Annotated in this window: 217 protein-coding genes, 11 tRNA genes, 1 pseudogene and 1 CRISPR repeat array (2 of these 230 only partly in view); of the genes and pseudogenes, 133 read left to right on the forward strand and 96 right to left on the reverse strand. The window is 47.0% G+C overall.

All coding sequences use genetic code 11. From position 1 onward, the window contains the following. The 6 genes in view from cas7c to cas2 are tightly spaced (at most 20 nt apart) and all read left to right on the forward strand, a layout consistent with a single transcriptional unit that may run on beyond the window. Positions 1-325, forward strand: partial view of a type I-C CRISPR-associated protein Cas7/Csd2 gene (cas7c, locus tag F5971_RS01580; RefSeq protein WP_193493642.1) — the 3' end only. Its footprint begins 548 nt before the window's first position; only the last 325 of its 873 coding nucleotides appear in the window; its start codon lies off the left edge, out of view; its stop codon occupies positions 323-325. Positions 326-342: 17 nt separating this feature from the next. Continuing rightward, positions 343-633: a DUF4258 domain-containing protein gene (locus tag F5971_RS18755; protein WP_425489316.1), complete on the forward strand. Its 291-nt coding sequence runs from the start codon at positions 343-345 to the stop codon at positions 631-633. Further along, on the forward strand, positions 630-854 hold the full coding sequence (locus F5971_RS01590; protein WP_193493647.1) for a type II toxin-antitoxin system MqsA family antitoxin: 225 nt from the start codon (positions 630-632) through the stop codon (positions 852-854). Before F5971_RS18755 ends, F5971_RS01590 begins: the two co-directional genes overlap by 4 nt. Positions 855-868: 14 nt before the next feature. Further along, complete coding sequence (cas4, locus tag F5971_RS01595; RefSeq protein WP_193493650.1) at positions 869-1,510, forward strand: CRISPR-associated protein Cas4; 642 nt, start codon at positions 869-871, stop codon at positions 1,508-1,510. Beyond that, positions 1,491-2,507 carry a type I-C CRISPR-associated endonuclease Cas1c gene (gene cas1c / locus F5971_RS01600; RefSeq protein WP_112157075.1) on the forward strand — a complete coding sequence of 339 codons (1,017 nt, stop codon included), beginning with the start codon at positions 1,491-1,493 and terminating at the stop codon, positions 2,505-2,507. The genes cas4 and cas1c overlap by 20 nt, the downstream gene beginning before the upstream one ends. 20 nt (positions 2,508-2,527) lie before the next feature. Beyond that, on the forward strand, positions 2,528-2,821 hold the full coding sequence (gene cas2, locus F5971_RS01605) for a CRISPR-associated endonuclease Cas2 (protein WP_193493653.1): 294 nt from the start codon (positions 2,528-2,530) through the stop codon (positions 2,819-2,821). Between the two features lie 175 nt (positions 2,822-2,996). After that, positions 2,997-5,281: direct repeats of the CRISPR family, unit length 32 nt; unit sequence GTCGCGCCTCACGCAGGCGCGTGGATTGAAAC. A 53-nt stretch (positions 5,282-5,334) separates the two neighbouring features. Here the strand turns inward: cas2 and F5971_RS18760 are convergent. Both F5971_RS18760 and tnpA read right to left on the reverse strand, forming a co-directional pair. Continuing rightward, a pseudogene (locus F5971_RS18760) lies at positions 5,335-5,463 on the reverse strand (hypothetical protein); the annotation flags it as partial. Positions 5,464-5,759: 296 nt separating this feature from the next. Beyond that, positions 5,760-6,176: an IS200/IS605 family transposase gene (gene tnpA / locus F5971_RS01615; RefSeq protein ID WP_193493655.1), complete on the reverse strand. Its 417-nt coding sequence runs from the start codon at positions 6,174-6,176 to the stop codon at positions 5,760-5,762. Between tnpA and F5971_RS01620 the strand changes: the two genes are divergently transcribed. Continuing rightward, positions 6,141-6,296, forward strand: coding sequence for a zinc ribbon domain-containing protein (locus tag F5971_RS01620; RefSeq protein ID WP_246187741.1), 156 nt, complete (start codon positions 6,141-6,143; stop codon positions 6,294-6,296). The two genes, tnpA and F5971_RS01620, sit on opposite strands and share 36 nt — an antisense overlap. A gap of 123 nt (positions 6,297-6,419) precedes the next feature. Here F5971_RS01620 and F5971_RS01625 read toward each other — a convergent pair whose 3' ends face one another. The 4 genes from F5971_RS01625 to F5971_RS01640 all read right to left on the reverse strand — a co-directional run bounded on the left by F5971_RS01625 (position 6,420) and on the right by F5971_RS01640 (position 8,966). Then, the gene (locus F5971_RS01625; protein WP_036506761.1) at positions 6,420-6,866 is read right to left on the reverse strand and encodes a helix-turn-helix domain-containing protein; all 447 of its coding nucleotides are present in this window, start codon (positions 6,864-6,866) and stop codon (positions 6,420-6,422) included. Positions 6,867-6,868: 2 nt separating this feature from the next. Then, positions 6,869-7,210 (reverse strand): DUF4258 domain-containing protein, encoded by a 342-nt coding sequence (locus tag F5971_RS01630; protein ID WP_193493657.1) that lies wholly within the window; start codon positions 7,208-7,210, stop codon positions 6,869-6,871. A gap of 369 nt (positions 7,211-7,579) precedes the next feature. Further along, a tRNA-Pro gene (locus F5971_RS01635) sits at positions 7,580-7,656 on the reverse strand. A 128-nt stretch (positions 7,657-7,784) separates the two neighbouring features. Continuing rightward, on the reverse strand, positions 7,785-8,966 hold the full coding sequence (locus F5971_RS01640; RefSeq protein WP_246187742.1) for a benzoate/H(+) symporter BenE family transporter: 1,182 nt from the start codon (positions 8,964-8,966) through the stop codon (positions 7,785-7,787). 130 nt (positions 8,967-9,096) lie between these two features. Between F5971_RS01640 and F5971_RS01645 the strand changes: the two genes are divergently transcribed. From F5971_RS01645 to cobB, 3 genes are read left to right on the forward strand one after another with little or no spacing between them, the layout of a single operon-like run. Continuing rightward, positions 9,097-9,669 (forward strand): helix-turn-helix domain-containing protein, encoded by a 573-nt coding sequence (locus F5971_RS01645; protein ID WP_036506767.1) that lies wholly within the window; start codon positions 9,097-9,099, stop codon positions 9,667-9,669. 10 nt (positions 9,670-9,679) lie between these two features. Next, a complete protein-coding gene (locus F5971_RS01650) occupies positions 9,680-9,955 on the forward strand; it encodes an acylphosphatase (RefSeq protein WP_193493660.1) in 276 nt (91 codons plus the stop codon). Beyond that, positions 9,955-10,662: a Sir2 family NAD+-dependent deacetylase gene (gene cobB / locus F5971_RS01655; protein ID WP_193493662.1), complete on the forward strand. Its 708-nt coding sequence runs from the start codon at positions 9,955-9,957 to the stop codon at positions 10,660-10,662. The genes F5971_RS01650 and cobB overlap by 1 nt, the downstream gene beginning before the upstream one ends. A 56-nt stretch (positions 10,663-10,718) precedes the next feature. Here the strand turns inward: cobB and F5971_RS01660 are convergent, their stop codons facing one another. Beyond that, positions 10,719-11,348 (reverse strand): YbhB/YbcL family Raf kinase inhibitor-like protein, encoded by a 630-nt coding sequence (locus tag F5971_RS01660; protein WP_036506773.1) that lies wholly within the window; start codon positions 11,346-11,348, stop codon positions 10,719-10,721. A gap of 336 nt (positions 11,349-11,684) precedes the next feature. Here F5971_RS01660 and F5971_RS01665 point away from each other — a divergent pair, with 336 nt between their 5' ends. The 5 genes from F5971_RS01665 (at position 11,685) to F5971_RS01685 (ending at position 15,812) form a co-directional block, all read left to right on the forward strand. Continuing rightward, positions 11,685-12,209, forward strand: a complete 525-nt coding sequence (locus F5971_RS01665) for a dimethylamine monooxygenase subunit DmmA family protein (RefSeq protein ID WP_036506775.1) — start codon at positions 11,685-11,687, stop codon at positions 12,207-12,209. Then, positions 12,206-13,153: a PDR/VanB family oxidoreductase gene (locus tag F5971_RS01670; RefSeq protein WP_202806784.1), complete on the forward strand. Its 948-nt coding sequence runs from the start codon at positions 12,206-12,208 to the stop codon at positions 13,151-13,153. The genes F5971_RS01665 and F5971_RS01670 overlap by 4 nt, the downstream gene beginning before the upstream one ends. A gap of 9 nt (positions 13,154-13,162) precedes the next feature. Beyond that, complete coding sequence (locus tag F5971_RS01675; protein WP_193493664.1) at positions 13,163-14,197, forward strand: heme-dependent oxidative N-demethylase family protein; 1,035 nt, start codon at positions 13,163-13,165, stop codon at positions 14,195-14,197. 80 nt (positions 14,198-14,277) lie between these two features. Further along, the gene (locus F5971_RS01680) at positions 14,278-15,408 is read left to right on the forward strand and encodes an aminomethyl transferase family protein (RefSeq protein ID WP_193493667.1); all 1,131 of its coding nucleotides are present in this window, start codon (positions 14,278-14,280) and stop codon (positions 15,406-15,408) included. A gap of 77 nt (positions 15,409-15,485) precedes the next feature. Continuing rightward, on the forward strand, positions 15,486-15,812 hold the full coding sequence (locus F5971_RS01685; protein ID WP_193493669.1) for a DMT family transporter: 327 nt from the start codon (positions 15,486-15,488) through the stop codon (positions 15,810-15,812). 26 nt (positions 15,813-15,838) lie between these two features. Here F5971_RS01685 and F5971_RS01690 read toward each other — a convergent pair whose 3' ends face one another. From F5971_RS01690 to F5971_RS01700, 3 genes are all read right to left on the reverse strand, one after another. Continuing rightward, the gene (locus tag F5971_RS01690; protein ID WP_193493671.1) at positions 15,839-17,656 is read right to left on the reverse strand and encodes a methyl-accepting chemotaxis protein; all 1,818 of its coding nucleotides are present in this window, start codon (positions 17,654-17,656) and stop codon (positions 15,839-15,841) included. Between the two features lie 127 nt (positions 17,657-17,783). Next, positions 17,784-20,108, reverse strand: a complete 2,325-nt coding sequence (locus tag F5971_RS01695; RefSeq protein WP_193493673.1) for a trimethylamine N-oxide demethylase — start codon at positions 20,106-20,108, stop codon at positions 17,784-17,786. Between the two features lie 87 nt (positions 20,109-20,195). Next, on the reverse strand, positions 20,196-21,563 hold the full coding sequence (locus tag F5971_RS01700) for an NAD(P)-binding domain-containing protein (protein ID WP_036506790.1): 1,368 nt from the start codon (positions 21,561-21,563) through the stop codon (positions 20,196-20,198). A 340-nt stretch (positions 21,564-21,903) separates the two neighbouring features. Between F5971_RS01700 and F5971_RS01705 the strand changes: the two genes are divergently transcribed. The 6 genes from F5971_RS01705 (at position 21,904) to F5971_RS01730 (ending at position 27,514) form a co-directional block, all read left to right on the forward strand. Beyond that, positions 21,904-23,031, forward strand: coding sequence for an ATP-binding protein (locus F5971_RS01705; RefSeq protein WP_193493675.1), 1,128 nt, complete (start codon positions 21,904-21,906; stop codon positions 23,029-23,031). Beyond that, on the forward strand, positions 23,028-23,708 hold the full coding sequence (locus F5971_RS01710) for a response regulator (RefSeq protein ID WP_036506794.1): 681 nt from the start codon (positions 23,028-23,030) through the stop codon (positions 23,706-23,708). The genes F5971_RS01705 and F5971_RS01710 overlap by 4 nt, the downstream gene beginning before the upstream one ends. Next, complete coding sequence (locus F5971_RS01715; protein ID WP_051513907.1) at positions 23,705-24,505, forward strand: PAS domain-containing protein; 801 nt, start codon at positions 23,705-23,707, stop codon at positions 24,503-24,505. Before F5971_RS01710 ends, F5971_RS01715 begins: the two co-directional genes overlap by 4 nt. Before the next feature lie 134 nt (positions 24,506-24,639). Beyond that, positions 24,640-25,506 carry a formyltetrahydrofolate deformylase gene (gene purU, locus F5971_RS01720; RefSeq protein ID WP_036506797.1) on the forward strand — a complete coding sequence of 289 codons (867 nt, stop codon included), beginning with the start codon at positions 24,640-24,642 and terminating at the stop codon, positions 25,504-25,506. Beyond that, positions 25,503-26,432, forward strand: a complete 930-nt coding sequence (folD, locus tag F5971_RS01725) for a bifunctional methylenetetrahydrofolate dehydrogenase/methenyltetrahydrofolate cyclohydrolase FolD (RefSeq protein ID WP_051513909.1) — start codon at positions 25,503-25,505, stop codon at positions 26,430-26,432. Before purU ends, folD begins: the two co-directional genes overlap by 4 nt. A 152-nt stretch (positions 26,433-26,584) precedes the next feature. Beyond that, positions 26,585-27,514, forward strand: a complete 930-nt coding sequence (locus tag F5971_RS01730; protein WP_036506799.1) for a DHH family phosphoesterase — start codon at positions 26,585-26,587, stop codon at positions 27,512-27,514. A gap of 116 nt (positions 27,515-27,630) precedes the next feature. Here F5971_RS01730 and F5971_RS01735 read toward each other — a convergent pair whose 3' ends face one another. Continuing rightward, positions 27,631-28,455: an SDR family NAD(P)-dependent oxidoreductase gene (locus tag F5971_RS01735; RefSeq protein WP_051513912.1), complete on the reverse strand. Its 825-nt coding sequence runs from the start codon at positions 28,453-28,455 to the stop codon at positions 27,631-27,633. A 544-nt stretch (positions 28,456-28,999) separates the two neighbouring features. Between F5971_RS01735 and F5971_RS01740 the strand changes: the two genes are divergently transcribed. The 8 genes from F5971_RS01740 (at position 29,000) to F5971_RS01775 (ending at position 38,049) form a co-directional block, all read left to right on the forward strand. Beyond that, a complete protein-coding gene (locus F5971_RS01740; protein ID WP_036506801.1) occupies positions 29,000-30,316 on the forward strand; it encodes an ABC transporter substrate-binding protein in 1,317 nt (438 codons plus the stop codon). Positions 30,317-30,483: 167 nt separating this feature from the next. Continuing rightward, positions 30,484-31,326, forward strand: coding sequence for a carbohydrate ABC transporter permease (locus F5971_RS01745; protein ID WP_237748481.1), 843 nt, complete (start codon positions 30,484-30,486; stop codon positions 31,324-31,326). 16 nt (positions 31,327-31,342) lie between these two features. Continuing rightward, positions 31,343-32,176, forward strand: coding sequence for a carbohydrate ABC transporter permease (locus tag F5971_RS01750; RefSeq protein WP_036506806.1), 834 nt, complete (start codon positions 31,343-31,345; stop codon positions 32,174-32,176). 12 nt (positions 32,177-32,188) lie between these two features. Next, on the forward strand, positions 32,189-33,289 hold the full coding sequence (locus F5971_RS01755; protein ID WP_193493677.1) for an ABC transporter ATP-binding protein: 1,101 nt from the start codon (positions 32,189-32,191) through the stop codon (positions 33,287-33,289). Between the two features lie 25 nt (positions 33,290-33,314). Continuing rightward, entirely contained in the window at positions 33,315-34,787 is a 1,473-nt protein-coding gene (locus F5971_RS01760) for a mannitol dehydrogenase family protein (RefSeq protein ID WP_193493679.1), read from the forward strand. A 6-nt stretch (positions 34,788-34,793) separates the two neighbouring features. After that, positions 34,794-35,495: an HAD family hydrolase gene (locus tag F5971_RS01765; protein ID WP_193493681.1), complete on the forward strand. Its 702-nt coding sequence runs from the start codon at positions 34,794-34,796 to the stop codon at positions 35,493-35,495. Positions 35,496-35,506: 11 nt separating this feature from the next. Beyond that, the gene (gene xylB / locus F5971_RS01770; RefSeq protein ID WP_193493684.1) at positions 35,507-37,006 is read left to right on the forward strand and encodes a xylulokinase; all 1,500 of its coding nucleotides are present in this window, start codon (positions 35,507-35,509) and stop codon (positions 37,004-37,006) included. Positions 37,007-37,116: 110 nt separating this feature from the next. After that, positions 37,117-38,049: an AraC family transcriptional regulator gene (locus F5971_RS01775; RefSeq protein ID WP_193493686.1), complete on the forward strand. Its 933-nt coding sequence runs from the start codon at positions 37,117-37,119 to the stop codon at positions 38,047-38,049. A 68-nt stretch (positions 38,050-38,117) separates the two neighbouring features. Here the strand turns inward: F5971_RS01775 and F5971_RS01780 are convergent, their stop codons facing one another. The 4 genes from F5971_RS01780 to F5971_RS01795 all read right to left on the reverse strand — a co-directional run bounded on the left by F5971_RS01780 (position 38,118) and on the right by F5971_RS01795 (position 42,378). Beyond that, positions 38,118-39,227 carry an ABC transporter ATP-binding protein gene (locus F5971_RS01780; protein WP_036506819.1) on the reverse strand — a complete coding sequence of 370 codons (1,110 nt, stop codon included), beginning with the start codon at positions 39,225-39,227 and terminating at the stop codon, positions 38,118-38,120. Positions 39,228-39,238: 11 nt separating this feature from the next. Further along, positions 39,239-40,117 carry a carbohydrate ABC transporter permease gene (locus tag F5971_RS01785; protein WP_193493688.1) on the reverse strand — a complete coding sequence of 293 codons (879 nt, stop codon included), beginning with the start codon at positions 40,115-40,117 and terminating at the stop codon, positions 39,239-39,241. Further along, the gene (locus tag F5971_RS01790; protein WP_193494044.1) at positions 40,107-41,009 is read right to left on the reverse strand and encodes a carbohydrate ABC transporter permease; all 903 of its coding nucleotides are present in this window, start codon (positions 41,007-41,009) and stop codon (positions 40,107-40,109) included. Before F5971_RS01790 ends, F5971_RS01785 begins: the two co-directional genes overlap by 11 nt. 118 nt (positions 41,010-41,127) lie before the next feature. Continuing rightward, complete coding sequence (locus tag F5971_RS01795) at positions 41,128-42,378, reverse strand: ABC transporter substrate-binding protein (protein ID WP_193493690.1); 1,251 nt, start codon at positions 42,376-42,378, stop codon at positions 41,128-41,130. Between the two features lie 641 nt (positions 42,379-43,019). On the opposite strand from F5971_RS01795, the gene F5971_RS01800 reads away from it, so the two are divergent. Continuing rightward, positions 43,020-45,005 carry a methyl-accepting chemotaxis protein gene (locus F5971_RS01800; protein WP_193493692.1) on the forward strand — a complete coding sequence of 662 codons (1,986 nt, stop codon included), beginning with the start codon at positions 43,020-43,022 and terminating at the stop codon, positions 45,003-45,005. Between the two features lie 3 nt (positions 45,006-45,008). On the opposite strand, the gene F5971_RS01805 is transcribed toward F5971_RS01800, so the two are convergent. The 5 genes from F5971_RS01805 to F5971_RS01825 all read right to left on the reverse strand — a co-directional run bounded on the left by F5971_RS01805 (position 45,009) and on the right by F5971_RS01825 (position 51,065). Beyond that, the gene (locus F5971_RS01805) at positions 45,009-46,508 is read right to left on the reverse strand and encodes an ATP-binding protein (protein WP_193493694.1); all 1,500 of its coding nucleotides are present in this window, start codon (positions 46,506-46,508) and stop codon (positions 45,009-45,011) included. Continuing rightward, complete coding sequence (locus F5971_RS01810) at positions 46,486-47,217, reverse strand: response regulator (protein ID WP_193493696.1); 732 nt, start codon at positions 47,215-47,217, stop codon at positions 46,486-46,488. The genes F5971_RS01805 and F5971_RS01810 overlap by 23 nt, the downstream gene beginning before the upstream one ends. A 145-nt stretch (positions 47,218-47,362) precedes the next feature. Further along, complete coding sequence (locus tag F5971_RS01815; protein WP_193493699.1) at positions 47,363-48,985, reverse strand: GTPase family protein; 1,623 nt, start codon at positions 48,983-48,985, stop codon at positions 47,363-47,365. Beyond that, a complete protein-coding gene (locus tag F5971_RS01820) occupies positions 48,969-50,054 on the reverse strand; it encodes a YcjF family protein (protein ID WP_193493701.1) in 1,086 nt (361 codons plus the stop codon). The genes F5971_RS01815 and F5971_RS01820 overlap by 17 nt, the downstream gene beginning before the upstream one ends. Positions 50,055-50,294: 240 nt before the next feature. Continuing rightward, positions 50,295-51,065 (reverse strand): FadR/GntR family transcriptional regulator, encoded by a 771-nt coding sequence (locus F5971_RS01825; RefSeq protein ID WP_036506832.1) that lies wholly within the window; start codon positions 51,063-51,065, stop codon positions 50,295-50,297. Positions 51,066-51,308: 243 nt separating this feature from the next. Here F5971_RS01825 and F5971_RS01830 point away from each other — a divergent pair, with 243 nt between their 5' ends. Together F5971_RS01830 and F5971_RS01835 are read left to right on the forward strand one after the other, a co-directional pair. Next, complete coding sequence (locus tag F5971_RS01830; RefSeq protein ID WP_193493703.1) at positions 51,309-52,487, forward strand: acyl-CoA dehydrogenase; 1,179 nt, start codon at positions 51,309-51,311, stop codon at positions 52,485-52,487. Between the two features lie 30 nt (positions 52,488-52,517). Next, positions 52,518-53,732, forward strand: coding sequence for a CaiB/BaiF CoA transferase family protein (locus F5971_RS01835; RefSeq protein WP_193493705.1), 1,215 nt, complete (start codon positions 52,518-52,520; stop codon positions 53,730-53,732). 95 nt (positions 53,733-53,827) lie between these two features. On the opposite strand, the gene F5971_RS01840 is transcribed toward F5971_RS01835, so the two are convergent. From F5971_RS01840 to F5971_RS01870, 7 genes are all read right to left on the reverse strand, one after another. Beyond that, positions 53,828-54,217, reverse strand: a complete 390-nt coding sequence (locus F5971_RS01840; RefSeq protein WP_036506837.1) for a DUF3461 family protein — start codon at positions 54,215-54,217, stop codon at positions 53,828-53,830. Positions 54,218-54,391: 174 nt separating this feature from the next. Further along, a complete protein-coding gene (gene gabT, locus F5971_RS01845; RefSeq protein WP_193493707.1) occupies positions 54,392-55,663 on the reverse strand; it encodes a 4-aminobutyrate--2-oxoglutarate transaminase in 1,272 nt (423 codons plus the stop codon). Positions 55,664-55,683: 20 nt separating this feature from the next. Then, positions 55,684-57,141, reverse strand: a complete 1,458-nt coding sequence (gene gabD / locus F5971_RS01850) for an NADP-dependent succinate-semialdehyde dehydrogenase (protein ID WP_193493709.1) — start codon at positions 57,139-57,141, stop codon at positions 55,684-55,686. Positions 57,142-57,181: 40 nt separating this feature from the next. After that, positions 57,182-58,006: an ABC transporter permease gene (locus tag F5971_RS01855; RefSeq protein ID WP_036506843.1), complete on the reverse strand. Its 825-nt coding sequence runs from the start codon at positions 58,004-58,006 to the stop codon at positions 57,182-57,184. 4 nt (positions 58,007-58,010) lie between these two features. Continuing rightward, on the reverse strand, positions 58,011-59,267 hold the full coding sequence (locus F5971_RS01860) for an ABC transporter permease (protein WP_193493711.1): 1,257 nt from the start codon (positions 59,265-59,267) through the stop codon (positions 58,011-58,013). 103 nt (positions 59,268-59,370) lie between these two features. Beyond that, complete coding sequence (locus F5971_RS01865; RefSeq protein ID WP_202806785.1) at positions 59,371-60,429, reverse strand: ABC transporter substrate-binding protein; 1,059 nt, start codon at positions 60,427-60,429, stop codon at positions 59,371-59,373. A gap of 44 nt (positions 60,430-60,473) precedes the next feature. Continuing rightward, the gene (locus tag F5971_RS01870) at positions 60,474-61,574 is read right to left on the reverse strand and encodes an ABC transporter ATP-binding protein (RefSeq protein ID WP_036506849.1); all 1,101 of its coding nucleotides are present in this window, start codon (positions 61,572-61,574) and stop codon (positions 60,474-60,476) included. A gap of 315 nt (positions 61,575-61,889) precedes the next feature. On the opposite strand from F5971_RS01870, the gene F5971_RS01875 reads away from it, so the two are divergent. Further along, positions 61,890-62,456, forward strand: coding sequence for a cupin domain-containing protein (locus F5971_RS01875; RefSeq protein WP_036506852.1), 567 nt, complete (start codon positions 61,890-61,892; stop codon positions 62,454-62,456). 81 nt (positions 62,457-62,537) lie between these two features. Further along, a complete protein-coding gene (locus F5971_RS01880) occupies positions 62,538-62,876 on the forward strand; it encodes a thiol-disulfide oxidoreductase DCC family protein (protein WP_193493713.1) in 339 nt (112 codons plus the stop codon). A 29-nt stretch (positions 62,877-62,905) separates the two neighbouring features. Here F5971_RS01880 and F5971_RS01885 read toward each other — a convergent pair whose 3' ends face one another. From F5971_RS01885 to F5971_RS01895, 3 genes are all read right to left on the reverse strand, one after another. After that, positions 62,906-63,106 carry a (2Fe-2S)-binding protein gene (locus F5971_RS01885; RefSeq protein WP_036506868.1) on the reverse strand — a complete coding sequence of 67 codons (201 nt, stop codon included), beginning with the start codon at positions 63,104-63,106 and terminating at the stop codon, positions 62,906-62,908. 165 nt (positions 63,107-63,271) lie between these two features. After that, complete coding sequence (locus F5971_RS01890) at positions 63,272-64,582, reverse strand: DASH family cryptochrome (RefSeq protein WP_193493715.1); 1,311 nt, start codon at positions 64,580-64,582, stop codon at positions 63,272-63,274. A 102-nt stretch (positions 64,583-64,684) separates the two neighbouring features. Next, complete coding sequence (locus tag F5971_RS01895; RefSeq protein WP_193493718.1) at positions 64,685-65,062, reverse strand: DUF4168 domain-containing protein; 378 nt, start codon at positions 65,060-65,062, stop codon at positions 64,685-64,687. 203 nt (positions 65,063-65,265) lie between these two features. Here F5971_RS01895 and F5971_RS01900 point away from each other — a divergent pair, with 203 nt between their 5' ends. The 4 genes from F5971_RS01900 (at position 65,266) to ppnN (ending at position 70,183) form a co-directional block, all read left to right on the forward strand. Continuing rightward, positions 65,266-66,723, forward strand: coding sequence for a sensor histidine kinase (locus F5971_RS01900; protein ID WP_193493720.1), 1,458 nt, complete (start codon positions 65,266-65,268; stop codon positions 66,721-66,723). Further along, complete coding sequence (locus F5971_RS01905) at positions 66,720-68,120, forward strand: sigma-54-dependent transcriptional regulator (protein ID WP_036506873.1); 1,401 nt, start codon at positions 66,720-66,722, stop codon at positions 68,118-68,120. Before F5971_RS01900 ends, F5971_RS01905 begins: the two co-directional genes overlap by 4 nt. A gap of 136 nt (positions 68,121-68,256) precedes the next feature. Then, complete coding sequence (gene rfaH, locus F5971_RS01910; RefSeq protein ID WP_036506875.1) at positions 68,257-68,748, forward strand: transcription/translation regulatory transformer protein RfaH; 492 nt, start codon at positions 68,257-68,259, stop codon at positions 68,746-68,748. Positions 68,749-68,806: 58 nt separating this feature from the next. Then, on the forward strand, positions 68,807-70,183 hold the full coding sequence (gene ppnN / locus F5971_RS01915; RefSeq protein ID WP_036506877.1) for a nucleotide 5'-monophosphate nucleosidase PpnN: 1,377 nt from the start codon (positions 68,807-68,809) through the stop codon (positions 70,181-70,183). A 10-nt stretch (positions 70,184-70,193) separates the two neighbouring features. On the opposite strand, the gene F5971_RS01920 is transcribed toward ppnN, so the two are convergent. The 6 genes from F5971_RS01920 to F5971_RS01945 all read right to left on the reverse strand — a co-directional run bounded on the left by F5971_RS01920 (position 70,194) and on the right by F5971_RS01945 (position 76,585). Further along, the gene (locus F5971_RS01920; protein WP_193493722.1) at positions 70,194-71,858 is read right to left on the reverse strand and encodes an AMP-binding protein; all 1,665 of its coding nucleotides are present in this window, start codon (positions 71,856-71,858) and stop codon (positions 70,194-70,196) included. A gap of 36 nt (positions 71,859-71,894) precedes the next feature. After that, a complete protein-coding gene (locus F5971_RS01925) occupies positions 71,895-72,683 on the reverse strand; it encodes a class II glutamine amidotransferase (RefSeq protein ID WP_036506879.1) in 789 nt (262 codons plus the stop codon). A 7-nt stretch (positions 72,684-72,690) separates the two neighbouring features. Continuing rightward, on the reverse strand, positions 72,691-73,185 hold the full coding sequence (locus F5971_RS01930; protein ID WP_036506881.1) for a bactofilin family protein: 495 nt from the start codon (positions 73,183-73,185) through the stop codon (positions 72,691-72,693). Beyond that, complete coding sequence (locus tag F5971_RS01935; RefSeq protein ID WP_036506884.1) at positions 73,134-74,090, reverse strand: M23 family metallopeptidase; 957 nt, start codon at positions 74,088-74,090, stop codon at positions 73,134-73,136. The genes F5971_RS01930 and F5971_RS01935 overlap by 52 nt, the downstream gene beginning before the upstream one ends. 91 nt (positions 74,091-74,181) lie before the next feature. Then, complete coding sequence (locus F5971_RS01940; protein WP_193493724.1) at positions 74,182-75,951, reverse strand: DEAD/DEAH box helicase; 1,770 nt, start codon at positions 75,949-75,951, stop codon at positions 74,182-74,184. A gap of 166 nt (positions 75,952-76,117) precedes the next feature. After that, complete coding sequence (locus F5971_RS01945; protein ID WP_051513954.1) at positions 76,118-76,585, reverse strand: 3'-5' exonuclease; 468 nt, start codon at positions 76,583-76,585, stop codon at positions 76,118-76,120. Between the two features lie 159 nt (positions 76,586-76,744). Between F5971_RS01945 and F5971_RS01950 the strand changes: the two genes are divergently transcribed. Beyond that, positions 76,745-77,245: an FKBP-type peptidyl-prolyl cis-trans isomerase gene (locus F5971_RS01950; protein ID WP_036506892.1), complete on the forward strand. Its 501-nt coding sequence runs from the start codon at positions 76,745-76,747 to the stop codon at positions 77,243-77,245. Then, the gene (locus F5971_RS01955) at positions 77,238-77,699 is read left to right on the forward strand and encodes an ATP-dependent zinc protease family protein (protein ID WP_036506894.1); all 462 of its coding nucleotides are present in this window, start codon (positions 77,238-77,240) and stop codon (positions 77,697-77,699) included. The genes F5971_RS01950 and F5971_RS01955 overlap by 8 nt, the downstream gene beginning before the upstream one ends. Before the next feature lie 11 nt (positions 77,700-77,710). Here the strand turns inward: F5971_RS01955 and F5971_RS01960 are convergent, their stop codons facing one another. The 3 genes from F5971_RS01960 to F5971_RS01970 are packed head-to-tail and all read right to left on the reverse strand — an operon-like array spanning position 77,711 to position 80,979. Next, the gene (locus tag F5971_RS01960; RefSeq protein WP_036506896.1) at positions 77,711-78,664 is read right to left on the reverse strand and encodes an alpha-L-glutamate ligase-like protein; all 954 of its coding nucleotides are present in this window, start codon (positions 78,662-78,664) and stop codon (positions 77,711-77,713) included. Continuing rightward, complete coding sequence (locus F5971_RS01965) at positions 78,661-80,178, reverse strand: inactive transglutaminase family protein (protein WP_193493726.1); 1,518 nt, start codon at positions 80,176-80,178, stop codon at positions 78,661-78,663. The genes F5971_RS01960 and F5971_RS01965 overlap by 4 nt, the downstream gene beginning before the upstream one ends. A gap of 36 nt (positions 80,179-80,214) precedes the next feature. Further along, positions 80,215-80,979, reverse strand: a complete 765-nt coding sequence (locus tag F5971_RS01970) for an ATP-dependent zinc protease family protein (protein WP_036506898.1) — start codon at positions 80,977-80,979, stop codon at positions 80,215-80,217. 231 nt (positions 80,980-81,210) lie between these two features. Here F5971_RS01970 and F5971_RS01975 point away from each other — a divergent pair, with 231 nt between their 5' ends. Then, positions 81,211-81,525 (forward strand): HPF/RaiA family ribosome-associated protein, encoded by a 315-nt coding sequence (locus tag F5971_RS01975; protein WP_036506900.1) that lies wholly within the window; start codon positions 81,211-81,213, stop codon positions 81,523-81,525. Positions 81,526-81,586: 61 nt separating this feature from the next. Here F5971_RS01975 and F5971_RS01980 read toward each other — a convergent pair whose 3' ends face one another. Beyond that, a complete protein-coding gene (locus F5971_RS01980) occupies positions 81,587-82,099 on the reverse strand; it encodes a glutathione peroxidase (RefSeq protein ID WP_223116229.1) in 513 nt (170 codons plus the stop codon). Positions 82,100-82,189: 90 nt separating this feature from the next. Then, the gene (locus F5971_RS01985; protein WP_193493730.1) at positions 82,190-83,086 is read right to left on the reverse strand and encodes a LysR family transcriptional regulator; all 897 of its coding nucleotides are present in this window, start codon (positions 83,084-83,086) and stop codon (positions 82,190-82,192) included. Between the two features lie 106 nt (positions 83,087-83,192). On the opposite strand from F5971_RS01985, the gene F5971_RS01990 reads away from it, so the two are divergent. From F5971_RS01990 to F5971_RS02000, 3 genes are all read left to right on the forward strand, one after another. Further along, positions 83,193-83,789, forward strand: a complete 597-nt coding sequence (locus tag F5971_RS01990; protein WP_036506904.1) for an FMN-dependent NADH-azoreductase — start codon at positions 83,193-83,195, stop codon at positions 83,787-83,789. A gap of 22 nt (positions 83,790-83,811) precedes the next feature. Next, positions 83,812-84,657 carry a pirin family protein gene (locus F5971_RS01995; RefSeq protein ID WP_036506906.1) on the forward strand — a complete coding sequence of 282 codons (846 nt, stop codon included), beginning with the start codon at positions 83,812-83,814 and terminating at the stop codon, positions 84,655-84,657. Between the two features lie 281 nt (positions 84,658-84,938). Beyond that, complete coding sequence (locus tag F5971_RS02000; protein ID WP_036506909.1) at positions 84,939-86,009, forward strand: PilT/PilU family type 4a pilus ATPase; 1,071 nt, start codon at positions 84,939-84,941, stop codon at positions 86,007-86,009. 4 nt (positions 86,010-86,013) lie between these two features. Here the strand turns inward: F5971_RS02000 and F5971_RS02005 are convergent, their stop codons facing one another. Beyond that, entirely contained in the window at positions 86,014-86,727 is a 714-nt protein-coding gene (locus F5971_RS02005) for a hypothetical protein (protein ID WP_193493733.1), read from the reverse strand. Between the two features lie 183 nt (positions 86,728-86,910). Between F5971_RS02005 and F5971_RS02010 the strand changes: the two genes are divergently transcribed. From F5971_RS02010 to F5971_RS02030, 5 genes are all read left to right on the forward strand, one after another. Beyond that, positions 86,911-86,986 (forward strand) — tRNA-Glu (locus F5971_RS02010). 16 nt (positions 86,987-87,002) lie between these two features. Next, positions 87,003-87,078, forward strand: a tRNA-Gly gene (locus F5971_RS02015). A 24-nt stretch (positions 87,079-87,102) separates the two neighbouring features. Next, positions 87,103-87,178, forward strand: a tRNA-Glu gene (locus F5971_RS02020). Between the two features lie 16 nt (positions 87,179-87,194). Beyond that, positions 87,195-87,270, forward strand: a tRNA-Gly gene (locus F5971_RS02025). 24 nt (positions 87,271-87,294) lie between these two features. Then, positions 87,295-87,370, forward strand: a tRNA-Glu gene (locus F5971_RS02030). A gap of 254 nt (positions 87,371-87,624) precedes the next feature. Here the strand turns inward: F5971_RS02030 and F5971_RS02035 are convergent. Beyond that, a complete protein-coding gene (locus F5971_RS02035) occupies positions 87,625-89,304 on the reverse strand; it encodes a methyl-accepting chemotaxis protein (protein WP_193493735.1) in 1,680 nt (559 codons plus the stop codon). 151 nt (positions 89,305-89,455) lie between these two features. Beyond that, the gene (locus tag F5971_RS02040; RefSeq protein WP_193493738.1) at positions 89,456-90,154 is read right to left on the reverse strand and encodes a dienelactone hydrolase family protein; all 699 of its coding nucleotides are present in this window, start codon (positions 90,152-90,154) and stop codon (positions 89,456-89,458) included. Between the two features lie 309 nt (positions 90,155-90,463). On the opposite strand from F5971_RS02040, the gene F5971_RS02045 reads away from it, so the two are divergent. The 16 genes from F5971_RS02045 to F5971_RS02120 all read left to right on the forward strand — a co-directional run bounded on the left by F5971_RS02045 (position 90,464) and on the right by F5971_RS02120 (position 105,114). Beyond that, positions 90,464-91,282, forward strand: coding sequence for an alpha/beta fold hydrolase (locus tag F5971_RS02045; protein ID WP_193493740.1), 819 nt, complete (start codon positions 90,464-90,466; stop codon positions 91,280-91,282). A 4-nt stretch (positions 91,283-91,286) separates the two neighbouring features. Next, entirely contained in the window at positions 91,287-91,571 is a 285-nt protein-coding gene (locus F5971_RS02050) for an extradiol ring-cleavage dioxygenase (protein ID WP_193493742.1), read from the forward strand. Positions 91,572-91,575: 4 nt separating this feature from the next. Continuing rightward, positions 91,576-92,418 carry a DODA-type extradiol aromatic ring-opening family dioxygenase gene (locus F5971_RS02055; RefSeq protein ID WP_193493745.1) on the forward strand — a complete coding sequence of 281 codons (843 nt, stop codon included), beginning with the start codon at positions 91,576-91,578 and terminating at the stop codon, positions 92,416-92,418. 8 nt (positions 92,419-92,426) lie between these two features. Next, positions 92,427-92,765: a non-heme iron oxygenase ferredoxin subunit gene (locus tag F5971_RS02060; protein ID WP_193493747.1), complete on the forward strand. Its 339-nt coding sequence runs from the start codon at positions 92,427-92,429 to the stop codon at positions 92,763-92,765. A gap of 11 nt (positions 92,766-92,776) precedes the next feature. Next, positions 92,777-94,123, forward strand: a complete 1,347-nt coding sequence (locus tag F5971_RS02065) for an aromatic ring-hydroxylating oxygenase subunit alpha (protein ID WP_193493749.1) — start codon at positions 92,777-92,779, stop codon at positions 94,121-94,123. Further along, entirely contained in the window at positions 94,123-94,662 is a 540-nt protein-coding gene (locus F5971_RS02070; protein ID WP_036506925.1) for a 3-phenylpropionate/cinnamic acid dioxygenase subunit beta, read from the forward strand. The genes F5971_RS02065 and F5971_RS02070 overlap by 1 nt, the downstream gene beginning before the upstream one ends. A 7-nt stretch (positions 94,663-94,669) precedes the next feature. Continuing rightward, complete coding sequence (gene hcaB, locus F5971_RS02075; protein ID WP_036506928.1) at positions 94,670-95,452, forward strand: 3-(cis-5,6-dihydroxycyclohexa-1,3-dien-1-yl)propanoate dehydrogenase; 783 nt, start codon at positions 94,670-94,672, stop codon at positions 95,450-95,452. A 12-nt stretch (positions 95,453-95,464) separates the two neighbouring features. Further along, positions 95,465-96,409, forward strand: coding sequence for an NAD(P)H-dependent flavin oxidoreductase (locus F5971_RS02080; protein WP_036506930.1), 945 nt, complete (start codon positions 95,465-95,467; stop codon positions 96,407-96,409). Further along, positions 96,402-97,181, forward strand: coding sequence for a 2-keto-4-pentenoate hydratase (locus tag F5971_RS02085; protein ID WP_036506932.1), 780 nt, complete (start codon positions 96,402-96,404; stop codon positions 97,179-97,181). Before F5971_RS02080 ends, F5971_RS02085 begins: the two co-directional genes overlap by 8 nt. 32 nt (positions 97,182-97,213) lie before the next feature. After that, entirely contained in the window at positions 97,214-99,043 is a 1,830-nt protein-coding gene (locus F5971_RS02090; RefSeq protein WP_036506941.1) for a feruloyl-CoA synthase, read from the forward strand. A 15-nt stretch (positions 99,044-99,058) separates the two neighbouring features. Beyond that, positions 99,059-99,970, forward strand: a complete 912-nt coding sequence (locus F5971_RS02095) for an acetaldehyde dehydrogenase (acetylating) (RefSeq protein WP_193493751.1) — start codon at positions 99,059-99,061, stop codon at positions 99,968-99,970. A 13-nt stretch (positions 99,971-99,983) separates the two neighbouring features. Then, complete coding sequence (gene dmpG / locus F5971_RS02100; protein WP_036506945.1) at positions 99,984-101,009, forward strand: 4-hydroxy-2-oxovalerate aldolase; 1,026 nt, start codon at positions 99,984-99,986, stop codon at positions 101,007-101,009. Between the two features lie 2 nt (positions 101,010-101,011). Continuing rightward, complete coding sequence (locus F5971_RS02105; protein WP_193493753.1) at positions 101,012-102,004, forward strand: FAD-binding oxidoreductase; 993 nt, start codon at positions 101,012-101,014, stop codon at positions 102,002-102,004. A 223-nt stretch (positions 102,005-102,227) separates the two neighbouring features. After that, positions 102,228-103,265: a TRAP transporter substrate-binding protein gene (locus tag F5971_RS02110; RefSeq protein ID WP_193493755.1), complete on the forward strand. Its 1,038-nt coding sequence runs from the start codon at positions 102,228-102,230 to the stop codon at positions 103,263-103,265. Between the two features lie 60 nt (positions 103,266-103,325). Beyond that, positions 103,326-103,799 (forward strand): TRAP transporter small permease, encoded by a 474-nt coding sequence (locus F5971_RS02115; RefSeq protein WP_223116230.1) that lies wholly within the window; start codon positions 103,326-103,328, stop codon positions 103,797-103,799. Positions 103,800-103,827: 28 nt separating this feature from the next. Further along, positions 103,828-105,114, forward strand: a complete 1,287-nt coding sequence (locus tag F5971_RS02120) for a TRAP transporter large permease (RefSeq protein WP_036506954.1) — start codon at positions 103,828-103,830, stop codon at positions 105,112-105,114. Between the two features lie 91 nt (positions 105,115-105,205). On the opposite strand, the gene F5971_RS02125 is transcribed toward F5971_RS02120, so the two are convergent. Beyond that, positions 105,206-105,805, reverse strand: coding sequence for a TetR/AcrR family transcriptional regulator (locus F5971_RS02125; RefSeq protein WP_036506957.1), 600 nt, complete (start codon positions 105,803-105,805; stop codon positions 105,206-105,208). 351 nt (positions 105,806-106,156) lie between these two features. On the opposite strand from F5971_RS02125, the gene F5971_RS02130 reads away from it, so the two are divergent. Beyond that, positions 106,157-107,215: a porin gene (locus tag F5971_RS02130; RefSeq protein ID WP_036506958.1), complete on the forward strand. Its 1,059-nt coding sequence runs from the start codon at positions 106,157-106,159 to the stop codon at positions 107,213-107,215. A 202-nt stretch (positions 107,216-107,417) separates the two neighbouring features. Here the strand turns inward: F5971_RS02130 and F5971_RS02135 are convergent, their stop codons facing one another. After that, entirely contained in the window at positions 107,418-108,374 is a 957-nt protein-coding gene (locus tag F5971_RS02135) for a LysR family transcriptional regulator (RefSeq protein ID WP_193493757.1), read from the reverse strand. A 117-nt stretch (positions 108,375-108,491) separates the two neighbouring features. On the opposite strand from F5971_RS02135, the gene F5971_RS02140 reads away from it, so the two are divergent. The 6 genes from F5971_RS02140 to F5971_RS02165 all read left to right on the forward strand — a co-directional run bounded on the left by F5971_RS02140 (position 108,492) and on the right by F5971_RS02165 (position 113,065). After that, complete coding sequence (locus tag F5971_RS02140) at positions 108,492-109,430, forward strand: sodium-dependent bicarbonate transport family permease (RefSeq protein WP_193493759.1); 939 nt, start codon at positions 108,492-108,494, stop codon at positions 109,428-109,430. Between the two features lie 78 nt (positions 109,431-109,508). After that, a complete protein-coding gene (locus F5971_RS02145; protein ID WP_036506965.1) occupies positions 109,509-110,444 on the forward strand; it encodes an ABC transporter ATP-binding protein in 936 nt (311 codons plus the stop codon). Beyond that, a complete protein-coding gene (locus F5971_RS02150; RefSeq protein WP_036506971.1) occupies positions 110,441-111,214 on the forward strand; it encodes an ABC transporter permease in 774 nt (257 codons plus the stop codon). Before F5971_RS02145 ends, F5971_RS02150 begins: the two co-directional genes overlap by 4 nt. Then, complete coding sequence (gene queF / locus F5971_RS02155) at positions 111,214-112,038, forward strand: NADPH-dependent 7-cyano-7-deazaguanine reductase QueF (protein ID WP_036506976.1); 825 nt, start codon at positions 111,214-111,216, stop codon at positions 112,036-112,038. The genes F5971_RS02150 and queF overlap by 1 nt, the downstream gene beginning before the upstream one ends. 14 nt (positions 112,039-112,052) lie before the next feature. After that, a complete protein-coding gene (locus F5971_RS02160) occupies positions 112,053-112,613 on the forward strand; it encodes a nitroreductase family protein (RefSeq protein ID WP_193493761.1) in 561 nt (186 codons plus the stop codon). Next, complete coding sequence (locus tag F5971_RS02165) at positions 112,610-113,065, forward strand: YiiD C-terminal domain-containing protein (RefSeq protein WP_193493763.1); 456 nt, start codon at positions 112,610-112,612, stop codon at positions 113,063-113,065. The genes F5971_RS02160 and F5971_RS02165 overlap by 4 nt, the downstream gene beginning before the upstream one ends. An 11-nt stretch (positions 113,066-113,076) precedes the next feature. Here F5971_RS02165 and F5971_RS02170 read toward each other — a convergent pair whose 3' ends face one another. Both F5971_RS02170 and F5971_RS02175 read right to left on the reverse strand, forming a co-directional pair. After that, positions 113,077-113,637 carry a peptidylprolyl isomerase gene (locus F5971_RS02170; RefSeq protein ID WP_193493765.1) on the reverse strand — a complete coding sequence of 187 codons (561 nt, stop codon included), beginning with the start codon at positions 113,635-113,637 and terminating at the stop codon, positions 113,077-113,079. Between the two features lie 19 nt (positions 113,638-113,656). Then, on the reverse strand, positions 113,657-115,597 hold the full coding sequence (locus tag F5971_RS02175; RefSeq protein ID WP_193493767.1) for a methyl-accepting chemotaxis protein: 1,941 nt from the start codon (positions 115,595-115,597) through the stop codon (positions 113,657-113,659). Positions 115,598-115,754: 157 nt separating this feature from the next. Here F5971_RS02175 and F5971_RS02180 point away from each other — a divergent pair, with 157 nt between their 5' ends. The 3 genes from F5971_RS02180 to F5971_RS02190 are packed head-to-tail and all read left to right on the forward strand — an operon-like array spanning position 115,755 to position 117,684. Next, on the forward strand, positions 115,755-116,465 hold the full coding sequence (locus F5971_RS02180; RefSeq protein ID WP_193493769.1) for a DUF6134 family protein: 711 nt from the start codon (positions 115,755-115,757) through the stop codon (positions 116,463-116,465). Beyond that, a complete protein-coding gene (locus tag F5971_RS02185; RefSeq protein ID WP_036506993.1) occupies positions 116,462-117,250 on the forward strand; it encodes an SDR family NAD(P)-dependent oxidoreductase in 789 nt (262 codons plus the stop codon). Before F5971_RS02180 ends, F5971_RS02185 begins: the two co-directional genes overlap by 4 nt. After that, positions 117,247-117,684, forward strand: coding sequence for a nuclear transport factor 2 family protein (locus F5971_RS02190; RefSeq protein WP_036506996.1), 438 nt, complete (start codon positions 117,247-117,249; stop codon positions 117,682-117,684). The genes F5971_RS02185 and F5971_RS02190 overlap by 4 nt, the downstream gene beginning before the upstream one ends. On the opposite strand, the gene F5971_RS02195 is transcribed toward F5971_RS02190, so the two are convergent. From F5971_RS02195 to F5971_RS02215, 5 genes are read right to left on the reverse strand one after another with little or no spacing between them, the layout of a single operon-like run. Further along, the gene (locus F5971_RS02195) at positions 117,671-118,189 is read right to left on the reverse strand and encodes a DUF3833 domain-containing protein (protein ID WP_246187743.1); all 519 of its coding nucleotides are present in this window, start codon (positions 118,187-118,189) and stop codon (positions 117,671-117,673) included. The two genes, F5971_RS02190 and F5971_RS02195, sit on opposite strands and share 14 nt — an antisense overlap. 1 nt (position 118,190) lies before the next feature. Further along, on the reverse strand, positions 118,191-119,552 hold the full coding sequence (locus F5971_RS02200; RefSeq protein ID WP_193493773.1) for an MFS transporter: 1,362 nt from the start codon (positions 119,550-119,552) through the stop codon (positions 118,191-118,193). Further along, positions 119,549-120,787, reverse strand: a complete 1,239-nt coding sequence (locus tag F5971_RS02205) for an SAM-dependent methyltransferase (RefSeq protein WP_193493775.1) — start codon at positions 120,785-120,787, stop codon at positions 119,549-119,551. Before F5971_RS02205 ends, F5971_RS02200 begins: the two co-directional genes overlap by 4 nt. Then, positions 120,784-121,578, reverse strand: a complete 795-nt coding sequence (locus F5971_RS02210) for a DUF1365 domain-containing protein (protein WP_193493777.1) — start codon at positions 121,576-121,578, stop codon at positions 120,784-120,786. Before F5971_RS02210 ends, F5971_RS02205 begins: the two co-directional genes overlap by 4 nt. Next, positions 121,575-122,945, reverse strand: a complete 1,371-nt coding sequence (locus F5971_RS02215; protein ID WP_193493779.1) for an NAD(P)/FAD-dependent oxidoreductase — start codon at positions 122,943-122,945, stop codon at positions 121,575-121,577. Before F5971_RS02215 ends, F5971_RS02210 begins: the two co-directional genes overlap by 4 nt. Positions 122,946-123,098: 153 nt before the next feature. Here F5971_RS02215 and F5971_RS02220 point away from each other — a divergent pair, with 153 nt between their 5' ends. From F5971_RS02220 to F5971_RS02235, 4 genes are read left to right on the forward strand one after another with little or no spacing between them, the layout of a single operon-like run. Beyond that, positions 123,099-123,704, forward strand: coding sequence for a sigma-70 family RNA polymerase sigma factor (locus tag F5971_RS02220; RefSeq protein WP_036507002.1), 606 nt, complete (start codon positions 123,099-123,101; stop codon positions 123,702-123,704). After that, positions 123,701-124,351 (forward strand): ChrR family anti-sigma-E factor, encoded by a 651-nt coding sequence (locus F5971_RS02225; RefSeq protein ID WP_036507011.1) that lies wholly within the window; start codon positions 123,701-123,703, stop codon positions 124,349-124,351. The genes F5971_RS02220 and F5971_RS02225 overlap by 4 nt, the downstream gene beginning before the upstream one ends. Positions 124,352-124,364: 13 nt before the next feature. Beyond that, entirely contained in the window at positions 124,365-125,774 is a 1,410-nt protein-coding gene (gene phrB, locus F5971_RS02230; RefSeq protein ID WP_193493781.1) for a deoxyribodipyrimidine photo-lyase, read from the forward strand. 7 nt (positions 125,775-125,781) lie between these two features. Continuing rightward, a complete protein-coding gene (locus tag F5971_RS02235) occupies positions 125,782-126,129 on the forward strand; it encodes a HopJ type III effector protein (protein WP_193493783.1) in 348 nt (115 codons plus the stop codon). Positions 126,130-126,138: 9 nt separating this feature from the next. On the opposite strand, the gene tpx is transcribed toward F5971_RS02235, so the two are convergent. Further along, positions 126,139-126,633: a thiol peroxidase gene (gene tpx, locus F5971_RS02240; RefSeq protein WP_193493785.1), complete on the reverse strand. Its 495-nt coding sequence runs from the start codon at positions 126,631-126,633 to the stop codon at positions 126,139-126,141. Positions 126,634-126,797: 164 nt separating this feature from the next. Between tpx and F5971_RS02245 the strand changes: the two genes are divergently transcribed. Further along, on the forward strand, positions 126,798-128,123 hold the full coding sequence (locus F5971_RS02245; RefSeq protein ID WP_193493787.1) for a deoxyguanosinetriphosphate triphosphohydrolase: 1,326 nt from the start codon (positions 126,798-126,800) through the stop codon (positions 128,121-128,123). A gap of 22 nt (positions 128,124-128,145) precedes the next feature. After that, positions 128,146-128,520 (forward strand): translation initiation factor Sui1, encoded by a 375-nt coding sequence (locus tag F5971_RS02250; protein WP_193493789.1) that lies wholly within the window; start codon positions 128,146-128,148, stop codon positions 128,518-128,520. 7 nt (positions 128,521-128,527) lie between these two features. On the opposite strand, the gene F5971_RS02255 is transcribed toward F5971_RS02250, so the two are convergent. Together F5971_RS02255 and F5971_RS02260 are read right to left on the reverse strand one after the other, a co-directional pair. Next, positions 128,528-129,661, reverse strand: coding sequence for a lipid A deacylase LpxR family protein (locus tag F5971_RS02255; RefSeq protein WP_246187744.1), 1,134 nt, complete (start codon positions 129,659-129,661; stop codon positions 128,528-128,530). A 254-nt stretch (positions 129,662-129,915) separates the two neighbouring features. Further along, a complete protein-coding gene (locus F5971_RS02260) occupies positions 129,916-130,878 on the reverse strand; it encodes a hypothetical protein (RefSeq protein ID WP_036507032.1) in 963 nt (320 codons plus the stop codon). A gap of 172 nt (positions 130,879-131,050) precedes the next feature. On the opposite strand from F5971_RS02260, the gene F5971_RS02265 reads away from it, so the two are divergent. Together F5971_RS02265 and F5971_RS02270 are read left to right on the forward strand one after the other, a co-directional pair. Further along, the gene (locus F5971_RS02265; RefSeq protein WP_193493791.1) at positions 131,051-131,590 is read left to right on the forward strand and encodes a DUF1285 domain-containing protein; all 540 of its coding nucleotides are present in this window, start codon (positions 131,051-131,053) and stop codon (positions 131,588-131,590) included. 98 nt (positions 131,591-131,688) lie between these two features. After that, entirely contained in the window at positions 131,689-132,816 is a 1,128-nt protein-coding gene (locus tag F5971_RS02270) for a DUF5610 domain-containing protein (RefSeq protein WP_157682201.1), read from the forward strand. Between the two features lie 51 nt (positions 132,817-132,867). Here F5971_RS02270 and F5971_RS02275 read toward each other — a convergent pair whose 3' ends face one another. Then, positions 132,868-135,111: an arginine/lysine/ornithine decarboxylase gene (locus F5971_RS02275; protein ID WP_036507038.1), complete on the reverse strand. Its 2,244-nt coding sequence runs from the start codon at positions 135,109-135,111 to the stop codon at positions 132,868-132,870. Positions 135,112-135,380: 269 nt separating this feature from the next. On the opposite strand from F5971_RS02275, the gene F5971_RS02280 reads away from it, so the two are divergent. Together F5971_RS02280 and F5971_RS02285 are read left to right on the forward strand one after the other, a co-directional pair. After that, positions 135,381-135,890 carry a putative pterin-binding protein gene (locus F5971_RS02280; RefSeq protein WP_036507041.1) on the forward strand — a complete coding sequence of 170 codons (510 nt, stop codon included), beginning with the start codon at positions 135,381-135,383 and terminating at the stop codon, positions 135,888-135,890. Between the two features lie 28 nt (positions 135,891-135,918). After that, positions 135,919-137,853 carry a response regulator gene (locus tag F5971_RS02285; protein WP_193493793.1) on the forward strand — a complete coding sequence of 645 codons (1,935 nt, stop codon included), beginning with the start codon at positions 135,919-135,921 and terminating at the stop codon, positions 137,851-137,853. 25 nt (positions 137,854-137,878) lie between these two features. Here F5971_RS02285 and htpX read toward each other — a convergent pair whose 3' ends face one another. From htpX to F5971_RS02300, 3 genes are all read right to left on the reverse strand, one after another. Further along, positions 137,879-138,760 (reverse strand): protease HtpX, encoded by an 882-nt coding sequence (gene htpX / locus F5971_RS02290; RefSeq protein ID WP_036507045.1) that lies wholly within the window; start codon positions 138,758-138,760, stop codon positions 137,879-137,881. 120 nt (positions 138,761-138,880) lie between these two features. Continuing rightward, entirely contained in the window at positions 138,881-139,249 is a 369-nt protein-coding gene (locus F5971_RS02295; protein ID WP_036507054.1) for a hypothetical protein, read from the reverse strand. 116 nt (positions 139,250-139,365) lie between these two features. Further along, positions 139,366-140,580 carry a pyridoxal phosphate-dependent aminotransferase gene (locus F5971_RS02300; protein ID WP_036507056.1) on the reverse strand — a complete coding sequence of 405 codons (1,215 nt, stop codon included), beginning with the start codon at positions 140,578-140,580 and terminating at the stop codon, positions 139,366-139,368. Between the two features lie 201 nt (positions 140,581-140,781). Between F5971_RS02300 and msrB the strand changes: the two genes are divergently transcribed. Then, on the forward strand, positions 140,782-141,183 hold the full coding sequence (gene msrB / locus F5971_RS02305) for a peptide-methionine (R)-S-oxide reductase MsrB (RefSeq protein ID WP_193493795.1): 402 nt from the start codon (positions 140,782-140,784) through the stop codon (positions 141,181-141,183). Positions 141,184-141,193: 10 nt separating this feature from the next. Here the strand turns inward: msrB and F5971_RS02310 are convergent, their stop codons facing one another. Both F5971_RS02310 and syd read right to left on the reverse strand, forming a co-directional pair. Next, positions 141,194-141,772, reverse strand: a complete 579-nt coding sequence (locus F5971_RS02310) for a YajG family lipoprotein (protein ID WP_036507058.1) — start codon at positions 141,770-141,772, stop codon at positions 141,194-141,196. Positions 141,773-141,783: 11 nt separating this feature from the next. Further along, the gene (syd, locus tag F5971_RS02315; RefSeq protein ID WP_036507369.1) at positions 141,784-142,353 is read right to left on the reverse strand and encodes a SecY-interacting protein; all 570 of its coding nucleotides are present in this window, start codon (positions 142,351-142,353) and stop codon (positions 141,784-141,786) included. A 400-nt stretch (positions 142,354-142,753) separates the two neighbouring features. Here syd and F5971_RS02320 point away from each other — a divergent pair. The 12 genes from F5971_RS02320 to F5971_RS02375 all read left to right on the forward strand — a co-directional run bounded on the left by F5971_RS02320 (position 142,754) and on the right by F5971_RS02375 (position 150,112). Beyond that, a tRNA-Asp gene (locus tag F5971_RS02320) sits at positions 142,754-142,830 on the forward strand. Between the two features lie 17 nt (positions 142,831-142,847). Continuing rightward, positions 142,848-142,923: transfer RNA gene (locus F5971_RS02325), tRNA-Val, on the forward strand. Positions 142,924-142,927: 4 nt separating this feature from the next. Next, positions 142,928-143,004: transfer RNA gene (locus F5971_RS02330), tRNA-Asp, on the forward strand. Between the two features lie 51 nt (positions 143,005-143,055). After that, positions 143,056-143,131: transfer RNA gene (locus F5971_RS02335), tRNA-Val, on the forward strand. 4 nt (positions 143,132-143,135) lie between these two features. Beyond that, positions 143,136-143,212 (forward strand) — tRNA-Asp (locus F5971_RS02340). Positions 143,213-143,291: 79 nt separating this feature from the next. Continuing rightward, entirely contained in the window at positions 143,292-144,152 is an 861-nt protein-coding gene (locus F5971_RS02345; protein WP_193493798.1) for a 1-aminocyclopropane-1-carboxylate deaminase/D-cysteine desulfhydrase, read from the forward strand. 31 nt (positions 144,153-144,183) lie between these two features. After that, positions 144,184-145,062 (forward strand): NAD(+) kinase, encoded by an 879-nt coding sequence (locus tag F5971_RS02350; RefSeq protein WP_193493800.1) that lies wholly within the window; start codon positions 144,184-144,186, stop codon positions 145,060-145,062. Between the two features lie 12 nt (positions 145,063-145,074). Then, positions 145,075-146,052: a metallophosphoesterase gene (locus F5971_RS02355; RefSeq protein ID WP_036507063.1), complete on the forward strand. Its 978-nt coding sequence runs from the start codon at positions 145,075-145,077 to the stop codon at positions 146,050-146,052. A 9-nt stretch (positions 146,053-146,061) separates the two neighbouring features. After that, positions 146,062-146,682 (forward strand): rhomboid family intramembrane serine protease, encoded by a 621-nt coding sequence (locus F5971_RS02360; RefSeq protein ID WP_193493802.1) that lies wholly within the window; start codon positions 146,062-146,064, stop codon positions 146,680-146,682. Positions 146,683-146,719: 37 nt separating this feature from the next. After that, positions 146,720-146,989 carry a DUF1315 family protein gene (locus F5971_RS02365; protein ID WP_036507065.1) on the forward strand — a complete coding sequence of 90 codons (270 nt, stop codon included), beginning with the start codon at positions 146,720-146,722 and terminating at the stop codon, positions 146,987-146,989. 14 nt (positions 146,990-147,003) lie between these two features. Further along, positions 147,004-149,625, forward strand: coding sequence for an aminopeptidase N (gene pepN / locus F5971_RS02370; RefSeq protein ID WP_193493804.1), 2,622 nt, complete (start codon positions 147,004-147,006; stop codon positions 149,623-149,625). A 100-nt stretch (positions 149,626-149,725) separates the two neighbouring features. After that, complete coding sequence (locus tag F5971_RS02375) at positions 149,726-150,112, forward strand: hypothetical protein (protein ID WP_036507068.1); 387 nt, start codon at positions 149,726-149,728, stop codon at positions 150,110-150,112. 60 nt (positions 150,113-150,172) lie between these two features. Here F5971_RS02375 and F5971_RS02380 read toward each other — a convergent pair whose 3' ends face one another. Then, positions 150,173-151,291 carry a GGDEF domain-containing protein gene (locus F5971_RS02380; RefSeq protein WP_051513977.1) on the reverse strand — a complete coding sequence of 373 codons (1,119 nt, stop codon included), beginning with the start codon at positions 151,289-151,291 and terminating at the stop codon, positions 150,173-150,175. A gap of 133 nt (positions 151,292-151,424) precedes the next feature. On the opposite strand from F5971_RS02380, the gene F5971_RS02385 reads away from it, so the two are divergent. Then, positions 151,425-152,306 (forward strand): TIGR01777 family oxidoreductase, encoded by an 882-nt coding sequence (locus F5971_RS02385; RefSeq protein WP_193493807.1) that lies wholly within the window; start codon positions 151,425-151,427, stop codon positions 152,304-152,306. Here F5971_RS02385 and F5971_RS02390 read toward each other — a convergent pair. Then, the gene (locus tag F5971_RS02390) at positions 152,303-153,634 is read right to left on the reverse strand and encodes a BatD family protein (protein WP_193493810.1); all 1,332 of its coding nucleotides are present in this window, start codon (positions 153,632-153,634) and stop codon (positions 152,303-152,305) included. The two genes, F5971_RS02385 and F5971_RS02390, sit on opposite strands and share 4 nt — an antisense overlap. A 116-nt stretch (positions 153,635-153,750) precedes the next feature. Here F5971_RS02390 and F5971_RS02395 point away from each other — a divergent pair, with 116 nt between their 5' ends. The 3 genes from F5971_RS02395 (at position 153,751) to F5971_RS02405 (ending at position 159,927) form a co-directional block, all read left to right on the forward strand. After that, on the forward strand, positions 153,751-158,565 hold the full coding sequence (locus F5971_RS02395; RefSeq protein WP_193493812.1) for an NAD-glutamate dehydrogenase: 4,815 nt from the start codon (positions 153,751-153,753) through the stop codon (positions 158,563-158,565). Positions 158,566-158,614: 49 nt separating this feature from the next. Further along, positions 158,615-158,842 carry a DUF2835 family protein gene (locus F5971_RS02400; protein WP_036507081.1) on the forward strand — a complete coding sequence of 76 codons (228 nt, stop codon included), beginning with the start codon at positions 158,615-158,617 and terminating at the stop codon, positions 158,840-158,842. A gap of 62 nt (positions 158,843-158,904) precedes the next feature. Further along, positions 158,905-159,927, forward strand: coding sequence for a quinone-dependent dihydroorotate dehydrogenase (locus F5971_RS02405; RefSeq protein WP_193493814.1), 1,023 nt, complete (start codon positions 158,905-158,907; stop codon positions 159,925-159,927). 69 nt (positions 159,928-159,996) lie between these two features. Here F5971_RS02405 and rmf read toward each other — a convergent pair whose 3' ends face one another. After that, the gene (gene rmf / locus F5971_RS02410) at positions 159,997-160,203 is read right to left on the reverse strand and encodes a ribosome modulation factor (protein ID WP_081763680.1); all 207 of its coding nucleotides are present in this window, start codon (positions 160,201-160,203) and stop codon (positions 159,997-159,999) included. A gap of 289 nt (positions 160,204-160,492) precedes the next feature. Between rmf and rlmKL the strand changes: the two genes are divergently transcribed. Continuing rightward, positions 160,493-162,652, forward strand: coding sequence for a bifunctional 23S rRNA (guanine(2069)-N(7))-methyltransferase RlmK/23S rRNA (guanine(2445)-N(2))-methyltransferase RlmL (rlmKL, locus tag F5971_RS02415; protein WP_246187745.1), 2,160 nt, complete (start codon positions 160,493-160,495; stop codon positions 162,650-162,652). 73 nt (positions 162,653-162,725) lie between these two features. Here rlmKL and gltA read toward each other — a convergent pair whose 3' ends face one another. After that, a complete protein-coding gene (gene gltA / locus F5971_RS02420; protein WP_036507085.1) occupies positions 162,726-164,006 on the reverse strand; it encodes a citrate synthase in 1,281 nt (426 codons plus the stop codon). 446 nt (positions 164,007-164,452) lie between these two features. On the opposite strand from gltA, the gene sdhC reads away from it, so the two are divergent. The 10 genes from sdhC to F5971_RS02470 all read left to right on the forward strand — a co-directional run bounded on the left by sdhC (position 164,453) and on the right by F5971_RS02470 (position 176,823). Continuing rightward, positions 164,453-164,830 (forward strand): succinate dehydrogenase, cytochrome b556 subunit, encoded by a 378-nt coding sequence (sdhC, locus tag F5971_RS02425; RefSeq protein ID WP_036507087.1) that lies wholly within the window; start codon positions 164,453-164,455, stop codon positions 164,828-164,830. Further along, complete coding sequence (gene sdhD / locus F5971_RS02430) at positions 164,824-165,171, forward strand: succinate dehydrogenase, hydrophobic membrane anchor protein (protein ID WP_036507089.1); 348 nt, start codon at positions 164,824-164,826, stop codon at positions 165,169-165,171. The genes sdhC and sdhD overlap by 7 nt, the downstream gene beginning before the upstream one ends. Positions 165,172-165,174: 3 nt before the next feature. Continuing rightward, positions 165,175-166,947, forward strand: coding sequence for a succinate dehydrogenase flavoprotein subunit (sdhA, locus tag F5971_RS02435; RefSeq protein ID WP_036507091.1), 1,773 nt, complete (start codon positions 165,175-165,177; stop codon positions 166,945-166,947). A 12-nt stretch (positions 166,948-166,959) separates the two neighbouring features. Beyond that, positions 166,960-167,664 carry a succinate dehydrogenase iron-sulfur subunit gene (locus tag F5971_RS02440; protein WP_036507094.1) on the forward strand — a complete coding sequence of 235 codons (705 nt, stop codon included), beginning with the start codon at positions 166,960-166,962 and terminating at the stop codon, positions 167,662-167,664. Between the two features lie 311 nt (positions 167,665-167,975). Beyond that, positions 167,976-170,807 (forward strand): 2-oxoglutarate dehydrogenase E1 component, encoded by a 2,832-nt coding sequence (locus tag F5971_RS02445; protein ID WP_081763681.1) that lies wholly within the window; start codon positions 167,976-167,978, stop codon positions 170,805-170,807. 48 nt (positions 170,808-170,855) lie between these two features. Beyond that, positions 170,856-172,070 (forward strand): 2-oxoglutarate dehydrogenase complex dihydrolipoyllysine-residue succinyltransferase, encoded by a 1,215-nt coding sequence (odhB, locus tag F5971_RS02450; protein WP_036507096.1) that lies wholly within the window; start codon positions 170,856-170,858, stop codon positions 172,068-172,070. Positions 172,071-172,109: 39 nt separating this feature from the next. Further along, positions 172,110-173,546 (forward strand): dihydrolipoyl dehydrogenase, encoded by a 1,437-nt coding sequence (lpdA, locus tag F5971_RS02455; protein ID WP_036507098.1) that lies wholly within the window; start codon positions 172,110-172,112, stop codon positions 173,544-173,546. A 130-nt stretch (positions 173,547-173,676) separates the two neighbouring features. Then, complete coding sequence (gene sucC, locus F5971_RS02460) at positions 173,677-174,843, forward strand: ADP-forming succinate--CoA ligase subunit beta (RefSeq protein WP_193493817.1); 1,167 nt, start codon at positions 173,677-173,679, stop codon at positions 174,841-174,843. Between the two features lie 2 nt (positions 174,844-174,845). Next, a complete protein-coding gene (sucD, locus tag F5971_RS02465) occupies positions 174,846-175,727 on the forward strand; it encodes a succinate--CoA ligase subunit alpha (RefSeq protein WP_036507100.1) in 882 nt (293 codons plus the stop codon). A 139-nt stretch (positions 175,728-175,866) separates the two neighbouring features. Then, a complete protein-coding gene (locus F5971_RS02470) occupies positions 175,867-176,823 on the forward strand; it encodes a YbgA family protein (RefSeq protein ID WP_193493820.1) in 957 nt (318 codons plus the stop codon). Positions 176,824-176,857: 34 nt separating this feature from the next. On the opposite strand, the gene thiI is transcribed toward F5971_RS02470, so the two are convergent. Further along, positions 176,858-178,336 carry a tRNA uracil 4-sulfurtransferase ThiI gene (thiI, locus tag F5971_RS02475; protein WP_036507102.1) on the reverse strand — a complete coding sequence of 493 codons (1,479 nt, stop codon included), beginning with the start codon at positions 178,334-178,336 and terminating at the stop codon, positions 176,858-176,860. Between the two features lie 91 nt (positions 178,337-178,427). Further along, positions 178,428-179,915: a uracil permease gene (locus F5971_RS02480; protein WP_036507111.1), complete on the reverse strand. Its 1,488-nt coding sequence runs from the start codon at positions 179,913-179,915 to the stop codon at positions 178,428-178,430. 196 nt (positions 179,916-180,111) lie between these two features. Here F5971_RS02480 and F5971_RS02485 point away from each other — a divergent pair, with 196 nt between their 5' ends. The 3 genes from F5971_RS02485 to fdhA all read left to right on the forward strand — a co-directional run bounded on the left by F5971_RS02485 (position 180,112) and on the right by fdhA (position 186,029). After that, positions 180,112-182,316, forward strand: coding sequence for a hypothetical protein (locus tag F5971_RS02485; protein WP_223116231.1), 2,205 nt, complete (start codon positions 180,112-180,114; stop codon positions 182,314-182,316). Between the two features lie 226 nt (positions 182,317-182,542). After that, positions 182,543-184,498: a methyl-accepting chemotaxis protein gene (locus F5971_RS02490; protein ID WP_193493822.1), complete on the forward strand. Its 1,956-nt coding sequence runs from the start codon at positions 182,543-182,545 to the stop codon at positions 184,496-184,498. Positions 184,499-184,829: 331 nt separating this feature from the next. Continuing rightward, positions 184,830-186,029 (forward strand): formaldehyde dehydrogenase, glutathione-independent, encoded by a 1,200-nt coding sequence (gene fdhA / locus F5971_RS02495; protein WP_193493825.1) that lies wholly within the window; start codon positions 184,830-184,832, stop codon positions 186,027-186,029. Positions 186,030-186,104: 75 nt separating this feature from the next. Here the strand turns inward: fdhA and F5971_RS02500 are convergent, their stop codons facing one another. The 3 genes from F5971_RS02500 to F5971_RS02510 form a co-directional block, all read right to left on the reverse strand. After that, entirely contained in the window at positions 186,105-187,277 is a 1,173-nt protein-coding gene (locus F5971_RS02500) for a vWA domain-containing protein (protein ID WP_193493827.1), read from the reverse strand. Between the two features lie 15 nt (positions 187,278-187,292). Then, on the reverse strand, positions 187,293-188,138 hold the full coding sequence (locus F5971_RS02505) for an AAA family ATPase (protein WP_036507115.1): 846 nt from the start codon (positions 188,136-188,138) through the stop codon (positions 187,293-187,295). Positions 188,139-188,229: 91 nt separating this feature from the next. Next, positions 188,230-188,850: a LysE family translocator gene (locus F5971_RS02510; RefSeq protein WP_036507116.1), complete on the reverse strand. Its 621-nt coding sequence runs from the start codon at positions 188,848-188,850 to the stop codon at positions 188,230-188,232. 73 nt (positions 188,851-188,923) lie between these two features. Between F5971_RS02510 and F5971_RS02515 the strand changes: the two genes are divergently transcribed. From F5971_RS02515 to F5971_RS02530, 4 genes are all read left to right on the forward strand, one after another. Beyond that, positions 188,924-190,273, forward strand: a complete 1,350-nt coding sequence (locus tag F5971_RS02515; RefSeq protein ID WP_036507118.1) for an MFS transporter — start codon at positions 188,924-188,926, stop codon at positions 190,271-190,273. Between the two features lie 15 nt (positions 190,274-190,288). Further along, on the forward strand, positions 190,289-190,672 hold the full coding sequence (gloA2, locus tag F5971_RS02520; RefSeq protein WP_193493830.1) for an SMU1112c/YaeR family gloxylase I-like metalloprotein: 384 nt from the start codon (positions 190,289-190,291) through the stop codon (positions 190,670-190,672). A 160-nt stretch (positions 190,673-190,832) separates the two neighbouring features. Then, positions 190,833-192,854 carry a methyl-accepting chemotaxis protein gene (locus F5971_RS18640; protein ID WP_051513981.1) on the forward strand — a complete coding sequence of 674 codons (2,022 nt, stop codon included), beginning with the start codon at positions 190,833-190,835 and terminating at the stop codon, positions 192,852-192,854. Positions 192,855-192,930: 76 nt separating this feature from the next. After that, positions 192,931-193,272 (forward strand): zinc ribbon domain-containing protein YjdM, encoded by a 342-nt coding sequence (locus F5971_RS02530; protein ID WP_036507124.1) that lies wholly within the window; start codon positions 192,931-192,933, stop codon positions 193,270-193,272. A 13-nt stretch (positions 193,273-193,285) separates the two neighbouring features. On the opposite strand, the gene F5971_RS02535 is transcribed toward F5971_RS02530, so the two are convergent. Then, positions 193,286-193,831, reverse strand: coding sequence for a YaeQ family protein (locus F5971_RS02535; RefSeq protein ID WP_036507126.1), 546 nt, complete (start codon positions 193,829-193,831; stop codon positions 193,286-193,288). Between the two features lie 133 nt (positions 193,832-193,964). Between F5971_RS02535 and F5971_RS02540 the strand changes: the two genes are divergently transcribed. Next, a complete protein-coding gene (locus F5971_RS02540) occupies positions 193,965-194,495 on the forward strand; it encodes a GNAT family N-acetyltransferase (protein WP_036507128.1) in 531 nt (176 codons plus the stop codon). Between the two features lie 30 nt (positions 194,496-194,525). Here the strand turns inward: F5971_RS02540 and F5971_RS02545 are convergent, their stop codons facing one another. Next, entirely contained in the window at positions 194,526-195,461 is a 936-nt protein-coding gene (locus F5971_RS02545; RefSeq protein ID WP_193493833.1) for a 2-hydroxyacid dehydrogenase, read from the reverse strand. 170 nt (positions 195,462-195,631) lie between these two features. Between F5971_RS02545 and F5971_RS02550 the strand changes: the two genes are divergently transcribed. The 5 genes from F5971_RS02550 to mqo all read left to right on the forward strand — a co-directional run bounded on the left by F5971_RS02550 (position 195,632) and on the right by mqo (position 201,304). Continuing rightward, positions 195,632-196,900, forward strand: a complete 1,269-nt coding sequence (locus tag F5971_RS02550) for a DEAD/DEAH box helicase (protein WP_193493835.1) — start codon at positions 195,632-195,634, stop codon at positions 196,898-196,900. A 65-nt stretch (positions 196,901-196,965) separates the two neighbouring features. Beyond that, positions 196,966-197,586 (forward strand): LysE family translocator, encoded by a 621-nt coding sequence (locus F5971_RS02555; RefSeq protein ID WP_036507134.1) that lies wholly within the window; start codon positions 196,966-196,968, stop codon positions 197,584-197,586. Positions 197,587-197,595: 9 nt separating this feature from the next. Continuing rightward, entirely contained in the window at positions 197,596-198,117 is a 522-nt protein-coding gene (locus F5971_RS02560; RefSeq protein WP_193493837.1) for a DNA-deoxyinosine glycosylase, read from the forward strand. A 133-nt stretch (positions 198,118-198,250) separates the two neighbouring features. Next, entirely contained in the window at positions 198,251-199,504 is a 1,254-nt protein-coding gene (locus tag F5971_RS02565) for a hypothetical protein (protein WP_193493839.1), read from the forward strand. Positions 199,505-199,813: 309 nt separating this feature from the next. Beyond that, on the forward strand, positions 199,814-201,304 hold the full coding sequence (mqo, locus tag F5971_RS02570; protein WP_193493841.1) for a malate dehydrogenase (quinone): 1,491 nt from the start codon (positions 199,814-199,816) through the stop codon (positions 201,302-201,304). Positions 201,305-201,352: 48 nt separating this feature from the next. Here mqo and F5971_RS02575 read toward each other — a convergent pair whose 3' ends face one another. Further along, on the reverse strand, positions 201,353-201,550 hold the full coding sequence (locus F5971_RS02575; RefSeq protein ID WP_036507139.1) for a cation transporter: 198 nt from the start codon (positions 201,548-201,550) through the stop codon (positions 201,353-201,355). Positions 201,551-201,643: 93 nt separating this feature from the next. On the opposite strand from F5971_RS02575, the gene mtgA reads away from it, so the two are divergent. Then, entirely contained in the window at positions 201,644-202,342 is a 699-nt protein-coding gene (gene mtgA / locus F5971_RS02580) for a monofunctional biosynthetic peptidoglycan transglycosylase (protein ID WP_036507141.1), read from the forward strand. A gap of 6 nt (positions 202,343-202,348) precedes the next feature. Here the strand turns inward: mtgA and F5971_RS02585 are convergent, their stop codons facing one another. From F5971_RS02585 to arsC, 4 genes are read right to left on the reverse strand one after another with little or no spacing between them, the layout of a single operon-like run. Continuing rightward, the gene (locus F5971_RS02585; RefSeq protein ID WP_036507143.1) at positions 202,349-203,329 is read right to left on the reverse strand and encodes a nucleoid-associated protein; all 981 of its coding nucleotides are present in this window, start codon (positions 203,327-203,329) and stop codon (positions 202,349-202,351) included. 41 nt (positions 203,330-203,370) lie between these two features. Then, positions 203,371-203,739 carry a DUF2069 domain-containing protein gene (locus F5971_RS02590; RefSeq protein WP_036507145.1) on the reverse strand — a complete coding sequence of 123 codons (369 nt, stop codon included), beginning with the start codon at positions 203,737-203,739 and terminating at the stop codon, positions 203,371-203,373. Further along, positions 203,736-204,338, reverse strand: coding sequence for an NAD(P)H:quinone oxidoreductase (wrbA, locus tag F5971_RS02595; RefSeq protein WP_036507148.1), 603 nt, complete (start codon positions 204,336-204,338; stop codon positions 203,736-203,738). The genes F5971_RS02590 and wrbA overlap by 4 nt, the downstream gene beginning before the upstream one ends. Beyond that, entirely contained in the window at positions 204,335-204,688 is a 354-nt protein-coding gene (gene arsC / locus F5971_RS02600) for an arsenate reductase (glutaredoxin) (RefSeq protein ID WP_036507150.1), read from the reverse strand. The genes wrbA and arsC overlap by 4 nt, the downstream gene beginning before the upstream one ends. Positions 204,689-204,770: 82 nt before the next feature. On the opposite strand from arsC, the gene F5971_RS02605 reads away from it, so the two are divergent. Then, entirely contained in the window at positions 204,771-205,988 is a 1,218-nt protein-coding gene (locus tag F5971_RS02605) for a YihY family inner membrane protein (protein ID WP_343042535.1), read from the forward strand. Here the strand turns inward: F5971_RS02605 and F5971_RS02610 are convergent. Together F5971_RS02610 and F5971_RS18645 are read right to left on the reverse strand one after the other, a co-directional pair. Further along, on the reverse strand, positions 205,978-208,752 hold the full coding sequence (locus F5971_RS02610; RefSeq protein WP_051513988.1) for an EAL domain-containing protein: 2,775 nt from the start codon (positions 208,750-208,752) through the stop codon (positions 205,978-205,980). The genes F5971_RS02605 and F5971_RS02610 overlap by 11 nt on opposite strands. Before the next feature lie 10 nt (positions 208,753-208,762). Then, on the reverse strand, positions 208,763-209,239 hold the full coding sequence (locus F5971_RS18645) for a prepilin-type N-terminal cleavage/methylation domain-containing protein (protein WP_036507151.1): 477 nt from the start codon (positions 209,237-209,239) through the stop codon (positions 208,763-208,765). 258 nt (positions 209,240-209,497) lie between these two features. On the opposite strand from F5971_RS18645, the gene F5971_RS02620 reads away from it, so the two are divergent. The 3 genes from F5971_RS02620 (at position 209,498) to F5971_RS02630 (ending at position 212,593) form a co-directional block, all read left to right on the forward strand. Next, complete coding sequence (locus F5971_RS02620) at positions 209,498-210,916, forward strand: permease family protein (protein ID WP_193493843.1); 1,419 nt, start codon at positions 209,498-209,500, stop codon at positions 210,914-210,916. A gap of 70 nt (positions 210,917-210,986) precedes the next feature. Next, on the forward strand, positions 210,987-211,610 hold the full coding sequence (locus tag F5971_RS02625; protein WP_036507157.1) for a transglycosylase SLT domain-containing protein: 624 nt from the start codon (positions 210,987-210,989) through the stop codon (positions 211,608-211,610). A gap of 71 nt (positions 211,611-211,681) precedes the next feature. Beyond that, positions 211,682-212,593, forward strand: coding sequence for a universal stress protein (locus F5971_RS02630; protein WP_036507160.1), 912 nt, complete (start codon positions 211,682-211,684; stop codon positions 212,591-212,593). A gap of 53 nt (positions 212,594-212,646) precedes the next feature. Here F5971_RS02630 and xthA read toward each other — a convergent pair whose 3' ends face one another. Then, positions 212,647-213,462, reverse strand: coding sequence for an exodeoxyribonuclease III (xthA, locus tag F5971_RS02635; RefSeq protein ID WP_193493845.1), 816 nt, complete (start codon positions 213,460-213,462; stop codon positions 212,647-212,649). 185 nt (positions 213,463-213,647) lie between these two features. Between xthA and gorA the strand changes: the two genes are divergently transcribed. Continuing rightward, positions 213,648-215,015, forward strand: a complete 1,368-nt coding sequence (gene gorA, locus F5971_RS02640) for a glutathione-disulfide reductase (RefSeq protein WP_193493847.1) — start codon at positions 213,648-213,650, stop codon at positions 215,013-215,015. Positions 215,016-215,076: 61 nt separating this feature from the next. Here the strand turns inward: gorA and F5971_RS02645 are convergent, their stop codons facing one another. After that, positions 215,077-216,243 (reverse strand): cation diffusion facilitator family transporter, encoded by a 1,167-nt coding sequence (locus tag F5971_RS02645; RefSeq protein ID WP_193493849.1) that lies wholly within the window; start codon positions 216,241-216,243, stop codon positions 215,077-215,079. 483 nt (positions 216,244-216,726) lie between these two features. Between F5971_RS02645 and F5971_RS02650 the strand changes: the two genes are divergently transcribed. Continuing rightward, positions 216,727-217,599 (forward strand): bile acid:sodium symporter family protein, encoded by an 873-nt coding sequence (locus F5971_RS02650; protein WP_193493852.1) that lies wholly within the window; start codon positions 216,727-216,729, stop codon positions 217,597-217,599. Here F5971_RS02650 and queE read toward each other — a convergent pair. From queE to ccoN, 14 genes are all read right to left on the reverse strand, one after another. Then, positions 217,596-218,225, reverse strand: a complete 630-nt coding sequence (queE, locus tag F5971_RS02655; RefSeq protein ID WP_036507165.1) for a 7-carboxy-7-deazaguanine synthase — start codon at positions 218,223-218,225, stop codon at positions 217,596-217,598. The two genes, F5971_RS02650 and queE, sit on opposite strands and share 4 nt — an antisense overlap. Before the next feature lie 12 nt (positions 218,226-218,237). Continuing rightward, on the reverse strand, positions 218,238-219,152 hold the full coding sequence (locus F5971_RS02660) for a recombination-associated protein RdgC (protein ID WP_036507167.1): 915 nt from the start codon (positions 219,150-219,152) through the stop codon (positions 218,238-218,240). Between the two features lie 4 nt (positions 219,153-219,156). Continuing rightward, complete coding sequence (locus tag F5971_RS02665; RefSeq protein WP_036507170.1) at positions 219,157-219,699, reverse strand: adenine phosphoribosyltransferase; 543 nt, start codon at positions 219,697-219,699, stop codon at positions 219,157-219,159. A 31-nt stretch (positions 219,700-219,730) separates the two neighbouring features. Then, entirely contained in the window at positions 219,731-220,501 is a 771-nt protein-coding gene (gene fnr, locus F5971_RS02670; protein ID WP_036507173.1) for a fumarate/nitrate reduction transcriptional regulator Fnr, read from the reverse strand. Between the two features lie 128 nt (positions 220,502-220,629). Beyond that, positions 220,630-222,021, reverse strand: coding sequence for an oxygen-independent coproporphyrinogen III oxidase (gene hemN / locus F5971_RS02675; protein WP_193493854.1), 1,392 nt, complete (start codon positions 222,019-222,021; stop codon positions 220,630-220,632). Positions 222,022-222,093: 72 nt separating this feature from the next. Next, positions 222,094-222,768, reverse strand: a complete 675-nt coding sequence (locus tag F5971_RS02680; protein WP_036507175.1) for a sulfite exporter TauE/SafE family protein — start codon at positions 222,766-222,768, stop codon at positions 222,094-222,096. Continuing rightward, complete coding sequence (ccoS, locus tag F5971_RS02685) at positions 222,761-222,982, reverse strand: cbb3-type cytochrome oxidase assembly protein CcoS (protein ID WP_036507177.1); 222 nt, start codon at positions 222,980-222,982, stop codon at positions 222,761-222,763. Before ccoS ends, F5971_RS02680 begins: the two co-directional genes overlap by 8 nt. After that, complete coding sequence (locus F5971_RS02690; RefSeq protein ID WP_051513993.1) at positions 222,982-225,522, reverse strand: heavy metal translocating P-type ATPase; 2,541 nt, start codon at positions 225,520-225,522, stop codon at positions 222,982-222,984. Before F5971_RS02690 ends, ccoS begins: the two co-directional genes overlap by 1 nt. A 13-nt stretch (positions 225,523-225,535) precedes the next feature. Then, on the reverse strand, positions 225,536-226,051 hold the full coding sequence (locus F5971_RS02695; RefSeq protein ID WP_036507180.1) for a FixH family protein: 516 nt from the start codon (positions 226,049-226,051) through the stop codon (positions 225,536-225,538). A 72-nt stretch (positions 226,052-226,123) separates the two neighbouring features. Beyond that, the gene (gene ccoG / locus F5971_RS02700) at positions 226,124-227,545 is read right to left on the reverse strand and encodes a cytochrome c oxidase accessory protein CcoG (RefSeq protein WP_193493856.1); all 1,422 of its coding nucleotides are present in this window, start codon (positions 227,543-227,545) and stop codon (positions 226,124-226,126) included. Between the two features lie 165 nt (positions 227,546-227,710). Next, positions 227,711-228,601: a cytochrome-c oxidase, cbb3-type subunit III gene (gene ccoP / locus F5971_RS02705; protein ID WP_036507183.1), complete on the reverse strand. Its 891-nt coding sequence runs from the start codon at positions 228,599-228,601 to the stop codon at positions 227,711-227,713. Further along, positions 228,598-228,795 (reverse strand): cbb3-type cytochrome oxidase subunit 3, encoded by a 198-nt coding sequence (locus F5971_RS02710; RefSeq protein WP_036507185.1) that lies wholly within the window; start codon positions 228,793-228,795, stop codon positions 228,598-228,600. Before F5971_RS02710 ends, ccoP begins: the two co-directional genes overlap by 4 nt. 6 nt (positions 228,796-228,801) lie before the next feature. Beyond that, entirely contained in the window at positions 228,802-229,419 is a 618-nt protein-coding gene (ccoO, locus tag F5971_RS02715; RefSeq protein WP_425489317.1) for a cytochrome-c oxidase, cbb3-type subunit II, read from the reverse strand. Positions 229,420-229,441: 22 nt separating this feature from the next. Continuing rightward, on the reverse strand, positions 229,442-230,686 hold the 3' portion of the coding sequence (gene ccoN, locus F5971_RS02720) for a cytochrome-c oxidase, cbb3-type subunit I (RefSeq protein ID WP_036507188.1). 192 nt of this gene lie beyond the right edge of the window; only the last 1,245 of its 1,437 coding nucleotides appear in the window; its start codon lies beyond the right edge, outside the window; the stop codon is at positions 229,442-229,444.

The following is a 230,686-nucleotide window of genomic DNA, read 5'->3' on the forward strand; positions in this document are numbered from 1 at the left end:
CCTATACCGTTGCCATGGATATGTATCAGCAAATCTAGCTAAGCAGACGGGATTCAGCGAGGATGATCTTCAGCTATTCTGGGATGCATTGATCAATATGCTGGATCATGACCGTTCCGCCAGTCGAGGTGAAATGTCCCCATGTGCGCTATATGTATTCAAGCATGAATCTCCATTGGGCAACGCACCTGCGCGTAAGCTTTTTGAGTTGGTGGAAGTTAAGAAGATCTCAGAGGGGCCAGCAAGAAGTTTTAAAGATTATCAAGTCATTGTTGATCAGGATAAGCTACCGCAAGGCGTAGAGTTGATTAAACTACTGGACTAATATGAGGTGAAACAGGGATGTTTGCTTGCTCATCTATAATTTACACGGGTCATGCTCTCCGACGAATGTTTGATCGTGGTCTATCAGAACAAGAAGTATCTACGGTGATCCAAACAGGTGAGATCGTCAAGGACTACCCTGATGACAGTCCTTACCCCAGCCAACTTCGTCTTGGTTGGGTTAACAATAAAACCATTCATGTGGTTGTTTCCAAAAATGCGGAAAACAATTCATGTTATGTCATCACTGCCTATTATCCTTCATCGGAAATCTGGCATGAAGATTTCAGAACTAGGAGACAAAAATGAAATGTGTCATTTGCAAACAGGGTGAAACCCAACCAGGAATGACAACCGTTACCCTCACTCGGGGCGAAGTCACTCTGGTGATTAAAAATGTTCCCGCTGACATTTGTGAAAATTGCGGTGAATACTATCTTAGTGATGTCATCTCCAGAAAAGTTATGGCTATGGCTGAAGAAGCACTAAAGCATAATCAGGAAGTTGAAGTGATTCAGTTTGCTGCCTGATGGATGAAAGAATCATGCAGGATACCAAGCTCATACCTCTATCAGCTTTACAGCACTTTGCTTTTTGCCCTCGCCAGTGTGCTTTGATTCATAATGAGCAGGTCTGGGCTGAAAACTTCCTCACAGCTCAGGGACAACAACTCCATAGCCGAGTAGATAGTGGTGAACCTGAAACCCGTAAAGGTGTGAGATTTGAGAGGGGCGTGCAGGTGGCTGCTCACTCTTTGGGTCTGATTGGTAAGATGGATTTGCTAGAAAAAGATACTTCAACTGGGCAGCTCACCCCTGTTGAATATAAACGCGGAAGACCCAAGCCAACTGACTTGGATGAGATTCAACTTTGTGCCCAGGCGCTTTGTTTAGAGGAAATGACAGGGCAAGTTGTTAAGGAAGGAGCTCTTTGGTATCACCAAACTAGGCATCGTCATCCCGTACATATTAGCGATAAGTTGCGGCAGCGAACAATGGAAGTTATTACTGCTGTTGCGCAATTATTTGCTAGTGGTCAAACACCACCAGCAAAGTACGAAAAAAAGTGTGATGCCTGCAGTCTATTTGATTTATGTAATCCTAAAGTCCTGCAAAAAGACTCGAGCAGACGGTATATAGAGCAACTATTCGCAGAGGAGTTACCGGATGAAAAGGCTCCAGAATAGCCTCTATATTAATACACAGGGCGCGTACCTTCATAAAGAGCGAGAAACTCTGGTGGTTGATATTGCTAAAGAGAAGGTACTGCAGCTTCCTATTCATTCTATCAGTGGAATCTTTTGTTTCGGTAATGTGATGGTTTCTCCTCAAGTGATGGGTTTTTGCGGTGAGCGTGGAGTCAATTTAGCTTTTTTCACTGAGTACGGTCGTTTTCTTGCTCGGGTTCAGGGACGGCAAACTGGTAATGTGCTGTTACGTCGTTCACAGTACAAATATGCTGATACGAGAGCTACTGAGATTGCACGGACTTTGGTTGCAGCTAAAATTCAGTCGCAAAGACAAATACTACAACGTCATCAGAGAAATTATGGCAAGCAAGATGATGTTAACCAAACTATTGCCTTGCTCAAAAGTACTGTTGAAAGATTAAAAATTGCAAAGGATTTAGATATTATCCGTGGTTTAGAAGGGGATGCAGCTGCACGTTATTTTTCTGTATTTAACCATCTAATCACTGAAAAATCAGGAGACTTTAACTTTATACAGCGGACAAGAAGGCCGCCAACCGATCCCGTTAATGCATTACTCTCATTTTTCTACGCTATTGTGGGAAATGATATTAGTGCGGCTTTACAAGGGGTAGGGCTTGATCCCCAAGTTGGTTTTCTTCATCGGGATCGACCTGGTAGAGATAGCTTGGCCCAAGATATCTTAGAAGAGTTTCGAGCTTACATTGTTGATCGTTTGGTTTTGACTTTAATCAATCGCCAACAGATCAAAGCTGCCGATTTTATTTATGAGGCCAGCGGTGCTGTCAAGCTTAAGGACACCGCACGAAAAGTAGTCCTTCAGGAGTTCCAAGCAAGAAAGCAGAAAACCATCATACATCCATATCTAAAAGAGGAAATACCCTTGGGCTTGCTGCCACACGCGCAAGCGTTGTTACTTGCGAGACACTTGCGTGGTGACTTAGAGTATTACCCGCCATTTCTGGCTCGATAAAACATTTAAAGGAGTTCAAAATGTTGGTGTTGGTTACGTATGATGTATCCTTTGATGATCCAAATGGACCAGCAAGGCTTAGAAGGATTGCCAAAATATGCGAAGACTTCGGTACGCGAGTCCAATACTCTGTTTTTGAGTGTGATTTAGAGCCTGATCAGTGGGTGAGACTAAAAGCTCGACTACTGGATACTTACGATGAAGCAGTGGATAGTTTGCGTTTTTATATGCTTGGTAAAAACTGGCGTAGAAAAATCGAACATCATGGTGCGAAGGCTGCTCTTGATTTGTTTAAGTCCCCCTTAATTATTTAAGCGCTAACCTCTAGTTCTCATAAATTAGCCGCTAGGTTAGCGTTTAGTTAATTATATGATATTTATGTGTTTTTTAGACCTTCTGTGTTTTGTTAATCAACTTAATTAGAGCTTCACTGGTGTTAGCGTAAATATCCGCTATAGGATATGATTTACGTGTCTTTGAGAGAAGGCAGTCGCGCCTCACGCAGGCGCGTGGATTGAAACTCTTTCATTGCGCGGTGCTTGCCGTGAAACACCGTGTCGCGCCTCACGCAGGCGCGTGGATTGAAACATCAGCTAACAGTACACGGATCGGACGTGATGCAGTCGCGCCTCACGCAGGCGCGTGGATTGAAACAACAAGGCGCGATTGGCTGAGAAAACCTTTCAGGCCGTCGCGCCTCACGCAGGCGCGTGGATTGAAACATCTTGATTTACTGAATTAGAAGTTACTAAATACTCAGTCGCGCCTCACGCAGGCGCGTGGATTGAAACCGTGGTTCTCAGCAAATTTATGATGCTGCCAACGGAGTCGCGCCTCACGCAGGCGCGTGGATTGAAACAAGCCATGACTTGGGCGGTCGATCAGGAGTTGCCCGTCGCGCCTCACGCAGGCGCGTGGATTGAAACGGTACAGCTCCTGTGCATCTAACTAGCGATCCGGTCGCGCCTCACGCAGGCGCGTGGATTGAAACACAGCAGATTTGGGATGACTGGGTAAGGCAGCGCAAGTCGCGCCTCACGCAGGCGCGTGGATTGAAACCTACTGATGAGGTGACAAAGTACAGCGATGCCCCGTCGCGCCTCACGCAGGCGCGTGGATTGAAACAGTTCAACTCGCTTTGCACCTGCCGCAATCATGCGTCGCGCCTCACGCAGGCGCGTGGATTGAAACAATGAGTTTCATCTTTTCGTGCCTTTGATTCTCGTCGCGCCTCACGCAGGCGCGTGGATTGAAACTCGCGCATGATCTTTGTCTGGATTTAACGCCAGTGTCGCGCCTCACGCAGGCGCGTGGATTGAAACTGTGTGGCCTGTTCAGCCCTGTAAACTCAGAGCAGGTCGCGCCTCACGCAGGCGCGTGGATTGAAACGATGTGATTGACAATAGTCACGGGCATCACTTACTGTCGCGCCTCACGCAGGCGCGTGGATTGAAACCAGATCCCGCAAACCCTACCTGACGCACTGCGCCGTCGCGCCTCACGCAGGCGCGTGGATTGAAACATCGGTAGAATCATCTTCAGAAAGATTGCTGTGAGTCGCGCCTCACGCAGGCGCGTGGATTGAAACATTGGATTGTTTGTGATCGCGTCATTTTCTGAAAGTCGCGCCTCACGCAGGCGCGTGGATTGAAACTTGCTTACGTTGCAAGCGTAAGGGTGGCGGCGGGTCGCGCCTCACGCAGGCGCGTGGATTGAAACCGTTAACAGGGTCCGAGAAATAACTTAAATAGCCGTCGCGCCTCACGCAGGCGCGTGGATTGAAACATTTCTAAGCTAAATTTATCAACGGCTAGGTCGTGTCGCGCCTCACGCAGGCGCGTGGATTGAAACATTTCTAAGCTAAATTTATCAACGGCTAGGTCGTGTCGCGCCTCACGCAGGCGCGTGGATTGAAACAATTAATCCTGTATTTTTCACGATCCTGAGCGCGTCGCGCCTCACGCAGGCGCGTGGATTGAAACATACCTCTGGAAGGCTATCACGTAAACACTACCGAGTCGCGCCTCACGCAGGCGCGTGGATTGAAACTGGGCGTCGCCGTTGAATAATCGCTCGGCTGCCCGTCGCGCCTCACGCAGGCGCGTGGATTGAAACATCGGCGGCTGGTGTTTCGGTTGAGCAAACGGCGTCGCGCCTCACGCAGGCGCGTGGATTGAAACCAGACATGCGCAATCTGAGAAACCCTTGGAACGGTCGCGCCTCACGCAGGCGCGTGGATTGAAACTGCCAATGAGTTGCTCAGCCATTGCGCGACTAAGCTCGTCGCGCCTCACGCAGGCGCGTGGATTGAAACAGATGTTGCGTATCCACACGTTACATATTGTGAAGTCGCGCCTCACGCAGGCGCGTGGATTGAAACATAAAAACCTCTTGTTGAATGTAAATTATACAGAGTCGCGCCTCACGCAGGCGCGTGGATTGAAACTGTGCAGATTGAACGAAGGGCAGTGGCTCAACAGTCGCGCCTCACGCAGGCGCGTGGATTGAAACATTTTTGCCTTGCTGCTTATTGCCGTAATAAGCCGGTCGCGCCTCACGCAGGCGCGTGGATTGAAACCAGCCGCCGCTCCCGTGGCGATACCCGCGACCGGTCGCGCCTCACGCAGGCGCGTGGATTGAAACTGTCTCGCGAGGAATCCGAGGGCGTGGTGAACGGGTCGCGCCTCACGCAGGCGCGTGGATTGAAACTCCGGTCGTACGTACGGCGGGGAAGCCTTGGCTGTCGCGCCTCACGCAGGCGCATGGATTGAAACCAGGCATTACCATCAGGATCAGTTTCGTTGTCAAAGTGTTCTCGAGTCCGCTCATGCAAGTACTCGGCAATCTCTGACATCATAGGTCGAGTGTTTTTAACCGCCTTGAAAAGCCTTTCCAATGCCGCTTGAACTTCTATGTCGTCGCAGTCGACGCGGATACTGCTATTTGATCCGGTCATGATTAGCTCCTATACTTCTAATTGCTGCAGGTCTATAGCACTCCGAGGTGCGCCCAAAGAGCCTGCGCGGGGTGGAACGGCGGGGCGATCCACCCTCACTATTCCTCTCGTCTGTATAGCAAAATCCCTTCCCGCTGACTTTCCATGTACGCTTCACGATTAAGCAAAACCTGCCCTTTGTTCACTCGCTTGGGCGTAAAGGCTGTATTACCTGACCACGCGCCCTGACCAAAAAGCACAACAAGCCCCGTACTTTTAGTGTGGGGAAGGATAGCGCTGGGAGGCGGCAGCCTCCCTTAATGTGGTCGGGTTTGCTGCTCAATATATTGTCGAATGACTGAGATGGGCGCACCACCAACGCTACCAGCGTAGTAGCTTGGACTCCAGAGTGCGTTTTTCATATACGCTGGTTTAATTAACTCAGGGTGCAGTTGCTTGAGCCTCCGACTCGACACCCCTTTCAGGCTATTCACCAGTTTTGATATGGATACTTTCGGCGGAAAGTTTACGAGAAGATGAACATGGTCCTTCTCGCCATTAAACTCCACTAACTCTGTTTCAAAGTTCGCACACACACTGCGAAAGATACTTTCCAGCGACCTGAGATGTTCATCAGTGAACACCGCACCACGGTACTTTGTGATAAATACCAAATGTGCATGTAGATCAAAAACGCAGTGCCTGCCTGTTCTGTAAGGGTTGTTTTCTTTCATAGACCAATTATATGGACTTGCACTGAGTGTGGTGTCACTCAAGACCGCGACGTTAACGCGGCCAGGAATATTCTCGCGCTCGGGCATGGGCGCCCTGTAGAGGGAATCCCCGTGCTTTAGCGCGGGAAGGATGTCAATTTGTCAGCACTTAATTTGGTTGAGTGTGTAGCTTGTGCAAATAGAGTGATCTAGCTATTTGGCTATGCCTGATGCAAAAAAGCCCCATAAAGGGGCTTGATTTGATTACGCGCATTTTTGGGTAGGTTGCCATCCTTGATCAGTTTCCTCCAAATCAATTTCCAACTCATGAATTTGTCGATCCAAGTTGGCAAGCTTACTAAGTAAGCCCGCGATAGGCTCTTCGTTAATGGACTCCATATAAAGATCTCGCAAAGCTTTATCTGCAAGAACATGAATCTTCTGTTCACCTTTCTCCCATTTTGCAATGGCTTGGTCAGTTTTGTCCATCAAACCACCAAGAGCTTTCTGAGAAAGATCCAGTTCAACTCTGAGAAATCTAAACTCGCGGCCTGTAAGTAAACCTTCTTTAGAGACTAGGCTTTTTGCAATCACGCGATGCAGCCCATCAATATCATGAATAGCAACACCTGTGCCATGCGCAGTGTCGGTAACTGTGTAGCCATTAGCAAGATGGATATTATTCAGTCCGCACGCTTTATAGTGATACATCACTATTCCTCCTGACCCCATACTGTCACTACAAGGCATGTAGTATTTTCTCGATTTACAAGCTTTGCAACCACTGTTACATTTATTCCAGCGGTCACCCTTTTTAATTTATAACGCCAACCGCGTTCTTTATCCGAGCACCAGCGCATATCGCCAATTTGCTCACCATTCTTCAGCACATTAATAATTTGCCTCATAGAGATATCTCTTTGTATCATTCTTTCTAATGCATGATCCAAAAGGGACAAACTTTCAGTTTCTGATCCGGCAATGCGGCGTATTTCGTCACGCACACTATCCCTACTGATGAACGGGAGTTCTATCAGTTTAGCTGTTTCCTGCATCGCCTTCCTCTTTGGCAGTAATCTATACTTATTATAGGTTAAGTGTGCTTATATGCAATAGGTATTGTTGGTTAGCTGGTTACATCCTGCATAATGTGACTGCTCACAACTCTAACGAGGGTTTACGCTGGATTATACTAAAGGATAGGCGAAAATAGGATGGGGCTTTCAAGGAGAGTTTTAGAGGATTGCCAAGCTTTGTTTAATATGAGTAGGCAAATATTAACCCCGCTTTATTTCACTCATTTTTATCTTTGCGGCCTGTGAATGTTACATGCACTAAAAAGATAAGGCGAAATAAAAAACGTCACGAAATTGTCACTAGATGATTATGAAAAGAATTAACGATTTATTTTTACTGCTTAATATTGGTCGGGACGGCAGGATTTGAACCTGCGACCCCTTGCACCCCATGCAAGTGCGCTACCAGGCTGCGCTACGCCCCGACTCATTTCTCCATCAGGCGTTGCCTTCAAGAGGACGCAAATACTACATGAACCGAATTACAGTGTGAAGCTCTTTTTGGAATTTTTTTGCAACTCTTTGAGTTGCATAGCCAATTAAGCTTATCGTCTTATGCCTTAAACACCCGCCAAGCCACATACCCCGCAATCAGCCCCCAAAACGCACTGCCGACAGAGAAGAGCGTCATACCTGATGCCGTCACTAAAAAAGTGATTAAAGCGGCTTCACGGTGAGATTGCTCCTGCAGAGCCGTCGATAAGCTATTGCCAATAGTTGAAAGCAGAGCCAATCCTGCCAGTGCCAGTACCAACTCTTTAGGGAAGGAAGCCAATAACAGCGCCACCGATCCGGCTAAAAGACCCGTTAGAAGATAAAAGAATCCTGCCGCTACAGCCGCTGTATAGCGTCGTTTTTTATCAGGATGCGCATCTTCACTCATGCAAATCGCGGCGGTGATGGCGGCAAGGTTCAGTGCATAGGCACCAAAAGGGGCGAGGACTAAAGTCGTTAGACCTGTCCAAGTAATCAAGGGCGATATGGGTGGCTCATAGCCCGCCGCTCGGATGGTCGCAATTCCTGGCATGTTTTGCGAGGCCATCGTGACGATAAACAAGGGAATGCCCACGCTGATGAGCGCCGATAGCGAAAAACTGGGCATTGTGAACACAGGTTGTGCGATCTGCCATTCCAGCTGATTGATCGTCATCAGGCCTTGCGCCCAGGCCATGATCACACCGCCTGCCAACACCAACAAAATGGCATAGCGGGGTGCGTAACGCTTACCGACAAGATAGATGGCGAGCATCAACATTACTAGGGCAAGTTCAGATTGTGCAGATTCGAAAATCGATAAACCAAACTGAAACAGAACACCCGCAAGCATCGCATTTGCCAGTGGAATGGGGAGGTACTGCATGATTTTGGCAAACCAACCCGTGATGCCCGCCAGCGTGATTAAAATGGCGCTAAACATAAACGCGGCAATGGCCTCAGGTAGGCTGACACCATTTAAACTCGTCACCAAAAGTGCAGCGCCTGGGGTCGACCAAGCCGTTAAGATTGGTGTTCTGTAATAGAGCGTCAGCCCTAGGGTCGAAATGCCCATGCCGATGCCGAGTGCAAAAAACCATGAGGTCATCTCGGCTGTACTGGCGCCAGCCGAAGAGGCGGCCTGAAAAATGATAACCGCTGAGCTGGTATAGCCCACCAAAATGGCGACAAAACCGGACGTCAGGGTGGATAATGAAAAATCTTTAAACAACTGTGAAGTTAGAAAATAGGGAAGTTTCACGAGGGCACCTGTTTTTTGAAGGGCTGAAGGTCGCTATGCCAAACGAATCTGTTATATTGTGCGCTATAACGCTCATTCGGTGAGCATAACACTGTGCGCTATAGCGCACAATCGGGATGAGGAATTTTTTATGTCAGAGCCTCCAGTATTGCAGTTAGGCCAGCGCTTGCGACAACTGCGCCAAGAACGGCAATGGAGCTTGGATGAGGCCGCTAAACACACTACAGTTAGTAAGGCCATGTTGGGTCAAATAGAACGAGGAGAGTCCAGCCCAACCCTATCGACACTCTGGAAGATCGCAACTGGGTTTCATCTGTCTTTTACAGCCTTGGTAACGGACTTATCAGTTGCCTCTACTGAGCCAAATCCTAAGGCATCAAATCGCGTGATCTCTGACGATAGGGGAATAGACGTCGTCACCTTGTTTCCTTATGATCCATTGGTTGGCTTCGAGGTTATGTATTTACGATTGGAGCCAGGCAGTCAAACCCAATCTGACCCCCATGAAGAGGGTGTTCTAGAACATTTGATGATCTTGGAAGGTGAATTGGAGCTCTTTATCGATGGCGCTTGGATTCGGCTGAAGCAAGGGGATAGAGTGAAGTTTGCAGGCGATCAGTTTCATGTGTATCGCAACTCAGGCGAGACGCCTGTCGTGTTTCATGACATTATTCATTATGCAAAATCAAGTTGTAGGTCTTAGAGGGGCGATTATGAGCAAACTCTGTTTACATCTCATCATCAGTGGCCGAGTGCAAGGTGTCTGGTTTCGGCGTTTCACGCAGGAACACGCCCAGCTTAATAATGTGACGGGCTGGGTAAAAAACTTGCCGGATGGTTCCGTCGAAGCCTTGCTCTGTGGGGATGAGCAAAATGTGCGTCATGTCGAAACCTGGTTGAGTAAAGGTCCAGAGTTGGCAAATGTTGCAGACATTCAAGCACGGCAACAGGCGATGGATGAGTCCTTTACATGCTTCGAGATACGTTAATGCAGTATAGGAATATTGTTGTTTTGACGGGAGCGGGTATTTCCGCAGAGTCTGGCATTAAAACCTTCCGCGATTCGAATGGGCTCTGGGAAGAGCATCGTATTGAAGATGTGGCAACGCCAGAAGGTTTTGCTCGCGATCCTGAGTTGGTGTATCAGTTTTATAACCAGCGTCGGGCCCAATTGAAGCAGGCCGAGATTAAGCCGAATGCAGCACACTTGGCATTGGCGGAGTTTGAGCAACGCCATGTCAGTATGGGAGGACGTTTTACGTTAATTACGCAAAATGTCGATAACCTGCATCAGCGAGCCGGGAGTTTAAATATACTGACGATGCATGGCGAATTGCAAAGTGCGTTGTGTTTAACCTCGGGCAAAGCTCAGGCATGGACTGAGGACTTAACGAGCCAGGATCGCTGCTCATGCTGCCAGCCTCCCAGTGCCATGCGGCCTAATATCGTTTGGTTTGGTGAGGTGCCGTATGGCTTGGACGAGTGCTTTGAATGCGTAAGTGAATCCGATGTATTTATCTCTATTGGCACCTCTGGCAAGGTGTATCCCGCCGCTGGCTTTATGTCGGTAGCGAAGACTGCCGGTGCTCATACGGTTGAGCTAAATATGGAGCAAACAAGCCATACCTTTGATGAGGGAATGTATGGTCCCGCTTCAAAAGTGGTTGTCGAGTATCTTAACTCCATTCGCATATAAAGGAGTCAGCGCAAGATGAGCTGTTGATCATGACAACTCATCCTGCCGCTTGGAAATTATGCTAAAACCGACGGGTTTAAGCTGTATGTGCAGGTGATCGATGCGGAGTCAATGATATGGGGCTGAATCGCGGCTAGGAGATCAGCACCTTTTGCTGCCCCTTTCAGATCAATCGACGCCGTATTCAAGGCATAGACGGTAAACACATAATGATGCAGGCGCTCATCATTCCACGGCGGGCAAGGGCCATCGTACCCAAAATACTGACCTTCCATTTGTTCATCACCTGCAAACCAGGCGGTATAGTCATTCAAACCATGATGCATGCCTTCAAGGGCGTTTGGACCGGGTTTTCCACGAGGCGTAACCCCTTGGCAATGTGTACCTTCCTGTATTTCTGAGGTGGAAGCTGGAATATTCCAAAGTAACCAATGGTAGAAATCGACGCGGGGCAAATCCTTAGGCACTGTTTGACCTTCTTTATTGACCTGATCTCCTTGGCTAGGCACATCAATATCATGACAGATAATCGCAAACGAGAGCGTACCTTCAGGCACATCGCTCCATGCTAAATGTGGATTTTCGTTATCGGATAGGGTGATTGGGCTATCTGATGCAATTTTAGCAAACGCAAATTTCTCGGGAATAGCATGACCTTCTTGAAGGCTTAAACTCGTTAACTTCATGACAAACTCCTGATGTCTTGGTATCGATTAGGATCAATTTTTTCTACGCAGGTTCATTAAATCCAGACTTGAAAGAGGTAAAGCCTACCTCAAATGTGTGGCATTTATGAGCATTTATTACGCTCTATTTTACCTTTTGTGCCCTGCAATTGGGCAAAAAGGGTTAAAATTATTCCTCATAGGAATTTAAGATTACTGTTGTTGATATATAAATCAATGGCCTGCTTAGATTGGCATACTCTGTGCTTTCATTTTAAGAATAAAAAGTTCTTCATGGTAATTTTGCAGAAGTGCTTTTGTTTAACCTTGGTGAAAGCAAGTGGAGGAAGTATACCCATGGAGACAGAGTGTCAGAACCGTCTACCGAGTCAGCCAAGCTATGCGCAAAGCATACCAAAGCTGAGCTCGCGCGTTTTAATTTCGATGATCCAAGATGCAGAGCACCCCAAAGCGATAGAACTCTTATCGATGGTTAACGCCTTACCCGTGTCCAAAGTGTTGACAAACATCCAATGGGAGGCGGGTGTGATAGACCCTGTGGTAAGTGATGCCTTACACAGCACCTCTGTGGGGTCCCACTTAGCCATATGTGGGGATGAGCGTTTTATCTGGGCGTGCTGGTCTGTCGCAAGTCAAGCGGGGTGGTTAAACGATGAGATGACCTTGCTAAAAACCGAGGATGTCCGAAATCTGTACTGTGTGCACTGCGGTCATATTCAAGCAATCAGTACTCAAACCGAGGCGGAGTGTCAGTCCTGTCAGGTACAACTCTTTGTGAGAGATCATTTTTCTCAGCGTCTGGGTGCCTATATGGGGGTGTGTCTCGATGCGAATCAGCCATACGGAGGCGAGGTTAAATGATGCGTTCAATGATTGAAGTCGAAGTCACAAAAGTCAAACAGATCACCGATGTTATCCGTGAATTCACCTTATCGCCGATGACAGGGAGCTTGCCTGGTTTTTCATCAGGAAGTCATATCCAACTTCATCTTCCAACGTCTGTGCGAGTCTTGAAAAAGGCCTACTCACTCTTGAGTGATCCTGCGGATACGTCCAGTTATCGCATTGCCGTTCGTTTGCAAGAGCATTCCAAGGGTGGGTCTCGTTTTATGCATGAAAGGCTCTCGGAAGGGGATCATTTGCACATCACGCCCCCTGCGAATCTGTTTGCACCGAACTCATTTGCTCGGCATCACCTGATGATTGCAGGTGGCATAGGCATCACGCCCTTTCTCTCGTATCTTGCAGAATTTCAACGTCAATCCAAGTCGTATGAGTTGCACTATGCCTATCGCGGTGGTGTAACGGATGCTTATGTCACGGACCTTCGTCAAGCCTTCTCAGCCAAACTACACACCTATGATTCCAATCTTGAGCAACGCCTGGATTTAGATCAACTGTTGTCTAACCAACCCGTTGGGACGCACGTCTACGTTTGTGGGCCTGAGCGTTTACGCCTTGCGGTGCAAGAGGCCGCGACCAAAAACGCTTGGTCACCGTCACGAATTCATTGGGAGGCCTTTGCAGGCGCTGAACCGGGTCAAGCGTTTCAGGTTGAGTTGGCACGCTTGAATAAAACCTTGGAGGTGAGTGCAGACGAAAGTTTGTTAGAGGCATTAGAAGCGTCTGGCGTTGAGATTCCAAATCTATGTCGCGGGGGTGTCTGCGGTCAGTGTGTAACGACCTATCTGGAAGGGGAGGTGGAGCATCGTGATGCGTTTTTATCTCAAGCCGATCAGTCGCAGCAATTGATGCCCTGTGTGTCACGCGGCAGGTGTGGCAGTCGACTTGTGTTAGACCTTTAGGAGAATTTTATGTCTGTCGTTTTTAATCCCATCGAATCCTACCGCGACGATTTCACCTTTCGGAACACATCGAAGGCAATTAAGCGTTTCCCTTTCCCGTTTCCTGAAGATCAGTATATGTATTCAGTCAATATCGAACCGGCCTTAAAAGGGGAGGCTGGAAGTGTCTTTGAACATTGGTTTGATATTGATGAACATTATCTGTCTGAGGTGGCGGAGCGAGCGAAGGTCTTAGAAAAGGATCCTGATCGTTGTCTAGTCATGCCTCATATGGAGTGTGCTGCTTGGGACAGCTTAGCCTTGTTGATGACGCATTTAGCCCGTGATTATCCAGAATGGTTTGAGTTGTATCAATCGGGTGATCAATGGGTTTGGGTGAATCATGCGCTGAATCTGCGGCAGGCATTCACCTATGGTGATTCTGAAACCTTGCCTTGCGAACCCTTGGAGTACATTACGCGTCAGGTGCAAGGTGACTTCGCGATTCTTGACCAGCGCGACAATAACCTATGGATGGATGCAGGCATGGTCACAGGTCCTGCCGATTGGTCGATTAAGTTTGATGCGGGCATGAACTTTACTCAGTGGCATGCCCCTGTCCCCATGGCTCATAAAATGGGCGTGTTTGATCGCGCACTTAAATACCTGATGAATATCCAGGTGGATCGACCTGTTCGCCGCTTGAACTGGACAATGACGGTCAATCCACGCCTTGATACCTCCTCCGAAACCTATCACGAATGGGGGCATGAGCGTAGCTTGGTGACCCCTGACAATGTGGCTCAGATGGTTCACTTACGTGTTGAGTTACAGTTTTTAGCGCGCTTACCACGCAGTCATGCCCTGATGTTCAGTATCCGCACCTATTTAATTCGTTTAGATGAATTGGCAACACAGCCGGAGTGGGCGTGCCGTTTGCATCGCGTGTTAAGAGAGCTTCCTGACGAGTTGGCGGATTACAAGGGACTCAGTCAGTACCGGGCTATGGTGGTTGATTGGCTAAAATCCTACGATCCGGCTGAACGTCCTTGTTGTGCCGAATAAGCCGTATGGCTGAAGTAGGGCATTACGAGTTTTTGAAACAGACGACTTACTTACACATAAACATGACTGAGGTCTAAACAATGGCAAATTCTTGGCGGACGTCGGCATTAGCCGATCGGCATAGAGCACTGGGGTCTAAGTTAGAAGATTGGAATGGCATGGGCACTGCCTGGACCTATGACACGGATCTGGCAGATGCGCATGAAGCGATTCGTACACGTGCCGGATTGATGGATGTATCGGGACTGAAAAAGGTACATTATGTCGGCCCTCACGCAGAATCCCTGTTGGAGTATGCAACGAGCCGCGATATTTCGAAGGTGTACCCAGGAAAGTCGGTCTACGCGACCTTTTTAAACGAAGCGGGTAAGTTTGTTGACGACTGTGTGATCTATAGGACAGGCCCAAATGCGTTTATGGTGGTTCACGGTGCGGGCATCGGCCATGAAATGTTGGTTCGCTCTGCACAAGGACGTCAAGTGGCAGTGTTGTTTGATGATGATCTCCATGATTTATCCTTACAAGGGCCTTTAGCCGTCGAGTTATTGGCCGAGTGTGTTCCAGGAATACGTGACTTGCCTTATTTCCATCATATTCAAACTCGCTTATTTGATTGCCCTGTGATGATTTCACGCACAGGGTACACTGGTGAGCGTGGCTATGAGATTTTTTGCAAAGCAACCGATGCGCCATTGATTTGGGACACTCTGCTTGAGAAAGGCGCGGCCTACGGTGTGGTTCCCTGCGCATTCACCGCACTGGATTGGTTGCGTGTTGAAAGTTATTTATTGTTTTATCCCTACGATAATTCAGAAAAATACCCATTTGTTGATCAGCCTGCCGGTGATACGCTCTGGGAACTGGGTCTTGATTTTACAGTGTCCCCCACCAAGGGTGAGTTCCGGGGAGGCTCAGAGCACAGGCGCTTGCAAGGTAAAGAGCGCTTTAAAATCTTTGGTGTGTTGCTGGATGCCAAGGTTGCAGCGGCTGAAGGTGATGCGCTGTGGGCGGATGGTCGGCAAGTGGGGATTATTACCTGTGCCATGTATTCGCGCTTAACCGATCAGTCGATGGCGATCGCACGTCTACATGTGCCTTATGCTGAGCAGGGTGTTCCCTTGGAAGTTCGCGGGAGCTTGAATGCAAATGCCATCGCACACACCTTACCCTTTGATGATCCAGAAAAGCTGAAGCGAACGGCAAAAGGCTAAGCCGTCGCTGGATCTTTAACCCCTTATCTAAGGGGTTTGTGTGTTTGGAGCGCGCTGGATAATCAATAGGAGGTCAAATGACCGGATGGTGGTTTTTAATATTGGCGGGTATTAGTGAGATTTGCTATGCCGCGGCAATTCCGAAAACCGAAGGGTTTACACGCCTTTGGCCTTCGCTTTATTGCATTTTCTTCATCTGCCTGAGTATGTACTTATTGGCCTTATCGGTTCGGACGGTTCCAATCGGGACGGCCTATGCGGTTTGGGTCGGAATAGGGGCCATTGGCACGGCGATTTACGGTATGACTGTGCTGGGCGAGGCTGCCACTTTTGCCAAGATGTTCTGCTTGCTTATGATTACGATGGGCATTGTTGGACTGAAGTTTTTTTCCCCAGCACATTGATCAACGTTCGTGTCCATTGAAGACCTTCAGCCTGTCGGCTCAAGGTCTTTTAATTGGTTAACGCCTTTGTCGAATGTCCAATTAGGATCGTTAAAGCTTTGTCCCAGCCAAGTGTTGAGTAGCACTTGATAGTCTTTGCTTTGACGGTAATCTCCAATGAAGCGATTAATGCGTTTGAGTAAAGCGTAACTGCTGGGGTGATTGGCAACCGCTGCACAATAAAACCAGAGTCCTGAGCTGATATTGCCCGGGATAACTTCAATTTTTCCACGCCATGGACTGGTTTCCCCTTTGCAGGCCCAGTAGTAGATAGGAAGGTCAACAGCAAAGGCATCGACCACACCTTGGGCCAGGCAGTCATGAATGAGGCTTTGGTCGTTGTAGGCCAGTAGGTTTGAAAGCTCAATACGTCCACCGGGTTTGTTGCGATTGGCTTGCCAGCGCAGGCCTTGCTCTTCCAGAACCGAAATGGCCGCTGGGTCATTAATACAGCCTAAGACTTTTCCCTTTAAGTCTTGTAGAGACTTGATCCGATCATCGCCGGTGCGTTTGGCCAACACATAGGGTAAAAATACATAAGGATCGGAAAAGGCGACACTGTCATAGCCGGGCATTGGTGGTAGTGCGCTCCACACAAGATCCACTTCTGCCTCCCGTCTATTGGGACCGGCTTCCAATAACTCCAAGCAACGATCCCAGGGATACTCCACGAACACACATTTGACCCCCAAGGATTTAGCAAAGGCTTGAGCTAAATCTGCATCCAACCCTTTTAAAGGCTGGCCGGGAGCATCTCTAAACGACACCCCTATAAATTGCGGCTCAATGGCGATGCGTATCTCACGTTTTTTGAGAATGGATTCTAATCGATCAAACTTGGGATCGGCTTGGATTTTCTCTTCATTCAGTAAGCGTTGAAAAAGTGCCTGTTGTTGAGATAATTGCGTTTTTGAATAAACCGATTGCATGTCTTTCAGTAGACCCTGGCTCCATTGAACTCGGTTGCGTAAGTGTTTATCGGCGGCTACTCCGATACTAAGACCGCTGTCGATAATGCGGTTGTTGGCCTCAATTTCACCTATATAGTTGCTCATGGCATCAAACAATTCATGCAGCGTGGTTAAGGATTGTGCCACCCCTTGGCTGAGTTCATTTAGACGAGATTCTGAACTTGTCAGCAGTCGACTCAGTTGATCCCTCAATTGGCTCAAATCCATTTCGGCATAGGCTTGTCGTGCATTTTCTTGCGTGCGCAGCGCAAGGTTTCGGATTTCGTGAGCGACAACGGCAAAGCCTTTGCCCGACTCTCCAGCATGCGCCGCTTCGATAGCCGCATTCAGGGACAGGAGTTGAACCGTTCGACCGATGCTGTCGATGTCATCAATTACTGAGCGCGACGCTTCCGTTCGTTCGTGTATTGTCACCATGAGTTCGGAAAGCTCATTGGTAAAAAAATGGTGGGTCTGATCCAGCTCTTGCTTCATTTCAATGCGGATATTGTCTGCACTTTTGCTGCTATCCAATAAAAAACCGCGTGTATGGGATAAAAAGGTCAGTTGCTCTTGGGTTCTTGATGCAATTTCAGAAAAGGTATTTTCAATTTGAGCAAGGGCCTTTTGTGCATGCGACTGCAAACCTGACAGCCGTTTAAGGAGATCTGGTGCAGGATTTGGGGGCAATGCCGTATTTATGTGCGCTTGAGACTGGGTTAAACGTTCATAAAGAGAGGCTGGCATTTGTCCATTTTCGAGTTGCAGGGCTTTCTCTATATCACCCGTTAATAGGGCTGTTTTCCATGCGTCAGCATCGTTTGAAGGTGATTTCCGAAACGTGAATAAAGGCATGTTGACCCTCCAGCCATCTGAATGCTCAGATTTATGCAGGTTATATGCCATATCACTGAAATACATACAGGAGGCTCAGCAGACGTCCTTGTCTATTGAGTATTCACAGATGAACACGTATTTGTGGCTAGCTGCGAACACGTGTTTTGTCAGGATCGTAAAAAATGGGTGCACAGACCTCGACCTCAAGGCGTTTTTGGTGCCCATCAAGCTTACCTAACTGTAAAGGCGTACCAAGTGTGCAGTATCGAACATCAAGGCGGCAGAGTGCGATATTTTGACCTGTGATTGGGGAGCGGGTGGCACTGGTGACAATACCGACCTGTGCACGCCCTTGATAGACGCGGTCACCATGATGCGCCGTTTCATTGCCCAAAATACGCAAGCCCATCAGTTTGTGCTGAGGGTGAGCTTGGCGCGCCAGTAAGGCTTCTCGGCCAATAAATTCATCTTGCTTTGATTTTAAGGGGACGCAAAAACCTATGCCTGCTGTAAAGGGGTCGGTTTGATCACAAAACTCATAACCTGCGAATACAAGTCCGGCCTCAATGCGCAGCATGTCCAACGCCTCCAAGCCCAACGGCACAAGCCCTAGGTGTTTTCCTTTTTCCCAAAGTTGAGTCCACAGGGCTGTGGCATCATCGGGGTGACACCAGATTTCATACCCCAGCTCTCCCGTATAACCGGTTCGGGTGACCATGAGGGGACAGCCGTTGTAGTCATTTAAACGTCCTATCGTCAGTCTAAACCAGCCCAACTCTGTCACCGACGGTTGTGTCGCAGGGGTCCAAATCAGTTGCGTTAAGAGTTCTCGGCTCAATGGACCCTGTACGGCAAGATTATGAATTTGATCCGTCGCCGATTTAATCCAGACTTTCATGTTGAGTTTAGCCGCTTGTTCCCTTAGCCAGATGCTAGCGTAGTCCTCACCGCAAATCCAACGAAAATTATCAGGGCCCAAACGCAAGAGGGTGCCATCATCCAGCATGCCTCCATGTTCATAGCACATGGCCGAATACACCACCTGACCCACGGCAAGTTTACGAATATCACGGGTTAAGCAGTAGTTGAGCAAGGCTTCTGCATCGGGTCCCAAAATATCAAACTTGCGTAAAGCGGACAGATCCATCACGGCGACTCGCTCTCGGCAGCCGTAGTATTCTTGCAGGCTCCCATAGCCGTTAAAGTGGGTGGGCAGCCACCAGCCCCTGTATTCAGTAAAGTGTTGTGTCAGGGCAGACAAGTGAGGGTAAAAACCACTCTTGCGAGTGAGGACGGGTTCTGAATTGGGTAGCGTGCGAGTGCTCATAGCGGGACTAAAATGCTCCTGTGCTGAGTAAAGACGAATGTGAATGTCCGTCGGCATCCAGCCATTGGCAGGGTCTATGTCATCGGGACAGGAAGTGCTGACACAGAGCAGGTCTTTAAGTGCGCGTAGCAGCACATAATCACCCGGTCTGGACCAGGGTTCATCCAACGTCATTTGTTGATGTTCATTGATCTGGGTGTTGAAGAAAAAGTTAATGGCTGGCCAGCCCGGTTTAGATGGAATGCCAAAGGGCTGAAGGGCATGGTTGATGTTGTCACTGCAATTGTCGTGTCCCATGTAGCCCATACTCTCGTAATAGCGCGCTGTGCAAGCAAGGGCAAAGGAGTCGTGGCGTCCAACGGTGTCTTGAATCACTTCCAGCATGGGTTGCATCTGTTGATCAAAAAATTTACTGAAAAGTCCGGGCCCTGGGTAAGCGTGACCGTTGAGTGTTCGAGTGACAGTAGGGTCTAGCTCAACGCATTGACCTTGATTGAGGGCGGTGAAATCAAAGGCAACGAAGTCCGAGCATTGACGCCCAGCCACATCGATGACTTGTATGTATTCGCCCGCTTTGACTGGGTAGGCCCTTGCCGTTCCGGGGTGCAGCGTAAATTCATTCACCACCTCACCCAGGGGGGAAGGCAATGTCGGCAGCGCCTGTGCGTCCAATCGCGTCAATATGAGTTCCAGTTCGCTGGAACGTGCCTGTGAGTCAACCGGGGTTTTACAGTCAGGGATGCTTAGCACAATCCACATTTTGTCAGAAGCAATTAATGTAAGCCTGTAACCCGCTGGGAGAGCTTCATCCCAAAGATTGACGGAGCAGGGTAGTGGGTTCAATTGCTGGATGAGCGTTTTGAATGCATCTGGACAGTCTGTATGGGTTGAAAGGCTTTGATGTAAGGTGTTGTTTGGAGTGTTGTTTGAAAGCCCTAGACTCTCTAGCGCACAGAGGCCTTGTTCATTCAACGCTAGGATCTCGGCTTGTTGGTTACCTTCAACATTCACAACCGTAAGCTGATCACCGGCCTCCAGTAACAGAATACGCGTTTTGCCCGGAACAAGGCTCTGGGTGTGTACCCGAGTGGATCTTGCGAAAAGCGCGGGCTCATGCAATTGGGTGGCAAGGGGTTTTTTCATATTGAAATCCTGATTTCAATGACGCGGCTTTGTCGGCTGGATCAGCCATCCCACGACAAAGCCAGCGTTGAAGAGCGTTGACGTCGGTTAGCTTGCCGACTTTAAGGGAGCCGCCTCGGTTTTTAGGTAGGCCTCCAGTGAATCATCCAGTGCCTCTAGCCAAGGTGTATGGTGTGGCGTGGCTTGAGTGCCTGTCATGAGTGAGCGATAGGTTTTATTTCTATAGCCCATGATGTCTTCATATTTGTCTTTCTTCCACTGCAGAAAGGTTTTGTTGACAGCTGAGATGTCGAAGCTGGGATAGTCGGTGGCATCAATTAAGGCTTGAATGTAGCTGCCTTGGAACTCAAACATTTCTTGCGCGGTTTCCAAGGTTTCTTCTTTGGCTCGCCAAGCTAAATTATCGGCGATCATTTCCTCTTTGCTGGGGAGTGTAATGCGCCCTAAGATGACATCTCGCGCATACCAGGCTTGCGCGTCAAACATATTGAAGGAGTACCATTGATCCTGCATGCCCAAATAGAGAAACTGCGGGTTGTCTTCCCAAAAAATACCCTTGTAGAGCTTTAACGGCCAGAGACGATTGTTGGTTTTTAAGCTGAGGTCATCCCCTAAAAATGGAAAATGGTGCTTATAGCCCGTGCAGAGAATGATGGCATCAATTGTTTTATGACTGCCATCGCTAAACCAAACCTGGTGACCTTCAACCCGATCAATCAGGGGTTTTTCTTCCCAGTTTTCTGGCCACTTATAACCCATTGGCGCGCTGCGATAGCAACTGGTGATGGAGCGAGCGCCATATTTGTAACATTGAGACCCGATGTCTTCAGCTGAATAGCTGCTGCCAACCACCAAGATATCTTTATCTTTGAACTCAAGCGCATCTCTAAAGTCATGCGCATGCAGGATACGGCCACCAAAGGCTTCAAACCCTTTAAAGTAGGGGACGTTGGGCGTTGAAAAATGGCCACAGGCGTTGACGACATAGTCAAAGGTTTCTGAATACACACGATCCTCAGTATGATCGTGAGCAGTCAGCGTAAAGGTTTTGGATGTGTCATCATAGGTGACCTGTCTGACAACTGTATTGAAACGTATATAGTCTCGGACACCGGCTTTTTCGACGCGGCCTTTGATATAGTCCCACAGGACTTCACGCGGGGGGTAAGAGCCAATGGGTCCGCCAAAATGCTCATCAAAAGTGTAATCGGCAAACTCTAGGCATTCTTTCGGGCCGTTTGACCATAAATAGCGGTACATGCTGCCGTGCACAGGCTCGCCATTCTCATCAACACCTGTTCGCCAGGTGTAGTTCCACATCCCGCCCCAATCCGTCTGCTTTTCAAAACAGACTAGCTCTGGAATGTCTGCGCCCTGACTGGCAGCAGATTGAAAGGCTCGTAGTTGTGCAAGACCGCATGGGCCTGCGCCTATAATCGCGACACGTTTACTCATGTTGCTCTCCAAACTCTAGATGATTTCAAACATAGGCTCGATCCTAACCTCGTCTTTGGCGGCTGAAACTCTCCTCTTGTGGCTATCTCTTTTGAGATATAGCCCTGAAAAATGGCCCTGTGGCACTATCTCAAGGCATCCAAGGCAGGATTGCTCCGTTTAAGTGCGACAGAATTGACCTTTAAAAAGGAGGAATCTGAGAGGATATGTTTTTTACTGTAAAGAAACTAAATTTCTTAATGGTTTAGAGTTGGTCGTTAAAATCTCAGTTAAATCGGCCTGCGTAAGGGCATAAAAATTGCTACCACCTGTGACTGTTTAACCCAGAGTCGAGGTCAGGATGCCATTTGAGATAAGCGCAAAGTGGAACGTCATCAAGTCTGCTTGGGGGCGAAGTCAGAGCGAGGATAAGCCGCAGCATCCTTGGCTGGTTGATTTACCGCTGGGTCTTTTGCGGCATGTGAATTTAGACGAAGCGCTCGCCGTTTGGCTGGAAGGATTGGAGGTGCAGCTGAAATCATCAGGAGCAACCTTGATGTTGCAAACGGAAAAAACGCTAACTAAGGTGGGACGAGAGGGACTTTGTCATCCGCACCTAAACTGTCCTTATCTGTCGCCTCAAGGTGACTGGCCTGATGTCGGTGAGTTGAATACCTGCATTCCCTGCATACGTATGGGCAAGCATCGGTTGGCCTGTGGGGTGCGAGATGGGCACGGTGGGCAGGGGGTGCTGGTGATGGAGTTTTTGCATTCGCCACGAACGGCACAAAAGCGACAATTACGGGAAGTCGGTAAGGTTTTGAGTGAGACGCTCAGTCTAGTGTTGGATGAGCGCCAGCGTCGTGAGGCGGCGTTGATGGAAGAGCGGGCGCTTTTATCGCGAGAGCTGCATGACTCTGTGGCGCAAGAGCTTAGCTATTTGCAAATACGCATGAGTCGCCTGGCGAGCGTGATCGAAAACCCAGAGCAAGCCGCTGAGGCGAGCCATATGCTTAAGGATCTTCGGCACAATGTACAACGAGCACACCGACAGGTACGTGAGCTAATCTCCCTGTCTCGGTTAACCTTAGAAGGTCGAAGTTTGCATATGGCGTTAGAAGCGGCAGTGGATGAATTTTCTCGCCAAAGTCGCTGCGTATTTGAATTGGATAACCGCTTGCCCGTGGGGTGTATGCGGGCCGAAACCGAATTGCAAGTGATGCATATCCTGCGCGAGGCCTTGGTTAATGTCGTCCGTCATTCACATGCCCAGCATGTTTTGATCACGCTCATGATGCTTAAAGATCAGCGTTTTGAGGTGTGTGTTGAAGATGATGGTGTCGGCTTATCTGAAGATGCCGAAAAGCAGGAAGGTCATTTTGGCTTAAAAATGATGAGAGAGCGCGCCAACACAATACCCGCTCAACTCAGTATCGAGTCGAAGGCAACACGCGGTACACGCGTTAAGTTACTCTGGAGAGCGTTATGAGCCGACCCCTGAGCTTATTGTTGATTGATGATCATGCCTTGATGCGCCAAGGGTTGGCCGAATTATTGAATGCCGTCGAAGGTTTTGTTGTTCTGGGGACGGCTGCCTCAGCAGAGGAGGGCTTGACGCTAGCGGAGGCGTTGATACCGGATATTGTGTTACTCGATTTGCATATGCCCGGGATGGGAGGCATGCAGGCACTCAAGCGTTTCAAAGCCTGTTTGCCGGATGCTCTGATCATCGTGTTAACAGCGTCGGATGCACAAGCGGACTTGCTGATGGCGTTAAGCATGGGAGCCGATGGCTACCTATTAAAACACACGGAGCCAGAAGCACTGGTCCAACAATTAATGAGCTGTTCTAAACAGTGCTTACTCTTGGACCCTAAGATGCAACTGCACGATTCGGGGCGTGCATCTTTAAGTCAAGTGGCGGGAAAGTGCGTCGATCAGGTGGAGTTAACCGAGCGCGAGTGTCAAACCCTGAGGTTGATCGCCGAGGGCATGAGCAATAAGTTGATTGCACGTGCCTTAGGAATCAGTGATGGCACGGTCAAAATTCACGTGAAACATTTATTGAGCAAACTGAATCTGCATTCTCGACTGGAGTTAGCGGCTTGGGCGCATCGATGCGGTTTTTTGGAAAGGGGCATTTCGTCAGAGAGGCAAGTGGGATGAAAAAGCTAATGGCGCACTTGGACCAAGGGTACGAGAAAATGGCGAGTTTGTTCGGAAGAGTGAATGCACAGCTGAATCAGGATTTCGAGTATCTGCCCTTGGCCTTAGCCAAGTTGGATGTAGACGGTGCGATACAAGAGCTGAATAAAGGATGGGAGGAGCTCATGGGTTATCCCTATCGCAATGGCATTTATCGCTCGCATGCGGGCTTTTTTCATCCTGAAGATCGCCCTCGTTGGCAGGAAGCCTTGTCGCAATTACGTTCAGAGCCTAAAGGCAGTTGGCGACACCTGCAGCTACGCGGTTTAATGCCATCGGGTGAGCGCAGATGGCTCGAAGTAAAATTGAGACGCAATCCACAGGGTTTTATGGTGTCCCTGGATGATGCAACGCATCAGGTTCATCAACAGCAGCAATTGGCGGCACGTCATCGCAGCTTGCGTAATTTAGTGGATGGCTTGCCCATGATGATTTATCGCTGTCGCAATAATCGGCATTGGACCATGGAGTACGTGAGTGAGGGGGCCGTTCATTTGACCGGCTTTCGGCCAGAGCAGTTGGTCGACAGCCAAGAGGTGACATTTGATTCGCTTATTTTCCCTGATGATCAAGAGGCTGTCTGGTCTGCCGTTCAAATTGGATTGAATCAGCGTCTTCCTTTTCAAGTGAATTATCGCTTGATATGTGCGAATGGGCAGTTAAAAACCGTTCATGAGCGCGGCAGTGGCATTTATGCAAACAACGGAGAAGTGTTAGGGATCGAAGGAATGATTATGGACGTGAAGCAATCTCTATAATATTCCCATAAGGATAATATATTTCCTATCAGTATTGACTGGAGGGTTGCTATCACCTATAAAGTGAATTTAAGAATATTTTATTCCTGTAGATAATTTTATATTTAGCGATGACTTACAATTGAGGGCTCACCATGCAACATGATCAAAATCACTACATTCTTAAGATTAGCTGCCCGGCCACGTCAGGTATTGTTGCAGCTGTTGCCTCTTTTTTATCTGAAAATAATGGCTACATCAGCGAAATGTCACAATTTGACGATGAATTCAGTGGCACCTTTTTTATGCGCGCGGTGTTTCGTTTTAATCAAGGCTTTGAAGGCGATATTGCCGTCATTGAGCAAGGATTTGTCGATGTTGCTAAAAAGTTTAGTATGAGTTGGGAGTTGCACAGCAGCGATCAACCCATGCGTGTGCTGTTAATGGTCAGTAAGTTCGACCACTGTTTGGCTGATTTATTGTATCGATACCATAAGGGTGAAATGGATATGACGATTACGGCCATCGTGTCGAATCATCTGGATTTGCGCCCTATGGCGGAGAGGGAAGGCATTCGTTTTATTTACTTGCCAGTGACGAAAGAAAACAAGCTCCAACAAGAAGAGGAGTTAATGAAAATTATTGAAGAAAGCCGGACAGACTTAGTGGTGCTGGCAAGGTATATGCAAATCTTGTCTGACAATCTGTGTAAAAAACTGTCGGGTCGAGCCATTAATATTCACCATTCATTTTTACCGGGCTTTAAAGGCGCAAAGCCGTATCATCAAGCCTTTGATCGCGGTGTCAAATTGATTGGCGCAACGGCGCACTATGTGACCTCCGATCTAGATGAGGGTCCAATTATTGAACAAGAGGTTCAGCGCGTGGATCATGGCTACAAACCTGAAGATTTAGTTAATATTGGTCGCGATACCGAAACGGTTGCTCTGTCAAAAGCGGTAAAATATCACTTACAGTATCGCGTATTCCTTAATCAAGATAAAACGGTGATTTTCCGGTGAACAGTCAAACACAAGCCATTCTCGCTACTGATAAACGAATTGATGGAAAAGCCATCTCCGCACAAGTATTGTCAGAGGTGGCAGAGCAAGTGAGTCAGCTGCAAGCGCAGGGTGTTCAGCCATGCTTAGCCGTGGTGCTCGTCGGGAAGGATCCCGCGAGCCAAGTCTATGTGAAAAACAAACTTCTGCGTGCTGCCGACGTCGGCATTCTGTCTGTTGAGCATTATCTTCCGGAACACACGTCAGAGGAGACGTTGTTATCCTTGATCGAGTCCCTGAATGAGGACGCAAAGGTGCAGGGGATTCTTGTGCAGTTGCCGCTTCCTAAGGGGATTGATGAAATTAAAGTGCTGGAAGCCATCAAGCCGATTAAAGATGTGGACGGGTTTCACAGCTCCAATGTGGGTGGCTTGAGTCAAGGGCGATCCGTGTTACAACCCTGTACGCCATCCGGTTGTATGCGTTTGTTAAAGCATGTTTGTTCTGATATGTCAGGAATGCATGCGGTCGTCGTTGGGCGCTCCAATATAGTGGGTAAGCCTATGGCCGCTTTGCTTTTGCAAGCCAACTGTACGGTGACGCTGGTTCATTCAAAATCTCGTGATATTCAGTCTTTGTGTCAAATGGCGGATATTCTGGTTGCGGCTGTGGGGCGTCCGGAAATGATCAAACAAGACTGGGTTAAGCCAGGAGCCATTGTTATCGATGTCGGTATTAATCGTGTCGAAAAAGACGGCAGCACACGCTTGGTAGGAGATGTCGACTATGCGGACGTGTGGGATAGCGTCGAAGCGATTACGCCAGTTCCTGGTGGCGTGGGCCCCATGACCATTGCCATGCTTATGTCGAACACGGTGGAGGCAGCACAAAGGCAACACGCGCTCGTATCCATGAATAGGGTGGACGGATCGAGAGAATCTCCTTAAAGAAGCTGCGTTTTAATCGCTTTAAGGAGTTGTTAGTTGACAGCATTTGGCATAAGGTTAATACCCTTCAAGACGGCGTAAACTCGGCAAGCCGTGCTGGGTTTGCGTCTAGTATTTTGACTGAACTCAACCTTGCCTTTAGGACGTTTCCAATGTCAGAAAAATTCCGCCTTGTAACCCGTAGTGATTTCGATGGACTGGTGTGTGCTGCGCTGCTTAAACATCTCGATTTGATTGACGACATTCTTTTTGTCCATCCAAAAGATATGCAGGACGGTAAAATTGATATTACGGGCAAGGACATTACCACCAATTTACCCTATGTCCCTGGCTGTCATTTGGCGTTTGATCACCATTTAAGTGAAACACTGCGCAATAAAGATCGCGCTGAACAACATATTATTGATCCAGATGCTCCATCTGCAGCACGCGTGGTTTGGAAATACTACGGTGGTCATGATGCGTTTCCCGTGCATTGGGATGAAATGATGGAGGCCGTTGACAAAGGCGATGCGGCTCAATTTAGTGAAGACGAAGTGTTGAATCCGCAAGACTGGGTGTTGCTGAACTTTATTATGGATGCCCGCACAGGATTGGGGCGTTTTAGAGAGTTTCGAATTTCAAACTATCAGTTGATGATGCAACTGATCGATTATTGCCGGAACCATACGATCACCGAGATTTTAGCGTTACCGGATGTGAAAGAGCGAACGGATCTTTACTTTGACCATGCTGAAAAAGCCAGAGAGCAGCTGACACGTTGCTGCAGGATTTACCAGAACCTGGTCGTCGTCGATCTGCGTGATGAAGAAACGATTTACGCGACGAATCGCTTTACACTCTACGCCATGTATCCGGATACCAATATTTCAATCCATGTTATGTGGGGATTGAAGCAACAAAATACGGTGTTTGCCGTAGGGAAATCCATTCTAAATCGCAGCTCGAAAACCAATGTGGGCGAACTCTGCCTTGCCTACGGCGGTGGTGGGCACCTCAATGCTGGAACATGCCAAGTGGGCAATGATGAAGCGCAAGCTAAGCTTCAGGAAATGATTGTCAAAATCAATGCGGATGGTTGATGTTTGAGAACCCGCGAACCTGGATATAGAGGTTCGCGGGTGTGTCTTGATCCTTTGTGTTGCGTGTAATGGCTGTTCGCTCTACCAAAGCAGGGTCTATAACCACTCAGGAACCACTAAAGAATACCACCGGAGATAGGCAGATTGACTCCGGTGATATAGCTTGAAGTATCACTCAATAAAAACGCAACCGCCCCCACGATTTCATTAATATGACCGTATCGACGCATGGGAATGGATTGAATCATTTGCTCTGCGACGTTATCAGGGCAAGCATCAAAATATTGACTGCCCGCAGCGGCTTGTAATTCCACTTGACGTGTCCACATAAACCCCGGCCCCATATAAGCAGGTGAGATCGCATTCACGCGTATTTGGTAGGGTGCTAAGTCTTTCGAGGCCGTCTGTGTCATGCCGATTAATGCGGCTTTTGAAGTTGCGTAGGCGATCATATTGGGTGGCCCCCCTACAGCGGCCATGCTCGCTGTATTTACGATTGCGCCACCTCCGTGAGTGATCATATGTCGTGCAATCGCACTCATGACGGTAAATGCCCCCGTTACATTGATATGCATGACTCTATTAAAGTCGTCTAGCGGGTAGGTGTGTGTTGGCGAAAAATGCCCTTGATAACCTGCATTATTAAAAAGTCCATGGATAGGGCCCAGTGTATGGCTCAAGTGATCTATGGCATTTTTGACTTGCTCTGGATTCGTTACATCTGCAATAAAATAAGCGTTTGTGATCCCTTGTTGTGTTAGCGTCTTTGCAGCGGCTTGGGTTTTTTCTGGGTCTAGATCAAGTAAGCCTATACGTGCCCCTAAGTGTCCTAAATACTGCGCGGTGGCAAAACCTATATCTCCCGCAGCTCCGGTAATCACAATTGTTTTTCCATGAAAATCAATGGCCGTTGGGTGAGCATGAGTGGCATTAGCGTCCATAGTATCCTTCGCTGAGTCTGTTTTTATTGTGGTGGGCTTAATTCGCTGTGCGAATTAATGATCGATTTTTCGAATCTCTTTTCAAACCTCTTCACACATCTTGGCTAAAAATAGGTGTTTAAACCACGCGCGAAAGTGAGTGGTTTCGATACTTTTTTGCTTTTCTTAAGAGTGCGACATCTGTCAATGAGGTTTGGGTGGGGTGGGGATTCCTCTTAATAGGCTTAATCTATGTGATAGCTTTTTTCATGAGGTACTAGGGCTTTTTATATTATTTTTTAGGTGGGTTTAATTGGTTTTTAATCATATGTGTTTGATAATTAATTATTTTTTTGGTTGTTTTGAAAAGGGTTTTTCGGGTTGAGTAAAATGAGCTTGTGCAAAAAAGTACATATAATTGGTGAAATAAAGATTTGTTTATCTTTCGAGCAGAGAGTGTAATACCTAAGCTCTCTCTTCGGTGTAGCCAAAGCCATCACAGAAGACACACAAAAAATATAACAAACCCACTGACGACTTGCGTCAGATAATGGAGAGACTTCTCATGAAACGTAGTTTTGTTCCAACATTACTTGCAGCTTCAATTGCCTTCACAACCCTACAAGCACAAGCGATGACGACGGTGACTATTGGTACGGTTAACAATGGCGATATGATCCGTATGCAAGAACTCACGCCTGTTTTCGAAGCAGCGCACCCTGATATTAAATTGCAGTGGGTTGTACTTGAAGAAAACATATTGCGTCAACGGCTTACTACCGATATTGCCACAGGCAGTGGTCAGTTTGATGTGATGACGATTGGCAGTTATGAAGTCCCTATTTGGGGAAAGCAAAACTGGCTGGTTTCGCTTGAAAACCTTCCTGATGATTATGATGTGGATGATTTGTTTCCCTCCGTTAGGGAGGGTTTATCGCATGAGGGCGCTCTTTATGCCTTGCCCTTCTATGCTGAAAGTTCAATGACCTATTACCGTCAAGACCTGTTTGAAGAGGCGGGGCTGAACATGCCAGATCGCCCAACTTGGCATCAAATCCGAGACTACGCTGTTGCGCTGCACAAACCTCAGCAAGAGCAGTATGGTATTTGCCTGCGTGGCAAAGCTGGCTGGGGCGAAAACATGGCTTTAATATCCACAGTTGCAAATGCGTTTGGTGCCCGTTGGTTTGATGAAAAATGGCAGGCTGAATTTGAAGGTGAGGAATGGACAAATGCGTTAAGTTTTTATGTTGATTTACTGGGCAACTATGGCCCGCCAGGTGCATCTTCAAATGGCTTTAATGAAAACCTTGCTCTGTTTAACTCGGGCAAGTGTGCCATGTGGGTCGATGCGACTGTCGCGGGTTCGTTTGTGACCGATCCTTCACAAAGCAGCGTGCATGAGCACATAGGTTTTGCATTAGCGCCAATGCAAGTCACTGAGCAGGGCGCAGGCTGGTTATGGGCCTGGAGTTTAGCGATTCCGGTAAGTTCTAACGTAAAAGAAGCAGCACAAACCTTTATTACTTGGGCAACGTCTAAAGCCTACAGTGATTTGGTGGCCGAGCGCTATGGGATTGCCAATATCCCGCCTGGCACACGTCAATCAACCTATGAAAACCCCGCCTATTTGGAGGCGGCAAGCTTTGCCACAACCACGCTTGAATCTATGAATAAGGCTGACCCTGTAAATTCAACCCTAAAACCGTCGCCTTATACAGGTGTTCAGTTTGTGGCTATTCCTGAGTTTCAGGCGATAGGGACTCAAGTCGGACGCATGTTTGCAGGTGCGTTAGCGGGGCAAAGCAGCGTTGCAGCCGCATTAAGCAGTGCCCAAGCGGCCACACAGCGGTCGATGGCGCGCGCTGGCTATCACAAGTAGTTGTTTAAGTGCCAGAGGGGTCGCCTCTGGCACTTTTATAATAAGAAATCTAAAGAGCACTCCGTATGAATACGTCAAGTTTGCCAGTCGAACATTCGGCCCAGGCTGAAGAGTCTTCGCAGTCAGTCCAAAGTCAACGTCGTCGTAAAAGCAAGATAAGTCTAGCGATGGTGTCACCCTCTGTAGTGGTGTTGCTTGCATGGATGATTATCCCTCTGTCGATGACAATCTATTTTTCATTTATTCGTTATAACCTCCTGTACCCAGGTGATGAAGGGTTTGTTGGCTTAGAAAACTATTATTACTTTATGACGGATGCGGGTTTTACCGCGGGTTTAACCAACACTTTGTGGCTAGTGGGTTCTGTGTTGTTGATCAGTGTGGTGTTGGGCGTGCTCATTGCTATTTTGGTCGATAACATGTTTTGGGGGAGAGGGATTGTTCGAGTTTTATTAATTTCCCCCTTTTTTATTATGCCGACTGTTTCGGCCTTGGTTTGGAAAAATCTTTTATTAAATCCTGTCTCGGGTGTGTTTGCTGCCATTTGGAATTTCTTCGGTGCAACGCCGATTGACTGGTTCACCCATTATCCCTTAGGCGCCATTATTATGATTGTCTCGTGGCAATGGGTTCCATTTGCTGTGCTGATGTTGATGACCGCCATGCAGTCATTGGATCAAGAACAAAAAGATGCCGCACGTTTAGACGGGGCCGGTCCTATCGCGATTTTCTGGCACATTACCTTGCCTCACCTGATGCGCCCGATTGCTGTGGTCGTCATGATTGAGACTATTTTTCTGCTGGCGATCTTTGCCGAAATATTTACCACCACGGGTGGAGGTCCGGGTTACGAAACCACCAATCTGGCGTTTTTGATCTACACCCAAGCCTTACTTGAGTTTGATGTAGGTGTGGCATCCGCAGGTGGACTGATTGCAGTTGTCATTGCCAACATTGCCGCCTTTATGCTGATTCGAATCGTTGGCAAAAGCCTGACTGAAAAACATTAATAGCGGGAAAAAAACAATGCTTACATTAAAACAAACCCGTCAGTTACGCACTTTCTTATTGGGCAGTCTTGCGTGGATTGTCGCGCTCCTTGTCTTCTTTCCAATTTTTTGGATGCTGCTGACCAGTTTTAAAACCGAGTTGGATGCCTTTTCATCGCCGCCACAACTCTTTTTTACACCAACCTTCGAAAACTATATTCAGGTTGATAGTCGCAGTAACTATTTTCACTACGCAATGAACTCGGTAGTGGTGTCCTTTGGGGCGACCTTTTTAGGCATGCTCTTGGCTATTCCTGCCGCGTATTCCATGGCTTTTTTTGAAACCAAGCGTACCAAAGGAACCTTGCTTTGGATGTTGTCGACCAAGATGCTGCCTCCGGTCGGGGTACTGGTTCCAATTTACCTGATCTTTAAGGATGTGGGTCTTTTGGATACACGCACGGGCCTGATTTTGATTTACACCTTGATCAATCTGCCGATCATGGTCTGGATGCTGTACACCTACTTCAAGGAAATACCCAAGGATATTCTAGAGGCTGCCCGTCTTGATGGTGCGACACCCATGCAAGAAATACTGCGGGTGTTATTGCCTATCTCTAAAGGTGGGATTGCTTCAACTTTATTGCTGTCGTTGATTCTGTGTTGGAATGAAGCCTTCTGGTCATTGAATTTAACCGCATCGTCTGCAGCCCCCTTAACCGCATTAGTTGCATCTTACTCCAGTCCAGAAGGTTTGTTCTGGGCGAAACTATCTGCAGTATCGACCTTGGCCTGCGCGCCGATTCTCATTTTTGGCTGGTTTAGTCAAAAGCAACTGGTTCGTGGTTTATCGTTTGGCGCGGTCAAATAATTGAGGTGACGTATGTCTGATCTGACAATAAAAAATCTAAAAAAAGTGTTTGAAGGTCTCGAAATCATTAAAGGGATCGATCTCGACATTCGTGATCACGAGTTTGTCGTATTTGTGGGGCCGTCGGGCTGTGGTAAGTCGACCTTATTGCGTTTAATCGCGGGTCTTGAGGAGGTGACCAGCGGTCACATTTACTTAGACGATAAAGAGATTACTGACATAGCACCCGCTAAGCGTGATTTGGCGATGGTGTTTCAGACCTATGCGTTGTATCCGCATATGACGGTCCGTAAAAATATGTCATTTGCACTGGACTTAGCTGGCATCGATAAAAAAGAGGTGGAGGCTAAGGTCAATGAGGCCGCCAGAATACTGGAGTTAGAGCCCTTGCTTGAACGTAAACCGAAAGCCTTGTCAGGGGGACAGCGTCAACGGGTCGCGATAGGGCGTGCGATTGTTCGCCACCCTAAGATTTTTTTGTTCGATGAACCCTTATCCAATCTTGATGCGGCGCTTAGAGTCCAAATGCGTCTGGAATTGGCACGTCTGCATCAAGAGCTGAATGCGACCATGATTTATGTAACACATGATCAAGTTGAAGCCATGACGCTGGCGGATAAAGTGGTTGTCTTAAATGCAGGGCGAGTGGAGCAGGTGGGCAGTCCGTTAACGCTCTATCATCACCCCGTGAATCGCTTTGTTGCTGGGTTTATTGGCACACCTAAAATGGGATTTTTAAAGGCGAAGGTGGAATCCGTTAATGCAGGTGGTGTTCTAGTTTCATTGTCTTGCGGCCATCAAGTTGAGATTGCGGTAAAGGGGGAGCATTTACAAAGAGGCAGTCGTGTAACGCTGGGTGTTCGACCCGAGCACTTGCGTATCACGGCGGCCAGTGATTCTACTTTTAAAGCGAAGCTGACCGTATCAGAGCATCTCGGTGCCGACACCTTTTGTTACGTCGAGACAGCCGATCAGGAGGTTTTAACAGTCCGAGCTGCGGGCCATTTTCAGATGAAGTTTGGTTCAGACATAGGATTGGAGTTGGATGTTCAGCAATGTCATCTATTCGATGATCAAGATCGCACGCTGGCTCGCATCACAACACCTCTTTAACTCGATGATACATTAGGGATTTAATATGAAGTTATCACAACAACATCTTGCTGATTTACCTGCCAGCATGATCAGTCCTACGTATGACCGTTTGGTTTGTCGCGCGGGTATTTTGCACATCGGAGTCGGTGGTTTTCATCGTGCCCATCAAGCCATTTACACCGAAGCTCTCTTGAATCAAGGGTTGGCCCTGCATTGGGGGATTTGCGGTGCTGGCGTTAGGGAGTCCGACCGCGCAATGAAAGAGGCTCTTGAGTCTCAGGATTACCTGTATACATTAATAGAGCTTGGCGCAACCAATGAGGTTAAGATGCAAGTTGTGGGCGTTATTACAGAATTTATACTCGCGCAAGATTCAGTAGACGCATTTATTCAACGCCTTAGCGATCCTGATATTCGTATTGTGTCGTTGACGGTGACAGAAGGTGGCTATTTTACAGACGACACCACTGGTAAGTTTAAAGATCAGGATCCCGATATTTTGGCAGACTTGGCCCAGCCTGACGCCCCCAAAACCCTAGTGGGTTTACTCTGCCAAGGATTAAAGCGTCGGATGCAAGCAGGTATTCCACCTTTTACGGTGATGTCTTGCGACAATCTGCCTCATAACGGAGATGTGGCTCGAAAGGCTGTTTTAGGCTATGCCTCTTTGCTGGATACCCAGTTAATGAATTGGATTGCAGACAATGTCACCTTCCCCAATGGCATGGTGGATCGCATCACTCCCATGACAAGTCAGGCACATAAACAGCAGTTATTTGACAGCACCGGAGTAGAGGATGTATGGCCAGTTGTCGCCGAGCCTTTTTTACAGTGGGTCGTGGAAGATAAATTTTGCAATGGCCGTCCTGAATGGGAAGTGGTGGGTGTGCAGTTCACACAGGACGTCACCCCGTATGAGACGATGAAAATTGGTTTGCTCAATGGCAGTCATCTCGCCATGACGTTTTTAGGAACTCTATTAGGATACGAGTTTGCGCATCAAACCATGGAGGATGAGGATCTTCGTCGTTTTGTCGAAAATTACATGGATCATGATGTCACCCCTTTATTGGCCGAGGTGCCGGGCATTAATTTAACGGAATACAAGCAGACCTTAATTGAGCGTTTCTCCAACCCTGCAATTTGCGATCAGTTAACACGAATCTGTTCCGATGCCGCCGCGAAGTTCCCTAAGTTTGTGTTTCCGACATTGCGCGGATTGATTGCTGAAAATAAACCTTTGGAGCGCGTAGCTTTGATTGTCGCAGCTTGGACACACTATCTGCATGGAAAAAATGAATTAGGTCAAACCTATCCCATTTTGGACCCGAAATTAGCAATTTTGCAGCGTGCAATTGCTCAGCCAGAGACGTGTGTCACACAAATGCTTGAAATATACGATATATTTGGTGACGATCTGCCCTCATCAAACACGTTTGTTGAGGCCTATCAAACTCAACTGTCACGCTTGCAAACACAAGGCGTGAGAGCAACGCTTAAACAACTGATCGGATAATTACCTATGTCAACGGTTAGATTCTCTCAACCTCAAACCCCCGCCATTATTTTTGATATGGATGGCTTATTAATCGACTCTGAACCCGTGTGGATGAGAACAGAGCGTGAGCTTATTTGGGAGTTGGTCGGGGAGGAGTTATCGAATGAAACCCTTCTGAGTTTTCAAGGACGCAGCAGTCGCGTTTTTTGTGAAGGGATGGTGGCGCGTTTTGCCAACGCCAATCTTAAGGTTGAGTCTCTATTAGAGCAGTTATTGACCCGCATGGAGAGCAATATCCGTTCAGCACCGCTCATGCCCGGTGCGCGTGATTTACTTGAGTATCTAGCAGAGACATCGGTGCCGATGGCCATTGCGTCATCCTCACCGATGGCTTTTATTGAGGCGGTGGTTAAACAGCACCAGCTGCCTATTACCAGCATGACCTCGGGCACAGAGGTACCCGCATCAAAGCCGCACCCGGCTGTTTTTGAGCTGGCCGCGCAACGCTTATCCAGCCCAGTGCATGCGTGTTGGGTATGGGAAGATTCCGTCAATGGTGTGATTGCCGCAAAAGCCGCCAGCATGAGTGCGATTGCGGTTCCTGATCCCCATCATCCTCGTCCAGAGCAGTTTTCAATCGCGGATTATCAGCATGCATCATTGCTGAAAAGTCTTGAATGGATTCGTTCTGAGGATGTGTCCTGTTTATTTGATGTAAAAGGGTAAAGGAGTTCGTTATGTACCTTGGCATAGATTGTGGTACGCAAAGCACCAAGGTTGTCATTCTAGATGCTGAACAGGGAGAGGTGATTGCACAAGGGCACGCACCCCATTCGTTGATCAGTGATGTAAAGGGTAAGCGCGAGCAGAATCCTGAGGACTGGATCTTGGCGCTTGAGCAGGCTTATTGGCAGGCGGTCAATAAGGCCGCTATTAATCCATCGTCGATACGTGCAATAGGTGTGTCCGGTCAGCAGCATGGTTTAGTGGTGTTAGATGCGCAAGGGCAGGTGATTCGCCCCGTAAAATTGTGGTGTGATACTGAGACAGCACCGCAAAATGCAGAACTATTGCAGGCGCTTGGCGGTGATGACGGCTCGATGCAAAGGCTGGGGTTGGTGGTTACAACGGGTTATACCCTCTCCAAGTTAGCCTGGATGCAGCAGTATCACCCCAGTGATTTTAAGCGTATCGCGCACCTGCTGCTACCCCATGATTTTTTGAATTACTGGTTAACGGGCCAATGTATGACGGAGGCAGGCGACGCCTCGGGTACGGGGTATTTTGATGTGCGTCGCCGTGGTTGGTGCCCTGACGTCTTTGAACTGATTCCAGATGCCAGTCATTTACGCAATGCACTTCCGGACCTGATTGATAACCAGCAAATGTTAGGTAAGGTGAGGCCAGAAGTAGCGAAACGTCTAGGTCTGAGTGCCGATGTATGGGTGTCATCTGGTGGCGGTGACAATATGATGGCTGCGATTGGGACAGGAAATGTGCAAGAAGGGCGCATGACCCTTAGTCTAGGCACCTCTGCGACCTTAAGTGCTCATTTGAATACGCATTACGATGGTTTACATCCTTCCATTGCTCACTTTTGCTCATCGACGAATGGTTGGCTACCCTTGATCTGTACGATGAATTTGACAGGAGTGGTTGAGCAAATGCGACAGCTGCTCAACCTGAGTATCACAGAGTTCACGGATATGGCCGCGTCTGCACCGATTGGTGCCTCTGGCTTGACGCTTTTACCCTTTTTGAATGGTGAGCGTGTGCCAAATTTGCCTCAGGCACAAGGGCAGTTGTTGGGTATGACGCCGCTTAACCTCACGTCTGCTCATATGAGCCGTGCGGTCTTTGAAGGAATATCCTACGGTTTGAAATATGGCCTAGACTGTTTGTTAGCGGCAGGGCTTAGGCCACAATCAATTTGTGTGACAGGTGGAGGGGCTAAAAATACATTTTGGCGACAGCTATTGGCCGATTTGTTGAGGGTTGAAATAGTCTGTCCTGCCGCCGCTGAGGGTGCTGCACTAGGGGCGGCCATTCAAGCCTTATGGGCTGATCATCATCGTCAAGGAGATCCAGTGAACTTAACGGAGTTGACGGCTCGTCTGGTCGCTTTAGATGAGTCCACGCGTGTTGTTCCCTGCTCAGAAAAAGGAGAGGCTTACCATGAAGCGTATCAGACCTATCAACATAGGTTACGATTCCAATTCCCTGAGTTGACGCTGTAAGATGGGTAAGCAGCCTGTCGGACTTTTCCGCAGTAGATCAGTGCTAAGTCCAACAGGCTGCTAGGCAAGTCATAATAAAAACAACGATGTCTAAGTGTAACGAGGTATGTATGGGAACCCGCCACGATCCACAGCTGGATACGACGTTTAAGCTGGAGCTAGAGCTCCCTGAAAGCTTTTATCACGGTTCAATTCGCTACTTACAACACGGTGCCGATTCCCCGCTTATTCGTTGGCACTGTCATAAAGAATACGAATTACATTTAATTGTAGCGACGACAGGTAAAGTATTTGTTGGCGATTATATCGGTAATTTTGGCCCTATGCAGTTGGTTTTAACCGGACCACACTTGCCGCATAACTGGATAAGCGCTATTGAACCAGAGGCAGAGGTTCCACCGGTGCGAGATCGGGTGATTCAATTCTCGGATGATTTTATCCAACAGTGTCGACGGATTATGCCCGAATTTTCACAGTTGGATCGGTTGCTAAAACAGGCCAGTGTCGGTGTTCTATTTGAGGAGAGTTTAGCACAGGAAATAGAGCCCTTATTGGTCCGTGCGGAGCACGCATCCGGTTTCAGTCGAGTGGTTATTTTTTTCTCAATTATGGAGAAATTAATCCAGGCTAAAAAAATACGATTGTTGTCTTCAACGTCGTTTGATCCACTGCTGGATGAGCACGCGATTGATCGGGTTAATATCGCGGTAGATTATATTATGCGCCACTACCAAGTTGGGCTGTCCTTAGATGACGTTGCGGCCGAATTAAAAATGAAGCCGAATTACTTCTCTAAGTTTTTTAAGCGCAGCACAGGTATTGGATTTATTGAATTCGTCAATAATCTCAGAATTAATCGTGCCTGCGAGCAGTTGATCGAAACAGAGGATTCTATAACGGATATTTGTTTTAAAGTGGGCTTTAACAATATTGCCAATTTTAATCGGCGTTTCTTTAGCTTAAAAGAAATGACGCCTTCCGATTATCGCCGACAAGCGAGTTTACGCTATTATCAGCCGTCCAAAGAAAAAGCCAAGGCGTAAACCTTGGCTTTTTACTCATTGGTTCTTCTTATACAGAATCGCCATGCTATTGCAGTGGAGGAGTAGGCTTACAAGCGCTCACCTGTTATCGGGTCAAAGAAAACGGTTTTACTCATATTAATCATGAGTGACATCGTTTCTCCTGGTTTGCCTGCCTCATGAGGCTCCACACGACAGTTCACCTCTTGCTCATTCATTTTAACCAGTACCAAGGTATCCGGCCCCGTCGGCTCAATCACGTCAATTTTAGCCTTGACAATGAAGGTCGATGGGTTGGAAGCGTAGTGGGGGATGACATGCGTGATTTGTTCAGGACGAATCCCCAATACGACCTTTTGACCCACGCGCTCTAGCAATCCACGTTCTGAGCTGGGCGTCGGTAAATAGTGGAGTTGATCCATGACCAAGAGCTTAACACAGACTTGACCTTCGTGATTCACCAGCTCCGTATCGATAAAGTTCATGGACGGGGACCCCATAAAGCCTGCAACAAAACGATTGGCTGGGTTATCATAGACCTCTTGCGGTGTACCAAACTGCTGAATATGTCCATCTTTCATGACGGCGATACGATCAGCCAACGTCATGGCTTCAATTTGATCATGCGTGACATACACGATTGTGGTGCCAAGGCGTTGATGTAGTTTTTTAATTTCGGTACGCATTTCAACACGCAGTTTTGCATCGAGGTTTGAAAGAGGCTCATCAAATAAATAGATTTTTGGGTGACGAGCTAAGGCACGTCCCATGGCAACACGCTGGCGTTGTCCGCCTGACAGCTGTCCGGGTTTACGGTCTAACAAATGCTCAATTTGTAAAAGCTTTGCAACCCGCTCAACTTCACGCTCGATCTCTGCCTTCGGCAGCTTACGAATTTCCAGCGCAAAGGAGATGTTTTTACGGACATTCATATTGGGGTAAAGGGCGTAAGATTGAAACACCATGGCTATATCTCGATCCTTGGGTAATACCCCTGTGATATCGTGGTCTTCAATGCAAATTTGTCCACCTGTGACGTCTTCAAGCCCGGCGATACAGTTCATCAGCGTTGACTTACCGCACCCTGATGGTCCAACCAGGATAATGAACTCGCCATCCTGAATGTCCATGTTAATGCCTTTGAGAATATGGGTGTGACCGAAGGACTTCTCAACGTTTGTTATATTTAAACTCGCCATAATCTAAGCTCCTAACCCTTAACACTGCCAGCCGTTAGGCCGCGTACAAAATATTTTCCGGCGATGACATACACCAATAAAGTGGGTAATGCCGCAATGATGGCGCCCGCCATATCGACGTTATAACGCCGTTCCCCCGTTGAACTGTTCACTAGGTTGTTTAAACCGACGGTGACAGGTTGAGAAGACGGGTCAGAAAAGGTCACGCCGAATAAGAAATCGTTCCAGACCTGAGTGAACTGCCAAATGACGCACACGGTTAGAATCGGAGTTGACAGAGGCAATATAATGCGCCAAAAAATACGCCAGAATCCCGCACCGTCCAATTGGGCGGCTTTAATTAATTCACCGGGGAGGGTGACGTAATAGTTGCGGAAAAACAGTGTCGTAAATGCAAGCCCATAGACAACGTGAGTGAAGATCAGACCCGTAATACTGCCGCTGATGCCCATGCGTCCTAGAACATTGGCATGCGGGAGTAAAATCGCTTGGAAGGGCAAGAAGCACCCGAATAGCAAAAGCCCGAAAAAGAGATTGCTGCCTCGAAAACGCCAGAAGCTGAGGACATAACCATTAACAGCACCGATGAGGGTTGAGATGGCAACCGCTGGTAAGGTAATAAGCATAGAGTTTATAAAGTAGGGTTGCAGTCCTCGCTCAGAGCGCGCACCAATTTGAGCTTCACTCCAGGCAATTCGCCACGCATCCAGGTTGAGTTGTGTGGGCCAATCGATGAGCTGGCCCATACGGATTTCATCCATTGAGCGAAACGACGTCACAATCATTAATGCCAAAGGTAACAGGTAGTAAATCGCCATAATCCCAAGTGCGGCATAGAGTAGAGCGCGTCCTGTAATGTCGGCATATCGACGATTTGGATTAGTGTTCATGTTTTTTAGTCCTCAGCTCGGAGTAAAGGTAAGGCACTAAGATGGCAACGACCGTCAGTAGCATGATCATTGCAGATGCGGCACCTAAGCCCATTTGGTTACGAGTAAATGACATTTGATACATAAAAATGGCGGGTAAATCAGAGCTCACGCCTGGGCCACCACCAGTAAGGGCTAGCGCAAGGTCAAAGGATTTAATCGCAATGTGCGCCAGCATGACAAAGGCGCTAAAAAACACAGGGCGTAAACTTGGAATAATAATGCGGGTGTAGATCATAAAGCGGCTGGCGCCATCAATCTGGGCTGCTTTGATAATGCTGTCATCCACCCCGCGTAAGCCAGCTAAGAACAAGGCCATGACAAAGCCTGAGGATTGCCAGACGGCGGCGACAACAATGGTGTAAATTGAGAAGTTCGGGTCGACCAACCAATCAAAGCGGAAGGTTTCCCAACCTAAACTGCGTACAAACTGTTCGATGCCCACCTGAGGGTTGAGCATCCATTTCCACACGGTACCGGTGACAATGAATGACAGGGCCATTGGGTACAGGTAAATGGTGCGTAACGCCCCTTCAGCGCGAATTTTTTGATCCAGTAGAATGGCCAACGACAAGCCAATCGCTAAACAGATCACAATAAATAGAACGGAATAGACGGCTAGATTACGTAAGGACACAAACCAGCGTTCGTTATTAAATAAGCGAACGTAATTGGCCCATCCGACAAAATCATAACTGGGTAACATTCTGGAGTTTGTAAAAGACAGGTAGCCTGTCCAAAGAATAAACCCGTAAAAAAATACGAGAACGATGATCAGTGTAGGCGATAAAACCAACTTGGGCATCCAGTAGGCGAGTGTGTCGCCCATACGTGAATTGCGCCTAGGCGTCATCGCAACTGATGTTAAGTCAGCAGTCTTGGATTCAGACATAATGTATTACCTGTTTAGAGCAGTGTGAAGCAAAGTGACCTCTTTTACCCAAGGGTAAAAGAGGCGAAGTTGACGTTCCTTATTGAGCCGCTCGTATTGCGGACGCCAGTTGGCGTGTTGCTTCTTGAGCGGTCATGGAACTGTTAAAAAAGGTGGTGGTAACATCGTAGATAGCACCCTGTACAGCGGATGTCGTCGACATACCGTGTGCCATCGATGGGACAAGCCCTTCGCCGGAGGCAGATGTTGATTTAAAAGTATCCATTGAGGCTTGTGCGCATGCATCAAAGCCACTCATGTCCTGATCAAGACGAACAGGAATTGAGCCTTTGTTCATGTTGAAGGTTTCTTGGAACTCAGGCGACAATACGAGACGCGCCATGGTGTTTTGCGCCTCGACATTTTCGGCACTGCGTTGCTTGAACATGGCCAGTGAGTCTATGTTAAAGGTGAACATATTCTCTGTGCCTGGGAAGGGTAGGCATAAATAGTCTGTTCCGGGCTGCATATTGGCGGCCGAGAACTCGCCCTTCGCCCAATCCCCCATAAACTGCATAGCGGCGTCACCACGAATGACCATCGAGGTCGCAATGTTCCACTCGCGGCCAGGGAAGCCTGGATCTAAATACTCACGAACTTTTCTGAATTGCTCAAAGGCTTCGATCATTGTGTCGCTTTGCAGAGCGGCAGGATCATGCTCAACAAAGGCTTTAACGAAGAACTCGGGTCCGCCTAAGCTCAGTGCGATGGATTCAAATGTTGTTGCATCTTGCCAAGCTTGCCCGCCATGAGCAATGGGGATGATGCCCGCAGCTTTGAGTTTATCCGCAGCTGCCCATAACTCATCAAGAGAGGTTGGCAGTTCGACACCGGCTTTTTCAAACGCGGCAGGATTTGCCCACATCCAGTTTACACGATGGACGTTCACAGGCACGGCAACAAACTCGCCGTCGAATTGCATGATGTTACTCACCATCTCAGGTAAAACATCCTTCCAACCTTCGGACTCGGCAACCGTGTTGAGACTACTCAAAAAACCCAGATCCGCCCACTCGTGTATCTCAAGCCCTTTGATTTGAGCTGAAGATGGTGGGTTGCCTGATACGGCGCGTGCACGTAAAACGGTCATGGTGTTTTCACCGCCGCCTCCAGCAACCGCAAAGTCCTTCCAGGTATGTCCTTCTTTTTCCACCATTGACTTGAGTACACTGACGGCTGCCGCTTCACCACCGGATGTCCACCAGTGTAGAACTTCAACTTCACCTGCTTGAGCGGTGAATGCAACGCTTGAAGTCAGTGCGACAGTGAGCATGGATTTTCTAAAATTCATGGAAATAACCTCTGCATTATTTTTGTTATCGAGTGCTATGAAGACTTATACAAAATCTAACTAACAAACCCAGCTTCAAATCTAATGCTTCCAACTGACAAATACACGTAAGATAAGGTTACTAAGTGTAACATGAATACGTTATTAACTATCTTTATCTAAATTAGATATGTTCTAAATTAATGATTTATATAAAAAATATTAGTTTTTCAAAATGTGGTTTCATTAATTATGTAACACGTATGTTGCATTTTGTGTTTATTGTAACGATATTGTAATGATTTTTTGGTCTAGTTTTTTGCAACTCTTGATGTCTTCAATCTCGAAGTGAGGAAGGTTGTGTTTTGTCAGCTTTATTGAATAAATAACATAAAAAATTTAAGGGTTTATGGTAGTCAAGAAAGGATGTTCGATGGCTTTTTTTAAGAGTGGTGGATTTTCACCCATTTTATATTGATTCAGAATGTGCAAATGGGTGGATTTGCATCTATTTTTAAAGAGGGCGTGTTTAAAATCGATTCTTGTTATTTTTAACTGATTGATATCCTGTATTTATTTTGTTTTTGGCGCTGTTATTGCTATAAACTCTTAGCATTGAGTCATGATTTTGAGTGGCTTCTTTATAAAAAAGGCAAGATTAGATGAATAATAATAACGTGAAATCAACCTCGTTTGGCATATTGCTGAAATCACTTATCGCCCCAGCTTTTTTACTGTTTTTTATGGTAATGGTGGGAGCTTATGCGGTATACAATTTAAGCAGTGTGAGCCAAACAACCCGTATCATTACCGATGATATGGTTCCAAATACGGGGCGTGCAACGGAAGTCATGCGTTCTATTTTTAATGAGCGCTTAGCCTTATACAATTTTAGAGCCAGTGGTTCGCCTGAGGATGCGCGGATCTTCAATACTGAACAAAAAGAGACCCAACGTTTGCTTCAAGAGGCGGACGTCTACTTTAAAAACCCTCAACGCCGTGCCATGTTGCAAGCGTTGTCTCAACAGCATGAAACGTTCGGTCGTCATTTTTCTCAAGAGTTAGTTCCTGTGCAAACAGAAATGATGGCGTTGCGCGTGCGTCTATTAAGTGAGCTGGGCCCTGCCGCACGGCGTGAAATAGAACGCTTGGTCGAAACCGCATTGGTCAGTGGTCGCCTGACAGAGGTTCGAGTGGCTGTGGCTGCACAAGGCAGTGTTTTGAATGCCAGTACGCAAGTGGGGTTGTTTTCCATTACCATGGATCCAGCCTTTCAACGTGAAGCGGGGCTATTAATTGAAGATGCCCGCTTTACCATTGAAGACTATGCTGAGATTGCGGGATTGGATACCCGTGCCTTAATTGATGAGTTGGTCAGTACCTGGTCTGAGTATGAAGAAGCCTTCGCGCAGATGATTCAACTCGCTGAGCGTTATCAAGCCATTTTGAATGATTCCATCTTGCCTAAGGGAACTCAGCTAACCGATGCCGCATATGGTTTACAGCTCGATATTTTTAATCATTTAGAGCAAGAAGGCGCTCGGACCCAAGCTCAGATTCAATCCAGCAGTGTAATCATGATGCTACTGGTGGCAATCGCAGCCATTATTGGCTCGGCAATTGCCTATTTTATCACTCGAAGTGTCGTCAAACCGCTTCTTGCATCCAGCCGTGTATTATCGGATTTGGTGACAAGTCTGAGGGCGAAAAACTGTGATTTACACCAGCGCTTGCCTGTTACAACACGTGATGAGGTTGGGGTTCTAGCCCGAAACATCAACGAATTCTTAGCAACCTTGCAGCCCGTTGTTAATCAGTTCAGAGAGAGTTCCGATACACTGCAGTCTGCTTCTGGCAAGCTGACAAAGGTTGCATTGAAAACCCAAGAGGGAACCCATCAGCAAAAGAGTGAAACCATCGAAGTGGCCACAGCCATGGAAGAAATGGAGAGCACCGTTGCAGATATTGCACGAAGTGCCGCAGAAGCACAGGTGTTGTCTGAACAAACAGACAAAGATGCAAATGAAGGCAAACAAGTGGTTAATCAGATGATTAACAGCAGCCAAGATTTAGCGTCTCAGCTTAAAGAAATGGCGGATGGCATCGAGTCGTTAGGAAGCCATACGGCGTCCATCGGACAGGTGTTAGAGGTGATCAAAAGCATTTCCGATCAAACGAATCTATTGGCACTGAATGCAGCGATTGAGGCGGCGAGAGCGGGTGAGAGTGGACGTGGATTTGCAGTGGTTGCCGATGAAGTGAGAACCTTGGCAAAACGAACCCTGGATTCAACGGTGCAAGTGCAGTCTTTTGTCGATAATGTGCAAGAAGGCACCGAACTGGTGGTGTTGAAAATGCATAAGTGCAAAGCGTCTAGTGAATCTACAGTAGAAAAAGTAGCCGCCGCAAATGAAGCCTTAAACATGATCATGACGCGTGTGCAAACCATTAAGGATATGACCACTCAAATCGCCAGTGCGGCTGAAGAGCAAAGCTTGGTGTCTCATGAAATTACGCGCAGCGTGGATCGTATACGACACATCGCGGAAGAGTCTGCTTTGTCGGCAGAAGGGTCATCTCAGTCGGCTCTGGAAATGGACCGTTTGGGTAAGGAATTAAATCAGTTGGTGAGCCAGTTTAAAGTCTAGTATTTAGGCTTTATCGAGTTGAATGTCGACTTTCAAACCCATGCCGGGTTCATTCTTTAATTGAATCGAACCTCCATGGGTATGAACAATATTGCGGGCAATTGTCATTCCCAGACCATGCCCGCCCGTATTGCGATTGCGAGATGTCTCCAAACGGACAAAGGGTTCAAAGATATGTGCCAATTCCTCTTCAGGGACGCCCGGCCCATTATCGAGGATGGTAATTAAAAATGCATCTGGGGTTTCGTTGAGCGTGATCCATGCCTCTGAACCATAAAAAACCGCATTATGAATGAGATTCGACAAGCAGCGTTTAAAGGCGATGGGGCGTCCGATCAACTGCACCTGCGCAGGTGCATCTATATGGACTGTCTTATTTAAGACGGCCACCTCCTCTTGGATCGCATGGACTAATGCATTCACATCCATACGCGATGTTGGCTCGTTCAAGTCGCTACCACGTGCCAACTCCAGAGCTCCTTGAACCAAATGCTCAAGTTCACTGAGATCTTGGTTTATTTTGGTTCGTGCTTCTGGGTCATCAAGAAGCTCTGAGCGTAATCTCAGGCGTGTGATCGGGGTTTTTAAGTCGTGGGAAATGGCCGAAAACAGCAGGTTGCGCTCACTAATAAAGGCTAGGATGCGCCGTTGCATTAAGTTAAACGCCCGAGCGGTTTCGCGGACTTCAAAGGTGCCTTTCTCGGGTACCGGAACTTGGTGAATATCACGTCCCAGAAGGCTGGCCGCCTCTGAGAGCTGTCGCAGAGGGGCCGTCATCCAGCGTACAATAAACCAACTGCTCAGCATCAGAATAAAGGATAAAATTAAAGTGAACACGAGTTGTTCATGTGTAAAAGGGGGAATGCCTTCAACAACATAGGGATCCGGGAGCATTAAGCTGGCCAAGTAGAGCCAGTCACCATTGCTCATTTGCATCTGAGCGACCAGCAGAGGGGCAGGCGGATTCAATACCAAGTTATTTTGCACCCAACGGGAGGGAAGCTCCGAGAAAAGTACGTCTTTGTTGAATACGCGTAGTTTGTCGGGATAGGCAAAATTGACATCAATTGCACGGACACGGACACCGACACGGTCTCTAAAGGCTGTTTCGTAGGCGCTAATAAGCCGCGTCTTCAGCGGATTGTCTTCAATGGTTTCATATTCAATCCTCTCTTCATTGACACTCAAGAAAAAACGGCTTCCCCCCAGATTGCGCTGCTGATCTAAAATAATATGCTGGTAGGTTTTGGGCAGACCTTCAAAATAGAGAACCGTCTGTGCCATCGAAATGGCTAAGTCTTCAACACTCAAGAGGGCGTCAGACTCTTTTTCACTGTGCATAGAGGCAAGCCAAATACTGGTCGCCAGAAAAAAAGATCCACCGACCGCCAGTGCCATCACCAATAGTAAGCGACTGTAGAGCGATGAGTACGCACGCGGTAATAGGCTGGTTAGCCAACGCGGACGTCGAGTTTTGGGCTTAGAGGTATTGGATGTCAGCACTGAGAAGGTAACCCTGTCCACGAACGGTTTTGATTAACTGACTGGCATCGTCACCGGTTTCGAGTTTTTGTCGCAATCGACTGATTTGAACATCGATGCTGCGATCATAGGGGCTCAGTTCCCGGCCTTTCAAGCGTTTAAACAATGCCTCCCGACTGATTATTTGACCAGGGTGTTGAATGAAAACCTGTAATAAATCAAAGTCAGCACCGCTTAAGGCTAGGCTATCGCCTAACTCATGTATCAACTTGCGTTGCATTAAATCAAGCGTCCATTGACCAAACTGTATTTTTTGTGCAGTAGAAGTTTCAGTGGAGTTGCTGCGCTCTTCCGTACGACGCAGAACCGCTTTAATTCGCGCCAATAGCTCACGTGGGTTAAAGGGTTTATTCATGTAATCGTCTGCGCCGAGTTCTAAGCCAATAATTCGGTCGGTTTCATCGGAACCGGCTGTCAGCATGATGATTGGTATATCAGACGTCGTGCGAATTTTTTTGCACAGGGTGAAGCCATCCTCTCCCGGCATCATGATGTCCAGCACAATTAAATCGACAGGATTTGCGCGTAAGGACTCCATTAACCCTTGTCCATTATGCGCCGTCGAAACCATAAATTGATTGCGACTCAGGTAGGTGCTTAATAAATCTGTGATTTCTGCATCGTCGTCAACAATTAAAATATGAGGCGTGTCTTTATTATTGTCATTCATAGAAGTACTGTTTTTTTAATTTGTATATTGAAATTGTTTAAGCGGCATCCATCTGCAATCGAGCCATCTATCATCCGCTATCCGCTGGGGGCGTTAAGTGTGCCACTTCATAATGGATTGAGCTAGATGAAGTCATTTAATTCTATCATTTTCGCTTGTCAGGGCTATTTGACGGTGACACATACTGCCGGAAAAGGGATTTACCCATACGATACGCACGCTTGAATTCGTCCTTAGTACGGGTGGTCTGCAAAGGGGTCAAGCGATGGCGATTGAGTTGAGTCATGAGTCCTTCTGAGTAATATTCACTGATAAGAATTTCAAGGCTCTCTAAATTAAAGGCAGGCTTGTTCTCGGGTAACGCAAGGCACACCATCTCTTTAATGGGAAATAGCGTTTGAAGGTAGGTTTGTGCGTCCAGAATATGCGTCCACTTTTCGTGAGCCGTCGGTGATGCAGATGTGATGTGAGGATAGGGAGGCGCCCATTCTTGAAGAAGATGAAGTCGATCCACCTGTGTTAGAACACCGAGCACGGGTGGTTTTTTGCGTGTGCGGTTGCTTGAAAGTTCGTAGCGTGCTTGCCATGCTTGGTATGCCTGCAAATCCAGAGCCCGTGCGGGTTGATCCGCTTTGAACACCCACAAAATCACATCAGACGCCATCAGGATATCAAGCGTTTCATTTAGTTGTCTGGCATCGCCATTGAGCCCAGGTAGGTCAATCAGGTGTAGGGCTTCGACCGTCTCAAGTCGACATACGTATCGGTTTACAGACGAGGTTGAGGGTAAGGGGGATACCTCGGTTACCAGCTCTCGGCAAAGCGCATTGATGAGCGTCGATTTCCCAGCATTGATCTGTCCAACACAGGCTATTTTCAACGGGCTTGGTTCAGGAGGGGAAGGGATTTGATCATCAGCAATCGATGCTTCTTCAAGATCATTTTGGTAGCGCCCACTGTAAAGATCGATTGAAACACGAGCCACTTCCTGCAAAAAAGCCTGTTTAAGGCGATGTTGCAGATCGGCTTTAACTTCTTGAAAAAAATAATCATAGAGTTGGCCGCGAGCTTCTGCCAGCCATCCTGAAGGAGTGGCTAAACGAACCACTCGCCAGACATTCCAGAGCTTAAGGATGGGCTGATGTCGATCTCTATTTTCATAAATCAACTGCAATGATGCGATATCAATCTTTTCAGCATACGGCAGGTGTTCTTTCAGTAAATGCCGATAGCGACGGCTGACCACTTCCGTTAAGGTCAAAAGCTCTAACAGAGTGATTTTAGTGATACTGCGATGATGTTGACCGCGATAAGCCTGAGCGCTCTCCGTGAGGAGGACAATGGCGTGCTCCTTTAGACGTCCCCAACTGGCATCTTGCTGTAAACAGTCCTCTAGTGTTCGGTTAAGTGCGTGCCAACACGCCAAATCAAATTCGGACCAATCCTGTTGTGGACTGACCCAATGACCTGAGTCGAGTGTATGGGGCTCGTGCTCTAGTTGTGCTTTGGATCGTGCATTGGCGAAACGTAAATACACCAAGGGCAGGGCTAACAGGCAGCTGCAAAGCAAGACCAGTCCCATAAAATAGAGCCCCCATCCCGCTTGCCAAATATGGTATAGGCCGACGAATGACAAGCCTAGAATAGGAAGAGCAAAGAGGCTGGCTAACCAAGGTAGATAGCTCAGGAGGCGTTCAATGTTTCGAGTAGTGGGCGTTGTTGTCTTAGAGGAGTGCTCTGAAGCATGGGGCTTAGGTTGAGGTTTCACGTGTTGCGACCTCTCGGATTTCATTCAATGCTCGCCAGTAGGTTTCTTGCAGCTTAACAGGAGAGGAGGTGAGTCCTTTCTGTTGATTATACCAATATTGGCATGCGACACGTCCGAGCGCGTAGGTTGAGGCAAAGCTCAGAGCAGCAGCACTGATGGCGCCGACGGACTGCCCATACACAGGTATCAATTTCAATAATTGGCGAATGCCCAGTTGCGAGGCATAGTGAATGCTAATACTGACGCCTAAGGCCGCGAGCAATTGCGTGAGCTGTTGACGAGACCAGGGTTGATTGTAACGTGCAGCAAGGCCTTGCAGCATTTTGCTTTGGATGACAGGCACCGTGATAGCGCCCACGACAGGAACACAGTCGGTGGCTGCGGCAACGCCAGCAAAGCGTAAAATTTCGTTGCGATGATCTGCAAAAATTTGAGCTTCTGCCTCTTTATGACTCTGATTGTGTAAGGCTTCAGTGACCGCGGGTAAAAACTTGGCAATGGCCAGCTTTAAGGATGCGACGCCCAGTGGTTGCGCCTCATTTAAGTCCACATGCACTTGAGGGAGGGTGTGTCCCCAGCGTTGTTCAATGTTCTCCTGATTCAGATCTGAGCAAGGTGATGGCCCTGCACTGTGGGTATGAACGCACAGTAAGTGTTTTAATTTTGAATCATTGCGAATCTGTTTGAGTGCATCGAATAGGGCGCTTTGTTCAGGATCATCAGCACGCATCAGTAGGAGTACTGCATGACTTGAGCCTTGGCACTGGGCAATGTCCTCTGTGGCATCGTACATCGCTTCCCCCAGTCCTCGAGTGTCTAAGAACCTGAATAAGGGGTCGGCTGCAGGGAATGCATAGGTATGTGCATGCTGGGTACAGGGTCTAAAGCCACGACCTATTTGAATCTGATTTTCGCCTGTCAGAACCCTAATCAGAGACGATTTTCCGGCTCCTGTTTTTCCCAATAACCATAAGGTCGGTAAGTTGACCTCCGAATCATGAGAGGGCTGCACCATACTTGGGTGAGGCGGTGGTGTGAAAAATGCTGTCAATCGATCAGGTAGTTTCATGAGTAAGACTTTAGAGTCTAGTGTGATTATTGCAAGTCTTGCGCGATTAAAACTAAAAAAAAGCCGAAGCGATATGAACGCTTCGGCCCTAACGTGCTGAATAAGCACTTTGAACTTATGTGCGATGAGGGCACGAGTTCAACCTGTCAATGAGGTTTTAATGTAATGCAAATTATTATCGTTTGCAATAGTGTTTGTGGTTTTTTTTGGTATGCGTGAGATTTTTCGTGAGTACACACTTTACTCTTGGCGGGTTAAGAAGCCTTGGCTCAGCTGAGCTTCCAGTTCAATGTTAAAGGCCTCGGCACTGCGCATGTGTTCCGCCATCAATTGGTGTATTTTTGCGGTGTCTTGAGCTTTAAATGCACTTAGCAGTTTTCGGTGATACTCAAGGTTAGCTTTAGAAAATTCACGTTGCTCGGGCAGTTGTACTTTTTTAAAAATGACAAGATCCTTAATCAAGTCATTCAAAAAGCGCCCCACAAATCGCAGCAATGGGTTGCCGCAACGATCGGCAAGATGATTGTGAAAATCCAGCTCTGCAATACGTTGTTGCAAGCGTTGTTCAATATTCTGAGCGGGTTCGGCGCAGAGCTCGGTTAATCGGGACAGTTCGTCCAAGTCGCTTTCGCTGAGGTGGGCGCTGGCAAGCACTGCAATTTCAGGCTCAACGAGTTTGCGCAGTTGGTAGATGTCCGGGCCTGTTGGGTGTTGGAAGTGGAAAAAATTGCGGAGCATATCAGAGGCAAGTGCATAGGGGACTTCAGCCAAAATAGCCCCTCCATTCGGGCCTGTTTTGACGGTGATCAGTCCCTGAACTTCCAGTGATTTTAACGCTTCACGCACGGTTCCTTTGGAACATTCGAATAACTCCATCAAAGCTTTTTCATTGGGGAGTTTATCACCAGCTTGAATCCCCTCGACAACAACCCAGCGTTTTACCGATTCAACAATTTGGTCTGCACGTTTGACACGCTTCGTTGAGTTGATGCCGGAAAACTGAGTATCCATTTAGACTGTTTCTCGTTGAGCTGAGGTGATTGTAAAGACTTATTAAGCACTATCGATTTTTAAGTCTAGACTATATTAACGCTTGGCAGAGGTTTCGAACAGTGTGTTTTTTATGCCTATGCCACATGAATCATGACTCTTTTCCTGATGCGATAGAAAAAACTTGATTTATACTATTTATTATAATAAATATAACAAATAAATTCTGTACCCAACAACATTAAATCAAACACGAGGTTTTCCATGACATCTTTTCAGTGGGATGATGCATTACTGCTAGAACAGCAATTAACAGAAGACGAGCGTCAGATCCGTGATGCTGCTCGCGCATACTGCAGCGAAAAGCTTCAGCCTCGTGTTATTTCGGCTGCGAGAGAAGAGCGGTTTGACGCTGAGATTATGAAAGAAATGGGGGAAATGGGGCTGCTCGGTCCAACGGTTGATGAAGCCTATGGCGGTGCAGGTGTTGGCCATGTCGCGTATGGTTTGATTGCACGTGAAGTTGAACGTGTTGACTCTGGGTATCGTTCTGCAATGAGTGTTCAGTCTTCGCTGGTGATGTACCCCATTGAGGCCTATGGCACCGAGGCACAAAAGCAAAAGTACTTGCCAAAACTGGCAACAGCCGAGTTGATTGGGTGTTTTGGTTTGACTGAGCCTGATCACGGTTCGGACCCTGGCTCTATGATTACACGCGCCCGTAAAACGGACGGAGGGTATTTGCTGACAGGTCAGAAAATGTGGATTACCAATAGCCCCATTGCTGATTTGGCGGTTGTTTGGGCGAAATCCGATGCACATGACGGCAAAATCAAAGGATTTATCGTAGAGCGCGGTACCCCTGGTTTTTCAACGCCAAAAATTAACGGAAAACTATCCCTGCGTGCATCGATTACGGGTGAGATTGTCTTAGACAATGCATTTGTGCCTGAAGAAAATCTACTGCCGGGTGCCAGCGGTCTGTCCGGTCCTTTTGGGTGCTTGAATAAAGCACGCTTTGGTATCGCCTGGGGGGTTTTAGGTGCGGCGGAGTACTGCTGGCATGCGGCGCGTCAGTACACCTTGGATCGTAAACAATTTGGTCGTCCTTTGGCACAAACGCAATTGGTACAGCTGAAGTTAGCCAATATGCAAACCGAAATCACTTTGGGTTTACAGGCAGCACTGCAAGTTGGGCGTTTAATGGATCAAGGTAACTGGGCACCCGAAATGGTGTCTCTGATCAAGCGTAATAACTGCGGCAAGGCACTGGATATTGCGCGTATAGCACGCGATATGCATGGCGGTAACGGTATTTCAGAAGAGTACGGAGTGATGCGCCATATGGTCAATCTTGAAACGGTAAATACCTATGAAGGGACGCACGACGTGCATGCTCTGATACTTGGTCGTGCACAAACGGGTCTACAAGCCTTTTTCTGATTCATCATGATTGAGTAAAGAGGTGAAGTTATGTCCGCACAACCCTTGAAAGGCTATCGAATTCTTGATTTATCTCGAATTTTGGCAGGCCCATGGTGCAGTCAGCAATTGGCAGATTTAGGGGCTGAGGTGATCAAGATCGAGCGCCCAAGCGAAGGTGATGATACTCGCCGTTGGGGGCCTCCTTGGTTGCCTGAGTCAAAAGAAGCCGCGTATTATTTGGCTGCAAACCGAGGTAAGCAGTCGGTGACAATTGATATGGCGCAGGCACAAGGACAAGCCTTGATTCATGAGTTGGTTAAGCACTGCGATGTTGTGCTTGAAAACTTTAAAGTCGGTGGTTTAAAAAAATACCATTTGGATTATGAAAGTTTAAAAGCCATTAAAAACGATATCATCTATTGCTCCATCACTGGCTTTGGCCAAGATGGGCCTTATGCGCATCGTGCGGGTTACGACTTCATGATTCAAGGGTTGGGTGGATTAATGAGTTTGACAGGGCTGCCTGACTCCGAGTTAGGTGGTGGCCCTGTAAAAGTGGGCGTAGCGATTACCGATATATTCACCGGTATGTACGCTGCGAATGCGATTATGGCGGCGCTGTTGCAAAAAAGCCGAACAGGAGAGGGAGCCTATATTGATTTGGCTTTATTGGATGTTCAGGTGGGGGTCTTGGCGAATCAAGCCTTGAATTACCTCACGTCCAATCAAGTACCACAGCGTTTAGGGAATGCGCATCCCAATATCGTTCCTTACCAAGCGTTTCCAACGTCGGATGGGTTTATTATTTTAGCAGTCGGCAACGATGCGCAATTCAAGCGCTTCTGTGAAGTGGCTAAATGTGACAATTGGATTGACGACCCTAGGTTCAAAACCAATGCACTGAGGGTAGAGAATCGTCAGATTTTGGTTGAGCTCATCAAGCGTGAGATGGTTAAACAGAGCACCGATACCTGGTTGGCTGAACTAGAGGTCGTGGGGGTTCCCTGTGGGCCCATCAACACGCTTGATCGTGTGTTTGCGGATCCGCAAGTGCAGCATCGCCACTTAAAAATTACTCTGCCACACCCGGTTGATGGACAAGTGGATTTGGTGAGTAACCCTATTCGTTTCAATCATGAAGCGTTAAATGCCACGCTGCCTCCGCCCTTGCTAGGACAGCACACCTCTCACGTCTTACAAGGCGTGTTGGGGTTAAGTGACATTGAGTTAGCAGAATTAAAAGAAGCGAAGATCATTGCGTAAAGTGCCTCATTAATAAAAATGAGGCAGATCGCAGGAGGTACGCACATCATCAGGCGTTGCTTAAACAGAGAGAAAGCGACGCCTGATCCGTCTGATTAAAGGTCTTCGATCTGCTTGCGTAGATCGGCGATTTTACGCTGAACAACTTTTTCAAGATGATCAATCTCTTCAAGAATCAGCTCTTTACGGTCTTTTGATGAGTTAGCTTGGGAAACAAGCTGCTCAAGCTCTTGCATTGCTCTTAAAAAGTAGGGCGATGATTCCGTTGTGTCCCGATAGGCAATTTGCCCCTCATTGACTCGAATACGTTTATTTAGGCGTTTAAATTTGAATTTTTTACTGCGCCCAAACCAGTCGCCTTGCTCACGGTGAAAGTAGATTTTAAGAATATCAGTATCGCCTTCAATGCGAGATGAAAAACGTTCGATTTCTGAAACGTCATCAAACCCCATTTCTTTAAGCGTAGGAAATTGCTGAGTTGTCATGAAAAATAGCTCCTGCTCAGTGTAAATGACTCTTTAGTATTATAGAGAATACGGAGCTAAGAAGCACCTTAGACCCGAGGATTACAGGCTTGACTTAGCGCAATAAAATGTAAAGTACTGGATTGAAACAGGATAAGACCAGTGGGAAGTCGTTTCCCACTGGTCAAAGTAATATTAAACCAGTTCAGCGAAGCAGGCTTTAATGATTTGGATGCCTTCTTGCAATTGAGCGTCTGGAATCGTCAGTGGAACTAAAATACGAACAACGTTACCGTAGAGTCCGCACGAAATCAGAATTAAGCCTTTTTCACGCGCTTTAGCAACCAATGCAGCGGTTAGCTCCGGAGCAGGCTTGCCTTCTTTCATTAATTCCATCGCGATCATGGCGCCTAAACCACGGACCTCTGCAATGACGGGGTAGTCTACAGACAACTGATTGAGAGACTCCGTTAGCATTTGGCCCAGTTGGTTGGAGCGATCCAGCAGCTTTTCTTCCTCGAAGGCTTTAAGAACGCCTAGGGCGGCGGCACAGGCAATCGGGCTACCACCGTAGGTTCCACCAAGACCACCTGGATTAATCTTATCCATGATTGAGGCTTTGCCAACGATACCCGAAAGTGGGAAGCCGCCCGCAATTGATTTCGCGAAGGTGGTGATATCGGCACTGACACCCATTTGCTCCATCGCAAAGAAGGTGCCTGTTCTACCCGCACCCGTTTGAACTTCATCGGCAATTAGTACGATGCCATGCTCATCGCACAGGTCGCGCAAGGCCTTCATGAACGACTTAGGTGCTACGTAGAATCCGCCTTCACCCTGAACAGGCTCAAGTATAATGGCGGCAATGTCACAAGGTTCTGCATCGAACTTAAAAATACGCTGTATCGAGGCTAGGGCATCTTCAACGCTGACGCCGTGCATTTCGCAGGGGAACAATGCGCGATAGACATCCCCAGGCATTAAGCCCATTCCGCTACTATAAGGCGCGACTTTGCCTGTGAGTGCGAGTGTTGCCATGGTGCGTCCATGGTAACCGGCACCAAATGCAATCACACCTGTACGGCCCGTATGGGCACGCGCGATTTTGATGGCATTTTCGACTGCTTCTGCACCGGTTGTAAACAGGGCGCTTTTCTTCTCATATTCGCCAGGGGCCAGTGCATTGATTTTCTCGCACACTTCCACGTATGGCTCGTAACCCAGTACCATAAAGCAGGTATGAGTGAGCTTTTCGAGTTGTTCAGTAACCGCCGCGACCACACTTGGGTGTAAGTGGCCTGTGTTTAACACAGCAATTCCGCCTGCAAAGTCGATGAACTCGCGACCTTCGACATCAATCAGTGTTGCATTTTTAGCAGATTCAATAAAATGCGGATGCGCAAGGCCTACACCTCTGGCAACAGCTTGATTCTTACGCTCGATTAACGCTGCGTTCGTTTGACTCATTTCTTTCTCCAGAGACTAAATTAGATATTGATGCAGAGATATTTCATTTCGAGGTATTCTTCGATTCCGTGGCGTGAACCTTCGCGGCCTAAACCGGAGGATTTCACTCCACCAAAGGGGGCGACCTCAGTCGAGATAACCCCAGTATTAATTCCAATCATGCCGTACTCCAATGCTTCAGCCACGCGCCAAACACGGCTTAGGTTTTGTGCATAGAAATACGCAGCCAATCCGTATTCGGTGTCGTTGGCAAGCTCAATGACATCCTGTTCATCCTTAAAACGGAATAAAGGTGCTAAGGGGCCGAAGGTCTCTTCACGCGCAACGAGCATGTCTTTCGTTGCATTGGCAATGAGTGTGGGTTCAAAGAAAGTTCCACCAAGGGCATGGCGTTGTCCACCCGCGATCAGTTTGCCACCTTTATCGAGCGCATCTTTCAGGTGCTGCTCAACCTTTTGCACGGCTTTTTCATCAATGAGGGGTCCAGTTGTGACTCCTTCATCAAGACCATTGCCAACTTTCAATGATTGCACGGCCGTTGCCAATTTTTCTGCAAAGGCTTCGTAAACGCTGTCTTGTACGTAAATACGATTTGCACAGACACAGGTTTGGCCTGCATTGCGGTATTTTGAAATCATCGCACCTTGAACAGCGGCATCTAAATCGGCATCTTCAAAGACAATAAAAGGCGCATTACCACCGAGCTCCAACGACAGTTTTTTGAGCGTGGGGGCGCATTGTTGCATGAGTTTGATGCCAACACCCGTTGATCCTGTGAAGGATAATTTACGCACAATTGGACTGTCGCAAAGCACCTTGCCTACACCGATTGAGTCATCGAGATTGGCCGTGACAATATTAAAAACGCCAGGTGGGATACCGGCTTGGTGCGCGAGCTCCGCCAGTGCTAAAGCCGAAAAGGGGGTATCGGGTGCGGGCTTCAGCACCATTGTGCATCCTGCTGCTAATGCAGGAGCGGCTTTGCGGGTGATCATCGCCGATGGAAAGTTCCAGGGGGTGATGGCGGCCGTAACGCCAACAGGTTGACGAATAACAACAATCCGCTTATCCGTTTGATGCCCTGGAATGGTTTCGCCGTATACGCGTTTGGCTTCTTCAGCAAACCATTCAATAAAAGAAGCTGCATAGGCAATTTCACCTTTAGCTTCGGCTAAAGGCTTGCCTTGTTCTAAGGTCATGAGTCGGCCAAGGTCATCTTGGTGTACCATGATGAGATCGAACCAACGGCGAAGGATGACAGCGCGCTCCTTTGCAGTTAGGTCACGCCAAGCTGGCAAGGCGGCTTCTGCTGCTTCAATTGCACGCTGCGTTTCTATGCCAGTCATAGCGGGTACTTGACCAAGTAGCGCTTGGGTCGCTGGGTTATAGATGTCGTAATGACGCTGGTCATCCGCATCGACCCATTGTCCATTGATGTATGCCTTTTGTTTAAACAAGGCGGTATCGCTTAATTGCATGGTGCACTCCAAATTATAATAAAGGTCATGAATCGAGTGGTTATCGATTGATACGCATTTTTTCGCTACGACGACGCAGCATCTCCATGACCAGCAGCAATAGCACCGACAACAAAATCATGATGGTGGCCATGGCTGCGATTGCGGGGCTGATATTCTCTCGAATACCGGAAAACATTTGCATTGGAAGGGTGCGCTCAGTGGGGCTTGCAATGAACAAGGCCACAACCACTTCATCAAATGAGGTTGCAAAGGCAAAGAGTCCACCGGATGCAACCCCTGGAATAATTTGAGGAAGAACAATCGTAAAAAAGACACGAAGGGGGTGTGCTCCCAAACTCGCACCTGCCCTTACTTGATTGTAGTCAAATCCTTGTAAGGTTGCGTTTACCGTTATCACCACAAAAGGCACACCCAAGACCGCATGGGCTAGCACTAAACCTGCATAACTATTGAGTAAGCCGATTTGGGCAAAAAAGAAGTACATGCCAACAGCAACGATGACCAAAGGTACAATCATGGGGGAGATTAATAAGGCTAAGATAAAGCTCTTGCCGGGAAAGTCGGCTTTATTCAAGCCAACTGCTGCCAGAGTGCCAAATGCCATTGCAAGTAGGGTTGCTAAAGGCGCAACAATCAAGCTATTTTTTAACGAGTCCAGCCAAGGCCCTGCACTGAAAATGGTTTTGTACCAATGCAATGAAAAACCAGGTAAGGGGTAGGTGAGAAAACTACCACTACTGAAGGATAGAGGGATGATGACCAATACCGGAATCATTAAAAATAATAATACCAGTGCGCAGAATCCTCTGAATGTCCAGTACCAGATGCGTTCAATCGGAGATGAATAAGGTTGTAAGCTCATCGTATTAGTTCCTGATTAATTGCTTTTGATTGACCAGTTTGTGGTAAACCAGATACAGAAGTAGGGTGGCAATCAGTAAGAAGGTACCCAGTGCCGCAGCCATTCCCCAGTTGTTGGTGGTATTGGTGTAATAGGCAACAAAGTAACTGACCATCTGGTCTGATGGGCCGCCGACTAATGCTGGGGTAATGTAATAACCAATCGCCATGATAAAGACGAGAATGGTACCTGCCGCAACACCTGAGAGGGTTTGAGGAACATAGATCTGCCAGAAGGCGGCAAACGGGTGGGCGCCTAGCGATGTTGCCGCACGTTGATAAACAGGCGATATACCTTTCATCACGCTGTATAGGGGTAAAATCATAAAGGGCAATAAGATATGGACCATGGCAAAGAATACGCCAATACGGTTGAATACCAGTTGCAAAGGCGACTCAATCAGTCCAAGTGTCATGAGGGTTGTATTGACCAATCCTCCGGACTGCAGCAACACGATCCAAGCCGCCGTTCTGACCAACAAGGATGTCCAGAAAGGCAGTAGAACAAAAATCATCAATAGGTTGCTTTGGCTGGTTGGCAGTGTTGCCAATAGATAGGCCAAGGGAAATCCCATGAGTAAGCAAATGAGTGTAACACCACCAGCGATGACCAAAGTGCGCACAAATACTTGTTGGTAGACGCGTTGATTTTCATCAATACGTTCAATGCTGCCATCGCTTCCACGTTGTAAATCAAGTGCTGCTAACAAGTAACGATCTGTGGTGGCGGGCGCAGCACGCTGCAAGGCAAGCCAAGTGTCTGTTTCGCTCCAGCGAGGATGAATGCTTTGTAAGGTCTCTGACCAAGTTTTCTCAGTGGTTGCAGGTAATGTGCGCAACGTCTGAGTCAGCAGCGTTCTAAAGGTTGGGTCTTCGTAATTAAGACGCCGTCCTATGCGGCCTAAACCACCCCCCGTTCTAGAATCACGAAGTTCTTGAGCGAAAACGCTAAACACAGCCTCCGATGGGAGGTCTTTTCCATCCCATTCTGTAAGTAAACGAGCGGTTTCTGGCATCACCTGCATGACTTCGCTGTTATCGACACTGCGCCACAGCATGTTGCTAATGGGGATAACGAAGGCAATCACAAGAAAAATAGCCAAAGGGGCAACGAGCGCAATTGCTTTTAATTTACGCAAGCGTTCAGCACGTCTGAGTTGTGCTTTTAAACCCGGCACTTTCTCCGAGATTGCGGGTTGAGACATTGCAAGTGCACTTGTCATTCGGTCCTCCGGTCTGCTGCAGACCTGTTTAATCACGTCAGTAGATACAGTAAGCGTTTTAAGAACCTGCTCTGGTTACAGAGCAGGTCAGTGGCTAAGACGATTAGCGAGTTGCCCAAGAATTAAAGCGTTGCTCTAGCTCTTCACCAAAATCAACCCAAAAATCCGTGTTAACTGCGATAGCTCCTATGAGATTATCTGCGTGAGTTGGCATACGCTTAGCCTGTGCTTCAGATAGTGCACCAATGGCAGCAGGATTTACTGGGCCGTATGGAATGTTGCTTGAGTAAACGGCTTGAGTGTCCGCTTGGCTCGCAAAACGGATAAATTCGTACGCATCTTCAACTTGAGTTGAGCCTTCGATAATGGTCCAGTAGTCCAAGTCGTAGAGACTTTCATTCCAAGTAATGGCAAGGTTGCGTCCTTCTTCTTGCGCAGCCGCAATACGGCCATTATAAGAAGACGACATCACGACATCACCTGCAACCAGCCATTGCGGAGGCTGGGCACCCGCTTCCCACCATTGAATGTGTTCTTTGATTTCATCCAGTTTAGCAAATGCACGCGCTACACCTTCTTCGGTGGCAAGCACATCGTATACATCACTGCTTGAAACTCCATCGGCCATCAGTGCAAACTCAAGCGTGTACTTAGCCCCTCTACGTAAGCCGCGTTTCCCTGGAAAGGTTTCAAGGTCCCAGAAGTCTGCCCAGCTTAGCGGTGTGCCTTCAAGACGGTCGGCGTCATAAGCTAAAACTGTTGACCATACGAAACTACCCACGCCACACTCGGTGACTGCTTCAGGAATTAATTGATCTTCTATGCCTAGCTTGGCCCAGTCGATGGGTTGAAACAGCCCTTCAAAGCAGCCACGAACCAGTTCGGGAGATTCAACTTCAACCACATCCCAGCTGACATTGCCTGTTTCGACCATGGCACGAATGCGGGCAAATTCACCGTTGTAATCACCGGGCGTGAGGGTTTTTCCAGTTTTTTCTACGAAGGGGGCATAATAGGCTTTTTGCATGGCGTCCCCTGAGGAGCCACCAAACGAAATAACCGTCATGGCTTGAGCACTGAGTGCTAGAGACGCCGTTGCGATGGCAAGACCTGTGACCAGGGCTGTTTTACGTGTGTTGAGCAGGGTATTTTTCATGTTCATTTGACTCTCCATACAATTAAATAGTGCATCTAACAGTGAGTGACTTACAGGTAATCCAACGCGCGCACATCCTGATCACTCCATCCAAGTTGAATGCGATCACCCGCTTTCAAGTTTGGGCAAAGCTCATTGACAGGAACTTTTACATAAAACTGATCGTTACCTGCCAACTCACATCGAAGTCGCAAGTGATCCCCTAAATAAATAAACTCGTGTAAGGTGGCATTAAACTGGTTTTCTAAATTCAGATGGCCTGAGTTTAGTCGGACCCGCTCTGGACGAATCGAGAGTTGTGTTTTATCGCCGCTGTTAAGGTTCTTTCCTGCGAGCGCGCGGGTTGTAAATCCATCACCAAAGCTGACTTGGCAAGTATTTTGCTCTTTCGATTGAATTTTGCCAGGAAGCGTATTGTTCTCACCGATAAACTGGGCAACAAAGGAATTTGCAGGGTATTCATAGAGGTTGTGGGGCGTGTCGATTTGTTGAATGACACCATCGTTAAATACGGCTACTCGGTCTGACATGGTCAGCGCTTCAGATTGATCGTGGGTCACAAAGACAACGGTTAGGCCCAACTGCTCGTGCAAATGCTTTATTTCTAACTGCATGTGCTCTCTGAGTTGTTTATCCAGCGCCCCTAAGGGCTCATCCATTAAAACCAGTTGTGGCTCAAACACGAGCGCACGTGCAAGCGCAACACGCTGTTGTTGACCACCGGAGAGCTGAGAAGGGCGACGGTGCGCAAACTCTTTGAGTTTGATCTTAGAGAGAATTTTGTCGACCTTTTCTTTAGCAATTGCTTTGGAAATTTTACGCGTTTTCAGAGGGTAGAGTAGATTTTCTTCTACCGACATATGGGGGAATAACGCATAGTTTTGGAAAACCATGCCGATGTTGCGTTTGTGCGGAGGTAAGGTGTTTAATCTTTCTTGGCCCAGAAAAATGTCACCGCTGGTTGGGGTTTCAAACCCCGCAAGCATCATTAGGCAAGTCGTTTTTCCTGAGCCAGAAGGGCCTAGTAGGGTAACAAACTCGCCTTTCTGTATGTTCAGGTTGAGGTCTTTGACAACTAGATGCTCGCCATCATAGGTTTTCTGTACGCCTGAGAAACGAACCAAAGGTTCCATTTCCGTCGTTAGTTGCATATTCTTCTCCTACTGCGTTGGTTGAAGCCAACTTGTTAATTATTATTGACAGCGAGGACGAAAAATAACACTCCACGTGAAGAGTGGGTATTATAATTGTATTTCCTGTTCTTATTAGGAAAGAAACTGTCAGTTATCGTGCTTCTTTGCATGATTTGTGCCAGTTTTCTTTCAATACATGATACGTATTGCGAATCATGTGTTAAGTTTATTTATCGCATATTTTGAGTCTATTCTGCAAGAAGAAAATGTGCACAAGTGTGGTGCTTAATGAAATAGTATGAACCAAAATAATGCATGAAATGGGTGGTGTAAATGAGCAGTCCAAGTAGTAAAGACGAGTTTGATTTAGGCGCTCAGCTTCGTTTTGTTCGCCAAAATGCAGGTTTGTCGCAGCGAGAGTTGGCCAAGCGGGCAGGTGTAACGAATGCGGCGATTTCCTTGATTGAAAACAATCAGAGCAGCCCTTCCGTATCCTCTTTGAAAAAGATCCTTGAGGTGATACCCATTTCTTTAACAGATTTTTTCTCGTTAGAGGCTCCTGAGGAGAGTCGGGTCTTTTTTAAAGCGAATGACTTAATGCCGATTACACAAGGCGAAGTAAAGTATCGTCAGGTCGGCGATATGCGTTTTCATAATTTGCAGATACTGCATGAGCACTATGCGCCGGGGGCCGATACTGGGCGTGCGATGCTTCAACATGAGTCTGAAGAGGGTGGGATTGTTATTTCTGGATCAATTGAGTTGACGGTAGGTGACCAAAAAATGATTTTGAAAGAAGGGGATGCGTATTTATTTGACAGCCGCAAGCCACATCGCTTTCGAAACCCGGGTAAGGAGGTCTGTGTCATCATTAGTGCATGCACCCCGCCTTACCTCTAAGCGATTCGTGAGCGAAGTTATACGAAGGAGATCTTTACACTGACACTTTGCGTAAAGGTTAAAAAGCATAGGAGATGATCAATGACGGATGAGCTGCCAAGGCTGTTTTATGATGGAAAATGTCCGCTGTGTGAAAAGGAGATCTGTTATCTAAACCCTAAGTTGTTAGGAAAGATTGCCCTGATTGATATCAGTGAGGCGGGTTTTGAAGGGTGGGGCGGGGTGAGTAAGCAGGCGATGATGAAGAAAATTCATGTCTGGACCGGGCAGAATTTTTTAATTGGCTTGGATGCAACGCTTTACTACTGGCGCTTGGCAGGCTTGTCTTTGCCCGCTAAATTGCTCAGCTTGCCGCTTGTCTATTCAATTGCAAACGCAGGCTATAATATTTGGGCGCACTGGAGGTATCGACGTCTTTAGATTTTCTTGAAAAGGGGAGGCGCTCCGACCTAAAGCGAAGCGTCTTGAGCTAAATCGAATTGACCCTCTGTTTGGTAGCTGCGAATGACATCGCGAGCAACGCACACGCATTTTCCACAGCAATTGCCGACGCTTAGGTTCTTATTCAGATCCTTAATGCTGGACATGCCTTCGCTGAGTGCTTGGCGAATATCACTATCAGTCACATTGTTGCAAATACAAACATACATGGCTACTGAACCTCAGTGTTAAAGTACATGCAAATGATAATGCTTATCGGATAAATTGCAATGAAGATTTATTAATTATTCTTGCCGTATTGATAAAGTATTGCAATGATTCCAGCGCACGTCGGATTTAAGCATGCGCTGAAGGTGTCATGGCATTCAACAGCGTTATTCAATTGGCCAGTCAGCGGCATCTACTTGGTGCGTGGGGAGCATGTGTGTATTGCCTTGCCAGCGCTTGATGAACACAAGCTGAGGATCGTAGGTTTGAGTTTGCTTATCGATATTGAAGCGCCTTAAACCTCTAGGGTCAGCTCCAACACCAGCCAAATATTGCCAGTTTCCCCAATTTGATGCAGCGTCATAGTCAATCAAGTGCTGTTCGAACCAGTCTGCACCGTAGCGCCAGTCGATTTCTAATTCGTTAATTAAGCAGCTTGCGGCAATTTGGCGGCCTCGGTTGGACATATAGCCTGTCGCACGCAGTTGCTTCATGCAGGCATTGACGAGTGGAAAAGCCGTTGTTCCCTCGCACCATGATTTGAAGCGTTGCGGATAAAAGCTGGTGAGCGGTTTGCGCGACTTGATGCCTTTAAAGTGGAAAAGCTTTGCGCCGTGCTTGAGGGCATACCATTGAAAATATTCACGCCATAAAAGCTCGAAAAAAATCCAATAGGTCGAATCGTTAGCTCCCTTAACTTTTTCATAGGCTCGAAGAGTTTCGTAAATACGTTTAACCGAAATACAGCCCTGTGCTAACCAAGGTGAGAATTTGGTTGAATGTTCCCATTGATCTAACGCATTGCGTGTTTCTTTGTAGATTGAGGGGGCTGAAGAGGCAAAATATTGATGCAAGTGGAGGTAACCAGCTGTTTCACCACCCTTGAACTGGGAAGGGCTGTTTTGCACATTGGGGAGATGGCTTGACCATTCACGTTTGTGAAGAGGCGTTTTAGGTAGCTGAGCTGGCCGATCGTAAGGTGTCAGGATTGTACGTTTTTCCACCTGCTTTCTAAATTGGGAAAAAATGTCGGGTAAGTCTTCAAGTGAGAAGGGGAGTTCATTAAGCGACCAGAGGGTATTGGACGCATACTCTTCAAATGTTATATACGGATAAGACCGCTTGAGTGTCTGCCAATAGGCTTGTTCGTTCCAGCCAACCTGTAAACTGCGATATACGGCTGTGATGTCGTACTCAGTAATCATCTTGGGTATTGTGTCTTTTGGTGATTCAAAGTGGATCAGGAGTTGCTGTCCGAGCTGGCTTAAAGCGCTTGCTAGCGCGGTGATTGATTCTTTTAAAAATTGCCATCGAGGTGCCGCAATCGGCTGATGACTATAATGGCCGGGTGAAAAAAGGATGGGATCAAGACAGTAGACGCATACTAAAGTATCACAGGATTTGATGGCGTTGAGCAGGGCTGGATTGTCGTCCACTCGCAAGTCATTGGTAAATAAAAAGAGATGATTGGCTTTCATGGTCGGCCCCAATGCATAAAAACGTCTTTACGATTCGCCTTTATGATTGGAGCCTTACGTGTGTTTAATTTAACGGTCTAGAGCGGTTGATCCGGCGGCTCATTAATTAATGGACTGTTCAACGCGATCACGGAGTTCTGGTTGGGTTTGAACGGCCATGGCGATGGCATTGTAATGTTCAACAGATAAGCCGGCGGCCTCAACCGTTTCAACCATTTTGCTGCCTGCTTCTTGCTGAAGTTCAGCGGCCTCGTCAGGATTGGCGGCAGCAGCTAAACGATCCGCATAGTCGCTACGAATACCATCCAGTTCATTTTGAACAGCAATGAATTTTTCAATATCAGCATCAGTGAAATTAGATGCTTGATGCTGGGTCATATGAGGTTCTTCATTGGCCGGATAGCTAGTTTCCGCCAATACCGCAGGGACCATCGCAAAGCTTAATAATGCAGTGATAAGACCAGCGTTAAGAATTTTCATAATGTCGCTCCTTTTGTTGATTTCACACTAGATAAAGCGATAACCGTGCCAATTTGCTAAAAAGTAAAGTAAGTAATTGATTTTAAATTACTATAATTATTTTTGATTGATTTTTAGGCTGTCTGGAAAGGCTTTAAAATACCGGAATAGTGTGTCATTATGGCTCATGTGTCATAAAGTTCTGCTGTGAAGGGGTTGTTTTCATGCGATTTCCGCTGATGTTTTCAAGTTTAAAGCGAGTGTTGATTCTGCAGGTCGTTGCACCTGTGTTGATTATGCTCGGCGTGATTTTAGCGGGTGGGCAAATGGTAATTGAATCGTTTATTGAGGAGAGAATGCAGCGAGACCTGCAACTGGTTGCACGGGCTATTTATCTGCCCGTCAATCAAGCATTGGAGCGTCAAGATCTCGAACAGCTTGAAGAGAGCTTAGCGTCAGTGTTTGGTATTACCGAGGTTTACGGGGCGTATTTATTTGATACAGAAGGCAATCGGCTGATTAGTTTTGGTGCTGTAAATCCGACGAAGCGCCAGGCGACGACAGCATTAGAGAAAACATTGGTTGGAGAATTTGCCCATTATGAGCGGATTCGTGGCCGTAATGTGTATTCATTTTTTCTGCCTTTGTTTGATGCGGGAGGAACCCCGAGTGGTTTGTTGCAGGTGACACGTCGACGCAGTGATATGGATCAGGCTCTGGTGACGATTCAATACGCATCTTGGGGCGGTTTTGCCGCCGTTGCACTCTTAATCTTGGGTGTTTTAACTTACGCGCACCAGCGTGCGGTGGGGCGCCCCATTGAAAAACTATTAACCAGCATGCGAAAAGTCGAGCAGGGTGATGCGTCTCATCGAGCCGAATTGACGGGGCCTACTGAGATTCGGCAACTTGCAAATGGCTTAAACGGAATGTTGGATGCGATGAAGGCGGCCGAGGAGCGTGAAATCGCACAACGAAAAGAACAAGCATTAATGTCAGATCGGCTCAGGCAAAGCGAAAACATGGCGTCTTTGGGTCAAGTATCGGCGGGGGTGGCGCATGAATTGGCTGCCCCTTTAACCGTGGTGGACGGTCGTGCTCGGCGCTTGCTCAAACGAGCACAATCGCCGGATGAGCAACGCGAACTTGAGGATATCCGCCATCAAACAGGGCGTATGACCTCCATTATTCAACAGTTATTAACCTTTGGACGCGCCTCGAGTGCTTCACAGCAGAGACTGTCTGTCCGCTCTTGGGTGCATCATGCCGAATCAATTGTTGCAGAAGAGGGGTATCCTGTTGAGGTGATCGATGCCGAGGATATCACGATTCAGGGCGATCCTTTGGGCTTAGAGCAGGTGTTGATTAATTTGCTGAGAAATGCACGACAGGCCTGCCCTGAAGGGCGGGTGCAGGTTTCATGGCAGTCATTGGATGAGGGTAAAACCTTAGCGCTTTGGGTTGATGATGAGGGGGGAGGGGTCGATGAGGCGATAAAAAGCCAACTCTTTGACCCGTTTGTGACCACAAAGCTTCCGGGACAAGGCAGTGGTTTAGGCTTAGCGATAGTGAATCGAGTCATTAAGGAGCATCAGGGCTGTATTGACATCAGTGAGAGTGCTTTGGGGGGAGCGCGTTTTTTAATAACCTTGCCAACGTTAGTCGAAGGAGACGTTTTATGAGTGCAGTCAAGGTGGGTGCCACTGTATTGGTCTTGGAGGATGACAAAGGCCTTGCGGCATTAATTGCAGATGAGTTGGATGCACAAGGATACACGCCCTTGCTTCATTATCGATTGCAAGATGCACTGCAGGCCCTAAGCCATGATACGCCTTCATTGATCGTGACTGATCTGCGTCTACCTGACGGAAAAGGGATGGATCTAGTACGGTTTGTAAGTGAGCGTTGGTCAGAGGGTGAGCGACCCGGTCTCATTGTGATTACGGCATTTGGCAGTGTGAAGCAGGCGGTTGAGGCGTTACAGGCAGGTGCGGATGACTTTATTACCAAGCCTCTGGACATGGACCACTTTTTATTGAGTGTTCATAAAACCCTGCAAACACGACAACTACAAGATGAACTGCAGCGTTACCGACAACTCTCAAAAGATGCAGGCTTTCACGGTATGTTTGGCTCCAGTCAGGTGATGCGAAATCTGTTTAATCAGATCAAAGTGATTGCTAAGGCGCAAGGGCCTGTCTTGATTATTGGTGAAAGCGGAACAGGTAAAGAGCTCGTTGCAAAGGCGATTCATGCTGAAAGTGACCGTGCTCACGGGCCTTTTTTAGCGGTGAACTGCGCCGGAATTCCTCAGGACTTATTGGAAAGTGAGTTTTTTGGTCATGCGGTGGGTGCATTTACGGGGGCAAAAGGCGCTCGCAAAGGTCTGTTGCAGGAGGCAAATGGCGGTACCTTATTGTTAGACGAGATAGGCGAAATGCCACTGACGTTACAAGCTAAACTGCTTAGAGCCCTTCAGGATGGTTCTATCCGTCCCGTGGGCCAAGACACAGAAGAGCATGTGGATGTCAGGGTGTTAGCTGCAACTCATCGCGATTTACAGTCCAAAGTCAGCGATGGCACTTTCAGAGAGGATCTATATTACCGGCTGGAAACCTTCAGTCTTAAGGTGCCAGCATTAAGGGAGCGTGAGGATGACTTGGAGGCGTTGGCAGCACGTTTTATGCAAACCTTGACGATCTCGCAGCAAAAGCCGATTCAGGGATTTAGCCAAGAAGCTTTGGTGTTGATCAAGTCCTATGAATTTCCGGGCAATGTCCGGGAATTGCAAAATGTAATTGAGCGAGCGGTGACCTTTTGCCGTCACACCTATATTCAAGTTGATGACCTACCCACACGGCTCCTTAAGCCGAGTCAGCCGTCTTTGCAAGAGAGCTCCCATCACGCAGGTATAGAACAGTCGCTTTTATCTGGATCCGTTTTGCCAACATTAGAGGAGTTGCAGCGGCGTTATATTCATTACGTACTCAACGAAGTGGATGGAAATAAACGCCGTGCAGCCGCATTGCTGGGAATTGGTCGAAGAACGCTGTATCGCTGGCTGGATGAGGATGAATAGCAAAGGTTTTTTTTCAATACCCTTTGCGGTAACATCTTGTTTAGAGATCGAATATTCGTAGAGAAAAACTGAGTGATCAGGCCATAGATGTTGGCGATGACAGTCACTCAGTGATCAAGTGATCAGGAGAGGTCAAATGAGCGGGCGAGAATGGTATCTAGTGCAGTGTAAGCCCGGGGAGACCCTCAGAGCACAAGAAAATTTAGAAAACCAAGGGTACGAATGTTATCTGCCCTTTCATGAATGCGAAAAAATTCGAAACCGTAAGCGTGTTGTGTTGCAAGAGCCTCTGTTTCCTGGGTATCTGTTTATCTATCTCGATAAATCGATGGATAACTGGCAGCCCATACGTTCAACACGAGGTGTTTCAAGAATGGTGTCCTTTGGTGGATATCCTCTATCGGTTGATCAGAGGATTATCTTTGAACTGAAGCGCCGTTGTTCATCCATCCAAATGGCTCAGGCATTGGAGAAGGGGGAGTCCATCCGTATCACTGAAGGCGCTTTTAAAGAAATTGAAGCCATCTTTGAGTCATTTGATGGTGAAGAGCGCGTCGTTATTTTATTAAATGTGCTACATCAACAGCAAAAAATTACATTGCCCGTGACCAGTATCAAAAAAGTCTAAGATGTTGGGCTTTCTATTTTGAGTATTCATACTTTTCCGATGTTAAAAGGAGGTCATTATGATGACCGAAACGTTTGTAAACGCTAATGTTACCCCTATTAACAGTTTAAATACGCTTTCTCCTTTCGAAATTGCCCGTCTGCAGGATCGCAGTAATAACGGCTTGTACGCGTTATTTCGTCAATGCACGCTGGCTGTGTTGAACACTGGAAGTGAAATGGACAGTACGCGCCAAGTACTTGAGCGCTATCGTAATTATGACGTTAATATCAGCCAGAAGTATCGTGATTTGCAGTTGGAGCTCATCAATGCCCCTGCATCGGCGTTTGTCGATGGTGAGATTATTCAAGGGATACGGGAGCATTTGTTTTCCGTATTACGTGATTTGCTCTATATCCAAGACGATATTGAGAGTTGCTGTGATGGATTGAGTCAGTCGGAAACGATCAGCAATCATGTTTTTCATATATTGCGGCACGCTGGCGCAATTCGTCCTCGTATTAAGCCTGATATGGTGGTGTGTTGGGGCGGGCATTCGATTAGTCGTTTTGAGTACGAATACACGAAAAAAGTCGGCTATGAGCTAGGTCTGCGCAAGCTTAATATTTGCACGGGCTGTGGTCCTGGTGCCATGAAAGGGCCAATGAAAGGTGCGACCATTGCACATGCCAAGCAGCGTATGGACCGAGGTCGATACCTTGGCATCACCGAACCGGGCATTATCGCAGCTGAATCACCGAACCCGATTGTCAATGAATTGCTGATTATGCCGGATATCGAAAAGAGGCTTGAAGCATTTGTTCGTGTCGGACATGGGATTATTGTCTTTCCGGGTGGGGCAGGTACCGCAGAGGAAATTTTGTATATTCTGGGTATTTTGTTACGCGAAGAAAACGCGTCGATGCCTTTTCCTTTGATATTTACTGGGCCGGCGGGCAGTGAATCGTACTTCGATACGGTTGATAAATTTATTCGCACGACCCTCGGTGAACGTGCCGCTTCGTTTTACGAAATTATAGTCGACGATGCTCACTTAGTTGCGCAACGTATGCGTGAAGGTTTAAACGAAGTGACGCTTCATAGGCGCACGTATGGTGAGTCCTACCATTTCAATTGGCAATTAAAGATTCCGTATGAGTTGCAGTTGCCATTTGAGCCGACCCATGAAAATATGGCGAATCTTAATTTGTCGATGCATCAGCCTGACTATGAGTTGGCCGCCCAGTTACGACGTGCCTTGTCGGGTATTGTGGCTGGCAATGTCAAAGAGCCGGGCGTCAAAGCCATAGAGGAGTTTGGACCCTTCCAATTGACAGGAGATCCTCAGGTTATGGATGCATTGAATGAGTTGCTGAGTGCATTTGTTCAGCAGCGCCGTATGAAAATTAATCACGAAGACTACGTGCCTTGTTTTGCCTTGGCCCATCGTAGCTGAGCTTAAGGCGTCATTGAGTTTTGCTCATGCTTTGCTTTGCATCGTTTAACGCTTGCTCACGCAGCACTCGTCGCAACACTTTTCCGACAGGGCTGCGAGGAAGCGTTGTGCAAAACTCAATCGATTTAGGCACTTTGTAGCTGGTTAAGCGCTCTTTGCAATAGTCCCTGATTTGCTGTCCGCCCATTTTGGGGTGGCGGCTGATCACGAATAGCTTAATTTTTTCGCCAGTATGCTCATCAGGTAACCCAATCGCTGCACAGTCCTCAATCTCGGGCATGGCCTTAACAATATTTTCAATTTCCGTTGGATAGACCTTAAAGCCTGAGACATTAATAACCTCTTTGCTTCGGTCAACAATGCGCAACACGTTCTGCTCATTGAGCATGCCGATATCACCCGTTGCAAGCCAGCCGTGTCGTGTGATGACTTTGGCCGTTTCTTGCGGTTGTTGCCAGTATCCGGCCATGACCTGAGGGCCTCGCACTTCAATTTCCCCTATCTCACCGCGCGGGAGAATTTCGCCAAGTGGACCAACAACGCGCACTTGCGTCTGAGGTAACAAAGGTCCAGCTGTTCCAATCTGGACTTGATCTGGTAAATTGACACTGACAACAGGTGAGCATTCTGTGAGTCCATAGCCCTCTGCGATAGGGCATCCTGTGGTGACTTCCCATTGCTGTGCGAGGCTTGGGGTCAAGGCCATTCCACCCGAAATAGTGATGCGTAAGGCCTTAAAATTGACTTTTTTAAAATGCGAGTGCTGGAGTAGTGCTGAAAATAGAGGATTAATCCCTGAAAAAATTGTGGGTCTTTGCCGTTTAAACAGTTTGATTAAGCCTGAGATATCCCGTGGGTTGGGGACAAGTTCGGTGCGACAACCGATGCTGAATAATGACAAGGTCAGCATAAATGCGTAGACATGGTAGATAGGCAAAGGTTGTATTAGTCGCTCTTGTCCTTGCTGGGTATAGTGTCGCAGCAGTTCGTTTAATTGAGCCAAATTCGCGATTAAATTGCCGTGGGTCAGCATGGCACCTTTGGCAATACCTGTTGTGCCTCCAGTGTATTGTAATAGAGCGAGCTGATCGCTTGAGATTTCAATCGGTGTAAAGTCTTCAGCTCGAGCCTTCTGCAACAGCTCCGGCAGCGAAATTGCATTGCTCAAATCGGGTGTACAATAGCGTAGTTTAAAATGCCTCAAGTAGGCATTGAGGAGCAAACGCTTTGGGTAGGCATGCAGGTCGGCAAGTTCGGTTAAGATCGTCCATCTCACTTGAGTATTTGGCAAAATCCTCTTTAAATCTTTTGCCAGCGGTGTAAACGCAACGAGGGCTTTGGCTCCGCTGTTAATCAACTGGTTTTCAAGTTCGTTTGATGTGTACAAAGGATTGGTGTTCACAACAACCAAACCTGCTTTGAGGGCACCAAATAAGACCACTGGATACTGAATGCTATTGGGGAGTTGAATGGCTATGCGATCACCCGGTTGAAGTTGGGTGTGCTGCTGTATCCATGCTGCAAAGCGTCTGGCTAGATTGTCGAGTGCAGTAAAGCTTAGCTCTGCCCCAAGATGAGAAAATGCAGGTTTTTCGGAAAATCTCAATACGACTTGATCAATGACTTGATTCAGGTTTTGATATTGAGTCTGAGGCTGATCGGTTATTGTTATCATGATTTCCTCTCCCATCGCTACATCAATTGTCGTACTTCAAGTCAAACTATGCAAATGCCTTACAGGAATACCCTCAATAAATATCACCATTTCACCGGTTTTATAACGATTCCAGTGTTCGTTGTTGGTTAAGGGCTCGGTTGCAATCACCGTGACGATGTCATTTGGTGTCGTGACCGCTTCAAAATTGACCGCTATTTCGCAATCGCTCAGACGGGCTTCTCCAAAAGGAGAGCGACGTGTGATCCAGGAAAGTTTACTTGTGCAGTAAGTAAACAGATGCGTTGACTCACTCAGTAGCATGTTGAAAACGCCTAATGCTCTGAGGGTTTCACAGCGAGCATGGACAAACTGAATAAGCGCGTCCATCGTGTCTGGAGGGGTAGGGAAATGATGGCGAATCTCACCAAGCAACCAACAAAATGCATACTCGCTGTCGGTTGTGCCAACCGGTTGATAGTAATTCAAAGGCCATGAAAATAGGACAGGGTCAAGCTGACCGTTATGTGCAAAGCACCATTGTCGTCCCCATAGCTCGCGGCTAAACGGGTGTGTGTTCTCTAGGCTAATATTGCCAACGTTGGCTTGCCGTATGTGACTAATAACAGTACAACTTTTGATGGGATACTCGGCGATTAAGCGTGCAATTTTTGAATCAACACTGGGAGCAGGGTCATGGAAGGTTCTCAGTCCTTTACCTTCATAAAATGCGATACCCCAGCCGTCTTTGTGTGGCCCAGTGCCTCCTCCGCGTTGCATAAGTCCGGTAAAACTGAAGCAGATGTCTGTAGGTACATTTGCACTCATGCCTAATAGTTCACACATAGGTCAATTACTCTTGTTTTGTTAGGGTAATACGATCAGGGAGCGAGTCTATCAGTTGCATGGCGTTATCAATCATCAGCTCGCTAGATGAGTAGGTCGAGTGGTGCTCTGTGGGCTTAGGTCGTTCAGATACGTCTGCTGCCGATAATGCATCAGGTAAGGTGCGCTCACCGATAAAGTGTCCGTCATTATCGATTTGTAATTTCGCGCAACATAGGCGTCCATTGACCGTGCCGCCTTTCTCAATATGAAGGTGGTCGCAGATGATTTCACCTTCTAAGCGTCCGTTCACATAAATGGTTTTCGCAAAAATTTGTCCTGCAACTACACCGTTGCGACCGATGGAAATATCATCGGTAGAGTGCAGGCTACCTTCGAATGTGCCGTCAATATGCATTTTACCGCTGATGACAGTGTCACCATAAAAGCGATTTCCTTCAGCAATGATGGTTACTGCGGACCCGCCTGATTTAGCGGATATATGGCGCTTAATGATTCCCACGGAATATCCTCTACGGCGTTAAAAATATAATCAAAATTACTCAGTCCCCAACGTGCAAAAGGATAAGGGTCTAGAGGGGTGAGTAAGTGTCGCACTTCATAGTGTAAATGAGGGCCTGTGACACGCCCAGTTTTACCCACGGTCCCGATCAGTTGGCCTTTATGGACATATTGTCCCTGTGCGATCTTTATTTCATTTAAATGCGCATAAAAAGTTTTAAAGCCGAAATTATGCTGCAAGATGATGAGATTACCAAATCCTGAACCAGACTCCAAACCTGCACGCTCAACAATACCGTCTGCCGTGGCGTAAATGGGTGTTCCAATCGGTGAGGGGAAGTCGATGCCGTTGTGTTGTGAGCGACGTCGTGAAATTGGATGTACGCGTTCACCGAAGCCAGAACTGATTTTAGCCCCTTTAACGGGGAGGCCATTGGGTATTGAGTGTAATAGAAATAAACGTTGTAAGGCGGCTGCTTTTAGAAGGTCTGTGCGTTCCTCAGGAGAGGCAGGTTGTTCGGGTGAGGGTATAATGCCAAGGATTGATTCCATTTCATTTAAATCGGCATCAAGGCGAATCACTTCTTCTTCTAGCTGATACTTTTCATTTTCCAGCTGATACTTCTCATAAAACGTTTCAGTGAAGAGCTCGCTCAGCTCAATCAGGTTTTTCATATAAGATTGCTGAGTCCCAAGTGCTTCTATGTACTGCTCTTCAAGCATCAGTTTTTCTTGTGCGAGTCCGTTAAGGTGATCTCGGGTTTTTACAAGAAGAAGGTTTGAAACAAAAAAGCTTAAGGCCGAGAGGAGAAGAAAAAGCCCCACTAGGTATTTAGCGAGCTGATTGAGGGTGTACTGTTTTGACCCTCTCACGGTGGTGAGGGTGATAATTAACTTCTGACGCAAGCGAATAACCTAGACATAATAAAAGGCATAGCTCCATGAGCTATGCCGTACAATCAAGGCAGACGTATGTCCCTAATTCTGCCTCGAGTTTTTAGCGTGCTCGAGAGCTTGAGGCATTGCTTGAACGCTTTCCATTCGCTGGAGCGCGGCGCTTGCTTTTGTTGCCCGGTGCGCTGTTGCGATCAGAGCCTCTTTCCTTTCCATCTTCAACCCATGGGCGGATGTTTAGGGCTTGGCCACAAATGCGTGCACGCTTGAGTGTCTGTATTGTATCCACTGTGATACCTGCAGGTAAGTCAACGGTGCTAAACATCTCGCTAATGTCGATACGTCCAATGTGTTGGCTTTCAACACCCGCTTCATTTGCGATGGCGCCAACAATATTGCCTGGCTTAACCCCGTGCTGATAGCCAACTCCAATCCAATAACGCTGCATTCCTTCTGAAGGGGCATCATTACGAGGTGCGCCGCGACGAGGTTTTTCGTCACGAAGGGATTCGCGAGGACGTCTTTCGCGTGCTGGAGCAGGCTCGCGCTCATCCATGAATAAAGGCTTATCGTTATACATAAGCTTCAGTGCGGCGGCTGCAATTTGCTCTGGAGTTAGCTCACCTGACTCAGTTAAGGTCTTAATTATTGAGGCAAACTGAGTTGCTTCGTTGCTTTCAGCGGCAGCAATTAATTGGCTTTGCAAACGTTGAACGCGTAGCTCATTGATCTGCTTGGCTGTTGGTAGCTCCAGCATTTCAATAGGCGAGCGTGTTGTGCGCTCAATTTGTTGCAACAGACGTTGTTCGCGAGGTGCAACAAACAGTACAGCATCTCCGTTACGACCAGCACGACCTGTACGACCAATACGGTGAATATAGGACTCGGCATCGTAGGGAATGTCGAAGTTGATAACGTGGGTAATACGCTCAACGTCTAAGCCACGAGCCACAACGTCTGTTGCAATAACGATATCTAAATCGCCACGCTTCAGTTTATCAACAACACGCTCACGCTGCGCTTGAGCGATATCGCCATGAAGTGCAAATGCCGGAAAGCCTGCGCGCGTTAATTGCTCTGCGACTTCTTCAGTCGCATTTTTGGTTCTGACGAAGACCAGTACGCCTTCATGCTCGCGAAGTTCGAGTAAGCGAGTTAGAGCCATGATTTTTGTCATGCCACGAACCGTCCAAACGCGTTGGCGAATGGTGCTGGCGGTAGCCGTTTGACTTGCAATCTTAACGACCGCTGGGTTGGTCAAGTAGTTATCCGCGATGCGACGAATCGCAGGTGGCATCGTTGCTGAAAAGAGTGCAATTTGGCGTTGAGCAGGGGTGTGCTCAAGGATCCATTCCACATCATCAATAAAGCCCATGCGCAGCATTTCGTCGGCTTCGTCTAGAACCAGCGTTTGCAGTTTGTCGAGTGCCAGCGTGCCACGACGGATATGGTCCATGACACGGCCAGGTGTGCCAATGACGACATGCGCACCGCGGCGAAGGCCACGCAGCTGCTCATCGTATCCTTGCCCACCGTAGATTGATAGGGTGCGGATACCGTTTAAATGCTTTGAGTACTTCTCGCACGCAGTGGCAACCTGAAGTGCAAGTTCACGCGTTGGTGCTAGGATCAGCAACTGCGGATGAGTTTTAGATGGATCAAGGCGTTGCAACAAAGGGAGTGCAAATGCCGCGGTTTTACCTGTACCTGTTTGAGCTTGGCCTAAGAGGTCGCGTCCTTCCAAAAGAGGAGGAATAGAGCCTTCTTGGATTGGGGATGGGGTTTCATACCCCACGTCGTTAAGTGCTTCAAGAATAGGTGTAGAGAGGCCCAAGTCACCAAAAGTGGTGGGGCGAATATCAGTATTCGACATGCTGTGATTTTTTACCTGGTAGAAGAGAGGTGTTTCGTGAAACGTGCCGCTCAGTTAGCTTAGCAAAGAGGCTGGCCGCACACATCAGCAGCAGTGCCTCAGAAAAGAGGTAGTATTCTACTTAAAGTAATTGTATTTGTCTATAACCTTTGCGAATCATATTCATCTACTCGTTAAGGAAGGGTCTAAGTGCCTGCCCGATCATTCGTGCATCAGCTAATGCACGGTGCGGACGTTCTTGGATATCTAAGTGGCGATTTAACTGACTTTGCTGTTCGGGAGTTAAAAAGGAGTAAAACCCGCTGACTTTAAAACGCATGGGTTTAGAGGCTTTATCAAACAAACGTTGTAGCCACATGTAATCAAAGTCGGGTGCGTCAGAAATGACGACTTGATCGATCCCTAGGTTGAGTCTGTCACATGCGTCTTCGAGGCTGATGCCTTCTTTATCCAGCAGGTTACGTGAGATGTTATGAATCGATTCTGCATTACTATCCCAGTACTCCCAAGAGGCATCGGGCTTGATTAGAAAGCTGATCGATGTCTCTGGGTGCTGGGTGTCATACACGCCGATCTCAATCGGGTAGGATAAATCTGGATCGAGACCTGATGCCTCAATGTCAATCACTTGCATGCGTGAATAGCCTGTAGTTATATACACTTATTACTTTTTTGTCGGCGTTAGCTTATCATCAGCCGTTGGCGTAGTAACAACTTTTTAAAGTGGTTTTCCGTATTTTGTGTGGTGCCTTTGCTGTGCATCAAATGTTAACTTATTAGGATTGGTTTCTGTATGCAAACGATACAGTCAGATGCAGTAGTTAGTTTTTATTATACATTAAAAAATGAGCAGGGTGAGGAGCTTGAATCAAATCAAGGTCATACGCCGATGGCCTACTTGCACGGTCACAACAATATGATTCCTGGGCTGGAAGCCGCGATGGAAGGTCATGCCGTTGGGGACGAATTTACCGTGACCTTGTCGCCTGAAGAGGGTTACGGCGTGCGCGAAGAAGGGTTGGAAATGAAAGTGCCTGTTAAGCACCTGCAGGGCTTGCCGCAGGGCGCTAAAACCTGGAAGCCTGGGATGATTGCGCTGGTTGAAACCGATCAGGGTCGTCGCCATGTAACGGTTGTTAAAATGGGTCGTTTTATGATTACCGTTGATACCAATCATCCTTTGGCGGGTCAGACGTTGTCCTACGATATTAAAATCGAAGATATTCGCGCTGCTTCAGATGATGAAATCGCACATGGACATGCACATGGAGTCGGTGGTCACCACCATGATTGATACAGATGCGAAGGCATCTGGATTGGAGTTGGTAGGTTGGCGAGAGTGGGTCGCACTGCCTGAGCTTGGTGTATCAAGCTTGAAGTGTAAAGTCGATACGGGCGCGAGAACCTCTGCCTTGCATACGTTCCATATTGATGAATTTAAAAAGGACGGTCAGCGTTGGGTGAGGTTTGGTTTGCATCCCCAGCAAAAAAACACACAGCTTGAAGTGTGGTGTGAAGCGCCAGTGAGTGATGTGCGTCAGGTCACAGATTCCGGCGGGCATATGACGGAGCGCTATTTTATAGTGACACCTTTGTTAATAGGTTCGCATCGATTTGATGTTGAAATGTCCTTAACCAGCCGTGACAACATGTTATTTAGGATGTTATTAGGGCGGCAGGCCTTGAAGCGCATGTTTTGTGTCAACCCTGCAGCATCCTATCTGCAGGGTAGACCGAGTCTGTCTTAAGTTGGAGTTGCCTAGATGCCTTGGCTGTGAAAGGTTGCCATCGCATATTCAACGCGATCGTCAGCCAAGCGGTGAGGCTTGCGGATTTTTTCGATGTGACGCAGTCTAGGCAGTAACCCCTTTCCGTTAGCAACTTGGATAGATAAACCGGGGCGGGCGTTCAACTCTAGTAGTTGAGCGCCTCGGCTTTTATCTAGAACAATGTCTGTTCCTATATAGCCCAAATTGCTCATCTCGTAACAGCGCGAAGCCAGTAATAGCATGTTTTTCCAGTCTGGAATTTTCAAGTCGCCGAGGGGCATTTTTGTATCTGGGTGCAGGGTGATTGGGTTGGAAAATTGAACTGCTTTGAGTCCTTGGCCAGTTGCGATGTCCAAGCCAACGCCGACTGCGCCCTGGTGCAGGTTTGCTTTGCCATCGGATGCGTGTGTGGCGAGCCTCAGCATTGCCATAACCGGATAGCCTCTAAAAACGATGATGCGGATGTCGGGTACACCTTCATGGGAGTAACCTTTGAAGGTGTCATCAAACTCGATTAAATCCTCAATAATAGCAACATCGGGTGCTCCGCGCAGTGAGTAGAGGCCTGCTAGTGTGTTGGTCAGATGACGACGTATATCTTCGATGCTAACTTCGGTGCCTGAGGATTTGATGAACTGATTGCCCTTGCGGCCGATGATGACCAGTATGCCCTTGCCGCCAGAGCCGCGTGAAGGTTTGATGGCAAAACCATTCAGATCCATAAGTCGGTCTTCTATGTGACCTATTTCATGCTGAGTTTTCACAACAAAGCGCAGTGTTGGCGTCGCTACGCCGTACTCTTCGGCAAGCAGTTTGGTTTTCAGTTTGTCATCAACCAAAGGGTAAAAGCGGCGAAGATTGTAGCGGCCGATAAAATCAACATTGCGACAGTTCATGCCTAAAATGCCGGCTTTGGCGAGCCTGAATGGACTGACCCAGTTCATGCTTTATCTTCCTCAATCATGGCTCTAAAGCGACGCAGTTCAGATAGCTTGTACCCGGTATATTGTCCCATCAGCATGATAATGGCCAGAATGATCAGATTGAGTTCTGGGAAGTTGAAGCTCAAGTGGCCAGATAATGGCAACTGCATGAGTAGGTAGGCAAGTACCGCGACAAACAGGCTGCCACCGCCTTGCGTGACCACTTCGCGAGGGCCTTCCTCTTCCCAGAGGATCGACATGCGCTCAATGGTCCAAGCGATAATGATCATTGGGAAGAAGGTAATTGTCATGCCAGTGCTAAAGCCCAATTGGTAACCGACTAGGCTTAAGAATGAGACTAAAAATACAACCAATACCACCAGTGTTGCAATACGGGATACCAGCAGTAGATTGAGGCGTGAAAGGTAGGTACGTATGACCAGCCCCATGGCGACAATGCTAATAAAGCTAATTAAGCCCAGTACCAGGGATGTTTGTAAAAATGCCAAGGCAATCAGAATGGGCATAAAGGTTCCAGATGTCTTTAAGCCCACAATAATGCGCATAAAGACGACAACCATGGCGCCAAGGGGGAGTAAGAACAAGAGTTTAAACATGCTTTGTTCTTCGATGGGTAGCGTGTGAACACCTAGCCATGCAAATCCTTGTCCTGCAAATTGAGTTTGCGCGAGCTCTAGCGCAGGCAGAGTCTGCTCTATCATCGAAAAGCTCACTCTGGAGTTTACCCCTCCGACCACATCGAGTAGCGAGTTTGAGCCACGTTGCCACAGTAAAATGTCTTCGGAGAGCCCTTGTTGCCCAGTGCTCGGGTCGAACACGAGCCAGCGGTCTTTTGCAAAAATTTCAATCACAGGGACGAGAGATTGCCGACGTCGAGCGTCTTCAAGTTGAAGCCCCATGGAAATGCGTGCTGGAATGCCAGCTTGATTTAAGAGTTTATCCATGACAATCACAGGCGGTTGGTTGGCTAAAAGAAGCCCTGTGTTTTGTCCAGGCTCAGGGTTGAGAAGTAAACGCATCAGCTCGCGAGTGAAACTCTCGGGCGAGCTGGATTTGCTCTGCGCCATTTCGATCACGTATTCGGCAGCGGTGGCTTCGGGGCCGTCCCAAAAAACGGGTTGGGGATTGGGGGTGACGTCGACAAGCTCAGTGTCTAGGTTTTTAGATCGAATCAGCTGCGCTTTGTAATAGAGTGTTTGCGCCCCATCAGCGGAGTTTTTTGACCATTCACCGCGCCGTCTTCCATCGTTTTCGATAATTGAAAATCCATAGCCTGGGGAGGCGGCCAGTTCGTTTAGAATTGCATATCCGGGCGGATTGTCCGGTAAGTCTAAGCTAGCAAGAACCGGCGCGTTTTGGGCATTAAAATCAACCCTTGCTTCAATCAGCCAGACTTTTTCTTGCTGTCCGGGTAGGAACGGAATGCCAAGTTGGACGTGTCTAAGTAGGGCTGTGCACAGCCCTGTAAAAATTAACAACGTAACGATTGTATAAAATGGAACTCGGGATACCATGCGGATACCTGTCTAAAAAGCCTGAGGTGCTCAGGCTTAAGGTGTGGTCTGATTAATGTTCAGTGGTGCAATATGTTGTTTGCTCACATCCACCACCATGAGGTCTCTTAGAATATTGCGTCCAATAAGTACAGGGAAGTCCAGATGGCTACGGTCGGTTAATGTGAACTCTGCCGTTTGCGAAATGTTACCCAGTGTAAAGCGCAGCTCAATGACGGGTCTGCGCTCGTAATCATCGGTAATTGACTGACTGATGCGGACTACACGAACAACTTGCCGTTCAAATGTGGCGTCGTCCCCCGTGGTGGGATGCACAAAGTCAAAGCGAACCCAGCGCTTTCCATCGCGTTCAAAAAAATTAATATTGCGTGCATCAATTGAAGAGGTTGTTGCACCTGTATCGATTCGAGCAGGTAGTACGACGTCCAGGTTTGCCAAATAAACGCGTTCAGCTTCACCGACCACTTGTTTTTCGAGGCCGCCAAGCACCAGTGTTCCTGAACTGCCTTGTGGTGGGCAGACCAAGCGTGGTTGGGGAGCGCACTTAGGTGGTTCCACATGGGTTTTGATGGTGTTGGTGAGCCGTTCAATCATGCTCTCAGATACGGCATCGTAAGACGATAGAATATGACTGACTGCAAGCTCTTGCTGTTCAGATAATGAAGAAATCTGATCAGATTGAGCGTCCAGCTTAGTATCAATCCTTTCAACAACACCTTCTTCGATGTACATGTGCCCGGGTGCACAAGCCGCCAATAAAGACGCAAGCGAGAGTGTTAACAGAGTGTGCCGAAAGTGCATCTAAAACTCCAATAGTGAGCAAAATTAAATTGCATAGATTTTACTCGAAAATTGAACCAGTTAAAAATCAATCCATGAATTGTTGCAAAAAATATTCTCGCATGGATGTTTTACGTGCGAAACGTTACTATTATCACTTAAAACTGGATGCGCTAATGCACAGGAATTTTTTCTAAAAACAGTTATAATATAAGTACGTTTAATACGTACTGTTCATACAAGGAGCTTTAAATGATAATTCAAGTCAATACCGATAGCAGTATCGAAGGCAATGAGGCCTTAAATGCCCACGTACAAGCCACTGTCGAAAAAGTTTTAGGGCGGTTTAGTGAAAAAGTTACCCGCATTGAAGTTCATCTTCACGATGAAAATGCCCATAAATCGGGTGACAATGATAAGCGTTGCAATATAGAAGCACGTGTATCAGGGTTACAGCCTATTGCGGTATCTGACCACGCCGACTCAACCGGTAAGGCGGTTAGCGGTGCATGCGAAAAAATGAAAAGCGCGCTCGAGAGCACATTGGGCCGCTTAGCAAATCACTAATCTTCATTGATTTGCGCCCCCGTCAGTCCATGTGACGGGGGTTGGTATGAATAAGAACCACTTAAAGTAACGCTTCAATCGCCTCGATTACTTCACGAGCGTCTGGTCGAGTTGTGCTAGGAAACGCCTGAATAACTTTACCGTCACGATCAATCAGATATTTGTAGAAATTCCATTTAGGTGCGTGGGTTTGTCTGGCAAGCTCTGCAAAAATTGGATGCACATCGGACCCTCGAACATTGATATGTGTAAACATATCAAATGTCACCCCAAAATTCTGGAAGCATACACGCGCTGTATCGGCTTCATCTTTTGATTCTTGTAAAAAACTATTAGATGGAAATCCAGCCAAAATAAGCCCACGGTCTTTATAGCGCTGATGCAGCGCTTCGAGCGCTTCAAATTGCCCTGTAAAACCGCAGTGGCTCGCCGTATTAATAAAAAGTAAGGGCTGTCCTTGGTAGTGATCTTTAAGATGGACAATCTCGCTGGAATGTAATCGTTTTAGATCGTGCTTCAAAAGGGCATCAATCGTAGACGCTGGTTGTGCCGAAGAGGTTTGCGAAAACAACATGATACATCCTAAAAGTATATATTTAATGGTAGGCATGGCTTTACCTCATAGAGTCTTGAAGGTATTTACGGGTGGATGGGCATTTTGGATTCATTGTGCTTTTGTCTGTAAACAGTTTTGAATGACTGTCTTTAAAAGGGTGGCTAAACGCTTAACACCGGGGTGAGCGTATTCACCGTCACTTAAAATTAAGTAAATAGGGACCTCCCGCACAGCACCGCTCACCAAAGGAAGGGCTTTTAAGTTTCCTGCTTTAAGTGGCTGTTCAATTTTAAGCGTGGGGTACCATGCAAATCCTAATCCTTGGCAGGCACTTTTAATGGATGTGTGAACGCTGCTAAATGTCCAGCGTTGATGGGCGCCTAGCCAGCCTGCATCGAGCCGTCTTGAGCCAGAATCCTTAACAACCAGTTGTCTATGACTTTTTAAATCATCTAGTGTTAAGGGCGCGTCATTGTGATGAAGAGGGTGTGAGGGGTGTGCAACCGCTAGAAACTGAATATTCAACAAAAAGTGTCCAGTAAATCCAGGTGGAACGTGCCCACCAATGACTAAGTCAGCTTCATGTCGTAACAGTGCTTCATCTGTGCCACTCAGCGCGCTTTCCACCAAGGTGATGCGAATCTGCGGATGTTCGCTCGCAAATGCATTTAGAACGGACAGCATCAAGTCTTCAGGAAAAATAGTGTCCATGGCAATTCGAATTTCGGGTTCCCAGCCTTGTGTAAAATAATTGGCGAGTGTTTCGATGCGTTCAGCATTTTCCACTAATTGCCGCGCATGTCTTAGCAAGGCTTCACCTGGAGCGGTTAGGACGGCTTTTCGGCCATCAATCTTAAACACGGCAACGCCCAGTGCTGATTCTAACTTTGAAATAGCGTAGCTAACCGCTGATTGGCTTTTGCGAAGTGCTTCAGCGGCTTGTGCATAGCCACCTTCATCGACAACTGCGATTAACGTTTGCCATTGCTCCAACGTGACGTTCATGGGGTAAACCTATCAGTTTTTTCGATCATATTTAACAGTTTTTATGGGTTTATTATTCATATTATAGATCACATAATGCGCATACTGAACTCAAGGAGATACCTTAATGAAAACATTACTTCAAGTTAAAAGCAGTATTTTTGGTGATCAAGGGCAATCTGCACAATTGGGTGCTGTCCTAATTGAAAAGTGGAAAGCAGCATACCCTGAATCCGCCGTGGTCGTACGTGATCTGGTGGCAGACACTATCCCGCATTTTGATATGTCTGTTATTTCAGCGCTCATGACAGATGAAGCAGATCGTACAGATGAGCAGCGTGCTGTAGTGGCGCTCTCTGACGACTTGGTGAATGAAATTGCATCAGCCGATGCATTGATCATTTCGGCGCCTATGTACAACTTTGCAGTGCCATCTCAGCTTAAAGCTTGGGTGGATATGATTGCACGTAATGGTGTGACATTTAAATACACGGAAAATGGACCTGTTGGTTTGTTGGCAGACAAGCCTGTTTACATTTTGGCTACACGTGGTGGAATGTATAAAGATGCTGGATTGGACCATCAAGTACCTTGGTTGAAGCAAATTCTGGCATTTTTGGGGCTAACAAGTGTTCAAGTGATCTATGCTGAAGGCTTAAACATGGCTGAAAAAGAAGCCTCTCTCGCTGAGGCTCAGGAGATCATTGCGAGCATTTCAGTTTAAGCGCTAGGTTGGAGGAAACGATATGCAATTACGTTCAATCAAAAAGGTTATCAATGCTATTGATAGCCAAGACGGTGCAGGTGTTAAACTCAAACGCAGTCTTGGGCAGCGTCAAAATATGCGGATCGATCCGTTTTTGATGTTGGATATGTTTTCATCTGATAATCCTGATGACTATATTGCGGGGTTTCCTCCACATCCTCATCGTGGGTTTGAAACCGTCACTTATATGCTCGAAGGCAAAATGCTGCATAGAGATCATATGGGGAATGAAGGATTGTTGTGCTCTGGCGGCGTGCAATGGATGACAGCGGGTCGAGGTGTTATTCATGAAGAGCGCCCTCAGCAAGATCAAGGGTTAATGCGTGGGTTTCAGTTGTGGGTGAATTTGCCTGCAGCTGAAAAAATGAAGCCCGCAGCCTATCAAAATATAGACCCGGAAGAGGTGACTCGCTTTTCGTTTGAAGGTGGTACGGCGAATTTAGTTGCAGGTGCTCTGACCTTGGATGGAAAGGACTACCAAGGGCCTGTTGCAGGAATAGTGACCGCGCCTTTGTTTGTTGATCTGACGTTAACCGCTAACGCGACACTGGATGTTCCTGTGTCAGCAGAGCTTTCTGGGTTCATCTATGTGTTTGAAGGTAGAGCGAAAGTGGCCGATCAAGCACTGAGAATGCATGCAGCCTATGAATTAGATGCGGGGGATACGGTTCGTATAGAAGCAGGTGATCAAGGTGTACGCCTACTCTTGATTGCGGCAAAGCCTATCAATGAACCGATTGTGCAATATGGTCCGTTTGTGATGAACACGACGGCTGAGATTGAGCAAGCCTTGCAAGACTACAGAGATGGTGTGCTGGCTCAGTAGATACTTCAAAATTGTCAAGTCCAAAAGCATCAGCTAGACCATGTCTATGCCTGGTGCTTTTTTATTGGGAGTAGGGTGACCCTTTTGCTATATATCCACCTAGTTCTACTGTCACATCTTGTCTAGAGTTGTTGTATGCCCTCTTCACTTTGTAGATAATTCGCTTCGATTAAAGACTGCGAGCCTCTTTTAGTGATTCACGCAGTTTTTGACTGCAATTCAGTCTAGTTGATGCTAGATCTATGCTTTAACTTATTTTGATATTGAACTCGGTGATGTGAATGGCGGATTTGCACGGATACTTGAAACTCATGGTTGAGAAGAATGCATCCGATATTTTTTTTAGTAGTTACGCACGTATTCAAATCAAGATTAATGAAGTGATGCGTCCTGTCGGTGAAAAACGTCTGTCTCCGCTCACGGTTCGAGAGGCTATTTATAGTTTGATGACAGAGCGTCAGATCGAAGAGTTTGAGCGCGAATGGGAGATGAATTTTGCCTACTCTTTAGCCGGTGTTGGGCGCTTTCGCATTAATGTGTTTAAGCAAAGGGGCGATATCTCCTTTGTCATCCGTCATATTCGTAATCAAATTCCGTCCATTAGTGAGTTGAATTTACCGCTTATATTGGAAGACTTGGTGATGGAGCGCAGGGGGCTTGTGCTGTTGGTCGGTGCGACGGGGTCAGGTAAATCGACGTCTCTTGCCGCGATGGTTCAAAGTCGAAACATACGAACAACAGGGCATATATTAACCATAGAGGATCCTGTTGAGTATTTGTTCACTAATCAAAAGTCACTGATCAGTCAGCGAGAGGTAGGTATGGACACCCACTCCTACGCACATGGCTTAAAGAACGCATTACGTGAAGCTCCAGATATGATTGTTATTGGAGAAATTCGCGATAAAGAAACCATGTCACATGCTGTTCGTTATGCCGAGACAGGGCATTTATGCATATCCACCCTTCATGCAAATAACTCCTCCCAAGCCATCGAGCGAATTTTAAGTTTTTTTCCAGAGGCGGATGCGCGAAAGTTGCAGCTTGAATTGGCTCAAAACCTGAAAGCGATCGTTTCCTTGCGTTTGGTGAAAGGGATAGACGGTCAGCTAGTTCCGGCGTCGGAAGTGCTAATTAATTCACCTTACATTGCCAGCTTAATTAACCGTGGTGATTTAGGGAAAATTAAAGAGGCTGTTGAGCAGGGGGGGGATGGCTCTATGTTTACATTTGAAGACTCTCTGTTTGCACTCTACGAGGCCGGTAAAATTAGCTATGATGAGGCTGTTTACAATGCCGACTCGAAAAATAACATGGCCTTAAAGTTAAAATTGTTGGGGCGTGAGCCTTAAGGTTTTAGCCGCGGTTCTTTTTTTCAACATTTACTTGAGCCAACGCCTGAGCTTCTGTTTCAAGCTTTGCGATGAGTTGTCTGATATTCATCATTTGCTGGGAAAGTGAGTGATCTTTATTGAGACGCTTAAGCACCATAAGCGCACCTCTGAACTTGTGCAACGCAACCCGTGGTCCATGATCCTCTGTTTGTTCCAATGCTTCTAGCAGCGTAATATCGACGCTGCAGCGCTTAAATCCCCGTTTTAAGTCCATTGCTAACGCGTAAGCCGTTGTCTGCTGAACTTGCTGGGCTTGATGTAATTGAGCAAGGATCTGAACGGACTCTCGGATCATCGCTCTGGCTTGCATGGCTGAGTTCCTATCACTGAAATACGTAATGTTGTTTGCCGATAAGGGAATATCCGATGGCTCAACACTTTCCAATGCGGTTAATTCGTCGAGTTTGTATCGATGCTTTTCACTTCTTTCGAGTTGAATAATCGTTTGCCAAATGCGCTTTAATGCACCAATTAGGCATAAGCGCAACGCAGGAGTCTGAAATAAGACGGGTAGGTTGAGCAAAATGTGTTCTATTCCACGTGTTTGGTCGAGGAGGTGTAAGATTTTGATGTGTCGTTCGCGACGTTCATCCTCTGCGTGCTGAACAGCAATCGCAGCAATTGTCATAATGGCGACGCCGATCAATATCACAGCCGTGGTTTCAGTGGGACCCATCCAGTACCTTACGCAGTTGTAGCTAACGATTTAATCTTACTCTAGAGTGGAGTCATTAATGTAATGAAAAATTTATTAATTTTTTTAGAAATAAGGGTTGACGTAAAAAGGTCTTATACGTAATATATGCGCCACTTCAGCAAGCAACTTAACTTGCTGAAGTGGCACGAAAGTGCAGGCTGCGTCCCATTCGTCTAGTGGCCTAGGACACCGCCCTTTCACGGCGGTAACAGGGGTTCGAACCCCCTATGGGACGCCATCTCTTTTGAGATAGTGCGGGAATAGCTCAGTTGGTAGAGCACGACCTTGCCAAGGTCGGGGTCGCGAGTTCGAGTCTCGTTTCCCGCTCCAAAGTTTTAGAAGTAAATGCGCCACGTCCCATTCGTCTAGTGGCCTAGGACACCGCCCTTTCACGGCGGTAACAGGGGTTCGAACCCCCTATGGGACGCCATCTCTCTTGAGATAATGCGGGAATAGCTCAGTTGGTAGAGCACGACCTTGCCAAGGTCGGGGTCGCGAGTTCGAGTCTCGTTTCCCGCTCCAAAGTTTTAGATGTAAACATGTCACGTCCCATTCGTCTAGTGGCCTAGGACACCGCCCTTTCACGGCGGTAACAGGGGTTCGAACCCCCTATGGGACGCCATTTACTTCTATACTTCTATTTCATCCTTCATGTATTCAGTCCTGTTTCTTATTCTATTACGCATTTCAAATGCAAATGTCTGTTGCTTCGAATAATTAATTCAAAAAAATGGCGTTATCAGTCTTATCAGTCTTATCAGTCTTATCAGTCTTATCAGTCTTATCAGTCTTATCAGTCTTATCAGTTGTTCGGTGTATCGATTGAGAGGGTGGTGACCCCCTCAATCGATTCTGTTTGGTTTTTATGTGCTAATGCTAGCTCAATTTGAATTGCTGAACGCTTTGTTGTAGCTGAGCAGACAGGCTGGCCAGCTCTTGACTGGCCGCGGTGACCTGTGAAGCCGCAGAGGCTGTTTCCTCAATCGACTGTGAAACATTGTTGATGTTCTGGTTGATTTCTTCGGCAACGGAGGACTGCTGCTCAGCCGCTGTTGCGATTTGGGCATTCATGCTATCAATCGTCATAACGGCGGCTGTGATGGCTTGTAGGGCTTCTCCCGCTTGATTTGCCTGAACAACGCTTTGCTCGCCTTGGTGCTTACTGGTTTGCATCAGTGTCGCAGCCGAACTGGAGCTGTGTTGCAATTGACCAATGCGTTTGTGAATGTCTTCGGTCGATGATTGGGTGCGGCTGGCAAGGGATCTAACTTCATCCGCAACAACCGCAAACCCTCGCCCTTGATCGCCGGCGCGAGCGGCCTCAATGGCGGCATTCAGTGCAAGGAGATTGGTTTGTTCAGCAATCGATTGAATGACCTCCAGCACACTGCCAATTTGTTCGCTGTCTTTGACCAAGCCAGTCATGCTCTGCGAGGCTTGATCGATATTGGTGGCTAGGGTGTTAATAGCGCTCACTACGTCGGATACAATCCTCATGCCTTTGTCGGCCTCGTTGCGAGACGCATTCGCTGCGCTGGCCGCGGCGGTTGCATTTTTGGCAACATCGGCAACCGTGGCGGCCATTTCATTCATCGCCGTTGCGACTTGGGTCATTTCTGATTGCTGGAGTTGAACCTGTGCATTAGTTTGAGCGCTTGAGCTAGAGAGCTCCTCCGCCGCAGCGGTGACGTGTAAGGCAGCTTGAGTGATTTCACTCATGATGTTGCGCAAAGTGATAACCATGGATGAAAAGGCAGCCAATATGCTTGTATTGTCGCCAGATTTGAGTTGGATTTTAACAGTTAGATCGCCTGCCGCAACTCGGCGCACAATTTCATTGACTTCAGAGGGTTCGCCTCCAATCAGTCGCATAACGTAACGTGTAATGCTAAGGCCTGCGACCAATGCAATGATAAAGCCAAAGGCAACAATAATCGAAGTCAGTATGATGGCGTTTTTGGCGCTGCTGGTTGCCTGCTCGACAGTTGTATTGGCAATGCTCAGGTTTTGATCTGATAAATTGTCCAGTAAATCGCCAAGTGCTCTGGATGCTGGCAACATCGCATTATAGGCTTCTCTGTATTCTAAGTAAGGTGATAAGTAGTCACGTTGTGAGTTAGCTAAAACCATAGACTTCATACCAGTCTCCAGCGTTTCGTAGTGCTGTCGCCAGACACTAATCAATAGCTGTAATTGTTCGAAGTTTTGTTGTTCCTGTTGTGTGCTCTTGGGAATGCTGGCGTATTGGCTGATGAGTTTGTTGATTGTATTCCAAGAGTCTTGGCGAACCTCAAGGACGTCTTTAAGCGTGGTCTTAGCTTGATCAGAATACACAGTGTATCTAAGTACATCCAATGTTTGTGTACGAATACGCAGCCGTTCTACATTCAGTTGATTGAGCAAAGCCACGGATTGAAGACGGACTTCCCCAATGTTTGTTATGTCCTTACTCATGCTGAGTTCAGCACGTATTCCTAAGAAACCTACAATAAGCAGTATGATTGCAACACCCGAAAAGCTAGTGGCCAGTAAAGTGGTTAAGCGAATTTTTGGCATACAAAAACCTTTATAATTGTTTTACAAATCCATAGATATGCAATCAGCTGATCGAAGCTGAATGACGGAGTAAATTGATCATAGACTAAATGCTATTCGCTTTGCATCTTTATGTGAACTTTCCCTTGGTTAGATTTGTTTTAAACTCGATCTATTTTTCTGTATTTAGAAAGCACACAAGGTAGTTCCAGCTTTTCTGATCAGCTGATGCATGGTAAGCAACACCGCGTTCTGGGGATTGTGCGTCCGGTATCGCAAACGAATGCATCGCATGACCCAAATCCACAAATGTCCAATCAATATTCATTGTATTAAGGTAGGCGCGCGTGCGCTCAATATCCTCAATGGGGACCATAGGATCGGAAGCACCATTAAGGATGAGCAATGATGCATTCTCTACAGAAGCAGGTGTTTTTGGGAAGTTTAATAAGCCGTGTAAACTCACGCCTCGTGTGACGTCCTCTACCCACAAAGTGCTCTGAATTGCGCACAACCCTCCTAGACAATATCCCATCACGCTGACAGTGTCTGAGTGCGCATCTTGCTCAAGGGCGAATTTGGCAAAGTTGCGAAGTGTGTTCCGTAACTCTTCGTAATTGCTCAGTAGTCTGCTCATGGCATCACGACGTTTCTCCAAGTCAGATAGATCCGTTCCTCCTCCAAATACATCGATAATCCAAACATTCCATCCCATGTGAGACATTCGTTGAGCTATCTCGCGCTCGAAATCAGTGATTCCTGCCCAAGTTGGGTAGAGTAAAAGGGTTTTTGAATTGCTCGTAGTCTTTGCTTTTACGTATTGGTGGAAGAATTGGATGTTGTTTAGCGTTTGCGTGATGGCTTGTGTCATGGCTATTTCCTTTTATTAAGATACAAAAGTGTATCTATTTTGGAATGGTTTTGTAATAGATTGTTTGTTGTTCGATCAGTTTTAGACTAAAGTCTAGTAGGTGTCAAGATGCCCATATCCGATTTCAATTCATAAATCATATAATCTATTTGTAATTAATATATTGAAAAATATATAATTTTTTAAAATTATACGTGTGTTTTTTAGATTGAATATCAGCCTACAGAAACTAAGCCTTTTCTATTGACAGATCTTGTGAATCAACTCTAGAATAAAGATACACTACTGTATGTTTTTGAGGTTTAGGCAATGCAAGAGTCAGATCGTAAATTTGTACAAGCGGCAGGGCACGCGACGGCTTACTTTGAAGTGGGTACCGGTCCTGCATTGTTGTTGTTGCACGGTTCCGGGCCTGGCGTTTCGGGGTGGACGAATTGGGCGGGTGTGATGGATGAGCTCGCAACACGCTATCGAGTGGTTGTGCCTGATATTGCGGGCTTTGGTTTTACAGAGTTTAAAGATGACACGCATTACGACATTAAATTCTGGGTGAACCACTTGGTCGAGTTTATGGATGCGGTTGGCATTGATAAGGCCTCTTTGGTTGGTAATTCATTCGGTGGGGCGATGGGGATAGGGCTCGCGCTGTTTAACCCCGAACGTTTAGATAAATTGGTTTTATTAGGAACACCTGCGGGTACCTTTACACAAACAAAAGGTTTGGCGGGTGCTTGGTTGTACGAGCCATCAGTCGACAATATGCGCGCCTTGATGGAATTGTTTCCGTACAACAAAGAGTTAATTACCGATGCACTGGTTCAGTCACGATATGAAGCCAGTGCGCGTCCCGGTGCACAAGATGCGCTACGCAAACTCCTGCCGAAGCCCAATGAAGAGGGTGAGACTCTGGTTAAGGGTTTCTCAGAAAAAGCACTCAAGAATATTCAAGCACCCACGTTGATTCTGCATGGTCGTGAAGATGGTGTTGTGCCTATGCAATGCGGGTTAACGCTGTTAGCGAACATACCCAACAGTGATTTGTTTGTCTTTGGACAGTGTGGTCATTGGGTTCAAACCGAGCAGCGCGCAAAGTTTTTGCAGCAAGTTTTTAACTTTATTGGCGAGTGATGTTATGAAACGTGATGTGTTGGAGCGCATTTTGTGGAGCCTCTCGGTGGACCGTTTTTCCAAGTCCAAGTTTAAAGAGAACCCAGAAAAGTACCTGAGTCGATTTCCACTCGCGCCTGAGGATGTGGAAATGATCCTCAGTTTTGATGTGAAAAAAATGCAAGAAATGGGTGTGAACCCGATGCTAACGATGGGGTACTGGATCGAAATGTCTCCTGATCGTCGCATGTCTTCTTATAACAAAAAGCTGGGCTCAGATGCTCAGTATTCCGCTTCAATTAAAGGGTGATCCCATGGCAGAAATAGTTGGTGGCTTTCTTGTCCCTCATGATCCGGTGATGTTTGTTGCACCCGATGCACCTCCTGCTGAGCAAGCGAAAGCTGTCTGGGATGCATACGAAACCTGTGCAAAGCGCCTTGCCGAACTGGACGCCTCTACCGTCATTATTATCGGTAATGATCATTACATGTTGTTTGGAACAACCTGTTTGCCGCAATACTGCATTGCAACAGGACATACCGAAGGGCCTTTGGATCAATTGCCAGGCTTAAAGAAAGAAGAAATACCCAATAACGAATCCTTGGCTCGCTATATTTCGAACGAAGGCAAGGCATCAGGGTTTGATTGGGCTGAAGCACGCTCCTTTACGACAGATCATTCCTTTTCAATTCCCTATCAGTTGATCGTAAAGCGCGCATCTGAAATCAAAGGCACAACCATTAAAGCGATTCCTGTTTACATTGCCAGTGCAGTGGATCCCTTTATCACAAAAGAGCGGTGCATTGAATTAGGGCGTCATTTGAACTCTGCGATAACACAGTTTCCAGATGCTGAGAAAGTGGCTGTTATCGGCAGTGGTGGTATTAGTCATTGGGTGGGGACTAAAGAGTCCGGTCGTGTGAATGAGGCATTTGATCGACAAGTGATTGAACACTGCTGTTCGATGCAGGTTGATGCGCTTGCCGCTTTAACCGATGACATGGTGTTAGAAAATGGCGGCAATGGTGCCATGGAGATTCGCAACTTTATCTGCGCGATGACCGCAATCGATGCCAAGCGTGGTCATTTAATTGAATACCAGCCTGTGCCGCAATGGGTGACAGGTTTGGGCTTTATAGAATTATGCGTGGAGTGAGTGCAAACATGGAAAAGGTATATCTATGCAAGTTCTCGGAGTTGGCCGAGAACCAAGTGAAAAAAATCGAGAATAAAGCCCATGGTGATATAGCGGTCTATAACCTTGGGGGGCAGGTGTATGCCACGGCTGATCTGTGTACACATGCCACCGCATCCTTAGCGGATGGGGATATCGAAGACGACATGATTGTATGCCCCGTTCATTGGGGGCAGTTCCATATTCCTACCGGAAAGGCGCAAGGGTTTCCCTGTGAGATAGATCTGCGCACCTATCCCGTTGAAATCGACGATGACGCGATTTATGCGTTGGTCGAAGTCGACGCCAATATGATTGCAAAAGGCTGAGGAGCGATTGAATGAGCAATATTATAAAAACCTTAGATGTCACTGAACGCTTAGACAATTTAAAGCAGGTTTGCGATCTGGACGAAGGGCGCATCGCGGGTGAGATTTTCTACAGCCAATCCATATACGAGCAGGAGTTAGAAAAGATCTTTGCACGCTGCTGGCTGTTTGTAGCCCATGAATCTCAATTGGTTAAGACAGGCGATTACATCACGACCACCATGGGTGAAGATGAAGTCATCGTTGTTCGCCAGAAAGATGGCTCCATTAAAGTCTTTTTAAATGCATGTCCTCATCGTGGCAATAAAGTGTGTTTTTCGGAGTCTGGAACAACGCGTGGATTTATTTGCAATTATCACGGTTGGTCATTCGATACCGCTGGAAACCTGGTTGGACAGCATGAGTCCGGCATTTATGAAGCCAGCGAGTTTGATAAGTCGAAATGGGGGCTGCGCGAAGTTGCAAAAGTAGACACCTATAAAGGTTTGGTTTTTGCGACCTTTGATCCCGAAAGCCCGAGCTTACAAGAATACCTAGGTCCTATGACGTGGTACTTGGATGCCTTATTTGATAACCAAGAGGGCGGAACTGAATTTGTTGGCGGCTGCATACGTTCCACGTATGAGTGCAACTGGAAAATCGCAGCTGAAAACTTCGTAGGCGATATTCTGCATGCGGGTTGGACGCATGACTCAGCCGCAAGAGCAATGCTCGGCGGTGCCGTTGCCAAAGTGAGTGATTTCGAAGAGTCCTACTCTGTGAACTGGAATGGCCATGGCTACGAGTTTGCGTTGGATACCGTTGGCAATGTCGCGGTTCTAGGGGAGAGTAAGCTGAATCGCTATATTCACACCATTAAACCGTCTGTCGCAGAGCGTTTGGGCGACTTCCGCTCCAACATGATTGCATCGGTTTCCTCTTGCACGATTTTCCCTAATTTCTCTTTCTTGCCGGGTCAGAATACGGTTCGTGTTTGGCAGCCAAGAGGCCCTAATAAAATAGAGTTGTTTACTTGGGTTGTTGTCAATAAATCAGCCCCGGACGACATCAAAGAAATGTGGCGTAAAGGCGCCATGATGACCTTTTCACCAACCGGCGTCTTTGAAATGGACGATGGTGAAAACTGGGAATATTGCACGAAAACAGCCAAAGGCCGAGTCACCGCTAAGCAAGATTTGTACGTCGGATTGGGCATGGATACCTTCATGGAAGATACCCACTTACCGGGCAATGTCTACCAAGGGCAACTTAACGAAGCCAACTCAAGAGCTTTCTATCAATATTGGTATGATCTCTTAAGTGCTCACACTTGGTCTGAAGTCCCCAACAGAAACAAAGGCAAGGTGGAGGCTGAATAATGTTTACTCAATCAGCAGCGTTAGAGAGCGTATCGCAGGATGTATTTTTTGAAGTGGCGGCGTTCCTGAATAAAGAAGCGCGCCTTTTGGATGAGGAGCGCTTTGAGGAGTGGCTCGGGCTTATTCATGAGGACATTCATTATTGGATGCCGGGTATTGAAAATCGCCGTCGCGAGAATCCCTTGAAGCAAGGTTTCTACGATAAAGACCATATGGCGTATTTTGATGACAGCCTGCGCGACTTACAGCGTCGGGTGGCGCGTTTTCGCCAACCTTCGGCTTGGGCAGAAAACCCTGCAACGCGCAATGTGCATCAGGTCAATAACCTTGAGGCTTTTATCGCGCAAGAGCCCAATACCTATGAGGTGTATTCCACCTTTACCAGCATTCGCAGCCGTGGCTTGGATGAAGAGTATGTGATTTACGGGCGTCGCTACGACACCTTGATCAGAACCGAGTCAGGTTTGAAGCTCTTAAAACGTCTGATCTTGATTCCGAACGCAACGCTCAGTTGTAAAAACATCAATACCTTCTTGTGAGTGAATTATGAGCGCATTGGAATCCAAAGTTGCATTCGTATCTGGGGGCGCTGATGGGATAGGGCTGGCTGTTGTCGAGCGCTTTATCCAAGAAGGGGCTCGTGTTGCGGTCTTAGATATTAATCAAGAAAAGCTCGCAGCCCTTCAGGTGCAACACCCGGAGCGAGTCTGTACCGTTTGTGGTGATGTAACCTCCTATGAGGACAATCAAAAGGTCGTGGAGCTGGCTGTGCAGCGTTTTGGTCGACTGGATACCTTTGTTGGCAATGCTGCTATTTTTGACTACTTTGCCCCGTTAAGTCGCATTCAGTCTGAGCAATTGGCCAGCAGTTTTGATCGGCTATTCCGCGTCAACGTGCTGGGGTATATGAACGGTGTGAAGGCCTCATTAGACGCCTTAAAAGCCAGTCAGGGAAATATAGTATTGACGGTGTCCAACTCTGGTTTTTATCCAGGGGGCGGCGGTATTTTATACGTGACGTCAAAACATGCTGTGGTGGGGCTGATTAAACAGTTGGCCTATGAGTTAGCACCGGATATTCGTGTCAATGGTGTGTCACCGGGTGCTACGGATACTGAAATGAAGTCGGTTGAAGGCGTTTCGCGTAAGTCTCAGCCCCTGAATCATATCGACGGCTTCCATGAAAAAGCAGCGCAAGCAGTGCCCTTAAAGCGCATTGCTGCCCCTGCCGATCACACATCGCTTTACGTGCTCCTAGCGTCAAATGAACAATCTCCTATGACAACCGGATGTGTCATTCACAGTGATGGTGGCTGGATCGCCCGCTAGAGGAATGTCGAAATGAACGTGATTAAAACAATAAAACTGCCAATGATTGTTGCACCCATGTTTTTGGTATCGTCACCTGAATTGGTCATTGCAAGTTCAGAAAGCGGTCTGATAGGCAGTTTGCCCGCGCCCAATGCGCGTAATCCAGAGATACTCGATGGCTGGTTGGCGCAAATTAGTGAGCGTCTAAATCCACACCGATTACCCTGGTTGCTCAATATGATTGTGCATTCAACCTATGATCGTTTTGATGCAGAAATCGAACTGGTGAAAAAATACCAACCCTCGGTGGTATCTACCGCTTTAGGGTCTCCTGCACGTGTTATGGATGCTGTGAAAAGTTACGGTGGTGACGTGATCGCTGACGTGATTTCTCCCGCACTGGCTAAAAAAGCTGTGAAGGCGGGTGTAGACGGTTTGATTCTGGTCGTGAGTGGAGCCGGTGGTCATACCGGTAAATACAACCCCTTAGCATTCATTCAAGAAGTGCGGGAATTCTGGGATGGCCCATTAGGTGTGGCTGGCTGTATTTCGCATGGGCGCGATATTTTAGCCATGCAAGTCGCAGGTGCAGACTTCGTAGTGGCGGGGACGCGCTTTATCGCAGCAAAAGAAAGTTTTGCCAGTGACGCCTATAAAGCCATGCTGGTCGACTCTCGTATTGAAGACATTATAGAGACGACATCCGTCAGTGGTGTACCTGCGAATTGGATGAAAGGCAGTCTCGAAATGGCCAACATTGATCCAGGTTCAGCATCCACGGCCAAGATAGATTTCTCCGGTAATATCTCAACCGCGAATAAAGCTTGGAAAGACGTGTGGTCCGCAGGTCAGGGGGCCGGGAGCATCGTACAGGTTGAATCGACCGCTAGCATTGTCGAGTCCCTGTGCCATGAATACCGCAGCGCCATGAAAACACTTAATGACCTTTCTAGCGAGTACTTAAAAAATGTCTGATGCTTTGTATCACCAATTAGCCACTGAAATCCTGGATGCGCGCACTCGTGCCGTCGCGGTTTCTCCATTTTCAGCGCGTTACCCTGAACTTAATGTTGCCGATGCCTATGCCATACAGTCACGTGTAAATGCACATCACATCAACAGCGGAAAGCGCCTTGTTGGCTACAAAATAGGGCTCACGTCTAAAGCCGTACAGCAGCAGCTCGGAGTCAATGAGCCTGATTTTGGCGTCTTGTTCTCGGATATGGAGTTATGTGGACAGGATCGAGTCATGACTCAGGGGCTAATTTCGCCTAAAGCGGAAGGGGAGATCGGTTTTGTGTTTAAACGCGATCTGCTGCAGACCGATTTAACCTTTGCTGAGTTATTGGCCGCCATCGATTTTTTCGTGCCAGTGATTGAAATTGTCGATTCGGTGGTGAAGGACTGGAAGATTACGCTGGTCGATACCGTTGCTGATAATGCTTCTTCCGCCTTGTACATGTTAGGCGCAAAGACCTTCGATCCCCGAGGTGTCAATTTTGCGGAATTACGTCTAACGATTCACACCGCAAGCGGCGACGTTGAAGGCGTTGGTGCCGCCTGCCTTGGCAATCCTCTGTATGCTGCTTGGTGGTTAGCTCGCAAGATGGCTGAATTGGGCACGCCCATCAAAGCCGGTCAACTTGTGTTGTCAGGAGCGATGGCACCCATGGTGGCGATTCAGCCAGGCGATGAAATTCGATTTGACTTTAAAGGCTTGGATGTTTTAACACTGGTTGCTGAATAAAACATAAGACAACAATAATAAAGGTTATTGATATGGGTACAACTGTCTATGCTCAGATGCCTACGCCATCTGCGATTAAGCGTGAGTTAGGCGACGGCTCCTTTGTCGTTGAATCTGCAAATCCTCTTTTGCCTTTCGATCGCTGCGTGGGCGATTGGCTTGAAAAATGGGCAAAAAAACGTCCTGAACAACTCTATATTGCTGAGCGTGCAGGGGATGGCTGGCGCTCACTAAGCTACAAAGCGTTTCGAAATGCCGTGCGCTCAATTGCGCAAGGATTGATAGATCTTGATCTCCCGCAAGGGCGGCCCTTAATGATCATCTCAGGGAATTCAATTGATCATGCGTTAATGAAAATGGCAGCGATGTATATCGGTATTCCAGTGACGTCAGTCTCTGTGGCCTATTCATTAATGTCCAAATCGCATGACCGTTTGCTTGGAATTGTTGAGCGTCTGAAGCCGGTAGCGGTTTTTGCAGAAGATGGTGCGTTATTTCAAGCCGCTCTGAATGCCTGTGACGGTATTGCGGTGAAAATTGTATCGCGTGGGCAGGAGGCAGTGTCGAACACGATCCTGTTGGAAAGTTTGCTTAATTTGTCGCCAAGCGATGAAGTGGACACACGCTTTTCAAAGGTCACTCCAGACACGCATGCCAAGTATATGTTGACCTCTGGTTCAACTGGCCATCCGAAAGTGGTGGTGAACACCCAGCGTATGATGTGCTCAAACCAGCAGATGATTGCTCAGTGCTGGCCCTTTGTTGAGACACAGATACCCAGAGTGCTGGATTGGCTGCCCTGGAGTCATACCTTTGGTACCAATCACAACTTTAATTTGGTTCTGCGCAATGGCGGGTCGCTCTATATTGATGCGGGCAAGCCAGTGTCGGGTTTAATTGAAACGACGCTTCGTAATTTCAAAGAGATTAAGCCCAATTTGTTTTTTAATGTTCCTAAAGGCTATGAAGCGATTCTCGACCATTTGCGTCAGGATGATGAGCTCAAAAATATCTTTTTCTCCAGTTTAACCATGCTGTTTTACGCTGGCGCTGCGTTATCTAAGCCCGTATGGGATGAGCTTAAGTCTATGTGTGCAGAGACTGGACATGAGGTGTTCTTCACAACGGAGTGGGGAGCGACTGAAACAGCACCCGCCATTACAAATGTGCATTGGTATCTCGACAAGCCCGGCAATATTGGGATTCCGATGCCAGGTATGTCGATGCGATTTGTGCCCAACGGCTCGAAGTTAGAGCTCAGAATCAAGGGCCCAATCGTCTTTACCGAGTACCTTGATGATCCTGAGATTACCAAGCAAGCCTTCGATGAACTTGGCTATTACCGCATCGGTGATGCGGGGCGGTTGGCAAATCCTGACAATCCATCAGAGGGGATTATTTTTGATGGACGCGTTTCAGAAGACTTTAAATTAAGTACAGGAACTTGGGTCTGCGTGGCATCGGTTCGTGACTTGGTGCATAAGCACTTTGGTGCTTTGGTGTCGGACGTGGTTGTCACGGGACACGATCGTGATCATATAGGCCTGCTCGCGTTTCCAGGGGAGGCGTTACGTCGTTTAGCTGATGACGCGCAATCCCGTTTAACGGGGACCGATTTGATGTCTCTCCCATCTGTGCGTTCGGCGCTAAAAGACGCACTGGATAGCATGGCCAAACACGCAAAAGGCTCTTCTCAACGCGCCTGCTTATTAAGCCTGCTGGATGCACCGCCGTCTATTGATTTAGGCGAAATTACGGATAAAGGGAATCTGAATCAGCGCAAACTTTTAGAAACCCGCAGTGCGGATGTTGAGCGTCTATACGATGAAAAGGGCCATGAAAGCCTGATTAGTCTTTTGTAAATAAGTGAGTGAAATATGAGCAATAAACTTAAAGCGGTGATCATAGGTCCAGGCAACATCGGCACAGATCTACTCATGAAAATGCAGCGTTCAGAATGGATCGAACCTGTCTGGATGGTCGGTATAGACCCTGAATCGGAAGGCCTGAAACGCGCCAAAGAAATGGGCATTAAAGTCTGTGCAGAAGGGGTGGATGGCATCTTGTCGCACATAGTTGAAGACGATATTCGTGTTGCTTTCGATGCCACATCTGCCTACGTGCATGCTGAAAACAGTCGTAAGTTGAATGAGCTTGGCGTGATTATGATCGATTTAACGCCAGCGGCAATTGGTCCGTTTTGCATCCCACCTGTTAACTTGACGGATCATGCCAAAAACTTGGAAATGAACGTCAATATGGTGACCTGCGGTGGCCAAGCGACGATCCCGATGGTCGCCGCTGTTTCAAAGGTTCAGCCAGTGACATATGGCGAAATCATTGCGACGGTGTCCTCACGTTCAGTGGGGCCAGGGACGCGTGTCAACATTGATGAGTTTACACGTACCACGGCTGGGGCTGTAGAAAAGGTAGGCGGTGCTAAACAGGGTAAAGCCATCATCATTATTAACCCAGCTGAGCCACCCTTAATGATGCGCGACACGGTGCATTGTTTGACTGAATCCGAACCAGATCAAGACGCTATTACCGAGTCGGTCCATGCGATGGTTAAAGAGGTGCAGAAATATGTACCGGGGTACCGATTGGTTAACGGGCCAGTGTTTGATGGAAATCGTGTGTCCATGTTTATGGAGGTGGAGGGCTTGGGTGACTTCCTACCTAAATATGCAGGCAACTTAGACATCATGACGGCTGCAGCACTGCGTACAGCGGAAATGTTCGCTGAAGAAGCCGCTGAAGGCAGCATTACACTACCCGCTCGCGGTTAACAGGAGAAAGTAAATGAATTTAGAAGGTAAGCAAGTCACCCTGCACGATATGAGTTTGCGTGATGGCATGCATGCAAAACGACACCAAATCAGCCTAGAGCAAATGGTCGCTGTTGCCTCTGCGATGGATGCGGCGGGGATGCCATTGATTGAAGTGACCCATGGTGATGGTCTTGGTGGCGCGTCGGTGAACTACGGTTTTCCAGCGCATACAGATGAAGCCTATTTAAAGGCGGTTGTGCCTCAGATGAAGCAGGCCAAAATTTCGGCCTTGCTCTTACCGGGTATCGGTACCGTTGACCACCTTAAAATGGCGCGCGATTGCGGTGTGCACACAATACGTGTTGCGACCCATTGCACCGAAGCCGATGTTTCTCAGCAGCACATTGGCATGGCGGCGAAAATGGGCATGGACACCGTCGGGTTTTTAATGATGGCACACATGATTACACCCGAAAAAGTGCTTGAGCAAGCTAAGTTAATGGTGAGTTACGGTGCAAATTGTATTTATTGCACAGACTCCGCAGGTTACATGCTCCCAGATGAAGTGAGTGCAAAAATTGGTTTGTTACGAGCCGAGTTACCCTCTGAAATAGAAATCGGCTTTCATGGTCACCACAACATGGGTATGGCGATTGCGAACTCCTTAGCTGCGATAGAAGCGGGTGCGGTGCGCATTGATGGATCGGTTGCGGGGCTGGGTGCGGGGGCGGGCAATACTCCTTTGGAAATTTTGGTGGCTGTCTTAAATCGTATGGGTGCTGAAACCGGTATCGATCTCTATAAAATTATGGATGTGGCTGAAGACTTAGTCGTCCCGATGATGGATCAACCGATTCGTGTTGACCGTGATTCTTTAACGCTTGGTTATGCCGGAGTTTATAGCTCCTTCTTGCTCTTTGCTCAGCGGGCTGAAAAGAAATATGGCGTGAGTGCACGCGATATTCTGGTGGAGCTTGGCCGTCGTGGCACCGTCGGTGGGCAAGAAGACATGATTGAAGATTTAGCACTGACCATGGCAAAAGCAAAGCAGGCCTGACGATGACCTATCATGTTGAGATACAGCCGGTTGGAAAACACTTTGAAGCAGACGCATCCGGAAGTGTTTTAGATGCCGCCTTAAAAGCAGGCATTATGCTCAAGCACGGATGCCGGGATGGTCGATGTGGAGACTGCCGCACACCCTTAATCTCAGGGCAAGTTGTCTATCCAGACGGCCTTGAACTGTCCAGTACTGATCAAAATGGGGAAACGCTGCTCACGTGCCAAGCACGCGCAACGACAGATCTAGTGATCGATGCACCAGAAGTCACTGAGTTTGAAGGCATTAGCATTCAAAAAGTGATTGGACGCATTATGGGCAAAGATCAAGTTGCAGATGATGTGGTTATTTTGGAGTGTATGCTGGCACCGGGCACGCAATTTAACTACTTGCCGGGTCAGTATGTGGATTTGACCCTTGCAACGGGCGTGACGCGCAGTTATTCAATGGCTAAGCGTTCGGCCGATGACGGTCGTATTGAGCTTCACATCCGACGAGTGAACGACGGACAGGCAACGCCTTACATCTTTGATGAGTTACAGGTTAAAAACAGGGTCACGTTGGAAGGTCCATTTGGGAGTTTTTATTTGAGGGAGTCCGATAGCCCGATGATATTACTGGCAAGTGGAACAGGCTTTGCACCGATTAAAGCCCTAATGGAGCAATTGATTGAGCGAGAAAATACGCGCCCAGTCCATTTGTATTGGGGAGGACGGCGTTTGCAGGATCTTTATCACAACGAACTTTGTCAGCAATGGCAAGCGGCACACCCTTGGTTCGATTATACGCCTGTGTTATCGGATGAGGTGTCCGGTGACTGGGTCGGACGAAGGGGGTTCGTGCATAGAGCCGTGCTCGATGATTATCAGGATCTGTCAGGCTATCAAGTCTATGCCTGTGGCGCACCGATTGTGATTGAATCGGCCAAGAAGGATTTTGTTGAGCAGTGTGGGCTCAGTCAGGATGCCTTTTTTGCAGATGCTTTTGTCTAAAATTTGCCATTAAGATACATAACTGTTTGTTATTAGTTGTGTATTTTAAATTGAAATGAATGACGACGTCATTTTCAAACAAAATGATTGTTGTAGTGACTATATTTCAAAGCACTATTAGACAAAAGACCAGTTAACGATTCAGATTTATGATTGTAAAGTACAGTTGTGTATGTTAATTTTTAAAAACAGTAATAATAATAAACATGTGGAGTTTCAGCAGATGAATAAGCCAAAAAACAAACTGATTAAACTGGGTGTGGTTCTGTCAGGCATCCTTTTTGCGACAAGCAGCATCGCGTCCGACACGGTGACCTTGCGTTACAATCAGTGGTTTCCATCACAGCACTGGTCGCAAGCGGAAGGCTTGTACAAGTATTTTGAAGAAATCGAGCAAGTCACCGAAGGGCGCGTAAAGGTTCAAGCCTCTGCTAAACCTTTAGCGCCACCAGCACGTAACTATCAATCCGTTGTCAGTGGCATTGCCGATATTGCTTGGGGACCTCACGGGTATAACCCTGGTGCCTTCCCGTTGACTGAAATGGTCGAATTTCCGTTTATGAACGAAAATGCGGGCATCAGTTCGGCGGCCTATCAACGCTTATTTGAGCAGTATTTGTCGGATGCGGGGATGCATAGTGATGTACACACCTTGGCCGTCCATGTAACGTCAGGTGGTAATCTGCACATGCGTCGCGATTCCGTCAAAACACCAGGTGATTTACGTGGGAAAAAGATTCGTGTGCAAACCAACGTTGTTGGTGATGCCCTTCGTACCCTAGGGGCTGTGCCCATCTCGGGATCTTTGTCGGAACTACGAGAGTTCTTGTCTCGCGGAATTATTGATGGAACGACTTTATCCGATGAGCTCTTAACAGGCTTTAAGGTCGATAATTACGTGAATCACATCACGCAAATACCGGGCGGGATTTTTACAAACAGTACATTTATCATCATGAATAAAGATAAATGGAATGCGATTAGCGAACGAGATCGTGAGGCGATCACGGCTATTTCAGGCGAAGCCTTGGCGGTTCGCATGGGAAGCTTATGGCATGAAAATGATCTGAAAGCCCGAGAGCAGTTAAAGGCGAATTTGGGTGATAACTACATTGTTTCAGGTGATGACCTTAACACAGCAATCGATGCTGCGTTTGAGCCTATCCGTGAAGCTTGGTTAGAAAAAGCCAGTGCAGCGGGTCTTGATGGCAGCGCACTTATTCAATTCTACGAAGAACAGATTGAAGCGCTTTCAAACTAAGCCTATTCCGTGCTCTATCGTTCGTAGAGCACGTCTTTTCTGTTTGAGGTTACCATGAAAATGTCGTTTTTAAGCTTTTTAGAGTATTTGTGTGCCAAAATTTCATTACTTGCCTTGATTATTATGGCAGGTATTACCTTCGTTGATGTATTTGGTCGAGTCGTATTCAACAGCCCTCTTGGTTTTGCCTATGAAGTCGTTGGAATATGCCTTGCCATTTCATTTTATGCAGGCTTGTACCATGTGCATAAAAAGCGTAAGCATATTCGGATTGATCTGTTAGAAAAAATATTTAATGGCAGAGCTGGACAGTTTATTTCTTGGTTATCCTACTTAGTGGAAATCGTATTTTTTACGGCTTTAGTTGTCATGATTTATCAGCAAACAATTGAATCTAAAAATTTCGGAGAAATATTTATGTTTCTCGGAATTGAAAAATGGACGGTCTTAGCCGTTATGTCGGTTTTGTCGGCTATTGCACTTACAAGCTTATTGGTCACCTTTCCTGACTCGCCGAGTGAAGTAAAAGAATAATTGGTTTATTTGAATTGAGGTAAAACAAATGGTGATGTCAATCGCGTTTGCTGTGTTACTGGTCATGCTGTTCTTACGTATTCCCATTGCAATCGCCACTGGATTGGTGGGTATATGTGGGTTGGCCTATTATCAGGGCTGGAGTGCAGCCTTCAGTCAATTGGGAATGATCGGAACTGAAACGGTGCTTTCCTATGAGTTTGCTGTTATTCCACTATTTATCTTGATGGGGAATATTATTAGCCGTTCGGGGTTGGCTGAAGAGTTATATAACGCGACTCATGCACTCGTTGGACACTTTAAAGGCGGGTTGGCGATCACCACGATTGGTGCTTCTGGTGGATTTAGTACCTTTTGCGGTTCCAGTTTTGCAACAGCAGCAACCATGACACGTATTGCCTACCCGTCAATGAAAAAGTATGGCTACAGTGATGGCTTGGCCACCGGATCTATTGCGGCAGGTGGCACATTGGGAATCCTGATTCCGCCCTCTATTGCACTGGTCTTCTATGGAATCATCACAGAAACAGATATTGGTAAGCTGTTTGTCGCTGGTGTAATTCCAGGCATTCTCGGTGTTTTATTTTACATTGCGGCTGTTTTGTATGTTGTTCATGTTAAAAAAGACAGTGCAGCAGGTTCGGAGGAAGTTCCGTTTCGAGAAAAGCTTTTGGCGCTTAGGCAGCTTTGGGCCTTTTCGCTATTAATCATTCTCGTGTTGGGGGGGATTTATTTTGGCTTCTTTTCACCAACGGAAGCGGCAGGCGTCGGTTCGGTCGGAGCGATAGCGATTACCATGATCCGTGGCCGTTTTACGTGGAAAAAACTTCGTGATGCTGTTGAGGATTCGGCTGCAACGACGGTTGCTTTAGTCGCGATCCTTATTGGATCATTGATTTTTGCAAACCTTGTGAATGTATCGAATTTGCCTTTTTACATCGTCAGTTGGATTGAAGGATTAAACCTAAGCCTGTTAGGTGTGATTTTAGTCATTATTCTAATTTACTTCATTTTAGGTGCTGTGCTGGAATCGATTTCAATGCTGCTGCTCACTGTGCCTGTGTTCTATCCAATTGTTTCAGGAATGGGCATGGATCTCATTTGGTTTGGCATTATTGTGGTGGTTGCAACTGAGATTAGTTTAATTACACCGCCGGTTGGCTTGAATGTCTTTGTCTTGAAGTCCGTTGTTCCTGATGTTGATCTTAAGGTGATTTTTAAGGGTGTGTTTCCATTTTTAATCGCGGACATATTCCGTTTAGCGCTGATTATCTTAGTGCCGGGCTTGTCTCTGTTCTTGGTTGAGCTCATGTAAGTGTGAGTCTGCTTATCTAAGTGTTCTTCTAGCCCTGCCTTTAACCCGCTGATGCGGGTTTTTTTATAAGGAAGTGCTAGTGCAGTAAAGATTAATGCGCGTGAGGACGAAAACGACAATCCAGCAGAGGGCAGTTGTCGCTTAAAAAGTCAGACAGTCGTTTCGCGCGCGCATTCTGATTGCTCAGGGAGTCGTTTGGGTGAAGCAAGGACGTGGCAATCATATAAGAGTAGACCAGGTAGGCAAGGTCGTTTGCTTGTTCTGCCGGGTGGGCAAGATCCACAAACAACTGCTCAATAAAGGCAATTCGATAGCGATCAACTTCGTCAACGGCCGCTCTTGCCATATCGTCTCGTCGAGCCCAAGCACGTAACGAAATCTCGATAGAGGCCGCTTCAAAAGACTTGTCCCCTTTGAGTGGCAGCAACATGAGCTCAACAAGCTGCTCTTTGCTTGAGAGTGACTTCTTCTTAAGGCCCGCAATCACGGCCTCCGTGGCTTTAAGGCGCCAACGGTCAAGTATGCCCTTGAGTAAGTCCTGGCGACTTTCAAAATGATAATAAAAGCTACCGCGTGTAATTTTTAACTCTTTAGCAAGATTGTCAACACGAACCATGTCGATCCCTCCTGTGGAGAGCACATTCATAGCCGCATTGATCCAGTCGTTACGAGAAAGCCTTTGAGATGCCATAGCGATGTTTCTGATACCTGTCCTAGTTGATATTGCATAGCATCATAGCATTCGCGTGCGGTCAAGTTAACTGTCTTAAGAAAAATGAAATACGTTCCTATCTGTATGTTGGATTGCTTGCTTGCATATTCTTCCATCTGTTTATTAATACAATTTAATCATGATATTGGTTGTTAATGATAAGGGTTTTAATCACATAACATACAGATGTGTTTGTAAAATACATTACTGTATGTTAGATTTTAACAACTGCTGATGAGTTCTATTGCCGATCAACGTATCGATCTATAAATACCTTATCCAGTTACGTTTAAATGCTGATCAATAAATCTAAAAAAGATGGTAGTTAACATGAAACCAATACATAAATCCTGTCTTACGGTCGCTTTGGCTGCAGTTATTCCCAGTTTGAGTTATGCGGATGCAACGCTTTATGGATCATTTCGTTTAGGAATGTTCAAAACGGATGATCGTTCCGCTGTCCTAGACGACTACGCTAGCCGTATCGGCATTCGAGGCACGGTTGATTTAGGGTTAGACAATACCAAAGGGATTTTCAATTGGGAGCAGGGTTTAAGCCTGAACACAGGGGCTTTGGGGGGAGGGCGTTATGCTCATGTCGGAGCCAAAGGGGATTGGGGAACGTTGATGGGAGGTAAGTTTGACCATCCCACTTATGCGTATGTCGGGAATGTGAATGAGTTTGCAATGTCTGCCTTACCCACAGGACTGGATGTTGGCTATGTGGCAAATGGCAGTGATCCCAGAACGGGATTTCGTGCTGATCGTCGTGTCTCCAACTCAATTGGGTACATTTCTCCTAATCTGAATGGCCTTGAAGCCATGATTGTCGGCGTCTTTGCAGGAGAAACCTCGGGCAATGTGTTTGCCGGTCCCGCATCCACTCAAAAAGACAATGAAATTGATGGGTATAATTTGGGGGTTAAATACACCCTAAGCGATTTAACACTTGCAACCGCGTATGGAGCCGTAAAATCAGGAAAAGACGCACAGGGTATGTATGGTGTCGACTCAAATTTATGGGGAGTGGCTGCACGTTACCGTTTAAATAATTTTAGATTTGCGGCCAAATACGAGCAGTCGAAAGATAAAGTTCGTAATCTGACCGACAAAGGCTATGCCTTGAATGCGGGCTATGAACTCAATGGCTATGGTGCCTCCGTTGGTTTTGCTACCACTAAGCAGGATCAAGCCGACCGTGAGCGCTCCGCATCTGTAGAGCTGCATCGTCGTCTTGGGAATGCCGTTCTGGCCATTGGATACGTGAATTACAATGCTGCCGCTGTGAGCAATACCAACAGTTACAAGCAATACAATGATGAGCGGGCATTATTCCCAATCGTCGGCGGAAATGACACGGCCTATTTGACCTACCGTTTGCAGTTTTAATGATTTGATTTGGGTTGGAAATCAAATGATGAAAACTGATGTGTGAAGCAAACTTGATGATTGCACGGGCGTGATCTCAGGTATCCCCTTCTGCTTGAGACGTGCAATTGATTGGTGTTTGTTTTAACCCAAAGGCTTCCTTAGTGAAGCCTTTTGCCCGTCTAGTGTTAATGGAGATGTATTTGTGTCAATCAAAACACATCTAAAACCCGATCACCTCATCCAACAAAGCTGAAATTTCATGACATGCAAAGTCAGGTTCTAAATAACGCTCCAAATGCGCATCGACAAAGGTTAAAAAGAGTTTAGCCGTTTTGCTGATTCGGCGGTCGCGTCGAACAATAAAGTGCCAGTGACTTTCAATGGGTAGGGATTCAACAGGCAGAATTGCGATGCCTTTTTGGCCTTCAGGAATGACGTGTTGTGAGATCACAGCCACTCCCATTGAGGCTTCAACGGCCACCCGAATCGCATCATTACTGGCAATTTGCATGCTTTTGGTTAATTGAATACCTTGGGTGCGCAGCCAGCTGTCGAATAGCATGCGTGTTGCTGAGCCAGGCTCTCTTAGTAAAAATCGTTCCTGAGTCAGCTCTTTAAGCGAAACTTGACTACGCTTATGAAACGGATGATGTGTGGGAGCAATGAGCACCAGTGGATTGCGTAAGAAGCGAGCGGCGGCGGCATGCTCCAGTGATGGAGGGTGGCTAAAAATATAGATATCGTCCAGTTGTTGGTTAAAGCGTGTCAGCATTTGTGCGCGATTGCCGATTTCCAATGTGATGTCGACGTCTGGAAAGGATTGGCTGAACGGGCCGAGCAGCTTGGGCAGCACGTATTGTGCTGTGTTGACCATGGCGATACTTAAGCGTCCTTGGTGGCCAAGTTGTAACTCACTGAGCGTGTCATTCAGCTCTTGGAAACGTCCAAGCAGTTCTTGGCACGCATTGTAGAGCGCAAGGCCTGCATCGGTCATTTGTAATTGGCCTTTGTGACTGACAAGTAAAGGCTCACCGACGGTTTCATTAAGGCGCTTAAGCTGCAAGGACACCGTGGGTTGCGTGAGGTGGAGGCGGCGTGCTGCTTCGCTGATGTTGCCTGCACGTACAACCGCAACATAGACCTCAAGCAGCCGGAAAGTAAGATGACGTAGATTCATGCTCAATATCCATGTATAGATAATTATCTATAATAGGGTATTGGTTTTTTAATTAGTATAAATATTTTTAGTCAGCGACAATGCGCCATCTTTAACCCGAGTTAGGAGTAAAATGTCGTGCCGGATATCGTCGTGATGTTTTTTGTATTGGGCTTGGTGGCTGGACTCATCAAGTCTGACTTAGTGGTGCCCAAAGCCGCCTATGATTTGCTGAGTCTAATGCTGATGCTCACCATTGGCTTAAAAGGGGGCTTTGCCCTTTACGGTGAATTTCGCGTATCCATCTTACCTGAGCTGCTGTTATTGATGGTGGTGGGCGGTCTTATTCCCCTTGTTTTAGTGCCTATCCTTCGGTTCGCTGTTCAGCTTTCCAAGGCGAATGCGATCAGCTTGTCGGCACACTACGGTTCCGTGAGTGCGGGTACGTTTGCGGTTGCATTGGCGTATATTCAAACACATCAGCTCGCCGTTGGTGCTGAAGTCACCCTCTATCTAGTCGCATTAGAGTTGCCTGCGATAGTGGTTGCCGTATTTTTATACCGTCGACATAATCAAGCCAGCCAAGGTGCAGTGAGCAGCAGTGTATGGCATGAGGCCTTTGCAAACCGAGGGGTTGTTTTACTCGTTGGCGGTCTGTTAATTGGCTATCTTTATGGGCCAGAGCAGGGCGTTGCAGTGACCGGTCTGTTAACTCAGGGCTTTCATGTGGTGTTAGCACTGTTTTTGCTGGACATGGGCCTTACCGCCGCTTTATCCTTACGTCCCTTTCCAAAATCCTCTTGGCGTTTGGCGCTGTTTGCGCTGTTAATCCCTTTTGCATTGGCATTCGTAGGGGTATTGGTTGGTAAAACCTTACAGCTACCCGAAGGGTCTACGCTGATTATAGCTAGCTTGTTTGCCAGTGCCTCGTATATTGCCGCACCCGCCATTATTCGTAATGTTATACCGGATGCCGATATGGGCTTGGCCATGTTTGCGGCATTAGGCATGACCTTTCCGATGAATGTGATTTTGGGAATACCGCTCTATCATCAATGGCTACAGTGGATGTATTAGATCAATATGTTTTAGCTGAGTCCTTGAAAAATCGGTTTTAGAACCCACTATAAAGACTTTATTCATCAAGGATATCCTATGGCGAATGCATTAGTACTTGAAGATCTAAACAAAACTTACGCAAATGGATTTGTCGCCCTTAAAGGGATATCGCTTGAGGTAAAAGAAGGTGACTTTTTTGCCCTGCTGGGGCCGAACGGTGCTGGCAAGTCGACAACGCTGGGGATTGTTTCATCCCTGGTGAATAAAACCTCTGGGCGCGTCAAAATTTTTGGTTTTGATTTAGAAACGCAAACCGCCGATGCCAAAAAAATGCTGGGTGTGGTTCCGCAGGAATTTAACTTTAATGCCTTTGAAAAGGTCATCGACATCGTCGTGACTCAAGCAGGCTTTTACGGCATCCCTAAGCGCATCGCCACCGAGCGTGCTGAGTTCTATTTGCGAAAGCTGGGTCTGTGGGAAAAGAAAAACCAAAGTGCCCGTATGCTCTCGGGGGGAATGAAGCGACGTTTAATGATTGCCCGAGCCTTGGTTCATGAGCCTAAGTTGCTGATTCTTGATGAGCCGACGGCGGGCGTTGATATTGAGCTGCGACGCTCAATGTGGGAGTTCCTGCGTGAAATTAATGCGCAGGGCACCACCATTATTTTGACCACTCATTATTTGGAAGAAGCCGAGTCCTTGTGTCGTAACATTGCGATCATTGATAAAGGCAACATCATTGAAAACACCAGCATGCGCAGCCTACTGCTAAAGCTGAACACCGAGACGTTTATTCTGGACCTGAAGGATGAGCTACCCGATGCCTTGGCAATCAGTGGTTATGCGTTGCGCCAGATAGATGCGCGCACAATAGAGGTCGATGTTGATAAAAACACCGGGTTAAATCGTGTTTTTCAGCAGTTGGCCGATCAAGGTGTAGAAGTGATGAGTATGCGCAATAAATCCAATCGTTTAGAAGAGTTATTTGTGTCATTGGTCGAAAAGAATTTAGAAATGAAGGAGCTCGCATGAGAGGTCAGTTGCTGTTCACTGCGTTCTGGACCATCCTGACGAAAGAAGTGCGTCGTTTTACGCGAATATGGGTGCAAACTCTGCTCCCCCCTGCGATTACAATGACCTTGTATTTTATTATTTTTGGTAATCTGATTGGCTCGCGCATTGGTGATATGGGTGGTTTTGCCTATATGGAGTACATCGCGCCGGGGTTAATCATGATGTCCGTTATTACCAACTCCTACGGCAATGTTGTGTCATCCTTTTTTGGTACAAAATTTCAACGGAACATTGAAGAGCTGCTCGTGGCGCCCATACCCAATTGGGTGATCTTGGCTGGTTATGTGGCAGGGGGAGCCGCCCGTGGTTTGGCAGTGGGGGTGATCGTTACGCTTCTATCCTTGTTTTTTACGAATCTCTCGATACATCACTTTTTTATTACGCTCAGCACCGTTATCTTGACGGCCATTGTCTTTTCATTAGGCGGCTTTATTAATGCGGTGTATGCCAATACATTTGATGATATTTCGATTGTTCCGACGTTTATCCTAACGCCCTTAACCTATTTGGGGGGTGTTTTTTACTCTATTGCCTTATTACCTGGCTTCTGGCAGACCGTTTCTCAATTTAATCCTATACTCTATATGGTGAACAGTTTCCGCTATGGATTATTGGGTGTCAGTGATATTAATATCGGTTTTGCCTTTATGATGATTATTGGCTTTATTCTAGTGTTAGCTGCGTTTGCGATGCATTTGTTGAATACGGGTAAGGGGATTCGTCACTGATGAGCGATCATGAAATCATTAAGCAGTCTCCTTTAGGGCAGGGTACGGCCTATGTTAATACCTATGACCCTAGCTTACTCTACCCCATTTCGCGCCAAATCAGTTGGGATGAAAAGGGCGTGAATCGGGCCTCTTTACCTTTCAGAGGCGTGGATATTTGGAATGCATTCGAGGTATCTTGGTTAAACCCTAAGGGTAAGCCGATTGTAAGGATTGCCGAGTTTCGGATACCGTCGCATTCGCCCAATATCATTGAATCGAAATCCTTTAAGTTGTATTTGAACTCATTCAATTTAACGTGTTTTGCCTCTGAGTCGGATGTTGTGGCGCTGATGCGCAGGGATTTATCTGCCGCTGCTGGCGCGACCGTGCAGGTGCAGCTTAGTAAGCTCGATGCTGCTCCGCCCTTTGAACGCTTTCAAGGGGAGTGTTTAGATGAGCTTGACGTTGAGGTCACGCATTATCAACCCAACCCTCAGCTGTTACGTGCCGGATCACGCATTGTCGATGAAAGCCTGTACAGTCATCTATTGAAGTCGAACTGCCCGGTCACGGGGCAGCCTGACTGGGCCAGTATACAAATTCGTTATAAGGGCCCCGCGCTGGACAGGGCAGGTCTGCTCGCTTACCTCATTTCCTATCGTGAAAAAGGGGACTTTCATGAGCAGTGTGTTGAAACTATATTTATGGATATATGGCAGCAGTGCAAACCACAAAAGCTAACCGTGTATGCACGTTATGTGCGACGTGGAGGGCTGGATATTAATCCTTACCGTTCTAGCTTAGACAGTTTGCCAAGAAACTGCCGTTTATCGCGCCAATAATTGATGAGGTGTATATGCAAGCGCTCGATCTACTGTTAACGCGTGTGTCTTCGCCGGTATTAGATGAGCCAGCGCCAACACCCGAACAACTGGATTTGATTTTTCGTGCAGCGTTTAGAGCACCGGATCACGGTGGTTTACGTCCCTATCGTTTTTTGCAGATTGAAGGGCAGGGGCGTGAGCGCTTAGGAAAGGTGTTCGTTGAAGCGGCGCGTGTCGAGAATCCAGCAATTACCGATGCTGAGTTGGATAAGTTGGCGGGGAATCCTTTGCGAGCGCCTATGATTCTAGTGGCAATTGCCTGTTTACAAGATCACCCGAAGGTTCCCTTAATCGAGCAGCAAATTACGGCAGGCTGTGCGGCGCACAGTATGATTTTGGCCGCGTTTGCTCAAGGGATCGACTCAATATGGCGCAGTGGGGCAATGGCCTTTAATCGCGATGTGCATCGTCTTTTGGGACTTGAGGCGAACGAAGAAATCATTGGGTTTATTTATATGGGAAAAGCACGGAAACATCGTGTGGTTCCTTGTCCTTCACCCGGAGAGTTTGTTCAACGTTGGGGGCATGCATGAATAATAAACAAGTCGCTGCTTTTTTTGACGAAATTAAAGCGCAAATCCCGTTAATCAACGCCATGGAGTTGCAAGATTTGCTGTATGACGGGCATGGGTTGAGCCTGCATGCCCCCTTATCACCGAATATTAATGATAAAGGCACGGGCTTTGGCGGTTCCTTAGCGGCTCTGGCAACCTTGTCCGGTTGGTGTTTAACCAGCCTTTACGCCCGAGATGCCAATTTACAGGCTGGGGTGGTGATTGCCGAAAGTCATATACGCTATCTTGCACCGGTGACCAGTCACTTCACGGCAAATGTTAACCTGCCCAGTGCTGATGTTTGCAAAGCCTTTATTCGTGATCTTCGTGATCAAGGTAAAGCTAAGTGGACATTAGATGTCGATATTTACGATGCGAAGGGGCACGCGCTGAGTTTAATTGGAACCTACGTGGCGCGCATGCCCACTTAATGCTGTTGAGTTTAAGGGGTGACGCGTGTCACCCGCTCAATCACGATGTTGTCAGACGGGACATTCTGATGCATGCCTTTACGCTGGGTCGAAACACGCTCAATCTGATCCACAACGTCCATGCCTTTTACGACCTCACCAAAGACCGCGTAGCCAAAGCGACCTGGTGCGCCATTCAAGTTTGGATTGTTGGCGGTATTAATAAAAAACTGCGACGTGGCACTGTGCGGTGCATTGGTACGAGCCATGGCAATGGTCCCGCGTTGGTTGGCGATCCCATTTTCTGACTCATTTTGCACAGCGGCATTTGTTGCTTTTTGCTGCATTTGCTCGTTAAAACCGCCGCCTTGAATCATAAAGCCAGGAATGACTCGATGGAAAATGAGGCCGTTGTAATAACCTGCATCGACATAAGCCAAAAAATTGGCCACGGTTAAGGGTGAACGTTCATCGTACAATTGTATCTCGATTGCGCCTTTGTTGGTTTCCATAAGGACCCGTGTGTCCGCTTGGGTAATAGACGCAAAGCTCACGAGACAAAGGGTTGAGAGTGCAAAAAATAGCTTCCGCATGTAAAAATACCTTAATTCCTTATACATTAAATCGGTTCATTTCGCTGTGCAGTTGTTCAGCCAGTTGCGACAGGGCATTGGTTGCCTCTGTTGATTGTCCGACATGCTCAGCCGATTGATCCGCAATGTCTTTAATACCGTGTATGTTTTGGTTAATTTCTTTTGCAACGGCGGACTGTTCTTCCGTGGCCGTTGCAATGTGTTGAATCATATCATGAGCTGCATGCACTAGGGCGAGAATTTCGTCCAAAGCCACGTTGGCTTTTTCAGAACTTTCGAGTGTCGACTCAGTGTGCTCGACACTTTGGTTGATCGCGGACACCGCCTGCTCAGCTCGTGATTGCAGTTGATTAATGACGGATTGAATTTCATTGGTGGACTCTTCCGTGCGTCTTGCAAGTCCACGAACCTCATCGGCTACAACGGCAAATCCACGTCCACTATCGCCGGCCCGAGCGGCCTCAATGGAGGCGTTGAGCGCAAGCAGGTTGGTTTGCGAGGCAACATCACGAATCACCTGCAGCACGCTACCAATCGTATCGCTGTCGGATTTTAGGTTTTGAATAATTTCGGCGGCTTTTGAAATTTCGTCAGAAAGCTTATGCATGGACGAAACAGAGGATGAAACAATATTGCTACCGATTTTGGCTTTCTCACTGGCGTGAACAATTTGATCTGCCGCTGACTGTGCGCTGCGAGCCACTTCCTCAACGGTGGCCGCCATTTCATTAATGGCGGTTGCGGCATTATCTAATTGAGAGGATTGGTACTTAACCCCTCTGTCGGTTTCTTGGCTGATTTGGCTCAGCTCAGTGGCAGAGGACGCCAGTGTTTCCGAGTTGGTTTTGATACGATCAATGGTGCCAGAGAGGCTTTTGCGCATGGCTTCAATTGAACCCAGTAAGCTGGACTCTTGGTGTTTTGAAATGGGTATCGTGACGGTTAAGTCACCTTGAGCGACACGTCTGACAACACTGGCAGCAAAGGTTGGATCACCCCCGAGTGTTTGTACAATTGAACGGACGATAAGTAAGCCGATCGCGGTTGCAGCGATGACAATGAATAAAAAGAAAAAAACCAAAATCCAAACCGTTTTTTGAACAGGGCGCATTGCCTCGCTGGCCTTGACCTCAAGTACTAATCCCCAGCCGAGGACAGGAATCGGGATATAACTGCCGACCACCTCCTCATTGGCCCCGTTTAAATAGCGACCAGAACCCGCCATCATCTGTGCTATGGCTTCGCTGGCTTGAGACGTAATGGCACGACTGGTATCGGCCATGGATCGAGAGGGCGTGAGCAGTTGTCCATCGGTATTAATTAAATAAATATCCACTTGAGGGTCTTGGTTGAGTTCTCGCACACGGTTGATCAAGGTATCAAGCGTTACGGCTCCGCGCATGACGGATACAATTTGATTGTTTTTATAGATGGGGACCGCAACGGTGCTGACCTGATTTCCTGTAGCCCTTGAAATGACGGGCTGTGAAAAGACGTCTCGACCGGAAATTGCTTGCTTAAACCAATCGCGGTCGGGAACCGAAAAGGCTTGAGCTTCACTCAGAGGTAAGATATTGGCGCGGTTTTGGCTATATGAAACGCCTGAAGTACCTAAACCTTGAGGCGAGACAACAAAAATGGTGTCATAAAACCCCTGAACTTGCGCTGTTTGCTGCAGTAAATGGTTGGTTGCATCGAAGTCTCCTTCAATAACGGGAGTCAGTCGCGCTAAAAACCGCATTTCGTCTTGCCGTGCGTCAAGCCAGTCGATAAAACTTTGCGCGTAGCGTTCGCCTTGTCCTGCCAGTTGATTGATGATCATTTGTGTGTGAGAGCGGTAGTATTGGCTGAAAACTGTGGCGGCAATCAGGCAAACCGACGTGATCACAATCCCTAAAATCATTAGTGTCAGTTTTTTGCCAAAGGAAAGTCTGAGTGAGGCAGTAGGTTGGGCGGTCATGGACAGGTGCTCCGAAAAGCAAAGTTAAATTCTAATTCTTATCTGATCTTGATCTTAAATGAAGGCTTGTGTGTTGGGTATCCACCTTGAGTTTAATACCTATGCACTTGAACCATTCGCCAATGACGGTGCGTACACCTAAGAAAAGGAGTTCTCAATGAATCGCTGTGTACGTATGAGACGATGGCAAAGATCGTTAATGTTTATCTTACTCAATTTGTTTATAGCACTTCCTGTTTATTCGTCAACTGATGAAGCTCTTCAGGCACGCTACGCTGGTTCAGCGCTGTATGATGTGTATCGAGATGACCGTCTCATTGGTACGCATACACTTCATTTTGCTGAAGAGGGTGATCTACTGAGGGTGGATGCCGAAATGAACCTGCAGATTCGCTTTCTAGGTATGTTTAACTACCGTTATCTGTACCAAGCGACGGAGCGTTGGCACAAGGGTGAGTTGCAGTCTTTAGAGGTGCGCGTTAATGATGATGGCAAGGAAACAGAGATTCAAATGCAACGTCAAGGCGATGTATTGCGGGTGTCTCAGGAGGGTAAAACACACGAAATTGAAATTGAGGGTACACTTTTAACAACAAATCATTGGAATGTGGACATTCTGTCGCAGCAGCAGGTCATTAATACGCTGACGGGCAGGCTCAGTACATTAAATGTAGAGCGCATAGGCGAGATTGAGGTTCCAAGAGGGGCCGACGAGCGTGTGATCGTTCCCCATTATCGTTTGGGTGGTGACTTGAAGGATACAGAGACTTGGTACGATGAAGATGGGCGTTGGCTTGGTATGGAATTTTCAGCTCGTGATCGCTCACGGATTCGTGTGTTAAGTCGCCAAATAGGGGTGGATCGATGAAGTCGACGCATTGCACTTGGATCACGGGTGGAGGCAGCGGTATAGGCTTTGCCCTTGCACAACAGTTGGCAGAACAAGGGCGTGTGATCGTTATTACGGGTCGCGATCCGCAGCGTTTAAGTAAAGCATGCCAAACGATCAATGCTCGCTTGGAGTTTCCTAGAGCCCATTATCAAGTGTTGGATGTGACAAATGCTCAGGCCGTGGCTGAGTGTATTAATGAAATTGAAAAAAACCAAGGGTTGATTGAGTTGGCGGTTTTGAATGCAGGCGATCATTTTGCCAATGGTTTAGATGATTTCTCGGTTGTCCCATTTCGGCAGTTGTTTGAAGTCAACGTGTTTGGGGTGTTAAATTGTGTTGAGGCTCTACTCCCTCGATTTAAAGCTCGAAACGCAGGCCATATTGCCGTCACTGCATCGGTTGCTGGGTATCAAGGTTTACCGCTGGCATCGGCCTACGGGGCGAGCAAAGCGGCTATTATCCATGCCTGTGAAGCACTCTATTTTGAGTTACGTTTAACTCAAATCAAGCTGCAGATCATTAACCCAGGATTTGTCAAAACCCCTTTAACGGATAAAAACACCTTTGAAATGCCGTTTTTAGTGGAGCCAGAGGATGCAGCAAAGGCCATTATCAAAGGACTGACATCACATCGGTTTGAAATTGCATTCCCAACCCCTTTTGTATTGATCTTAAAAACCTTAAGGTATTTACCCTATCGTTGGTATTTCGCATTGGTGGGGCGTATGACGGGATTTTCTTCATCAGGATCTGAAAAATGACAACCCAATCCAATCAAGCTGTTTGTGAGGCCTATGCCTCGGTGTTTAGTCAATTGTCCCCAGCGACAATTGAATCTTTTCGTCCGTTAGTGTCATCGGATATACGCTTTAAAGACCCTTTTAATGATCACTGTGGGTTTGAGAAAATGGCGAATGTGTTGCAAGACATGTTTAGGCATACTCAGAACCCAGGGTTTACAGTGCTTGAGCAAGATGTGTGTGGCGATCATGCGTGGTTGCGTTGGCGTTTTAGGGCGGATATGCCAGTCATAGGCGCTTTTGAAAGTGAAGGGGTGTCACGCATCGTCTTTAATGCCGATGGCAAAGTGTGTGAACACATAGATTATTGGGACAGTGCACCCTTGTATATGCAAATCCCTTTGCTCGGTCGCCTGTTAAAAGCCATTCGTAACCGTATGGCTAGCGATCACTAAAATGCTCACTCAGACTAAAGGGGGCATGATTTAGATGCTCGCCTCGGCTAAACGATAGCGTCACGGTTCCCAGCTCAAACCCCCATTTGCGAATCGTGGCTCGATTAATTAATACGCCGCCCGGTTGTAAGTACATCCAGTCGTCAAAATTGACCTTCCAACTATCATCGCCGACTTTCAAATTCATACTATAGACCCAGTGCAGAGTATTACCTTTAATCTGTCCACTGGCTTGCCCAATAATGTCGTCTGCTGTGCCCGAATATTGACCATTACCTTGTGGTGTTATCGTCCATATACGTCGGTCGAGCTCACCATCAGAATAAAGAAACAGTTCATCTAACACTAACTTTCCATTCTCCATCGTGCCGTCAATTTCAACGATAAACTCGCGACGCAGTTTGCCAAAGCGGTCTTCAAAGATCCCCCAGGCATAGACTTTTCCATCGAAAAAGTCCTCAAGAACCAATTTAGGTTCTCGTTTATCAAAGTGTTCGATGTTCATATTACTGCACCCGACCATGAGTAGCAGAAGAAAGCACAGGTTTAGTGAGCGAGCCCGCATGATGTAAACTCCCAGAAGTACGCTCGTTTAGGCGGCGTATGAGTGCTCGATGATGATGGTTTCGCAACGGAAACCTCCATAAAATTAAGATAGACATGCTTTTGAATACGCAAGGCAATAAGGCGTAGATCAATGCCAGGCTCAGTGATGGAGTCGCGCTTTGTGCATCGAAACCGCTTAGCTCCAATAAACCAAGCGCAAAGAGTGCAGCCAAGGCTAAAGCGGCTTTGGTGGCTGCGTTCCAGAGGGCGAAGAGCAAGCCTGTGTGCTCTCGTTTAAAGCGAAATTTATCCCAGTCAGCCACTTCCGCTTGAATGGCATGGGGGAGCGACAGATCGGCACCAAATGCAAAGCCAGTAAGGATACAGATTAGGACAAAGGCGTGATTATCACCGGGTGCGAGAAAAACGGCCGGTATAAATGCACAGATGGCGAGGATCATGGCGACAGACCAGAGTAGCACCTTGTCAAAACGCCGACTTAAGTAGAGCCAAAGCGGAAGGCTGCAGCAGGCGGCAATAAAGTAAATTAAAATGAACACACCACGTGCATCGGGTGAGTTACCAAGCACAGAGGTGATATACAAAGGGAAGAGCACTGCAGGTATGCCATTGGCTATGCCGTTGAGCAGCCATGCAGCAATCAATCGAACGGCTAAGCGATTGTTTTTGATATCCTGCCAACGACCTTGTGCCATCTTAAGGTAAGAGGGCGTAGGTAAGTCGGATAAGAGTCGATACAGGAAAAAAGCTCCCAGTAGAACCGTGACCAGCATCATCGACTGCAGTACCGCCTGAGTTGAAAAACCCATCAGTGCCAACAACGGAAGACAGGCGGAAAGCAACAGACCCAACAAGGAAAACCCTTCTCGGTAACTGATGGCACGTGAGCGTTGGAAGCTGTCGGAGCTAAGGTGAGTGATCCAAGTGATGTAAGGAATTTGAATCAGCGTCCAGCCCAAATAGAGTAGAGCCGATCCTGCAAACAATGAGATTGCAGCTGTGCTCGGGTCAGGGTGGATGAGCAACCAGAGACCAGGAATACATAGCAATCCTCCCGCCACAAAGGTCAGTTTAAACAGTTTACCTTGCACATGATCCAACCATCGACCAATTAAAGGGTCACTGATGACATCCAGCACACGTGCCAACACCAACAGCAATCCCACCATGCCCAACGACATTCCAACCTCTTCTACATAAAAAGTGGGGAGCAGAATGTACACGGCGACGGTGGGAATGGCTAAAGGGAGGGCGGGGAGTGCGTAACTCAGCACAGCCCGCTTGGGTAAATGGCTGTTCACTTGGCTTCCAATTGATAAAGACCAACATCAATGGTTTTGTAGCGAAAGCCACCCTCACAGTACGCGAGGTAGAAGAGCCACATACGTCTGAAGCGCTCATCAAATCCTTGTGCCTGAATGCGAGGCCATTGCTCTATAAAACGATGACGCCAGCGGGCAAGTGTGGTTGCGTAATCCAAGCCAAATAGCAACTGATCTGTGATGTCAAAGCCTTGTTGAGCGGCGGCAAGGGTTAGACGTTCAGGTGAGGGTAACATTCCGCCCGGGAAAATGTAGCGTTGGATAAAGTCGGGATTACGGCGATACTCCTCGAAACGCGTTTCATCAATACTGATGATTTGTAAAATGGCCTTGCCACCGGGACGCAAACAGTTTTTCAGTTGCGTAAAGTAGGTGTCCCAATGCTCTTCACCCACGGCTTCAAACATCTCGATTGAAACAATATGATCATACTGCGCCTCAACATCGCGGTAATCCGTCAGGCTGAAGGAGCATAGGTGATCGAGTTTAGCGGATTCAATTCGTGCACGAGCAAAGGCGAGCTGTTCTTGCGACAAGGTGACACCGTGAACTTTGACCCCAAACTCATGCGCGGCAAACTCCGCAAAACCACCCCAGCCACAACCGATTTCGAGGAGCTGCTGACCTGGCTTTAGATCTAGCATCTCGGCAATTCGACGGTATTTATTGAGTTGAGCTTGATGCAATGACTGATTTTCATGGGCAAAGAGCGCCGCTGAATAGGTCATGCTTTCATCCAGCCACAACTGATAAAAGTCGTTGCCAAGATCGTAATGATAGGCAATGTTTTTGCGGCTGCCTTTTTTAGTGTTAGAGCGTTTTAAGTGTATTAACCGATTGAGCGCACGTATCCAGGCTTTACCATTATTGAGCTCTGGCATTTTAGCTTCATTGCCTAACGCCCATTGAACTAAGGCCACCAGGTCAGGGCTGTCCCACTCACCGGCCATATAGCTTTCGGCAACACCGAGCTGTCCGCCTTGTAAAAAGCGGCGTAAAGGTTTCAGGCTGTGCAAACGAATCTCGGCTCTCGGTTCCCCTTCGTGTTGATGACCGAATGTCAGTGTTTGTCCGCTGGGGAGCGTAAACAACAAGGTGCCGAAATCAAGATGAGGTAGATACTTCATCACGGTATTGAAACAAAGACGGTTAAACCAGCCCTGTTCGGGCAAGAGCGCTTGTGCAGTGAGAGTTTGGTAGTGTGAAGGCTTCATAATGAGTTCATCTCCGTCTGCTGGACCAAGGAAATTCGATGTTCAGGTGGGGTGGGTCGAGGCTGTATACGCAAGCCTTTTCGCCATAATTGCAGGGCTTCCCAGTGAATACCTGCAATGACTTTCATGGTCATCAGCGGATGACGCCAAAATGTTTGAGTGATTGTTTTTTCGGTTATTTCAATACGCTGACCGGTAAAGGTCGCATTCAAAATGGCTCCTTCTGGATCCGTTTGCTGAATCAGAACAGCGACCTTCTCACCCGGAGGCGTCATTCTGAATTGGTAGTTTGTCTCCATCGGCATAAAAGGGGAGACGTAAAAGTGTTTGTTACAGGCTTGCTGTATGACCTTGCCTGAGGCTTTCTCGACAGGAATCAGATACGAGTGGCGCTGATTAAAGGTATTACTGACTTCATACAGAATCGCGACGAGTTCGTTATCCTCGTTGTAGCAATAAAACACACTTAAGGGATTAAACACGTAACCCAGTATGCGCGGATAACACAAAAGGCGAATCGCGCCAGCGCCTAGATCGATCTGGTTGTCTTTGAGGAGTCTATTGACCTGCTCCTTCAAAGGCGTTGTACTGCCATCACCGTGATCCTTGGTGTGGAATGAAAAAAGATTGAAGCGGTTGACTGAAAAAAAGCGTAAGCGATTTAAGGCCTCTAGCTCGTCAAGGTCCAATAGCCAAGAGCTGACGTTATACACAAATCGATGTTTGGCAGGCTTTAAGCGTTGATGCATCACCTCGCCGCAGTAAATAGCGGAATGAAGAGAGAGACTCATGCGACGGCTTCCTGATTCAGCCCTTTGTCGGGACGCTTAGGTGGATGAACATGAATGCGACTGTTGGGGTTATCTAAACTCCAAGGACGTTTGATACCGCCAAGGCGTTCGGCAACGGCAAGTCCTGACTGTAAGCCATCTTCATGGAAACCGTAACCAAACCAAGCACCACAGAACCAAGTGTTTTTAACACCCTGCAAATTCCAAAGTGACTCTTGAGCTTGGATCGACTCAAGTGTGAAGGCTGGATGATCGTATAAGTAACTGCGGCAAATGCTACCTTCTTTTGGCTCGCTCAGCGGATTCAGTGTCACGAATAAAGGCTTTTCCTCGGGTAGATGCTGCAAGCGATTCATCCAATAGGTAACACTGAGCGTGTCAGTGCTGTGCTCTTGGCCTTCGGCAAGATAGTTCCAGCTTGCCCATGCGGCTTTGCGCTTTGGCATTAAGGCAGGATCATTATGAAGAATGGCGCGGTTGCGCTGATACGGAAAATGCCTCAGCAACTGCTGCTCGTCGACAGTGGGCTCTGCCAGCATCTCTAAGGATTGATCGGCATGGCACGCCAATACGACATGATCGAAAGTTTCGCGTCGACCATGTAAGTCTTCCAGAATGACCTTACCGTTGTGTCGATGAATTTTATGGATATGTTGGTTCAAGCGCAGATTTTCGCCCAGTGCATCGACAATTTTCTGCACATAGACTCGGCTTCCACCTTTCACCGTGCGCCATTGAGGGCGGTCTTTAAGTTGCACTAACCCATGATTCTGGCAAAAGCGTAAGAAGGTTTGCGCAGGATACTCAAGCATCTGCTTTGCGGGTGTTGACCAGATAGCCGCTCCCATCGGGATCAGGTGTTGTTGAATAAACGCCTCGCCATAACCATGGTGTTTGAGCAACTCACCCAATGACATGTTTGCCGTTGCTGGATTTGTTGCCATGCTGTCGGACTCTTTATAGAAACGAAGCAGGTCTTTAATCAACATCCAAAAGCTGGGTTTAAAAAGGTTACGACGCTGGGCAAAGAGACCGTTTAAATCGGTACCACTGTACTCAACCTCTCCTTGATTTAAGCTCACGGCAAAGGACATTTCTGTTTCAAGGCTTTCAACCTCAAGGTGGTCAAAAAATTTAACAAGATTCGGGTAATTAACGGGGTTAAACACAATGAACCCCGTGTCAACGTCAATCCGTGCTCCATCTGGGTAGTCAACGGCCACAGTGTTGGAGTGTCCACCGGGACGATCGTCTTTTTCGAAGAGGGTGACATTATGGTGTTGATTAAGAAGCCAAGCGCATGAAAGACCGGAGATACCCGATCCGATTACCGCTATCTTTAAGGGTCTAATTACTTTAACGTTCATTGGGTGGCCTCATGCCTTGCAAAGGTTTCGTTAGTGAGCCTTACGTGTCAGTTTATGTGCTTAGATCACTAAGACTAAACACATATTGTGAACTGACGATTTTGAGGTTAAAAGAGATGATCTATTTCAGACGACAGCCCGTAGGATGATGCAATGAATAACGACGAGCCTTTAGGAGGCGATGTGAACGCAGTCTTAAGCATTGCGGAGGAGAGGAAAAAAGAAATGCGTGACAATTGGTCTGCGCGTTTGACTTCTCTGGCCGAAACCCGGGATAAAGCTGTATTTGCGAGTTTATTTGATTACTTTGCACCACGTCTAAAGGCTTACATTACTCGTCTAGGCATGCCGCCAGCTACGGCTGAAGAGGTTGCGCAAGAAGCCATGTTATCGGTATGGCGTAAAGCGCATATGTTCAATGCTGAAAAGGCCAGTGCAAGCACGTGGATCTTCACCCTCGCACGCAATCTGTGTATTGATAGAATGCGCCGAGAAAAGGCAGTTGAATACGAGTTACCCGAGGAAGAGCCTGATCCGGAGCAGCGAGATCAAGGTGAACACTTAATACTCGAAGAACGGATGCGAGACGCTATTGCCACTCTGCCTGAGAACCAAGCGCAAGTGTTGCATCTATCCTATTACGAAGGGAAATCGCATTCTGAAATTGCCGACCAGTTAGGGATTCCGTTGGGCAGTGTTAAATCAAGATTACGTTTAGCGTTTAGCAAGTTAAAAGCGCATTGGGGAGAAGAAGAGTGAACATTAGCCATCATTTTGACGACGCTACTTTAATGGCCTATGCCTCCGGCAGTCTCCCCCAGGGCATGGCTTTATTAGTGGCTTGCCATTTACATTGGTGCCCACATTGCCGTCAACGTCTCGCCGAGGCTGAAGCGATTGGTGGTGCTCTGTTGGCACAAATTGAGCCTATGAGCCTGAAAGCCGATGCACTTAAATCGGTGATGGATCGTTTGGATCTTGAGGAAGAGATACCGCTGCCGCAGATACGTCCTGTGCAAACGGCAACGGATTTACCTGCTCCTTTACATCATTACCTTCAGACAAACCTTGACCACCTGCCTTGGAAGCGTTTGGGCTATGGTGTTCATCATATTGATTTGAACTTAAAAGGACCCGGCGCAACGCGCTTATTGAAAATTGCACCGGGTGTGTCGGTCCCTCACCATACTCATGCAGGTAACGAGTTGACCTTAATCCTGCGCGGTTCTTACACAGATGAGTTTGGCCGCTTTAGTGCAGGAGACGTAGCCGATTTGGATGGTGAAGTAAAACACCAACCTATCGTTGATACCGATCAAGACTGTATTTGCTTAATTGCGACGGATGCTCCCTTGAAGTTTACGGGTTTAATGGGACGTTTGGTGCAGCCATTTATAGGACTATGATAAGACCTTCATTATGAATGTGTATTGGATTCGAAATGACCTGCGCCGGATAGACAATCCGGCGCTTTTTTATGCCTGTGAATCGCAACAGGGTGTGATTGCCGTGGTGACACTGACGCCAAAACAGTGGCAAATGCACCTTGAATCTCCGGCTAAAATGACATTATGGCGTGATCGACTGAAGGTGTTAAAGGATGAGTTGCTGCAGCTCAATATACCGCTGCGTGTGTTGTTGCTTGACACCTTTAAAGAGGTGCCTAAGGCGTTACAGCAGTTTGTCATGTCGGTGGGAGCTTCAAAGCTCTTTTTTAATTATGAGTATCCGTTGAATGAGCGCCAACGAGATCAAGCGGTTTGTCATGAGTTGAATGCCGTTGGGGTTGAATGTTTAGCCTTTCATGGCGAGTTAATTGTTCCGCCCGGTCAGGTACTGACAGGGCAGGGAACACCCTTTAAAGTATTCACGCCCTACAGTCGCGCTTGGCGCCAATACCTACTCAAGCACTTAACGCCCGCGCTGGGGCTTCCGGCAATGCAGCCTCCATCGTCTATGCCGTCTGATGATGTGCCCCATGACCTAGGCTTAATGCTGCTTGCCAATGATGAGCGCGCCTATGATCCCACCCTCTGGCCTGTCACCACGGCTGATATCCATCAACGATTAAATCGTTTCATTGATGAGCGGGAAGCGGACTATAAAGCGCTGCGTGATTTTCCATTTAAAGATAAAACATCACGGCTGTCACCCTACTTGGTCCTCGGTGCAGTGTCGCCAAGGCAATGCCTTGCCGCACTAATCAGTCACTACGCATCCGATGCTTGGCTAGACAGCACTTGGCTCAACGAATTGATTTGGCGTGAGTTTTATCGCCATATGCTGGTGGCATTCCCAGAGCAGAGTAAAGGCTATCCCTTTAGGCCAGAGGTTGAAGAGAAAATACAATGGCAATTTGATGAAAAGTGCTTCAAAGCTTGGTGCCAAGGTGAAACCGGCTACCCGATTGTCGATGCCGCGATGAAGCAGCTTTTGTCCACGGGCTGGATGCACAATCGTTTACGCATGGTGGTTGCTTCTTTTCTCACTAAGTTGTTGCGAGTTGATTGGCGGATAGGGGCCGATTTTTTTATGTCTAAGTTGATAGATGGCGATTTTGCATCGAATCAAGGCGGTTGGCAGTGGTCTGCATCGGTGGGGGCAGATGCTGCGCCGTATTTTAGAATTTTTAATCCAGAGCTTCAAAGTGAAAAGTTTGATGCATCGGGTGAGTTTATTGCCTTTTGGTTGCCAGAATTGCGACAATTACCGGCTAAGCAGCGCCACACACCGGGTGCCGGTCAGTCGTTAGGACGGCCTGCTCCCATTGTTGAGTATAAAAAGGCGAGGCAAGCAACATTAGATGCCTATCAATCCCATGCAAAATGAGAAGAATATGACACCGAATGAATTAATAACTGCGTTAAATGCAGGTCCAGTTGCCTTTGAAACCGTGATGGAAACCTTAAACGCTCACTACGATTTTACGCCTGCGGCCTTTCGAAATGGGGATCTGGAAAATTCAGCTGAGGTCAATCAAGGCTCATGTAAAATTTTAGCCTTTGCACAATTGCACGCCTTATCTGAGCAAGCGACGCTCAATGCCTTTGGTCGTTTTTACACTGAGGATGTATTGCAGCATCCAGAAGGAGCCGACCATCAAAATATCCGCAACTTTATGAACACAGGTTGGGCGGGTGTATCATTTGATGGTCAGCCGTTATGCGTGAAAAGCGAAGTTTAGAGCCTAGGCTTAGAGCACCGCCAGTGCCGCTTCATAGTTGGGCTCACTGGCGATTTCAGCCACGAGCTCAGTGTGCAGAACGTGTCCGGTCTCATCCAGCACAACCACCGCGCGAGACAACAATCCAGTCAGAGGACCGTCGACAAAGGTCAAGCCCATAGTATTGCCAAAATCACTGCGGAAGGTAGACGCACTTTTAACCTTGTCGAGACCTTCAGCGCCACAGAAACGTGCCAGTGCAAAGGGTAAGTCAGCCGAAATGCAAACGACTGTTGTGTTATCCAATGAGGATGCCGCTTCGTTGAACTTGCGCACGGAGGTGGCACAGGTTGGGGTGTCTACACTTGGAAAAATATTGAGCACAACACGTTGTCCAGCCAAGTCTTGCAATGCAAAATCAGCTAAATCGGTGCCTGTTAGGGTAAAGTTGGGGCATGAGCTACCAACAGCTGGAAGATCGCCAATCGTATTAACGGGGTTACCACGTAGAGAAACGCTAGCCATGTTATTATCCTTCCTTTAAAACTGAGTAAATTACTTGGTTATTATAACCTGTTTAGACTTAATGCCTAGTCTTAATTATTGCGCTTGGCTAGAATTAAGTGATTACAGGACTCAAACGCTTGCCCCTCATGATGCAGGCTGACATTTAGAATAAGGAAGGCACTATGCCGATGCAATGGCCGCAGTTATTGACGACAAAACGTTATGGGCATGAACATCTGACCTCTGCAGAGATTGGCCGCAGTCATTTTCATAAAGATCATGATCGCATCATTTTTTCCAGTGCATTCAGGCGGCTGGGACGTAAAACTCAAGTGCACCCCCTCACGCTCAATGATCATATCCATACGCGTTTAACCCATTCAATCGAGGTCGGTAGTCTTGGGCGCAGTCTGGGTATTCGGGTAGGAGAACTGATTGCGAATGAGCTTCCACCTTGGTCTTCTCCCCATGATGTTGGCATGATTGTGCAGTCAGCGTGTTTGGCACACGACATAGGCAATCCCCCGTTTGGCCATGCAGGCGAGTATGCGATTCGAGACTGGTTTCGACGTCATGCGCAAGATCCGCGCTTTGCATCCTTGCATCCCTTGGAGCTGCAAGATTTGCAAACCTTTGAAGGCAATGCTCAGGGCCTTCGAGTGGTCACCAAAATCGAAAACAATCTATTTGACGGTGGCTTACGTCTGACGTACCCAACATTGGGAACCCTGATTAAATACCCTTGGACGGTTGAAAAAGCAGGAGAGAGGGGGAAGTTCGGTGTTTTCCAATCCGAAGTGGAGACGTTAAATCAACTTGGGCATGAGCTCGGGCTGATAAAGCTGGATGAAAATCACTGGTGTCGGCATCCTTTAACCTGGTTGGTGGAGGCCGCGGATGATATCTGCTATGCCATCTTGGATCTTGAAGATGCAATAGAGTTGCATATTCTTACGTTTGATGAAGTGAAGCCCATTTTGTTGCAGCTGTGTGGTGATCTTGATTTTGATCATGAGATTTTCAACTCACAGGCATCTGCTCGTCGGAAGATTTCGGCTTTACGCGGAAAAGCGATGGAGAATATGGTTGAGTCCGCGATTATCGCCTATCGCCATCACTATCCCGCCATTATGAGTGGACAGTATAAGGGAGAGTTGTTGGCCGATGGTGATCCGATGGTTAAAGCAGGGTTGGCCACAGCAAAACGCATTGCGCGTGAGCGTGTCTTCCCGAACAATCGTAAAGCGGAGTTGGAAGTCGGTGCCTATACGATGCTTGGTGTTCTCTTGGAGGCGTTTTGTGATGCCGTGTATGAAGCACATGCGGATTCGCCCGCTCGCCCGGGGTATCGAACCGAAAAAATTATGAATTTAATGGGCATTCATGCCCCCGAGCCTCATTGGCCTTTGTATCAAAGTTATTTGCGTGCTATCGATTTCATCTCCGGGATGACCGATAATTACTGCATTTATTTAGCGCGCCAAATTGGCGGCGGGCTCGGTTATTAATCTTTAAATACAAGGGGATTCAATGGCGTCTTTGCAAGATCAACTTCGTGGCTTGGTGTATTCGACAGAAACAGGCCAGCAGTGCTCTGAATGTCGACGGCCTGTAAAAGAGTGTATCTGTGATCAATTGGCCGATGAAGCACGTTTAGCCCAACTTGATGGTATTGTGCGTATTCGTCGCGAAGTTTCGGGCCGAAAAGGAAAGGGCGTGACAACTGTCTCAGGTGTTCCTTTACCAGAAGCCGATCTTAAGCGTTTAGCGAAAACCTTAAAGCAGAAGTGCGGAACGGGTGGTGCTTGCAAAGAGGGCATCATTGAAATTCAAGGGGATCATCGAGACTTGATTAAAAGCCTTCTGGAGGCAGAAGGCTTTAAGGTAAAACTCGCCGGAGGTTAAGCGCGATTTACAAGGAGTAGGACAGAGCAATTGAGCCAAAATTATGGCTGTTGCGCTGCGTACGGAATTGCTTGGTGCGATACACGCGAGCGTACGACAGTTTCCAGCGTTCGTAAGTGCCAGCCAAGCCAAAGGATGCCTCGGCAAAGGTATGGCGCTTATCAACGGAATGGCTGTCACGCCAAGTATTACCATCCAAGAAAATGTCGCGAACGACAAAGCGTCCATCCAATGACATAAAGCCATGCACGCTCCATTGATTATCAAAGCGTGGGTCACCAAAGCCCGGTACACTGCTGTCACCTCCAGCCCTTAAGGCAGACGTGCCCAAGTCAGAGGGTAAGTTTTTCCCGAGACGAATTTGACCGCCCGTGTTCACATAGGTCGCCACATTGCCAAGGCTGCCCCCTGCATGAACAATGGCATCAAACTCCATGCCCGGAAACAATGATGTACGTGCAATGCGGTTTTTATGCTCATAGACCAGTTGAATACCCGGTTCATTTTTCAATTGGTTATCCCAACCGTCAAAACGGTCAAAGCCGCGTAGGTCATGAACGAGGTCTTGAGCTTCTTTAGCTAACGCTGCCGGACCTACCACTCCAAGATTGACCTCAAAGGAGTTCATTTTGTGCTGGCTACGCGTATGGTATCCCATCCCTGCATACAACCAGCCAGCGTAGGGGCGATCGTTTGGGTCGACTTCTGTCAGCAGCCTGTTTTCAGGTGTGAACATTTTTTGGCCCAGACTAAATATCAGACGACGACTGACGGCTTGCTGTTGATCAAAAGGAACGGGATCAAACGGGGTCAGGTATGTATTCACACGGCGTATCCAAATGGGTAACTGCGCATCGTCAACAAAGCTTAGGATATCTGGCGAAATCCAAGATACGCGCACACCATTGGTGTATTGCTGATCTGTGTTGTTAAATAAATCATTTTCGAAATATAAATTAAGCGTCCAGCTTTGACGTATCTCAGGCGCATTGTCGGGTAAGACAACAGGCTCGGCTAAGTCATTGATGTCAAAAACTTCATCTGTCTCTTCAGCGTTAAGGGCAGGTGTGATGGCCAATAAAGCACAAAGTAAAGCGCAGGTGATAGAGGTGAAACGTTGATCAGAGATTGTTCTGAACACGTTAATATCTCCGATGAGAACATTAGGGTAGATTGAAATAATTGAAACTGCTGCACATCAAATGATTGACGGTAAAGCAGGGTGCTCCCTCACAAATAGGAGCACATTTTGCCAAATGTTCGATTGGAAAAATAGAGACTCGCGTGTCTATTTTGTTAAAAGGAGATCGTGCGTGGGAAGATGGACTTTATCGTTAAGGAGAGACATACCCGACAATGCCTCATTATCGTGAGGCATTGTCAGGAAACGAATGGTTACACGCTTTCCAGTGCCTTTTGCGCTAAATGAAGATCGAGCGTTGCCTTTAAAAGCTTGAACAGGTGCACAGAGGCGTCAATTTCTTCTTTTCGGTTCGTTAAGCTTTCGATGTTTAACCCAAGAGGCAGGTCAAGGTGGCGACACGCACTTAGAATTTGATCCAGGTTTGTTTGGCAAATTCTGACAGATTCAGATAGAGGTTTCTCTGAATCTAAAATGCGCCAACGGGTTGCTTCAGGAATGGAGATACCCAGCCATTCCATAAACTCCAGTGTTTTGGCGCTGCCACAAGGTGCGAAGGTTAAAATAATCCGCTTGGGCGCCTGATTCGCTAGGCGGCAAGAACGTGCATAGCGCGTTAATAAGTCGATGGTGGCTTGAGGGTTGTAGACCGCTTGGGAGATAAAAAACTCACAGCCTTGTAAGGTCTTATTCATGAGACGCTCGTGCTCATTGCCTTTAAGTGCGTGGCGTTCAGCAATTGTCACCCCCCCTAAATGATAGTCGAAGCTGCCATTTTTGAGAATTTGATAGGCTTCGTTCAAATTCAAGCGAACGTCACCTTCTGAAGAAGGGCTGCCAACTAACACCAAATTTTGTAGATGGTAGATCTCACGCGTTTCATGTAGCCAAGCTTTAAAGGCTTCGCCGTCACGTTGTGCTACACTTTTATAGGTAATAATTTCGTGGCTGGATTGCTGTGCCAATAAGGCAGAATACTCTCTTGCATCACGTGTATGCGCAAAAGGAAAGGGGCGCGGTGAGGTGATGCGGCTGCTTTCATCCTGTATGTCGTATACAACCAGGCCGTCGTATTCCAAGCCCATCAGACGTGCCAGAAGTTTGTCAGCAATCACGGACATCTGTTCATCATCAGTAGAGTGTTTTGGTGGAGTCGTACCAATAAAATAAACGCCCTGTTGAGGATCTTTGAACTTGGTAGAAAGTGACTGAGACATAAAGTGACACGCCTTTGATTAAATATCGTCTTCGATGTCGTTATTGTAACAATGAATGAGATTCAGATGTGCTTTGTGAGTCTTGAAAGTTTTTTAAGTTAAGCTGAAGATGACTCATATAAATAAAATTACTTAAAATCCATTTTCTTATTCTATTTAGGTGAAGTTACTCATGGAGACATTACCCAATCAACTCTTGATGCAGGTGGGAAGTGATGAAAAATTACCCCCGGTTGATCGTTGGAATCCATCTTTTTGTGGTGATATTGACATGCGCATTGCCAAAGATGGTCGTTGGTTTTATCAGAACAGCCCTATAGGGCGTGAGCGTATGGTCAAAATGTTTTCGCGTATCCTCTGGAAAGAGGGAGAGCACTATTACCTAAAAACGCCCGTTGAGAAAGTGGGGATTCGTGTGGATGATGTCCCTTTTCAAGTGATCCGTTTAGATGTCATTGATGTTCAGGGGCAAACGGGTTTGCGTTTTACCACCTCAGTGGGCGATCAGGTTATTGCCGGAGCCGAGCATCCGCTTCGCATAGGAATCGATTCAATCACCCAAGAGCCTAGTCCTTATGTAATGATCCGTTGGGGTATGGAGGGGCGTTTGTCGCGTAATGTTTTCTATCAGCTGGTTGAGTTGGCGGAAGAGCAAGACGGACACTTAAGAGTGAGCAGTCAGGGTATTTCCTTTGATCTAGGTAGCATTTAACCCTCAAGCTCAGATGAGCTCAGCCGATAGCCTAAGTAATACATGATTGAAATACGTGTTCAGTGCAACGAATACGAACATCAGAGTTGGAGATGACCGTGAATACGATAAAATCCTCCTTGGTGCCGACACCAAGACCCCTCGATAACGCTATCAGCTCATCCAAATCAGCGAAGCCGTCAGAGTCTGGACGCAGTCTGTCTGAGTTGCACGATAAAGTGTTGCAAACCCTATCCCAAAGCATACCGGGTATGTCGGTCGATAAATTTAAAAAGCTGGATGCGAATCAGTTTACACCGGAGAAGGTGGCTGATCGAATCAGTGGTTTTGTCGCTGCAGGACTTGAGAATGCGCGTGCTCGGGGGGCATCGGAAGAGCGTATCCAGCAAATGTATGATGCCGCCATGAAAGGAGTGGAGAAAGGCTTTAAAGAGGCAAAAGAGATTCTTACCAATTTAGATGTCCTCAAGGGCAAGATCGCAGAAGATGTGTCCGAGACAGAACGCTTAACCTTTGATGCATTAGCGAAGTTGTCACCGCAACAACGGCTTGTTTCAAATTTGACACAGATGACGGCCGCACAACGTTTTGAAAAATCAGAAACCTTTGAATTAAATTTGATGACGAAAGAAGGTGATAAAGTCAGTATTTCGTTTGGCCGATCTGAAAGCATGCAAGCGGGTATGTCCATTGCTAAGTCCGATTCGGGAATGGCCGCTATTTTTGATATGAGCCGAAGTGAGACCTCAGGCTTTAGCTTTTCAGTGCAAGGGAATCTGAATGTTGATGAAATTGATGCGATCCAGAACCTTATTCGTGATGTCAATCAGTTGGCAAATGAGTTTTTTGAGGGCGATGTGCAAAAAGCCTTCGAACAAGCCGCTAATTTTAAAATGGACACTCAGCAATTGGCGTCAATGAGCTTAACGCTGACACGCAGCGAAAGTTACAGTGCGGCCATGAGCTACGAAAAAACACAAGCCTTAGGTGGCTCTGCCGAAACTCAACGGCCACAGCAGCGTTTGTCGCAGTTGATGGAGGGTATGAAACAGGCGATGAATGAGCAAATTAAGAGCTTTGTTAAAGAGCCCGAGTCGTTTATGTCTGAGTTGATGAAGGGATTGGTACAGCAAGATATTCGGTATATTGATGCTCAAAAAGAACAACAGGAAAATCTGAATAACAATATGAGTCGCTTGTTAGAGTCAGTGTTTCCAAAACAATAATGGATCGGCAGCTTCAAAAAAACGGAGCTCTAAGAGCTCCGTTTTGTTTATTTAAGCTTTGACGACATCAACGAAATAAGCATCTTTCCCGTCGATTTTTTCTCTAACCAGTCCATGAACATCGGTTTCAAAGCCTGGGAAGAGAGCATTGAAATCGCGAGCAAATTTCAAGTAGCGAATAATCGTATCGTTGAACCGTTCACCTGGCACCAGTAAAGGAATACCGGGTGGGTAAGGGGTAACCAACATTGCGGTCACGCGTCCCTCTAATTCATCAATCGAAACACGCTCAACATCACGATGTGCCATTTTTGACCAGGCATCTGCAGGTGTCATGGCTGGCTCAATGTCAGACAAATACATTTCGGTCGTGACCTTGGCAACATCATAATCCTTGTAGACATTATGAATTTGATGACATAAATCACGTAAGCCAATGCGCTCGTAAGCAGGGTACTTCTTCGCGAACTCCGGCATAATGCGCCACATGGGCTGGTTATGGTCATAGTCATCTTTGAACTGTTGGAGTTCGGTGACCATTGAGTTCCAGCGACCTTTGGTAATGCCTATGGTGAACATGATAAAGAACGAGTAGAGCCCCGTTTTTTCAATGATGATACCGTGCTCAGCCAAATACTTGCTTACGATGGCTGCTGGAATGCCGACCTCGTCAAACTCTCCAGCTAAATTAAGCCCGGGTGTGATAATGGTGGCTTTAATTGGATCCAGCATATTAAAGCCCGACTCAATCTTACCGAATCCATGCCATTTATCATCGGCATGAATCACCCAATCATCACGATTACCGATGCCTTCTTCGGTCAGGTACTCAGGTCCCCAGACTTTGAACCACCAATCCGCGCCAAACTCTTCATCCACCTTACGCATAGCGCGACGGAAGTCCAAAGCTTCTAAAATGGACTCCTCAACCAACGCGTGTCCACCCGGTGGTTCCATCATCGCGGCAGCTACGTCACAGGATGCAATGATCGCATACTGCGGGCTGGTAGAGGAGTGCATCAAGTAAGACTCATTGAAGCGGTGCGTGTCCAGCTTACGTGATTGTGCATCTTGAACCAGAATCTGAGAGGCTTGTGATAAGCCTGCCAACAACTTATGCGTTGATTGGGTGGCAAATACCAAAGTGTTCTCTGAGCGAGGACGGTTTTCACCAATCGCATGCATGTTGTGGTAGAACTCATGGAATGAGGCGTGAGGTAGCCAAGCTTCATCAAAGTGCAAGGTGTCGATCATGTCGCCCAGCATTTCTTTGATGGTCTCAACGTTATACAAAACACCATCATAGGTGCTTTGTGTAATTGTTAGAATACGTGGTTTTTTGTTGGCTGATTCCCGGGCAAAGGGATTTTGCTCAATTTTTTTACGGATGGTTTCTGGATCGAACTCGGATTTGGGTATTGGGCCGATAATGCCGTAATGGTTGCGAGTCGGCATTAAGAACACCGGAATCGCACCTGTCATAATGATCGAGTGTAAAATCGATTTATGGCAATTCCGGTCAACAACCACAATATCACCAGGCGCCACAGTCGAGTGCCAAACCACTTTATTGGATGTTGACGTGCCGTTGGTGACAAAGAATAAATGATCAGCGTTGAAAATGCGTGCTGCATTCGCCTCACTTGCCGAAACAGGGCCCGTATGGTCTAGTAGCTGTCCAAGCTCATCAACTGCATTGCAGACATCGGCGCGCAGGAGGTTTTCACCAAAGAACTGGTGAAACATTTGCCCTACTGGGCTTTTCAAAAATGCAACGCCACCCGAGTGTCCGGGGCAATGCCAAGAGTAAGAACTGTCGCTGGCATAGTCCATAAGCGCTTGGAAAAACGGCGGTGCCAGACTGTCCAGATATTTGCGTGCTTCACGAATAATGTGTCGAGCGACGAATTCGGGTGTGTCCTCAAACATGTGAATGAAGCCATGGAGCTCTCGTAAAATGTCATTTGGAATGTGACGAGAGGTGCGTGTTTCTCCGTATAAAAAAACGGGGATGTCCGCATTACGCTTACGGACTTCGATTATGAAATTTCGAACAGCTTCCAATGCATGACCATTTTGCTCATCGGCAAATTCTTCATCATCAATTGAAAGAATAAAGCAAGAGGCACGGCTGGCTTGTTGGGCAAAGGACGTTAAGTCGCCGTAGCTGGTAAAGCCAACCACTTCCATACCTTCTTTGCCGATTGATTCAGCAAGGTCACGTATGCCAGAGCCAGAGATGTTTTCGGAACGGAAGTCTTCGTCAATAATAATGACCGGAAAACGAAATTTCATTCATGTCGCCTGTCGTTAGAGGGTTTTATGGCATTGTCCTTCTTTAAAGTGACAACTCTGTTAAAGAAAGCCTGGAAACAGCCTTATGTAACTCAGCTATTTTAGGTGATTACTACCTCAGCTGCTACCGCTCTGAAGATACATTCGGATGCTATCACTAGCAGCGATTGGATTTATGAGCTACAACTAGACTAGCACTTAACACATATTTTTGCTAAAAAAGGGATGAATCGGATAAAATGGAAAAAACAGAAAATTAGGAGTTTGCAATGCGACGTATTTTTTTGGAGTTTATCTGTGTTGTTGCTTTATTGAGTGTAGGCGTTGTCCATGCACAAGCCTTGCCTGAACCTAACGGAGCTGTGATCCTGACGGTTTCCGGCAAAATAACCCATACAAACTTTGGAGATCGTGCGGTTTTTGATCGTGAAATGTTAGAGGCATTGGAGCAGAAAATAACTGAAACCACGACACCTTGGTCAGAAACAAAAGACCGATATGAAGGGCCTTTAGGTCGAGCATTGCTGGACGCGGTAGGTGTGGAGGGGGCCGAGACTATGGTGATCACGGCTTTAAATGATTACAGCGCGGAAGTTCCTGTTAGTGACTTTATGCAAATCGATGTTATTTTGGCATTGAAGCACAATGATGCGTACATGCGAGTACGCGATAAAGGCCCCTTGTTTGTGATTTATCCCTTTGATGATGAACCTAAACTTAAAAATGAGCTTTACTATAATCGCTCTGTCTGGCAGATTCGTGCAATAGAGTTCCGTTGAGCTCTAGCATGAGCATGAGTGAGTAGCAGTGAGAGAATTCGGCTCAAAAACACACATTAAGCATTTTTTGGCGTATGTATTAAATGTTTGGTTATTACCCATATGTGCTGTTGTTTTTTTGCTGGCGTCTCTCGTTTTACTCTATTCTTTGCATGATCGACAAAATCAAGTGCTGAGTGCGGCTCGGGATGATGCGTTGTGGGCCGCTTATCAACTTGACAGAGAAAATCTAAAGTTAAGCACCTTGATTGCTAAGTATCAGCTTGATTTAGATCCGCACACGTGGGATGAACTATCGCTAAGGTTTGAAATTCTATACAGCCGTTTGGGGCTTCTTGAAAGAGGGCAATTAAGCGAGTTATTTGACTCTTCGCCTCAAACGCGTGTCTTGTCCAATCAAATAGTACAGCGTGTACGTGAGATGGATGCCATCTTTGAGAGAGGGGATGATTACGCTAAACAGTCTCTTGCGCAGGTAGATGTATTATCTAAAGATATTTTACGACTGTCTGAAGAGTTGGTTACGCGCATGAAAGGCGTAAGTGCTCAAATTATCATCTCAGATCGCCAATATCAGCTGACCTTGTATGGATATCTTGGTTCATTGGTCATCTTGCTTGCGATTGTTGTGTCAATGATCATTTTTTTCATTATTCGAAAAATGCTTGAAGCAAAACATGCCCGCAAAAATGCTGAGTTATTGGCGGCTGAATTACAACTTACAGCCATTAAGGCGGAAGCCGCCAATAACTCAAAGTCTGAATTCTTAGCCACCATGAGCCATGAAATTAGAACGCCGATGAATGGTGTGCTAGGAATGGTGACCCTTTTAAAAGAAACGCCACTTACGCCTGTGCAGTCCGATTATGTTTCAACTATTTACGGAAGTGCGTCAGCACTCTTAACAATCTTGAACGACATTCTTGATATATCAAAACTAGAAGCTGGCCGTTTTGAAATTGATGATGCTGAATTTGATCTTGTGTCCACCGTGAGTGAAGTAACCAGTTTATTTTCAGTAGCCGCCGCTAAGAAAAACACACGAATTCAGACACACGTAGATGAAGAGGTGAAGGGGATCTATCGCTCTGATGCAGGACGAGTGCGCCAAGTGCTTCTTAATTTAGTTGGAAATGCGGTTAAGTTTACCGATGAGGGCAGTGTCATTGTGTCTGTTAGAAAAGACAAACTGCGTCCGGGGTGGGTATGGTTTAGTATCAAAGATACGGGTCTTGGCATTCCCGATGATGCTAAAAACAAATTGTTCACGGCCTTCACGCAAGCGGATGCATCGACATCAAGAAAGTTTGGTGGCACGGGGTTGGGGCTCGCAATTTCTAAACGAATTGTTGAGTGCTTAGGTGGCAAAATTGGTTTTTCCAGTTTGACAGGAGTGGGCAGTCGTTTCTATTTTACTCTCCCATTAACCTATGTAGCGTCTTCAAATGTCGATGTTTCGAGTCTACCGATCTCAGATCAAATGAAAGCGTTGTTTGATCAGGTATTGGAATCTCAACCGCCTCGTGTGCTGACAAGTGAGCTAAATCCAGCCTTAAACACTGAATCCGAAAACAGGTTGCGTGTTTTAGTGGTCGAGGATAACAAAGTGAATCAAAAAGTGGCAATTGGCCTGCTCTCCAAACTTGATCAGCAGGTATTGATTGCGGAAAACGGTTTGGAGGCTCTGGAGGTACTCGAAAAAGAAAAAATTGATCTTGTGTTCATGGATATGCAGATGCCAATTATGGATGGTTTGGCTGCAGCACGTGCTATTCGTTCTTCAAATAGTTTGTATAAGGAGGTGCCGATCGTGGCTATGACTGCAAATGCAATGAAAGAAGATCGGGATAACTGTTTAGCAGCAGGAATGAATGACTATCTTTCCAAACCCATTAAAAAAGCAGAGTTAGAGCAAATGGTCGAAAAGTGGGGACAGATTGTTATAAAAAAAGAGAGCACTTAGTGCTCTCTTCGAAACGTATGCACTTTTAGCTGCGACGACTTAATGCCGCAATTCGATCATCAAGAGGGGGATGGGTTGAGAAGAGTGCCATTAACCCGTTCTTTAAATGACTGTTGATACCAAACGCCATCATTTGATCTGGCATTTGATCAGGGATGCCTTGTTCCGCTTTCAGGCGTTGTAGGGCGCTAATCATGGCTGCAGAACTAACCAAATTGGCACCCGCTTCATCAGCACGGTACTCACGTTTGCGTGAGAACCAGGAGACAATCATTGAGGCTGCAATACCAAAGATAATTTCAAAGACGATAACCGTAATAAAGTACCCAATGCCACGTCCTTCACCTTCACCCTTGCGCAAGAAGCTATCGACAGCGTAAGCGGCAATTCGAGCAAAGAACATAACAAAGGTATTCACAACGCCTTGAATGAGCGCTAGGGTGACCATGTCGCCATTGGCAACGTGTCCAATTTCGTGTGCCAGAACGGCTTTGATTTCTTCTGGACGAAAACGCTGCAATAAACCACTGCTAACAGCAACTAAAGCATCGTTTTTATTCCAGCCTGTAGCAAACGCATTGGATTGCTGAGCTGGAAAAATACCCACTTGCGGCATTTTGATGCCTGCTTTTTGAGAGAGCTCTGCAACGGTTTCAAGCAACCAGCGTTCTTCAGCCGTGCGTGGTTGCTCGATGATTTGCGTTTTGGTTGCCATTTTTGCCATAAATTTCGATAAAAATAACGAAATGAGTGACCCTGCAAAGCCAAAAACAGCACAAAAAATTAACAAGGATTGAAGGTTCAAGCCCGTGCCGGATAAGTAATGCTCAACACCGAGTAAGTTCAGTGTAATGCTTGCAATGAAAATCACTGCAATGTTGGTTGCAAGAAAGAGGAGTATTCTCATAGTGGCTGTCTATTCCTGTTAGAAGTTGAACTGGCTATTAGATGTGGGTGAAAGGTAAAAGTTTCAAGATAGAAAAGCCGGTTTTTTGAACCGGCTTAGGTGAATCAAAGTGTAGACGAATTAAAGATTGGCAACCTGTGTCTCGATGACACCTCTCAGTTCAAGATAAGGGTCTAGGTTTTCAGGTCTAAAGAAAAGTTTGTAAAACTGTCGTTCCGCCATACGACCTTTACGGCCAGCCTTGTCCTCAGTATAGAGCGCATAGAGATAACTCATTTGGAGGTGTACAACCGCTGTGTGCATGGGCAGTTCAATTTCACGACCTTCAAGATCCACGTGGGTTTTTGCGGCTTTTAGTGTGTAGAAAGAGGCTTCAGCCACTTGATCAAGGTTGAGTAAAAAGTTGGAGGTAACAGGAACAATGTGGCGCTTATCTATGCCATTGTGCTGCATAGAGATACCGAGGTTTTTTTTGATTTTGATAAACATGTTAGATCTGCATCCCTTAATGTGCATGGAAAAAGAAGTATAGGTCAGTCAGATTACAAAAAGCTGAACCTGAATAAACACTATTCAGGCTCTTTTATCATAGCAGTCTGTTTTACTTATTGCTCGTAGGTTTTTAAAAAAACTGCAATTCGTTCAATTGCTTCGATCAGAAGGTCTGTACTGGGCAGAAAGACTAAACGGAAATGTTGAGTGTCATCAAGATTAAAGCCGCTACCTTGAACAATCAGTACCTTTTGCTGCTGAAGCAAGTCCAGTGCAAACTTTTCATCATTGTGGATGGGATAACGCTCTGGATCCAGTTTTGGGAATAAATACAACGCCCCTTTGGGTTTTACGCAGGATACACCGGGAATGTCATTTAGCATTCGCCAAGCCAGCTCCATTTGCTCATGCAAGCGTCCACTCGGAACGATAAGTTCGTTAATGCTTTGGTAGCCGCCTAATGCTGTTTGAATGGCATACTGTGCTGGAACGTTGGCGCACAGGCGCATGCTGGCGAGCATGTCCAACCCTTCTACGTAATCACGTGCTTTGTGTTTTGGGCCGCTGACAATCATCCATCCTGAACGGAAGCCCGCTGCTCGATAGGTTTTTGATAACCCATTAAAGGTGATGCACAGTACATCATCGGCAAGCGAGGCAATGGATGTATGCTCGGCTTCGTTATATAGGATTTTGTCGTAAATTTCGTCAGCAAAAACGATCAGTGAGTGCTCGCGAGCGATTTCCAGAAGCGCCAGCAAGATTGACTCAGGGTAAACAGCGCCCGTTGGGTTGTTTGGGTTAATAATGACAATACCGCGCGTTCGTTCCGTGATTTTACTGCGGATATCGTCTAGATCAGGCAGCCAGTCATTTCCCTCATCGCACCGATAGTGAACAGGGGTGCCGCCTGAGAGGCTAACGGCTGCGGTCCATAAAGGGTAGTCGGGCGACGGAATTAACATTTCATCCGTGTCATTTAGCAAGCCTTGCATGGCCATAACGATTAATTCCGATACACCGTTGCCGATGTAGATGTCTTCGATGCCGACATGTTTGATGGATTTGCGTTGGCACTCTTGCATTACCGCTTTACGCGCAGAGAAGACACCTTTAGAGTCACAATAGCCTTGAGATTCCGGTAGGTTATAAATAACGTCTTTGACGATTTCTTCCGGTGCGTTAAAACCCCAAGGTGCGGGGTTGCCAATGTTCAGCTTAATGATACGATGACCTTCGTCTTCAAGACGCTTGGCTTCCTGCATGACAGGGCCACGTATGTCATAACAGACATTGATAAGTTTATTCGATTTTCGGATAACAGACATCTTGTAGATCCCGAGCTCTAAAGGCGAGGCCTGAGCGTAAAAAATAAGCTAAATAAAATGGGTGTTAGCGGGCGTTTAGCATGATTTGGATGCAAGAAATGACAGACCAAGCGTCCCGATGTAAGGCGCATAATCATACGCCTTACATGGCTAATTTCAATCGGGAACCACGATAAATTACGAGCATGTTGGTTAATTATTATGACAAAGAAAGTGCTTAAAACTGAAGATGAGTGGGAACGTCTTCTCACGCCAGAGCAATTTTACGTGTGTCGGCAAAAAGGAACCGAAAGGCCGTTTTCGGGTGAGCTGTATGCACTGGATCAAGAGGGGCAGTATCACTGCGTATGTTGTCAGCAACCTTTGTTCTCATCGGAGCACAAGTTTGATGCGGGATGTGGTTGGCCAAGTTTTTGGCAGCCTATGGACCCTGTTGCGTTGACAGAGCATGTGGATCGATCACATGGTATGTTGCGAACGGAAGTGACCTGTACTGGGTGTGGTGCACATTTGGGTCATGTGTTTCCAGATGGACCACCCCCGACAGGTCTTCGTTATTGCATTAACTCGGTCGCAATGAGCTTTAAAGCAACCGATACTTAAAAGTAATTCCTTACAGCGACCCTTGAATTAAGTAGCGTGTAAATTCGGGGTCGTTAAACGCTTGCGTGAGCAAGTCAGTCGCCACTTCATTCATGAACTCACGGCTTTTCTGTTCACTGGGCGTCGCTAGGACTTCTTGGCGCTGAGCCGCTTCGAACTTCCCTGAATAGCTACGACGTCCATCGTTAACACTCATGCTCATGCGTATTTCACCCACCAGCTCTCTTCTTACACCGTCGCTGCGAAGAAAATAGGTCACTTGATCAAGTGTTAGGACTAAACGCGCATTGGATGAAGCGCTGGTTTGAACGCCCATACGATTGAGTGTGTTGATCGCGGCTCGCTGAAATTCAGCTGTCATTCCATCGGTTACAGAAATCGTTGTTTCGTTACCAAACCTGTCTGCTAGAGTGCCGATTTTGAGTTGCTGTTGTGGATAGCGTACCTCAACCGATAAGGGCATAGAGGACGGAAGTCTGGGTACTGAGGTGATTTGAGGCTCAAAATAGATGCGCTGTGGCATAGGGCCACTGGTGCATCCGATCAAAAATAGCATCGATAGAAGGATCGTAAGGGATAACGTGCGCACAAATAAATCCTCTAAGCAGTTGTGAGTTCGGGTTCTAAAGCGTTGATGAATTCAGCCAGTGAATCCGCGACACATAAATGGGGTGCTTTACCTGGGCGTTCAACCCAAATGCGCCCATCCGCATTGTCAACGCTGATCATCATCTCAGTGTCAGGAAGAGTCAATGCAAAGAATAGTGTCAGGGGGTGTCTGCGCCGCTTTTTTTGCAGAGCATGTCCAATAAAGTTAGCGCGTAGACGTTCCAAGTCATCGTTATTCCATACCTGCAGTAACGAAAGTTTGCCTTGTGCAGTGTTGGCTGTGATGGGATCTGACCAGTAATGACTGTAAAAGTCGATAATGTCAGGGTGTATAGGTGTCTCCAGTGCCTCACTGAGGCGTTCAAACATATCCGTCTGTTGAGTTTGTCGCTTGGGAAGCCATCTGACATCGTCACCTTCTTTACCATCGTCTAAATAGCAAACGCTAAGCCATTCGGAATCATAAGGAACGAGTGGGGCTCCCTTTTCATCGACAAGCTTAAAAAACTTTGTGTAAAAGTGATCAAGTGCATCTTTAACAGGGGAGGAGGTGTTTTGCATCGGAGGCTCATCTTGGGTGGTCATCAATTTGGGTTACTCTAGCTTTGTGGGTGTAAATCAATCAAGTCCTTGGCGCTAAAATCCGTGTTAGTCAGTTGTTGGGTGTTTGTGTTGTATCTTTGGCAGTCTATTGTTTGTATAAAATTCAATCAATTAGGTGGGAGAGTGTTGGGTGCATGTGAAAAAGAATGCTTTTTTTATAAAATATTTTTAGATGTGAAAAATCGCTGGAGGCCTTGTATTTACTCACTTGTTGGGTGTTTTAAGAGTTGAGGCGTAAAAAATATTTAATTTTTTTGCAAAGAAGTGTTTGACAAAGTTCTGAATATCATTAGAATTCGCACCGTCATTGAGGCACAGCAAAACAGCGACAGCCGCAACGACAGCAATACCAGATTACGGAGTGGTAGTTCAGTTGGTTAGAATACCTGCCTGTCACGCAGGGGGTCGCGGGTTCGAGTCCCGTCCATTCCGCCACTGGTATTGAACGTTATGGGCGAATAGCTCAGTTGGGAGAGCACCTGCCTTACAAGCAGGGGGTCGGGGGTTCGAACCCCTCTTCGCCCACCATAACGGAGTGGTAGTTCAGTTGGTTAGAATACCTGCCTGTCACGCAGGGGGTCGCGGGTTCGAGTCCCGTCCATTCCGCCATTTGTGTAAACGTTTTAGTGGTTACCGACATTTTATAATGTCATTCGTTATGGGCGAATAGCTCAGTTGGGAGAGCACCTGCCTTACAAGCAGGGGGTCGGGGGTTCGAACCCCTCTTCGCCCACCATAACGGAGCGGTAGTTCAGTTGGTTAGAATACCTGCCTGTCACGCAGGGGGTCGCGGGTTCGAGTCCCGTCCGTTCCGCCATTAAAATTGTTTATACTTCCAAATGCATATTCCTTCCCAACCATATTCCAATGCTTTGATACGACAGAAATGTCTTGATGTGTCGATTATTCGACTAGATCTGTCCCATCCCCAAATCAGTGGTAATAAATGGTTCAAGCTTGAGCCTCTGCTCAAACGAAGTCTTGCATCATGCACGCGCAGACCCCTACTCAGCTTCGGTGGCTGCTACTCAAATCATCTTCATGCGTTGGCCTATGCAGGTTATCATTATGGTATTCCCACCATTGGTGTTGTTCGAGGTGAAAGGCCGTGTCCGTTAAATGCTACCTTGCAAGATGCAGAGTCTTGGGGGATGGCCCTTCACTTCGTTTCAAGACAGGAGTATCGAAACAAAACCCATCCAGATTTTACTCAAGCGCTTTACGAGCAGTTCGGGGATTTTGAGTTGATCCCGGAAGGGGGAAGTTCTCCCGATGCCGTTTTAAGCTGCGCGAATATCGGGTCCTTCTTGGCGGTCTCTGATTTTGACTATGTGCTGTGTCCTCTCGGAACGGGAGCGACGGCGGCGGGTTTGCTTTTGGGAAAGCCTAAAAACTGCCATCTGATCGTCGTTCCTGCACTTCAAATTAGCGCGCAAGAGGCGCGATCTATGCTGTCTCAGCATTTGGCTGAAATGAGCCAGCCTATGCCTGAGGGATTAACGGTACTGGATGGAACCTTGCCTTATGGGAAGATCAATGCGGAGTTGGCTGCATTATGGTATAAAACCTCACGCCTTTGGGATCCTTTGTATACGCTAAGAATGTATCAAGCGTTTTGTCGACTTGTAATGTCTGATACATTTCCTCAGGGTAGTCGTATCGCTTTGTTTCATACAGGTGGAATGCAGGGGGTGCGTGGCTGCAAGTCGAAGATTGAGAGATTAGCCCCTGAATTTCAAGGGCCATTGCCACTATAATGAAGATAGACTTCTTAACAGTGAGATACCCATGGATAACTTTCGAAACATTGGTTTGATTGGTCGCTTAGGCAGTAAGGCGGTAATTGACACCTTGAAGCAGTTGATTCGCTTTTTGGATGATAAGGGGTTGAATGTCATTCTGGATCAAAAAATCGCCGAGGTGATGCCGGGCCATGGCCGACAAACCAGCAAACAAAAAATGATGGGCGAAATCTGTGATTTGGTCATTGTTGTTGGTGGAGATGGGAGTTTGCTTGGCGCTGCTAGGTCGTTGGCCCAGAGCAATGTTCCCGTGCTGGGTGTTAACCGTGGGAATCTAGGTTTCTTAACCGATATTTCACCGCAAGAAATTGAGGAGCGTGTGAATGAAGTGCTTCAGGGTAAATACAGCGTTGATACGCGCTTTCTATTGGATGTGAATATTCGTCGTAAAGGTGAGATGGTCGGCGAAATGGCTGCCTTGAACGATTGTGTGCTGCACCCAGGCAAAGCGACGCGCATGATTCAGTTTGATTTGTATATTGAAGGGCAGTTTGTGTATACCCAGCGTTCGGATGGGTTGATTATTTCAACGCCGACCGGGTCGACCGCCTATGCCTTATCAGCTGGAGGGCCCATCATGCATCCTAAGTTAGATGCCCTGGTATTGGTTCCCATGTTTCCGCACACCTTATCAAGTCGACCGATTGTCGTGAATGGCAACAGTGAATTGAAAATGGTGGTGAGTGAAGAAAACTCAACCTATCCAACGATTTCCTGTGATGGTCAGTCTGATTTTAGTTTGACCCCTGGTGATGTGATTACCGTTCGAAAAAAGTCAGCCAAGCTAAAATTGATTCACCCCGTTGATTATAACTTTTATGAAACCTGCCGTGAAAAACTGGGCTGGTCATCCCGGCCGAGTTAATGGAGGCACTTAGTGAGCGAGCGAGCGTTTAAAGGCTACGACCTAATTGGAGATATTCATGGTTGCGCCTTAAGTCTTCGAATTCTCCTCAGTCGTATGGGGTATACTCAAAATAAGGGTGTATATTCTCATCCAGAGCGCCAAGCCATCTTTGTGGGGGATATTATTGATCGTGGACCCCATATCCGTGAAGCTCTCCATTTGGTGAGGGACATGGTGGATGCGGGTCATGCCCAAATTATCATGGGAAATCATGAATACAACTATCTGTGTTATTCGACACCTGCGCCGAGCGGTTTTGCGCAAGCCTATTTGCGCAGCCATACCCCTCGTCATGAGCGCATACTGGAACAAACCCTGCAACAGTTGGCCAATTACCCGGAAGATCAGAGAGATTTCTTGCAGTGGTTTGAGCAAATGCCCTTATTTCTCGATATGGAGCGTTTTCGGATTGTGCATGCCTGTTGGCATCAGGAAATGATTGATCGCTTTATTGAGATGAACGGGGGTAACCGGATGAAACGAGGGTTTCTCTTTCGCTCCGCTGTTCAGGATTCGCTGGAATACACCATTATAGATCGATTGCTAAGAGGCACTCATTTAAAGTTGCCCAACGATGAGGTTATGATCAGTCGAGATGGGTTCGAGCGACATTTTTTTCGAACTAAATTCTGGGTTAGGGATCCATATTATCTTGTAGACGTGGTCTTCCAGCCGGATCCTTTACCCTCGCATTTGGCGCGCCTGCCCTTAAGTCGAGAGCAACGAGCGGACTTAATCTGCTATCGAGAAGACCAAAAGCCCTTATTTATTGGTCACTATTGGTGTCAAGGCGAACCGGAACCCTTGGCACCCAATATTGCATGTTTGGACTATAGTGCGGTGAAGTACGGTAAGTTGGTCGCCTATCGGATGGATGACGAAGTGAGAATCCAAAAAGATAAATTTGTTTGGGTCGATGTCGCCCGAGAGTTTGTCTTTTCAGATTAAGGAGCCTACATGACCTGGCGTAGATACTGGATGACGCTCATTTTGCTCGGTTTGAGCATTTTTATTTCGATGCTGGTTGGGTTCGGTGACAATCGTGGCATGATGCGGTTGTTGACGTTTTCGGACTTCTCCAGTGTTGGTGCTCAGATCTCATATTACAATTTGAAAGGGGTTGTGGCTTCGGGTGAGTGGTGGCGTTTTTTCACGCCTATGTTTATGCACTTTAGTATGCTGCACCTTGTCTTCAATCTTTTGTGGATTTGGGTTGTGGGAACGCGTATTGAGCAATTGCAAGGTCCGGTTTGGTTGCTGATGATTGTGCTAATAGCGGGTGGGTTGTCAAATCTCGCTCAGTTTTTAGTCAGTGGTCCATTATTTGGTGGTATGTCCGGTGTGGTTTACGCTGTGTTAGGATATGCATGGCTCTGGGATCGTATGCGATTTCGTCCTGGATTTTATTTACCTCCGGGCTTGATGGGGTTTATGGTGGTTTGGTTGCTGCTAGGGTATACCGGACTCTTAGGCTTGATAGGTTTTGGAGCTATTGCCAATACAGCGCACTTAGTGGGGTTGTTGGTTGGGCTTTTATTGGTATTGCCAGGTCATCTGCTTCGGCGATATTTTGCGTAAAATGCGTTACGACGAGTGTCTTGTTTTGGAGAGATCAATGTTATCGTTTAATGAAATGATTGAGTCCATGACTCACGATGTCTATGAGTCAATGAAGACATCAATTGAGATCGGTAAATGGCCGAATGGACAGCCGTTAACAGCCGCACAAAAAGAGTACAGCTTAAAAGCGGTCATCGCGTATGAGCACTTGCGTAACCTTCCAGAGGAAAAACGAGTCGGCTTCATTGATCGCACGCGTCCAGATGGAAATCAGCACGGTTGTGATCCGCTGCAGCCTGAAGTGTTAAAAATTTTAAATAGCTAAGGTCTCGCCGTCTTATGTCGCAAAAATCCGTTATTTACCTCAAAGACTATACCGTCCCCGCATTTTTAGTCGAAACGGTTGATTTACGTTTCGAACTTGATGCAACGGCAACTTGCGTTGAATCAGTATTACGGATGCGACGTAATCCGAAAGCCTCCCCAGATCAGCCCTTATGCTTGTTTGGGCATGATTCCTTGGAGTTATTAAGCCTGTCAATCGACGGTGTAAGGGTCCCTGATAATGGGTGGCTGCGTCAGGATGAAGTGTTGCGTTTGAATGTTTCGCTTAACGACACCTTTGAATTGCGTTGTGTTACAAAGATTAACCCCGAAGCAAATACGGCATTAGAGGGGTTGTACCTTTCGGATGGCATGTTTTGCACTCAGTGTGAAGCGGAGGGCTTTCGGCGTATCACCTTTTATCCCGATCGGCCCGATGTCATGGCTGTGTTTACGACAACACTGATTGCTAATAAAAACCAATACCCCGTTCTGTTAAGTAATGGCAATCCAGTGGCACAGGGCTCGGATGAAACGAGTCATTGGGTGACTTGGCAGGATCCATTTCCAAAGCCTGCCTACTTGTTTGCACTGGTGGCTGGCGATCTGAGTTGTGCAGAGGATACGTTTACGACCCAGTCGGGCCGAGCCGTTAAGTTGCAAATTTATGCCGAAGCCAAGGATTTAGATAAGCTAGGCCATGCGATGGAGTCGCTAAAACAGTCCATGCGCTGGGATGAGCGTGTGTATGGTCGAGAGTATGATCTTGATATTTACATGATTGTCGCTGTCGACTTTTTTAACATGGGTGCAATGGAGAACAAAGGGCTTAATATCTTTAATACCTCTTGCGTGCTTGCACACCCAAGAACCACAACCGACGCAGCTTTTCAGCGGGTGGAGTCTGTGGTAGCGCATGAGTATTTTCATAATTGGTCTGGAAATCGCGTGACCTGCCGTGATTGGTTCCAGCTGAGTTTGAAGGAAGGGTTTACTGTTTTCAGAGACCAATGTTTTTCGGCCGATATGCACTCGGCTGCGGTTAAGCGTGTCGAAGACGTGACCCTGCTGCGTACAGCACAATTTGCAGAAGATGCAGGCCCGATGTCTCACCCTGTGCGTCCAGCATCATTTATTGAGATTTCAAATTTCTATACCTTGACGGTGTATGAAAAGGGCGCTGAAATTGTTCGAATGCTGCATACCTTGCTTGGTGAGAAGGTGTTTCGACAAGGCACGGACCTCTATTTTGATCGCCATGATGGTCAAGCCGTTACCACCGATGATTTTGTTGCCTGTATGGAGGCCGTGTCTCAACGAGATTTGACCCAGTTCAAACGTTGGTACAGTCAGGCCGGTACGCCACGCTTAGACGTTGTCGATGAATATAATGCCGATCAGAAAACCTATACCTTGCGCTTTACCCAGTCAACGCCACCCACACCGGGTCAGACTGATAAGCAACCCTTGCATATTCCGATGAGCTTGGCACTCTTTGACTCAACTGGGCAGGCGATTCCTCTGGCAAATGGGCAGCTTTCGCAGTTGGTTGAGTTAACAGATGAAGAGACGATCTTTGTCGTGAAAGGGGTGCTTGAGAAGCCGACACCTTCTTTGTTGCGCGGTTTTTCGGCGCCCGTTAAGCTGTTTTATCCCTACACTGAAGAGCAGCTTAGCTTCTTATTAACCCATGAAACAGATGGGTTTGCACGTTGGGATGCAGGCCAGCAATTGGCGGTTCGGTTGTTGCAAGCACGAATCCTCAAAGGAGGAGAGGTAGACGATGCATTACCTGAAGCCTTCGTTTCGGCATGGCAAGTATTGCTTGAGCGCGCGTCGGACGATCCGGCAATGGCTTCTTTGTTGTTAACTCTGCCCACAGAAGCCTATCTCAGTGAAATATCGACAGTGATTGATGTTGACGCGATTTTCAATGCGCGCCGGACGATGCGCCGTCAACTTGCACAAGCGTTAGAGGCTCAATGGTTAACCTTGTATAACGAGATGGGCAGTGAAGAGAGCTATCGCCCTGATTCGTCTGAAATGGCGCGCAGAAGTTTAAAGAATACTTGCTTGGGGTATTTGATGGCATTGGACAGCCCAACCTATTTGGCCTTGGCTGAGCAGCAGTTCTCCGAGTCGGATAATATGACAGAGCAGTTTGCAGCCTTGTCCACGGTTGTTTATTCTGTTTTTACCGATTCTGCGCGAGAAATGCTGGACGAATTTCTGAATCAATGGCAGCATGAGTCTCTCGTGATGAATCAGTGGCTAGCACTGCAAGCGGCCGATCCAAAATCTGGTGCCTTGTCTCGTGTCAAAGCATTGTTGGAACATCCTGTGTATGATTCACGTAACCCAAATAAATTGCGCGCTGTGATTTCAACATTTTGTAATCAAAATACAGTGAACTTTCATGGATTGGATGGCGAGGGGTACCGCTTCTTAGCAGATAAGATTATAGAATTAGATAAACAAAACCCGCAGGTGGCATCACGCTTACTGACCCCCTTAACACGGTGGAAGCGTTATGATAGCCAGCGGCAGGCGTTGATGAGGGCGCAACTACAGCGCATCATTGAGTCTGGGGATTTGTCGGGTGATGTTTATGAAGTTTTAAGTAAGAGTATGGCTTAACTTTAGTCAAAGGTTGTATTGGATTGACTCGCTCCATTTGCCTAGCTTCGTTATACTCTGTGATAAACTATTTTTAAAATAAACCATTGGGATAAGTAGAATGGAACGATTCTTAGTTGCAGACGATAAGTTTGATATTCAGCAGAATTTTCGCCGTGCATTAAAGTGCCAAGAACAGTTGAGCACAGCCAAAGAAGCGGTTAAAGAGGCCAAGGCCAGTCGAGTGTGGATTGTCGCACTGGTTATTCTGGTGTTTGCGATCAGCTCAAAGTTTTTTTTAGGGGCTGCAGCCGCGCTTGCTGCGCATTATCTCTACCGAGTTATCCGGGCTTGGTACGCCGTTAGCCGCTCTGAAGAAGCGTTGGAAGAAAGTGAGCGTTGGTTCAGCTCTAAAGGGCTTAAGCTTGAAGGTCGCGTTCTCTACTTCAATGAGGACAGCTTGCTAGAGCGCCCACTTGACCCCTTCAATGACGAGCAGTATCGTTAATATCTAAACAAAAAAGGCCGCAGTTGCGGCCTTTTTTGTTTATGAAGGGGTGTATGTGATTCAAGGCGAGATCAGCATAGGACAGGGTTGGTGGTGGACACAGTTGCGTCCATTGTGCTTGCTCCGATAGAGGGCTTGATCCGCACTGCTGATTAAGTTCGACTTAAGTTTTTCTACGTCACGATAGTATTGCGGGTGTTTTGGATCGCAAACCGTTAATCCAATAGAGCAGGTAACCTGTATCGACTCGCCTTCTTGTCCATAAAAGGGTGTTTCGCTGATGGTTCTGCGCAGTTCCTCTGCTAGTCTTAATCCTGTATCCAGTGAGCAACTTGGCAGCAGCAGCGCAAACTCCTCTCCACCGTAGCGTGCAACACAGTCAAGAATTCGTCGTTTTTCTTTTAGCAAGTGTGCGACGGCTCGAAGCACTTGATCGCCACTTAAGTGACCAAAACGGTCGTTAATGGATTTGAAATGATCGATGTCGAGCATCATGCATACAAAAGGCTCGTTTGAGCGTTGGCAGCGATTGATTTCACGGCTTAAGTGCTCATTGAAGCTGCGACGGTTAGCAGTGGTTGTCAGAGAGTCAATGCTGCTTAAACGGACAAGCGTTTCTCGGCTAATGCAAATTTCCACGCAAGTTGATAAGACGGATGCAAGGTACATGACATAGTCGTAGCTTAAAAACTGGCTATACCGCAGCTGGTCGTGGCTGCCTAGATTTAATGAGCCGATTAAGCAGTTATCTTGGATTAGGGGCAACAACACACAGGATTGAATGGTGACGGTGTGAGGAAAGCAAAACGTTCGAATGGTTTCGCTGGGTTCGCCACAAAAGTAGGTTAAGTCTGGAAACAACTCATTGAGTGGCCCTTGTGATTTAAGCAAATGGAGCTCGGACTCTGTTGAGTTGACTTCATAGCCCTGCAGCAGATCTCGAACAATATCTTCAGGATCAAGTAACATGAGAGTTAAGCTTGATAACTTAAAATCTCGCCTAAAATCATTTAATAAATAGCTTACGAGCTCAGCTAGGGTAGTGGATGACATGAGCTTGAGTTTTGCTTCAAAGAAAGAGTGTAAGAGTTGGTCATTGTGATAGGCTTTTTGCCGCATAATCGTCAGCATGCGACGTAACTCTTTGTTTTCTTCCTCAAGAGAAATAGCGCGACTCATCCAGATATCCTTAGTTGGCTGTCCTGAATAGAATGTAAGGGTCTACAATCTGTATTAACGGTATCAACGTAAATATTCACACTAAAGTTTAGCTGCGCCTAGTGTATACAAAAACGAATAAGGAGAGAATCACATGAACCTACTCTTAACAGGTGGTACGGGATTTATTGGGCGTGCTTTGGTGAAAGCGCTGATTGATCGGGGCGATCATGTCATAGTGCTGTCAAGAAGGCCTCATGAGTCAGTGAAAGGTGTTCAATATGTGCAGCGTTTAACAGACATTCCAATGGATCAAACATTGGATGCAGTTATTAACTTAGCGGGTGAGCCAATCCTTGATCAGCGCTGGAGCGCTTCTCGTAAGCAGCTTTTGAGAGAGAGCCGTATTAAGACCACTGCGTCATTGGTTGAATGGTTAAGGGGATTAGAACGGAAGCCGGAGGTCCTAGTGAGTGGTTCAGCCATTGGCTTCTATGGCAGCCAAGAAGATGTGTTGATTTCTGAAGATAGTGCTGTTGTCAAAGGGTTTACACATCAGTTATGTGCGGATTGGGAGGCTGAAGCACTGGCTGCAGAGAGCTTGGGAATCAGAGTCTGTTTAGCGAGAACTGGAGTGGTTATAGGCCCCAATGGCGGTGCTCTAGCGAAGATGATTTTGCCATTTAAGTTGGGTCTAGGCGGACCTGTTGCAACAGGCAAGCAATGGATGTCCTGGATTCATTTGCAAGATGAGGTGAAGGCATTGCTGTATCTTGTCGATCATTGTGAGGTTCGAGGAGCGTTCAATCTGACAGCTCCAAACCCTGTCACAAATAACGTATTTTCTAAAACGCTTGCCCAAGCACTACATCGGCCCGCTCTCTTTAGAGTGCCGGAGTTTACACTGGCCATGATGTTGGGTGAAGGGCGCGAGCTGCTTGTGAAAGGGCAGAGAGTGGTTCCTACACGTTTAACAAGCCTCGGATTTGTCTTTGACTATCCCGATTTGCAAGGTGCAATTAAGGCGTCTCTTTAAACAGGGCGCTTTAGGGTAATGCGTCGATTTAAATGTTGACTCCAGCGTTGATACAGAGTGTAGGCAAGTACAGACAGTAGCATTAAGGTTGCGGTTATTAATCCTAAACGTTGACTATTGAAGTCTCGATCTTCTTCTATGTTTGTCTTTCCGGAAGAGGTAGATGTATCGACATTGCTCCCTGTAGAGGTGACGAACTCGGAGCCAATAGTAATTTCACCGTGAGGCCTGCTCGTGATTCGTGCTTGATCTGACAGCGTATCCCACCAGTGTATCTCAGCCCCAGGGTGTGGGTAAGTGCCTTCTTGTTCTGGTGTCAGCAACCATAGTTCTTGTAGGACGCTCGTAACGCCTTGGCTGGATAAATGCTCGTTAGACTCGCGTCCAACGAGTGTGTAATGAGGGTAGGGATCAGCAAGCAACAAGGTATCGGGTAAATGATCGGATGTGAGTCCGACGGCTGTCAATGTCAGACTGCGTAAAAGTCTGGGCTCCTCACCTAAGGGAAGGCTTCCTAGCGTGTCACTTAAAAACACATTCTCTGAAGGTAGCCAATGACCATCATGGGTATCATGTACCTGAGGTAATACTTCAACCTCTAGATCATCCGCGAGAAGCTCATCCAATAAAAAACGATTTCCTTCAGGTAATCGTAATGCAGGTCCTTCAATGCGGATATAGCCTTCTTCATTAGGGAAAAGAGCGAAGCTGAACTCGGTCACTAAGTAGGGTTCACGATTGACCTCAGCAGTACGTGTGCTCGGAGCCTGCAAACGAATAACGCGTCCTGATTCAATGTAGGGTGGCACAAACTCCGTGTCATCAGGTAAGGGCTGTCGATGAAATAACGTGACATCCATAATCAGCTGCGCATTTTTATAGACGATTAAGCGATCTAATCTCGCCTCAATGACTAAATCATTGAACTGAGCTGTAGACGAAATGGGAGCCCGTTCACGACCTGGGGCGATTGAAAGCTGAATAGGTTCAGACATGAAGTTTTGCAGCCTCAAAGGCGGAAGTATAACGGAGCCTGTTGTTTTGGCACTAATAGGGATTTGCCAACGTGTTCGGGACTGTCGCTGTCCTGCTGTATGGGTGGTGACCAGTGAGCGTTGAATAGCACCCAGTCGAAAATCTTGCTGCAAGGGAGATAGATCGGGTGGTAATTGGAAGTCACCATTGGCCTCAATCGTCAACAGAGCACGGTCATCCAAGGTCAAGCTTTGGCGATCAATATTGACTTGAAGCTCTGCCGCTGCAGACGCTGAAAAAAAACAACAAATAAAAAAAACAGTGATAAAGGCTTGCTTAAGCTTAGTGTTCATATAATCTTATTCTTAAGTCTATAGGATTATTATCAAGTAAGGCATGCCACTCTGCAATGAGTAAATTGTCTTAGGCGGTTTAATCTAGTCTTAATATAATCAAAAAGAGAGTTTTTATGCCCCGTCAAGCTGTGGAAAGTAAATCTGAAATTCTCGCGAACTTAAAGCGAGAGGTTACAAATCGTTTAGCTGAAAGTAAGTCAGCGGCGTTGCTCCGGTTTATGGATCGTTTTTTCATGACCACTCCGGAGTTAGATCTGCAAAAATGGAGAGCAGATGACCTATTAGGTTCAGTGCTTTCGGTTTGGGAGTTTTTCCAGCACAGCCAGCTTGCCGGCCCAAAAGTTAAGGTTTTCAACCCTGATTATGAGCAACATGGTTGGCAGTCAACGCATACGGTTGTCATGGTGTTGGTGCCAGACATGTCGTTTATTGTTGATTCTCTGCGTTTGGAACTAAACCGACAGAATGTCGCGACGCATGCCATTACCAATGCTGTTATTCGTGTTTCTCGTGACGATCAAGGTCATTTTTTAGAAATGTCCGATAAAAGTGAATCGCGTGAGTCCATTGTTTGTATTGAAATCGATCGGCACACCGATAAAGAACGGCTTGAGAACATTCGGCAGGGACTTCTGGCCGTTTTGCATGATGTAAAAGCCGTCGTTAATGACTTTGATGCCATGCTCTCTGCACTCAAAAATCAAATGGCGCATTATGAGCATCAAGGGCAGCTTCATGGCCGTCCCGAAATTAAAGAAGCGTCTGCATTTTTGGTTTGGTTGGAAAAGAATTTTACATTTCTTGGGTATGAAGAGTTTGAGCGTGTTGAAAAAGAGACAGGCGCTCATTTTGAGATTAAGCCTGCGTCCGGTTTAGGTTTATTGCGTGATTGTGATACAGATTGTCGATCAGAACTGTTGGAGGTAACACTGCAGCGTGCCCCTCATGTTTTATTGCCGGATTTAATCAGCTTTTCGAAAGCGTCTGTCAAGTCACGTGTGCACCGTCCGGCCTACCCTGACTACATTAGTTTTAGACGGTTTGATGATCAAGGGGAGGTGTGTGGAGAGGTTCGGTTTTTAGGTCTTTATACTTCATCCGTATACACCCATTCACCCAGTGTGATTCCCGTTGTCCGTGACAAGATCAAAGCCGTGATGGATGGTGCTGGTTTTTATCCAAATGGGCATGATTGGAAAGAACTCTTGCAGGTCATGGAAACCTTTCCGCGCGATGATTTGTTTCAGACACAAATCGATGATCTAAGTAAGATTTCGTTGGGCATCTTACAAATTCGTGAACGTCGCCAAATACGTCTATTCTTACGCCGAGATTATCAAGGTCAGTACTTTTCGGCATTGGTGTACGTGCCGCGTGATATCTATAGCACAGAGTTCCGTCTTAAAGCTGAAAATATCTTAAAAGCAGAGCTAGGTTGTGATCTAGCGGAATTTAATACCTATTTCTCTGAGTCAATCCTAGCGCGTACTCAGTTTAACCTTCGTTGTTCCAAGGGTGAGCCCGTTGCGGATGTGTTTGATGTGCGTGAGATCGAGTACAAAATCCGAGTTGCCGCACGTAGTTGGGATGAAGATCTGTATGACGCCTTGATCGAGTCCATGGGCGAGGAGCAGGGAATTCATGCCTTCAATCATTATGGCCGCGGATTCTCGGCAGGTTATCGGTCAGATTTTTCGGCCCGCTCAGCCGTGATTGATATTCAGCACATGAAAGAATTGTCTACCACTTCGCCGATTGCACTCAGCTTTTATCGTGCTTTCGACCGCGAAGAAGATGAGATCAACTTCAAGCTTTTTCATTTTGGTCATTCTTTGCCTTTATCGGATGTTTTGCCAACACTGGAAAATTTGGGCCTGCGCGTCATTGATGAACATCCCTATCAAATTGAAGACAGTCAGGATAACTGCATCTGGATCCATGATTTTAACCTACGTTTTTCAGGTAAGCAGCATGCTTCAATTGAAGAGTTGCAAACCATTTTCACTGATGCGTTTCTCAGTATTTGGCAAGGGGTGAGTAGCAGTGATGACTTCAACCGCTTGGTTCTTGGTGCAGGCCTAAGCTGGCGGGAAGTGTCTGTTTTACGTGCCTACGCATCTTACATGAAACAAATTCGTTTTCCGATTAGTACCGAAGCGGTGAGTCTTGCATTAAACAATCATGTACCCATTGCTCGCGATCTGATTCAGATGTTCAACGCTCGCTTTCATCCGCAGCAATCGAATTTGGATCTTGCCAGCAAAATTGAAGAGCGCGTATTGACCGCTTTAGATGATGTGAGCAGCTTGAATGAGGATCAGGTTATTCGGCAATACCTTGCATTGATCAATGCAACGTTACGAACCAACTATTTTCAAATGTGCAAAGGACAGTCTAAAGGGTATCTATCCTTCAAACTATCACCGGCACAGGTTCCGTTTGTACCGCAGCCGTATCCTATGTTTGAGATATTTGTCTTTTCACCTAGGGTTGAGGGCGTGCACTTGCGGGGTGGTAAAGTGGCACGCGGTGGCCTGCGCTGGTCTGATCGAAATGAAGACTTTAGAACGGAAGTCTTGGGTCTAGTAAAGGCGCAGCAAGTTAAAAATGCGGTGATAGTGCCTGTTGGAGCGAAAGGAGGATTTGTCGCTAAGCGTCTTAACAGTCGGATGACAAGGGACGAGTGGCTTGAAGAAGGGATTGCCTGCTATAAAATTTTTATTAGTGCGTTGCTCGATATTACTGACAACGTAATTGATAACGAAGTTGTACCGCCTAAAGAAGTGGTGAGGCATGATGAAGACGACACCTATCTTGTCGTAGCCGCGGATAAGGGAACCGCGACGTTTTCAGATATTGCCAACGGTATTGCTGAGTCGTACCAGTTCTGGTTAGGTGATGCGTTCGCATCCGGTGGTAGTCAAGGGTATGACCATAAGAAAATGGGTATTACGGCTCGTGGTGCCTGGGTGTCGGTTGAACGTCATTTCCGCGAAATTGGAATTAATACGCGCTATCAGCCCTTTACGGTCATAGGCATAGGTGACATGTCCGGGGATGTATTTGGTAATGGACTATTGCTGTCTGATCAAATTAAGTTGGTCGCTGCCTTTAACCATATGCATATTTTCATCGATCCAAATCCGGATCCACAAGCAAGCTTTGCAGAGCGCAAGCGTTTATTTGAGCTGCCAAGGTCAGGATGGATGGACTACCAGTCATCTCTGATCTCTAAGGGAGGAGGTGTTTTTGAGCGGTCTGCAAAATCCATTACTTTAACACCTGAGATCCAAGCGCTCACGGGGCTGAGCCAAACCCGTATTACGCCAACTGAATTGATTTCTGCGTTATTAAAGTCTGAAATCGATTTGCTGTGGAACGGTGGTATTGGGACGTATGTGAAAGCCAGCACCGAGACGCATGCAGATGTCGGCGATAAAACCAATGATGCGTTGCGTGTCGATGGTAATGAATTGCGCTGCAAGGTTGTTGGCGAGGGGGGGAATTTGGGGATGACACAGTTAGGGCGAATGGAATTTGCTCGCAATGGTGGTCGTTTAAACACCGACTTCATTGATAACGCAGGAGGAGTTGATTGTTCAGACCACGAGGTCAATATCAAAATTCTGTTGAATGGTTTAGTTGCGGCAGGGGATTTAACCCTTAAGCAACGCAATCAGTTGTTGCTGGAAATGACCGATGAGGTCGCTGGGCTGGTTCTGAAAAACAATTATCGTCAGGTTCAAGCCATCACCTTAGCTGAGCGTCGGTCTTTGAAAGCAATGGCCGAGTATCAGCGCTTCATTAATAAGTTGGAGTCTGAGGGTAAACTTAATCGAAAGCTCGAGTTTATCCCGACTGAAGATCAACTTGAAGAGCGTCGAGTCAGCGGTTTGGGGTTAACTCGTCCGGAGCTGTCCGTACTTGTCTCGTATAGTAAAGCCGACTTGAAAGCCGAGTTGCTTAAGACAGATGTTCCAGATGATGCATACCTTGCACGTGAATTGGTCACCGCTTTTCCTAATAAAATGGTAAAAATTTACAATGAGCCTTTAAAGCAGCATAAGCTTTGCAGGGAAATCGTGGCGACTCAAATTGCCAATGAAATTGTTAACTTGATGGGGGTTAACTTTGTTGACCGCTTGGTTACAACAACGGGGACGGATACGAGTACGGTTGTACGTGCCTATGTGTTGGTTCGAGATGCCTTTGATTTGCCAAATCTCTGGAAGCAAATTGAGTTTTTAGACTATGAAGTTGATGCCCAAATTCAGCTTGAAATGATGGAGCGCCTTCAATATTTGGTGCGTCATGCTGCACGCTGGTTTGTGCGCAATCGCAGAGGTGGCATTGACTGTGCGTCTGAAACCGAATATTTTGCAGACTCAATACGGAGTATCAGCCTGACCCTTGGAAATCTACTCTGTGGTGAGCCTAGAACTGAATGGGAGGATGCCTACCAGCGTTACACAAATGCGGGTGTGCCTTCTGAGCTTGCTAAAGTTGTTGCCGGTTCTGGAGTGTTATTCACAGCGCTGGGTATTATTGAAGTGACACGTGAGCACGAAGTGCCGTTGACGCGTGCGGCTCAAGCGTTCTTCAGTTTGGGTGAGCGATTAGAATTGCATTGGTTTGCGGGTCAGTTAAATGATCTGCATGTCGATAGTTATTGGCAAGCATTGGCAAGAGACTCATTCCGAGACGATCTTGAGTGGCAGCAGCGAGCATTGACTGCAACTGTGTTGCAGGTAGATGCTGAGGCAAGTGATGTTGCACTTGATGCTTGGATAGCCTTGAACAAAACGCATTTAGAGCGTTGGGATAAGGTGCTTTCCGATCTTAAATTGGCTAAGACGCAAGACTATGCAATGTATACGGTTGCTGTGCGTGAGTTGTTTGATCTTGCGCGAACCTGTAAATCATCTTAATTAGTGGGTGGTTATTCTTCAAACTGCCTGCGCTTGTTTGGCAGTTTGAATGAAATACGCAGTGTTAGATGTCAAAATTACTCGAAATGAGTTTCTGAAATACTACAAAGGCGTGGCCTCCCGTGTCTCCGTGCGGGCGCGGGATGGTCGACGTTTTCACCTACCTGCTTCAGTCTTTACGCGCTTTTTATCTCACCATGGTGTAAATGGCAGTTTTATTATTTATTTTTCGGAAGAGGGAAAGCTGATTCAGATTGATAGGATGTCAAACGGATGACTGTCATTCGATCCTTGCAAAGATTATAATGGACGAAATTGTATATAAACTCTGGGATTGCGATGTTATACACACTTGCACGATCACTGATGTTTAAGCTGGATGCTGAGACTTCTCATAACCTTGCCCTTGGTGGAATGAATCTGCTTTCTGGTGTTGGACTCGAGCAGTTAATAGGCTCAAAGCCTATGCATTTACCTGTGGAGGTCATGGGGTTACGTTTTCCTAATCCGGTTGGCTTGGCTGCGGGTCTTGATAAAAATGCCAGTGCTGTTGATGGTTTGGCTGCGATGGGATTTGGCTTTATTGAAGTCGGCACTGTCACGCCTAAGCCTCAGTCAGGTAATCCCAAGCCGAGACTCTTCCGCTTAGAGGATCGACAGGCCATTATTAATCGAATGGGATTTAATAATGATGGTGTTGATCAGCTTCTTAAGAACCTCGAGAACTGTCGTTACGATGGTATTTTGGGCATTAATATTGGGAAAAATAAAGATACACCGAATGCGCAAGCAAACGATGACTATCTCTATTGCATGCGCAAGGTATACTCTCGTGCTAGCTATATCACCATTAATATTTCTTCTCCGAACACACCTGGACTGCGGACGCTTCAATTCGGTGAGTCATTGAACAGCTTGTTGGATTGCATGAAAACCGAGCAGTCAAAACTGAGTAAGGTTCATGGGCGTTATGTACCTATAGCACTCAAGATTGCACCGGATATGGGGCCTGAAGAGTTTGAGTTGGTGGCAGCCTCCCTTAAGGCCTATGAAATGGATGCGGTGATTGCAACGAATACCACCCTCTCTAGAGACGGTGTGGAAGGGTGTCAGTGGGCGGAAGAGGCTGGCGGTCTCAGTGGTGCGCCTGTTCGAAATCGCTCTACAGCTGCAATTATGGCGTTGTCTAAGCACTTGAAAGGCAGTGTCCCCATTATTGGGGTGGGCGGTATTACTGAAGGTTTTGATGCGGCAGAAAAAATTCAAGCGGGTGCGAGTTTGGTGCAGATCTACACAGGATTTATCTACCAGGGGCCCGGCCTTATTCGAGACTCTGTTAAAGCAATTGCAGAAATACGTTGATCTTTGACTCCGGAAAGTCCTAAGAAAAGGCTATCCGGAGCATCTTGTTAAGTGATAATAATAGAAAGTTTAAGCAAGTGACGGGTTTATCTGTATTGCAGAAACGCCAGACATGCCGTTCCAATGTGCTTCGCGTCCTTCACGCCATCCTGTCATCCAACAACTTCGCATATCCGCGTTGTTAACTGGGCATTCCTCGCGTGATTTTCCGCTGATGCCAGCATTAAAACCACGGTTGTACAGAGTGGAGCTGCGGTCACGTTTCTGTTTTCTCATAGTACGCCTCTCATGTTTCTATTTATCATAGCGCGAAGGCTAATTGCACTTCGCGAGTGGCCGTGAGTTCACTATACTCACACCTTCATTAATAACGTAAATAAAAATCTTTTGCGATTGAAATTTGCTATGGTTGTTAAAGGTGCTGATAGTAAGTTTGTGTGTGCAGTTGCAAAAATATGAATATAATCAACTGATTGAGTAAATATTTCAAACATGTGTTTATGGATGAAAATTTTTCAGTTAGTCATTAAAGTTAAACAAATAAATGTTGAGGTGCGAACTAAACATGCCAATTCAGAATGATGCGATGGGTATATCCTATTTTGTAACCTGTCCAAAAGGGTTGGAGGCGCTTCTTCTAGACGAAATTAACGCACTCGGTGCCATATCAGCTAAACAAACGGTAGCGGGCGTTGCGTGTGAGGGCGATAAAACTCTAGGGTATCGATTGTGTTTAGAGTCTCGTTTAGCGAGTCGAGTATTATTGCGCTTAGCTGAGGCTCCTGCAGCAACGCCTGACGCGTTGTATGACCTAGTGCAGTCCATCGACTGGCTTGAGCTGATGCGTCCTTCAGGGACCCTCAGTGTTGATTTTAACGGCCGTAGTGACGCCATCAATAACACTCACTTTGGGGCGTTAAAGGTTAAAGACGCTATTGTTGACCAAATACGCGGTGCAACAGGTCAGCGCCCCTCTATTGAAAAGCAGCAGCCGGATATACGTGTCAATGTTCATCTAGCGAAAGGGCAAGCGACAGTTTCGCTTGATATGTCGGGTGAGAGTTTGCATCGAAGAGGCTATCGCCAGCAAGCAGGTGAAGCGCCAATGAAAGAAAATTTGGCCGCCGCTGTCTTACTGAGAGCTGGGTGGAATAAAGACGTGTTTGATGCGGTGTTAGATCCTATGTGCGGATCTGGCACCTTGCTGATCGAAGCGGCAATGATTGCAGCGAATATTGCCCCTGGCTTGTATCGACACCAATTTGGCTTCACCCATTGGTTAACGCATGACCGTGGGTTGTGGAAGGAGTTGTGCGATGAAGCGCATGCGAAAGCAGAAGCTGGAAAAGTCGCCCTTACCGCACAATTCTATGGCTTTGATCAAGATGAGAAGGTCTTACATAAAGCGAAAGAAAACATACGTCGGGCTGGTTTAAGTGCGTTTATTCGCGTTGAGTTGTCCGAATTAAGTGGACTTCAGTGTCCCCAGGATATTGAGAAGGGCTTATTGGTTACCAATCCGCCTTATGGTGAGCGGTTGGGCGAAACCGAAAACCTGATGTGCCTATACCAATTGCTGGGACAGCAGTTACGAAGCCAATTTGAGGGGTGGCGAGCGGCGGTCTTTACATCAAATCCTGACCTATGCAAGGTCATGAAACTGAAGGCGCAGCGCTCCTACCAGTTGTTTAATGGTGCCTTAGAGAGCCGATTGTTTTTATATGAAGTCTTTGCGCAAGAGGATCGAGTTCAAGATGAAGCGAAAACGCTTGAGCTGACGGAGTCTGCGCAAATGGTCGCGAATCGAATTCAAAAAAATCAAAAAAACTTAGGGAAATGGATTAAAAAAGAAGGGATTGAGTGTTATCGCGTTTATGATGCGGATATTCCAGAATATGCTGTGGCTGTCGACTGCTACGGTGACGAAGTGATTGTTCAGGAGTATCAGGCGCCTTCGTCAGTTGATCCTGTAAAAGCGTTTAGCCGCTTTAATGAAGCGGTTGCAGCGGTGGCTCAGGTGATGAACAAAAAGCCACAACAAATTGTCGTTAAGCGTCGTAAGCGCCAGCAGGGAACGGAGCAGTATGAGCGTCATGATACCACCGACCATTTTTTTGTGGTGACGGAGCTAGGTTGTAAGCTGTGGGTGAATCTTCATGATTACCTTGATACGGGGTTGTTTTTGGATCATCGGCCAGTGCGCCGCAAGATTCAGTCGATTGCTCAAGGTAAAAATGTTCTTAATTTATTTTCATACACGGCGACAGCTAGCTTGCATGCAGCGGTGGGCGGTGCTAGTAGAACAACGAGTGTTGATATGTCGTCCACGTACCTTGATTGGGCGCGTCGCAATTTCGCCTTGAATGGATTGGATAATTCGAACCATCATTTTGTGCGAGAGGATTGTTTCAAATGGTTGGAGCGTCAGTCATCTGCGCAATATGATTTGATTTTTATGGATCCACCAACTTTTTCAAATTCAAAACGAATGGAAGGGGTGTTGGATGTTCAGCGAGATCATGTTCGGTTGATTCACTTGGCGATGGGCTTGCTTAAAAAAGAGGGTTTGTTGATTTTTTCCAATAATTATCGTCGTTTCAAGTTAGACAGCGATGCGCTTCACGCCTATGAAGTGAAAGATGTGACAGCAAGCACGATTGATCCTGATTTTAAGCGCAATGCAAAAATACATTGCTGTTTTGAAATCAAGCATAGTCAGGTATAAAGAGTCAGGGTGGATAACCCTCCTAAGACTCACCTTTGGTGAGGTTAGGAGGGCTTTAAGACCTAAGGCTTAATTATGCAGAAGGGTAGTCACGCTTTTTAGCGCCTGTGTAAAGCTGGCGTGGGCGACCAATACGGTTGGGGCTTGAATGGAACTCGTTCCAATGGGAAATCCAGCCAATGGTGCGAGACAGTGCAAATATAACTGTGAACATGCTTGTTGGAATGCCGATTGCTTTCAGAATGATACCTGAGTAGAAGTCGACGTTTGGATAGAGTTTTCTCTCAACAAAGTACGGATCTTCTAGTGCAATTTCTTCAAGGCGAGTTGCGATTTTTAATAATGGATCGTTCTCGATTCCGAGCTCACCTAAGACCTCATCGCAGGTTTTCTTCATGACTTTTGCGCGCGGATCAAAGTTGCGATAGACGCGATGTCCGAAGCCCATCAAGCGGAAAGAGTCTTCAGGGTCTTTGGCGCGTTGAATAAACTCTGGGATATTGGCTTCGTCGCCGATTTCTTCCAGCATGGTCAGTACTGCTTCGTTTGCACCACCATGTGCAGGTCCCCATAAAGCCGCAATGCCAGCAGCAATACATGCAAATGGATTGGCGCCTGATGAGCCCGCCAAACGAACGGTAGATGTTGATGCGTTTTGTTCATGATCAGCATGCAGTGTGAAAATTCGATCCATTGCGCGAACAAGGATTGGGTTGGCAACGTAATCTGCACAGGGCGTTGAGAACATCATACGCAAAAAGTTTTCAGCATAGGTGTTGTCATTGCGTGGATGCATGAATGGCTGGCCAATAGAATACTTATAACACATGGCCGCCAACGTGGGCATTTTTGCAATCAAACGATACGCACAAACTTCGCGGTGATGCGCATTATTGATGTCCAGTGAGTCATGGTAGAAGGCAGATAGAGCGCCGACAACACCACACATGATCGCCATGGGGTGCGCATCGCGGCGGAAACCTTTAAAGAAGGCGCTTAGTTGCTCGTGCACCATTGTGTGATTGGAAATGGTGTTGTTGAAAACAGCTTTTTGTTGTTCGGTTGGGAGTTCACCGTTTAGTAATAAGTAGCAAACTTCCAAGTAATCAGACTTTTCAGCGAGTTGCTCGATTGGGTATCCGCGATGCAGAAGAATGCCCTTGTCGCCATCGATGTAAGTAATTTGTGATTCACAGGCCGCAGTCGACACGAAGCCAGGGTCATATGTGAATAGGCCTTTGCTAGTCAAAGGACGAACATCAATGACGTCGGGGCCCTCTGTTCCGGAGTAAACGGGTAATTCAATCGTTCCATCCAGACCATCGACCGTCAAACGTGCTTTCTTGTCAGCCATAGTTGGCTCCTATCATTCGGTTTAATTACAACGACTTGTGACCAGTCGTTTGATTACACTGTTGAGAATTGACCTAGTTAAGGACGGTACAACTATAAAGTTTGTCACGCGATTGTCAATTAAACCTAAAGGCGAATATTGCGCCGCAACATCAAAAAATTCGAACGGAGGTGATCAACTCATGAGAAATGGCCTTATAATACGTGGGTTCGAAGAAAGGCATGCTCTGCAAGCCACGGTTTATGCTTAGACCATTGTTGTACATGCGTGATATCGCGTTGTATTCAAGGGTTGAAGTGACTATACTCCGTGGCCTGAGTTGACATTGTACTTATGTGTGCAATGCCACAAATGTGCAATGCCAGTTCGGCATCCCGAGCTACTGCTTCTGAGCACTTCCAAACAACCAAGTCCTGCAAAGGGACCCAAAAGTGTGAACTAGAGCCGTGAACAAAAAAAGACCTGTAAACTTAGATCTTCAAACGATTAAATTGCCGATTACGGCGATCACATCCATTCTGCACCGCGTAACAGGTGTAGCGTTGTTCTTCGGCGCTATATTTGCAGTGTATCTACTTGGGCTATCGCTCGAGTCTGAGGCTGGCTTTGCCGCTGCCTCTGACTTAATGAACAATAGCTTCTTGGCGAAATTGATAGCGTGGGGACTTGTGTCTGCCTTGCTTTACCACTTCGTAGCAGGAGTCAAGCATCTAGTCATGGACTTGGGTCACTGTGAAGAATTGGAAAGTGGCAAACAGGCCGCTAAAGTTACGTTGATCGTAGCTGGCGTATTAGTCCTTCTTGCAGGAGTGTGGATATGGTAACTAGCATTACGAGTTTTGGCCGTAGTGGTCTTTATGACTGGATGATGCAGCGCGTAACCGCTGTTGTCCTTATGGCATATACGATCTTTATGATCGGGTATCTTCTTTTTAACCCAAGTCTGGATTATGCACAGTGGAGCGGTCTGTTCTCAGGCACGGCTATGCGTATCTTTACGTTGTTAGCAATCTTGTCTATGGCGGCTCACGCTTGGATAGGCCTGTGGTCAGTTTCAACTGACTACATCAAGATTACTAGCCTTCGGTTTGTTTTTCAGTCCGTATGTGGCCTGCTCGCGTTTATTTACGTTGTGTGGGGCATTCAGATTCTGTGGGGTGCTTAAGAGATGTCTAATCTTCGTACATTAAGTTTCGACGCGATTGTTGTCGGAGGTGGTGGTGCTGGTATGCGTGCTGCTTTGCAGTTGGCGCAATCAGGTCTTAAAACCGCATGCGTGACAAAAGTGTTTCCAACACGCTCTCATACGGTATCAGCGCAAGGTGGTATTACCTGTGCAATTGCAAGTGCGGACCCTAATGATGATTGGCGCTGGCACATGTACGATACCGTCAAGGGATCTGATTACATCGGAGATCAAGACGCTATCGAATATATGTGCTCTGTCGGACCGCAAGCTGTATTCGAATTGGACCACATGGGATTGCCTTTCTCACGTACAGAGACAGGTCGCATTTATCAGCGTCCATTTGGTGGTCAGTCTAAAAACTTTGGTGAGGGCGGCCAAGCGGCTCGTACCTGTGCAGCGGCTGACCGTACTGGGCATGCGTTATTGCATACGTTGTATCAGGCGAACATGAAAGCGGGCACCACCTTTTTGAATGAGTGGTATGCCGTTGATTTGGTCAAAAATGCAGACGGTGCCGTCGTCGGAACGATTGCAATTTGCATTGAAACCGGTGAAACCGTTTACATCAAGTGTAAAGCAACAGTGTTGGCAACTGGTGGCGCAGGCCGTATTTACGCGTCAACCACTAACGCATTGATAAACACAGGTGACGGCATAGGTATGGCGTTGCGCATCGGTGTTCCTGCTCAGGACATGGAAATGTGGCAGTTCCATCCAACCGGTATTGCCGGTGCGGGTACTCTGGTAACAGAGGGTTGTCGTGGAGAAGGTGGTTACCTGATCAATAAAGACGGCGAACGCTTCATGGAGCGCTATGCACCGAATGCGAAAGATCTGGCGGGTCGTGATGTAGTTGCCCGTTCAATGATCCTAGAGATTCTTGAAGGGCGTGGTTGTGGACCTGATGGTGATCACGTGTTGCTTAAGCTAGATCACTTGGGTGAAGAAGTACTTCATTCTCGTCTGCCAGGTATCTGTGAACTTTCTAAGACCTTTGCGGCTGTCGACCCAGTTAAAGAGCCTATCCCCGTTGTGCCAACCTGCCATTATATGATGGGTGGATTGCCAACTAACATCGGTGGTCAAGTATTAGCGCCTGATGCTGAGGGTGTTGATCACTTGGTGCCGGGTCTGTTTGCTTGTGGTGAAGCGGCGTGTGTGTCTGTGCATGGTGCAAACCGTCTGGGTGGTAACTCACTGCTTGACTTGGTTGTCTTTGGTCGTGCAGCGGGCATGCACATTGAAGAGCAAATGCGTGAAGGCTACGAAGTTAAAGACGCCACAGATGCTGACGTCGAAGCGGCAATGGCACGTCTCAATCGTTTGAATAATTCAACGTCAGGTGAGCGTGTTGCTGATGTCAGAAAAGAACTACAAAGTACAATGCAATTGTATTTTGGTGTGTTCCGTGACGGTCCTAGCATGGAAAAAGGTTTGGGCTTATTAAAAGATATTCGTAAGAAAGTCGAAAACCTGTATCTAGAAGATAAGAGCCAAGCGTTCAACACGTCACGTATCGAAGCACTTGAGTTGGAAAACTTACTTGAAGTGGCGGAAGCGACAGCGATTGCAGCTGTTGAGCGTAAAGAATCACGTGGTGCACATGCTCGTAATGACTTCACTGAGCGTGACGATGAAAATTGGTTGTGCCATTCGGTCTATTTCCCGGTAGAAAAGCGTATAGGTAAGCGTGCAGTTAACTTTGCACCTAAAACTATGGACGCGTTCCCACCGAAGATTAGAACTTACTAAGGGGTTGTTATAATGCTGGTAAGTGTATATCGCTATAATCCTGAAAAGGACAATGCACCCTATATGCAGGATATCCATATAGATATTCCTGGTGGAAAAGACATCATGGTGTTGGATCTCCTTCAGCTGCTGAAAGAGAAAGACACAACATTAACGTTTAGACGTTCGTGCCGTGAAGGTGTTTGCGGTTCGGATGGTATGAACATGAATGGCAAAAACGGCTTGGCATGTATCACGCCTTTGTCGCAAGTGGTTGAAAAAGATAAGCTGGTATTGCGCCCGCTTCCTGGCTTGCCTGTGATTCGTGACCTCGTCATCGATATGTCGCAGTTTTATCGTCAATATGAGAAGGTTAAGCCTTTCTTGATCAACGATACGCCTGCGCCTGCAATCGAGCGTTTGCAATCACCTGAAGATCGTGCTGAGTTGGATGGTTTGTACGAGTGTATTCTATGTGCATGTTGTTCAACGGCCTGTCCTTCATTCTGGTGGAATCCAGATAAGTTCATTGGGCCTTCTGGTTTGCTGCAGGCATATCGATTCTTAGCCGATACGCGTGACACCGCTCGTGATCAGCGTTTATCTGAGCTTGATGACCCATTCAGTGTTTTCCGCTGTCATGGTATCATGAACTGTGTGAATGTCTGTCCTAAGGGGTTAAACCCTACCAAGGCGATAGGTAAAATCAGAAATATGCTCTTGCAGCGTGCGACCTGATTAGTACTTTCCCTTAAAACGGCGCTTATGCGCCGTTTTTATTATAATAATATAACAAAATGTTACAATGAGACTCGTTCAGTACCCAAAGGTCTATGTTACGTGGAAGCTTATTTTCTGTAGAATTTCATGTGCATGATCTGTGTTAACCTATGCCTAAACGTCGTAAAATAGCCTGATGTAATTAGGCTGATACAGCGGCTGGCAAACATTACAACAATCGGTAATTAGCAGCGAGGCAGCGTTCTAAACGTTAAGGATATGGTGCAGCCTTATCGAATAGCTTCCTCCAGACTCAGGGTGAAAAAATAATGCAAGACAGCATGATGGAGCTGATGTGGAAGAATGCACACCTATACGGTGGAAATCTTTCATACGTAGAACAACTTTACGAAACATACCTCATGGATCCAAACGCTGTTCCACAAGAGTGGCGCGAAGAATTTGACCGCTTACCTGTAAGTGCTCAAAACATTACGCAGGATATTCCCCACTCTCCGATACGTGATCATTTCTTAGCCATGTCTAAGAATAAGCGTCGCGCTCTGCCCGCAGCTGTTGCGAGCGTCAGTTCTGAACATGAGAAAAAGCAAATTCGTGTATTGCGTATGATTAACGCATACCGAGTTCGCGGGCATCAGGTTGCACAGATTGATCCGCTGAAATTGTTGAAGCGTGAGCCTGTACCTGATTTAGATCTTCGTTTCCACGAACTATCTGAAGCCGATAACGATACACAATTCCAATTGGGTTCGCTGTTTTTTGGCCCTGAAGAAGCGCCACTGCGGTCCATTGTCGAAGATTTGAAAAAGACCTACTGTTCATCCGTAGGTGTTGAGTATATGCACATTGTTGATACTCAGGAAAAACGCTGGATTCAGTCACGTATGGAGCCTGTGCGCTCAAGCCCAGTGCTTGAAGCTGAAACGCGTAAACACATTCTTGAGCGTTTAACGGCAGCAGAAGGGCTTGAAAAGTATTTAGGCTCTCGTTACGCGGGTGCTAAGCGTTTTGGTGTTGAAGGGGGTGAATCTCTCATTCCATGTCTTGATGAACTGATTCAGCGTGCAGGTAAAGAAGGCGCTAAAGAAGTGGTTATCGGCATGGCGCACCGTGGTCGTTTAAACGTACTGGTCAATATCTTTGGTAAAAACCCATCCGATCTTTTCGGCGAATTTGAGGGTAAAAAGACCCTTGAAACATCAGGTGACGTTAAATACCACCAAGGTTTTTCATCCAATGTGATGACGCCAGGTGGAGAAGTTCACCTTGCCATGGCCTTTAACCCTTCCCATTTGGAAATTGTATCGCCAGTGGTTGAAGGATCGGTTCGTGCACGCCAAGATCGTCGTGAAGATGAAGTTGGCAACTCAGTTATTCCGGTTTCTATTCACGGTGATGCTGCATTTGCTGGTCAAGGCGTCGTCATGGAAACCTTCCAGATGTCTCAAACCCGTGCTTATAAAACGGGCGGGACGATCCATCTGGTCATTAACAACCAAGTTGGTTTTACAACGTCTAAAAAAGAAGATGCACGTTCGACTGAATACTGCACAGACGTTGCCAAAATGGTCCAAGCACCGATTTTCCATGTGAACGGTGACGATCCAGAAGCTGTTCGCTTTGTGACTCAGCTTGCACTTGATTACCGTAATGCCTTTAACAAAGATGTGGTTATCGACCTGGTATGTTACCGTCGTCGAGGTCATAACGAAGCCGATGAGCCATCAGGCACTCAGCCTTTAATGTATCAGCAGATTAAGGTTCAGAAAACAACACGTGAGCTTTATGCGCAGCGTTTAGTTGATGAAGGCGTGCTAACGGCTGAAGACTGTAAAGAAATGGAGCAGGCCTACCGTAAAGCCTTAGAAAACGGTGAGCATGTTGCGAACGCACTGGTGCTTGAGCCAAACACTGAATTGTTTGTCGACTGGAAGCCTTACTTAGGCCATCAGTGGTCATTTGAGGCTGACACTCGTGTTGACATTAAACTTCTGCAGGAACTTGGGCAAAAAATGTGTCGCTTCCCAGAAGGGTTTGCGATTCAAAAGCAAGTACAGAAAATTTACGATGACCGTTTGCGCATGGCGGCAGGTGCCATGGAAATCAACTGGGGCTTTGCTGAAACCCTTGCCTACGCAACCTTGTTGGCAGAAGGTCACCCGGTTCGTATTACCGGTCAGGATGTGGGTCGTGGTACCTTCTCGCACCGTCATGCGGCTGTGCATCATCAGAAGGATGCGAGCACCTATGTTCCATTGCAACACTTAGCAGACGACCAGCCTGACTTTGATATTTACGACTCTTACTTGTCAGAAGAGGCTGTCTTGGCGTTTGAGTATGGCTATGCCACGACCATGCCAAATACGATGGTGATCTGGGAAGCTCAGTTCGGTGACTTTGCCAATGGCGCACAAGTTGTTATCGACCAGTTCATTACCAGTGGTGAGCATAAGTGGGGACGTCTGTGTGGTCTAACCATGCTGTTGCCTCATGGCTTTGAAGGTCAAGGACCTGAGCACTCATCTGCACGTCTTGAACGCTTCCTGCAGCTTTGTGCTGAGCACAACATTCAAGTTTGTGTTCCCACGACGCCTTCTCAGATTTTCCATCTATTGCGTCGTCAAATTACGCGTCCTTTAAGAAAACCATTGGTGGTTATGTCGCCGAAGTCTTTGCTTCGTCATAAGCAAGCGACATGTTCACTTGAAGATCTTGCAGAAGGTAGCTTCCAGCCTGTGATTGGTGAGGCCGATAAACTAGATCCAGCAAACGTTAAACGTTTGGTTCTGTGCAGCGGCAAGGTTTATTATGACCTTTACAATCGTCGTGCAGAATTGGCAAAAGAGGATGTGGCAATTGTTCGTATTGAGCAATTATACCCCTTCCCTGAAGAGATCTTAGGTCAGACAATTGCAGAATATACCAACCTTGAGTCGGTGGTTTGGTGTCAAGAAGAGCCAATGAACCAAGGCGCGTGGTACTGCAGTCAGCATCACATGCGTCACGTTTTACAGAAGCATAATCCTTCACTTCATTTGGAAGGTGTGGGTAGACCCCATGCGGCTGCGCCAGCTGTGGGTTACATTTCTGTTCACGTTGAGCAGCAAGAGCAGTTGGTTAACGAAGCGATCAATGGTTAATAACACGTTCTCACAAGAACATCAGTGCAGCATATAGAAGGAAAGAGCATGAGTATCGAAATTAAAGCCCCAACATTCCCGGAATCCGTTGCAGACGGTACCGTTGCAACTTGGCACAAACAACCTGGTGAGGCGTGTGCAGCTGATGAGCTCATCGTTGATATAGAAACGGATAAAGTTGTTCTGGAAGTCGTTGCGCCTGCTGATGGTGTGCTTGCATCCATCATCAAGGGTGAAGGCGATACAGTATTAAGCGAAGAAGTTCTCGCTATTTTTGAAGCAGGGGCTGTTGCAAGTGCTGCGCCAGCGGCTGCAACTGCAGTTGTTGCAGATGTGACTGCAACGGATGCTGAAAAAATTGGACCTGCTGCCCGTAAGTTGATCGACGAGAACAACTTGGATGCCAGTAAGATTCAAGGTACAGGCAAAAATGGTGGGATCACCAAAGAAGACGTTCAAAACTACATCAACAATCCAAGCGCAGCCGCTCCTGTAGCTGCAGCGGCTCCAGCGCCTGCAGCTAAACCTGCTGCCGCTGTTATTAATGTTCCTGTTGGTGACCGAGTTGAAAAGCGTGTTCCTATGACGCGTTTGCGTGCCACCATTGCTAAGCGTTTAGTTGAAGCACAACAAAATGCCGCGATGCTAACCACCTACAACGAAGTCAACATGAAGCCTGTTATGGAGCTTCGTAAGCAGTATAAAGATCTGTTTGAAAAAGTTCATGGTGGCACTCGTTTAGGCTTCATGTCCTTCTTCGTTAAGGCGGCGACGGAAGCATTGAAGCGCTTCCCAGCCGTAAACGCATCGATTGATGGTAATGACATGGTTTACCATGGCTACCAAGACATCGGTGTTGCTGTTTCCACTGAGCGTGGTTTGATGGTGCCAGTATTGCGTGATACAGACAGCATGAGCTTGGCTGACGTTGAAGCGACCATCGCTGATTTTGGTAAGCGTGGCCGTGATGGTAAGCTTGGCATGGACGATATGCAGGGTGGAACCTTCACGATTACGAATGGTGGTGTCTTTGGCTCATTGATGTCTACGCCCATTCTGAACCCACCACAAACAGCTATTTTGGGAATGCACAAGATCCAAGAGCGCCCAATGGCTGTGAATGGTCAGGTTGTGATTTTACCAATGATGTACCTCGCATTGTCATACGATCATCGTATGATTGATGGAAAAGAGGCTGTACAATTCCTGGTTACAATAAAAGATCTGTTAGAAGACCCTGCACGTCTGTTGCTTGAAGTCTAAGTAACATCCGTAATCAACGAATTAAAACAGGATAAGTGAATGTCTGAAAAATTTGATGTCATAGTGATTGGTGCCGGCCCTGGCGGTTATGTTGCGGCGATTCGTGCAGCTCAGTTAGGTTTGAAAACAGCCTGCGTTGAAAAATGGGTTGACGGAAAAGGTGCACCTGTTTTAGGTGGAACTTGCTTAAACGTAGGTTGTATTCCTTCTAAAGCACTGCTCGAAACGACACACAAAATGCATGAAGCACAGCACGGGTTTGCTGCGCAGGGTATTGTGGCTGAAAACGTACACATCGACCCTAAGCAAATGGTTGCTCGCAAAGATCAAATCGTTAAGAACTTAACCGGTGGTATCGCGGGTTTATTCAAAGCAAATGGCGTTACTCTGCTGCAAGGTAAAGGTCGTCTTCTTGCCAATAAGCAAGTTGAAGTAACGGATAAAGATGGCAATGTTAGCCTCCATGCTGCTGAAAACGTCGTATTAGCGGCAGGCTCTGTGCCTGTCGAGATCCCACCAGCGCCATTAACTGAAGGTTTGATTCTTGATAATGCGGGAGCTCTCGATATTGACGAGGTTCCAGCGCGCTTAGGTATCATCGGTGCAGGTGTTATCGGTTTGGAAATGGGTTCAATTTGGGCTCGTTGTGGATCGCAAGTTACTGTACTTGAGGCAATGGATACATTCTTGTCTGTTACCGACCAAGACGTATCAAAAGAAGCCTACAAGCTGATGACTAAGCAAGGTTTAGACATCAAGCTGGGTGCGCGTTGCACGGGAACTGAAGTTAACGGTAACGAAGTGACCGTTAAGTACACCGATGCAAACGGTGAACAAAGCTTGGTCGTTGATAAGCTGATTGTTGCTGTAGGTCGTCGTCCATTAACTCAAAACTTGGTATCTGACGACTCTGGTGTCAAGCTGGACGAGCGTGGCTTTATCTTTGTTGATGAGCAGTGCCGTACCGATGCACCAGGTATCTATGCGATTGGTGATATTGTTCGTGGTCCTATGCTTGCGCATAAGGCGTCTGAAGAAGGCATCATGGTTGTCGATATCATTGCTGGCCACAAAGCGCAATTAAACTACGATTGTGTCCCGAACATCATTTACACCTTCCCTGAGTTGGCTTGGGTCGGCAAGACCGAGCAAGAACTTAAGAATGAAGGTGTAGCGATTAAAGTTGGTAAGTTCCCATTTGCGGCATCAGGCCGTGCGATGGCTGCCAATGCGACGGAAGGTTTCGTCAAAATGATCGCAGACGAAAAGACTGACAGAATTCTGGGCGTTCATATCGTAGGCGGTATCGCCTCCGAGCTGATCGCTCAGGCCGTTATCGCAATGGAGTTTTGTGCTACTGCAGAGGATTTGCAAATGACGGTATTCGCTCACCCAACCGTGAGTGAAGCGGTTCACGAAGCCGCACTTGCAGTGGATAATCACGCCATCCACATTGCGAATCGTAAAAAACGCTAACCGAAGGGTTGCAAATGAAGACCGGGCCAAAAGTCCGGTCTTTTTGAACGCAGTCTAAAGTGCGTGCAACCTTAGTAACCCTGTTTACTAAAGTTGCGCATGTATAATCGATAATTCAACGGATTAGAACATGAACCTTCATGAGTACCAAGGCAAACAACTGTTTGCTCAATATGGTCTGCCGGTTTCCAAAGGTTTCGCGGTAGATACCCCAGAAGCAGCAGCTGAAGCTGCTGAAAAAATCGGTGGTGATAAGTGGGTTGTTAAAGCTCAAGTTCACGCTGGTGGCCGTGGTAAAGCAGGTGGCGTAAAGCTTGTTTCTTCTCCTGAAGAAGCTAAAGCTTTTGCTGAAAAATGGTTGGGTCAGCGTTTAGTCACGTATCAGACAGACGCCAATGGTCAGCCTGTTACCAAAATTCTGGTTGAAACCTGCACAGATATCGCCAATGAGCTTTATTTGGGCGCTGTTGTTGATCGTTCTAGCCGTCGTATCGTCTTCATGGCGTCTACTGAGGGTGGTGTTGAGATCGAGAAAGTTGCTCATGAAACGCCAGAAAAAATCTTGAAAGCCACTATCGATCCGTTGACAGGCGCTCAGCCTTATCAAGGTCGTGATTTGGCGTTCAAACTGGGCTTGCAAGGTGACCAAATCAAGCAGTTCGTACAGATCTTCATGGGTCTTGCGAAAATGTTCCAAGAAAAAGATTTGGCTCTGTTAGAGATCAACCCTTTGGTTATCACTGATGCTGGCAACCTTCACTGCCTAGATGCAAAAATTGTCATCGACAGCAATGCGGTTTACCGTCACAAAGATCTTCAAGCGATGCACGATCCGTCACAAGACGACGAGCGTGAAGCGCATGCGGCTCAGTGGGAGCTTAACTATGTTGCCCTTGAAGGTAACATCGGTTGCATGGTAAACGGTGCAGGTCTTGCAATGGGTACGATGGACATTGTTAAGTTGCACGGTGGCCAACCTGCTAACTTCCTGGACGTTGGTGGTGGTGCGACCAAAGAGCGTGTAACTGAAGCGTTCAAAATCATTCTGTCTGACAGCACTGTCAGCGCAGTATTGGTTAACATCTTCGGTGGTATCGTTCGTTGCGACCTGATTGCTGATGGTATTATCGGTGCGGTTAAAGAAGTTGGTGTTAACGTTCCTGTTGTTGTACGTCTGGAAGGTAATAACGCTGAACTCGGCGCTCAGCGTCTGGCTGAATCCGGTCTTGATATCATTGCAGCGACCAGCTTGACTGATGCTGCACAGCAGGTTGTAAAAGCCGCGGAGGGTAAATAATCATGTCCGTTCTGATTAATAAAGACACTAAAGTCATCTGTCAGGGTTTCACTGGCGGTCAAGGTACCTTCCATTCAGAGCAGGCGATTGCATACGGCACGAAAATGGTCGGCGGTGTCACTCCAGGCAAAGGCGGCACTGAGCACTTAGGTTTACCTGTGTTCAATACTGTTGCTGAAGCGGTTGAAGCAACGGGTGCTGAAGCATCGGTTATCTACGTACCTGCTGCTTTTTGTAAAGACTCTATCCTTGAAGCTGCAAACGGTGGCATTAAGCTGATCGTTTGTATCACTGAAGGTATCCCAACGTTGGATATGCTTGAGTGTAAAGTGAAGTGTGATGAGCTTGGTGTGCGTTTGATTGGTCCTAACTGCCCAGGTGTTATCACTCCGGGTGAGTGCAAGATCGGTATCATGCCTGGCCACATTCACTTGCCAGGTAAAGTGGGTATCGTTTCACGTTCAGGTACACTGACGTATGAAGCGGTTAAGCAAACTACTGATGCAGGCTTCGGTCAATCCACTTGTGTGGGTATCGGTGGCGACCCAATTCCAGGTTCTAACTTCATCGATATTCTGGAGCTTTTCCAGAACGACCCACAGACTGAAGCGATTGTTATGATCGGTGAGATCGGTGGTTCTGCTGAAGAGGAAGCGGCTGCTTACATCAAAGCAAACGTGACTAAGCCTGTTGTATCTTACATTGCTGGTGTTACGGCTCCTGCTGGTAAGCGTATGGGCCATGCGGGCGCAATCATTTCTGGTGGTAAAGGAACTGCAGACGAGAAGTTCGCAGCACTTGAAGACGCTGGTGTGAAGACTGTTCGTTCACTGGCTGATATCGGCAAGGCTCTGGCTGAAGTAACGGGTTGGGCGACTAAGTAATTACGACGTCCTAGTCTCTACTCAAAAAAGCAGCGAAAGCTGCTTTTTTTGTTTTAAGCTGCTAACGTTATTCGTAAACATGACGGCTGAGTTGGCGTCGTGTCGACAAATACACACGACAAAGGAGTATCAAACCAGCATGAGCCAGTTTAATCCAGATAGTATCCAAATAGGGATTAGTGCGTGTTTGCTCGGTGAAAAGGTCCGTTATGATGGCGGTCATAAAGCCTCTCAGTATTGCATGCAGGAGCTTTCCCAGGTCTTTTCGTATGTGCCTGTTTGTCCTGAAATGGCCATAGGATTAAGCACACCTAGACCGACCATACGTTTGGTTCAGGAAGAGTCAGGCATGCGCTTATTGGCCTCTGATAAAAGCTTTGATGTTACCGATGCTATGCAGGCCTTTAGTGAAAAGCGGATCTCAACGCTTGATTATTTAAGTGGCTATATTGTCTGTGCAAAATCACCGTCCTGTGGCATGGAGCGGGTTAGGGTATATGATGGTCGTACCGGGTATAGCCGTAAATCAGGTGTAGGGCTTTACACAGCGAATTTGCAGCGGATCTATCCTTACCTTCCCGTAGAGGAGGATGGCCGCTTACATGATCTCGTCTTAAAAGAAAATTTTATTACACGTGTATTTGCAAACCACGCCTGGAAAACGCTTAAGCATGAAGGCATCACGCGCCAATCGTTGGTCGCTTTTCATACCCGTTATAAATTCTTATTGTTGGCGCATCATCAGGCACACTACCGTGAATTGGGCCGTTATGTTGCGAACTTCAGTGATGATATTGAACAAGACGCAGAGCAGTACTATCAATTGTTTATGCAAGCACTGATGCATCCAGCGACACGGAAAAATCACACCAATGTGTTACAGCATATACAAGGATTTTTTTCCGACAGGCTTACGCCTAAACAAAAGCAAGAGTTGACGGAATCGATTGCTAAATATAACCAAGGACTGCTTCCGTTGTTAGTCCCCATTACCTTGATTCGTCATTATCTCAACGAGTTTGATGAAGAATATATTGCGCAGCAAGTGTATTTAAACCCACATCCGCAAGCGCTCAAACTCCATTACGGCTATTGAGAATAGCGGTCTAATCAGACCGCTTTTGTACGGATTACTCTGCTAGTAAACGAGCAGGGCAGATTTTGATATTGCTAAATCCAGCACTCAGGAGGTTCTGAGTTTGCAGTTTGCTCATGATGCCTTGATCGCAATATAACCAGTATTCTTTACTCTGATCCAAGTTTGCGAACTGGGAGTGAAGTCGATAAAAGGGCAGTTCGATAACGGGATATCCCTGGTTTTTTAACGGTGAAGACTCACGTTCGTCGGGTGCACGAATATCGATAATCACCACTCGATCATCCGGCTCGCTTGCAATCTGTCCTTCTTCAACCTGAGGTATGTCGGGAGTTTCGTTGAGCACCTGTGTAATCGACTGGAATACGGCAGATGTGACGGCGTCTTGAAGAACCAGCGAGTCCATTGCATCTTCTGCGGCTTCGATCTCGGTTAATTTTGCACGAGAGGTCGGGCGCTGGCTAATGACACCACAATATTCCGGAATTCGTTCGCAAAGCTCAGCAACACCAATAGCCCGCGCTTGGTCAATAATCAGCTGTTTGTTAGCACTGATTAAGGGGCGGAGAATCAATCGGGGAACCGTTTGATCAATGATTTGGAGATTGGTCAGCGTTTGACTGGATACTTGTGCAATCGCTTCGCCCGTAACGAGTGCCGAGGTTTTCAGCTTTCGGGCCAACTGATCAGCACAACGTATCATTGCTCGTTTAAGTATTACCCCCATGAGTCCCTGATCGACGTGCGTCAAAATATGCTCGACGACGCCTTCAAAAGGCACGGTAACAAACTTAACTTGATGGGACTGGCAGTATTGCGACCAAAGATAATGGGCCACCCGTTTGACGCCCTCCTCATGAGCAGCTCCGCCTAAACGGAAGAAAACAAAGTGGGTGTAGATGCCTCGTTGCAGCATTTGATAGGCCGCTACACTTGAATCAAAGCCGCCAGACATCAGCGTAACTACATTCTCCTGTGTTCCCAAAGGGTAGCCACCCAGTCCCTCACGACGCCTGCCTACGATAAACAGTCGATCGTGGTGTATTTGCAACAGTACAAGCTCGTCGGGTGATGTCAGATTCACCCCGGCTGCGGAGGAATGCTCCAACAGATAAGCACCAACCTTCCTTTGAAGCTCCAAGGAACTATAGGAATGAATCCCGGCTCGCTGAACCCGCACGGCAAAGGTTTTATTCTGCAAACGTTCGGCCACCGTACTGAGAGTCAGCGTGCAGATTCCCTCAATATCCGGCAGTGGGTGTTCTTGCGTTTCCATAAAATGATGAATACCGGGGATTCGTGTCAGCGCATCGCTGATGGCTTGAATCTGGGCAGTCGATGTACTTGGATCGGTTTCGACTTCCAGTAAATCCCAGCAGCCACCAACGCGGCTAAGCTCACAGATGGGTTTAACCAAGTGGCGTATGTTTTTTTTCAGCTGCTTAATATACTGCTGACGGACACCACGACTTTTTATCGTGATTTCGGGGAAGAGGCGAATAATAAATTTCATGCGATACGTGTTGATTAGGTTGGTCGCCGACGATGCGACAAAAAGCCCATTATTTTAATGGAAAATAAGGGGCTTTGGCAGTTTTTATTTGTTAACTGCTTTTTGCTGTCGGCGCTTTGACGACATAGTAAGCAAAAAAGGCCGCCATGATCAGATAACCTTGTACAAAGTCCGGTGCTGCATAAAAGCCGAGCTTTGGAGCATGCATTAGCCCGATGAAAGAGAGAGCCGCTGCAATCAGCGCAAATACGGTTGCACGTTTAAAGTGGCGGTCGATCACACTGACGGCAATGGCACCCAGTAGAATGGCTGTAAACATCGCGCCTTGACCTAAGGGGACAATTCCCTCAGAAATACCGGCCATGACCTCACTGGCGCCTCGCCCAAAACGTGTCGACAGATAGTTGGCGAAGTAGGGAAGCATGGCTAAGGCGACCGCTGGGTAGTAGCGAGTATCATTGGTTTGGAAGCTGGTCGCAATCATCGACATACCGACAAACACTAGAATAGGCGCGACAACGGCAACTGGAATTAAGGCAGCCAACACCGCAATCAATCCAAATAAGGTGGCTAACACATAGACCAAACCATTGAGCAAACTGTAGCCTCGGCCAGCATTCATCCACTTGGCACCAACAGTAGCGATGTACACTGTGGTTGGAAATAGACCTCCAAACACAGCACCGAGCAACGTACCTACACCGTCAACGGCTTGACACTCCCGTACATCGTATTTATCACCAGCGGCTTCCATCGCCTCAACATTGTTCATCGTTTCAATGGCGTTATAAAGCGTAATAGGCAGAATCACAGTAATCAGCGCAGCCCCGACACCAAACAGCATGCCTAAGCCCTCAAGCCAAGCAAAAGAAGGAAAAATAGGGTAAAAACCAAAATGCGTAAAAGCTTCAGTTAGTTTGACCGTATCGGTTTCGCCCATTAGATACGCCAGTGCGGTTCCGATAATTATGGCAAACAGCGATGCCGGAATATTGAAAGGAAGGCTGACACGCGCGACCAGTCCGACCAAAATAATGGCGATGACCAGTAAACCTATGACTGGCATCTCCAGTGTTTTGAACAGCATCTCCCCCGCAATAAAAGTCAAGGCGACACCTGCAACAGCTCCCAGCATCGCGGCTCGGGGTAGGTTTTTTTGCACCCAGTTACCAATGAAGCTGATTAAGATTTCGATCACACCGCTAATTAAGCACGCCGCCACCGCGATTTTCCACGCCAGTTCAGCATCTCCAGTCAGGGTTTTAGCCGGTAGCAAAATGCCAAATAAGAAGACAAACATCACAGGTGTACTAATCCCGTAGGATAAAGCCGTAACATCGGTACGTTGTTCTTTTTTAGCTAGCCGAGCCGCACTCCATGCGTAGTAAAAATTACCAAACATAACGGCAACGGCAGCACCTGGTAGCACTTTACCGAAGACAATCTCGGCCGGAAAACCCATGCCGAGCATGGAGATAGCAATAATGACAAAGTTAGCAATGTTATTCTGGAACAGTGCAAAGAAAGCATCCGTATCTTCTTTTTTATACCAAGGGTAATGGAAGGTTTTTTCGTTCATGGGGGGCTCTACTTGTGTAAAAGCGGAGCATTTTAACAGCCTAACAAGGCTTTCCCTATCCTTGTATTTATATTTCACGAATTAAAAAAACTGTTTCTATGCAGGGGGCGATGAGGAGTAAAATGCAAAATGTCTTAGACTTATTAGTCTATTCGACTCTGGACGACAACTGGACGACTATCTTAAGGAACTCTCTATGCGCTCATCACTCGTAACAGGCTCTTATCCTTGGCGGTTTTTTCGTTCAGGGGGCTTTGATCAGGTGCAAATTGAAAATGCAGACGATTTGAGGCACTTGGCTGAGTTGGATCAAAAACTTTGGTCTGTTCTAGCCTGCCCAACCGTTGGATTAGAGTTTGATCCGCGCACCCTTGCGTTACTGGATAACGATGGAGATGGCCGTATACGTGCGCCTGAGATTATTCGTGCCGTCCGTTGGGTTATTAAAGTGCTCAAGGCACCTGATATTTTATTTGAAGAGGGTGATCGCTTGCCTCTAGAGGCAATCAATCATGAGGATGAAGAGGGAGCTAAGCTGCTTGCAACTGCCGAACAGATCTTACAATACCTTGGCAAAGGCAATGCGGATGTTATCACGATCGAAGATGTGTCAGATACCACCCAACTGTTTACTCCTGATCATTACAATGGTGACGGTATTATTCCGGTTCAGCTCACCAATGATGAAACCTTAATTCAAGCCATTGGCCATATTATGGCCTGTTATGGCGAGCAAATGGACAGAAGTGGGCAGCCTGGCATCAATCAAAATACATTAGATCAATTTTTCAATGATGCGCATGCTTTATCTGATTGGTTAGCAAAAGCTGAATTGTCTTCACAAGATATTTTACCCTTAGGTGAAAGCACAGCCGCAGCGGCTGATTTGTTTGCACTTATTCAGGCGAAAGTGGATGACTTCTTCACTCGGTGTCAGCTTGCAGTTTTTGATGAGAAGGCCGCTGTCTCTTTGAATCCTGCAGATGAGTTGTATCAATCCCTAGCAAATCAACAGCTTCATGATAAAACAGAAGGCGTTGCGGCTTTGCCCTTGGCGTTAGTAGGACCGGGTAAAGATTTGCCCCTCAATGAAGGGGTTAACCCTGCTTGGTCGGATTTGATTCAACGCTTTAAAGCCGATGTTATTTTACCTATTTTGGGTGATTGTGATGTTTTATCCCTTCAGTCATGGAGCGATTTGTCAGCACGTTTCACCTCTTTCCGTCAATGGATGCAAGAAAAACCAGACAGCCCTGTAGCATCCATGGACATTATGGAGTTAAGAGGTCTGTTGGCCGGTAATGTCTATGAGGCGCTAGCGGATTTAATTCAGCGCGACCTGAATGCAGAAACGGCCGCAGAGTTGGTTGAAGGGGTTGAGCGCTTGACACGCTACAACCGAGATCTAGTGGTTTTGCTTAAAAACTACGTTAATTTGTCGGATTTCTACGGTGGAAAACGCAAAGCTATCTTCCAGGCGGGAACACTCTACCTCGATCAGCGCAGTTGCGAGTTGTGTTTGCGTGTTTCAGATTTGGACAGACATTCACAGCAGGCCAGTTTAAGCGGAGCCTATCTTGTCTATTGTCAATGCACTCGTTTAGGTGAGTCTCCGATGACCATTGTCGCAGCGATGACGGGAGGAGACGCTGACGATATGATGGTGGTGGGTCGCAATGGGGTTTTTTATGATCGCCATGGTCGAGATTGGCATGCATCAGTGGTGAAGGTGATTGAAAATCCGATTAGTGTTCGGCAGGCGTTTTGGTCGCCTTACAAACGTATTGCGAGGATGATAGGTGAGCAAATACAAAAATTTGCTGCTGCGAAAGATAAAGCTGTAGAGGACAGGTCCTCTGCCAGTTTAGCCGAAGGCGTTAAGCCAGCTGTATCTGCACAGGCATTTGATATTGCAAAGTTTGCGGGTATTTTTGCAGCGGTGGGGTTGGCATTCGGTGCACTGGGGACGGCACTGGCTGCTATAGTCTCTTCTTTGTTACAGCTTCCCTTGTGGCAAATCCCGTTGGTTTTTATCATCATCATGCTATTAATATCCGGTCCATCCATGCTCTTGGCTTCGTTAAAACTGCGAAAGCGTAATTTAGGCCCCTTGTTAGATGCGAACGGTTGGGCAGTGAATACGCGTGCTCGAATTAATATTCCCTTCGGTGGCTCACTTACTGGTGTGGCGAGCTTACCCAAAGGTGCCAAGCGCACGCATTACGACCCTTTTGCCGATCAAAAATCGCCTAAATGGATAATAGCGATTTTCCTGTTACTGATTTTAGCGGGAGTGGGGTATTTTGCAGGATGGTTTGAGCCACTGTTGACTCCAATAACGACTGAAGTGAGCAATCTTGATCGCTTACCCGCTGAGGTGGTGAATGAGGTTTCTGAGTAGCCTTATTCATAGTATTGTTTAAGATCCGAATCGCTTGGCTGTTAGCCAAGCGTTTTTTCATTTGTTCAGTTTGACAATAATCCTTAAAGAATAAACATTTATAGAAATCTATTAAATACTTATTAAACGTCGTAATACATGGACTTGATGGCGCTTTTAGTTATTTATTTTCCCATAACAGTTCTATACTGTGATGGGTAACAAAACTAGAGTGAGGATTTAGCCAGTGAAAATACGAACAAAATTGATTCTGGCATTTATTGCTTTAGCGGTGTTGCCGATCGTGATTATCTCAGCCGTTGTGGTCACTCACCTGCGCCAGCAAGCGGAAGACACTTTCCAAGCCAGTACTTCCCGCGAAATCCGCCAGATAGACAACGCAATGCAGGTCTATTTTGACGCAATCAATAAAAGTGTTCATTTTCTTGCAAGTCATCCTTTGATGATGCAGGTAGATAAGAGCATCACACATTATTTGACAAGCCCTGAGGTGGTCATGACGCCGGATAAAGCTGGCGGGATAGAACAAGAGGTTTTTGAACTTTTTAATCACTTTGCAGCTACGCATCCAGGTTTAGCGTATGTGTATATGGGGACATCGGAAGGCGCGTATATTCAGTGGCCACTCGGAAGTGTATCCGCACGCTACGATCCACGGCAGCGCCCTTGGTTTCAAGCGGCAATGGCACAGCCGAATGTACCTGTCAGAACCTCTGCCTATTATTGGGAGCCCGACGATGCGGTGATTGTGAGTACTGTTATGAGTACAGCCAATACGCTTGGCAGGCAGGGTGGTGCCATCGGTTTGGATGTGTCGCTTGGTCAATTGACGGCAATGGTTCGTGACATTAAGTTGGGCGAGACGGGCTATCTGATGCTGCTTGAAGCCAGTGGTAATATACTGGTCGATGCCGCCAATCCTGAACACAACTTTAAGAATATTAAAGAGCTTTCAGCGGACTATCGTGCCTTGTCTGATGCAACTGCGGGGGGGAAGCGTATACGTTTGTCTGGTACTGACTATATGGTATCGGTTTATGAGTCACCCGGCCTTGGTTGGCGTTACATCGGTTTAATTGAGTATAACGAAGTGATGGGGCCAGCAAATCGAATGATCGGTATCTTGTCGTTGGTCGTGCTGGTTATGGTATTACTCTTCTCTTTGATTGGTAAGCTTACGGCTGATGTGATTGTCAGACCTATTCGCGCCGTCTCAGAGAGCCTTAAAGAGATCGCTCAGGGAGAGGGGGATTTGACTCGAGAGTTGTCGGTCAAGGGGCGAGATGAGTTGTCCGAGTTGTCGAACTGGTTCAACCATTTTTTGAAATCGATACGAAAGTTAGTGTCAGAAATCACTTTAAGTGCTGAGGGCTTGAAGGTCTCTTCAGCGGAGTCAACCAAACTGTCGCAGGATATGACCGACACAGCTGGGCGTCAAGGTCACTCCGTCGATATGGTGTCAACGGCTTTTCATGAAATGGTCGCCACGGCCAACGAGGTTGCTAAGTCATGCAGCAATGCAGCCCAAGCTGCCGACAATGGCTATCAAGAGGCCCAAGCAGGCCAGACCAGCATCAACGTAGCCGTTGCAGAAGTGGACCGGCTTAATTCTGAGATTGAGGACTCTGTCAGTGCCATTGTGCAACTAGAGGAGGACTCGCGCAATATCAACCTGATTCTTGACACAATACGGGGTGTCGCCGAGCAGACCAATTTGTTAGCACTCAATGCGGCTATAGAGGCAGCGCGAGCAGGTGACCATGGTAGAGGCTTTGCTGTAGTGGCGGATGAAGTGCGGGGGTTGGCACAGCGAACGGCGGATTCGACCGAAGAGATCAACTCTCTGCTGAGTAAACTCAACACACGTACCGCATTAGTAAGTCAGCGCATGTCGGCGAGTCAGCAAGCCACTGGAAAAACGGTCTCTAGCATTCGGGCTGTGACTGAAAGTTTTGATCGTGTTAGAGCATCAGTGGACATGATCCGGGATATGAATACGCAAATTGCGGCGGCAGCGGAAGAACAGCACCAGGTTGCTGAGGAGATTAATCGCCATATCGCCGAGGTGAATGGTGATGCTCAGCGAGTCAACGAGATGTCGGAGCAGGTGAAGTATACATCTTCTTCACTTGCAAAACTGTCTCAACAGTTGGATAGCCTAGTTAAAGCCTTTAAAACATGATCCTACTGACCAGAGTCGGGTAAGTCTTTAAACTCGATTCAATTCTCAAACCTAGGAAAATTGCACACTCAATTTTCCTAGATTATTTAATGTTCAACCACAGGTCGAAAAGTGGGATTTATTAGATCTATACCTTGAAGAGTTATCTCAATAGTTTCTTTCACAATCGATACCTTTTACGATGATACGCGGTTTTTTTCCTTAGCTGTGGTGTCGTAACCATCTCGTTTAACGCCGTATTTAAATAATTCACTTCGCATTTTCATCCCTACACTGTATCGGCGTTCCGTAAGTTATGGACCGCTAAAATAACCATAAATGGAGAAAAGCCATGGCTATTTCTACCGGAAATCGCGGTGTAGTGTACACAGGCCCTGGAGAGGTTGAAGTTCGTTCGATTGCCTTTCCTGAACTGTCTATCGGCAAGCGCCAGTGTCAACACGGTGTTATCCTCAAAGTCCTCACAACCAATATTTGTGGCAGCGATCAACATATGGTCCGCGGCCGCACCACAGCGCCTTCTGGTCTCGTCTTAGGGCATGAGATCACAGGTGAAATCATCGAATGTGGTCGAGATGTCGAATTTCTTAAGGTCGGAGATATAGTCTCTGTTCCATTTAACATTGCTTGCGGTCGTTGCCGTAACTGTAAGGAGGGGCGGACAGGTATCTGCTTGAACGTGAACCCCGCACGTCCGGGCGCAGCCTACGGCTATGTTGATATGGGAGGATGGGTTGGCGGTCAGGCCGAGTATGTCATGGTGCCGTACGCTGACTTTAATCTACTCAAATTCCCTGACTCAGACCAAGCACGGGAAAAAATTCGTGATTTGACCCTATTATCCGATATTTTCCCAACGGGTTTCCATGGCTGTGTTACAGCTGGTGTTGGACCCGGTTCAACCGTGTACATTGCAGGTGCTGGGCCCGTTGGACTCGCGGCTGCCGTCTCGGCTCAGTTGCTGGGTGCAGCCTGTGTTATTGTCGGGGATATGATTCCTGATCGTTTGGCGCAAGCAAAAAGCTTTGGCTGCGAGACAATCGATCTTCGTCAAGATGCTGAATTGCCCGAGCTTTTGGAGCAAATTCTGGGCGTTCCTGAAGTGGATGCAGCCGTTGATTGTGTTGGATTTGAAGCCCGTTGCCATGGTCATTGTCACCATGAAGAAAAACCTGCAACCGTTTTAAATTCAATGATGGACATTACCCGAGCGGGCGGTCAGATCGGTATACCTGGCTTATATGTTACAGAAGATCCGGGCGCGCATGATGATGCGGCCAAGCAAGGTAGTTTGAGTATGCGCTTTGGCTTGGGTTGGGCAAAATCCCACTCCTTCCATACGGGGCAGTGTCCTGTCATGAAATACCACCGTCAATTGATGCAGGCCATTTTGTTCGACAAGGTTCAGATTGCAAAAGCGGTTAACGTTCAGGTTATTTCACTGGATGATGCACCCAAAGGCTATGCTGACTTTGATGGAGGTGCTGCGAAAAAATTTGTCATCGATCCTCACAGGCTCTTTGCTGCTTAGTCGGTAATTTGTGTCACTTATCGAGAGGCCTTCACAGGCCTTTCTTTTGATGTTGATTGCTAAAACAATTAACGGTTACTTCGCTAAACATTTCATGGCTCGCTCAAGTCCTTCAAGCGTCATCGGAAACATTCGGCCTTCGATCTGTTGTTGAATCATTTGGATGGATTGAGTATACATCCATGCGCTATCAGGAACAGGGTTCAGCCAAACCAAGGAAGGCCATTGCTTGATAATACGGCTTAACCATACTTGGCCTGTTTCTTCATTGAAGTGTTCGACACTGCCCCCAGGTGCCGCAATTTCATATGGGGACATGGATGCATCACCGACCAAGATGACCTTGTAGTCCTGCCCATATTTGTGAATTAAATCGTAGGTGCTAATACGTTGATCAAAACGCCTTGTATTGTCCTTCCAGACAGATTCATACACACAGTTATGAAAATAAAAGTGCTCCAGATGCTTAAACTCATTACGGCAGGCGCTAAACAGGGCTTCAATTCGTTGAATATGATCATCCATAGACCCCCCGATATCCAAGAGTAGCAAGACCTTCACCGCGTTATGCTTTTCTCTGACGGTTTGAATATCAAGGTAGCCTTTTTGAGCGGTGGCCCGGATGGTTCCGTCTAAATCCAGCTCTTCATGAGCTCCTGTGCGAGCAAACTTGCGCAAACGCTTAAGTGCAACTTGTAGGTTTCGATCAGCCAGCATTTGGCGATCATCGAGGTTGCGGAATTCGCGCTTTTCCCACACCTTTACTGCCTTACGATGACGGGACTCACCCCCCACGCGAATGCCGTCGGGATGATAACCACCGTGCCCAAATGCAGAGGTTCCACCCGTGCCAATCCACTTGTTTCCACCAGCATGACGCTCGGTTTGTTCATCAAGGCGTTGTTTAAAGGCCTCCATGAGTTCATCTAAGCTTTCATAGCCTTTGAGTTTGGCTTTATCCTCATCGGATAGATAACGCTCAAATGTTTTCTGCAGCCAATCATCGGGCACTAGGCTCGACAGCGAGGCATCTGCTGCTTCGACACCCTCAAAAAACTGCGAAAAGGCGAGGTCAAAGCGATCATAGAGTTTTTCATCTTTTACCAAACAGGTGCGTGCCAAAAGATAGAAATCGTCCATGCTGGCAAAGGCAAGGTCGGCTTGTAATGCGCGAATCAAGTCCAGCAGCTCTCTCGGTGTAGCGGGGATCTCTTTCGAGCGCAGTGTTTCAAAAAAATCGATTAGCATGCTGCTGTCCGAGTATTAACGATTCTGACGTCGAATCATGAATGCAAGTCGCTCCAGTAGAGATGCATCCTGTTCATTTTTGATGAGGGCACCGCAAAGAGGAGGAACGGAATTCAGGGCGTCTTTTTCCAATAAGAGTGAGCGTGAGATCTCGTCCGACATTAAAAGCTTCAACCAGTCGATCAGCTCAGAGGTGCTGGGCTTTTTCTTTAAACCTGACATTTCGCGTAAATCGTAAAAAACGGCCAAGGCTTTCTGCACCAGTTCTTCTTGAATGCGAGGGAAATGCACCTGGATAATCTGTTCCATTGTGTGTTTATCAGGAAAGCGAATGTAATGAAAAAAGCAGCGACGCAGGAAGGCATCCGGCAGCTCTTTTTCATTATTGGAAGTAATGATCACCAGCGGGCGATGGACGGCTTTAATTTGCTGTTTTGTTTCATAAACGTAGAACTCCATGCGGTCGAGTTCTAATAAAAGATCATTGGGAAACTCTATGTCGGCTTTATCAATCTCGTCGATCAGCAGCACACAGGGCTCTTCATGACTAAAGGCTTCCCACAGTTTTCCTGGAACAATGTAGTGACTGATGTCTTCTACTCGCTCACGGCCGAGTTGCGAGTCCCGTAGGCGCGAGACAGCATCGTATTCATACAAGCCTTGTTGTGCCTTGGTAGTTGACTTTATATGCCAGCTGATCAGAGGGCGATTCAAAACACGGGCGACCTCTTCAGCCAGAAGTGTTTTACCTGTGCCAGGTTCCCCTTTAATTAATAGGGGCTTTTCTAAAGTCAGAGCGGCATTTACCGCCACTTGTAGTTCGGGTGTGGCGACGTATTTTTCAGAACCTTTGAACTGCATGACAGGGACACTCATCAATATAAACGAATAATACGAGTTTACCCTTACTCGTGTCAGAGCTCAAATGGCCATACAAACTGGCGATGCTTCGTTAAAAAAGCAGTCGTGAAGCAACGAACACCAACAAAAGTCCGAAAATAAGATCAACTCCTTGACGCATCTTCATAAAGAAGTGGCGACTTTGAGGGTTGGATAGAATAAAGGCGACCAGTAAATACCAAACGGTATCAATCCCCATTGCCATGCCTGCGACGAGGACTTTTGTCAGCGGGGATTGCTCAGGGCTTAGGAATTGGCTAAACAGCGCAACAAAGAATAAGGGGACTTTGGGGTTCAAAAATGCGATTAAAAAACCCTCGCGCCATGCCAACGCGTGATGTGAAGACGTCTGCTCGACAGGCAAGCTCGCAGAGGACTTTCCGAGAGCACTGCGCAAAGACATAAAGGCGAGATACAGTAAAAATCCAGCACCAGCCAATTGCAATAGAGTGATGAGCCAAGGAGCGGCCACCATTATACTGGCAATTCCAAGCATGCTAAGGGCCGCATAAAGTCCGATGCCGAGCCCGTGGGAGAGGGCGGCAATCATGCCTTGCGTACGCCCACCGTACAGACTGTGTTTAATGATGACGGCCAAACTAGGGCCTGGTGACATCGCGCCTAAAATAAAAATGCCCGCGAGCGCGAGCCAGTCACTCCATTGCAATATCATAGGTAGAACATCGCTCTTCGTTAAAAATAATAATAGTATAAGGCATTGAATCTTAAATCAGAGTAGGTAAGCCATGGAAAACACACAATTGGCTGCGAAACGGGAGATTTTTGGTTGGTCGATGTTTGACTTTGCTAACCAAGCCTATACGCTCCTGATCATTACCGTCGTGTATGGCGATCTTTTCACGCGGATAATTGTTGGCGATGCGCCGGATTATCGTTTGGGTAACCTGCTATGGAGCGGTGCTCTGGCATTGAGTTATGCCATGGTGGTCGTTGCGAATCCGGTGTGTGGCGCGGTGATGGATTACTCTAAACGTCGTAAGCAATTTTTGTTTGCAAGTTACGTGCTCACCGTCATTACCACTTCCTTACTCTATTTCATTGAGCCAGGTTGGATATTTCCTGCCATTGTGCTGATTGTGCTTTCAAACTTTGCTTATGCAATGGGCGAGGGCTTTATTGCCAGCTTTTTAACGGATTTAGGGCCGAGAAAGTCCTTGGGCTGGATTTCGGGCCTGGGTTGGTCAGTGGGCTACTTAGGTGGGATGGTGGCCACGATTGTTGCCTTGCTTTTTTTGGGCGAAGTGTCTGACGAAAATTTTGAAAATGTACGCTGGGTTGGCCCCTTCGCAGGTATTTTCTTCTTAGTCGCTGCGATTCCTACCTTTATTTGGCTGACGGAAAAAGCACCGAAGCGTGCCAAGCCTCAACATGAGACCTGGAGCAATATTGCAAAAGTTCGACTCATGGATACGCTTTCTCAGATGCACCGATTTAATGACTTACGTTGGTTGTTGGTGTCCATCTTTTTTTCCATGGCGGGTATCTACATCATTATTGCCTTCTCCTTTATCTACGGTGCTCAAGTCATCGGTTGGGAGGATCATGTTCGCGTGCTGATGTTTGTGACTGTACAAGTGACGGCCGCTATCGGTGCGTTAGGTTTTGGAGTTCTACAAACACTCAAAGGTGCCCGATACATTTACATCTTGACTTTGTGGTTGTGGATACTGGCGATTTTGGCGATTTGGCAAACCCCATCACTGACTCAATTGTTGAATGTTAGCTTGGGCGTCGAGTGGCAAGCTCAGTATGTTTTTTTGGTTGCGGGCGTTCTCTCTGGATTGAGTCTTGGTGCTTCCCAGTCTTCCGCTCGAGCACTGGTCGGCACCTTGTCGCCAAGGGCGAAAGCAGCTGAGTTTTTTGGCTTTTGGGGAATGGCATCAAAATTGGCCGCTGTATTTGGCATTCTAGGTCTGGGGCTGATGCAATGGGCATTTGGCTTGGCAGATGCCATCGTGTTTTGTTTGATTCTATTTATGCTTGCAATCCTGACCATACTGCCCGTCAACGAGGGGCGAGGAATTGACACGGCGGTGAGCTGGAAAGAGCCATCCACTCGGGCAGATGCCCCCTAGTTGTGAGGATGAAACATGTTATTGGGTATACATCATGCTGCCATTATTTGCTCAAATTATGAGGTGTCTAAATTGTTTTACACTCAAACACTAGGGCTTAAGATACTCGCTGAGCACTACCGTGCTGACAGAGCCTCTTGGAAGTTAGATTTGCTATTGCCAGATGGTGGGCAGTTAGAACTCTTCTCTTTTCCTGAACCGCCAAAGCGCCCATCCTATCCAGAGGCCTGCGGATTGCGCCATTTAGCTTTTAAAGTCGCGAATGTTGAGCAGTATCAAGGTTATTTAGAGAAGAATGCGGTAGAAACAGAAGCGATACGTATGGATGAGTATACAGGCAAACGCTTTCTGTTTTTTTTCGATCCCGATGGGCTTCCGATCGAACTTTATGAAACCTAAGACTAAATACAGGTTTTGTCGGCTTAATGTCGTATTGAAATTTTGTCTTTATACGTCATGCTTATAAAAAGAGCACGCCTTGAATTATGGATTGAGTGGGTGTCGAAGAGTGATTTGACTTCGAGGTGTGGTATTACAAATGTTCACTCTTGGAGTTAATATGGCTTTTTCTTGGTTTGGAAGGGATCAGAAGTCCCAGAAGTCTGTACATTCAGTTGATGTCGAGTCCATTAAAGTTCAACAGATTAGCAGCCGAGATATTTCCGCTGAGCGGTTGCGTCAACTCCAATTTGACGGTGCAAATGTTGCCTTAGTGTTAGCGTTTATTTCGCCGCATTTAGAGTTTGATGCGACGGTTCGTTCACTCAAAAATGCAATGCCCTTTGCTAAAAATTTGGTCGGAGTGATGACCGCTGGAGAGCTCAGCTCCTGTGGGAATCAGTTATATCATTCGGCTGATAAACACTGGGATAACATTGTTTTGCAAAGTTACAGTGACGAGGTCTTTGCACAGGTGCATGTGGCGTCTGTTCCACTGCATTGTGAAGACATACGATCAGGACGCGCCGGATTGACTCGTCAGCAACGTGTAAAAGCCATTGAAAGTGAAATAAAGAAAATCAAACTTCCATTTGATGTTAATTTTCAGAACACGCTGGCATTAACCTTTATTGATGGTTTAACCAGCAGCGAAAACTTTTTTATGCAAGCGCTCTACGAGAGTGAGCGCTTCCCTTGCTATTTTATTGGAGGTTCCGCAGGCGGAAAGTTGGATTTTCGCCAAGCCTTGGTTCATGACGGCCAGAAAGTGGCTCAAAATTGCGCCGTAGTGATTTTTGTGCGACTTGCCAGCGATATTCGCTACAGCATTTTAAAAACTCATAATTTCCAGAAAACTAACCTATCGTTTATTGTGGCTGATTCTGACGAAGCGGCACGTGTCGTCAACACGGTTATGCCAGAGGGCAGCACACGGATTGTGAGTATTGTCTCATTCCTCTGTAACCATTTTAAATGTAAACCCGGCCAGCTGAGTTCCATGCTTGCAGGCTATTCGTTTGCAGTTGAAATAGGTGGCGAATTGTTTATTCGCTCGGTTTCGGGCATTAATGAACAGACTGAGTCAATCAACTTTTTTTGTGATTTGACCTTTGGCGACCGTTTGTTCTTGGTTAAAGCTAAGGATTTTGTGTCAAGTACAACGCAAGCGTTTAAACAGGTCATGCAGTCGAAGCCAGTGCCTCCTTTTGCCATGTTGGCCAATGACTGCATTCTTAGACGTTTGAACAATGCCAATCAGTTGAGCCAAATTAAAGACTTTGATCAGATGAAGGTGGCGGGCTTCTCAACCTTTGGTGAGATTCTCGGGGTGCATATGAACCAGACACTCACGGCCTTGTTGTTTTTTAAAATCAAGCCAGGAGATGTCTTCCGCGATGAGTATGTGGACCAGTTCCCTATTCAGTACAGCCATTTTCGTATGTTTTTCATGGCATCAAAGATTCAGAGTTTAGAGCAGATTAACCGAGTGCAGGCCACCTTGGTCGAGCATCTTACTGAGTATCGTCCTTTATTAAGGGAGATGGTCGAGAGCTTTAATAACGTTGCCAATTATGCACAGAGTACGGGGCATTCGCTTCAATCGATGCAGTCACAGTTTAATGTGTTTTCAGATGTGATTGAAAAACAGACATCGCAGCGACATCAGCTTCAGGCCCGAGTGTCGGGGTTGCAAAAAAACTCTGAAGAGGTACTTTCGATACTGCAAGTGATCTCCGGGATTGCGGATCAAACCAATTTGTTGGCCTTAAATGCAGCAATTGAAGCGGCTAGGGCGGGGGAAGCCGGTCGAGGATTTGCGGTGGTGGCTGATGAGGTTCGACAGTTATCTCAGAATACACAAAAAAGCTTGGATCAAACTGGCGCAACGATTAAATCGGTAACAACCGCGATAGTGGCCATTCGGGATACGCTAGAACATACAGAAACAGCGATGAATAGTATAACAGAGAGTGCTCAGCAGCTGAGCCTGGAAATGGTAACACTCTCTGAAGCCTCGCGCGTGGCAGAGGGGGAGGTTGAAGGCAATATACATACCATCGCTAAAATGACAGAAACCATGGATCATATTGACCATGAGGTCGCTGCTATTGATCAGTTAAAAGCCTTACGTAACCAATAACCCCACTTTAACTGATTTTAGCGGTATAATAAGCCTTGCAAAACGCAAGGCTTATTAATTTTTACAAGGTAGAAAAATGTCAGATTTACCGAATTGTCCAAGTTGTGGTTCAGAATACACCTACGAAGACGCGTCAATGTTTGTGTGTCCTGAGTGTGCACATGAGTGGTCAGCGACAGCGGAGCTTGATCAAAATGAAACGGCTAAGGTGTATCGTGATGCCAATGGTAACACCCTGGTTGACGGTGACTCGGTAACCGTTATTAAGGATTTGAAAGTCAAAGGATCCTCTTTAGTGGTAAAGGTTGGCACCAAAGTTAAGAGTATTCGCCTGGTTGATGGCGATCACGACATTGATTGTAAAATCGATGGAATCGGTCCGATGAAGCTCAAATCAGAGTTTGTCAAAAAGATCTGATTTGAGCTAAGCATTACGAAAAGTCTTTTAGTAACACCGGCTCAATCATCAAACTGTCGCTTGAGTTTGATAGCCAAATTTGTTTATCACTAATATTGCATTGCAACTGCAGATTTCGAGCGGCCAGAAGAGCCAGTGCGTTTACTTGTTCTTCTGGTATTTCCCACACTTGTAAGTTGTTGTATCTCGTTAAGGATGACTGAATTTGTTTCCACCAGTTGGGAACGCTACGTCCTCCATAGGCATAAAGCTTGACGTGCTTTGCTCGGCCACTTGCTTTGCGCAGCCATTTTTCGTCACTTTGACCGAACTCAACCCAGAGATTTATATCCCCGTTTAGGCTTTTATCCCAAAGCTCGGGCTCTCCTTCATCGCTTAACCCTTTTGAAAAATGCAAGGTTTCAGATGCGTTTAAAATAAAGGCTAAGACACGAACCATTAAACGCTCTTCAGTTTCAGACGGATGCTGAGCGACTGTTAACGAATGATCCTGATAATAATGCCTGTCCATGTCGGCAATCTGAAGTTGCACTTTGTAAACGGTAGCTTTAGTCGCCATACATAACCTGAATGCTGAAGAATGTGCTTAGTCTACCTGAGCCTTTTCTGGACGCAAGTTTTGACCTGTATGGACTTGATTTATGATAGGCTTTTGCAATATTCCTCGCATAGATTGATCGGAAGCCTTGATAATGCAGTTAGTCGATTGTGATTACGAAACACACGGAGCCGCTATTCTGACCATTTTTAATCATGCCATTTTGCACACCACGGCTTTGTATGAATATAAACCGAGAACGGAACAACAGTTAGAGGACTGGTTTGTGGCCAAACAAGGTGGAAACTATCCGGTGATTGGCTTGATGACAGATGCAGGCGAATTGGCCGGATTTGCTTCCTATGGATCGTTCAGAGCTTTTCCAGCCTTTAAGTACACGCTTGAACACTCCGTCTATGTCAGTCAAAACCACCAACGACAAGGAGTGGCTAGGCGCTTGCTCACGGAGATTATCGAACGTGCGCAAAAGAACGATTACCATACATTAATTGGCGCAATCGATGCGACTAATCATGCGAGTATTCAGCTCCATGAAGCGCTTGGCTTTCAGATGTCAGGGTGCCTACGTCAAACCGGTTTTAAATTTGGCGAGTGGTTGGATTTGGTCTTTTATCAACGAATCCTTGATACACCGCTCAAGCCAGAAGACGATCCCGTTTATTAACGCGTTGATACTTGAGCGGTGTGCCTAAGGTCAGTAACCCCTACGCCGATCCACACACCCTGAAATATCCTGGCCCGCTTCGAGTTTAATGATTTTTTCAGCAATTTGAGCAACCGTACTGTCCCTGAGTGTTCTGGCCGACACATGAGGTGTAATCGTAATCTTTTCATGTCCCCAGAAAGGATGTTGTGCGGGTAAGGGTTCTTGGCGAAAAACATCCAATATCGCATGCTGAATGCGGCCTTCTTGAAGCGCGAGGAGTAAGTCCTCGTCGACCAAATGTTCTCCACGCCCCACGTTCATCAGAATCGCGTGCTCTTTAAGTTGGGCGAGTCTTGTGTAGTTGAGTAGGTTCTCAGTTGAATCCGTTAAGGGCAGTGTGTTGATCAGAATACGTGATCGATTTAAAAAAGGGTTCAGATTTTCGCTTCCACAAAACATCTCAATAGTGTTGACGTCGGATTCTCGCGCTTGTCTGACCCAGGTCGCGACGGGGTATTCTAAGCTCGAAAGCACCTGTGCAACGGCTGAGCCTATTTTACCATAGCCCAGTATTCCGATAGGCCATTGCTCTTTGCGGATGGGAGGCAGCGTTTTCCAGACTTGGTTTGTGGACTGTTGGCGGTAAGTGCGCATGTCACGACTAAATTCGGTCACAAAATGGACTGCGTACTCGGCCATTTGCGATGACATTCCAGCATCTTCGAGTCTATAAATTGGAAGTGTGTCTGGAAGCGCGGGGGATTTTAATAAGGCATCGACCCCTGCACCCAGATTAAACAGAGCTCTAAGATTGGGTTCCAGTGTAAACAGTGCATCAGGTGGCTGCCAGACAACGGCATAGTCAGCATCGCCCATGGCCGTATCAATTGACCAAGCTTCGATTTTAGCGTTTGGAATCAGAGCACTTAATAATGAGGTCCAGCGCTCGGGTTTCGGGTCTTGAGAGACAAAAATAATCTTCATAGGTTGCCTAGCTTATTCTTTAGGTTTTACGGAGGCATCGGATTGAAAATCATTCTGAACCAATTCCTTGCCGGAATAAAGAGTGCGCTTATGAGGGGATTCCTGTAAGCTTCACTGCCGTCGATTTGGCGGCCCTAATCTATCCGATGTGATAAAAAAGAGATGATTGAATGAGTTTTGCCTCCTTGGGGTTGTCCGCCCCTATTCTGACTGCTGTGGCGGAGCAGGGTTACGATACGCCTTCACCGATTCAAATCCAAGCCATACCTCAAGTCCTCGCCGGTAGAGATTTAATGGCGGCTGCTCAAACGGGCACAGGTAAAACAGCTGGATTTACCTTACCGATTTTAGAAAAACTGCTCAATGGGGAATCGGCAAAGCCGAACCATGCGCGGGTTTTGATTTTGACACCCACGCGTGAACTGGCCGCTCAAGTGGGTGAAAGTGTGACCCTTTACAGCAAGCACCTTCGTTTGCGGTCTGCGGTTGTCTTTGGAGGCGTGAAAATTAACCCTCAAATGGTCGCGTTGCGCAGAGGGGTTGATGTATTGGTGGCAACTCCAGGACGTTTGCTGGATCTGTATAAACAAAACGCAATACGCTTCAATGGATTAGAGACTCTGGTCTTGGATGAAGCGGATCGTATGTTGGATATGGGGTTTATTAACGACATTAAAAAAATTATGGCAGTGTTGCCAAGGCAGCGTCAAACCTTAATGTTTTCGGCGACCTTCTCGACAGAGATTCGAGCCTTAGCAAAGCAGTTTCTCAATAATCCGGTCGAAGTCTCAGTTACACCCAGTAATGCAACAGCACCGACGGTGACTCAATGGGTCTCGCCTGTCGATAAAAAGCGTAAAGCGGCGCTGTTGACCCTCCTGATTCAAGAAGGGGATTGGCAGCAGGTGTTGGTTTTTACCAAAACCAAGCATGGTGCGAATAAGTTGACCGCTCACTTGAATGCGGAAGGAATATCGGCGTCGGCTATTCATGGCAATAAAAGTCAAGGTGCACGCACAAAAGCCTTAGCCGATTTCAAGTCCGGCAGTATACGTGCATTAGTGGCGACCGATATTGCCGCACGAGGGTTGGATATTGATCAGCTGCCGCAAGTGGTTAACTTTGAACTCCCGCATGTACCTGAGGATTATGTTCATCGCATAGGACGTACTGGACGCGCAGGTGCTTCTGGCCACGCGGTCTCACTGGTGTGTGCCGATGATTTGAAGCTTTTGCACGCAATTGAAAAAGTGACGCGTCAGACGATTGAAAGAAGGCAAGTACCCGGTTTCGAACCTGTTAATCTGGTTCCAGAAGAGACAGCCACCACTAAGCCAAAACACAATCATAATCGTCGTCCTAAAAAACCCGTTAAAGGCCATGCAGATGGTCAGCGTTCGGGGTTTGTGGCATCAGGACATAAACCTAAGGCAAGATAATATTGAAGTCGAGAGGGGCTAAGACTATAGTGGTGCCTCTCGATATTTGATCATTTAGGTGCCTTATGAGCCTGGCTCTTTTGTCAGTGTTTGTTCCAACATTTTTCTTTGTTTCCATCACCCCTGGTATGTGTATGACGCTAGCTATGACCCTAGGCATCACCCTTGGGGTTCGTCGCACGTTATGGATGATGTGGGGGGAGATGCTAGGGGTTGCGTTGGTTGCGCTTTTAGCCGTGATGGGTGTGGCGACACTGATGTTGGCCTATCCTGGCTTTTTTCAGTTTTTTAAGTGGATCGGTGGTGCGTATTTGGGGTACGTCGGCATCCAGATGTGGCGTTCCAAAGGTCGCATGGCGATTCCAGAGTCGGCCGGCGTTCGTCAAACCGTTTCGCCCGCTCAACTCTTCAGTCAAGGGTTTGTCACAGCTGTGGCTAACCCTAAAGGCTGGGCATTCCATGCCGCACTTTTACCTCCCTTTATTTTGGCATCTCAACCACTGGCACCTCAATTAGTTGTGTTGCTGAGCATTATTGTTTTACTAGAGCTGCTGTGTATGTTGATTTATGCAAGTGGTGGTAAAGCTATGCGCGTGTTCCTGCAGCAGACTCACAATGTGCGTTTAATGAATCGCATCGCTGGCTCTCTGATGGTAGGAGTGGGTGTTTGGTTAGCGTTTTTTTAGGAGACGGGTTTGGTTGAGGGACGTGTTTCAAGTTTTGCCCCTGTTGTGGATGAGCGTGCCAAGGTTTTAATACTGGGAAGTATGCCGGGCCTAGTGTCGTTGACTGCGCAGGAATATTACGCTCATCCCAGAAATGCGTTTTGGCCAATCATGAGCACGTTGTTTCAGTTTGATGTAGCCTTACAGTATTCGGAGCGACTGGAAAAGCTAAACGCATCGGGGGTTGCCCTTTGGGACGTATTGCAGCAGTGTGAGCGTAATGGCAGTCTTGATTCTTCGATAGTTAGATCCTCTCAGCAACTGAATTCATTTGCTGAATTTTTTCATGCTTATCCTGGAATTCAAGCGGTCTTTTGCAATGGCAATAAAGCGTATCGAGACTTTAGCCGAGAAGTGCAACGATTAAAAATACTGAATAATCGGTTTGAGGCACTTCATATTCAATGTTTACCTTCTACCAGTCCAGCGCACGCATCCATGACGTTTGAGAAAAAACTAAGCGAATGGAAAAGTCTATTGCTGTTTATATAAAGGCCGTTGCAGCGGCTGATAAAATTGAGCTGGCGGACGTACCTTGTAAACCCAAGTAAAACAGTCGTACATTAATATCTAAGCTAAAATGGCAATGAACAGGATCGTTATCGGCATGAAGGAAGCAAATGGGATGAGTAAGCAACGCGCGTTTGTCTGGATTGCGGGTATCGCGATGCTACTGGCGGCCCAGCAGGTGACGGCTGATGTTCAACGCTTTTTACCACAGCCTCCAATACTGATCATTGAAAATATTTTGAGTAAGCAAATCAGTTCGGCGCCTGTTGATCTTCCTTCCGATGTCCAGCGCCTGTATCAAGAGGAATATGAAGAATCGAAAGTCTATGAGGGCTATTTTGATGCCAAGAAGTGCTATATCTATGCCGATGGAATGGATGAAAGCGATACCTATTTTTACCCGGATTTTCATTCGAGATCGCATTTGTGCCCTGGGCCTTTTTGGAGTGGTAATTTTTTAAACTGGGCGACAACGTCGAGTTTAGACCCTTTTCGAAAAACCTTAACGGGTGGGTTGCGCGTAAAAGACACGCCAACCGAAACTTGGCTAGAGTCTGCTCGCTTAGATCGTGAGACCTTCTATCAAGTACTTCGCTTTCCGAATGAAGGAATATCGCCTGAGCGCGTTAATAACGCAACCCCTTTTAGCGTCAATTGGATTGGCTTGCGCAGTCAGGGAAACCAATTGCGGTTAAGATTGCTGAGCGAAGATCTGGTGCAGCCGACTACCTCTCCCTTGATCATGTCAGAACCCTACAGTTTGGATAAAACTTACGAGCTGCTCGTTCGCGTTGCGGTGTGTGTGAATGGTTTACGAGAGGACAACTGTAAGGCTTACGGCAACTATGCAAAACCGGAAGGGTTGATTCAGGGCTTTTCGCAAAGTATGCGTTTTACCGTCTTGGGATATTTGAATGATTTGTTTTTGGCTGATGAAGGTTGCGTAATGAGAGCCCCTTTAAAATTTGTAGGGCCTAAGCGCTTGAGTGCCGACGGGGAGTGGGAAGACAATCCTAGTAAAGAGTGGAGTGAAACAACGGGTGTTTTAATCCGCAATCCGGATAAGGAGGAGGCCATTCAAACCAATCGTATTGCAGGTTTACGCGGTGACTATGCCATTATTGATAGTGGTGTTATTAATTACATAAATAAGTTTGGTCATATGCCGTCTAAGAATCACAAAGGGGCAGATCCCGCCAGTGAACTGTTTCATCAGTCGTTAGCGTACCTTCGAAAGCTTGCCCCAATTGATCAATATTTGGCTGTGCGGGGTACACAGCTAGACAACTATCAGCTTGTCGATGGCTTTCCTGTCATGAATTGGATCAGCGACCCCCTGATCAATCTCAATACTTGGTGTAAGCCCTAATCGGTCAGGAGCACTTAAGCTGAGTTGTAAACAACTTGCTTAAGGCGCGCTTGTCGTAGTGAGTGGTGTCTTTTTGGATGGTGCGGTACTTTTTGAGGTTTTTTTTCTATTAATCCACCAAAAATACAGGGTTTTTAACCATCGCTGAAATCAGTGGATGATAGTCAATTACCCTCATTGCTTTGCCCTTGTTGATTAATAATTGTCCTAAAATAGAAATATTGTCGACATATTCCACTATTGGTGGATTGAATGCTGCAGTTGCGGCCGTATAATTCTAACTTTCATTTTCTTAGGGTGAGGATCAAGATGACCGCAAGAACAGCCGATGTGTTGCTAGTTGGGGCAGGTGCCATGAGCTCAACGTTGGGGGTGCTGTTAAAACAGCTCGACCCATCCTTGAAAATCATCATGGTTGAGCGTCTTGACCACGTTGCACAAGAAAGTACCGATGGTTGGAATAATGCGGGCACTGGACATGCGGCCTATTGTGAGTTGAACTATACGCCTAAAAAAGCCGATGGTTCGATAGATACAACAAAAGCCTTTACCATTAACTCAGCTTTTGAAGTGAGTCTCCAGTTCTGGTCGTATTTGGTTGAACAGCAGGCATTACCAGAGCCATCTAATTTTATTAACACCGCTCCGCATTGCAGCTTTGTGTGGGGTCAAGAAAATGTCGATTTCTTGCGTAAGCGTTATGAAACTCTGTCATCCCATGTCATGTTTAAAGACATGGAATACAGCGAAGACCCTGAGGTCATTCGTGGTTGGATGCCGTTGGTGATGCAAAATCGTCCCGCCTCTCAGCCATTTGCTGCAACGCGTGTCCGTTATGGATCGGATGTTAACTTCGGCGCTTTAACCCGTTTTATGGTTGAGCATTTAGGTAAACAATCTGACTTCGACTTACTGGTCAGTCATGATGTTCAGTCCTTAGCGAAGCAGTCCGATGGACGTTGGTTAGTCAATGTTAAGAATAAAGCCGATAAACACTTAACCCCCATTACCGCCAAGTTTGTCTTTTTGGGAGCGGGAGGCGGTGCACTGCCTTTGCTTCAGAAGTCTGGAATCGCTGAAGGCAAGGGCTACGGCGGTTTTCCGGTGAGTGGTCAGTGGCTGGTGTGCACCAAGCCAGAAATTGTTGAGCAACATGCGGCAAAGGTATACGGAAAGGCACCCATTGGCGCGCCTCCGATGTCGGTTCCACACTTAGACACGCGTATTATGAACGGTCAAAAATCGCTGTTGTTCGGACCTTTCGCGGGCTTTACGACTAAGTTCTTAAAAAATGGCTCGTATTTGGACCTGATCAAGTCAGTGAATCTTGGCAATATTGGCCCAATGATGTCAGTCGGTGCCAATAACATGGACCTGACTCGCTATTTGATTTCGGAGTCTTTGCAGTCTCATGAGTCACGTGTCAAAGCCTTGCGCAACTTCTTTCCTGATGTTGAAGAGGATGACTGGGAATTGTCGATTGCAGGGCAGCGTGTTCAAATTATTAAAAAGAATCCTGCTGGAGGAGGTAAGCTGGAGTTTGGTACAGAGGTGATTATTTCTGCCGATGGCTCGCTTGCTGCGCTTTTAGGTGCGTCTCCAGGTGCTTCTACCGCCGTGCAAGCGATGCTGAGCATCGTTGAGCGTTGCTATAAGGATCAATTAGCGACAGATGCCTGGCAGCAAACCTTAAAGGCCATGATCCCATCTTATGGCAAGGTTCTCAGCGATGAGCCTGAGCTGCTGAGTGAAGTAAGAGCACGCACTTTGTCTGTGTTAAAACTCGATCCAACACTGTAAACCCATCAGGAGTGATCTGGGCCGGCTTGGCACAGATCACTCATCATTTTATTTGATCTGTGCTTCAAAGCCTGCCGTTTCGATTGCCTCGATGAGGTCTTCTGTTGATGCAGTTCCATTAATTTCAGCACTGTCTAATTCTACAAGCACTGTCTCAACGCCATTGACCTGCTCAAGCGCTTCTTTGACCTTTTTGACGCAACCTCCACAGGTCAGTCCTAATAAAGCAAGTTGGATAGTAGCCACTAAAGTTGTCTCCTTTGTATTGGGTTACGATAAATTTAAGGTAAACTGGGAATAACCTTAGCGCGATCTATGTGACTTGTATAGGATGATCATTTGAAAAAAGCCTTAAAAATACTGTGTTTATTGCCTGTCATTTTATTGGGTGTTTTTTTAACAATTGTTGTACTGCTGAAGTGGCTCCCTGTCCCGACAACTGCATTTATGCTTCATCACAACTGGAAAGCCTTGTGGAGTGAAGAGATTGAGTTTGCCCGATACCAGTGGGTTCCCTATGAAGACATTCCATGGACGCTGAAAATGGCGGTTATTGCGTCTGAGGATCAAAAATTTCCAGACCACTGGGGTATTGATGTGGCGGCGACTCAAGCCGCAATTAGGGCTTACCGTGAGGGGCGATCAGCCGGTGGTGGCAGCACCATTACTCAACAAGTGGCTAAAAATTTGTTTTTATGGGGGGATCGCAGTCAGGTGCGCAAGGTCTTGGAGTGGGGGATTGCCATCGTGCTTGAGCAATTCTGGGGAAAAGAGCGCATTCTAGAAGTCTATTTAAATATTGCGCAATTTGGCAAACAGGAGTTTGGAGTGTGGGCGGCGACCGAGTATTTGCTTATGAAGCCACTGCCTAACGTGTCGGTGCAGGACGCAGCCTTAATGGCTGCAGTGCTTCCTTCACCTGCCCGTTACGATATTAAACGCCCATCCGCTTACATGCGCAGCCGACAAGCGTTTATCCAGCGACAGATCAATAACTTGGGTGGGCGTGCTTACTTAAGGCGTTTTGAAGCAGAGTAAGCCTAACTAATTCCCATGAAGTTTTTTTAGCTGCTGTAACAAGGATTTAGGCAGGTTCTTTATCATAAGGACTTCTTGGTTGGGATCAAACTCAACAATGTTCCCTAAGCTGCTGCTGGCAAAACTAATCGAGATGTCGCTGTTTTTACCCGCAAAGCGTAGATATTGTTTAAGCTGCTTCCGATCCGGGATAAGCTCCGTCTTCGGTGTTTCTTGGTGTTTAGTCAAAAACGTGTCTATGCCAGGACTGACCTCCTCCGACAGGTTGCTAAACACAACGGGCTCACCCGCTTTATCCTGCTCCAAGCAGTATTCTACAACGCGCTCACGTATCGGCTCGCTTTCTTCATCGGGTAGGGCATTGCAGTATTGCTCGATAATCGATAAAAATTGCTCTGTTTCAACTTTCTTATCGACAGTATCTGTATAGCCTAGCCACTCACATACAACCGCTTTTACGCCTTTTTCACTCCGACCAAAACTGATGGTCAGATACTTGTCTTCATTGTTCTCAAGTGCCGAAAGATCGAGACATACGCCAAATCCCGTCTCACTAAATTCAATGTAGTCAGTCTCGTGCAGTGAAAGGTCTTGTGAAAGCTGCAGGGCTGACGAGGGGCGCAGATGAAAAATGAAAAGACGATCACCCCGCTCAAGTGTCTCACTGACAAACACAATATAGCCTTGGAGCAGCTCATTGCCTTTATCCAACTGTAAGCCCAGATGCTTGGTCAGTTGGGCAGTTAAAGACGAAAAGCCTAAGCTTCCTTCTCGCCACTGCATAATCAAAGGCCGAATCCCCATGATTTCCTGACTGAAGCAGCCGTATTGTCGCCCTGAACGGCTGCCCTGAATGCGTTTTAATTCACTCAAGATAGACGGCGCGAAGCGCTCCAAGGCCAGTTCTGTCTCGGCTAAGTGGCAGTTAGCTGCAGTTTGATCATCCGTTTTCTGAATGGAATGGATGATAAAGTGTGTCACAGGCATAGATGAATCCCAGTCAGGAGGCTGTAGCAAAAAAGTAAGAACTATACCAGTCCGCGATCAAGTTGACTTTGCCAACGTGCGAACATCATGGAGCTGGTAAATAAAATGCACAACAATATAGATTCGATTAAGCCCAGCCAGCGTGTTAAGGGCATCAGCGTGGCCAGTACGGAACCTAAAAAGTAAAAAAGTAAAACAAAGCAAAACCACGCATGCGCGCGCGCATGTCCACGAATCAGTTTAGGTGAAAAAGCGAGCAATGGCAGAACATGGACAAGCCAGATAACCCAGGGATGATCACTTTTTGCAGGAGCCAACCACAAGTACCATAGGGTAAACAGCAGCAATAAGCTGGCATAGGTAATAAGGGTGACTTTATGGCTAATATTCGCTTTTTGTGCAAGCGTCATGATGGATTCCTTAATTGAAGCGCCAGTTGCCCTAAGCGTGCGCCTAGTGCTTGGCAGAGTGCGCGTTCATCTTTGTCGAGTGGGCGTTGACTGTCGGTGCTGGCAAGATGACTGGCCCCATAGGGGCTACCGCCTGATTGCGTCGTGGATAATTCAGAGACGCTGTAGGGAATTCCGGTTAGGAGCATGCCATGGTGCAAGAGCGGCAACATCATACTGAGCAGGGTGGACTCATGGCCACCGTGCAGTGTTGATGCCGACGTGAAAACTCCTGCGGGCTTGTTAATTAAGGCACCGGACAACCACAAACTACTGGTTGTGTCTAAAAAGTATTTTAAAGGGGCAGCCATATTGCCAAAGCGTGTCGGGCTGCCTAGGGCTAAACCTGAGCAGTGTTTGAGCTCATCAAGTGTACAATAGGGCGCGCCTTCCGTTGGTATTTCAGGTATGGTTTGCTCTGACTCTGGCGATATACTTGGCACCGTGCGAATCATGGCTTCAATCCCGGCTTGTTCTGCACCACGAGCGATCTGTTGTGCCATGGTTTTCGTTGCACCATGGCGGCTGTAGTACAAAACAAGTAAATAAGGATGGGTCACGGTAAAATCTCCAGAATCGCTTCAGGTGGGCGCCCAATGCGTGCACGATCTCCTACGACCACAATTGGCCGTTCGATCAATTTTGGCAGTTCAACCATGGCTTGGATTCGCTGCTCGTCAGTCACATCATCTCTATCCAGCCCTGCGCTTTTGAACTCAGCCTCTTTGCTACGCAACAGATCTTTAACCTGAATGCCCAGTTTGCCTACTAGGTCACGAATTTCCTCGGCATTTAACGGGGTTTTCTGGTAGTCGCACACGGTCGGCACAAGATCCCGGCTTTCGAGCAAGCTAAGCGCTTCTCGCGATTTTGAGCAGCGTGGGTTATGGTAGATTATAATGTCTGGCATAGTGTCCCTTTTCTTACATTCAATAAAAGCTATGGCTATTGTATATGGCTCTGTTTCAGTTACCAACTCACAGGTGAATTTAGTGAACGTAAATGTGATGACTCCAATGACCCTTTTTTTCTTTTTTAGAGACATGGTTCGGCAGTTTTTTGTGAACCAAGGCGTGTTAAATGCATCGGCCTTGACCTACACAACCTTGTTTGCCGTGGTGCCTTTGGTCACGGTTTCCTACTCGATGCTGGCGGCGGTGCCTTCTTTTCAGGGGGCAGGGGAGCAGGTGCAGCAATGGATTTTCGAAAACTTTGTGCCAGCAACGGGTGAGGTGGTTCACGAGTACTTAAAAGACTTCACCGATCAGGCTCGGCGTTTAACGGCTGTGGGTATCGTGTTTCTGGTGATTACGTCCATCATGATGATGAAAAATATCGAAGCAGCCCTCAATCGAATTTGGCGAGTTACCGAGCCGCGTAAGGGCGTTTCTAGCTTTTTGTTGTATTGGGCGGTGTTAAGTTTAGGGCCCTTGTTGATTGGGTTTGGTTTATTACTCACGTCCTATATTACGGCTTTGCCTTTATACACCAGTGCCACGGAGGTGGTGGGCAGTGCACGTTTTCTTTCAATCATCCCTATCGTATTTTCAGCGATTGCCTTTATGTTGCTCTATGCCGCCGTTCCCAATTGTCGAGTACCGATTCGGCATGCGTTTTTAGGCGGTGTGGCCGCTGCGTTGATGTTTGAGGTTGCGAAGCGAGGGTTTGCATTTTTTGTGACGCAGTTTCCATCTTATGAGCTGATATATGGTGCTTTTGCGGCGGTTCCGATGTTTTTAGCTTGGATTTTTATCAGTTGGGTGATTATTTTGTTGGGGGCTGAGTTGAGTCGAGCGTTGACGATCTTTCATATCACTCAGCGTAATCGACGAGAGCCTCATTTATACACGGTGCTGGGGGTTTTGCATCAGCTTTGGTTGGCGCAAAGATTAGGTCAAACTCGATCTGATACTTGGTTATTGCAACAAACGCCGGGGTTGACGCAAGAGCGTTGGGATCAATACATCCCTATTTTGCTGGAGGCAGGTATTATTCAGAGAACACGAAGCGGAGATTACGTGTTGGCACGGGATTTAAGCCATTTTACGCTGGATCAGTTGCAGTCACTCTTGCCTTGGCCGTTGCCTGATGCCATGTCACAAACCAGTGATGTTCAGTGGGAGAAAGCATTTGGCGAGCGTTTAAAAACCTTGTCAGACGCACGTCATGACGCATTGGATGTGCCCATTGGTGAGCTGTTTAAGGCTTAAAAAAGGCATCTAGATTAGGTGTGATCAGGAGTGCCTCGGCGTCTTGTGCGCTTAGAGGCCTACTGTATAGGTAGCCTTGGATATCCTGGCATCCGTGTTCGATTAAGAAACGGAGTTCCTCCGGTGTCTCGACGCCTTCAGCCGTTACATTCAGGCCTAGGTTCTGACCTATCTGAATCATACTCTTAATAATGCCCACATGCTTATTGCCATCCTTGATACTGCTGACGAATGCTTTATCAATTTTTAGGTTATTTAGTGGCAGTTGGGTGATGTACGCCATGGATGAATAGCCCGTACCAAAGTCGTCCATCGCAATGGTGATACCGAGCGCTTGAAAATGCGCCAAGCGTTCTTTTGCTTCATGATTATTTTCGATGAAAACGCCTTCCGTAATTTCTAATTCGATCAACTCAGGCTTAACGCCGGTTTCGTGCATTAACGACTCTACCTGAGCAACAAAGTCAGGCGATGACAGTTGCAATGGCGATACGTTAATGGCCATGCGACCTGTCCAAAGATTGCGTGTTTGCCATTGTTTGAGTTGTTCAAAGGCTTGACGCATAACGGCAAGACCTAAACCATGAACTTGTCCAGACTCCTCCGCAATTTTAAAGAGCAGGTCTGGGCGAATAAACCCCTCTTGTGGATGATGAAAGCGAGCTAAGGCTTCAAATCCAGACAGATGTCGCGCTTGGATGTTGACCTTGGGTTGATAATACACGGACAAATACCCTTCACTGACCGCTTCACGCAAGAAAGTTTCGAGCTGAGTGCGACGCGCCAGTTCGTTGTGTAGGGTTTCACTGTACATGAAGTAGCGATTACGGCCCTGACTTTTTGCTTCGTACATGGCCATGTCTGCACAGGTTAAAAGCGCTTCATATTCGCGAGTGTGGTCAGGCGTCAGAGAAATACCAATACTGGCGCCAATGTTGACGATCCGTCCTCGAAGTTGAAATGGCTCAGCGATAATAGCAAGCCAGGTTTGTGCGACGACCTCCGCATCAGCGGGGGTGGCGATCGGCATCAGCAGAATAAACTCATCACCACCAAAGCGGGATAAAAATGCGTGAGATGGAAGGTGTTCCATCAAGCGTTTAGCAACTGATTTCAGCAATTCATCGCCAAACGAGTGGCCTAATGTATCGTTTATGTTTTTGAATCGATCGAGATCCACAAATAAAAGTGCAAAGGATTGAGTTTCTGTTAATGCTAGGGATTTTTGTGCGTGTTCTTGTAGAAAACTACGATTGTAAACACCTGTAAGTCGGTCAAAGTAGGCTTGATAGCTTAATAGTTTACCCCGTTGCAGCGCGTTAAAGGCAACGGTGCAATGGGATAAAAAATCAGTAAAGCGCAAATCCAGCTGTGCTTTAGGAAGATTGAGAACTAAAAAAGAAATTAATTGGCCATCTTGGTGTAATGGATAATAGTGGGAATATCCGTTTCCTGCTTTGGTAAGATCGGGAATGAGTTTACTGAACTCATCATTTGAGACGATACAGGCTTCGCTGTGAAGAATGGACGAAAACTGCATCAGAATCTCGGAAGACGATTGTTTGATTTGCTTGAATGTCTGATTTGAGTATTCGTAGGTGTAATATCGATCCACAATCGGGTTGTGTTTGTTCAGTATGTAGAGGACTGAGTACAAGGGTGTGGCGAAACGAGCGATTTCGCTTAGGATCTGATGAGCACAAGACGATAGGTTTTCATTGAGCAATATTTTTTGATTGATATTAAATAAAGCCGTGTTGTACTCAAATGCGTAGGCTAAGTTTTGAGTCATTTGATTAAACGAGTGAGCGAGGTCTTCATACTCATCGTCCGTATCAACTTGAACGGTATAGTCCAGTTTGTTTTCTGATAAGGACTTAGTGCCTTTAATCAGCGCCTCAACGGGCTTTAAATGCCGGCGTACCATATAGAGGCTAACAAACACCACAAGTAAAAAAATCAACAAGATAGCGGGAAGGAAGGACTGCCTGAAATCATTCACGCTTTTCATAAATACGTTTTCAGGCTTGCTGATGATGATACGCCAGTCATCTTGAGCAAATTGATAGCGCATAAATAAAGACCAAGAGGCGGAGATCATTTTTTCAGAATGATCGTCTATCCAGTGAACGGGTGTTTGAGGTGATGCTTTAAGTAATAAGGCTATCGTGTCTTCGCTTAAGGGTGAGGAGCAAAATATAATAACTGAGTCTGCACCAATCACACACAGCTCTTCAAAGGCGCTTAATTCCGCTTCAGGCCACAAGTAGACTGGATCTAATTCTGCAAGCCAGCGTGACTCCTGTGTTGCTAGAGTTATAAAAACGCGTTTGACGCTGGAGTGATTACTTTGAAGAGTGAACACTCCACTGTTTGGCGTATATTGAAGTAGGCTCTGCCAATCCAGAGTGTCTGCATCGGTGTTGTGTTGCCAAATAATCTGTTCATTTTGGGCGACTGCATAGTTTGAAAAATACGTTTGGAGTAAGTGAAGATATTCAGGTTGAATGTGGTTGAGGTCCTGTGTATGTTGGCTGGCGTTGAGTAAAAGATCGTATGCATAGCTCAAGCGTCTAAAAATACCCAGCCCATACTCTTTCGTTGCACGTTGTAAGTGATGATGGTGCTCAGTAAAAATGAGGCCACTGACTTTATAAAAAGAGCCCACGGCAATAAATATGATTGGCACCAGAATAATAAAGAAAAACATTCTAAAGAGGCGACGTGCCACTCGGCTTTTTAAAGAAGAAAGCTCAATTCTCATAGGCTAATTATCAATAGTCGCTCGCTAAACCATAAAAATTACCATTGTTGGCCCTGATAATATCATCACGGCTGAGCGCAGAGGTTAACGGCGATGCAGAGCGACCATCTTTACCCATACTATATAAATCAAAATCATTATTGATTGGTACCAAATTCTTATCCTTTCTTACCTTGCCTTTGTTGGTTTGAATCGTGACGTCAAGATATTGATAGGGGGCACCCCAAGGGTCTTGTAATTGGTCACCGCTTAAATTGAGCTGGTTTAAAGACCCAGGAAATTGACGATTTAAAATATAGTAACGCTCAATCGCCGCGCTGATCACCTGTAGGTCGGTAATTGCCGTATGATTATCAACGCGTTCTTTGTATCGTTGGTAACCGGGAATAGCAATAGAGGCTAACACACCAAGGATCGCGACCGTGATTAGAAGTTCAATTAGGCTAAATCCTTTTAGCTTTTGCAGAAAAGCCTTGTAATGCGTCATGAGTCGTCTCACCAACGTTGATTGGCCACAATCTTTTACGACCAGTATAGCATTCTGTCTATCGGCTGTCTTAATAAACCTTGAGAGGGAAAGGGTAGAGGATACAGTGGAAGCCCCTTAATACTTTGGTATTGAAACGCGACTAAAGTCTTTGAATAAACCCTCGACTCAATCAAGGGTAAGGGTATACCTTTACGCCCAATCACAGGGATTAGGAAATTCCCTAATTGAGCGTTTAACAATTAAAGAGAGAAGACTATGTTATATCAGCGTAAGCATGGAGAGGAACATCCGTATTGGCCTGCCGGACCCTTTAAGATTCGGTTACCCTTTATTCACTATCGTTGGGAAGTGGCTGAAACCATTCAAGCCTTAGTGATGTTCGTTGTGGCGATGGGGATGATTCCATTATTGGAGCGTTATTTAGGTTTACCTTATGACGTTGCATTGGCCTACGTTGTGGTGTGTGGCATTGGATTTATGCTGCCTAACCTCTTGGGTGTTCCGTTCGTACCGGGTTGGATTACACCGGCAATTCCCGTTGTCTTGCTCTTTGTGGGTGGTTTCGAGCCAGGCCCCGATGCAATAAAAGCATTGGTGGCATTGCAGTTGGTGGTGACCTTTATTTTTCTGTTTATGGGCATTACTCGGCTTGGGTCTAAGTTGGTGAATAATATTCCCAATTCCATCAAAGCCGGTATTCTTCTCGGTGCAGGTATTGCAGCGATTAGTGGTGAGATCAGTGAAGGTGGGCGCCTATTTAACACGCCTATATCCCTAGGTATTGGTGGTTTGATTACGGCCTATGTACTGTTTTCACTGTCGTTTCGCGATTGGGTTGAGAAGCACCGTTGGGCTAAGATTGTCGCAGGCTATGGTATGGTGCCTGGTATGCTCATCACCATGGTTATCGGCTGGTCGGTTGCTGAGTATCCATTACCTGCGGTTCAGTGGGGGATTGAGTTGCCCGCTTTTACTAAAATCTGGGATTATTTACCCTTTACGGTCGGATTCCCGACATTTCAGTTGCTCTTGGCTGCCATTCCAACGGCCGTGATTGCCTATATTATTGCATTTGGTGACATTATAGTTGGCCAGAGCTTGATCAAGCGTGTTGACCATTTACGTCCTGATGAAAAAATTGAAATTAACGTGGATCGTGTGCATTTAGTGACGGGTATCCGTAACCTGATGCATTCATTCTTTGCACCATACCCTGGTTTAGCGGGTCCTCTTTTCACTGGAGTGATGGCAACCATCGCAGAGCGCTATCGTTACGGTCGCGGTGCTATGGATACAATTTATTCAGGCGCGGGTGTGTTCTGGATCGTTGGCTTCTTTGCGCTCTTTTTGTTGCCACTTGTTACTGTGTTTAAACCGGTATTGCCGATTGCGCTGTCGATTACCCTTTTGATTACAGGTTACTTGTGTATTGCGGTAGCTGTAGAGCAAATTGACAATGCAACCTCAATGGGTGTCGCGGGCATTATGGGCGTTGTGCTGGCGACTCATGGCGCGGCATGGGGACTTGGTGCCGGTCTGGTTTTGTGGTTCATGATTGAGTTGCGCAGTAAAAAGGCACTTAAAGAGCATGAAGGGGAGCAGCCTGAAGAACCCATTCATATAGAAGAGAACCCTGACCCGGAAGTGGTTGCCGAAGCTAAAAAAATGGGTTAACTCGTTAAAGTCTTTCAAAAGCAGCGGACTACCCGCTGCTTTTTTGTTTTAAAAAGGCTATATTCGATCCATGAAATTGAACTCTTGTCTGCCTACATGTGTTGTTGTCGGTCTTTTCACTGTATTAAGTGGGTGTGCAACATCACCTCCGCCGTCGCGTGCGCAGAATAATATCTGTGACATTATCCAACATGAGCCTTCTTGGTATTTTGCTGCAAAAGCATCAGAAGAAAAGTGGGGCACCTCGGTTGCGATACAAAAAGCCTTTGTGCAACGCGAGTCCTCGTTTGTTCATAATGCGAGACCTCCACGTCCTTACTTGCTGGGCTTCATTCCTATGCCTCGCAAATCCTCTGCCTATGGCTATGCGCAAGCTCAAGATGCCGCTTGGAGTGATTATAAGCAAGCGACAGGTAAACGTATGGCCCAGCGCACCTCGATGGCTGATGCACTGGATTTTATTGGGTGGTACAACCAAATGTCTCGTCAACGTAACGGTGTCTCGTTAAATGACCCTTACAATTTGTATTTAAATTATCACGAGGGACATACGGGATTTCGTAATCGTACTTATGAGCAAAAAGCCTGGCTGATATCGGTTGCTCGGCAGGTTGAGTCGCAATCTAGACGCTACGAGCAGCAATTGCCCAGTTGTAAAATCCCTTCTCGCTTGTGTGTTTGGCCCTTTTGCTGAGCTAGGTCAGCGCTTTGTTCTCAAAACCCGCTACACTATTGACAAGATGAGTGAAGAGAAGGAGTTTTGACATGAACAGCTTATCAAAAATACTGGTGAACATTACTCAAGAGCAAGATAAGTATTTGTTACCCGAAAAAGCGATTCGTTTGGCTCAAGCGCTATCGGCGAAGATTGAGTTTTTTAAATGCGGCTACCAGCCTCACTACAGCTCAATGAATTTATTGGGCAATGATATTCTCGAAAAGCTTCAACACAATCGTTTGCGTGACTTAGAAGGCAGTTTAAACGAGCTGTTAGCCACCTTAAAGAAAGACTATGACAATCTATCTGTCGATGTCGCTTGGGATAGAGGCATTGCCGAAGGCCTATTAACTAAGGTTGAAAGAAGTAATCCTGATCTTGTTCTTCATGAGGTTGCCGAGCATCCGCATTTGCTGCACCGTTTATTGGTTCCACATGATTGGCAAATACTCAGAGAGTGCATGGCACCTTTGATGCTGTGTAAATCCAAACCTTGGCCTGAGCGTATTCGCATTGTGGCCGCCGTCGATCCGTTTCATGCCCATGACCACGCCGCGTTGATGGATCAGAAGATCCTCAATGAAGCGAGCTTGCTGGCTCAAGTATTGGGGGCCGAGTTGCATATTTTCCACAGCTATGTGGTGTTTCCGCAATCAGCGATTTTTGACGATAGCCTGATGTCAAACTTCAAAACCCTTCAGTATCAAGTCACCAGTGAGCATCAGGCTGGGGTTGAGCGTTTGGTGAACGGCTTTGATCCTACTATTGATGCATCTTGCATTCATGTTGTTGAAGGAGAGGTGCATGATGTTTTACCAGACTTCATTAAAAAGCAGGAAATCAATATTTTAGTGATGGGCTCTTTAGCACGCGGAATGCTGGATCGATTGCTCTTAGGCAGCAGTGCAGAGCGCCTATTGGATGCGGTCGCATGTGATGTATTGGTACTTAAAGCCTAAGGTGTGAGATTCAACTGATCTCCTGCTGAGGTCAGTTGAATCGCCTAGACGACTTAAAAGTCGAATGAAGACCAAACGGGCGCATGGTCAGATGGCTTGTCCATGCCGCGGATGTTGTATTCGATATCACTGTCAGTGCAGACGTCAATTAAGGACTGAGTTGCCAGAAGGGTATCGATTCGTAGACCGCGCTTGGGCTCATCCTCAAAGCCTTTGCTGCGATAATCAAACCAGCTGAACTTGTCGTTCTTCGTTGGGTGGATTGCACGGTAACTGTCTTTGAGTCCCCAGCCTTTTAAACGCTCAAACCATTCGCGCTCTTCTGGTTGGAAGCTGGTTTTGCCTGTTTTTAGCCAGCGAACACGGTTCGGCTCACCGATGCCTATGTCAATGTCTTCTGGCGAAATATTAAAGTCGCCCATCACGACAATGGCTTGGTCAGCGCTGTAGTGGGTTTCTAGCAGGTTTTGCAAATCGGCATAAAATTTACGTTTTGCTGGAAATTTGATTTCGTGATGAATGCTCTCGCCTTGCGGAAAATAGCCATTGATCACTGTGTAGGTTTGTCCTTTATCGCTGACGAACTCACCAATGATCAAGCGCTTTTGAGCCGTTTCATCATCGCTAGGGAAACCTTTAGTCACAGAAATGGGTGGAACCTTAGACAATAAGCAGACCCCGTAATGGGTTTTTTGTCCGTGGAAGTGTGCGTGATAGCCAAGGGCCTCAATTTCTGCAAGTGGGAAGGCTTCATCAGTGACTTTAGTCTCTTGAATGCCGATGACGTCAGGTTGATGCGCCGCAATCAGTGCTTCTAACTGATGAAAGCGCATACGAATGCTGTTGGTATTAAAAGAAACCAGTTTCATGCTTAAGCCTTGTCGTATTAAATCGTAAAGATGCTGTATTCTAAGCACCTAACCACCAGACATCAAATTTCATTCAAGGCTGTTCGATTAAGATTTGTGATGGGGCGAGTTAAGATTTTTCATTGGTCAGCTGGTCGTAAAGACGTTAGAGTTTTCACCAATATCCAAAACACTAGGAGAAATCCGTGAGTCAGTTTGATTTTGATTTGTTTGTGATTGGGGCGGGTTCTGGCGGTGTTCGAGCCGCACGTATGGCTGCAGGCATGGGCGTTAGGGTGGCAATTGCTGAAGACCGTTACATGGGGGGAACCTGCGTTAACGTTGGTTGTGTGCCCAAAAAACTCTATGTGTATGCCTCGCATTATGCGGAAAGCTTCCATGAGGCGGCTGGGTTTGGCTTGATCGACGCGTCTTATCAATTCGATTGGCCCACATTGCGCGACAACAAAAAACAGGAAATCAGCCGCCTCAATGGCATTTACGCCAATCTTTTAAAAAACTCGGGTTGTACCCTGATCGACGGTCGAGCAACACTTGAAGGGCCGAATGCAGTTCGCGTGGGCGAACAGGTGTTTACCGCTGAACGCATTTTGATTGCAACGGGCGGCTGGCCTTTTGTGCCGGATATTCCCGGTAAAGAACACATTCTGACGTCAAATGAAGTTTTTGACCTAGAGACCTTTCCATCACGTGTTTTGGTGGTGGGCGGGGGGTACATTGCGGTCGAGTTCGCAGGGATTTTTGCAGGTCTTGGTGCGAAAACGGATTTGGTCTACCGTGGCGATCTGTTCCTGCGTGGATTTGATCAAGAGGTGAGGGCGTTTACTGCACAAGAGGTTGCCAAAAAAGGCGTGAATCTGCGCTTTAATACCGATATCGCCTCCATTACGAAATGTGCAGATGGGCGTTTAGACGTTGTGTTTAATGATGGCGCTCAAGAGACGGTTGATGCCGTCATGTACGCGACAGGTCGTGTTCCCAATACTCAAGGATTAGGATTAGACGCCTTGGGCGTAAATTTGAGCCGCAAAGGGGCGATTCAGGTTGATGATCTGTTTCAAACCAATCTCCCTTCTATATACGCGGTGGGGGATGTCATCGACAGGGTTCAGTTAACGCCGGTTGCCCTGGCTGAAGGTATGGCCTTGGTTAAGCGCTTATATGGCGGTGCCGAGACAAATGTTGATTATAATTTGATTCCAACGGCTGTGTTTTGTCAGCCCAATATTGGCACAGTCGGGCTTTCGGAAGAGGACGCGTGTAAGGTCTATCCAAACCTTGATGTCTATCGCTCTGAATTCCGTGCCATGAAGCACACCTTAAGTGGCAGCCAAGAACGCACGCTAATGAAGCTGCTGGTTGATCGAGACACGGATCGCGTGGTTGGGGCACATATGGTGGGGGCGGAAGCGGGCGAAATTATTCAGGGAATTGCAATCGCGATGAAAGCGGGCGCAACCAAGGCGATGTTTGACGCAACGATCGGCATTCATCCAACAGCCGCTGAAGAGTTTGTGACGATGCGAGAGCCTAGCCGACGTTATAATATGTAAAGTTCGTCATTCTTCACTTTCTTATACATGAGCCCAGAGGCTTGGGCTCATGTTACTCACACTACCGAGCCGGTAACCAGATCTGAATCGCCTTGAACCACTCTAAGGTTCGCAATTCGTCATTTAACCGTGCCTCAAGCTCTGCAGCCGTCACCCCTTGTTGCTCTAAAAGTGCAAAGATCGCCATTGGACACTTGATATCCAACTCAATAAAGCGGGGAGTGTAGTAAATAATCAATTCATAATCTGGGGCTTCACCTAAAATTCTCGCGAGTGCTGCATTCAGGTGCTGTTGAATTTCTGTGCGTGCCGGTAATGTCAATTGGGCGGGCAGCGATAGACCGTGGTCATCGTAAGTGTCAATGTGATAGATAATGTGGGCAATATCATCAAAGCGCTCTTGCAATAAACGCGTGGCATAGTCACCTATGTAATGGCCTTCGGCGGCACTTAAGTGAGGGGCAACTTGAACGTGCATCTCCAACAGGCTTTGCCCGCCCATAGAGCGGGTTTTAAAACTATGGACGCCCAATACGCCATCTACGGACATCACGGTCTCTCTAAGCGTTGTAAGGCGCTCAGGTGGTAAGGCAGTGTCGACCAGCTCCGCCAAGCTTTTGCTTAACAACTCCCAACCAATTTTTGCAATCAGTAAAGCTACTAACACCGCCGCCAGCGCATCCAGCCACCAAATGCCGAGAATCGCGCCTGCGATTGCTATCAAGACCACGACGGAAGAAAGTGAGTCACTCCGGTGATGCCATGCATTTGCGATTAAGAGTCGCGATTGAATTTTTTCCCCAACGCGTAAGGTATAAAAGAATAAAATTTCATTCGCTAAAATTGAGGCACCTGCAATGAACAGGGCTACGACACTGGGTGGGGAGGGGATTTCACCCGCAAATAGAAGGCGCAAACTATCCCAGGCCATGAACCCGGCAACGCTCAGTAGCACAAAAGACAAGGCCACCGTTCCAAGTGTTTCAAAACGACCGTGGCCATACGGGTGATTGGTGTCTGCTTTTTTATGGGAGACGCCTAACAAAAAAACGACCATTAGGTCGGTAATGACATCCGATAAGGAGTGAAAGCCATCGGCCACTAATGCCGCTGATCCAGAAAATACGCCACCCACTATTTTTAGAAGGCTCATGACTGTATTGACAAGCGCTCCAATCAGGCTAACGTTTTGTCCGGCGCGTTTGCGTTCATCTAAGGATGGGTTCACACAGAATTCCTACTCAAAAAGATCAGTGTATCGACGTGTTCGGAAGGTCTCTAGTGTTGCAATTTAATACAGACTGTCAAGAGTGAACATGAATAAAAAGTTACAAAAAATGTGAGTAACCTTGTAATTTATGCTTGACACCTGTGAGTGTTTTTTTAATGGTTGAAAAATGAACAGAAAAAAGCGGAAAATCTGATAATTAAGCTATTGATTTATTTAAGTTGTTGAAAAATAAAAGATTTGCGTGTTGGTTAAAAAATGATCAATTTGTCTGAAGCCGTGAATTTATGGGGCAGGATAGGGGTTATGTGCATTTTTTTCACAGGCTTATCCACAGATAATGTGGGTAGCCTTGCGAACCCGATGCAGAGCCTATTTTCATACACACAGGTGTGAATAGATTTTTTTGCAATGCACAAACAAGATTTGAGATACTTTACTCAATTTAAAACCACATGGCTATTTTCATTCATGCAGGCTTCTATGATCACGCAACTGTTTCTACCGATTGCTTTGTTTATCATCATGCTCAGTGTAGGCCTTGCGCTGACGCTTGCAGACTTTAAACGTGTCTTGAAGTACCCAAAAGCCGTCTTTCTGGGGATTACGGCTCAGTTTTTCCTTTTACCGCTTCTGGGGATTGCCGTCGTTTGGATCTTTGATCTTCCCATCATGCTTGCGTTAGGCTTGATCATATTGACCTTGGCTCCAGGTGGGGCAACATCCAATGCAATTACCTTGCTAGCAAGAGGTGATGCGGCATTGTCGGTCTCATTAACGGCGCTATTGAGTCTCATCACACCCTTTACCTTACCTTTGATGACGGCCTTGTTGTTGAAGGTGACTTTAGAGGATGATGTGTCAATTGCCTTCCCGGTCGGTCAAGCTTTAATGCAGATGTTATTGATTACGTTAGTGCCAGTGTTGATAGGAATGGTGTTTAGGCATCGTTATTTGGCGATCACACAACGCATAGAAAAGGCCATAAGACGCCTAGCCTTTTTGTTGATGGTGGCAACGGTGATTCTGTTGGTTGTCAGTCGTTGGCCCATGCTCATGCAGGTCTTGCCGTTGTTGTATCTGCCCGTTTTTACGCTGGTGCTCTTGGCTATGCTGACAGGGTATAGCGTGGCGGTGATGGGGCGGCTGGATGACCCGCAGCGTGTCTCGTTAACGATTGAGGTGGGGTTGCAGAATGCGGGAACGGCACTTTTGGTGACTGGCGCCTTGTTGCAAAACGCTGAAATGTCGGCCAGTGCGTTGACCTATGGTGTGTTAATGCAGCTACCGGCCTTCGCGTTGATTGCCTGGCGAAATCGAGATGTGTTTTTTCGCCAAGCAAAGGTGATGACCTAATCGATACCCAGAATTTTGTGGGTCTGTAAACTGAGTCGCCACTGAGGGTGGCGCAAACAATAATTGAGGGTCGCTTTTAGATTCTCTTGAGCATCCGCTGAATCCATGGGCTGTAAGTAAAAATTGTCAAACTGATAAGACACAAATCGCTCTGGCATGGCGTGCGATTGAGGGTACACCAGTTTGAGCTCGTTACCTTTGCGAATGATGATATCTGTGTCTGCTTTTGGGCTAACACAAATCCAGTCAATCCCATTCGGGAGCGGCTTAGTGCCATTGGTTTCAATGGCAATAATAAAGCCTGCTTTATGCAAGGCATCGACCAAGGGTTGATCGAGCTGCAGAGCAGGCTCTCCACCCGTGCACACAACGTAAGGAGGCTCTGAGCTTAAAGGCCAAAAGCGTTGCAAGTGGGTTACCAACGCGTCTGGACTGTCAAATTTTCCGCCGTTTTGACCATCATGGCCAATAAAGTCAGTATCGCAAAATTGACAGATCGCTTTCGAGCGATCAATCTCACGGCCTGACCACAAATTACAGCCCGTAAACCGACAAAAAATAGCCGGCCGCCCTGCATGGGCACCTTCACCTTGCAGGGTATAAAACACTTCTTTTACGCTGTACATACGAGGTTAGACCTAAGCAGATTCAGGTTCGCCACCAAAGCTGGCGATCAACGAGGGCATTAGATTCGACAATTCAAGGCCCATTTGGTTGAGTTGAGCATCGAAAAACGCTTTTTCGTCCTCAGGGCTGTCTTGCTGAAGCTGTTCCTGATATTGATCCGTTAGCTTAAGGCGGTGCAAGCTTAAGTCAGAATAAATCATAAAGCTTAACTGATCTTGCCAAGTTAAGGCCAAACGCGTGACTTGCATATCAGTGGCTAAATGAGCGCGAATTTCATCGGAAAACAAATTCTGCCCTTTGACACGGATAACGCCGCCCTCAGCAGAGGTGTCCCTGAGTTCGCACTCATCATCCACGGCAAACCCAGTGCTAATTTGATCTTCGTCCTGAACCCAAAGACTTAAGACGCTTGCTGGCGCTTGATTGACGGTTAAGGGCTTAACTTTCAATGTGCCTAACACTTCTCTTAAGCTGTTCAACAAGTCTTCAGCACGCTTGAAGCTGCCTGCATCAACAAAAATCCAACCGAGTTGCGGCATGATCAAGGCGCGAGTGGCTGAGCGTTTTGAAAAGGCACGTGGAAGAAGCTCTAAAATGATTTCATCTTTGAGCTGATCTTTTTCTTTGCGGTAGACTTTTCTCGCTTCGTCTTGCTCAATTTTACTGACTTTAACCTGTAGCTCATCTTTGATGACGCTGGCGGGTAGAATGCGCTCTTCCTGCAGCAAACTGACAAGGTACATGCCATTGCTAACAAACACGGGGCTTTCACTAAAGGAACAGGGTGAAACCCAGCCCTGACGTTTGAGTTCTTGGCGTCCACAGGGCACAAAGGGTTTCGTCAGAAGTGCATTTTCCAAGTGTTGCTCAGAGAAGTCTGCATCAGGGGTAAATCTGTAAATCAGGATGTTCTTAAACCAATTCATTCAGTTAAAGTCCTTCGTAGGCGAGTAACGCAAAAACAGGTATGCCACTGTCTTGAATACGTTGCGAGCCTTTTAGATCGGGTAGGTCGATTAAGGCAGCGACTTCGGCCACTTGTCCGCCTAAGCGCTTAATAAGAGACGCTGCCGCAAGAACGGTTCCGCCTGTTGCGATCAAATCGTCAAAAATTAAGACAGTATCACCCTCTTGGATGGCGTCTTTTTGAAGTTCGACCGTCGCCGATCCATATTCAAGCGAGTATTCCTCTGCGATGGTTTCGCCGGGTAGCTTGCCTTTTTTTCGGATCAGCACCAAGGGCAAATTCAGTTGATACGCAACCACAGAGCCCAGGATAAAGCCTCTGGCATCTATACACGCGACATGGGTAATCGAGCTGTCTATGTAGCGCTGAATAAACGCATCACAGGTGATTCGCATGGCTTTGGGATCTTTAAAAACAGGGGTGACATCACGAAAAATAACGCCGGGTTCTGGCCAGTCTGAGATAGACCGGACCACGGATTTGACATAAAACTCATCGTAAGACATTTAAAACTCCAGCGAGACCCGGACATCGGGTTTAAAGAGAGGTTTTGCAAGCAGGTGTCGGCTTGTCAATGGCTTCACCTGATAGTTCGAAAAGCGCATCATAGTTCAGAATTTCAACTTGTTTACCATCAACAAGAATCATGTTTTGCGTTTGGAAGCGTGTGAAAATACGGCTGATGGTTTCAACGGCTAAACCAAGATAATTGCCTATCTCATTTCGTGACATAGATAAACGCAAGTAGTTTTGAGAGTAGCCTCGTTCATGAAAACGTTGCGTCAGCTTGATCAGAAAGGTGGCCACGCGCTGCTCCGCTGTTTTTTTCGACAAAAGCGTCATCATCTGTTGGTCATTGCTGATTTCGCGGCTCATGGTCCGAAGAATCTGGCGACGCAGCTCAGGCATGTGGCCTGATAGATCGTCCAAGCGCTCAAAAGGGATTTCGCAGACGGTGGTGGTTTCCAGAATTTTGGCTGAAACAGGGTAGGCCGTATCGTTGAAGCCACTGAGCCCCACCAGCTCTCCTGGAAAAAAGAAACCTGTGATCTGCTCTTCGCCATCATTGGTGATGCAGTAGCTTTTTACAGAGCCCGCACGAATGGCAAAAATGCTTGTAAAGGTATCACCTTGTCTAAACAGGTGCTCGCCTTTTTTTAATGGACGGCTTTTATCAATGATATTATCAAGGCGCTCCATCTCCGTCATGTTCAAGGATACGGGCAGACACAAGGAGCTTAAACTGCAGGTGCTGCAGTGCACTTGATTGAGACTGTGAAGTTTGCCTGTTGAGCGTTTTTCTTCCATTCGTACACCTATCACCTTATCGGAATGAACATCGGATGCTCTCGATTGGGTATTATGTAACATTTAGGCGGCGGGGTGAAGAAGTATCCGGCAGTTGCGAATAGGCAATTGCCGGACGCACGCGAGCTTTAAATAATTCTGGAGTATCCGCGAACAGGTGCTTGCTTTGGAATATACGCATCAAACGTCATGCAAATGCGTCTAATTAATAAGCGCCCTGCAGGTGTGACTTGAATAACCCCCTTGTCCAACGTGATCAAGCCATCGGCTTCGAATTGCGCAAGCTCCGTCAGCTCCTCAGCGAAGTAGGTCGCGAAATTGATGTCAAAGCGTTGTTCAATATCCGCAGGGTTCAACGAAAAATGACAAATGAGTTGGTTAATAACAGCTGAGCGAATTCGATCATCTTCATTTAAACTAATGCCGCGCTTTATCGCATGTTGCTTATGATCAATTGCATCGGTGTACAGGCTTAAGTCATGCTCGTTTTGGTAAAACACGGAGCCTATCTGGCTAATAGAGGACACACCAATTGCAACCAAGTCACAATCAGAGTGTGTGGTGTAGCCTTGAAAGTTGCGATGCAGTTGGCCATTTTGCTGGGCAATCGCAAGGCTGTCATTCGGCTTTGCAAAATGATCCATGCCGATATAGACATAGCCCGCACCCAGTAGTTTATTAATGGTGTGTTGTAGGATATCCAGTTTGACATCGGCAGATGGCAGGGTGTCGGATTGAATGTGTTTTTGCGAACGAAAGCGATCCGGTAGGTGAGCGTAGTTAAAGACAGACAGGCGATCAGGGCTCATCCGAATGATTTCATCCAGCGTTGCATCAAAACTTGAAAGGGTTTGATGCGGAAGACCATAGATAAGATCCATGTTAATGGACTGGAAGCCAAGGGCACGTGCGGTGTTTAGGACGCGTTCTGTTTGTTCAAGGGGTTGTACGCGGTTGACAGCCTCTTGTACCCGGATATCCAAATCCTGCACACCAAGGCTAATTCGATTAAATCCGCACTCGCGCAACACTCTAAGGGTGTCATCACTGGCTTCACGAGGGTCAATTTCAATGGAGTAATCGCCTTGATCATCATCGCGTAGATTGAAATTCTTACGCAGTTGCTCCATCAGTTCACGCATTTGATTGTCGCTGATAAAGGTCGGTGTGCCACCGCCCCAATGCAGTTGATTCACAATGCGGTTGTTATCGTACAGGCTTGATAAGTACTCCATTTCACGATAGACACGCTCCAAGTAGGGTTGGGCTCGGTCTCGGTTTCGTGTAATCACTTTGTTACAGGCGCAGTAGTAACAAACGTGCGCACAAAAAGGAATATGGACGTATAAGGATAAGGGCGCGTGTTTGTCCGTCGTGCTTAGGGCGGATTGAACGAGTGCTTCGGGCTGTAAGTTAGGGTCAAACTGCACGGCGGTGGGATAGGAAGTATAGCGAGGCCCCGATAAATCATAACGTTTAATGAGGTCTAAATCCCACTGGATAGGGTTTTGGAAGTTCACAGTTTTCGTTCCTTAACAGCTAAAATACAACGCACAGTATAGAGGAAAAAAACAAAAATACGTTGATGAGGGTCAATGGCTTATTGAAATTAACTCAGTCAGAGGGAGTGTGAAAATGCCAAAGGCGATAATGACGAGTGCTGACAGCTTGCGAGTCCATTTTTGTTGCAGCAAGGCTTTCACCTGTTGAGCCAGTAAGCCCGTGGTGAACATGGCCGGTAGCGTGCCTAACCCAAAACCCGCCATCAGCAGTGCACTTTGCTGCCAGCTGCCAGCGGATGATGCCCAGAGCAATGTGCTGTAGACCAATCCACAGGGGAGCCAGCCCCAAGCAACACCCAGCAATAACGCCTGGGGTAAGGTTTTGACGGGCAGTAAGCGGCTCGCACTTGGACCAATGAGTTTCCAGAGCTTACCACCCACTTTCTCCAGATGCGTAATGCCTAGCCACCACTGGCCGACATAGAGGCCCATGGCAATTAGCATAAATCCAGCAAAACTGCGAAGAATTAGTCCAGAGGTTCCTGTTGCAACGAGGGCTCCAACTGAGCCCAATAAGGCCCCAGCAATCATATAACTGCTAATGCGACCTAGATTGTAACTCATGAGAAAGGACGTATTTGACAGTGTAGAGCGATGGCGCTGTAAGCCGATGCTGGCGGCAATCCCACCGCACATGCCGATGCAGTGTGTGCTGCCAAGTAAGCCAATCATGATGGCGGTGGAAATCAGCAGGGGGTCAGTCATTGTGCTTAGCGTTGTCTGCGTCACTTGGGTGGGTGTGATCCTTGTCAACCTTGGCGTCGTCAGGGATCAAGTGATCATCGTCATCATAGAGGATGCTGTGGGCAGGCGATTCGAGATCATCAAATTGCCCGCTGTTGACGCTCCAAAAAAAAGCCCAAAAAGCGATGCCTGTTAGAATCAAGGCGATCGGGATTAGAATGATGATAATTTCCATTAAATACCTGCTTTGGGTTGGGGCGTATTTTTTGCGTTGGTAATTGTGCCGCTTTTTTCGTTATTTTTGGTGTGGGTTGAGCTTATGGGTTTCAGCCGTTTAAAGCGACGCGTTAGGCGTAAGGCATTCCCCACGACAACGAGAGAGCTTGCTGTCATGCCAATTGACGCAATGTAAGGAGGAATCATCCCCATTGATGCGGCGGGCAGGGCGATCACGTTGTAGGCTAAGGATAAGGCAAGGTTCTCTTTAATAATGTGCTCTGTTTTGCGCGATAAGCGCACGCCTTGTGCTAAGGTCATTAATTGATTGTTGATCAACACGGCATCAGAGTTGGTTTTTGCTAAGTCGGTCGCAGCCCCCATCGATACAGAGGTTTGAGCGCCAACCAAAACTGGGATGTCATTAATGCCATCTCCGACCATAATGACGCGTGCCCCTTGAGCTTGCAGTTCGCTGATACGCTCAAGTTTATTCTCCGGCGTCATGCCCGAGTAGACCTGTGTGATTCCCAATTGCTCCGCGATGCGTTGTACAGCGGGGGATGCATCACCTGTCAGCATTTCCACCTGTAGGCCAAGCTGCTTGAGTTGTGAGAGGGCGTTCAGAGCATCCTTACGAATTTGATCATCCAAGGCAAACCATGCGATGGCTCCTTGCTGATCGCCCAGTAAGACCCACTGACGTTTGTTGTCAGGCATGTCTGGGGTGTCGAGCCCGCTTAATTGCATTACAAAACTGGGTTTGCCAATTCGATACACTTGATGATTGAAGCGGCCCTCAATGCCTGACCCTAACGTGTTGATCGTCTCATCTGCAGGCTGATCAAACCAAGGCGTAAAGGCGCGTGCAATGGGGTGCTCTGAATGGCTCTCCAGTGCGGCGGCGATGCGCAGAGCACTTTTCTCAGATATGTCTCCGACTAGATGCGTGGCTTGAAGTGCTAAACGGCCTTCCGTTAGTGTGCCCGTTTTATCAAACAAAACATGGGTGGCTTTGCTAAAAGACTCCAGCACATGGCCACGCGTAATTAATAAGCCTTCTTGGCGCAAGGTGCCAGTTGCTGCTGTTAGTGCCGTTGGTGTTGCCAGTGAAAGTGCGCAAGGGCAGGTGATGACCAGCACGGCTAAGGTTATCCAGAAGGCATTGGCGGGTTCTATAAAATACCAAGTTGTATAAACGCATATCGCCACAATTAAGCTTACACCTACAAAGTAACTGGCAACTTTATCTGCAACATAGGCAATGCGGGGTTTTTCACTTTGGGCACGATCTAACAGCTTAACAATCGCCGAGATACGACTCTGTTCACCCACAGCGGTGACACAGACTTCAATGGGGTTTTCGACATTGATTGTGCCACCGACGACGGTATCACCAACGGATTTACGCAAGGGTAGATACTCGCCAGTCAAAGCTGACTCATCAATAGAGCTGATCCCTTTGGCGATAATACCATCAGCGGGCAGGGTGTGACCGGGCTTTACGATCACGATGTCGTTTGGTTTTAATTCAGTTGCAGGAACGAGTTCTTCACTGCCGTCTGGGTTAATCCGAGTGGCACTGGTTGGAATCAAGTCCATCAAGGCATTACCTGCTTTTCCTGTTCGTTGGCGTGCTTTCATTTCAAGGAAACGGCCAATTAACAAGAAAAAGGTGAACATCGTCACGGACTCAAAGTAAATTTCACCCGTATTAAAAACGGTTGCCCAAATGCTGGCAAAAAAACCTCCCCAAATAGCAATGGAAACGGGAATGTCCATGGTTAAATGACGAGCTTTGATATCCCTGAAGGCATTTTTTAAAAAAGGATAAGCGGCATAAATAATAACAGGTGTCGATACCACTAAGCTGGCCCAGCGCATCAGCTGAATGTACATGTCTTCCATGCCAGCTGTAGAGACTTCGGCTGCATAAAGTGCCGCAGCAAACATCATGGCTTGCATGGAGCCTATTCCGGCAACGCCCATGCGAATGATCGAACGCTTGTGCTCCTTGGCAAGAAGTTGTTCTTCTTTATCAGGATGGTAAGGATGGGCGCGGTACCCTACATGTGCAATGGTTGCCAGTAGCTGGCTCAGCTTAACGTCCTTAGGGTTCCAGAGCAGGTGTGCACGGTGATTGGATAGGTTGACACTGAACTTAATCACACCTGGCTGTTTTGACACGTGATTTTCAAGTAACCAAATACAGGCCGCGCAACTGATGCCTTCAATGACGAGCATCGCATCATGTTGATCCGTATCGAGCCCGGTGACAAAGGTCTTTTGGACTTCTTTACGATCATAAAGTGTAAACTCACGTGTTAGCTCTTCAATGCGAGATAAGTCCGCTGTTGCCGAAAGTGCATCTTGACCTCGGTGTTGGTAGAAGGTGTCGAGCCCTCCATCAACAATGGTTTGGGCAACTGCCTGACAACCCGGACAGCACATCCGTTGTTGCTCACCGTTGATTTCAGTATAAAAATTGCTGTCGTGAGGTATCTCAGATCCGCAATGAAAACATTCAGTTTGCTGTACGGGTGTCAGTAACGCATTCATTCAAACTACCGAGTTAAGGTTGGAAAACAATCGTTTTTTCGTCGAAAGGTGGGTAGGCATCTTGCCTTAAATGCCAGTCACCCAGTTCTGGAATAAGGATAAACGTTGACCGTGTTGCAATTAATTTATCCATGTTGCCGTTAAATGAATTCAAGTTGCCGACACGGTTAAGTTTGATAACATGGTCCCGCTGTTGATTTGCACCAACTTTGACGTGCAGTTCAATCATCGATAACTCGTCTTCAAGATCCCCTTCAACATTGACTAGTGCTTGCCCTGTAAGTTCGTCTAGAATGAGTGTTGCTGAAATTCCACGTGCCTCGGCATTATCAAGATGCGAAGTGTCCAATACATAGCCTCGACCATCACGCTTCGACTCTCGATCCAGCGGGGGGTCGATTTTCTGTTGCCCAATTGCAACGGACAGCATAATGAAACCAACGGTCATTGCAGCAATGATAGGGGAGAGTACGAACCACAGCCAGGGTTGTTTGTACCAAGGGGAAGTTGGGGTGGATTGTTGACTCATTCAAAACCTCAAACTAAAGCGGCAGATTCGATCTGCCGCGAATTATAGCGTATATTACATCAACATTTCTCGTTAACGACGAGGTGCTGGGCCCATAAAACGGCTTTCAATCGTTGCTTTGACATCCTTCGCGTCCAAGGCTTCGACACTGAACTGGATGGCAGAGTTCGATGAACGTAAATTATTTTTTGGGGCCTGCACACGCACCGGATAGTTGAGCAGTTCACCAGAGCTGACAGTGACGATTGGATCATTGATCAGTGTTAATCCATCTATGCCGCTCACACTGAGGCGATAAGTCCGATCCAATTGCTCTTTATTGGCGATCTTCAACGTAAATACGTTTTGAATGAGATCGCTGCTGACTTCTGAGTAAAGTTCTCCACGATCACGAATGGCTTCAAACTCGACCGGTATACGATTGCTTAACACATAAACAAAAGCCGTTAGCATAATCAGCATTGCTGCGAAATAACCAATTAATCTGGGTCGTAAGATCTTGGTCTGTTTGCCTTCTAAAGAGTGCTCAGTGGTGTAGCGAACCAGTCCTCTGTCGTATCCCATTTTATCCATGATTTCATCACAGGCATCAATACAGGCACCACAGGCGACACACTCATATTGCAAGCCGTCACGGATATCTATACCCACAGGGCAGACATGAACGCAGGCATGACAGTCAATACAGTCACCTAAGCCTTCCGCTTTAGGGTCGCTGTCTTTTTTGCGTTTTCCACGCGCTTCACCCCGTTTTTCATCGTACGAGATAACCAGTGTGTCTTGGTCGAACATAACACTTTGGAAACGCGCATACGGGCACATGTAAATACAGACTTGCTCGCGAAGCCAGCCTGCATTGCCGTAGGTAGCTAAAGTAAAGAAGCCCAGCCACCAAAGCTCCCAAGTGCCTAAGTTTCCACTGGTAATGTTCGGGATGAGTTCACGAATGGGGGAGAAGTAGCCGACAAAGGCGATCGCGGTGACGATTGCCAGTAGCATCCATAGGCTATGTTTTGCTGCTTTTCGAACGAACTTTTCGCTTGTCATTGGGCCTTTGTCACGACGCATGCGCTTATTACGATCACCCTCCGTGATGCGCTCCGCCCACATGTAAAACCACGTCCATACAAATTGTGGACAAGAATAGCCACACCAAAGTCGTCCTGCAAAAACAGTCACAAAAAATAAAATAAAGGCAAGAATAATCAATAGCCAAGATAGAAGCATGAAGTCTTGTGGCCAAAATGTCATGCCGAAAACATGAAACTGTCGATTGGGTAAATCGAACAAGACAGCCTGTCGGCCATCCCATTGCAGCCAGGAAACGCCAAAAAACAGGGCTAAAAGTACAAAGCCTGTAAAGGTGCGAAGGTTTTTAAAAAAGCCTTTGTAGTACTTCACATAGATATGTTCACGTTTCGCATACATATCAAATGTTTGTACATTGTCTTTGCTGCTTTTGGGCGTGACGTCTTTAACCGGAATCTGATTCATGGTCGTGCCTGTGAGTTGCTACAAGTTAGTAAGGCCAGTTTTCTAATCGTTATAATATTATGCCAAAAAAATGAGCGATATGACGTAAGTCATATCTTTATTTAAAAAAATACTTAAAAAAAAGGGAGATGAGCAACTCATCTCCCTTCGCTTAGGACAGGTATTTTACTTGCTTAAGCTTTTTACATATGCCGTAATCAAGTGAATTTGATCATCTGACAATTGACCGCCGAAAGCCGGCATGACACCAAAGCGTCCATGACGTAAGGTGTGTGCAATTTGCTCAAAGCTGCCGCCGTACAACCAAATGTCATTGGTCAGATTGGGAGCACCCAAAGCATGCATGCCTGTGCCATCAGGCATGTGGCACGCCGCACAAAGAGCTGCGAACTGAGGTTGTGCTCTTGAAGCTGATTCTGCGTCATGCTCACGGTTAGCAAGGCTCAGGACATAATGGGACATGTCACGAATACCGTCTTCACCTAAAACATCACCCCATGCTGGCATTGCGCCGTTACGGCCTTGTACCAGAGTGGTTTTGATGTTTTCTTCCGTGCCGCCGTACAACCAGTCATTGTTGGTTAGGTTCGGGAAGCCGTAAGCACCAACACCTCCAACGCCATGGCATACAGAGCAGTTGTTAGCAAACAGACGCTGACCAATGCGCAAGCCTTCAGCATTCGCAGGCTGGTGCAATTCTTCAATGCTCAGCTGCGCAAAACGCTCAAAGACAGGTGCGTAATGCTTCTCAGCATACTGCATTTCTTCTTCCCATTGCCCTGTCGACGTCCAGCCCAAAAGGCCTTTGAAGTTGCCAAGACCCGGGTAAAGTAACAGGTAAACCAAGCCGAAAATAACAGTGGCCACGAACATTTGGAACCACCATTTGGGTAATGGATTGTCCAACTCTTCTATACCATCAAACGCATGACCAACGGTTTCTTCCGTCGTTTCGTTGTACTTTTGACCTTTACGAGTTGCAAAGAGCAACCAAGTACAGCCAAAGATTACACCGAGGGTGATAATGCTAATCCACGCGCTCCAGAAAGCACTCATTTTTTATCTCTCCCGTTATGGGCCAATTTATCCTGATTTTCGTGCCCTTCATCGTTCTCATCATCGGCGAAGGGTAGGTTGGCGGCGTCATCGAATCGTTTTTTGTTTTGCGGTAACAAGACCCAAACAAACAAGCCGATAAACGTGATCAACATAATCACAGGAATAAACGGGCCATACACTTCATAACTCACAGCGGATCACCGTGTACTATAGTTAGAGTGGGTCTTTCCGAGTGCTTGCAGGTAGGCCACCAATGCATCAATCTCGTATTTACCCTGCACATCTGAGCGTGCATTCGCTATTTGCTCGTCCGTAAACGGAACACCTAAGGTTCTAAGTGTTTCCATTTTTTGGCCAGTTTGAGCACCACTTAACTGACGCTCAAACAACCAAGGATAGGATGGCATTTTTGATGTTGGTACCACGTCTCTTGGGTTATACAAGTGAGCGCGTTGCCAGTCATCAGAGTAGCGACCGCCGACACGAGCTAAGTCAGGTCCTGTACGCTTAGAGCCCCACAAGAACGGATGTTCCCATACATGCTCGTTTGCGGTAGAGAAGTGGCCATAGCGCTCGGTTTCTGCACGGAAAGGGCGAACCATTTGCGTGTGGCACACGTGACAGCCTTCACGGATGTAGATATCGCGACCTTCAAGCTCGAGAGCTGTGTAAGTCCGCATACCTTCAATCGGCTTAGTGGTTGAGTCTTTAAAAAACAATGGGACGATCTCAGCAAGACCACCGCCACTGATCACAAGTATGATCAGGACAGCCATTAACCCAACATTTTTTTCAATCGTTTCATGTTTAATCATGTCTTAATGCTCCTCGTCTGACTCACGCAGTCTGAACTTCAGCTTCAGGATCTGCCGCTTTTACGGAGCTGCCACTGCGCACAGTCTGCCATACGTTGTATGCCATCACGAGCATACCTGTCAGGAAGAGTGCTCCACCTAAAACGCGAACGAAGTAACCGTGATGGCTGGCTTCCATTGCTTCAACGAAGCTGTAAGTCAGGGTTCCATCTTGGTTGACAGCGCGCCACATCAAGCCTTGTAAAATACCGTTAACCCACATCGAAACGATGTAAAGAACCGTACCTACGGTAGCAAGCCAGAAATGGACATTAATCAAGTTAGTGCTGTACACCTGCGCTTTGCCAAACAGTTTTGGCAGCATGTGATAAACGGCACCAATCGAGATCATGGCAACCCAGCCTAGCGCACCTGAGTGAACGTGGCCTACTGTCCAGTCTGTGTTATGCGACAGGGCGTTAACAGTCTTGATTGACATCATTGGGCCTTCAAAGGTTGACATGCCGTAGAACGACAGAGAAACAACCAAAAAGCGCAAGATTGGGTCGGTACGAAGCTTATGCCACGCGCCAGACAGCGTCATCATACCGTTGATCATACCGCCCCAAGAGGGAGCCAGTAGGATTAACGACATCACCATGCCGACAGACTGTGTCCAGTCAGGCAGAGCAGAGTAATGTAAGTGATGTCCGCCCGCCCACATGTAAGTCGCAATCAATGCCCAGAAGTGAACAATTGAAAGACGGTAGGAGTAAACTGGACGGTTCGCTTGCTTAGGAACGAAGTAGTACATCATACCCAGGAAGCCAGCGGTCAAGAAGAAGCCTACAGCGTTGTGTCCATACCACCACTGAACCATCGCATCGATGGTGCCAGAGTAGGCAGAATAGGATTTCCACATGGAGACAGGCATTGCCGCGCTGTTAACAACGTGCAGTACCGCAATAACCAAGATGAAAGCCATATAGAACCAGTTTGCAACATAGATGTGTGCAGTCTTACGCTTGAATACCGTACCTATGAAAACAATGGCATACACAACCCAGACCAAAGTGATCAGGATATCGATAGGCCACTCAAGTTCGGCATACTCTTTTGCAGACGTGATTCCAAGCGGCAATGTGATTGCGGCCAGCACGATCACTGCCTGCCATCCCCAGAAGGTAAACGCAGCTAATCCATCAGAGATCAGACGTGTTTGACAGGTACGTTGCACAACATAGTAAGACGTCGCGAAAAGAGCACATCCACCAAATGCAAAAATAAC

Origin of the sequence: Nitrincola alkalisediminis, assembly GCF_009821115.1 — a bacterium.
Classification (GTDB): domain Bacteria; phylum Pseudomonadota; class Gammaproteobacteria; order Pseudomonadales; family Balneatricaceae; genus Nitrincola; species Nitrincola alkalisediminis.

What these genes read in the sequence shown, in the direction of transcription:
- F5971_RS18755 (WP_425489316.1), top strand. Translation starts at nt 343, where the DNA reads ATGTTTGCTTGCTCATCTATAATTTACACGGGTCATGCTCTCCGACGA.
- F5971_RS01590 (WP_193493647.1), top strand. Translation starts at nt 630, where the DNA reads ATGAAATGTGTCATTTGCAAACAGGGTGAAACCCAACCAGGAATGACA.
- cas4 (WP_193493650.1), top strand. Translation starts at nt 869, where the DNA reads ATGCAGGATACCAAGCTCATACCTCTATCAGCTTTACAGCACTTTGCT.
- cas1c (WP_112157075.1), top strand. Translation starts at nt 1,491, where the DNA reads ATGAAAAGGCTCCAGAATAGCCTCTATATTAATACACAGGGCGCGTAC.
- cas2 (WP_193493653.1), top strand. Translation starts at nt 2,528, where the DNA reads ATGTTGGTGTTGGTTACGTATGATGTATCCTTTGATGATCCAAATGGA.
- tnpA (WP_193493655.1), bottom strand. Translation starts at nt 6,176, where the DNA reads ATGAAAGAAAACAACCCTTACAGAACAGGCAGGCACTGCGTTTTTGAT.
- F5971_RS01625 (WP_036506761.1), bottom strand. Translation starts at nt 6,866, where the DNA reads ATGTATCACTATAAAGCGTGCGGACTGAATAATATCCATCTTGCTAAT.
- F5971_RS01630 (WP_193493657.1), bottom strand. Translation starts at nt 7,210, where the DNA reads ATGCAGGAAACAGCTAAACTGATAGAACTCCCGTTCATCAGTAGGGAT.
- F5971_RS01645 (WP_036506767.1), top strand. Translation starts at nt 9,097, where the DNA reads ATGTCAGAGCCTCCAGTATTGCAGTTAGGCCAGCGCTTGCGACAACTG.
- F5971_RS01650 (WP_193493660.1), top strand. Translation starts at nt 9,680, where the DNA reads ATGAGCAAACTCTGTTTACATCTCATCATCAGTGGCCGAGTGCAAGGT.
- cobB (WP_193493662.1), top strand. Translation starts at nt 9,955, where the DNA reads ATGCAGTATAGGAATATTGTTGTTTTGACGGGAGCGGGTATTTCCGCA.
- F5971_RS01660 (WP_036506773.1), bottom strand. Translation starts at nt 11,348, where the DNA reads ATGAAGTTAACGAGTTTAAGCCTTCAAGAAGGTCATGCTATTCCCGAG.
- F5971_RS01665 (WP_036506775.1), top strand. Translation starts at nt 11,685, where the DNA reads ATGGAGACAGAGTGTCAGAACCGTCTACCGAGTCAGCCAAGCTATGCG.
- F5971_RS01670 (WP_202806784.1), top strand. Translation starts at nt 12,206, where the DNA reads ATGATGCGTTCAATGATTGAAGTCGAAGTCACAAAAGTCAAACAGATC.
- F5971_RS01675 (WP_193493664.1), top strand. Translation starts at nt 13,163, where the DNA reads ATGTCTGTCGTTTTTAATCCCATCGAATCCTACCGCGACGATTTCACC.
- F5971_RS01680 (WP_193493667.1), top strand. Translation starts at nt 14,278, where the DNA reads ATGGCAAATTCTTGGCGGACGTCGGCATTAGCCGATCGGCATAGAGCA.
- F5971_RS01685 (WP_193493669.1), top strand. Translation starts at nt 15,486, where the DNA reads ATGACCGGATGGTGGTTTTTAATATTGGCGGGTATTAGTGAGATTTGC.
- F5971_RS01690 (WP_193493671.1), bottom strand. Translation starts at nt 17,656, where the DNA reads ATGCCTTTATTCACGTTTCGGAAATCACCTTCAAACGATGCTGACGCA.
- F5971_RS01695 (WP_193493673.1), bottom strand. Translation starts at nt 20,108, where the DNA reads ATGAAAAAACCCCTTGCCACCCAATTGCATGAGCCCGCGCTTTTCGCA.
- F5971_RS01700 (WP_036506790.1), bottom strand. Translation starts at nt 21,563, where the DNA reads ATGAGTAAACGTGTCGCGATTATAGGCGCAGGCCCATGCGGTCTTGCA.
- F5971_RS01705 (WP_193493675.1), top strand. Translation starts at nt 21,904, where the DNA reads ATGCCATTTGAGATAAGCGCAAAGTGGAACGTCATCAAGTCTGCTTGG.
- F5971_RS01710 (WP_036506794.1), top strand. Translation starts at nt 23,028, where the DNA reads ATGAGCCGACCCCTGAGCTTATTGTTGATTGATGATCATGCCTTGATG.
- F5971_RS01715 (WP_051513907.1), top strand. Translation starts at nt 23,705, where the DNA reads ATGAAAAAGCTAATGGCGCACTTGGACCAAGGGTACGAGAAAATGGCG.
- purU (WP_036506797.1), top strand. Translation starts at nt 24,640, where the DNA reads ATGCAACATGATCAAAATCACTACATTCTTAAGATTAGCTGCCCGGCC.
- F5971_RS01730 (WP_036506799.1), top strand. Translation starts at nt 26,585, where the DNA reads ATGTCAGAAAAATTCCGCCTTGTAACCCGTAGTGATTTCGATGGACTG.
- F5971_RS01735 (WP_051513912.1), bottom strand. Translation starts at nt 28,455, where the DNA reads ATGGACGCTAATGCCACTCATGCTCACCCAACGGCCATTGATTTTCAT.
- F5971_RS01740 (WP_036506801.1), top strand. Translation starts at nt 29,000, where the DNA reads ATGAAACGTAGTTTTGTTCCAACATTACTTGCAGCTTCAATTGCCTTC.
- F5971_RS01745 (WP_237748481.1), top strand. Translation starts at nt 30,484, where the DNA reads ATGGTGTCACCCTCTGTAGTGGTGTTGCTTGCATGGATGATTATCCCT.
- F5971_RS01750 (WP_036506806.1), top strand. Translation starts at nt 31,343, where the DNA reads ATGCTTACATTAAAACAAACCCGTCAGTTACGCACTTTCTTATTGGGC.
- F5971_RS01755 (WP_193493677.1), top strand. Translation starts at nt 32,189, where the DNA reads ATGTCTGATCTGACAATAAAAAATCTAAAAAAAGTGTTTGAAGGTCTC.
- F5971_RS01760 (WP_193493679.1), top strand. Translation starts at nt 33,315, where the DNA reads ATGAAGTTATCACAACAACATCTTGCTGATTTACCTGCCAGCATGATC.
- F5971_RS01765 (WP_193493681.1), top strand. Translation starts at nt 34,794, where the DNA reads ATGTCAACGGTTAGATTCTCTCAACCTCAAACCCCCGCCATTATTTTT.
- xylB (WP_193493684.1), top strand. Translation starts at nt 35,507, where the DNA reads ATGTACCTTGGCATAGATTGTGGTACGCAAAGCACCAAGGTTGTCATT.
- F5971_RS01775 (WP_193493686.1), top strand. Translation starts at nt 37,117, where the DNA reads ATGGGAACCCGCCACGATCCACAGCTGGATACGACGTTTAAGCTGGAG.
- F5971_RS01780 (WP_036506819.1), bottom strand. Translation starts at nt 39,227, where the DNA reads ATGGCGAGTTTAAATATAACAAACGTTGAGAAGTCCTTCGGTCACACC.
- F5971_RS01785 (WP_193493688.1), bottom strand. Translation starts at nt 40,117, where the DNA reads ATGAACACTAATCCAAATCGTCGATATGCCGACATTACAGGACGCGCT.
- F5971_RS01790 (WP_193494044.1), bottom strand. Translation starts at nt 41,009, where the DNA reads ATGACGCCTAGGCGCAATTCACGTATGGGCGACACACTCGCCTACTGG.
- F5971_RS01795 (WP_193493690.1), bottom strand. Translation starts at nt 42,378, where the DNA reads ATGAATTTTAGAAAATCCATGCTCACTGTCGCACTGACTTCAAGCGTT.
- F5971_RS01800 (WP_193493692.1), top strand. Translation starts at nt 43,020, where the DNA reads ATGAATAATAATAACGTGAAATCAACCTCGTTTGGCATATTGCTGAAA.
- F5971_RS01810 (WP_193493696.1), bottom strand. Translation starts at nt 47,217, where the DNA reads ATGAATGACAATAATAAAGACACGCCTCATATTTTAATTGTTGACGAC.
- F5971_RS01820 (WP_193493701.1), bottom strand. Translation starts at nt 50,054, where the DNA reads ATGAAACTACCTGATCGATTGACAGCATTTTTCACACCACCGCCTCAC.
- F5971_RS01825 (WP_036506832.1), bottom strand. Translation starts at nt 51,065, where the DNA reads ATGGATACTCAGTTTTCCGGCATCAACTCAACGAAGCGTGTCAAACGT.
- F5971_RS01830 (WP_193493703.1), top strand. Translation starts at nt 51,309, where the DNA reads ATGACATCTTTTCAGTGGGATGATGCATTACTGCTAGAACAGCAATTA.
- F5971_RS01835 (WP_193493705.1), top strand. Translation starts at nt 52,518, where the DNA reads ATGTCCGCACAACCCTTGAAAGGCTATCGAATTCTTGATTTATCTCGA.
- F5971_RS01840 (WP_036506837.1), bottom strand. Translation starts at nt 54,217, where the DNA reads ATGACAACTCAGCAATTTCCTACGCTTAAAGAAATGGGGTTTGATGAC.
- gabT (WP_193493707.1), bottom strand. Translation starts at nt 55,663, where the DNA reads ATGAGTCAAACGAACGCAGCGTTAATCGAGCGTAAGAATCAAGCTGTT.
- gabD (WP_193493709.1), bottom strand. Translation starts at nt 57,141, where the DNA reads ATGCAATTAAGCGATACCGCCTTGTTTAAACAAAAGGCATACATCAAT.
- F5971_RS01855 (WP_036506843.1), bottom strand. Translation starts at nt 58,006, where the DNA reads ATGAGCTTACAACCTTATTCATCTCCGATTGAACGCATCTGGTACTGG.
- F5971_RS01860 (WP_193493711.1), bottom strand. Translation starts at nt 59,267, where the DNA reads ATGACAAGTGCACTTGCAATGTCTCAACCCGCAATCTCGGAGAAAGTG.
- F5971_RS01865 (WP_202806785.1), bottom strand. Translation starts at nt 60,429, where the DNA reads ATGAACATGAAAAATACCCTGCTCAACACACGTAAAACAGCCCTGGTC.
- F5971_RS01870 (WP_036506849.1), bottom strand. Translation starts at nt 61,574, where the DNA reads ATGCAACTAACGACGGAAATGGAACCTTTGGTTCGTTTCTCAGGCGTA.
- F5971_RS01875 (WP_036506852.1), top strand. Translation starts at nt 61,890, where the DNA reads ATGAGCAGTCCAAGTAGTAAAGACGAGTTTGATTTAGGCGCTCAGCTT.
- F5971_RS01880 (WP_193493713.1), top strand. Translation starts at nt 62,538, where the DNA reads ATGACGGATGAGCTGCCAAGGCTGTTTTATGATGGAAAATGTCCGCTG.
- F5971_RS01885 (WP_036506868.1), bottom strand. Translation starts at nt 63,106, where the DNA reads ATGTATGTTTGTATTTGCAACAATGTGACTGATAGTGATATTCGCCAA.
- F5971_RS01890 (WP_193493715.1), bottom strand. Translation starts at nt 64,582, where the DNA reads ATGAAAGCCAATCATCTCTTTTTATTTACCAATGACTTGCGAGTGGAC.
- F5971_RS01895 (WP_193493718.1), bottom strand. Translation starts at nt 65,062, where the DNA reads ATGAAAATTCTTAACGCTGGTCTTATCACTGCATTATTAAGCTTTGCG.
- F5971_RS01900 (WP_193493720.1), top strand. Translation starts at nt 65,266, where the DNA reads ATGCGATTTCCGCTGATGTTTTCAAGTTTAAAGCGAGTGTTGATTCTG.
- F5971_RS01905 (WP_036506873.1), top strand. Translation starts at nt 66,720, where the DNA reads ATGAGTGCAGTCAAGGTGGGTGCCACTGTATTGGTCTTGGAGGATGAC.
- rfaH (WP_036506875.1), top strand. Translation starts at nt 68,257, where the DNA reads ATGAGCGGGCGAGAATGGTATCTAGTGCAGTGTAAGCCCGGGGAGACC.
- ppnN (WP_036506877.1), top strand. Translation starts at nt 68,807, where the DNA reads ATGATGACCGAAACGTTTGTAAACGCTAATGTTACCCCTATTAACAGT.
- F5971_RS01920 (WP_193493722.1), bottom strand. Translation starts at nt 71,858, where the DNA reads ATGATAACAATAACCGATCAGCCTCAGACTCAATATCAAAACCTGAAT.
- F5971_RS01925 (WP_036506879.1), bottom strand. Translation starts at nt 72,683, where the DNA reads ATGTGTGAACTATTAGGCATGAGTGCAAATGTACCTACAGACATCTGC.
- F5971_RS01940 (WP_193493724.1), bottom strand. Translation starts at nt 75,951, where the DNA reads ATGTCGAATACTGATATTCGCCCCACCACTTTTGGTGACTTGGGCCTC.
- F5971_RS01945 (WP_051513954.1), bottom strand. Translation starts at nt 76,585, where the DNA reads ATGCAAGTGATTGACATTGAGGCATCAGGTCTCGATCCAGATTTATCC.
- F5971_RS01950 (WP_036506892.1), top strand. Translation starts at nt 76,745, where the DNA reads ATGCAAACGATACAGTCAGATGCAGTAGTTAGTTTTTATTATACATTA.
- F5971_RS01955 (WP_036506894.1), top strand. Translation starts at nt 77,238, where the DNA reads ATGATTGATACAGATGCGAAGGCATCTGGATTGGAGTTGGTAGGTTGG.
- F5971_RS01960 (WP_036506896.1), bottom strand. Translation starts at nt 78,664, where the DNA reads ATGAACTGGGTCAGTCCATTCAGGCTCGCCAAAGCCGGCATTTTAGGC.
- F5971_RS01965 (WP_193493726.1), bottom strand. Translation starts at nt 80,178, where the DNA reads ATGGTATCCCGAGTTCCATTTTATACAATCGTTACGTTGTTAATTTTT.
- F5971_RS01970 (WP_036506898.1), bottom strand. Translation starts at nt 80,979, where the DNA reads ATGCACTTTCGGCACACTCTGTTAACACTCTCGCTTGCGTCTTTATTG.
- F5971_RS01975 (WP_036506900.1), top strand. Translation starts at nt 81,211, where the DNA reads ATGATAATTCAAGTCAATACCGATAGCAGTATCGAAGGCAATGAGGCC.
- F5971_RS01980 (WP_223116229.1), bottom strand. Translation starts at nt 82,099, where the DNA reads ATGTTGTTTTCGCAAACCTCTTCGGCACAACCAGCGTCTACGATTGAT.
- F5971_RS01985 (WP_193493730.1), bottom strand. Translation starts at nt 83,086, where the DNA reads ATGAACGTCACGTTGGAGCAATGGCAAACGTTAATCGCAGTTGTCGAT.
- F5971_RS01990 (WP_036506904.1), top strand. Translation starts at nt 83,193, where the DNA reads ATGAAAACATTACTTCAAGTTAAAAGCAGTATTTTTGGTGATCAAGGG.
- F5971_RS01995 (WP_036506906.1), top strand. Translation starts at nt 83,812, where the DNA reads ATGCAATTACGTTCAATCAAAAAGGTTATCAATGCTATTGATAGCCAA.
- F5971_RS02000 (WP_036506909.1), top strand. Translation starts at nt 84,939, where the DNA reads ATGGCGGATTTGCACGGATACTTGAAACTCATGGTTGAGAAGAATGCA.
- F5971_RS02005 (WP_193493733.1), bottom strand. Translation starts at nt 86,727, where the DNA reads ATGGGTCCCACTGAAACCACGGCTGTGATATTGATCGGCGTCGCCATT.
- F5971_RS02035 (WP_193493735.1), bottom strand. Translation starts at nt 89,304, where the DNA reads ATGCCAAAAATTCGCTTAACCACTTTACTGGCCACTAGCTTTTCGGGT.
- F5971_RS02040 (WP_193493738.1), bottom strand. Translation starts at nt 90,154, where the DNA reads ATGACACAAGCCATCACGCAAACGCTAAACAACATCCAATTCTTCCAC.
- F5971_RS02045 (WP_193493740.1), top strand. Translation starts at nt 90,464, where the DNA reads ATGCAAGAGTCAGATCGTAAATTTGTACAAGCGGCAGGGCACGCGACG.
- F5971_RS02050 (WP_193493742.1), top strand. Translation starts at nt 91,287, where the DNA reads ATGAAACGTGATGTGTTGGAGCGCATTTTGTGGAGCCTCTCGGTGGAC.
- F5971_RS02055 (WP_193493745.1), top strand. Translation starts at nt 91,576, where the DNA reads ATGGCAGAAATAGTTGGTGGCTTTCTTGTCCCTCATGATCCGGTGATG.
- F5971_RS02060 (WP_193493747.1), top strand. Translation starts at nt 92,427, where the DNA reads ATGGAAAAGGTATATCTATGCAAGTTCTCGGAGTTGGCCGAGAACCAA.
- F5971_RS02065 (WP_193493749.1), top strand. Translation starts at nt 92,777, where the DNA reads ATGAGCAATATTATAAAAACCTTAGATGTCACTGAACGCTTAGACAAT.
- F5971_RS02070 (WP_036506925.1), top strand. Translation starts at nt 94,123, where the DNA reads ATGTTTACTCAATCAGCAGCGTTAGAGAGCGTATCGCAGGATGTATTT.
- hcaB (WP_036506928.1), top strand. Translation starts at nt 94,670, where the DNA reads ATGAGCGCATTGGAATCCAAAGTTGCATTCGTATCTGGGGGCGCTGAT.
- F5971_RS02080 (WP_036506930.1), top strand. Translation starts at nt 95,465, where the DNA reads ATGAACGTGATTAAAACAATAAAACTGCCAATGATTGTTGCACCCATG.
- F5971_RS02085 (WP_036506932.1), top strand. Translation starts at nt 96,402, where the DNA reads ATGTCTGATGCTTTGTATCACCAATTAGCCACTGAAATCCTGGATGCG.
- F5971_RS02090 (WP_036506941.1), top strand. Translation starts at nt 97,214, where the DNA reads ATGGGTACAACTGTCTATGCTCAGATGCCTACGCCATCTGCGATTAAG.
- F5971_RS02095 (WP_193493751.1), top strand. Translation starts at nt 99,059, where the DNA reads ATGAGCAATAAACTTAAAGCGGTGATCATAGGTCCAGGCAACATCGGC.
- dmpG (WP_036506945.1), top strand. Translation starts at nt 99,984, where the DNA reads ATGAATTTAGAAGGTAAGCAAGTCACCCTGCACGATATGAGTTTGCGT.
- F5971_RS02105 (WP_193493753.1), top strand. Translation starts at nt 101,012, where the DNA reads ATGACCTATCATGTTGAGATACAGCCGGTTGGAAAACACTTTGAAGCA.
- F5971_RS02110 (WP_193493755.1), top strand. Translation starts at nt 102,228, where the DNA reads ATGAATAAGCCAAAAAACAAACTGATTAAACTGGGTGTGGTTCTGTCA.
- F5971_RS02115 (WP_223116230.1), top strand. Translation starts at nt 103,326, where the DNA reads ATGTCGTTTTTAAGCTTTTTAGAGTATTTGTGTGCCAAAATTTCATTA.
- F5971_RS02120 (WP_036506954.1), top strand. Translation starts at nt 103,828, where the DNA reads ATGGTGATGTCAATCGCGTTTGCTGTGTTACTGGTCATGCTGTTCTTA.
- F5971_RS02125 (WP_036506957.1), bottom strand. Translation starts at nt 105,805, where the DNA reads ATGGCATCTCAAAGGCTTTCTCGTAACGACTGGATCAATGCGGCTATG.
- F5971_RS02130 (WP_036506958.1), top strand. Translation starts at nt 106,157, where the DNA reads ATGAAACCAATACATAAATCCTGTCTTACGGTCGCTTTGGCTGCAGTT.
- F5971_RS02135 (WP_193493757.1), bottom strand. Translation starts at nt 108,374, where the DNA reads ATGAATCTACGTCATCTTACTTTCCGGCTGCTTGAGGTCTATGTTGCG.
- F5971_RS02145 (WP_036506965.1), top strand. Translation starts at nt 109,509, where the DNA reads ATGGCGAATGCATTAGTACTTGAAGATCTAAACAAAACTTACGCAAAT.
- F5971_RS02150 (WP_036506971.1), top strand. Translation starts at nt 110,441, where the DNA reads ATGAGAGGTCAGTTGCTGTTCACTGCGTTCTGGACCATCCTGACGAAA.
- queF (WP_036506976.1), top strand. Translation starts at nt 111,214, where the DNA reads ATGAGCGATCATGAAATCATTAAGCAGTCTCCTTTAGGGCAGGGTACG.
- F5971_RS02160 (WP_193493761.1), top strand. Translation starts at nt 112,053, where the DNA reads ATGCAAGCGCTCGATCTACTGTTAACGCGTGTGTCTTCGCCGGTATTA.
- F5971_RS02165 (WP_193493763.1), top strand. Translation starts at nt 112,610, where the DNA reads ATGAATAATAAACAAGTCGCTGCTTTTTTTGACGAAATTAAAGCGCAA.
- F5971_RS02170 (WP_193493765.1), bottom strand. Translation starts at nt 113,637, where the DNA reads ATGCGGAAGCTATTTTTTGCACTCTCAACCCTTTGTCTCGTGAGCTTT.
- F5971_RS02175 (WP_193493767.1), bottom strand. Translation starts at nt 115,597, where the DNA reads ATGACCGCCCAACCTACTGCCTCACTCAGACTTTCCTTTGGCAAAAAA.
- F5971_RS02180 (WP_193493769.1), top strand. Translation starts at nt 115,755, where the DNA reads ATGAATCGCTGTGTACGTATGAGACGATGGCAAAGATCGTTAATGTTT.
- F5971_RS02185 (WP_036506993.1), top strand. Translation starts at nt 116,462, where the DNA reads ATGAAGTCGACGCATTGCACTTGGATCACGGGTGGAGGCAGCGGTATA.
- F5971_RS02190 (WP_036506996.1), top strand. Translation starts at nt 117,247, where the DNA reads ATGACAACCCAATCCAATCAAGCTGTTTGTGAGGCCTATGCCTCGGTG.
- F5971_RS02195 (WP_246187743.1), bottom strand. Translation starts at nt 118,189, where the DNA reads ATGAACATCGAACACTTTGATAAACGAGAACCTAAATTGGTTCTTGAG.
- F5971_RS02205 (WP_193493775.1), bottom strand. Translation starts at nt 120,787, where the DNA reads ATGAAGCCTTCACACTACCAAACTCTCACTGCACAAGCGCTCTTGCCC.
- F5971_RS02210 (WP_193493777.1), bottom strand. Translation starts at nt 121,578, where the DNA reads ATGAGTCTCTCTCTTCATTCCGCTATTTACTGCGGCGAGGTGATGCAT.
- F5971_RS02215 (WP_193493779.1), bottom strand. Translation starts at nt 122,945, where the DNA reads ATGAACGTTAAAGTAATTAGACCCTTAAAGATAGCGGTAATCGGATCG.
- F5971_RS02220 (WP_036507002.1), top strand. Translation starts at nt 123,099, where the DNA reads ATGAATAACGACGAGCCTTTAGGAGGCGATGTGAACGCAGTCTTAAGC.
- phrB (WP_193493781.1), top strand. Translation starts at nt 124,365, where the DNA reads ATGAATGTGTATTGGATTCGAAATGACCTGCGCCGGATAGACAATCCG.
- F5971_RS02235 (WP_193493783.1), top strand. Translation starts at nt 125,782, where the DNA reads ATGACACCGAATGAATTAATAACTGCGTTAAATGCAGGTCCAGTTGCC.
- tpx (WP_193493785.1), bottom strand. Translation starts at nt 126,633, where the DNA reads ATGGCTAGCGTTTCTCTACGTGGTAACCCCGTTAATACGATTGGCGAT.
- F5971_RS02245 (WP_193493787.1), top strand. Translation starts at nt 126,798, where the DNA reads ATGCCGATGCAATGGCCGCAGTTATTGACGACAAAACGTTATGGGCAT.
- F5971_RS02250 (WP_193493789.1), top strand. Translation starts at nt 128,146, where the DNA reads ATGGCGTCTTTGCAAGATCAACTTCGTGGCTTGGTGTATTCGACAGAA.
- F5971_RS02260 (WP_036507032.1), bottom strand. Translation starts at nt 130,878, where the DNA reads ATGTCTCAGTCACTTTCTACCAAGTTCAAAGATCCTCAACAGGGCGTT.
- F5971_RS02265 (WP_193493791.1), top strand. Translation starts at nt 131,051, where the DNA reads ATGGAGACATTACCCAATCAACTCTTGATGCAGGTGGGAAGTGATGAA.
- F5971_RS02275 (WP_036507038.1), bottom strand. Translation starts at nt 135,111, where the DNA reads ATGAAATTTCGTTTTCCGGTCATTATTATTGACGAAGACTTCCGTTCC.
- F5971_RS02280 (WP_036507041.1), top strand. Translation starts at nt 135,381, where the DNA reads ATGCGACGTATTTTTTTGGAGTTTATCTGTGTTGTTGCTTTATTGAGT.
- htpX (WP_036507045.1), bottom strand. Translation starts at nt 138,760, where the DNA reads ATGAGAATACTCCTCTTTCTTGCAACCAACATTGCAGTGATTTTCATT.
- F5971_RS02295 (WP_036507054.1), bottom strand. Translation starts at nt 139,249, where the DNA reads ATGTTTATCAAAATCAAAAAAAACCTCGGTATCTCTATGCAGCACAAT.
- F5971_RS02300 (WP_036507056.1), bottom strand. Translation starts at nt 140,580, where the DNA reads ATGTCTGTTATCCGAAAATCGAATAAACTTATCAATGTCTGTTATGAC.
- msrB (WP_193493795.1), top strand. Translation starts at nt 140,782, where the DNA reads ATGACAAAGAAAGTGCTTAAAACTGAAGATGAGTGGGAACGTCTTCTC.
- syd (WP_036507369.1), bottom strand. Translation starts at nt 142,353, where the DNA reads ATGCAAAACACCTCCTCCCCTGTTAAAGATGCACTTGATCACTTTTAC.
- F5971_RS02350 (WP_193493800.1), top strand. Translation starts at nt 144,184, where the DNA reads ATGGATAACTTTCGAAACATTGGTTTGATTGGTCGCTTAGGCAGTAAG.
- F5971_RS02360 (WP_193493802.1), top strand. Translation starts at nt 146,062, where the DNA reads ATGACCTGGCGTAGATACTGGATGACGCTCATTTTGCTCGGTTTGAGC.
- F5971_RS02365 (WP_036507065.1), top strand. Translation starts at nt 146,720, where the DNA reads ATGTTATCGTTTAATGAAATGATTGAGTCCATGACTCACGATGTCTAT.
- pepN (WP_193493804.1), top strand. Translation starts at nt 147,004, where the DNA reads ATGTCGCAAAAATCCGTTATTTACCTCAAAGACTATACCGTCCCCGCA.
- F5971_RS02375 (WP_036507068.1), top strand. Translation starts at nt 149,726, where the DNA reads ATGGAACGATTCTTAGTTGCAGACGATAAGTTTGATATTCAGCAGAAT.
- F5971_RS02380 (WP_051513977.1), bottom strand. Translation starts at nt 151,291, where the DNA reads ATGAGTCGCGCTATTTCTCTTGAGGAAGAAAACAAAGAGTTACGTCGC.
- F5971_RS02385 (WP_193493807.1), top strand. Translation starts at nt 151,425, where the DNA reads ATGAACCTACTCTTAACAGGTGGTACGGGATTTATTGGGCGTGCTTTG.
- F5971_RS02390 (WP_193493810.1), bottom strand. Translation starts at nt 153,634, where the DNA reads ATGAACACTAAGCTTAAGCAAGCCTTTATCACTGTTTTTTTTATTTGT.
- F5971_RS02395 (WP_193493812.1), top strand. Translation starts at nt 153,751, where the DNA reads ATGCCCCGTCAAGCTGTGGAAAGTAAATCTGAAATTCTCGCGAACTTA.
- F5971_RS02400 (WP_036507081.1), top strand. Translation starts at nt 158,615, where the DNA reads ATGAAATACGCAGTGTTAGATGTCAAAATTACTCGAAATGAGTTTCTG.
- F5971_RS02405 (WP_193493814.1), top strand. Translation starts at nt 158,905, where the DNA reads ATGTTATACACACTTGCACGATCACTGATGTTTAAGCTGGATGCTGAG.
- rmf (WP_081763680.1), bottom strand. Translation starts at nt 160,203, where the DNA reads ATGAGAAAACAGAAACGTGACCGCAGCTCCACTCTGTACAACCGTGGT.
- rlmKL (WP_246187745.1), top strand. Translation starts at nt 160,493, where the DNA reads ATGCCAATTCAGAATGATGCGATGGGTATATCCTATTTTGTAACCTGT.
- gltA (WP_036507085.1), bottom strand. Translation starts at nt 164,006, where the DNA reads ATGGCTGACAAGAAAGCACGTTTGACGGTCGATGGTCTGGATGGAACG.
- sdhD (WP_036507089.1), top strand. Translation starts at nt 164,824, where the DNA reads ATGGTAACTAGCATTACGAGTTTTGGCCGTAGTGGTCTTTATGACTGG.
- sdhA (WP_036507091.1), top strand. Translation starts at nt 165,175, where the DNA reads ATGTCTAATCTTCGTACATTAAGTTTCGACGCGATTGTTGTCGGAGGT.
- F5971_RS02440 (WP_036507094.1), top strand. Translation starts at nt 166,960, where the DNA reads ATGCTGGTAAGTGTATATCGCTATAATCCTGAAAAGGACAATGCACCC.
- F5971_RS02445 (WP_081763681.1), top strand. Translation starts at nt 167,976, where the DNA reads ATGCAAGACAGCATGATGGAGCTGATGTGGAAGAATGCACACCTATAC.
- odhB (WP_036507096.1), top strand. Translation starts at nt 170,856, where the DNA reads ATGAGTATCGAAATTAAAGCCCCAACATTCCCGGAATCCGTTGCAGAC.
- lpdA (WP_036507098.1), top strand. Translation starts at nt 172,110, where the DNA reads ATGTCTGAAAAATTTGATGTCATAGTGATTGGTGCCGGCCCTGGCGGT.
- sucC (WP_193493817.1), top strand. Translation starts at nt 173,677, where the DNA reads ATGAACCTTCATGAGTACCAAGGCAAACAACTGTTTGCTCAATATGGT.
- sucD (WP_036507100.1), top strand. Translation starts at nt 174,846, where the DNA reads ATGTCCGTTCTGATTAATAAAGACACTAAAGTCATCTGTCAGGGTTTC.
- F5971_RS02470 (WP_193493820.1), top strand. Translation starts at nt 175,867, where the DNA reads ATGAGCCAGTTTAATCCAGATAGTATCCAAATAGGGATTAGTGCGTGT.
- thiI (WP_036507102.1), bottom strand. Translation starts at nt 178,336, where the DNA reads ATGAAATTTATTATTCGCCTCTTCCCCGAAATCACGATAAAAAGTCGT.
- F5971_RS02480 (WP_036507111.1), bottom strand. Translation starts at nt 179,915, where the DNA reads ATGAACGAAAAAACCTTCCATTACCCTTGGTATAAAAAAGAAGATACG.
- F5971_RS02485 (WP_223116231.1), top strand. Translation starts at nt 180,112, where the DNA reads ATGCGCTCATCACTCGTAACAGGCTCTTATCCTTGGCGGTTTTTTCGT.
- fdhA (WP_193493825.1), top strand. Translation starts at nt 184,830, where the DNA reads ATGGCTATTTCTACCGGAAATCGCGGTGTAGTGTACACAGGCCCTGGA.
- F5971_RS02500 (WP_193493827.1), bottom strand. Translation starts at nt 187,277, where the DNA reads ATGCTAATCGATTTTTTTGAAACACTGCGCTCGAAAGAGATCCCCGCT.
- F5971_RS02505 (WP_036507115.1), bottom strand. Translation starts at nt 188,138, where the DNA reads ATGCAGTTCAAAGGTTCTGAAAAATACGTCGCCACACCCGAACTACAA.
- F5971_RS02510 (WP_036507116.1), bottom strand. Translation starts at nt 188,850, where the DNA reads ATGATATTGCAATGGAGTGACTGGCTCGCGCTCGCGGGCATTTTTATT.
- F5971_RS02515 (WP_036507118.1), top strand. Translation starts at nt 188,924, where the DNA reads ATGGAAAACACACAATTGGCTGCGAAACGGGAGATTTTTGGTTGGTCG.
- gloA2 (WP_193493830.1), top strand. Translation starts at nt 190,289, where the DNA reads ATGTTATTGGGTATACATCATGCTGCCATTATTTGCTCAAATTATGAG.
- F5971_RS18640 (WP_051513981.1), top strand. Translation starts at nt 190,833, where the DNA reads ATGGCTTTTTCTTGGTTTGGAAGGGATCAGAAGTCCCAGAAGTCTGTA.
- F5971_RS02530 (WP_036507124.1), top strand. Translation starts at nt 192,931, where the DNA reads ATGTCAGATTTACCGAATTGTCCAAGTTGTGGTTCAGAATACACCTAC.
- F5971_RS02535 (WP_036507126.1), bottom strand. Translation starts at nt 193,831, where the DNA reads ATGGCGACTAAAGCTACCGTTTACAAAGTGCAACTTCAGATTGCCGAC.
- F5971_RS02540 (WP_036507128.1), top strand. Translation starts at nt 193,965, where the DNA reads ATGCAGTTAGTCGATTGTGATTACGAAACACACGGAGCCGCTATTCTG.
- F5971_RS02545 (WP_193493833.1), bottom strand. Translation starts at nt 195,461, where the DNA reads ATGAAGATTATTTTTGTCTCTCAAGACCCGAAACCCGAGCGCTGGACC.
- F5971_RS02550 (WP_193493835.1), top strand. Translation starts at nt 195,632, where the DNA reads ATGAGTTTTGCCTCCTTGGGGTTGTCCGCCCCTATTCTGACTGCTGTG.
- F5971_RS02555 (WP_036507134.1), top strand. Translation starts at nt 196,966, where the DNA reads ATGAGCCTGGCTCTTTTGTCAGTGTTTGTTCCAACATTTTTCTTTGTT.
- F5971_RS02565 (WP_193493839.1), top strand. Translation starts at nt 198,251, where the DNA reads ATGAGTAAGCAACGCGCGTTTGTCTGGATTGCGGGTATCGCGATGCTA.
- mqo (WP_193493841.1), top strand. Translation starts at nt 199,814, where the DNA reads ATGACCGCAAGAACAGCCGATGTGTTGCTAGTTGGGGCAGGTGCCATG.
- F5971_RS02585 (WP_036507143.1), bottom strand. Translation starts at nt 203,329, where the DNA reads ATGCCTGTGACACACTTTATCATCCATTCCATTCAGAAAACGGATGAT.
- F5971_RS02590 (WP_036507145.1), bottom strand. Translation starts at nt 203,739, where the DNA reads ATGACGCTTGCACAAAAAGCGAATATTAGCCATAAAGTCACCCTTATT.
- arsC (WP_036507150.1), bottom strand. Translation starts at nt 204,688, where the DNA reads ATGCCAGACATTATAATCTACCATAACCCACGCTGCTCAAAATCGCGA.
- F5971_RS02610 (WP_051513988.1), bottom strand. Translation starts at nt 208,752, where the DNA reads ATGAGAATTGAGCTTTCTTCTTTAAAAAGCCGAGTGGCACGTCGCCTC.
- F5971_RS18645 (WP_036507151.1), bottom strand. Translation starts at nt 209,239, where the DNA reads ATGACGCATTACAAGGCTTTTCTGCAAAAGCTAAAAGGATTTAGCCTA.
- F5971_RS02620 (WP_193493843.1), top strand. Translation starts at nt 209,498, where the DNA reads ATGTTATATCAGCGTAAGCATGGAGAGGAACATCCGTATTGGCCTGCC.
- F5971_RS02625 (WP_036507157.1), top strand. Translation starts at nt 210,987, where the DNA reads ATGAAATTGAACTCTTGTCTGCCTACATGTGTTGTTGTCGGTCTTTTC.
- F5971_RS02630 (WP_036507160.1), top strand. Translation starts at nt 211,682, where the DNA reads ATGAACAGCTTATCAAAAATACTGGTGAACATTACTCAAGAGCAAGAT.
- xthA (WP_193493845.1), bottom strand. Translation starts at nt 213,462, where the DNA reads ATGAAACTGGTTTCTTTTAATACCAACAGCATTCGTATGCGCTTTCAT.
- F5971_RS02650 (WP_193493852.1), top strand. Translation starts at nt 216,727, where the DNA reads ATGATCACGCAACTGTTTCTACCGATTGCTTTGTTTATCATCATGCTC.
- queE (WP_036507165.1), bottom strand. Translation starts at nt 218,225, where the DNA reads ATGTACAGCGTAAAAGAAGTGTTTTATACCCTGCAAGGTGAAGGTGCC.
- F5971_RS02660 (WP_036507167.1), bottom strand. Translation starts at nt 219,152, where the DNA reads ATGAATTGGTTTAAGAACATCCTGATTTACAGATTTACCCCTGATGCA.
- F5971_RS02665 (WP_036507170.1), bottom strand. Translation starts at nt 219,699, where the DNA reads ATGTCTTACGATGAGTTTTATGTCAAATCCGTGGTCCGGTCTATCTCA.
- fnr (WP_036507173.1), bottom strand. Translation starts at nt 220,501, where the DNA reads ATGGAAGAAAAACGCTCAACAGGCAAACTTCACAGTCTCAATCAAGTG.
- F5971_RS02680 (WP_036507175.1), bottom strand. Translation starts at nt 222,768, where the DNA reads ATGACTGACCCCCTGCTGATTTCCACCGCCATCATGATTGGCTTACTT.
- ccoS (WP_036507177.1), bottom strand. Translation starts at nt 222,982, where the DNA reads ATGGAAATTATCATCATTCTAATCCCGATCGCCTTGATTCTAACAGGC.
- F5971_RS02690 (WP_051513993.1), bottom strand. Translation starts at nt 225,522, where the DNA reads ATGAATGCGTTACTGACACCCGTACAGCAAACTGAATGTTTTCATTGC.
- F5971_RS02695 (WP_036507180.1), bottom strand. Translation starts at nt 226,051, where the DNA reads ATGAGTCAACAATCCACCCCAACTTCCCCTTGGTACAAACAACCCTGG.
- ccoG (WP_193493856.1), bottom strand. Translation starts at nt 227,545, where the DNA reads ATGAATCAGATTCCGGTTAAAGACGTCACGCCCAAAAGCAGCAAAGAC.
- ccoP (WP_036507183.1), bottom strand. Translation starts at nt 228,601, where the DNA reads ATGAGTGCTTTCTGGAGCGCGTGGATTAGCATTATCACCCTCGGTGTA.
- ccoO (WP_425489317.1), bottom strand. Translation starts at nt 229,419, where the DNA reads ATGATTAAACATGAAACGATTGAAAAAAATGTTGGGTTAATGGCTGTC.